Below are 230686 nucleotides of genomic sequence, written 5' to 3'. Positions count from 1 at the left end.
CTGTTGAATGGGCGATGAAAGCAAATGAACTTGGAGCAGGTGAGATTTTACTTACAAGTATGGATTGCGATGGTACAAAAGACGGATATGATTTAGAATTAACGAAAATTATTTCAGAGAATGTTTCCATTCCTGTAATTGCCTCTGGTGGAGCTGGAAAGGCTGAGGATTTTTATGAAGCATTAACCATAGGGAAAGCAGATGCGGCATTGGCTGCTTCTTTGTTTCACTTTAAAGAATTAGAAATAAAGGAAGTAAAAGAATACCTAAGAGATAAAGGTGTTAGTGTACGTTTATAGTAGGAACAAAAGCATATTGCTTTAATTTCCTATAAATAAAAAAGATACGGATAGCAAGTATCTTTGATATGAGAGGATAGTTTTATGTGTAAAATTAGTAATGATTGGTTAGACGCAATTGGTGAAGAGTTTAATAAGCCATATTATAAGGAGTTAGACAATTTTGTGAAAGAGGAGTATAAGAATCATCAGATTTTTCCTGATGTCAATGATATCTTTAACGCGTTTCATTATACCCCATTAAAGAATGTAAAAGTCGTAATCTTAGGTCAAGATCCATATCATAATATAGGACAGGCACATGGCTTATGCTTTTCTGTTAAGCCACAAGTTGACATACCACCTTCTTTAGTGAATATATATAAAGAGCTTCAAGATGACTTAGGATGCTATATACCGAATAATGGATATTTAAAGAAATGGGCAGAGCAGGGCGTTTTGATGCTAAATACAGTGTTAACAGTAAGAGCACATCAAGCAAATTCTCATCATGGGAAAGGATGGGAGATTTTTACCGACTCAGTAATTAAAGCCGTTAATGAAAGTGATCAGCCAATTGTTTTTATATTGTGGGGAAAACCAGCACAAAGTAAAAAGAAGATGCTAACAAATCCAAAGCATCTTATACTGGAAGCACCTCATCCAAGTCCATTATCTTCTTACCGTGGTTTCTTTGGAAGTAAACCCTTTAGTAAGACAAATGCATATCTTGTTGAAAATGGATTGGAACCAATTGATTGGCAAATTGAGAATATTTAAATATAGTTATATTTAGCATAGTGAGTTTAAAATCCAGCTACATTTGAATAATTATAGTTAACATAGCTATTAAAATCCAGCGATATTTGCGTAGATATAATTAATATAGCTATTATAAAATTCAGCTATATTTGAATAGTTATAGTTAACATAGCTGTTAAAATCCAGCTATATTTACGTAGTTAAATTAACACAGCAAGTTACAAAATCAACTATATTTATGTAAAATATACTTGCACTTGATTCAATATGCTATATGTAATAAAAAGAGCTGTTTATGAGAGAAAAGTCTAATAAAAAGACATTTCTTACGTAAACAGCTCTTTTTAAATAGTATTTAAAAAATGCTAGCCATTTGCTACATTTAAGTTGTTATTTGATGTAGCATTAATATAATTTTGAAATTCTTTCACTACAGTAACATTCAAAGATAGAAATTGTTCAATTAAGTTATTCACTGTCTCGATATCATTATTATGTGCTGCCATTTCAAGTTCAGCAGCCTGCTTTGATAATGAAATAGCACCTAATGTCTTAACAGCAGATTTTATACCATGAATTTGAATTTCAAATTGTTTCAAATCATTATTCCTTAATGAATCTGTTAAGGACTTAATGTTAGATGAGTTCTCGGCACAGTATATTTTAAGTGCCTCAATATAATAGGATGTTATATTTGCGCAATTTTGTATGCCTATATCAAAGAGGACCAGAGTATCTTCAGTGTGATTAACTTCAATAACAGGTGTTGTTTTGGTTGCCAGGGTAATATCTTGAAGCTTGTCTGCAGGTAACCATTTTTTTAGCATTGAACTTAGATCGTGAAGATTAATGGGTTTACTTAAATAATCAGAAAAACCTTCCGATAATAATTGCTCTCTAACACCAGCAATTGCATTTGCTGTAAGTACAATTACAGGCAATTCCTCTGGGCTGCAACCATCCAATTGTCGTATGCGTTGTAATGTTTCGGAACCATCCAAAACTGGCATCATATAATCTAGAAAAATAATATCAAATCTTTTATTTTCAAGAATTGAGAGGCATTCTTCACCACTAAACGCTTGTACCACATTGATTTTAAACTGTTTTAATAAATTGCTGACAACTTTTAAATTAAGTGCATTGTCATCAACAATAAGTACCTGAGCCTCGTTTGCAAAAAAGCTAATAGGATTTTCCGAATTTATAGTTGAACTAGTTTCTAGGGCTTCTTGTTTTTTGTATAATTTTTGAGGGAGTATTATGGTAAATGTGCTACCTACACCATACATACTGTCAACGGATATGGTTCCGCCCATAGTTTCAATTATTTTTTTGCTAATGGCTAATCCAAGGCCAGTACCTTCTACACCATTTGTAATAGCATTCTTTGAGCGTTCAAAGCTTTTAAAGATTTTAGAAATATCTTCTTTATCAATTCCACAGCCAGTATCTTTTATAATAAACTCAAGATTTACATGATTTTTCTCATAGGTAGAGTTAACAGTAAACGTAATTTCACCGTGATTTGTGAACTTAGTCGCGTTGTATAAAATATTCAAGAGAATTTGGCGAATACGTGTTTCGTCTCCATATACATTAAGAGGAATGTCTTTTGAGATGTTGGTATGTAAGCTTACAGGTTTATCTTTTAATTTTACATTAGTCATACGGATAACATCGTTTAATACATCCATCAGTTGATATTTTGATTCATGAATCATAAGTTTACCAGATTCTATTTTGGATAAATCTAATATATCATCAATTAATTTTAATAAAGTATTACCAGCACTTTTTATACTAAGTGCATCATCACGGACTTCCTCATTAATATTTTTATTTAAAATTAATTCAGTCATACCTAAAACCGCATTTAAAGGTGTACGAATCTCATGGGAAATATTCGCTAAAAAGATACTTTTCGCTTGATTTGCCTTCTCTGCTTGTTTTCTCATGGAAATCAATTTTTTTGTATATTCATGTGTTGAGGTAATATCAATTAGTAGTGCGGAATATCCAACAATCTCTTTTCCATTATAAATATTATTTATATGGGATTCATAATATCGATCCTCATGTCGAAACTTACAATCCTCTTTTTTTTGAAATAATTTTTCTAAAACTGGTGAAATATCGCCTGTCTTAGTTTTGGAGGAATAGATAGAGAGGTTAGGAAACAAGCGTACTGCAGACATGTTCCGATCTAAGATACAATCTTTTGTATCTATAACGATAAAGGCCTCCTCCATTGATTCAATCATAAGATCTCTAGCGGAGTGAATTACATCAAATAATTGGTCTTTATAAATTGCAATAAGCATCAAAAGTCCTGAAATTACGTAGCTAGATGAGGAGGGATCGTATATGTTAAATACCCCCATACCATAAAGCGCGCATGTTACACATGTACAAAGACTTGCTAATATAAAATGAAATTCACGTTTTCTATTATTTTTATCACAACGAATATAACGGTACACTAAAACAATGGATATTAATATATTAACAATTAATACCTCTGTCTGAAAGAGATGATAGAAAATTCCCTTTCCTAAAATAACATGAGGGAAGATACCGTCATAGGAATACTCAATAAAAGTGTAGTAAAGGCTATGCTTGTCACAGGTCATTACTAAAATAAAAATCATGGTATTAAATGCTAAGAAGAATAACATGATAGATTTTAGTCTTTTAATATTAAAATAATCACAAAGGAAAAATAAATAAAGAATATTTATGTAGGAAATACCAAGGTATTGAATTTTTATAGCACTAACTGCAGCTTCTACAGTACTACTAGTTAGTTCTAAGTAATATCCGAAGCAATGCATTGTAATTGCTAAGCAAAGTAGAATAAAGATATGTCTTCCTCGAAACGGTTTATGAAACATAATAACTGTAATTACCACAAGACAGGTGATAACAGCTAATAATTGAATACCAACGATATAACTATACATGTGTACACTCCCTAAAATATATTAATATAAGATATCAGGTTTTAAATACATAACATTGTAAATTATAACATGAAATTCCAAAAATGTACAGAATAAGACAAAAAGGTTGTTATAAAAAAACGACTATCACAAAATAAAAGACCATCACAAAATAGAGTTTACTACGTGTATCATCTATTTTGTGATAGCCTATAAAGGTTTTATTTTACGGTCCTATACTCAGTAATGGAGTAAGATTAAGAATAATGATACCCCAAACCTTGTCATAGAGCCTATTTTAGTTTAGCAATCATGCTAATATGAATGCTTTGACTTTTTTATAAGAAACAATATCAAAAGGCTTAAATGCTTATTGATTTGACAAATTTTTATTTGCAGTAGCAAGCATAAGTTTAATTCGATTTAATTGATTAACTTCACTTGCACCTGGATCATAATCAACAGCAACAATATTAGAATCAGGATATTGGTTTCGTAATTCTTTAATAACACCTTTACCAACAATATGGTTTGGTAGGCAAGCAAATGGCTGCGCACAAACAATATTTTTAGTTCCAGATTTTATTAATTCAACCATTTCAGCTGTTAAGAACCAACCTTCGCCAGTTTGATTTCCAATTGAAACAATTGGTTTCGCAAGTTCTGCAAGCTCATGAATTGGAGAAGGTGGAGTAAAACGTTTACTCTCTATTAAAGCTAGTTTTGCTTCTTTTCTACAATATTCTAAGAATTTAATAGCGACACTATTAATTGTTGCGTCTAGTTTACTTTTTCCTAATACTTCAGCTTTGTAAGTTGCATCATAAGCACTGTACATAAAGAAATCTAGCAAATCAGGAACAACAGCTTCTGCGCCTTCAGACTCTAATAATTCAACAAGATAATTGTTAGCAGCAGGTAGGAATTTAACAAGAATTTCTCCTACAATACCAACTCTTGGTTTTACCATATCTTCATGTATTGGTAACTCATCAAAGTCTTTAATTATTCCACGAAGGTTTTTCTTAAATTCGCTCCATTTTCCGTTTGTAACAGATTTTTGACAAATAGCAACCCACTTTTGATGCAATGCATTGGCAGAGCCAGGAACCTTTTCATAAGGACGTACCTTATAAAGAACTCTCATAAATACATCACCATAAACAAGAGCCTGTAATGCGCGCATAATTAATGGATAAGTGATTTTAAATCCTGGGTTCTTTTCAAGGCCTTGTGCACTAATTGATACGACAGGAATATGCCCCATATTTGCTTTTATCAATGCTCTACGAATGAAGCTAATATAGTTTGTAGCACGGCAACCACCACCAGTTTGTGTAATAAGGACTGCAACACGATTTAAATCATATTTACCAGATAATAAGGCATCCATAATTTGACCAACTACCATAAGGGAAGGATAGCAAGCATCATTATTAACATATTTTAAACCAACATCAACGGAAGCTTTATTATCGTTTGGTAATACCTCTACATTATAACCACAAGAACGTAATGCCGGTTGTAATATGTCAAAATGAATTGGTGACATCTGTGGTGATAATAGGGTATACTCTTTACGCATTTCTTTTGTAAATATCACTCTATTATGGGCTGCTGATTTTATACGTGGTGTAATGTGTTTTCTGCTTCGTTCATTTACAGCAGATAGTAAGGAACGAATACGAATTCTTGCAGCACCGAGGTTATTTACTTCATCAATCTTAAGTGTTGTATAAATTTTATTAGAAGCGGTTAAAATATCACTAACACCGTCTGTAGTTACCGCATCAAGCCCACAACCAAAGGAGTTTAATTGAATAAGTTCTAGATTTGGTTGTGTACGAACAAAGGAAGCAGCAGCATATAAACGTGAATGATACATCCATTGATCAACGACTAACATTGGACGATCTACTTTACCTAAATGTGAAATACTATCTTCTGTTAAAACCGCAACACCATATGAATTGATTAATTCTGGAATACCATGATGGATTTCAGGGTCAATATGGTATGGTCTACCTGCTAAAACAATTCCCGTACGGCCAGTCTTTTCAAGGTATGCTAGGGTTTCTTCACCTTTTTTAGAAACATCATGACGACAAGCCATTAATTCAGCAAAAGCTTCGTGGGCAGCAGTTTTTATTTCCGCTGCTGGAATGTTATTTGTTTTAGTAAAGAGCTCAACCAAACGTTTTGTTAAGATTTCCTCATTCTCAAATGAAAGGAATGGGTTTTGATAAACAATATCTTTGGTTTTAAGTTCTTCTACGTTATTTTTAATATTTTCACCATAGGACGTTACGATAGGGCAGTTATAATGATTACCTGCATCTGCAACTTCTTTTCTTTCGTAAGGTATACATGGATAGAAAATATATTTAATATTTTGATTGATTAACCACATCACGTGCCCATGGGCAAGTTTTGCAGGATAACATTCAGATTCACTTGGAATGGATTCAATACCAAGTTCATAAATTTTATGCGTAGAATCTGGTGATAAAATAACTCGATATCCAAGTTTCGTAAAGAATGTATACCAAAATGGATAATTCTCATACATATTTAAAACACGTGGAATACCAACGGTTCCTCGATATGCTTTTTCTTCGGACAATGGTTCATAATTAAAAAGACGATTGTATTTATATTCAAATAAGTTTGGAACATTGTCTTTATTTTTTACTTTACCAATACCGCGTTCACAACGGTTTCCAGATATGAACTGACGGCCACCGGTAAACTTGTTAATTGTAAGCATACAATTGTTTGTACAACGTTTACATCTAGTCATGGTAGAATCAAAGGTTAATTCATTGATTCCATCGATACCTAGCATAGTACTTTCTTCACCAGTATAGTGTTCTCTTGCTATTAGTGCAGCTCCAAATGCCCCCATAATACCAGCAATATCAGGACGAATTGCATCGCATCCAAGGATGCTTTCAAAACTTCTAAGAACAGCATTGTTATAAAAAGTACCACCTTGAACAACAATGTGACTTCCTAGATCCTTTGGATCAGAAACTTTGATAACTTTATATAATGCATTTTTAATTACAGAATAAGCAAGACCTGCAGAAATATCAGCAACGGTAGCACCTTCTTTTTGAGCTTGCTTTACTTTTGAATTCATAAATACAGTACATCTAGATCCAAGATCAATTGGATTTTTAGCAAATAAAGCTACTTGAGCGAAATCCGCTACTTCATAATTTAATGATTTTGCAAATGTTTCAATGAAGGAACCACAACCAGAGGAACAAGCCTCATTTAATTGAACGCTATCAACTGTTTGATTCTTAATCTTGATACATTTCATATCTTGGCCGCCGATATCTAGGATACAATCAACTTTAGGATCAAAGAAAGCAGCAGCATGGTAGTGTGCAACGGTTTCTACTTCGCCCTCATCTAACATTAAAGCAGATTTTAAGAGTGCTTCACCATAACCGGTAGAACAAGAACGAACAATCTTAGCACCTTCTGGAAGTAAGGTATAGATTTCTTTTAATGCTTTTATGGTTGTTTTTAAAGGACTACCATTGTTATTACTATAAAATGAGTATAGTAAAGAGCCATCATCTCCAACAAGAGCTACTTTTGTAGTTGTAGAACCGGCATCGATTCCAAGGAAGCAATTGCCTTTATAATTTGCTAAATCTCCTTTTTTAACGGAATGAGCGGAGTGGCGATTTAAAAATGTTTCGAAATCTTCCTCTGTTTCAAACAAAGGTTTTAAACGATCTACTTCGAATTCTAATGTAATACCATCTGAGAGTTGTTTTACTAAGCTATTTAAATTCTTTTTATTTTCTGGATTTGCATTCATTGCAGAACCAATTGCAGCAAATAAATGTGAATGTTCAGGTGCAATGATATGATCACCAGTTAAATTTAATGTTCGAATAAAGGCAGCTTTTAATTCAGTTAAGAAATGAAGTGGGCCACCAAGAAAGGCAACATTACCACGAATTGGTTTACCACATGCAAGACCACTTATGGTTTGGTTAACCACTGCTTGGAAAATGGAAGCTGCCAAATCTGGTTTACTAGCACCTTCATTAATTAAAGGTTGAATGTCGGATTTTGCAAAAACACCACAACGTGCTGCAATTGGATAAATTGCTTGATAACTTTTAGCATATTCATTTAGACCAGATGCGTCTGTTTTTAATAAACTTGCCATTTGATCGATAAAAGAACCTGTTCCACCAGCACAAATTCCGTTCATACGTTGCTCGATACCGTTTGTAAAATATATGATTTTAGCATCTTCACCACCAAGTTCGATAGCAACATCAGTCTGAGGTGCAAAATCTTGTAAAGCAGTAGAAACTGCAACAACTTCTTGAGTAAATGGTATATCAAGATGTTTAGAAATTGTAAGACCACCAGAACCAGTTATCATAGGAGATACATCTAAATTACCTAATTGGTCTACTGCTTTTTGTATTAAATTTGCTAGGGTTGCTTGAATGTTGGCAAAATGGCGTTCATAATCAGAAAATAGAATTGCACCAGATTCATCAAGAATTGCAATCTTAACAGTGGTAGATCCAATATCAATACCTAATGAATAATTTATTTGAGCCATATTAATCCCTCTTTCTATGCGTAATCTTATCAGGATAATAATTAATCGCTGATAATAGGAGGTATGAAATACCTCAAAATTATAGTATACCAGAAGTTTTTATACGTAAGTTTTAATATACCGTATGTTATGGTATACCGTAAGGTTAATATACCTCTACCTTGCTATCCCATGGGAATGCGATTCCCTGGGGAATTATTGGATAAGGTTGGTATATATATAAATTCTTTTACGATCTCTAAAAGAATAAATGAGAATAATACTATTAATAAGAAGCTTCTCGCTTCTCTAGGTTTATTTTATTCAGAACTTAATTTTAAGTTCTGATAATTAAGGAAGTGAATGTTCCCTTTCGTATATGTATAAGAAGTATTTCTCTTCTTATAGATAAGTTAATAATGTTTACTATATAAAATCTATATGAAATGAATCCTAGCTTCTTATTATACGCAAAATACTTATGAAGTTCAACTTAAATAATTAGAAATTATTAATATCCTGAATTATTCATGCTGACCTTGTTAGCATGATACAATACCTTTTTAATACTGAGTTTCATACATTTATTACTTTCACCTAAAAAGTGAAATCTAGATATAGAAAAAAGGCCTCTTCTTTGTTAAAATTTAAGTGCGACCCAAAATCAAACAAAGGAGAAACCTTATATGTCTAGTTTACAGGATTTACACTTAGAATGCAATAACCGTATTAAAATAAATTTTAATGGAGGAGAACTTTCCTCCGATTCTGGATTACTTTTACTCTATGAATATATAAATAAACTAAAGATCCCCTCTATCATTGCTGAGAATTTTAGTACTGATACAAAACAGCGTATTCATTCTGATTCATCCATACTCATGCAACGTATCTTTCAAAACATCGCTGGGTACTTTCAAGATGATGATGCGGATGAATTGGCTTTTGATCCTATATTTACTCAAATTCTTTCGAAAGAAAGATTGGCATCTCAACCTACAATAAGCCGTTTTATGAATCGTCTTGATGACATCTGTATTGTGCAGATGGATGTTCTTCATCAACTATTACGTGAGAAGATTTATTCTTATGAACAACCACAACAGATCATTCTTGATGTCGACTCTACTTCATTTACTACGTATGGTTCGCAAGAAGGTAGTAGCTATAATACTCATTATCAAAACGTTGGATATCATCCATTATTAGTATTTGATGGGTTAACTAAGGATTTATTAAAGGCTGAGTTAAGACCAGGAAATACTTACACTTCAAAGGACGCACATAATTTTTTGTATCCTCTCCTATTGGAATATATGGATAATTATCCAGATACTCAACTATTCTTAAGAGGTGATAGTGGTTTCGCAGACGTTATGCTTTATGAAAAGTTAGAGACCAATGGTGTGAGTTTTGCTATTCGTATGAAGGAATCAGCACGCTTACGTAAGATGGTTGAAGGTGATGTTTATGATTTTATGGAATCATTAAACAATAATCTTGTTGATTACGCTTGCACTTATACTGAATTCATGTATGCTGCTGATAGCTGGGCATATCCTCGTAGAATTGTTTGCAAGATTGAAAAACCATATGGAGTAATGGTAGCTAATTATACATTCATCGTTACAAATATGGAGATTCCTGCCCAGGATATTTTACGTTTTTATTGTAATCGAGGGACTATGGAAAACATGATTAAAGAAGCAAAACTAGGCTTTCATATGAATGCTATGCCAAATCATGATTTCATAACTAATCAAAATCGACTCCAAATCAATATGTTAACATATAACATATTCAATTGGTTTCGTCGAATGGTTTTACCAAAGAAGATGAGACATCTTCAAGTTGATACAATTCGTTTAAAACTTATAAAAATAGCAGCAAGGCTAACGAAGAAATCACGCTATCTAATCTTTAAGTTATGCAGTAGTTGCCCTTATAAAAATGAATTTAATGAGGTTTTATCAAAAATACATTCACTAAGACCACTACAAAGGTTATTAGAGTAGATAGTGAGTTGCACATTGGCAGTTAAAAAAAGAGAGTAATAATACCTTAGTTAAATTCCTTTCTTTTTGACTGTTAAAAAAAGTAAAATCATAAAATCAAAGTAAAAAACAACGGGCTGATATAAAGATCAGTAAATTAACTTTGTTATTTACTTACATGAATAATTCAGGAATATATAATTATGAAGAGCATAAATAAAGTGATTTATAAGCACCAAACAGTGACAAAAATTTGTAAAATTCATAAAATATATGGAGAATAATTCTTTGGAGAAATATTATTATGAACTATAGTTCTTGTCATGGTATTGTTTACACTGTCAACAATGGAGACTCACTTTATCGTATTAGTGAAATGTTTGGAGTACCGCTTGAAGTACTACTTGATGCAAATCCATATGCGGATGTATATAATTTACAGATAGGTGATACGATTTGTATCCCAATGCCAGGGGTAAACAATATGATTGGTTTAATTACCTATGTAGTAAAGGACAATGATACGATTATCGATATTTTGAATCGTTTTCATATCGATTTTGACGAATTAATGGAATATAATCGTCTAGGTAGTCTTAGATTAAAAGAGGGAACTGCACTTCAAATTCCACAAAGAGGAACAATGGATGAAGAGTAGTATAAAGTAAGACGAGTCAACTTCATGAATTACAATAAATTCAATATAAAAAAATGTAATTCATGAAGTTGACATTGTATATAAAATCTAAATTATCAAATAAATCGCAGAATGTTCTATAATATTATAAAAAAAATGTATTATATTGAAAATTATGTAAATAAATGATATAATATTTACTGAGGTTTGAGTAGGGAGGATTGTATGATGAATACAATTGAGTATGATAATTTTCAGTATGAGATTTCATATTTTGCAATAGAAAATTTGAAAGAACATTCGGATTTAGGGAAAGCAACAGAGTTATTACTTGGAAAAGTGGCACAGCAGTATCATTTAAATAATGTGATTATTATGGAAAATAAACCAGAGTTAGAATGCTTTCGAGTATTTTATGAATGGTCTAGAGACAACAATACTTCTCTAAACCATGTTATGTCATGCTCAAAGGAGTTTGAAAATTTTTTCCGAGAGAAAATGAACAATGGAGAGATAATAACACATAAGGACTATATTGATTATTCATCCAATATCAATATAGAAAAATTGTTACATAAAAATCATTGTAATAGTATCATATCATTGCCTTATATTACAGGAGATAATAAAACTGGTTTAATCATTTTTGTAAGTCCAAAAGAGAATTATATATTTACGGATTGTGAGATTAAGACCTTATATCATCTAAGAGATATCTTAGTGAATTTTTATTTTGTAGTAAGGGATTATCATGATGCAAAAGATAGATTAGAGCAAATATTAAAATATGATTCCGTTACAGGTTTATTTAATTATGATACTTTTGTAAATCATGCAGAGAGCTTATTTGAATTAGAAAATGAGGAAACGAACTACATCATAATATCTGCGGATATCATTAATTTTAAGTACTTTAATGAATTTTATGGATATAGTTCTGGGGATGAAGTTTTAAGATTATTTAACCAAAGTATCTCAGTCATATTTAACAAGGTGCTTGTAAGTCGAGTATTTTCTGATAATTTCGTGGTACTTGGGAAAATTGGTAAAGGAGTTACAGAAGAGAGAATATCAAGAGCACTCGATGCTTTTAATAAGGTATTTTCAGATAAGGTACATACGATATATAAGGAAACTACTCTACAAATAGTTGCAGGAGTTAATATTTTTGCAGATACAAACTTAGGGATTAAAACATATATAGACAATGCTGATAAGGCAAGAAAAGCAGCAAAGCTTGCATCAAAAAGAACCGTTATATACAATGAAACTATGGATAATGAGTTAAGACGTAATATACTGATAAGTAATATCGCAGAGGATGCATTGCTTAAAGATGAATTTTATTTTGAACTACAACCGAAATATCATTTAAAGGATAAAGTAGTTATTGGAGCAGAGGCGTTGGTACGTTGGAAGCGTGAAGATGGTAGTATGATGTTTCCGAATGAATTTATTCCTGTATTTGAGCAAAATGAATTTATTATAAAACTTGATTTTTATATATATGCAAAAGTATGCGAGTATTTAAGAAAGCGTATTGATTCCGGTGAGAGTATTATACCTATTTCAGTAAATGTTTCTAGAGTACACCTACGCTGCAATGATTTCGTAAAACGAATAATTCAACTTGTTGATTTATATCAAATACCACATCATTTATTGGAGTTTGAGATTACGGAAAGCATCTTTCTAGAGAATGCAAAAAGTGCTAGGATTGCGATGATGCGATTAAAAAATGCTGGGTTTATTGTATCTATGGATGATTTTGGAGCTGGATATTCATCGCTGAATCTATTAAAGAACCTAGACTTTGATATTTTAAAGCTTGATAAAGAATTTTTAGCCCAAGGTGGTATACAAAAAAAAGATGAAATTGTAATTACGAGCATTATTAGTATGGCTAAAAAAATGAAAATTACGGTATTGTGTGAAGGAGTAGAAACCAAAGAACAAGCAGAGTTTTTAGAAAGTTTAGAATGTGATTTAGTACAAGGATATTATTTTGGACGACCTATGGATCCAGAACAATTTGACTTACTTTATCAGTAGATATTAAGTACATAGTATAAAAAAAACAAAAAGAGGTTACTTTATAATGAGTCTTTCTATTCGATAGATTTATTTGAAGTAGCTCTTTTTTTTACGATAAAGAGTAAATAATTGTATATCAACTCGTGTAATTTTACATACATTTCACAAAACTTATACATAAGCGTGATAGTTTGAAGATTTTTTTTATGATAAATTATCATTGTAAACAAGAAAGTTTATAAATCGCAAAACATAAGATTTGCGAAAGAATGGAGGATAAATATGAAAAAAAGATGGATGAAAGTTATTACAGGATTATGTTTAGGTACTTTAATTGTGGGAATGATGACTGGCTGTGGAAAAAATAATAACTCAGAAGGTTCTACAGGAACCAATGATACGAATGCTCAAAATGAGTCAACATTATCTGGCTCAATAACAATGGTTGGTTCAACATCCATGGAAAAATTAGCACATGCAGTAGCTGAAGATTTCATGAATAAGAATAAAAACGTTACAATCAATGCTGAATTCATTGGATCTGGTGCTGGTGTTGAAGCTGTAATCAACGGAACTGCAGACATTGGTAATTCCTCTAGAAATTTAAAAGATAGTGAAAAAGAAGCTGGAGCAGTTGAAAATATTGTAGCAATTGATGGAATAGCTGTTATCGTTGACAATGCAAATACAGTTACAAATCTAACAAAAGATCAGTTAATTAGCATCTATAAAGGTGAAATTACAAAATGGAGTGATCTTGGTGGAGATAATATGCCAATCGTTGTAATTGGTAGAGAGGCAGGATCTGGTACAAGAGGAGCATTTGAAGAAATACTTGGTGTAGAAGATGCTTGTAAATATGCAAATGAATTAGATAATACTGGTGCTGTAATGGCTAAAGTAGCTTCCACAAAAGGTGCAATTGGTTATGTATCACTAGATGTTATTGATGATACAGTAAAGACTGTTGATTTAGAAGGAGTAGCAGCAACTGCTGATAATATTAAGGCAGGTTCTTACTTCCTTAGCAGACCATTTGTAATGGCAACAAAAGGTGAAATATCAGAACAATCTGAATTAGTAAAAGCATTTTTTGATTACATGAAATCTGAAGAAGGTAAAGCAATTATTGAATCTGTTGGATTAATAAATGTAGACTAATCTAAAATGTAGATTTTCTGATGGAAAGAAAGTTTGAGGATGATATATGCAAGAAAAAGAACAAAAAAAGAATTCTATCATTGGAAACTACAAAACAAAAACAACAGTTGAAAAAGTTGCACATGTGGTATTTACTACATGTGCCTTTGCTGCGGTTATTGCTGTATTTTCCATTACATTATATATGATTATAAGTGGTATGCCAGCTATTTTTGAGGTTGGTTTAAAAGAAATTTTATTCAGTACAGAATGGAAGCCTAGTGCAGCCGATCCAAGATATGGTATATTATATGTAATTTTAACATCAATTGTGGGTACATTTTTAGCAATTTTAATTGGTGTGCCTATTGCAATAGGTACTGCAATTTTCTTAGCAGAAGTAGCACCTAAAAAATTAGCAATGATTGTTCAACCAGCGGTTGAATTACTTGCAGGTATTCCATCTGTAATTTATGGTCTTTTAGGACTTTTAATTTTAAATCCATTGATGTATAAGGCGGAACTTTATTTATTTCGCAATTCAACAACACATCAATTTACTGGAGGGGCAAATTTAATTTCAGCAGTGCTTGTATTAGCAATTATGATTTTACCTACAGTAATTAATATTACAACTTCATCACTTCGTGCAGTGCCACTTCATTTAAAAAGTGCATCTTTAGCACTAGGTGCAACAAAAATGCAGACGATTACAAAAGTTATCTTACCGGCTGCAAAATCTGGTATCATTACTGCAATTGTATTAGGAATTGGGCGTGCAATTGGAGAAGCGATGGCAATTAGTTTGGTATCTGGTAACTCTGTAAATATTCCACTTCCATTTAATGCAGTAAGATTTTTAACGACTGCGATTGTAAGTGAAATGTCATATGCAGCAGATATGCATAAAAAAGTACTATTTACCATTGGTTTAGTATTGTTCATATTTATTATGCTTATTAACTTAGTGTTAAATAAAATCTTAAAACAGGGGGAAAAAGATAGATGAGTATTTATGATAAGAAGAAACACCCCAAGGATTTTATGTTATTAGCGTTTACTTATATTTGCGCGAGTATTTCAATCCTTTTATTAATTGGGATCATGGCATATGTATTTATCAAAGGAATTGGTATGGTTAATTTTCAGTTCTTAACTACCGTTCCAAGTTCATTAAAAAATACTTTTGGTATTGCTGGTAATATAATCAATACCCTTTATATTATAATTATTACTTTACTAATTGTAACTCCAATAGGTATTGGAGCAGCGATTTATTTAAATGAATATGCAAAGCCTGGAAAGTTAGTAAGATTAATAGAATTTACGACAGAAACACTTTCCGGTATTCCATCTATTATCTTTGGTTTATTTGGTATGGTTTTCTTTGGAACACAGTTAAAATTAGGATATTCTATCTTAACAGGTGCGCTAACTCTTAGTATAATGGTATTACCATTAATTACAAGAAATACGCAGGAAGCATTAAAAACAGTTCCAAAAAGTTATCGTGATGGTGCCTTAGGAATTGGTGCAACAAAATGGTATATGATACGAACAATTTTACTACCTTCAGCAATGCCAGGTATCATTACAGGTATTATACTTTCTATTGGTCGAATCGTGGGTGAATCAGCAGCACTTTTATTTACGGCAGGTAGTGCAGGCTTACTTCCTAATTTGGGCCAATATGGTGAAGGTTTATTTACTAAGATACTTGATCCAGGTGGAACATTAACGATTCAGCTTTATTTAAGTATGTCAAAGGCAAAATATGATCAAGCATTTGGAATCGCTAGTGTTTTATTAATCATCGTACTTTGTATTAATATTTTAACAAAAGTTTTATCAAAAAAACTTGATACTAGTAGAAGAAAATAATGGGCTGCCAATAAGCAGCATGGAGGGTTAATGTGAATAAAGTAGAAACAAAAAATTTGAATTTATATTATGGACCAAATCACGCACTTAAAAACATATCAATGCAAATACCTGAAAAATCAATTACTGCTTTTATTGGTCCAAGTGGATGTGGAAAATCAACATTTTTAAAGACAATTAATCGAATGAATGATTTAGTTGAAGGTGTTAGAATCGAGGGGGAAGTTTTAATCGATGGAGAAAATGTTTATGGTCCAAAAGTAGATACAACTTTATTAAGAAAAAAAGTAGGAATGGTATTTCAGCAACCAAATCCTTTTCCAATGAGTATCTATGATAATATTGCATATGGTCCTAGAATCCATGGAATTAAATCAAAATCCAAACTTGATGAAATTGTAGAAGAAAGCCTTCGTGGAGCAGCTCTTTTTGATGAGGTAAAAGACCGCTTAAAAAAATCTGCACTTGGTTTATCTGGTGGACAACAGCAAAGACTTTGTATTGCAAGAGCATTAGCAGTAGAGCCAGAAGTTTTATTAATGGATGAACCAACTTCAGCACTTGATCCTATCTCAACGCTTAAAATTGAGGATTTAATGTCTGAATTAAAAGATAAATATACCGTAGCTATTGTAACTCATAATATGCAACAAGCAGCAAGAATTTCAGATTATACAGCGTTTTTCTTAGTTGGTGAAGTAGTTGAATTTACTGATACAGAAACTCTGTTCTCAAGACCTAAGGATAAGAGAACAGAAGATTACATCACTGGTAGATTTGGTTAATGTAGGGAGTGGTTGAATCAGAATTTCAACCGCTATGACGTTGCTTTTATTTAAATGGACTGCATTTATGCAGCAAGGAGGTTAATATGTCAGCGAGAATTAGTTTTGAACACGAACTTGAAATACTAAATAGTAATTTAGAAGATATGGGTAACATGATTGAAACTGCAATTGATAAGGTAATGAGAGCATTTGAAAATCATGATGAAGCATTAGCATTAGAAATAATTAAGGGTGATCGTACGATTAATGATATCGAAAAGGCGATTGAATCAAGATGTTTATCACTTATTTTAAGACAACAGCCGGTAGCAAAAGACTTACGTATTGTAACGACTGCGCTTAAAGTTGTTACTGATATGGAGCGTATTGGAGATCATGCAGCTGATATATCAGAACTTATTTTACGTAGTAAAGCGGTGCATACTTATGATATAATTAAGCCAATTCCTGAAATGGCAAGTGTCGCTAAAAAGATGGTACATGAAGCGGTAGCAGCATTTATACACACAGATGTAAATGCAGCCAGAGAAACTATGAAAATGGATGACATAGTGGATGAATTATTTAATCAAGTAAAGAGCGATGTAATTACACATTTGAAAAAGTCAACAGAAGATGCGGATGATTGCATTGATATTCTAATGATTGCTAAGTATATGGAACGTATTGGAGATCATGCAGTTAACATCTGCGAATGGACAGAATTTCATGAAACAGGTACTGTTCGTAATGTAAGACTTTTGTAAAAGATAGATTGGTTGCATGGTATATTAAAGGTGAGGAGTCTAGCATGAAAAAGACTATATTACGTAGATTTATCTTCATATTGGTAATTAGCATGGTAGTGAGTGGGTTCTTCTTTTTCATTACTGTAAGTGAAGCAATTCGTAATAATACAAAAGACGATTTAGAACTTGCGCTTCATATGCTAGATGGTTCGATAGAATATGAACATCCCTTACAATATCAGATTATGTCTTTACCAACAGATGTAACAAATGAAGAGTATCGGATTACAATTATTGATAAATATGGAGTAGTACAAGCTGATAGTAGTGTTCAAGATCTAGATAAAATGGAAAACCACGGAACTAGGGAAGAGGTTATAGCTGCAAAAGAAAACGGTGTTGGATATGCAATTCGAGAGTCAGAGACTAAGAATATTAAAATGTTATATGTTGCGATTCCTTCAGAGAGGGCAGCAGGGTATATTCTAAGAATGGCGATACCATTTTCAGGGGCTCTTGAATACATAGGCCTTTTATTGCCTGCAATCATTGTTAGTATAGGTATTGCAACGATTGTTGCTGTTATAATGGCAGAAAAAACTACTGGAGCAATTGTTAAACCTTTAAATCAAATTGCAAAAGTAATGGAACGATTTAAAGAAGATACACAAGAACTGGAATTTGAAGAGTATAAGTTTGACGAATTGAATGTGATAGCTCAAACAACGAAACGAATGTCGAATTCCATGAGAAAATTTGTAAAGGATTTAGAGTTCGAAAAAATGGTACGTCAAGAGTTCTTTGCAAATGTATCTCATGAATTAAAAACGCCTATCACGTCAATTCGCGGTTATACAGAACTTCTTTTAAATGATTTTGCACAAGATGAGGAAACGAAAACAGAATTTATGTCTCGAATTCTAAAGGAAACAGAGCATATGAATACCTTAATTAATGATATTTTAATGATATCAAGGCTTGAAACTAAGGATACAGAAGAAATAAAATCAGAAATTCGTTTGTCTATTTTACTAGAAGATGTACTTGCAACATTTCGACCAAGTATGGAATTAAATCATATCACGGTTCATGTTGATTGCATTCCTTGTACTATTTTAGCGAATCCAAATCAGATAAAAGAGTTGTTTAGTAATCTCATTAGTAATGCAATTAAATACAATAAAAAAGATGGTAGTATCGATATAAAAGTATCTGCGGAACATAAAAACTTACAAATAAAGATTAGTGATACTGGAATAGGAATACCAGAAGAAGAAAAGAATCGTGTATTTGAAAGGTTTTATCGAGTTGATCGTGGAAGAAGTAAGAAGATATCGGGAACTGGACTGGGCCTTTCGATTGTAAAACATATTGTAGTTTATTATCAGGGGACAATCTCGCTGGAGAGTAAAGTAAATGAAGGATCGACATTCACCATACGTATTCCCAATATTATATTGCGATAAAAAACAATAACGAGTATACTAAAAGAGAATATTTCATTGTGGAGGTGTAAATGTTGATATATATTGTAGAAGATGATACGAATATTCGAGAGATAGAAAGTTACGCCTTGAAAACGAGTGGATTTGAGATTGAAGGATTTGAAAATGGCGAAGATTTTTTTGCAGCTATGAAAGTAAAGACTCCTGATCTCATTATTTTAGATGTTATGTTGCCTAATGAAGATGGGCTTAGTATTTTAGCGACATTACGTGCTGATAATGCAACAAAACATATACCGATTATGATGGTTACGGCTAAGACATCAGAGATGGATAAAGTACGAGGCTTAGATACTGGAGCAGATGATTATATTACGAAACCTTTTGGCATTATGGAATTAGTTTCTAGGGTAAAGGCTTTATTACGTCGTACAGGTATTGTGGATAAGCAGACAAGTATTTCATACGGAAATGTAGAACTAAATATTGAGAAACATTGTGTCACGGTTGAGAATCAGATTTGTGAGCTAACGTATAAAGAATTTGAACTTTTACGATATTTACTTGAAAATCAAGGCATTGTCTTATCAAGAGATAAAATCATGGAGAGAGTTTGGGGCTTTGATTACGAAGGTGAGACTAGAACGGTTGATATGCATATTAAAACCTTACGTCAGAAACTGGGTGAAGCTGGATCAATGATAAAAACGGTTCGTAATGTGGGTTATAAAGTTGGAGAATAGTTTTAATAATTGAGGTACGCTATGAAGAAAAAAATTACAGTACAACTGTGTTTGGTTGGCGCAATATCAATTGTCTTTACATCATTGTTCAGTATGTTAGTATACTTTAATCTATTTCAAAAGCAAGTCTATGTTGAATTAGAAACTTATATCGACATTCTTGATAATATTTATGAGAAATTAAGTTATGACGATATGGGAAAGTTAATTAATGATGATAGCCTAAGAATTACATTAATTGCGAATGATGGTAAAGTATTATACGACAATAGTGTGAGCGCATCTTTGATGGAAAACCATATGGAGCGACCAGAAATTATTCAGGCGTTTAAGTCAGGTGAGGGAAAGGCCATTCGCACATCAAGCACTGTTCTTAAAAATACATATTACTATGCAAGAATGTTAGATAATGGTGATGTTTTACGTGTGTCAACAGAGGCAAGTGGACTAGTAAATTTGTTTGGAAATGTGATTCCAGTAATTATTGTTTGTGGTCTGGTTTTATTTATAATTTGCATATGTATTACTCGAATGCTTACAATGCGCATTATAAGGCCAATTAATAAATTCGCGAATGATATAGTAGATATTGAAAATATTGAGCAAAGTGTACCTTATGAAGAATTAAAACCATTTGCAAAAACAATATGGACCCAACATGAAGATATTAAGAAGCAGTTAAACCGATTGGAGAGAAGTGAAAGAGTTAGGCAGGAATTTACTGCTAATGTCTCTCACGAGCTAAAAACTCCATTAACCTCAATTTCTGGTTATGCAGAATTGATTGAACAAGGCATGGCAAAAGAAGAGGATGCGAAAAGGTTTGCTGGTGAAATATTAAGAAATTCAAACCGTTTATTTACTTTGATTAATGATATTATTAAGCTATCTGAAATGGATGAGAATGGAATTCAAATACCAAAAGAAACCATTGATTTATATCAAATTGCTAAGGAGTGTGTTCATACTTTAGAATTAAATGCAAAGCAGCAATCCATTACAATTACGTTAAAGGGTGAGAAATGTTTATTAACTGCTAACAAAAGTATGATGGAAGAACTAGTAATGAACCTATGTGATAATGCAGTTCGCTATAACAAGGTAGGTGGATTTGTCTTTGTTGAAGTTTTAAATAATGGTGATGTAGCACAATTGATTGTAAAAGATACTGGAATAGGAATTAAAAAGCAACATCAAGAGCGAATTTTTGAACGATTTTATCGAGTGGATAAGAGTAGATCAAAGGAAACTGGCGGTACCGGACTAGGACTTGCAATTGTAAAACATATCCTTGTAAAACATAATGCAAGGGTAGTGTTAGAAAGTGAATTTAACGTTGGTACAACGATAAAAGTTGATATACCAAAAAAGCCTGAAAAGTTAGAAGAAACTTAATAACTTAAGAAGTTAAAAAAAGGGTAGTTTTGCAGAGTTATTCTTAACAGAAAAAAGAGACTCTGATGCTTGAACCATAAGAAGAATAATAAGAACATAAGAGTAATAAGAATCGAAAGAATAATAAGAATGATAAAATTATAAAATGATACGAATGAAAAAATGATACGAATGAAAAAATGTTAAAAGGTCTGTCAGCAAATTACTGACAGACCTTTTTCAACGAAAGAATGGAATTTACACATTCTTACTAAATTTCGCTTGGAAGTTGATAACGTTTTAAATTTGTTTCATATTGATTTGTAAAATCGGATTGAGCCTGAAACTTAAGACCTTTTACATAGGCATGAGCATCAAGACTATCTTCGCTATTCACTTGTAAAACACTGATAGCGATATTAGAACAATGATCAGCAATACGTTCGTAATTGGTTAAAATATCAGATAGTACAAAGCCAGACTCAATGGTGCAAATACCTTTTTGTAGACGTTTAATATGACGATTTTTTAACTCGCCTTGTAAATAATCAATGACTTCCTCTAATGGTTCAATCGCCTTTGATAAATCTACATCGTAGATTTCAAAAGCAGTAAAGGTATTCGTTAAGATTTCAACAACAGCATCTGTTAAAATAGATAATTCTTTTTTTGCTTCTGTTGAAAACTGAATTTGCTTTTCATTTATTTCTTTTGCGGCACCTAGCAAATTAATAGAATGGTCACCAATACGTTCTAAATCTCCGATGGTATGAAGATAAAAAGAAGCTTCTTTGCTATTTGCAGAAGACAAATCTTTGCTACTTAATTTAACTAAGAAATTACCAATCATATCTTCATATTTATCAATCAAATCTTCATTTTTCTCAATTTCTTTTGCTAATTTCTCATCGTAGTTCTCAAATAAGGAAACGGAAGATAGAAATGTATCCTTAGTTAATTGAGCCATCTTGACACATACATCGTGACATTGTTCCATAGCATAACCTGGTGTTGCAAGAAAACGTTCATCCAATAAATTTACAATAGAAGAACCATCCTTAGATTGATTTTCTGTGTCTTCTCCATCTTTAATTGTAATACATGCTAGTTTTTCTAACACTCTACTAAATGGTAATAATATTATGGTTGAGAAAAGATTAAAAATTGTATGAACAGATGCTATGGAAGCTGCACTAACGGAGTCATTAATAAATGGAAATCCAATCGTATATTGAATGATATAAAATACGATTAAAAATAGGATCGTACCAATTAAATTAAAATATAGATGTACCAATGCAGCTCGTTTTGCATTCTTTTTCGCACCAATACTTGCGATAATAGCAGTAATACAAGTACCAATATTTTGTCCCATAATAATAGGTATTGCGGAAGAGAAAGTTAAACTACCTGTGGTGGAAATCGCTTGTAGAATTCCAACAGAAGCAGAAGAACTTTGAATAATTGCTGTTAATATAGCACCAGTAGCAATTCCTAATAAAGGATTTGAAAACATGATTAGTATGTTTCTGAATTCTGGAATATCAGCTAATGGTTTTACAGCGCCACTCATATTATCCATACCAAACATAAGTATTGCAAAACCTACAAGAATTTGACCAATATCTTTCTTTTTCTCGCTTTTCATAAACATGATTAAAATAATACCTATGAATGCAAGAAGAGGAGAGAAATTACTTGGTTTCAAAATCTGAATAAAAAAACTATCTCCTTCTAGGCCAGATAAACTTAATATCCAAGCGGTTGCAGTTGTTCCTAAGTTTGCACCCATAATAATGCCAACTGCTTGAGAAAGTTTCATAATTCCGGCATTTACAAACCCTACAACCATTACGGTAGTTGCTGAAGAGGATTGAATAACGGCTGTAACAACAGCTCCAAGAGCAACTGCTTTTAGTGGATTGGAGGTTAGTTTTTCTAGAATACGTTCTAACTTTCCACCGGCTACTTTATCTAGACCTGAACTCATTATATTCATTCCATAAAGAAATAGGGCTAGTCCACCAAATAATGAAAAAATCGAAAAGATATCCATTTGGAAGTCTCCTTTGCTTAATTTATAATTAATTTAATGCTTAAGAAAGTCAAAAGCCTTTGTAGTCTAAAATATATTTGTAAGATTAGCTTATAGGTTATGTAAAGTTTATGTAAAATATAATAAAAAGTAGTAAATATATAATTTAAAATAGCTCTAATGTCAGTGAGTCATTGGATGCAACGCACCAACACCGACATTAGAGCCTAATAATTAACAATTTATATAAAGCAAAAAAACTTTATATATGAAAACGATTATTCAAATTAATGATATAAGCACTTACTTTCATAAGTTGCTTCTGTTGTTAAATGAATGCCAAGTTTTTTAAATGTTTTAATATCGACTTCGGATAAGATAACACTGGAATGTACTTCAAGATTTTCAAGCTTAGGAAGTTGTTCTAAAGCTAATTTAGCAACCTTGTCATGCATTGCACTTATTGATAATGCAATTAATACCTCATCGGTATGAAGTCTTGGATTTTTACTACCAAGGTATGATATTTTTAAGTTTTGAATTGGCTCAATTGCTTGAGGAGATATTACATGTGTATCATGATCAATACCTGCTAATGCTTTTAAAGCGTTTAATAAAAGAGCAGCAGAAGCACCTAAAAGATTACTTGTCTTACCAGTAATGATAGTACCATCAGATAATTCAATAGCGGCAGCAGGACCATCACTTTCTGTAGCACGATCATTGGCAGCTGCAACTACTTTACGATCTTTTGTAGTAATACCAGCTTGATTTAATAAAAGTTCTAGTTTATATACTTCTTCATTTTGAGCAGTACCATCAAGAACATTAGTTAAGGTCTGATAGTAACGGCGGATGATTTCTTGCTTTGAAGCATCTTTACAAGCTTCATCATCAATAATACAATTTCCTGCCATATTTACACCCATATCCGTTGGTGATTTATATGGACTTTCTTTATAAATGTTTGAAAAAATTGTGTTTAAAACAGGGAATATTTCAACATCGCGGTTATAATTTACCGTAGTAATACCATACGCATCTAAATGAAATGGATCAATCATATTCACATCATTTAAATCAGCAGTTGCGGCTTCATAAGCTAAATTTACTGGGTGTTTTAGTGGAAGGTTCCAGATAGGAAATGTCTCAAATTTTGCATAACCTGCATTAATTCCCCTTTTGTGTTCGTGATATAACTGAGATAAACAAGTTGCCATTTTACCACTACCAGGGCCTGGTGCTGTTATAACAACAAGTGGTCTAGTTGTTTTTATATAATCATTTTTTCCATAACCTTTGTCACTTAGGATATGTGGAATATTATTTGGATATCCTGGTATTAAATAGTGGATATAAACAGTTAATCCAAGTTGTTCTAATTTATTTTTAAAAGCATCTGCACTTTCTTGACCAGAATATTGAGTGATTGTGATGCTTCCAACATATAAGCCTTTATTACGAAATGCATCTACTAAACGTAGGACATCTAAATCATAGGTGATTCCTAAATCTCCTCTAACTTTGTTCTTATCAATATCGACAGCACTTATTGCAATAACGATTTCAGCTTGATCTTTTAATTCTAATAACATTTTTAATTTGCTATCTGGTGCAAAACCAGGAAGTACTCGTGATGCATGGTAATCATCAAATAATTTACCACCAAATTCTAAGTACAATTTGTTATCAAACTTGCTAATTCGTTCCATAATATGTGCCGATTGCATTTTTAAATACTTTTGGTTGTCAAATCCGATTTTCATCTGATATTTCCTTTCTTAAGTTCAATCCCATGTATAAATTTAGTAAAATTCGTCTATAAATACACCTATGCATTATATCACAGGAAAGAAGTTCACTCAACCTTAATGATTTAAAAAAATAAAATGTAAAATTTTTATATAGAGAAAATTTTAACCAATAAATTATAAATAAAACAGGAATAATTTAGCTAATTAACCAAATTCATAGAATATTGATAGGAATGATAACTATTATCAATAAAAAAATCCTTTCTTTATTGAGAAATTTCTAGTATTTACACACTTGTTAAAGAAGTTTGATTTCGATATAATTAATTTGTAGAAATAAATGACAAGAATTGATGTTATTAAGTCTACTATGAAGTATGCTACAGAAGGAGGATTAACATGACAATAGAAGAAAGAAATGAGTGGAAGGGCTTCCAAGGTGGAAAATGGAATTCTTCCATAAATGTCAGAGATTTTATCCACAATAATTATACAATGTATGACGGAGATGAGTCTTTTTTAGCTGACCCAACTGCTGCAACTAAAGAGCTTTGGGCTCAAGTAATGGAATTATCCAAGCAGGAGAGAGAAGCGGGTGGTGTACTTGATATGGACACTAAGATAGTTTCTACAATAACTTCTCATGGCCCTGGCTATTTAGATAAAGATAAAGAACAAATCGTAGGTTTCCAGACAGATAAACCTTTTAAACGTTCTTTACATGTATTTGGTGGTATTCGTATGGCACAAAATGCATGCCATGAAAATGGATATGAAGTAGATGAAGAAGTAGTTCGTATCTTTACTGATTATCGTAAAACTCATAATCAGGGTGTGTTTGACGCATACACTGATGAAATGAAACTTGCGAGAAAATCTGCTATTATTACAGGTCTACCTGATGCTTATGGTAGAGGACGTATCATTGGTGACTACAGAAGAGTTGCACTTTATGGTACTGATCTACTAATTAAAGATAAAAAAGAGCAGTTACTTGGTACTGTAAAAACTATGACTGCTGAAAATATTCAATTAAGAGAAGAATTATCCGAGCAAATTCGTGCACTTAATGAATTAAAAGCTCTCGGTGAGTCTTATGGATATGATATTTCAAAACCAGCTTCAAATGCAAAAGAAGCAATTCAATGGTTATATTTTGGATATTTAGCTGCTGTAAAAGAGCAAAACGGTGCTGCAATGAGTCTTGGACGTACATCTACATTCCTTGATATTTATATTCAAAGAGATTTAGATGCCGGCTTAATTACAGAAGAGCAAGCACAAGAGTACATTGATCATTTCATTATGAAATTACGTCTTGTTAAATTCGCTCGTACGCCTGAATACAATGCATTATTCTCTGGGGACCCAACATGGGTTACAGAAAGTATTGGAGGTATTGGTACAGATGGAAGACATATGGTTACAAAGACTTCTTTCCGTTACCTTCATACACTTGATAACTTAGGAACTGCTCCAGAACCTAATATGACAGTTCTTTGGTCTACTCAGTTACCACGTAAATTCAAAGAATATTGTGCGAAGATGTCCATTAAAACTTCATCCATTCAGTATGAAAATGATGACATCATGCGTCCAATTCATGGTGATGACTATGCAATTGCTTGCTGTGTATCTTCCATGAAAGTTGGTAAAGAAATGCAATTCTTTGGCGCAAGAGCAAACCTTGCTAAGTGCTTATTATATGCAATTAACGGTGGTGTTGATGAAGTACTTAAAGTACAGGTTGGTCCAAAATATCGTCCGGTTGAAGGTGAATACTTAGATTATGATGATGTTATGTCTAAGTATAAAGATATGATGGAATGGTTAGCTGAACTTTATGTAAATACATTAAATGTAATTCATTACATGCATGATAAATATAGCTATGAAAGAGTTCAGATGGCTCTTCATGATCGCGAAGTAAAACGTTATTTTGCTACAGGTATTGCAGGCTTATCTGTTGTTGCAGATTCACTTAGTGCAATTAAGTATGCGAAAGTAAAACCTGTAAGAGATGAAAATGGAATCGTTATTGATTATGAAGTAGAAGGTGATTATCCAAAATACGGTAATAATGACGATCGTGTAGATCAAATTGCAGTTAACTTAGTTCATGACTTTATGGATATGATTCGTAAGCATCATACTTACCGTAATGGTGTTCCAACAATGTCAATCCTTACAATTACATCAAACGTTGTATATGGTAAGAAGACTGGTAATACACCAGATGGACGTAAGAAAGGTGAACCTTTAGCACCAGGAGCGAATCCAATGCATAGACGTGATACTCATGGAGCAGTTGCGTCATTAGCATCCGTTGCGAAGCTTCCATTTAAAGATGCACAGGATGGTATTTCAAATACATTCTCAATTATTCCTGGAGCATTAGGAAAAGAGGATATCTTATTTACTGGAGAATTGGATTTAGATCTACTTTCCAATGATTAAGAAAAATAACGATCCCGTGTCAAAATGTAGAAAGGGTGGTTACGGTAATGACTGAACAAGAAAGAATTGAAGAATTAATTTCCATGTTAGATAACTTTGTTGCAAATGGCGGTGGTCACATGAATGTTGTTTCAGATGATTCAAGTGATGCTGAATCATTGTTGAATGAAGAAGTTTATGTGGAAACTTACCAAAGTAGTGATTGTTGCAAAGGGAATATGGCATGTGCAGTACCAACCCTTCATAAAGGAATCGATGAATAAGAAAGGAGAATTCATATGGCAACTCAACAAGTAGATAATTTAGTTTCATTATTAGATGGATATGTTGAAAAAGGAGGACATCATTTAAATGTTAATGTCTTTACAAAAGAGACATTACTTGATGCACAGGCTCATCCAGAAAAATATCCTCAGTTAACTGTTCGTGTATCTGGTTATGCAGTAAACTTCATTAAGTTAACAAAAGAACAACAAGACGATGTAATTGCACGTACATTCCACGAGGCAATGTAATTTTTAAAGAGTCCCCTGCTTCTTTAAGCTGGGGACTTTTTTAGTTAGAGGATTTGATGTCAAAAGCTAAACAGATCAAAAGCAGATAACTCGCTACGTTTTTGGCATTAATGCTTAGTTTGGTAACAGTCTTTATTGATTGGAAAAGATAGATTTACATTTGTTAATATATATAATACAATAGATTGGTATGTGACGTACGGAAAGGAGCTTATTATGCAAGGAAGAATTCATTCGACAGAATCTTTTGGTACAGTGGATGGCCCTGGCATTCGTTTTGTAGTTTTTACACAAGGCTGCCCAATGCGTTGTCTCTATTGCCATAATCCAGATACATGGAAGTATGAAGGCGGGACTCTTAGAGAAGCTGATGATATACTAAAAGAATATGATTCATATAAAGAGTTTTTAAAGGGTGGTGGAATCACTGTTACCGGAGGTGAACCACTTCTACAAATAAAATTCATAATAGATTTATTTACAAAAGCAAAGAAAAAGGGGATTCACACTTGTATAGATACATCTGGTGTGACATTTCGACCGGATAATACGAAAGAAATTGATGAGTTACTTGAGGTAACTGACTTAGTATTATTAGATATTAAGCATATTGATGATGAAGAACATAAGAAATTAACGGGGCATTCAAATAAAAATATAATTGAATTTGCAAGGTATTTAAATAAGAAAGAAAAGCCATTTTGGGTTCGTCAAGTAATAGTTCCAGGAATTACGGATAAAGAAGAATACCTAGTAGGACTTGGTAAGTTCTTAGCTGAATTAAAATACGTTAAAGCTTTAGATGTACTACCATATCATACGATGGGAATAACAAAATATGAGCAATTAGGTATGGAATATCCACTAAAGGGCTATGAAAGCGCAACGAAAGAAGAGGCAATAAAAGCAAAAGAAATTATATTAAAGGCTCGTAAGGAAGCATTAAATAATTAAGGATTATATGACTATTGCATAGATTCGTTTCCTAATGTAATTTCATATATTTTTGTGAAGACAAAAATATAAAATGTAAGTAGGAAAAAAGTCTATGTAATAGTCTTTTTTTCAATATTTATCTAAAGTTTTAATGAATATATACGATATATAGAATAGGCGTATTATTTTGCATTATACACAAGGATGAAACTGTGTAATGTGAACATATAATTTGGTGATGACAGAAATTCAAGGACGAGCTTTCCGTCAAGTTCACGAAACAAGGGAGGAAAAGATGGAACATATTAAAAATGGCCAGACATTTAAAAGAAAAAAAATCATAGTTTTCTTTGCTGCATTTGCCATCACACTTGGTACAATGCTTTTTGTATATCATGGATATGCGAAAGCAGCTGGAAATTCAGTAAGTGTAGTTGCAATTGACTATGATGCAGAAACAATTACAATTAAAGCAAATCCTTTGGACACGCAGATTTATTATTCGAATAAATCACAAAGTACATGGGATACTGTTTATGGAAAAATAGACAGTAAAACACACTTAATCACAATGGATATCTCATGGATTAGTAAGACTAGCTCTTATGTTCTTTCTTTAAAGGGAGATAAATCCACGACTCCAATTACAGTAGTTTTGCCGAAGCAAGTTAGCTCATTTCGAGTATCTCTAGATTATACAACAAACATTATACGTTTTATGAATTACGGTGAGGCGAAAGAAGTTTATTGGAGAAAAGAAAACACTACCGTATGGAATACAATAAGAATTGATAATTATGATGATATACAGGCATTCCAAAATGATGTAGAACGTTTTAGTCTACAGGGAATTACCTTATATTTTAGATTAGGGCAGGTGCCAGGAACAAGTGAAACGGATACTGGTAGTAGACCAAGTAAAGAAACTGCATTAAAAATAACAAAGCGTGCAACAGCTCCAAGTATCAACGCAGACTTTGCTAAAGGTATAATACCAATAAAGAGTACGATGCAATATAAGGATGCTTCTAGCGAGGAATGGATCAATGCTAAAACAAGTACTTTGGATATGAAAGATATTGCAGCCCTTGCTTATTATAGCGAGACAAATAAAGAGCCAAAGGATGTTATGATTGATATTCGCTTAAAAGCAACAATGAGTAAGGTTGCTTCTGGACGTACTACAATTACAATACCGGCTCAAGAGATAACAAAATCGGATAATATTGAAATTGAATACATAGGGTCAACCCAATGTAAACTTAATATAACGAAAAAGGAAATTACCGTGGATGGAGAAAAAGTAACTCTTGGAGAAGCATCTGCAACGAATCCTTACGAATATACCATTGTAAAAGTAGAACGATCTCTTGAGGATAGTGCAACATGGGTAGAAGTTACCTCTCCTAGTGTAGTAATTAAGGAGGAAGACGCTCCTGCAGGATCAAAGATTTTTATACGTAAGAAAGCAACAGCAACGAGCTTACCATCTGTTCCATATAAGACTACAATTGGGGGATACCCTTCTGCATCATCTGTAGAGAATGTAGAATTAAAGAAGGTAAGTGGAGTTGACACAACATTTAGTTTTGCACTTACAGTACCAACGAAAGATACAACAATTTCTTCTATTAAGTTTAATGGAACGGATGTTACATTTACCACGAAGAAGGCAAAATTTATTTCTGAATCAAATATGTATGCAATGGATGTTACGATTACAAGTGTAGCAGATTTAGAAGCGATTTCTTCTAATTTAGATACGACTTTAACAGCTGTGATCACACTAAGCAATGGTGAGGTTATCCGTGATGGAGTTACACTTTATATTTCACCTGCTACTACTATCGTAGAGAAGAAAAAATATGAAAAATATTTAGATATCGCCTTAGATGAAAGTATAGAATTTGTTTTAGACTTAAATAGTGTGAAAAAAGAAGGGGTAACGGTTTCTAAGATTACATATAACAATCAAGACGTTGAGTTTAATCAAATAAAAGATACACAAGATCTTGAAATTAGAGTTATTATTAGTAATAAAGCACAGTTTGATAAAATCGAAGATACATTAACCTTTGCAAAATTAGGAACTGAGATTCCTTTTGTTATTACTTTAAGCAGTGAAGAAGTAATTTCCTCAGGTATTACTTTAAATGTAAAACCAATTGTAACAACTACTAGTCCTTCTAGTGGATTTGGTGTTTCAGCTGGAGCATATTTAGCAGCCCTAGAGACAGAAAGTACATCCGATGACATTGCAAATCCTGTAATATCATTGACGATTGACAAGGGTATTTATGAGAAATATGATTTAATTCTTTCTGATGTAAAATGGAATGATAAAGAAATCATGGGTAGTTATACAACTTCGGATAATGAAACAAAATTAACTCTATCAATTGCAAATATGATTGATGAACTTAATTTTACAAGCAGCAGTAGTTTTAGTGATTTTGTAAAAGTAACCTTAAAGAAAAAGTCAGGGGAAGTATTTAAGACAATTATTACAAATTATAAAATTACAGTTGTAAGATAGGGAGTGATTGAATGAGTAAAGAAAAAGCAAATCAAGTAAATACTCTAAACATAATTAAATATGCAATGTTTAGCATCTTACTATGTGGGCTATTCGCTCTTGCATCTCCTATGGTTGCAAGTGCAAAGGATGCATCGGAAGTAAGCATTGCTAGTGTAGATTATGATACATTAGAGATGAAAATCGCGCTCAATGGAAATCAAAAAGTATTTTACTCTGATTCCAATGGGAAAACGTGGAACGAAGTCGAAGGCTCTTCAAGCAATGGCTTTATTTATCTTGATATATCATGGGTAAAAAGCACAGCGGATTACACTATGAAATTAAAGGGTAGCGAGAATGATTCCGTAATTTCTGCAATTATTCCAGCTGGTAATCAGAAACTATCTGTAAAATTTGATAAATTAACGGGAAATTTAGTCTTTGATAATGAAGATGGTGCCTATGCATTCCAGTGGAGAAAAGCGACTTCTTATGATTGGAGCGACCCTGTTGATATTTCTCAATATGGTGAAGATGAATTTTTAGACCAATTAGAAGCACTTCGTGTGAATGGAACAAAAATTTATGTTAGAATACCTCAAATCGTTGGTACTTCTGAAAGTGATATGGGAGATAGACCAAGCAAAGAAGTTGCTGTAACGTTAACAAAAAGAGATAATGCACCAAAAGTTTCTGTAAATGTAACTAAATTAACGTTATCAACAACGGATGCCATGGAATATCAAATATATTCTGTTGATGGTGTATTAACCAATAGTAAAAAATGGACCAATGCGATGAAGAATATGACATTAGATGAAATCATACCTTCAACTGCTAAATCTAGTAAATTTGCAGTAACCAAAGAGGTAGTTATTTTATTCCGATATGAAGAAACAGATACTAAGCCGTATTCAAAAACTCAAACTTTAACAATACCGGCTCAAAGAACTGCACCTACTGAAATCATTGAAGGATATACGTCTAGCAAGTACAATTTAACATTTGCGGATGCTAGCGCAAGTAATCCATATCAATATGTAGTTGTTAAGCAAGGGGAAACTTTTGATGAAAATACCGCAGCTTGGAAAAATGTTACGTCAAGTAAAGCCATTAGCTTTACTGCAAAAACAGCACCTGCAGGTAGTAAAGTCTATGTAAGATACAAGGGAATTTCAGAAACAACAAAAACTAGTTTAAAGCTACCATCCATTAGTACATCATTTACGGTAACTTATACAACCAACGAAAAATAATAAATAGAGGCTGTTGTAAATTAGGAATAATGTTCCATAGTTTACAACAGCTTCTTTTTTATAACTCTGAAAATCCAAAATAGTTTAAAATACCTAGATAAATACCATAAGCAAATGTCCATTGATCATTTTGAAGTAATAGATTATCTTCATAATTTGTAATATAAGCAAGTTCTACTAATACAGAAGGCATCTGCGTTCTTCTAAGAACATAGAGGGAAGGATTTGCTAAGACACCATTATTTTTCGTACCTACCAAATCAACCATGGAAGTTAGAATCGATTGGCCAAAATTGTATGCTTCCGTATAAAGGGCGTAAACGTATACTTCCGAACCATTTACATTCGGGTTTACGTTAGCATTGCAATGAATACTTATAAAATAGTCTGCTGGCCATTCATTGGCCATTCTAACACGTTCTCTTAAACTAGTAGAATTGTTTGTTCCAATAATTTCTGTAATTGTTTGCCTTGATGTTCTTACCTCAAAACGTGGATCATCACGTAAGAGGTCCGCAAGAAACATTCCTACATTAAATGTAACATCTTGTTCGTTAATTCCAAATCCGGTTGCACCACCATTAATACCACCAGGGTTATGTCCTTGATCAATAAATATCCGTATAGCCATATAACCTCCATGCATGTATTCAATAAATATAAAACATTTAAAATTGAATAAGGCATTAATACCTTTTACTATTATCATATTCACATCTTAGAAAACGGTTATCATATTCTAATTACTTGACCAAAATTTTCCACAAAACTTGACTCTAACTAAAAATTACCATATCATTAGATATACAGAAAATGGGAGTTTGAGTAAATGATTTGTAAAGGAGAAGTATTAATGGGTGAAGTATATGTAGATGAGAAAGATATGGTAGGTATTCCATACCAATATAAGAATCTACCGATTCCTGGAGGCGGATATGTTACGGGGTTTTTATTTCATGAAAAGGTAGCAGATATTTTATATGCGAGGACTGACATTGGTGGAGTTTATCGTTATAATTTTAAAGAGAAAAAGTGGGTTTCTCTAATGGACCATGTAACTTTAAAAGATTTAAGTGAAAGTTATCCAACTGCAATTGGTTTAGATGATAACAATCCATCGTATCTTTATATTGCTTGTGGGTGTGGAGACCGTGAGAATGGGATGTTTTGTATTTCAAAAGATTATGGAGAGACATTTACTTATGTCACGATGCCTTGTAAAGTTCATGGAAACAATCCAGGTAGGGGGACGGGTACAAGACTTATTGTTGATCCTAACAATGAGAATATTATATATTTTGCAAGCCAATCTAAGGGATTATTAGTAAGTAAGGATCAAGGCCTTACTTGGGAGTGTATTTCGATTTTAGATGAGAGTAGTGGACGTAAGAATGAACATAATCTTACCTTTGTATTTGTAGACCCTAGATCAAAGAGGGGGGAATGCTCTCAAACGATTGTTATAGGAACAGCGGGAATTGATAATCGTAGTAATGATAAAATGCGAGGACATAGTTTATACGTCTCGTATGATGCTGGTAAAACCTTTTGTGAATTAATTCAACCAAGGTCAAAATTCTATAAAAATATTAGAATGTCGGGTTATGTAGGACAACGTTATACCTTTGATGGAACATATCTTTATGTAACCTTATCTTGTACTGGTGAAAACTCTTATATTGCCCTAGAAGGATACAGTTGTGATTCAGGGGATTCTTATGATGGCAGGATTTTGCGTTATTCCTTTCATGAGGCTGGGACAATAAGTGATTATAAGGATATAACCCCTTTTATCGCAGTAAATGAGGAAGAATATACATATATTTTAGATACGGAGGATGAAGGAGAAGAGGCGTATCGTTTTGGGTTTAGTGGGATATCAACTTGTACTTTAAAGCCAGGGTTATTGATGTGTACGACTATTTGCAGAGGAAAAGGGGACCTTGTTCTTATTTCAGATGATTATGGAGATAATTTTCATATTCATTTATGTGGATTAGAAAATATGAGTTTTCATACATCATATATGAAGCCAGAATATAATGGTGGCAAGAACATATTGCATTGGTGTAGTGATATTAAGATAAATCCATTCAATGAAAATCAAGCCTTTATGAATTCTGGAACTGGAATATTTATTACAGAGGATGCAACTTTACCGGGGAGTCACTGGAGTGATTGTTGCATTGGACTCGAAGAGACCGTACATCTTAACGTTTATAGTCCACCAGCAGGTGAAACTTTAGTTATCGATATTTTAGGTGATTTAGGGGGATTTGCATTTCGTGACTTAACAAAGCCTTGTGATAATTCTTTTGACGATGAGAATGGAAATCGATATATTACATGCATTAATGCTGATTATTCGGATTACAATACGGATTGGATTGTTGTTACTCCTCGAGGAAACTGGACCGGGAAAACTATGGGAGGTCTTATTTTAAGTAAAGATAATGGTAAGACATTTAAGCATTTGAAGTTACCATTTGGGATATCTCCATTTTTAGATAGTTTATTTCGACAAATTGGGACGCCGAATGTTAACTCTGGTTGGGTTGCACTTAGTTCTGATTGTAAAACGATTGTTTGGGCGGTAGCAAATCATTTATTTTTACCAATAGAAGCATTGATTTATAGTAAGGATGAAGGAGAAACATTTTATCCTTGTCGGGTATATGATTTAGAGAATAAGCCTGTTTTAGAGCTAACAGTGAAAGTGTTTGCGGATCGAGTAAATCCTGAACTTTTTTATGGGTTTGCTGAGGATTCTAGGATTTTTATCAGTACAGACGGTGGAATTTCATTTTATGAAAAGCGAGTTGATGCTTCATTTCCAAAACAAAACATGAGCCTGATTGATAGCCAAAATCATATTGAGATTCGCGGGGAATCAGGAAAAGAAGGCGTGTTTTTTATTGCTATGAATGTTGGTGGCTTATGGAGAATGGAATATCAAAAGAGTAGTGATTCTTTGGAATTTATAAAAATTAGTAAAGATTTAGATTCGGTATTTTGTGTTGGCCTTGGAGTTAAGAAAAATAGTGATTATTTTAAGGATAATAAGGTTTTATATATTGCTGCAATTTTGGATGGGGTCTATGGATTTTATCGTTCTACGAATGATGGGGAGAGCTTTGTACGAATTAATAATGAGAAGCAAATGTATGGTGAAATAAAAAGTATGGATGGAGATTCTAGAATGTTTGGTAGATTCTTCATCGCTACGGGTTCACGTGGTGTGTTGTATGGTGAACAGAGAAAAGGTAATGATAAAGTAATCAAGTGATAATGTTTTACATTGAAATCGTTATAAATGAATCAGATGTTAAGTATGGAGCCGATAATTAGTGAGAAAGAATTCAAAACTATCGGCTCTTTTTATATAAGGGAGTTTATTCATATGATTCGTAAGTTTAAATTAGTTATCTAGTTAATTCTATCTTAAATCAATAAGCCCTCATCAATACATTGTTTCAATTTTTCTATTGAGAGTATGTGAAAGGAATTCATATGATAATCAATGATACCATCATCCTTCATATTGGCTAATTCACGGCTCATTGATGGGCGTGAAACGTTTAAATATTCGGCGAGTTCGTTTCGATTAAAATCAATATCAAACCGACTGCTATTATGTCTTTTAGCTTCATATAAAAGGAAGGTAGCCAGTTTTTCTTTCATGCCCTTAATCATTAGTAAATCAATTTTATGATTTAGTACATAGTTTTTTTCACCAAGTAATATCATCATATTTTGAATGAGTTGAATATGAAAATCACATGTTTTTTCACAACTTGTTATGACTTTTTGATATGGGATTAACATAACGGTGGCTTCCGTTTTGGTTAGTACACTTACTGGAGAAATACGATCTTTCGTGCAGACAATTCCCTCGGCAAATATATTAGAGGGACCCAATGATGCGATGATATGGCGATTTCCTACAAGGTTCTCTTTTATGATTTCTAAGTTTCCTTCTAGTACAATACCAATAGAATCAACTTGTTCCCCTAATAAAAATATAAAGTCATCTGCTTTGTATTTTTTTACTTGAATATTTAAACATGGTAATATATGTGCAAAGTCAGAATCCGAAAATGTGCGGAATAAAGGACAATTCTTAAGTATTTTAAAATATTGTTCCATAAATAATGCCTTTCTTTAAATTAAATCTATATAGTTAAGGAGTTGATAAACGTTATAAATATAATAAGTTATTTTCCTAAGTTTCTTTAGTTTATCATATTGAAGCAATAATTCAAGTGATTTTTCCTTCTTATCTCTACGACTATTATCCTTTAAATGAATGATTGCACTTATATTATTTTATAGGAGTGTACTTATCTGGAAATATATGGTATATAATAATATATATGGGCGTATTAAATGTTTAACTCAGAAGGTAGTAAACAAAACATAAGCATTCGATGAAGTAGCAACTAGTATAAGAATTTACTGTATGGAGTGAAGGAGTGTAATTAAAATGAAGAAAAAAGTTTTCTCTATTACAATTTTTGTTCTTGTTATAGCATCAATCTGTGTGTTTTTAAATAATAAATATAAGAATAATGATACAAGAATAATCTTATTAGATACGTGGAAGCAATTAGAGGAAATTGAAAAGAATGAAATTGGAAATTATCAAAATGGTACGGTAGAAATCGTTCAGATTCCTAATGAGCAAATTAATGAAAATACATTTAAGATTGACTTAACTTACGAAAATAAACAAGTATATTTGGTGACATTTCAGTCAAATAAATTTGATTTATTGGGAAATATATGTAAGCTTGTTGATATTGAAACTGGAGAAATCATTGGTGAAAATTTTAGAATGTAATTAATAGATATAAAGAAGATAATTATAAATTAGTCAAAGAATAAACCAACTATAATATGAAGTCGCCTTAAATAAGAAATGGTATTAAGGTATTTCAAAAGTAGTTGGTTTTTTATTTAATAAATTTATGGAATCTGTTATTAAATCTATCTACAGTTAATCTAATCTAAAAAAGGAAAATACTATTCATTCTTACATAGATAATACAAGCTAAAAAAGAAATGTTTGCAAATACTAAAGTTGTATCATAGTTACGAATTAATTTTATAAAAGTATTTTAAAAATCACTTTTTTAAAGACAGGAGGTCAAGCTTATGGAATCTACCTTAGTAACAGATTTACAAAATACAGAGCATAAAACATGTTGCTGCTCACAGGAACAGACAATTGCTATGGCAACAATTCCTTGCCAGAAGTGGAGGGACACTTACGATTTATGTAAAGCTTTAAAGGAAGGAACTATATTCCCAGAACTAAATAAACCATTTTATTGTGGAGGTGATGAGGATGTCAAGTAGACAAGAACTTTTAAAGGAAATCAATGAAGCGAGTTTTGCTGTTAACGATATATCTTTATATTTAGATACTCATCCAACCGATGAGCAGGCCTTAGGGTATTTTGCTGAAGTTATGGGAAAAAGAAAAGCGGCATTGAAAGAGTATGAATCTCAGTATGAACCATTAATTGTTGATTGTGTAAATCCGAATACAAATAATTCAACACAATCTGAGACAGAATATGCAGGAAAAACTCATTGGACATGGACTGATGGTCCATTACCTTGGGAAGGAGGTACAAATTAATGTGGAATTATGAAAAACGTTTACAGTTTCCGGTTAATATAAAAATAACATGCCCCAAAACAGCGCAGTTTATTATGACTCAATATGGTGGGCCGGATGGAGAGTTATCAGCTTCCCTTAGATATCTTTCACAAAGATATACGATGCCAGATAAAGCGGTTGGAGGTCTTTTAACGGATATTGGAACAGAGGAACTTGCACATATGGAAATAATTTGTGCAATTGTTTACCAACTTACGAAAAATATTTCTATAGAAGATGCAAAAACTGCAGGATTTGATGCTTATTATATTGATCATACTTCTGCAATTTGGCCACAAGCAGCAGCTGGTGTTCCTTTTACCAGTTTAGAATTTCAATCAAAAGGAGATGCAATTACAGATTTGTTTGAAGATTTAGCAGCAGAACAAAAGGCTAGAACAACCTACGATAATATTTTACGTGTAGTCACAGATCCAGATGTTCGAGAACCGATTAAATTTTTACGTGCAAGAGAAATTGTACATTTTCAACGATTTGGTGAAGCGTTAGAAAAAACGAAGTCACAATTAGATTCAAAGAATTTTTATTATTTTAATCCAGAATTTGACAAGCAAATGAAGGGAAAAAGTATTCAATAAGTGTAAAAGAGTAAGAACACACCATTGTAGGTGATCGCCTATAAAGTGTGTTCTTTTTATATTGCATTGAAAATAAACGACGTGTTAAGTTAGTGGGACTGATTTAATGACCCTATCATTAAAAGAATTTATTAATATTCCCTTTCAGATGCTTCAGCATCTGCTTTTGTCTTGTGAATCGTACCCCATGGGTGCTCTGGCGGTGCGTAAATAGTGAATAATTTAATCGGGCAGCATCCTGTATTAATTAGATTATGCCATGTTCCAGCAGGAACAAAGATAGCAGAGTCCTCTGAGGCATAGCATTGATAATTTAGACAGTCTTTATGTTTACCCATCATTACTATGCCTTGCCCACATTCAATATATAAAAATTGGTCTACATCAGGATGAATTTCTAGCCCAATATCGGAGTTTTTAGGAATACACATAAGCGTGAGTTGCAAATCACATCCAGTCCAAAGTGCAGTGCGAAAATTTTTATTATTTATAGTAGCTTGCTTTAAATTTGTAACAAAGGGATTCGGCCCTTGGTCAAAATTACAAAAATGCATGTTATCATGGTATTCATTGTGGTTATAAGGATTCATTTATTTTCTCCATTTAATGTTCTTATATAGTATATGCCAAGGTATTATAGTCGTTAAAGGATTTTTAAAAAATGACAAAATACTAAAAAATAAATTTTAATATTTTTTATTTGTTGCTTCAGATACATATTCGATGCCATATGTATAATATAATGCAACTATCAAATCAAACAACAAACGTATTTACACATAAAAGGAGAGAATAAGAATGGATCAAAAAATGTTTTGTTTTCAATGTCAAGAGACAGCAGGTTGTACTGGATGTACAAAAGTTGGTGTCTGTGGTAAGTCCCCAGAGCTTGCAAAAATGCAAGATTTATTAATCTATGTAACAAAAGGATTATCAGAAGTTACAACTAGATTACGTAGCGAAGGAAAAACAATTTCAAAAGAATTAAATCATTTCATTACTTTAAATTTATTTACAACAATTACAAATGCAAACTTTGATGATGAAGTATTTTATAATAGAGTAAAAGAAACATTAGTTTACAAGAATGAATTAATGGCTGAATTAAATAATAAAGAAAATTTATCTGCAGCAGCACTTTGGGATGCATCTTCTACTGATGATACGTCATTTAAAAATGACGTGGATAAAAAAGCAGATGCTTCCGATGTTGGAGTTTTAGCAACTGCAAATGAAGATATCCGTTCTTTAAGAGAATTAATTACTTATGGATTAAAAGGTTTATCTGCATATTCAAAACATGCAAATGCATTAGGTTATGACAATGAAGAAATCGATGCATTCTTACAAGCAACATTAGCTAAGTTATTAGATGATTCTTTATCTGTAGATGATTTAGTTGCATTAACTTTAGAAACAGGTAAAGTTGGTGTAGATGGCATGGCATTACTTGATAAAGCAAACACATCTACTTATGGTAACCCTGAAATTACTAAGGTTAACATTGGTGTTGGCAAAAACCCTGGTATTTTAGTATCTGGTCATGATTTAAGTGATATTGAGCAATTATTAAAACAAACAGAAGGTACTGGAGTTGATGTTTATACTCACTCTGAAATGTTACCAGCTCACTATTATCCAGAATTAAAGAAATACAAACACTTAGTAGGTAACTACGGTAATGCTTGGTGGAAACAAAAAGAAGAGTTCGAAAGCTTTAACGGACCTATCTTAATGACTACAAACTGTATCGTACCTCCAAAGGATTCTTATAAAGATCGTGTTTACACAACAGGTGCAGCAGGATTTGCAGGATGTAAACACATTGAAGGTGAAGCGGGAACACAAAAAGATTTCTCAGCAATCATTGAACATGCTAAGAAATGTGCGGCTCCAACTGAAATTGAAACAGGTGAAATCGTAGGTGGATTCGCTCATGAACAAGTATTTGCATTGGCAGATAAGGTTGTTGAAGCTGTTAAATCTGGCGCTATCAAGAAATTCGTAGTAATGGCCGGTTGTGATGGTAGAGCAAAATCTAGAAATTACTATACTGATTTTGCAAAAGCTTTACCAAAGGATACTGTTATTTTAACCGCTGGATGTGCTAAATATAAATACAACAAATTAGATTTAGGGGATATCGGTGGTATTCCAAGAGTACTTGATGCAGGTCAATGTAATGACTCTTACTCCTTAGCATTAATCGCTCTTAAGTTAAAAGAAGTATTTGGTTTAGAAGATATCAATGAATTACCAATCGCTTATAACATTGCTTGGTATGAACAAAAAGCGGTAATTGTATTATTATCCTTATTATATCTTGGAGTGAAGAACATTCACTTAGGACCAACATTACCAGCATTCCTTTCTCCAAATGTAGCTAACGTATTAGTAAATAACTTTGGTATTGCAGGAATTGGTACTGTAGAAGATGATTTAAAAATCTTAGTTGGCTAATACAATTTAATCTTAGGAGAAGATTCTCATAAGAGGATAAAATGTTTGAAAATTAATAAGAGTTGTCGAATCGCTACTGATTCGACAACTTTTTTTGTTTTATAGGCAAATGGAACGCTACAGATCCGACAACTTTTTAAAAATTTATAAGCAAATGGAACGTTACAGATTCAGCAACTTTTTAAAAATTTATAGGCAATTGGAACGCTAGTGATCCGGCAACGTTATTTCAAGGATATTATTGGTAAAAGTGTGTGGTATTAATAGTAAAATATGGTACAATAAACTAGATGGATGTTTTTATAAAATAATAAATCTGTTATATTGTTCTAAATTATATTATAAGCTTAAGTATATTAAAGAAAAAAATGTTCTTAATTAAGTATGCGGATAAAATGGTCTTTATAATAGATAATTTCATATAATATTAGTAATTATTATTATTTATTGACAACATAAAAATAAATTAATATAATTACTATAGTTTTTATATGAAATACTATAAATGTAATATGAAATACTATTAAGGGAATGAATCCAATAAAAAGACTAGAAAATAGATAGGAGATAACATATCTAAGAGATACATTTGGAAAAATAGGTTAGGATAGTAAAAGTATATATGAAAAGAATTTAGACGAAAGAGCGTATTGATGATTTCGTTATATGAGATATGAATTTTTGTGAAAAGGAGAATATTATGCAAAACGAGCAATTAATTACGATTACTTCCCCACTGAATGATTCTATATTAGGAAATGTACGTGCTATGACAAAGAGCGATATTGATGAAGTAATTCTAAAATCTAAAAAAGTATTTGATACTTGGAGAGCGGTCCCATTAAATGAACGATGTGAAATTCTTTATAAGGCAGCAAGTATTTTAGTTACTAGAGTGGATGAGTTGACAGACCTTCTTATTAAAGAGGTAGGAAAAGATAAAAAAAGTGCAAAATCAGAGATTATCAGAACTGCTGATTTTATACGTTTTACAATTGAAACAGCAAAAAATATTCATGGAGAAAGCATCAATGGTGATAGTTTTGCGGGATATTATAGTAATAAATTTGCATTGGTTGAGCGTGAACCAATTGGAGTCGTGCTAGCAATTTCACCATTTAATTATCCAATCAATTTAGCTGCCTCCAAAATAGCTCCAGCATTGGTTGCGGGTAATACGGTTATTTTCAAGCCTGCGACCATGGGTAGTCTTTGTGGAGTTCGTTTGGCAGAAATTTTTGTTGAAGCTGGGGTACCAAACGATGCAATTCAAGTAGTTACTGGTAAAGGTAGTGAAATAGGTGATTATTTGATCACACATAAAGGTATTAATTTTATTAACTTCACTGGAAGTACAGAGGTGGGGCAGAACATAGCTAAAAAAGTTCAAATGGTTCCACTGTTAATGGAACTTGGTGGAAAGGACGCAGCTATTGTACTTCCAGATGCGGACCTTGAAATAACTGCTAAAAACATAGTTTCAGGAGCATTCTCTTATTCTGGCCAACGCTGTACTGCAGTAAAAAGAGTACTGGTACTAGAAGAAATAGCAGATCAATTGGTTGAAAAGATCTTAGATCAAATGAAACAATTAACCGTGGGTAATCCTTTATATGGAGATGTTGATATTGTGCCGCTAATCAATACAAAAGCAGCAGATTTTGTGAGTGAGTTAATTGAGGATGCAAAAGAAAAAGGAGCTACTTTACGTTACGGTGGCGAGAGAGAGGGTAATTTAATTTATCCGACTCTATTTGATCATGTAACTACCGATATGCGAGTGGCTTGGGAAGAGCCATTTGGACCAGTACTTCCAATTATACGTGTAAAGACCGTTGATGAGGCAATTGATATTGCTAATAAATCAGAGTATGGTTTACAAAGTTCTGTATTTACGGAAAATATTAACAATGCTTTTAATGTAGCAAGAAAATTGGAAGTTGGTATGGTGCAAGTAAATAATAAAACGGAGAGAGGACCAGACCATTTCCCATTTATGGGAGTTAAAAATTCAGGGATTGGTGTTCAGGGAATTCGTTATTCAATTGAAGCGATGACAAGAATTAAAGGAATTGTTGTTAATCTTTATGATTAATTTTTGAAAAATAAAATACTAGAAAAATAAAATACTAGAAATATAGCAAGGAGCTGTCACAAGATAGATATGATACTATTCTATCTTATGATAGCTTTTTGTTTGTTCTTTATTACATAAAACTTTATTACATAAAATGAAGGCAGTTAAAAACTTTCAACGAAAGAATAATTAAATAACATAATCTATCACATACTAATAAAAAAATTAGAGGTGATGAAATGGCAGTTGCGCATAAAGGAAGTATTTCCATGGGACTTGTTTTAATCCCGATTGGTTTGTATCGAACTACAACCGATAACGACATACATTTTAACCAACTTGAGAAAGAGAGCAAAGCACGTATTCGTTATAAAAAATATTGTAGTCACTGTAATAAAGAAGTAAAATCAGAAGATATCATTAAAGGCTATGAATATGAAAAAGATAAGTACGTTATTATGACGGATGAAGATTTAGAAAAGATAAAGACAAAACGAGATAAAACGATACACATTATACAGTTTGCCAAAATGTCAGAAGTGGATTCCATCTATTTTGAAAAAGATTATTATTGTATCCCTGATGTGGGGGCGGAAAAAGCATTTGAATTACTAAGACAAGCAATGTTAGCTCAAAAAAAGGTTGCTATCGCCAAAACAGTTATGGGAACCAATCAAAAGTTGATTATTTTATACCCACTCAAAGATGGGATGGTTGTAAAAACGTTGTTTTATGCTGACGAAATCGTTGAAGTACCCAAAAAGATACCGAAAATGCAGCTTGATTCAAATGAACTTGATATGGCGAAAATGCTAATTGAAAACATGTCAAAACCGTTTGTTGCAACTGATTTTAAGGATGAGTATCAAGAAAGACTAAGGGAAGCGATTATGAAGAAAATCGAAGGAAAAGAAATTGTTTCTGCGGATACTGGAGATAAAAATAATGTTATTGATTTAATGGAAGCATTGAAAAAGAGCTTAGAGCAGTCTAAGAATAATGATACTCCGAATAAATTTACAGGTACTGCATAATGGATTTATTTGAGATAAAGGCAATTAAACCAATGCTAATATCAAAACAAGTTCCAGCGTTTAATTCCAGTGATTATATCTATGAGCTAAAGCAAGATGGTATACGATGTATAAATTATGTGGATGAAAACTCCATTGATTTAAGAAATAAGAGGAATATGATTTTAACATCGAAGTTTCCTGAACTTACTGAAATATATAAGAATGTAAAGGGAAAGGCAATTTTAGATGGAGAATTAATTGTATTAAAAAATGGAGTCCCTGATTTTTATGAGTTACAACGGCGAGTTATGTTAACAGATTTCTTTAAAATTCAATTGGCAGCAAAAAAATTACCTGCTAGTTATGTTGCATACGATATTATTTATCATGACGGGAAAGAAGTTACAGAACTTCCATTATTAGAGCGAAAACAATTGTTAGATTCGATTATTGAAGAAAATAAACGACTTGCAGTTTCTCGTTATATTAAAGAGTTTGGTATTGAACTTTATAAATTAACTTGTGAACAAGAATTAGAAGGTGTTGTTGCAAAAGAAATTCATAGCAAATATTTCTTTGATAAGAGAAGCAAAGATTGGCTTAAAATCAAACGAATGGCGGATGAAGATTTTGTTATCTGCGGGTATATTCTAAAAGAATCTAGTAATACATTGGTATTAGGTCAATATGATGAGGGCCAATTGATATATAAAGGTAATGTAACTCTTGGTGTAAAATTGGACTTTTTACAAGAGTATGATTGTAAAAGAATTAGCGAAACTCCATTTACGATTTCGCCAGAATGGAGTGAAAAAGTTGAGTGGATAAAACCAGAACTCGTATGCGTCGTAGAATATATGCCGAATACAAAAGACCGATTACGGCAAGCAGTATTTAAGGGAATTCGGAATGATGTTATGCCTTATGATTGCAAGGTGAAGTGATATAAGTTTTATGGTAAGAGAAATAAAATAAGGTTGGGATTTTGGAAACTTTTTAGTCTTTGAGAGTCTTGTAAAAGACATAAATTACCATAATATTTATTTGATTTATGCTAATAATATTAATGTGTTAAAAACACATCAAATTAATATGGAGGTGTCAAGCTATGAACGGCAATGCGGAAATAACAGTCTAGCTGTTAGCAGATGTATTGTTAACAGCTTAACTTCTTATTAAAGGAAAATGTCCTAAAATTTATTTTAGGGCATTTTTTCTGTTTAAACGAATATATCAATTATATATTTGTTTTACTAGAAGGCTTGCTTAGGTTTTTAAACTATTAGTAATGTTATATTAGAAGTAAAATGTGAGATATTTTACGTCATATAGTAATTGGGTTAATACTCTACCTATTCCTTTTAATATATGTTAAAATATTACTGTAATATATTGTGTACGAATGCATCGATATGTTTTACCACCATAATTGATTATTATGAAATAAGTGAATGGATAGTAGTGGTTATAAGAAGCATAATCCCCTTTTTATTAGCTTATAAAATTCCATGGAAAGTAGAAGGAAATATGAAAAAATCAATGAAACGGATACTGCTATTTGCTGCTATAATTTGCACAGCAATTTTATTAATATGGATATTTCGTTTGGACCGATTTGGATTTATTAGTCCAAAATGGGTTGACCGAATAAAATATAATGGGGTTAAATATGATATGCAATATAAGGCAAATGATGAGGTTACAGTAGATGCAGACCTTATTGGTGATAAGCTAGGAAAGATAAAGTTTAAGATGTCAGGGAAGGTCCATAATTCATGGTATAGAATGAGAAATTATGATGCTACAGTTTTAGAGAAGAATACTGAATTTTATCAAATTAAAAATAAAAATATAAAGGATTCAATTGCTGTTGAAATAGACGGTGTATATTATTTATATTCATATGTTGAATATAGATAATATTGAGTTTAGCGAGGTTTGCTAACTTAAATGGGAAAGTATATGTTTAATAAAAATCTCTTAGTAGATAATCTTGTAATTTATAAACCAATTTAACATAAGAAATTAAAGGACGATAGAATGAAAAATTTTATAAAATATTTTTTAGTATCATTTATAACAGTTGTCTCGGTATCTATCATTTATGACTTGATAAGATACGGCGCAATTGGATGGTTTGACTTGTTTGTGAAGAGTATAATAATAAGCACAATAATAGGTGTATATGAAAGTGATAGGAGATATGTTAAATAATTAAGTGATCTTACAAATTTTCTTTGTAATGGAAAGATAGCTTAGTGATTAATCAATGAAGCTCCATTGGCTATTAGAAAATGTACATTATCTGAGTTTAAACTGAAAAGAGGATTAGCGTTTGGCTACTCCTTTTTGCATATTTCTAAAGGTAATTATAAATAATAAAATCGAGACAGATTAATCACAGTTAAAATTTCTGCATACAGTGCACTGTAACATGAAATGATTCATTTCCAGGCATTACACCAGAGCATACTTCAACTGTTTCAAAACCCATTGACTTATATAAATTTAAAGCAGGCTCGTTACCTGCCAAGACTTCTACATTAATAGGTCTTCTTGTAATTTGCGTAATTACATATTCAATTAAACTCTTTCCAATACCTCTACGACTATGTGCTGGGTCCACATACAGCCATGCCAGTTCATCCTCCGAATATGCGGCAAATCCATAGATTTTGTCATTTATAGTAGCGACGCAAATCGTATACTCAAATAGTCCTTCACGAAAAGCAGCTTCAGCAAGTGGGATAAAAGCATCATTTAATTCAGCAAGATGTAGTTCAATTGCTCGGGCTTTATCATGAATTTCTCTTAAACGTTTCCAATCCTTTGCTTGGTATTCACGAATAACAATCTCTTTCATAAATCAACCTCCTCGTAAAATATTATAAGAGATAATTTGTACATACGCCAGTAATTTTTATAGTGAACTGATTTGCGATCTTAATCCATCATGTTGAAAAATTTAGTAAATTATGCTAGAATTTAATTAGACTATACAAAGGAGAAAATTAAATAATGATCCACTTAAAGAAATTAATTGCTACATTTTTTTCTATTTTATTCTTTCTGAGTGGGTTAGGTTATTTGCTTTCAAGCACCTTTTCTGGGGTGCTACTTATATTATTAGCTATATTAATCTTCCCACCATTTTTATCTTTTCTTGAGAAAATTGGAAGGAAACCTAAGCTGTCGCATCGACTTTTTATTGGTGTGGCTTTATTTATGTTATCAGCTGCGTTTGCCCCATCTGTTCCAGATACAGTTGATAATAGTGTTAATCCAAATATAACACCGACTGTTATAGCTCAGATTGAATCTGAAAAAGTGATTGACAAGGATGATTCCCACAGTATTGACGGGAATATAATTGAAACAAGTCAAGAAAATATTGTTTCAGCAACACCTGTGATTGAGCCAACAATTACACCTACTGTAACAGAAATAAAAGATGAACCAAACATGAAGGTTCATTTCATTGATGTTGGTCAAGCAGATTGTATCCTCATTGAATCTAGCAAACAATACATGCTCATTGATGCAGGTAATAATGCAGATGAAGAGTTAATTTTGTCATACTTAAAGAAAAATAAAGTAGATCGTTTAGAATATGTAATAGGCACTCATCCTCACGAAGATCATATTGGATCATTGGATGCAGTTATAAGAAATTTTGATATAGGTAAGGTTATTCTGCCTGAGAAAGAACATACAACACAAACGTTTGAAGATGTTTTGGACGCAATCGAAGAAAAAGGTCTAAAAATTACTAAACCAGTTGTGGGCAATGAATATACGTTAGGCACAGCAAAATTTACAATAATAGCACCAAATTCCTCATATGGTGATGACTTAAATGATTGGTCAGTTGGTATTAAATTAACCAATAATTACGATAGTTTTATACTTACTGGTGATGCAGAAAAAGAAGCTGAAGGGGATATTCTTAGAAATGGAATTGATTTAAATGCTGATGTTTTAAAATTAGGTCATCATGGCAGTAAAACGTCTACAACGGATGAATTCTTAGATGCAGTAAAACCAAATGCTGTTGTAATTTCAGTTGGAAAAGATAATTCATATGGGCATCCTAATAAAGATACCATTGATAAGTTAACTGAAAGAGGAATAGATATTTATAGAACAGATGAGCAAGGAACTATTATCGCTGTGTCGGATGGGAAAAGCATAAAGTGGAGTACCAATCCAAGCAAAACGAATGCTCATGGAGATGTGGTTGCTACAGCTACTCCGACATTAAAACCAACTGAAACTCCAGTCCAATATGAAGTTCCGAAAACAACAACTTATATTCTTAATAAGAACACTAAAAAGTTTCATTATCCTACTTGTAGGTCAGTGAAACAGATGAAAGAAAGCAATAAAATTTATTTTGATGGTGCGAGAGATGAGGTAATTAATAAAGGATATTCTGCATGTAAAAATTGCAATCCATAAAATGTTTTATATTATTACAAGAAAGTAAGGTCTCTTTTAATGATTAAATGTGATATTATGATATAAAGGAAGAAAAATAGTTATTAAGTTTTTGGTAACACTAGAAATAGTATAGGAAAACTAATCTGCTATTTAAAAAGGGCTATAGATAACTATAGTCCTTTAATTATTTAAAGTATCTATTCATAAATAAATTTTCCTGATGTATTAAAATGCTATGAATAAATGAAATTGAATATGAAAGGAATAGATAAGTGAAAATCGACAGGTTAATTGGTATTATTACTGTGTTATTACAAAAAGAAAAAGTAACTGCACCATACCTTGCAGAAAAATTCGAAGTCTCAAGACGAACTATCAATCGAGATATTGAAGATATTTGCAAAGCAGGTATTCCTGTTATTACAATGCAGGGAAGCAACGGTGGAATAATGAGTGCTGAAGGATATAAAATTGATAAAACGCTTTTCACAGATGAAGAACTGCGTGCAGTGTTTGTTGGTCTATCAAGTCTTGACAGTGTATCACAAGATAAAAAATATCAAAATCTTATGGATAAGTTTTTCCCTAACAGAAGCGAAGTTTATGCATCAAATCATATTTTAATTGACTTATCTTCTCATTATAAAAATTCTCTTGCTCCTAAAATCTCTGTTTTAAAAAATGCTATTGAATCTTCTCTTTCAGTAGAGTTTACATATTGGCGAATGGAGATTAGTAATAGATTGAAAAAAGCACAGAATTTATATAATTAACCATGACATACTTTTGTCGTGCCCGCTGTGTTATTCTAAAAAATAATTGAATTGATCTAATATATAAAATGATTGTACCATTATTTGACAAATACATGTACAAAAGATAAAATGATTTTAAATATATCGTTGGTATGGAACAGAGATTTGATGGTAAAAATGGGAGGAGATAAAAATGAAAAAAATTAATGCAAATATCCCAATTAAAAAGTAATTCTGTAGTGAAAATTATAAGTGTTGTAAGTAAACAGAATTAAATTATAGCACAGTATGTGCGGAAAGTAGAGGGTAATATGAAGAAGATTATTAAAGTGGATGCCATATTAGCGAATGTTACAGTAGGAAATAATAAAAACCTAAGCAATAGAACATTGCATAAAAGCCCAACGACAACGCAAAAGTGGTCTTATTTTTCCTATCATGCAGGTAATAAGATTGTAACATCGGAAAATTCATTGGCTGTAAATGCTAAATCCCAAGAAGGTCATCGTATGACAGTTTGGTATGTAGAGAAGAAACCAAAGAAAGTTTATCGATATAAGGTACTTGCAATGCTTTTTGGATAAAATTAATAGATACTACTTTTAGGAAATTAATTAGTAAGCAAATAAATAATTATCAGTTTAAGCATAAGAATATATAAACTTGAAATTTTTTAGAATTTTTTTTTAGAAAAACTGAAAAATAATAGTGATGAATGCATCAGAGTTAATTTAAAAACTCTACAAAAAAATCCCGAAAGTCTTATTTTATTGACTTTCGGGATTTCATTTCTATTATGCGGATAAAGGGACTTGAACCCTTACGAGGTTGCCCTCGTCAGATTTTGAGTCTGATGCGTCTGCCATTCCGCCACATCCGCTTAGCGAAGATTATTCTAACACAATAATCCAAAGAATGCAAGCAAAATTTACATGTTTTTTAAAGTAATATTATGTATTAAAATGTCAGCTAAATATTGATGTTACAGCTGTTGTAAACGGAAAGAGGTTTGCAATTTTTATAAAAAAAGTGTAATATTTATTTTGTACAGGTTTAAATTTAGATATGGGAAAGACTATAACAAAATTCATATTTATGATAGATGCTTGTTAATTTAATAGAGGAGGTGAAGTCAAGTTATGACATGCATGGATGCACAGAATCTTATAACTCCTTTTATCCGTGGTCAACTTGACATGGCCAAATTAGAAGAATTCCTAGCTCACATAAATGGATGTCCGATTTGTATGGAAGAATTGGACGTTTATTATGCATTGCTAACTGCTATGGAACAACTAGATGATGATAAGGAATTGTCCAATAATTATTCTGAAGATTTAAAATTAAAGATTAAAGAGTATGAAGAGATGATTCGGCGAGCGAAGGCACGCAGAATTAGAAAAAGATTTTATTTTCTATTTGTAATGGTTACTTTTGTTATGATATCAAGTATATCCTTCGGAAAGAGTCAAGTGAATCAAGAAGTAGTGAAAAGGCCAAACTTTGACTTAAATTATTCTGGGATACCAGACGATAAAAGTAAAGTAGTTGCATTGTTTGCTAGTTATGATACTGATTTAAAAGAGTATGCGGCTAAGAAGCAATATTATCGTTCCTTACTATATAAAAAATCAATCGACTATATGAATAAGAGATGCTATTTCAGACAAATTGATTTTGAACATGAGCTAGATAATACTAGATAAAATATACTAAGAAAGTGAAGGTAAAATATGACGAATAAAACCAATCATGAGGAGACGCCATTTTTATTAATAATTGATGGTTCCAGTTTACTGTCAACACAGTTTTTTGGAAACCTGCCAAAGGAAATTATATTTGCAAAAACCTTAGAAGAAAAAGAGCAATTTTTCTCTAAAATCATGCAAACAACTACGGGCGTGTATACCAATGCCGTATATGGCTTTCTACGTGTCATGCTTAAAATAATAAAGGACCAAAAGCCAAAATACATCGCAGTTGCATGGGATGTTAGTAGAGATACATTCCGTAGAGAATTATATCCAGATTATAAAGGAAATCGTGGGGAAACTCTTGAACCTTTAAAAGATCAGTTTGCACTATGTCAAGATGTATTAAAACAAATGAATATACCACAGTTTATGGATAGAAGATATGAAGCGGATGATTTTAGCGGTTCCTTATGTGAAAAGTTTGAACATGATGTACCGATTCGTATATTAACGAAGGATAATGATTACCTGCAATTAATTACAGAGCAAACCAATGTATGGTTAATTCATAGTACAGCCAAAAAGACCGATGAGTTATTTAAAAAGTATAATTTGGACCGTAGCATATTAAATGTTCCAGATCGTACGTTTCAATTTACACCAGAGCTAGTAAAAGAAGAGTTTGGAATACTTCCTTCTAGTGTACCATCCTTAAAAGGATTGCAAGGGGATAGTTCGGATAATATTAAAGGTGTTCCTGGAATTGGTGAAACAACTGCTGTTGCCTTAATCAAGGAATATGAAACAGTGGACAAGTTATATTCTGCAATACGTGATTTGAATGAGGATGAGAAAAAGCAGATGGTTGAATATTGGAAGAGCATCGGAATTAAGAGATCTCCAATGAACTATTTGCTAAAGACAAGCGATACCGAGTTAGTTGGTGAAAAGGCTGCTTATTTAAGTGAACAGCTTGCAACAATCAAAAGAGACATTGATTTAGCAGATGTTACACTTGATAGCTTAACCATTGATATTGACCGTGAAAAAGCGCAGCATATGTTTGATTTATTAGAGTTTAAATCCTTAAATATAGATAAAATGTTACCTACTAATAGTTCAGATGGAACAACAGATGAAATGGATAAAAACGCTGTAAATTCAAACAAAGAACTTGAAGTAGATGAAGAGGATTTAGTAGCAGGTAAGACAGCTACAGTAGATAAGAAAACAAAAGTAGGTAAAACAGCAAAATCAGCTATTGTAAATTCTGACTCTATTGAAGAATCCACAACGAAATCTAATTCTGAAAACAAAATTGTAGCATATGCAGATTTTTATTCTGAGAAGGAAATCATAAAAGAAATTAAAGAAAAACAGTTTGCCTTAGTAAAAGATTTTGCGCAAGCAGATAGTATTTTTAATGAAATAAAAGAGGTTTCTTTAAAAAATAACAGCCCTGTAGCATTTCAACTTTTAGCAGATAAATCACAACTCTTTGCAGTTTCACTAACATTTGCTGATGCAAAACAAGAAGTTAGAACGGTTGTAATTATAACGAGTGGGTTTATTACAGAACAATACTTGTTAGATCAAGTGAATTCATTAATAAAATCAAAAGTTTTATTATGTACAAATGATTTGAAAAAACAATTACAGTACTTACAGGCTACAGAAGAGGATAATATTTTAGATATTGCAATTGCTGCATATCTATGTGACCCAGTTCGTCAGCATTACGAGTTTTCTGATATTGCTAAACAAGTATTTGAAATAGATCTTTTAAGTGAAAAAGAGATACTTGGTAAGAGTAGCTATGAGAATTTTTATGAATCCGATGAGGCTAATTTCTTACAATTGTGTGGTTATTCTAGCGTAGTATCTTATTTTGCAAAAGATGTTCTCTTAAAGGTACTAGATGCATATGGAATGACAGAACTTTATAAAACAATTGAAATGCCATTGGTTTATACGCTTTACGATATGCAAGAGCGTGGTATTAAGGTAAACCGTGAAGAGTTAAAAGAATATGGGGATATGCTAGAAGAGGGTATTAAGACACTTGAGAAGAAGATTTATGAACAAGTGGGTGAAGAGTTTAATATCAATTCTCCAAAGCAATTAGGAGTCATTCTTTTTGAAAAAATGCAATTACCATTTGGTAAAAAGACAAAGACTGGCTATTCCACATCTGCTGAGGTACTAGAAAAGTTAAAATCAGACCATCCTGTAGTAGAAATGATTCTTGAATATCGTCAATTGACGAAATTAAAATCAACCTATGCTGATGGACTTGATAACTATATTGAAAATGATGAGCGTATTCATGGCATTTTTAATCAGACAGTAACTGCAACTGGACGAATTAGTAGTACAGAACCAAATCTTCAAAATATACCAATCCGTATGGAGTTAGGTCGTCAAATTCGTAAAGTATTCATTCCAGAAGATGGTTTTGTATTCTTGGATGCCGATTATTCACAAATCGAACTACGTGTGTTAGCGCATATGTCAGGTGATGAGCGTTTAATTGAAGCATATAAACAAGAGCAAGATATTCATCGATTGACAGCATCACAGGTATTTCATACACCATTTGATGAAGTAACCAGTGCTCAACGAAGCAATGCAAAGGCTGTAAACTTTGGTATTGTTTATGGAATTAGTGCATTTAGTCTTTCACAGGACCTTGATATTTCAAGAAGCGATGCAGAAGATTATATCAATAAATATTTTGAAACATATCCAAGAGTAAAAACATTTTTGGATGAACAAGTGGAGAATGGCCGAAACACTGGTGTAGTAACAACGTTATTTGGTCGTATCCGTCCAGTACCAGATTTAAATAATACGAATTTCATGAAGCGTTCTGCAGAAGAACGTATTGCCATGAATTCTCCAATTCAAGGAACAGCAGCAGATATTATAAAAATAGCAATGATTCGAGTAAATCAAGAGTTGAAAAAGCAAAATTTAAAATCAAGATTGCTTTTACAAATTCACGATGAATTGTTAGTAGAGACAGAAAAATCAGAAATTGAAACTGTAAAAGAAATCATTGTAAATGAGATGCAAAGAGCGGCAGAATTATTAGTTCCTCTTGTTGCTGATGTAAATGAAGGAAAGAATTGGTACGAAGCAAAGTAGTGCATAAGATAGGTGGAAATATACATGAAAGTAATTGGATTAACAGGTGGAGCTGGCAGTGGTAAGTCAACAGTTGCAGATATTATTGTAAAAAACTTTAAGGTTTATGCCATCTACACGGATGAAATTGCTAGAAGACAAATGCAAAAGGGCGGAGCTTCTTATGATGGTGTAGTAAAAGAATTTGGAGAAGATATTCTTTTAGAAAATAAAGAAATTGACCGTAAAAAGTTAGCTATGATTGTTTTTGCAGACGAGAAAAAGTTACTCCGATTAAATGAATTAACACATCCGCAGGTACTAATAGAAGTACATGCTACGATAGAGCGCTTAAGAGAGGAAGGAAACTATCAGGCTGTCTTAGTAGAAACAGCCCTGCTAAAAGAAGCAGGGTATGTTTCTTTTTGCGATGAAATCTGGTATGTGTATGCTTCAGAAGAAGAGAGAAGAGAGCGTTTAAAGACGACTCGTGGATATTCGGATGCAAAAATTGATGATTTATTTTCAAAGCAAAAAAAGGATGCAGAATTCCGTGAATATTGCACCAATATTATTTATAATGAAAAAGGAAATACAAAAGAAAATATTATAAAGCAAATTAGTAAATTATTATAGAGTTAAAATAGTACTGCTTGCTCCGTATGAAGCAAGTTAAAAATGTATAATAATTATCATTTCGTGATATTTATACATTTTAAATAATGTAAATATCATGAAATGATGATAGATAATGAAATTCAATGATTAATGATGCTAAATTATGGAGTATAAATACAGAATTAGGAAAAAAGTGATATAATTACTAGTAAAAAGGGACTACTTATGCTATAATAGGAGTAGGTCCAATGGGATGAAAGGGGAAGCTACATGAACTTGCAAAATTGTCCTGATCAATTGGTGTTCGGTTTGGATATAGGAACCAGAAGTGTTGTAGGAACGGTCGGTTATAAACAAAATGAACACAATTTTACAGTGGTTGCTCAAGCCATTCGGTATCATGAAACAAGAGCAATGCTAGATGGACAGATACATGATATTGCAAAAGTCTCAGAAACAATTCGTGAGGTTAAAAAGGATTTAGAAAAACAAATAAATCACAAATTAGATGAGGTTTGTATTGCAGCAGCAGGGCGAGTCTTAGAAACAGTAACAGTAAAGGCAGATCTTGACTTACTTGAGGACAAGGTTATTTCAGAGGAAGATGTACATGCACTTGAACTTGTTGGAATTGAAAAAGGATATGAAACGATTCAAGAAAGTAAAAAAGATGAGAATATAAGTTTTTACTGTGTGGGCTATTCCGTAGTACACTATTATTTAAATGATTATGTTATAACGAATTTACAAGGGCATAAAGGAAAAAAAATTTCAGCAGATGTACTAGCTACTTTTTTACCAGAAGAGGTAATCGAAGGATTATATACCGCTGTAACTAATGCAGGGTTACAAGTTGTTAACCTTACTTTAGAGCCAATCGCTGCTATTAATGTTGCAATCCCAGAAAAGTTTAGGTTACTGAATATCGCTTTAATTGATGTAGGAGCAGGTACTTCCGATATTTCTATTACTAAGGATGGAAGTATAACCGCTTATGGAATGATTTCTATGGCGGGTGATGCAATTACTGACAAAATTGCTAAGACATTTCTAGTAGATTTTAAGACAGCAGAAACAATCAAGACAGCTTCTGTTAAGAAAAAATCAATTACATATAAAGACATTATGGGATTATCCCATAAGACAACTCCGGCAGGGGTTTTGGAAGTAGCCAAAGATACAATAGAAGAAATTACTGATAAAATTGCTAAGCGTATTATCTACTTAAATGGTGATAAACCAGTTAGTGCTGTATTTGTGGTAGGCGGTGGCGGAAAGATGCAGACCTTTACCAATAGCTTAGCAAATCATTTAGGACTTGCACCAGAGAGAGTTGCACTACGTGGGGAAGAGGTTTTAGGAGAAGTAGAATTTCTTGATCCTAAGATAAAAAAAGATCCATTGTTAGTTACTCCTATTGGTATTTGTTTAAATTACTATGAGCAACGCAATAATTTTATTTTTGTTCAAGTGAATGGGGAACAAGTTAAGCTATATGATAATAATAGATTAACAATAGTCGATGCAGCTGTTAGTATTGGCTTTCCAAATGAAAGATTATTTCCAAGGAGAGGAAAAGCAATTAATTTTTATGTCAATGGGAATAAACGCCTAATTAGGGGAGAAGTAGGCGAGGCAGCCGTTGTAACCTTGAATGGAAAGCAAGTTGGAATGAATATGCCAATTGAGCAGAATGATATTATATCAATTGTTGAATCAAGTGTCGGAACCGATGCCTATTATGAGGTAGGAATGTTACCGGAGTATCATTCAACAATTTCCTTTATTGTTAATGGGAAAGAAGTTGTCTGCCCTAAGTTTATACGTGCAAATCAAACATTGGTATCAGAATATTATAGTATCAAAGACGGTGATGAACTTGAAATCTTAGGATACTATACGCTGGGACAATTACTTAAATTTATGGATTTGCCGTACAAGCCTGGCATTTTAATTAATAATGTGGAGGCAAATTTAGAAGATAAGGTGTATGAAAAATTCTCAATTATTTATGATCTAACTTCTAATCAAGATAAGCCTTTTACAGAAACAGTAGAATCATATTCCAAGGAAACAAATCAAAGTTCTTTAGAGGATAAGGCAATCGGTGATTTTATTGATGAATCTAATTTAGATAATGACAATTCAATAAAAGTGAGAGTCAATGATTGTGAGATTACTTTAAGTGGGAAAAGAGACTATATTTTAGTGGATATATTAGATACGTATTACTTCGATTTAAGCGTTGCAAGGGGAGCACGAGTAGTAATTCGGAAAAACAATGTAGATGCTGAATTTACAACTCCGATAAATGATGGGGATTCGATTGAACTATTTTGGGAGACTGCGTAAGTTGACCAAGGGGTAATCGGGAGGATATTATCATGGAGAAGGATGGGGCTGTTTTTAATCAACACTCATTTGCAAAGACTCATATTTATGTAGGAATCATCTTCTGGATATTTACGTTTATACAAGCCTTTAGTGTTAATGATTCCGTCGGAATCATTAGCTTAATATGTGCTAGTTTTTTACTAATAGTGAATTTTGGGGTTGCGTTTTTAGGCAATAAAGGACAAGAAAAAATACTAATCGGAATTCGCTTTGTTCAACTTATTATAATTTCATATACTTTTTTAGTAACACTTGGAAACCCGGTATCGGTTTTCTTTGAATTAGTGTATCTTCTTTTAATAATAGAATTAATGCTGATATATGATATAACAGATACCTATATTCGAAAGGTAATATTATTAATAACATCGACGCCATGTGTTATTGTAATGATTTTCTATCTTATTATACAACAAAGAAATCAAGAAATATTATTTGCTATGCTATGTACTGTGATTGCTAATTTGTTTTTTGTTTATCATGTTAGTAAATTAATTTCTGAGCAAGTGGTTAATGCAGAGAAGAAGCTATTTAAGGAACGTCGTCTTTCAGAAAGTACAAAAGAAGCAATTGATGCGCTTAAGATTCATCAAGAAAAAGTTAAAAAAGCCAATGAAGAATTAGGAATTCAAAAGATTAAGTTAGAAGCTGCCTATAATAAAATTAACAGTGTTAATTCCGAGATGACGATTCAAAATACAATTATCAAATATATTTCATCATCCTTAGAGATTAACACGTTAATGGAGCTGATTACAGAATCTATTTTTGAGGCTTTTGGACTTCATATATGTGCAATTGTATTACAACCTAAAGTAGCGAACTCAAAAGAGATTACATATAGAGTTCGTACGCGTATATCAACAGAATCGGAAGCCTTATTAAGTAATGCTATTTTACAAGGGAGCTTCGAGCCTTATATAGAATCAAAGGATGTCTACATTGACAACCAAGTACAAGCTGGAAAATATCCTTTTATTTGTAAAAATGAAATTAAATCCCTATTAATCATTCCATTAGTGATGGGAGCGGAAGCAAATGGAGCATTAATTTGTGGACATTCAGGCGGTGATTTTTTTGATGATAATCTTGAATTTTTTGAAACAATTGTAGCACAGTTTTTAATTGCGCTACATAATGCAGACATGTTCTCAAAGATGAAGGATATGGCAATTCGTGATTCGTTGACAGGTATTTATAATCGTGGTCAATTGAATGCTCAAGTAGATAAGTTTTCTAAGCATGCAGCACAAACGAATTCTCCATTATCCGTTGCACTCATTGATATTGATCGATTTAAACAAATAAATGATACTTATGGGCATTTATTTGGAGATGAAGTGATTAAAAAGATTGCGGAGTATGCGGATATCGTGGCCAGGAAACATAATGGAATAGCTGCCCGTTATGGAGGAGAAGAATTTGTAATGGTATTTCCAGATTGCGGTGTTAAAGAATGTGCTTCATTTGTTGAGGAAATGAGAGCAATGGTACGAGATATCAGACTTGAATGTGATGGACAGGTTGTTAAAACTAGAGTTAGTGTTGGCATCGCATCTTATCCAGAAACTTGTGATCGAGTTCATGAACTACTTAATCGTGCTGATGAAGCTATGTACTTTTCGAAAAAATCAGGTCGTAATCAGGTTACCATAGATACAAAAGAGATACATGAATTTGTGAATCTACAAAATGAATAAAATAATTAGGTATACGATAAGAAAGCTGAACGCTCATAGGAATATGGCCGTTTAGCTTTTTTTATGACTTTTCACGCTTTTTGTTGATTGCAAAGCTTCGTTAAAATAAATTTAGTTAGGGTATTAGTTCTTGAATTTTCATATATTATGAGATATACTTTGAACTATTAATAAAGACATACTAGAAAGATAATTCACAATGAAAGGCAAAGGTGAAATATGAAGTTATGCAGCATTGCTAGTGGTAGTAGTGGCAATTGTTTATATATAGGAACTGATACGACGAATCTTTTAGTAGATGCAGGTGTTAGTGGGAAAAGAATTGAGAATGGTCTTAGTAGTATAAATGTAGATCCAGCAAATCTACAGGGAATTCTCATTACTCATGAACATACGGACCATATACAAGGGCTAGGAGTACTGGCAAGAAGATACAAGGTGCCAGTATATGGTACAGTTGAAACAATCAATGCAATCTTAAAGCAAGGGAATGTAGGTAAGATAGAAGAGGGATTATTACGATTTATTAAGCCGGATGAAGATTTCTTACTTGGTGATATTGTTGTAGAACCGTTTTCTATGTCTCATGACGCTTGCAATCCTGTTTGCTATACATTTAGTTCAGATGGGCATAAAGTTGGTATGGCAACTGATTTAGGCAAGTATGATTCTTATATAATAGAAAAACTTACTGGATCAGAAGTCTTATATTTGGAAGCAAATCATGATGTTAACATGTTAATGGTTGGGGGATATCCGTACCACCTAAAGCAACGTATCTTAGGGGATCGTGGTCATTTATCCAACGATTTATCTGCTCAATTAATATGTGAGTTACTTCATGATGGAATGCAACATATTTTATTAGCACACTTAAGTAAAGAAAATAACTATGCAGAGTTGGCTTATGAAACAGTTCGAGTGGAATTAGAGCGAAGTGTTGGGAGTAAAATGCCAATGCCAAGTTTAGCAGTAGCCAATAGAGATACACCATCAAATTTACTTATGGTGTAATGAAGAAAAAAGGAGGTATCTACAAACATTTGTAGATACCAATAAAAGCAAAAACACCATGAACACTTTTGGTTCATGTTATTATTTGTATTAGCTTAAGGAGGATAAAAATGAAGAAGACAATTATTACAGTGGTAGGACATGATCAAGTGGGTATTATAGCGAAGGTATGTACATATCTTGCAAATAATCGTGTAAATATCTTAGATATTTCTCAAACTATCGTACAAGGATACTTTAACATGATGATGATTGTAGATACAAATGAAGCTCCTAAAGATTTTAATAATCTTGCTAGTGAACTAGAACAAATCGGAGAAGAAATAGGTGTTAATATCAAAGCACAGCGTGAAGAAATTTTTGATATGATGCATCGCATTTAATCTGTAACTAGATTTCACGATTTTTGCATTCATTTAAGACAAAGGAGATTATTGCCATGATAAATATAAACGAAGTTATCGAAACAAATACGATGATTGAGAAAGCAAATCTTGATGTTAGAACTATTACACTAGGAATAAGTCTTCTTGATTGTATCGATAGCAATTTAGAAGTATTGAATCGCAATATTTATGACAAAATAACAAGAGTAGCAAAGGATTTAGTAGCAACAGGAAAACGAATTGAGAAGGAATTTGGAATACCAGTAGTTAATAAGCGTATCTCAGTTACTCCAATTGGTTTTATTGGAGGAAGCGCTTGTAAGAGTGCAGAGGATTATGTTTCTATTGCAAAAACATTAGATGCTGCTGCAAAACAGGTTGGTGTAAACTTTATCGGTGGTTATTCTGCTTTGGTATCCAAGGGAATGACAAATTCCGAGCGACTTTTAATTGAGTCCATTCCAGAGGCTATGCAAAAGACAGAACGTGTTTGTAGTTCTGTAAACGTAGGTTCAACGAAAACAGGAATTAATATGGATGCTGTTAAAATGCTTGGCGAAACAATATTAAAAACAGCTGAACTTACAAAAGAAATTGACTCCTTAGGCTGTGCAAAGTTAGTTGTATTTTGTAATGCTCCTGACGATAATCCATTTATGGCTGGCGCTTTCCATGGTGTTACAGAAGCAGATTGTATCATTAATGTGGGTGTAAGCGGTCCTGGTGTTGTTAAAACAGCCCTTGAAAGTGTTAGAGGAGCTGATTTTGGAACACTTTGTGAGACGATTAAGAAGACAGCCTTTAAAATCACTCGTGTTGGCCAGTTAGTAGCCCAAGAAGCATCAAAATATTTAAATATACCATTTGGTATCGTAGATTTATCTCTTGCACCTACTCCAGCAGTTGGTGATAGTGTGGCAGAAATTTTACAAGAAATTGGACTTGAATATCCGGGAGCTCCAGGAACTACAGCAGCCCTTGCATTATTAAATGATCAAGTGAAAAAAGGTGGAGTAATGGCATCTTCTTATGTCGGAGGATTAAGTGGTGCGTTCATCCCTGTTAGTGAAGATCAAGGTATGATTGACGCTGTTCAAGCTGGTTGTTTAACTCTTGAAAAATTAGAGGCTATGACTTGTGTATGTTCTGTAGGACTTGATATGATTGCAATTCCTGGGGACACAAAAGCAAGTACAATTTCTGGAATTATCGCAGATGAGATGGCAATTGGTATGATCAATCAAAAAACAACAGCAGTTCGTCTGATTCCAGTGATTGGTAAAGGTGTAGGTGAAATGGCTGAATTTGGTGGACTTTTGGGTTATGCACCGGTTATGCCAGTAAACTCTTTTGGTTGTGACGCATTTATCAATCGTGGTGGAAGAATTCCAGCTCCAATTCATAGTTTTAAAAACTAAGTAAAAAGTGCCAAAGCTACTATTTATATTTGAAAATATGATAATTAATAATTTCAACCAGATAGATTCTGAATAGTAGTCTAAGATTTAGTGATAAAATGTATGAAGTTTTGAAGATAAACAAAGTACAGAAATAGTATAAATAAGAAAGGTAATAAAGATATGAGTAGTGTAAATGAAATGCTTGAAAGCATGGATTATAAAAATGTATTAAAATATTTTACAGAAATATCAGCGGTTCCAAGAGGATCTTATAACAATCAAGGAATTAGTGATTATATTGTTAATTTTGCAAAAGAGCATGGCTTACGTTATGTTCAAGATGAGGCATTAAACGTAATCATCTATAAAGATGCAACAAAGGGATATGAAAATCATGAACCTGTAATTATTCAAGGACATATGGATATGGTTTGCGTAAAAGCTGAAGATGTATCTCATGATTTTACGAAAGAGGGAATTGAGTTATTAGTAGATGGAGATTATCTTCATGCAAATAAAACTACCTTAGGTGGTGATGATGGTATTGCGGTTGCTTTTGGTTTAGCATTACTTGCTGATAATACAATTTCACATCCAGCCCTTGAAGTATTAATAACTACAGATGAAGAAACAGGTATGGATGGAGCAAAAGCGTTAGACCCTTCCCTTTTAAAAGGCAAGTACATGATAAATGTGGATTCTGAAGATGAGGGAACTGTTTTAGTTGGTTGTGCTGGTGGTCTAAGACTTTATGGAGAACTTCCATTAAAACGTATTGAAGAGAGTGGTGTTGAAGCTACAATTACCATTGGCGGTCTAAAGGGTGGCCATTCTGGTGCTGAAATTCATCATTACAGAACAAATGCAACACTTCTTCTTGCAAGAGTATTAATGAAATTAAAAGAAGAATTTCAATTTTCATTAGTAAGCATGTTTGGTGGAACAAAAGATAACGCCATTCCATCTTATGCAGAAGCAAAATTAGTTCTTTCAATGGAACAAAAGAATGAGTTAATTGATTGCATTGGTAAGTTAGAAGAAATGTATAAAAAAGAATTAGAGGGCGAAGAACCAAACCTTTACATTAAGGGAAGCTTAGGAAACGAAACAAAGGCAATGGTACTTCATCCAACGTCTTTTGAAAAAATGCTTTTCCTTTTAATACAAGCACCAAACGGGGTACAGGTTATGAGCTCTAATGTTGAAGGCTTGGTTGAAAGTTCATTGAATCTTGGAATTTTTGAAGTACAAGAAGAAAATGCTGTTTTCCATTTTTCTATCCGTAGTTCAGTAAGTAGTTACAAAGATTACTTAAGAGATAAATTAATATATCTATTTGATTTCTTAGGAGCGCATAGTGATGCAAATTCAGAATATCCAGCTTGGGAATATCAAAAGGAATCACCATTCCGTGATATGGTTAGTAAAGTATTTGAAAAAGAATACGGATATGAACCTAAATTATTAGCAATTCATGCTGGTCTAGAATGCGGTATTATTAGTGAAAAGATACCTGGAATTGAAATTGTATCTATTGGTCCTGATATGAAGGATATTCATACACCAAAAGAACGTCTTAGCATCTCTTCTAGTATTCGTGTTTACAAATTTGTTGAGAAATTACTGGAAGAAATGAAATAAAAAAATAGTATTTATTAAATTTTCTTTATAATTTTGTACCTTACTCCAAGAAACTTTCTAAGTGTAATTATAGAACGTTTCTTGGAGTTTTCTTTGTAGAAAATTGTAATTTAATCTGAAAAAATTTTAAAAGATATTCAATTTTAATTAAAGAATTCTTAATAAATATACATAAATAATTCACTTTACATTTCTTTTAAAATGTCGTATGATGTGTAAGCTGACTAAAGGCCTAGCTTACTACACAAGATTTCTAAGAGAAGGAAATCATTGAGAATATGTTATTTAGTAAGTGATTTGCTATAAGGGATTTATATTACTTATGGGAAAGTGAGGGACTGATATGAAGGATAATAATGACTTTATGGATAAGGAAAGCAGAGACTTTTCCAATTCTGTAACGTTTACAAATACGACGGATTTTGAAGATGATATCATTGATGATATTAATGAATCTTTAAAAAGACAAATTAGGGAAGAGATGGATCACCCAGAAGGGGGGCAGGGAGGTTCTATGAGTACTGATAGAAATAGAAAAAAAAGAAAAAAGAAATCAAAAGCAAAGAAAATTTTGCTTGGAGTTTTATTTGGGTCCATATTAATACTAGCACTTTTAATTGGAACACATCCAGGTAGAAAAGTTGTGTATGGATTACTTGGTAATTATCTGCATGGAATGATGCAAACAGAAGATGTAGATGGTAATCTTGTGGATACTTCAAAGGATGAATATGATGATCCAAGTTTACGTAAGGAAGAATACGTTAAAAATTATTTAATCATGGGAATTGAACAGATCAATGGTGGAGGTCGTACCGACTCTATGATGATTGTTTCCATCAATACAAAAGATAATACTGTAAAATTATCTTCATTACTTCGTGATACTTATGTATCCATTCCAGGACACAAAAATAATAAGTTAAATGCTGCATATGGTTTAGGTGGTGCGGATCTTTTAATTGATACTATTGAACAAAGTTATAAGATTAAGATAGAAGGATATGCAAGCGTTAATTTCGAATCCTTTGAGAAAATTATTGATCGTCTTGGCGGCGTTAATATTGAATTAGGAGCAAAAGAAGCTAGTTATCTTAATAGAACAAATTATATCTCCAATCCAGCATATCGTAATGTAAAAGAAGGTTGGAATACTTTAAATGGTAATCAAGCACTTGGATATTGCCGAGTTCGTAAGGTTGAAACTTTAGGTGGTGCTAATTCTGATTATGGTAGAACCTTAAGACAAAGAAGAGTATTAAATGCAATCTTTGATAAATATAAATCTAGCGGTTTAATTGAAATTATGTCCATTACAAAGGATTGTTTAAAATACATTACAACGGATTTAAGTTCGAATGAGATTACTTCTATCATTGAAAGTATCGTTGAAAATGGAATCACTACTATGGATACTTCTAGATTCCCAGTAAATGACTTATATACTTCTACAAGAAATGAAGTAGGAGCAGTATTAATTCCAGATTGGGATGCTAATATTAAGGAATTATATAAGTTTATTTACTTAGATCAGGATGAAACCGTTGAGGTTACTCCTACAGGAACTCAAAATTAAGAGATGTATAAAGTATAAAAGATTTGGTTATAAAGTAGGAACAGGGTGTTGCGCGAGGAATGAATATTTGCGGCGACACCCTGTTTTTGTTGCGATAAATTTCAAAAATTCGTTCCAAAATACGGATTTTATGATATAATTGTAATGGTATATTGTGAGTGCTTGTACAGAATAAAGTGATTATCAATTTATGATGATTGAGGAGTTTATAATGGGTGATGCGAATTCGAAGGAAGAAGATTTAAATCCTTCCGTCAATGATGATTTTATGAATCAGGTTACAAGAGCATTTGATAATGAAACGAAAGAGTTGATTACGAGTTTAATCGACGAGGTATCAGCAACGATTGAAAAACCTACAGGGGAAAATAAAAAAAATAAAGAGCAAAAAATTAAACCAGACAATATACATGAATTAACAATGGAAGATCTTGAAAAAGAGGTAATGCAAAACAACTATCAATATGAAGAAGAGATGATAGATGATATTAGTGGTTCCATTGCAAAACAGATTAATAATCAATTGAATGAAACCTTGGGAACAAAAGAAATAGAAGTAACCAATGGAAAAAAGAATTATAAACGGTTTATAAAACCTGCAATCATCTTAATATCCCTGATTGTTTTGTTTGGATGTTTTTTTTTATTTACGACTCCAGGACAAAACCTTATGGTAAAATTAACTGCAGATTATATTTCAAGTAGAGTGAATTATGAAGATGGAGCAGCAGATTTACCGGGATTAGAACAAGATGAAATTGTAGAAGTACCTACAGATATCACACAGTTAACAGAAAATGAAGTTAATTTAAATGCTGAAGAAGGTGAAGCTAGAAGTGAAGAGTATGCTACGAATATTCTTCTTCTTGGGGAGGAAGCAATTGGGTCTGATGGGGCAAGGGGGCGCACAGATTTAATTATGATAGCAACTCTAAATACAAGAGATAAAAGTTTAAAGCTTACCTCTTTGATGAGGGATTCTTATGTCCAAATACCAGGATATAGGGACAATAAGTTGAATTCTGCGTATGCAACTGGAGGAATTGATTTATTGTATCAAACGATAGAAATGAATTTTGATATAAAAATCGATGGATATTGCATGGTGGGATTTGATGATTTTGAAGAGATCATTGATGAATTAGGCGGTGTTAATATTTATATCACAGAAAGGGAAGCAAATTACCTAAACGCAAATAACTATATTACAGAGATAAAAAATCGTAACTTAGTGGAAGGAATGAATACGTTAAACGGTGATCAGGCCCTTGGTTATTGTAGAATTAGAGATGTTGGTACTGCTGATAAAGAGTATAATGATTTTGGTAGAACTTCAAGACAAAGGGTTTTATTAAATGCAATATTTGAAAAATATAAAGAAAAAAATTTAATTGATTTGATGTTAATTATAAATCGTTTGCTACCAAAAGTTACTACAAATCTTACTAGCAATGATTTTGCTAATTATATGAAAATAGCATATAATATTGGATTGAATGAAATACAAGATTTAAGAATACCTGCTGATGGAACATATCAAAGTACTTACATTCGTGATATGTCTGTTATCATTCCAAATCTTTCAGAGAATGTAAAGATATTACATGAATTTGTTTTTGGGGAGAATGATGATACTAAGCAGGAGACAGAAATGAAATAGATTTATATGCAAAAGTCTATGAATTTTGACAATTTGCAGGGTAGAAGCAAAGAAGAAATAAAGGGGAATGTTATGGAAATACAATTGTGGCGAGAAATATTAGAACCTTATGCATTAGCAGTAGATGAGATGTTAGTAAAATTTAATCATATCATTGCAGCTTATCGTAAAGCGGGAATGTATTCCCCAATTGAACAAGTTACTGGAAGGGTAAAAACGATTTCAAGTATACTAGAGAAGGCTCAGAAGAAGAATATAGACATTGAACACATGGAAACTGCAATTGAAGATATTGCAGGAATTCGTATTATCTGTCAATTTGTAGATGACATCTATAAAGTGGTTGAATTAATTAAAAACCGTTCCGATATGAGAGTAGTACTTGAAAAGGATTATATTACAAATAAAAAAGAGAGTGGATATCGAAGCTATCATTTAATTGTTCGATATCAGGTAGAAACCTTAAGTGGTCCAAAAGAAATTCATGCGGAGATTCAAATTCGTACCTTAGCAATGAATTTCTGGGCAACGGTTGAACACTCTTTACAATATAAATACAAACAAAATATGCCTGAAAAACTTAGAAGTCGTTTACACAAGGCAGCAGAGGCAATCGTGGTTTTAGATGAAGAGATGTCTTCTGTTCGTGGTGAAATTATGGATGCTCAAAATTCATTTAATATTAAAGCAAATATAGTTTCTGATATTTTAACGAACATACAAAATTTATATAAGATTGCGAATAAACGAGAGGTTGTTAAAATACAGGATGAATTTTTCCGTATTTATGAAAGTGAAGATTTAGAACAACTGGAACGTTTTAATAAAGAATTAGATATTATTTCAGAGGGCTATCGAGCACAAAGCCTTCATTAAGCAAAAAGAAAGTTTATACCGAGAAAGAGGATACAATGAAAGTAAAGTTACCTAAATTATTTGAAGATCGCATGAAAGAATTACTTAAAGATGAATATGAAGCTTATTTAGAATGTTTTGAAGCAAGACATTATGGGGGATTAAGGGTGAATACCTTAAAGGTATCACCAAAAGAGTATGAAGAACTTAGTCCAATCGAGCTAAAAAGAGTTCCATTTATCAAAAATGGTTATTATTATAGCGAGAATGAGCAACCAGCAAAGCATCCATATTATTTTGCTGGATTATATTATCTGCAAGAGCCTAGTGCGATGACACCTGCTAGTTTATTACCGGTAAAGCCAGGAGATAAAGTCTTAGATTTATGTGCTGCACCAGGAGGTAAGAGTACAGAATTGGCAGCTAAATTAAAAGGAAAAGGCCTATTGGTTGCGAATGATATCAGTAATTCAAGGGCGAAAGCTTTACTTAAAAATATAGAACTATTTGGTGTTAGGAATGCAGTTGTTGTGAGTGAAGCGCCTGGGAAGTTAGAAGAAACATTCACAGGATATTTTGATAAAATATTAGTAGATGCCCCATGTTCTGGTGAAGGTATGTTTCGTAAAAGCCCAGCGATTATGAAAAACTGGGAGCAATATGGAGTTGAATATTATAATAATTTACAAAAAGAAATTATTTTATCAGCAGTTTCCATGTTAAAACCAGGTGGTTATCTCTTATATTCAACTTGTACGTTCTCTCCAGAAGAAAACGAAGGAACATTGAAATTCCTTTTAGAACAAGCACCTGATATGGAATTGGTACCAGCAATACCAGAACCATTTCTTACAAACGAAGAGTTTGATAAATTATCAGAGGAAGATAAAGAACGTTTAGAGCAAATGAAACAAGATTCCCTCGTATCTTATGAAGGTTTTGATTTTGGTAAACCATCTTGGATAGAAGACGGCAGTGACGAATTAAAGCATGGTCTACGTTTATGGCCACATCACATTGTTGGAGAAGGTCATTTTGTTGCTTTACTTCATAAAAAGAAGGAAGCTGAATTAAAAACTTTTGTACCATATACAGCAAGTGAAAAAGAACAAAAGCTTTTATCTGAGGAAGCGAAGGAATTTTTAAGTCATATATCAATGGACATCGATATGAAGCGAATTATGGTTCGTGATGACAGGGTTTATTTACTTCCAGAAGGAATTGTGGATATCAAGGGACTTCGTACCTTACGTTCTGGTTTGTATTTAGGTGAAATGAAGAAAAATCGTTTTGAGCCAAGTCAGTCTTTGGCCAATGCACTTACGATGGAGGAATATGATAACGTATATAATATGTCAGCCGATGATGAAGATGTTATTCGTTATTTAAAATGTGAATCAATTGAGATTAAGAAGCCTTGCAAAGATGGCTGGGTATTGATCTGTGTAGATGGGTATCCTCTAGGCTTTGGAAAATATTCAAAGGGTAACTTTAAAAACAAGTATCTACCAGGCTGGCGACTTATGTAAGTAGAATAGTAAAATAGGAGAATAACAGTGGCAGAAGCAAAAAATATACGTCTTGATAAATTTCTTACAGAACTTTCGGTTGGTACAAGAAGTGAAGTAAAGGCAATCATTAAAAAAGGAAAAGTAACTGTAAATGGTAGCATATGCAAAGTTCCAGAAACGAAAATAAACACAACTCTTGATATTGTCGCACTTGATGAAAAGGTGCTACAATATCAAGAATTTGAATACTATATGCTTAATAAGCCAGCAGGAGTTATATCAGCGACAACTGATAATCATTGTGAAACAGTAATTGATCTAATTACAGATAGCAATCGAAAAGATTTATTTCCAGTTGGACGTTTGGATAAAGATACAGAAGGATTATTGCTTATAACAAATGACGGGGAGCTTGCACATAATTTACTTTCACCCAAAAAACATGTTGATAAGGTGTATTATGCAAAAGTAAAGGGTCTTGTAACGAAGGAAGATTGTGTGAAGTTTATGGAAGGTCTTCAAGTGGATGAAGAATTTAAGGCAATGCCAGCAAAGCTTGATATATTAGTAGCTGGAGAAGTTTCGGAAATTCTCTTAACGATCAAAGAGGGTAAGTTCCACCAAGTAAAACGTATGTTTGAAGCGGTTCAAAAGGAAGTTATCTATTTAAAACGTATGTCCATGGGAAGCTTAACCCTTGATGAAGCATTAAAGCCAGGTGATTATAGAGCACTAACAAATGAAGAATTATGTGCATTAAAAGAAGGATAAAATTAAGGAGAGTTTATGCTAACAAAAGTTGAGGCAGTAATATTTGATTTAGATGGAACTTTAGTGGATTCTATGGGAATATGGAAACAAATAGATATCGAATATTTAGCTAAATTTAACCTGGCACTACCAGATGATTTACAATCTTCGATTGAAGGAATGAGTTTTACGGAGACAGCAACTTATTTTAAAGAACGTTTTCAAATACCAGATGATATTGACCAGATTAAAGCAACATGGAATGAGATGACTTATCATAAATATGCCAATGAAGTTCCTTTAAAAGAGGGGGTACTGGCATTTTTAGAACTATTAAAGTCACGGGATATAAAAATGGGAATTGCAACTAGTAATTCAAGGGAATTGGTAGAAGTTGTTATTAAAAATTTAAAAATAGATTCTTACTTTGATGCAATACATACATCATGTGAAGTGTTAAAAGGAAAACCATCCCCAGATATTTATTTATTAGTAAGTGAAAAGCTTGGCGTTTCACCTGATAGATGTTTAGTTTTTGAAGATGTCCCACAAGGAATATTAGCTGGTAAAAATGCAGGGATGAAAGTATGTGCTGTGCAAGATAATTATTCGAAATCTTATGAAGATGAAAAACGTCAATTAGCAGACTATTTCATTGATTCTTTTGAAGAATTGTTAGAACAATAGATGATAAAATTTTCATGATTTTTAATGGCAATACTCTCAGCAAATTGCGTTATAATTATTAACACCATTATTTTAAATTAAAAAGAGGTAATACATGCAAGAATTAATTGTATCAAAAAATGATGCAGGGCAAAGATTAGATAAGCTTTTGGCGAAATACTTAAACAAAGCGCCAAAAAGCTTTTATTATAAAATGTTACGCAAAAAAAACATTACATTGAATGGAAAAAAGGCAGATGGATCAGAGAAGTTAGCCGTTGATGATGTAATCAAATTCTTTTTATCAGATGAAACAATTGCCTCTTTTAAGGAGGAGGTAAAAGTACAAAAGGTAAATCACAATTTATCTGTACTGTATGAAGACGCAAATGTTCTGATTGTAAATAAGCCAGTGGGATTGCTTTCACAAAAGGCGGAAAAGCAGGATGTTTCATTAAACGAACATATTATATCCTATCTATTAGATACGGGGAGTTTAACAAATGAGGAGCTTTTACATTTTAGACCAGGTATTTGTAACCGATTAGACCGCAATACAAGTGGTATCGTGGTTGCTGGTAAGAGTTTAATAGGTCTTCAGACAATGTCTCAAATTTTTCATGACCGTTCCATTCATAAGTATTATCGTTGTATTGTTGTTGGAAAGATGACTAAGAAAGAGCGAATTTCTGGATATCTTCATAAAGATGAGAGCAGTAATAAAGTAACTGTAATTAATACGGATGAAATTGAAAAGAAGCAGCTGAAAAATGCAATTGATTTATCTCAGTATGATAAAATTGAGACAGAATACGAACCAATTCTTACAAACAATGATTTTACACTTCTTGAAGTTAAATTGATTACTGGAAAAACTCATCAAATTCGTGCACATTTAGCAAGTATCTCCCATCCATTGATTGGAGACTTTAAATATGGAACGGATGCAATGAATCGCCAAATAAAGCAAAAGTTTGGATTAAAACATCAGCTATTGCATGCGTATCGCATAGAATTTCCGAAACTTGAAGGAGAATTCCAGGTTTTAAGCAATCAGGAATTTATTGCAAAGGAGCCTAGCTTTTTTAAATCAATACAAAAACAAATTTTTGGATAAGGAGAACCTAAAATGCCGTCATGGAATTCAAGAGGATTAAGAGGTTCGGTATTAGAAGAATTAATTAACCTAACCAATGATAAGTATAGAGATAATAATTTAGCCTTAATACAAAAGGTACCAACGCCAATTACTCCGATACGGATTGATAAGGAGAAAAGGCATATTACCTTAGCGTATTTTGAGCAAAAAAGTACCGTAGATTATATTGGAGCAGTACAGGGAATCCCTGTTTGCTTTGATGCGAAAGAATGTACCGTGGATACCTTTGCCTTACAAAATGTCCATGAACATCAAGTAGAGTTTATGCGAGATTTTGAAAAGCAGGGTGGAGTTTCCTTCCTGCTTATTTATTATGTAAAAAAAGATATATTTTATTATCTTAGATTTTCTGAGTTGGATAAATATTGGCAAAGAGCAAAAGATGGAGGTCGCAAAAGCTTTAGATTTGATGAATTGTCATCAGATTACATGATTACAAAGCATTCTGGTATCTTTGTTCCCTACCTTGAAAAGTTAAGCAAAGATCTCGCTGAGCGAGATGATGAATGAGAAATTTAATAAAAAACATCAAGTAGGTCTACTTGACATAGTTTTTTATATGATTTATAATTGTTGCATTATCATGGTAGCGAATTATCACGTTACCACAATAAAGCAACTAAGGAAATTGGCATAAGACTAATATCATTTGTGTAATAACGCGATATACATATACTAGAAAGGATCTGGGGCTTATGATGGATAAATTATTACATACTCCCGAAGGAGTTAGAGATATTTATAATTCGGAATGTGAGACAAAGATGAGTTTAGAGAGGAACCTAAAATCTAGAATTCATCGTTATGGATTTCGTGATATTCAGACTCCTACATTCGAATTTTTTGATATCTTTAGTAAAGAACGAGGAACAGTACCAAGCAAGGATATGTACAAATTTTTCGACCGAGAGGGAAACACTCTAGCATTAAGACCAGATATCACCCCATCCATTGCTAGGTGTGTTGCAAAATATTATAAAGAAGAATCAATGCCGATTCGTCTATGTTATTGTGGATCGACCTTTATTAATAACAGTAGTTACCAAGGTAAGTTAAAAGAAACCACACAACTTGGAGCAGAACTCATTAATGATGCTAGCGTGGAAGCAGATGCAGAGATGATAGTTCTAACTGTCGAATGCTTAAAATTATCTGGTTTGGAGGAATTTCAAGTAGAAATTGGTCAAGCGGATTTTTTTAAAGGTCTTGTGGAAGAAGCAACCTTAAAGGATGATGAAGTAGAACAACTACGTGTACTTATTGAAAATAAAAATTTGTTTGGTGTAGAAGAATTAATTTCAGAGAAGCAAATAGAAGAACCAGTAAAAAAAGTTTTTTTACAGCTTACGGAACTTTTTGGTTCTATTGAGATTGTATCTTCAATCAAGTCAATCATAAAAAATCAACGCGCGATTAAAGCAATTGAGCGATTAGAGCAATTATATGATTTGTTAAAAGCATATGGCGTTGAAAAGTATATAAGCTTTGATTTGGGGATGTTAAGTAAATATAATTATTATACAGGTATTATTTTTAGAGCATATACCAATGGTACTGGAGATGCAGTAATAACAGGGGGACGTTACGATACATTAGTATCTCAATTTGGTAAGGATGCACCGGCAATTGGTATGGCAGTGTTAGTAGACCAATTGCTAACAGCACTATCAAGACAAAAATTAATACCAAAACTAGAGCCAACCAATACATTGATTGTTTATAAAAAAGAACTTAGAAATACAGCAATTGCCTTAACACAGCATTTTCGTTCCGAAGATATGAATATAGAGCTTTTATTAGAAGAAAAAGAGATAGAAATTAATACTTATATTGAATACGCAAACCGTAGTTCAATTGGAGGGATTCTTTATCTAGCTAAACCCAATGAGGTTCTTGTTATTAATGCAGGTGATGGTAGCACGACCATGGCAAATCTTAGCGATTTTTTAGAGTAATGCAGCGGCATTTTTGAGAACAATCCAAGAATAATTTAGGAATAGTTCAAGAGCAAATCAAGAACAAATCAAGAATAATTCAATACAGTAGAAGTTTATTATGAATCAGACATCAAAAGAAAGGTGTTGAGACTGTTACTAAGGAGTGGCAGTCCCATGTAAGGGATAGGGTATGAAGTATATAACAATAGCTCTTGCAAAAGGCCGATTGGCGAAAAAGGCTATGGAAATACTAGAGCAAATAGGTGTTACATGTGATGAAATAAATGATCCAAATTCAAGGAAATTAATCTTTACCAATGAAGAGTTAAAATTGAAGTTTTTTTTAGCTAAAGCAAGTGATGTACCAACCTATGTAGAATACGGGGCAGCCGATATTGGAATCGTGGGTAAAGATACGATATTAGAAGAAGGTAAAAAGTTATACGAAGTAATTGATTTAAAAATAGGGCAATGTCGTATGTGTGTAGCAGGACCAGCTTCTGCAAAAGAATTACTAAAACATGGTGAATTAATAAGAGTAGCTACGAAATATCCCAATATTGCAAAAGATTACTTTTATAATAAAAAACATCAAACAGTTGAAATTATTAAACTAAATGGTTCCATAGAACTAGCACCAATCGTAGGATTATCGGAGGTAATTGTAGATATCGTTGAAACGGGATCAACTCTTAGAGAAAATGGATTAGAAGTGTTAGAAGAGATTTGTCCGTTATCAGCACGAATGGTTGTGAATCAAGTTAGTATGAAGATGGAAAATGAGAGAATCACAAAAATGATTAACGAGTTAAGAGCGTTATTGTAAAATAAAATTACTTTCAGTTGAAAGAATAAGCAAGATAGATTCTTTCGTGATAATTTGTCCCGCACAGACGGTGGAATGGGAGGAACTATGAGGATTATTGAATTAAATCAAGAAACCAAGAATAATATCTTAGAAAATTTGTTAAAAAGAAGTCCAAATCAGTATAAAGAGTATGAAGATAGAGTAAATCAAATTATTGAAGATGTAAAAGAGCTAGGTGATGCTGCGGTATTTGATTATACGAAAAAATTTGATAAAATAGAATTAAGCCCTTCAAATATTTTAGTTACGGAAGAAGAAATACAAGAAGCTTATGAAAAAATAGACAAAGAAGTTCTTAGTGTGATTAAAAAAGCGATTAAGAATATAAGAGAATACCATGAGAAACAAAAGCAATATAGTTGGTTTGACAGTCAGCCAAATGGTATTATTCTTGGGCAAAAAGTGACACCAATTGAAGCTGTGGGAGTATATGTTCCTGGAGGAAAAGCAGCATATCCTTCTTCAGTTTTGATGAATGTGATTCCTGCTAAGGTTGCAGGTGTAACTAGAATTGCGATGACAACGCCTCCTTCTAAAGATGGAAAAGTTTACGAAGGAACTTTAGTAGCAGCTCATGAAGCAGGTGTTACAGAAATTTATAAAGTGGGTGGCGCTCAAGCTATTGCAGCATTAGCACATGGGACGAAAAGTATTAAAAAGGTAGATAAGATTGTCGGCCCTGGTAATATTTATGTTGCCCTTGCTAAAAAGGCTGTATATGGTCATGTAAGTATTGATTCTATTGCAGGACCAAGTGAGATTTTGGTACTTGCGGATGAAACAGCAAATCCAAGATTTGTTGCGGCTGATCTTTTATCACAGGCAGAACATGATGAACTTGCATCTGCAATTTTAATCACAACGAGTAAAGAACTTGCATATCAAGTTGCTAAAGAAGTAGATGAATTTATTAAAGTACTTTCTAGAAAAGAGATTTTAACAAAGTCAATTGATAACTATGGTTATATTTTAATAGGGAAGGACTTAGAAGAAGCGATAGACACTGCCAACGAAATTGCATCAGAACATCTTGAAATAGTAACAAAAGATGCATTTCAAGTAATGACTAAAATTAAAAATGCAGGGGCTATCTTCATAGGAGAATATTCCTCAGAACCACTGGGAGACTATTTTGCGGGACCGAATCATGTGCTTCCAACCAATGGAACAGCGAAATTTTTCTCACCACTTAGTGTAGATGATTTTATAAAAAAATCTAGTATTATCTCGTATTCAAAAGAGGCGCTACAGCCAGTTTATAAAGATATTGTAAAGTTTGCTACCGCAGAAGGGCTAACTGCACATGCGAATTCAATTGCTGTTCGTTTTGAAGGAAATCAAGAAGTAGAGTAATTTAAGGAAATAGAGTGATTTAACAAATAGAGTTAAATATTAAGCAGTAAAGCTAAGTATTAAGTAGGTTGGCTAAGTTTTAATAAGCAAGGTTAAGGGATGAGAAAATAGAGTTAAAGATTGAGAAAGTAGAGTTAAGCATAAGGCTGCCTGTGGCAGCATGGAGGTTTTATATGGATAGGATGGCTAAGATCGCTAGAAAAACCGATGAAACGGATATCACGTTAGAACTTAATCTTGATGGCAAAGGTGAAGCTGATGTGAATACAGGAATTGGATTTTTTGACCACATGTTAAAAAGTTTTGCAAAGCACGGATTTTTTGATCTCAAACTTTCAGTCGTTGGTGATTTATACGTTGATGCACACCATACGGTAGAGGATACTGGAATTGTCCTAGGTCAGGCAATTAAAAAGGCACTAGGAAATAAAGAAGGAATTAAAAGATATGGATCCTTTTTATTACCTATGGATGAGACACTAGTGATGTGTGCAATTGATTTATCAGGCAGACCATACTTAAACTACCAGGCAGATTTAACGGCAGAGCGTATTGGCTATATGGATAGCGAACTTGTGAAAGAGTTTTTCTATGCGATATCTTATAGCGCGGGGATGAATTTACATATTAAGCATATGGATGGAACAAATAATCATCATATCGTAGAAGCTATGTTTAAGGCGTTTGCAAAGGCACTGGATGTTGCAACAAGTTATGATGAAAGAATTCAAGGAGTATTATCAACAAAAGGAACTATTTCAGATGAATAATTGTTAAAAAAGGAGGCAGGGGATGAGATTATATCCAGCAATTGATATCAAAAATGGACAATGTGTTAGATTAAGACAAGGGCAATTCGAAGATATTTTGGTATATTCCAATTCACCCGTTGGGGTTGCGAAAAAGTGGGAAGAAAGTGGAGCAAGTTATATTCATTTAGTGGATTTAGATGGTGCATTGGTTGGACATTCTGTTAATGATGATGTAATTCGAGAGATTGCATCAACAATAAATATACCAATTCAAGTTGGAGGAGGAATCCGCACAATAAAGGATATAGAGAATAAATTAAACCTTGGAGTATCAAGAGTGATCATTGGCACGAAAGCAGTGGAAAACCCAATGTTTGTAAAAGAGATTATCAATTGTTTTGGAGCAGATAAAATTATTATAGGAATTGATGCGAAAAACGGAATGGTTGCCATTCAAGGGTGGGAAAAGTTAAGTAACTATAATGCTGTATCACTAGCTCTTGAAATGAAAGAACTAGGAGTTAAAACAATTATTTATACTGATATTTCTAAGGATGGAATGCTTCAAGGACCAAACATCGAACATACAAAAGAGATGGTAGATATGACAGGACTTGAAATAATAGCATCTGGAGGAGTTTCCTCGATGATTGATTTAGAGACATTAAGTAAAATCAATGTTGAAGGCGTAGTTATAGGTAAAGCATTGTATGAAAACAAAATAGATTTAAAAGATGCAATCCTTTGTTATAATAAATAAAGGATACTATGTTTTTAGAAAGACTATACTGTTAAGAGCCCGGAAACTAAGTAGGCACATGGAGGATTGTTATGGCTTTTAAAAAGATAATACCATATATTAATGCGGAAAATGAAAGAGATGAAAGTGTAATCAAAAGAGCAATCGCCTATGAAAGAAGTGGAGCAGACGAACTTTTTATATATAATTATTCTATTCTAGAGTCAGAGAGAGAAGAATTTATTCAAACGATGAAAACTCTTGTTAAAATGGTTGATATACCAGTTATGGTAGGATGTTTTGTTAACCGTTTTGAAGATGTAAAAAAAGCATTTTATACAGGGGCAATAAGAGTTGTTATTCCATACGCAAAATTAAAGCAAGTCTCGGTAATTAAAGAAGCAACTGAGCGCTTTGGGAAAGATAGTATTGTTGTTGAGTTTGATGCAAGCCCTGAGAAAAACGATGGTGTATTATGTTCGGATAAAATGATTGCTTCGTTAAAGGAATATGGCGTAAATTCTATATTATTAAAGCATGTAAACTTAACACAAACTAATATGGATAAAATATCAAATATGGAGTTTGATATCTATATTCGAGATAGTCTATTAAGAAATGATATGGAAACTTTGCTATCTCTTGATCATGTAGTTGGAGTTGCTACCGATCTTTATGAAAATAAGGATATCATGAAAATAAAGCATATGCTTAAAGAAACTGGCATATCTACAGATACATTTGAAAGCAGTATACCTTTTTCTGAATTTAAAAAAGATGCAAATGGATTAGTGCCAGTTATTGTTCAGGATTACAAAACGAATGAAGTGCTAATGCTTGCGTATATGGATGAACAGGCTTATAATACTACTATTACTACAGGTAAGATGACCTATCATTCAAGAAGTCGTAACGAGTTATGGATAAAAGGTGAAACAAGTGGACATTATCAGTATGTAAGAAGTTTGCAATTAGATTGTGATAAAGATACAATATTAGCAAAAGTATTGCAAGTTGGAGTTGCTTGTCATACTGGAAATAAAAGCTGTTTTTACCGTGAACTAGTCCGTAAGGAATACGATGAGACAAATCCACTCACTGTATTTGAAGATGTATTTAAAACAATCATAGATCGAAAAGAACACCCAAAGGAAGGTTCTTATACGAATTACTTATTGGATAAAGGAATTGATAAAATCTTAAAAAAATGTGGTGAAGAAGCGACAGAAATCATAATAGCAGCAAAGAATCCAAATGCGGAAGAATTAAAATATGAAATTGCAGATTATTTATATCACTTGATGGTTTTAATGGTAAACTGTGGTGTTGATTGGGAGGATATAATTACTGAATTAGCACACCGTAGATAGATGGAGGTAACAATGGATTTTTTAATGGGATTAGCAGAGTATGGAATAAAATATGTATTATTATTGAGTTTATCTGTTGCAGGAGTGTTTATTGGTAAAATATTACGTGATAAAAAGAATGCAAAGAAAGTAGTTGAATAACATTATGTCAGTAAAAAAGGATGTACTAAAGTATTTAGAGCAAAACCGAGGAGAGTTTATATCTGGTGCGGAATTAGCATCTACACTGGATGTATCTCGTACCGCAATTTGGAAATCGATAAAGAGTTTAGAAGCGGATGGGCATATGATTTTAGCAACTACAAATAAAGGATATTGTCTTTCTGAAGGAAATGATATACTTTCAGAAGAAGGAATTCGATTAAATCTTAAAAAAGAATATAAAGAAATCCCAATCCAGATTGATAAGATTACTACTTCTACGAATCAAGTTGCTAAACTAGCGGCTGTAAATGGTGTAAGACATGGCAGTGTATTTATAGCAGATAAGCAGACGATGGGAAAGGGAAGGCTAGGTAGATCCTTTTTGTCTCTAGACGGCTCTGGTATATATATGAGTGTTGTGTTAAAACCAAATACAAGTGCATCGGATGCTATTTACATAACCACTGCGGCGTCTGTTGCAGTCTTTCGGGCAATAAAGAAAATTACAAATAAAGAAGTCAAAATTAAATGGGTCAATGATTTGTATTACGAAGATAAAAAAGTCTGTGGTATTCTTACGGAGGCAGTTACTGATTTAGAGACTGGTATGATTAATAGCATTATTTTAGGTATAGGTATTAATTATAATGTTGATCATAGTAAAGTTCCGATGGAATTGCAGGAGGTAGCTGGTGCTCTTTATCATGGGACAACAGAGAATACAACAAGAAATCAATTGATTGCTGAAATATTAAATCAAGTTTTTGAATTATGTATGAATGCCAAGGATAGAAGTTTTATTCGTGAATACAAAGAGCATTCCATGATTTTAGGTTCTAACATATGGATAATATCAGGCAATCAAAAAGAGAAAGCAAAAGCCATTGACATTGATGATAATGGTGGATTAATTGTTGAGTTAATGGATCATAGTAAAAAAACATTAAATTCAGGGGAAGTTAGCATTAGAAAAAGAGAAGAATAGGACTTAATGAATAGAAAATAAAAGTATATATGCTTTATCCTTTCATTAAGTAGGTTGAAGAAATTCTATTGTTATTGTTTATTTTGTATCATATTGTGCATAATAAAAGCATAAATAATAGTTAGAATAATAACAATTATGAATTCACAATCGTGGTTTGTCAAAGTTAGTAAATTATAAAATTATCAATTCTATCATATGAAAACATGGATAAACATTGATACTTGAAAAAATTTACTTGCATTTAAACATAATCAATGCTATACTAAGGCTATGAGTTTATATGTAGCCTGATGAGAGTGGACGAAAGTCCACTCTTCGTTTTTGTGGTTAGCTGAATCAGCAATTTGTGCTGATCACTAGGTTGCTATTGGTTTAAAAAGGCGATAAAGTGCCAGAATTGAGGTATTATGACAAAAAGAGAAGAATACGAATTAAAAACAGAACAATTAATCATGCCTTTAATTGAAAAAAATAATTTTGAATTGGTTGATGTTGAGTATGTAAAAGAAGCAGGAAACTGGTTTTTACGTGCTTATATCGACAAAGAAGGTGGAATTACTGTTGATGATTGTGCTTTAATTAGTAGAGCTCTTAGTGAGTTACTAGATCAAAAGGATTTTATTCCTGATGCATATATTTTAGAAGTAAGTTCTCCTGGCTTAGGCAGACAATTAAAAAAAGATAAGCATTTCGCACGTAGTATCGGTGAAAAGGTAGAAATTAAATTATATAAAGCAATTAATAAACAAAAAGACTTTGACGGAATCTTAAAGGATTTTGATGAAGATAAACTAGTAATCGAATTAGAAAATGGAAAAACTGTGGAAATCACAAGAGCCGATATTGCTATGGTACGCTTAGCATTGGACTTTTAATGAATGGAGGAATAATTAAAAATGGAAGGGAATAAAGAGTTAATCGAAGCATTGAATCAAATTGAGAAGGAAAAGGACATCAGCAAGGAAATCTTGCTTGAAGCAATGGAAAATTCCTTAGTAGCAGCATGTAAAAACCACTTTGGAAAAGCGGATAATATTAAAGTGAATATTGATAGAACAACAGGTGCTGTTAGCGTATTTGCAGAGCGTGAGGTTGTAGAGACTGTAGAGGACCCTGTTATGCAGATCAGTCTTGCAGATGCTAAAATGAAATTCCCAAAAAAGAAATACGATATTGGTGATATTGTTCAAGTTGAAGTAACACCAAAGAACTTTGGTCGTATTGCTGCTCAAAAAGCGAAGCAAGTAGTTGTTCAAAAAATCCGTGAGGAAGAGAGAAAAGTACTCTATAATCAATACTATAGCAAAGAAAAAGACATTGTAACTGGAATTGTACAACGTTACGTAGGAAGCAATGTTAGTATTAATCTTGGAAAAGTAGATGCTGTTTTAACTGAAAATGAGCAAATTCGAGGCGAAGTATTCCGTCCAACTGAGCGTGTCAAATTATATGTATTAGAAGTAAAAGATACAACAAAAGGACCAAGAATTACAGTTTCAAGAACTCATCCAGAATTAGTGAAGAGATTATTTGAAGCAGAAGTAACAGAAGTAAAAGATGGTACAGTTGAAATAAAGAGTATCGCAAGAGAAGCCGGAGCAAGAACAAAGATGGCAGTAGCTAGTAATGATCCAAATGTTGATCCAGTAGGAGCATGCGTTGGTTTAAATGGTGCGAGAGTAAATGCAATTGTAAATGAGCTTAGAAATGAAAAAATCGATATCATTAATTGGAGTGATGATCCAGCCACATTGATAGAAAATGCATTAAGCCCAGCAAAAGTTATTTCTGTAGAAGTTGATACAGAAGAAATGAGTGCTAAGGTTATCGTTCCTGATTACCAATTATCACTTGCAATTGGTAGAGAAGGTCAAAATGCAAGACTCGCAGCAAGACTTACAGGATATAAGATTGACATTAAGAGTGAATCTCAAGTTTATGGTAGTTATGAAGAAGGCTACGTTGAAGAGTAATGCATCCTAAAAGATGAGAAGTTGGTTGAAAAAGTATTTCAACCAATCATCTAAGATGCGTATGGGTAGCATGGAGGTTAGAATGAATACACGAAAGGTTCCACTTAGAAAGTGTACTGGATGTGGTGAAATGAAATCCAAAAAAGAAATGATTCGTGTTATCAAGACACCAGAAGATGACATAGTAATAGATGCAACTGGTAAAAAAAACGGAAGAGGCGCATACATATGCAACTCGCTGGACTGCCTTAGAAAGGCAATGAAAAGTAAAGGGCTTGAACGGTCATTAAAAACTTCAATACCAAAAGAGGTATATGAAGAACTGGAAAGAGAGTTGATGGATATAACCAATGAAGGATGATGTAGAATTATTAAAGCATATGACAGTAAAAAAAATATTTTCTTTACTTGGACTTGGAAATAAAGCAGGTTACATTGCTAGTGGTGAATTTTCCACAGAAAAGTCAGTTAAAGATGGAAGAGCGGAACTTGTCATAGTGGCAAGCGATGCTTCCGATAACACAAAGAAAATGTTCACAAACATGTGCGCATTTTATGAAGTGCCAATCTACTTTTTTGGTGAAAAAACGGAACTTGGTCATGCAATTGGAAAAGAGTTTCGTGCTTCTTTATCAGTGAATGATCGAGGTATGGCACAAGCAATTGAAAAACATTTGAAATCAGGAGTGTTCGAAGTGATGTAGGAGAATAATTGAAAACGGTTATAACGGAGGTAGTTATCATATGGCAAAAATAAAAATTCATGAATTAGCCAAGGAATTGGAAATAAAAAGTAGTGACATCGTAAGTTTTTTAAAAACGAAGGGGTCAGAAGTAAAAAGTCATATGAGTAATATTGATGACAGTGAAATCAGCTTAGTACGTAACAAATTTTCTAAGGTAGAAAATACTTCTGCGAGAGGAAATACTGCTAAGCAGATTACAGAAGAAAAGAAGAGCAACGTGTATTCACAAGCTGAAAAACATGCTGCAAATACAATGTTAAATAATGGAGGAAGGCCAGCAACGCAGGCGAACAAAAAATCAATGGGAGATTCTATGCAAGAAAACGCACAACAATCCGTGCAAGGACAGAATGAAGAAAAAAGACCACAAGGAACAGGTCAAAATGATAGAGTAGAAGGTCAAGATAGAAGACCACAAAGCAATAATCAATACGGAGATAGAAGACCACAAGGTCAATATGGCGATCGTAGACCACAAGGTCAAGACGGAGAAAGAAGAACTGGTGGAAATAACCAGTATGGAGATCGTAGACCAAATCAATATGGCGATCGTAGACCACAAGGCCAAGATGGAGATAGAAGACCACAAGGCAATAACCAATATGGAGACAGAAGACCACAAGGAAACGGTCAGTATGGCGATCGTAGACCACAAGGAAGTGGCCAGTATGGAGACAGAAGACCACAAGGAACTGGTCAGTATGGTGATCGTAGACCACAAGGAGCTGGTCAAGATGGAAGACCACAAGGAAGTGGTCAGTATGGAGATAGAAGACCGCAAGGAAGTGGTCAATATGGAGATAGAAGACCACAAGGAAGTGGCCAGTATGGCGATCGTAGACCACAAGGAACTGGTCAGTATGGTGACAGAAGACCACAAGGAACTGGTCAGTATGGCGATAGAAGACCACAAGGAACTGGTCAAGATGGAAGACCACAAGGTAACAATCAATACGGAGATAGAAGACCACAAGGACAAAGCCAATATGGTGGACAAAGAAGTGGTGGATACAATAGTGGTAACAGAACCGGCGGATACAACAGTGGTAATAGAACTGGTGGATACAATAGTGGTAACAGAACCGGTGGATTTGATAAAGGCGGATTTGATAAAGATAAAGATTCAAATTATGGCAGAAGCTTTGATAAAAGAGGTGGAAGAACTGATACGAAAGAAAAATCAAGTATCAAATCAGACCTTGCAAATGAGTTAACAAAAGAACAAAGAGCAGCAGCATTCAACGATAGAAATCGTGATCGTAACCGTGATCGTGAGAAAAATCGTGATGAGGATGATATTAAATTAGGAAAAGGTAAGAAAGATCCAAATAGAAAAGGAGCGTTCATTATGCCTAAGCCAAAGGCAGTGGAAGAACAAAAAGAAGATGAAATTAAGACAATCATTATTCCAGAAGTTCTTACTATTAAGGAATTGGCAGATAAAATGAAACGTCCAGCTTCTGCAGTAGTTAAAAAATTATTCTTAGAAGGTAAAATGGTTTCTATCAACCAAGAAATCACTTTCGATGAAGCAGAAGAAATTGCAATTGGTTTTGATATCATTGCAGAAAAAGAAGTAGTAGTTGATCGCGTGGAAGAAATTTTAAAAGAAGAGGAAGAAGACGAATCTTTAATGGTAAAACGTCCACCTGTAGTTTGTGTTATGGGTCACGTTGACCATGGTAAAACTTCTTTACTTGATGCAATTCGTAAGACAAATGTAACATCAAGAGAAGCTGGTGGTATTACACAGCACATTGGTGCATATGTAGTTGAAATAAACGGAGAAAAGATCACTTTCCTTGATACACCTGGTCATGAAGCGTTTACATCTATGAGAATGCGTGGAGCAAAATCCACAGATATCGCTATCTTAGTTGTAGCAGCAGACGATGGTGTAATGCCACAGACGGTTGAAGCAATTAGCCATGCAAAAGCAGCAGGCGTTCAAATCATTGTAGCCGTTAATAAAATGGATAAGCCAAGTGCGAATATCGAACGAGTAAAACAAGAATTAACAGAGCATGAACTTGTAGCTGAAGATTGGGGTGGAGATACTGTAATTGTACCAGTTTCTGCACACACAGGAGAAGGTATTGAACAATTACTTGAAATGGTTAATATCACTGCTGAATTATTAGAATTAAAAGCAAATCCTAATCGTAATGCAAGAGGTATTGTTATCGAAGCTGAGCTTGATAAGGGAAGAGGTACTGTTGCAACAATTCTTGTTCAAAAGGGTACATTACATGTAGGTGATACTATTGCAGTTGGTGCGGCTTATGGTAAAGTAAGAGCGATGATGGACGATAAGGGAAGAAGAGTAAAAGAAGCAACTCCTTCTACACCAGTTGAAATTTTAGGATTAAATGAAGTTCCTAACGCTGGTGAAATTTTCATGGCAACAGATAATGAAAAAGAAGCTCGTTCCATTGCAGAAGTATTTATTTCACAGGGAAGAGAAAGATTACTTGCTGATACAAAAGCTAAGTTATCTCTTGATGGATTATTCTCACAAATTCAAGCGGGTAATATTAAAGATCTTAATATCATTATTAAGGCAGACGTTCAAGGTTCTGTGGAAGCTGTAAAACAAAGTTTAGTTAAATTAAGCAATGAAGAAGTTGCAGTACGTGTAATTCATGGTGGTGTTGGTGCTATCAATGAATCTGACGTTATGCTTGCAACAACTTCAAATGCAATTATCATTGGATTTAATGTTAGACCTGATAATACAGCAAGAGAAATTGCAGAACGTGAAAAAGTTGATTTACGTTTATATCGAGTTATTTATCAAGCAATCGAAGATGTTGAAGCAGCAATGAAGGGTATGCTTGATCCAACATATGAAGAAAAAGTTATTGCACATGCTGAAGTTAGACAGGTATTTAAAGCATCTGGCCTTGGTACAATTGCAGGTTCTTATGTTCTTGATGGTAAGATTGTAAGAGGATGTTCTGCAAGAATTAGCAGAGAAGGTGTGCAAATTTACGATGGACCATTAGCATCATTAAAGAGATTTAAGGATGACGTTAAAGAAGTAGCAACAGGATATGAATGTGGTCTTGTATTTGAAAAATTTAATGATTTACAGGAATTTGATCAAATTGAATTTTACATGATGGTAGAAGTTCCTAGATAATAAAAGTATAAGTTCAGAATTATCTCCTAAATTTTTGGGATGATAATTCTGAAGTGCTTTTATTTACTTTAAATCGTTAGAGAAACAAAGAAAGGCAGGGTGTGACCATGAGAAAGAACAGTATTAAAAACACCAGAATTAATCAAGAAGTTCAAAAAGAATTAAGTATGCTAATTGTAAGAGAGTTAAAGGATCCAAGAATTCATCCAATGACCTCTATTGTAAATGTAGAAGTAGCGCCAGATTTAAAAACTGCAAAAGTTTATGTTAGTGTATTAGGCGATGTAGAGGCACAAAAAAATACATTAGCTGGTTTAAAGAGCGCCGCTCCATTTTTACGTTCTCAATTAGCAAAGAGCATAAATTTAAGAAATACACCAGAATTAACTTTTGTCGTAGATCAATCCATTGAATATGGAGTAAACATGTCTAAACTCATTGATGAAGTGAATCATAATAAGGCAGCTTCTGGTGAAGAAGATACAGATAATACAAATGATGATAGTGATCTATAATTAGGAGAGGTGAGGGGATGTTTGATTTATTTCAATTGATTCATACAGCTGATTCCATTGCTATTGCAGGGCATGTACATCCAGATGGTGATTGTGTTGGTTCATGTCTTTCAATGTACAACTATCTTACCGAAAACTGCAACAAAGATAATAAAAAACGTATTGATATCTACTTAGAAAAGATTCCAGATGAGTTTTACTTTTTGAAAAATGTTAAAGATATCAAAGAAGAATGCAAGGAAGAAATCGCATATGACTTAATGATATCCCTAGATTGTGGAAGCGTTGATCGTTTAGGCGTATGTGGAGATCTATTTCCCCTGGCAAAGGAAACGGTAAATATTGATCATCATATTAGTAATACAAAATTTGCAAAAAATAATCATGTAATCGAAGCAAGTTCTACTTGTGAAGTATTATTTGGTTTATTTGATGAATCCAAAATAAGTAAAGATGTTGCAGAATCTTTATACCTTGGTATCGTTCATGATACAGGTGTTTTTAAACACTCAAATACAACAGAAAAAACAATGCAAATAGCAGGAAAACTAATAAGCAAAGGTGCAGAACCATCAAAGATTATTGATGAAACTTTTTATCAAAAAACTTATGTTCAAAATCAAGTGCTTGGAAGATGCTTAATGGAGAGTTTTCTTATTTTAGACGGGAAAATTGTTATTTCAAGCATTAGCAAAAAAACGCAAGAGTTTTACAATGTTACACCAGCAGATACCAATGGCGTGATAGATCAACTTCGAGTGACAAAGGGTGTTGAAGTGGCTATCTTTTTAAGAGAAGATGGTTTTCACCAGTACAAAGTAAGTATGCGTTCAAATGGTATTGTTGATGTTAGCAAAATAGCTGTATTCTTTGGTGGCGGTGGTCATGTAAAAGCGGCTGGTTGTAGTATGACAGGATCTTTACATGATGTTATTAATAATTTGACAATTGGTATAGAGCACCAATTATCACGAGATAAAAGTAAGTAAGCTTTGAAATACAGAGGGAGGAATTCCATGAACGGAATTATCAATGTATATAAGGAAAAAGGATTTACCTCCTTTGATGTTTGCGCAAAATTAAGAGGAATCTTACATCAAAAAAAAATAGGTCATACGGGTACTTTAGATCCTGATGCAGAAGGGGTATTACCCGTTTGTGTTGGAAATGCTACAAAGTTATGTGACTTGTTAACGGATAAAGATAAAGTATACGAAACGGTATTACTTCTTGGAGTCAGCACAGATACGCAAGACATTTCAGGACAAGTATTAAAAGAAGTAGAAGTTTCTTCAAATAAAGAGGAAGTAGCACAGGCAATCATGAGTTTTGTTGGAACTTATGACCAGATACCACCAATGTATTCAGCAATCAAGGTGAACGGTAAGAAATTATATGAACTTGCAAGACAAGGGATTGAAATAGAACGTAAAGCACGTAAAGTTACGATTCATGATATTGAAATTTTATCAATGGATTTTGATGAAAAAAATACTACTGCGGTAAAGGAAGTTCGTATGAGGGTGCATTGCTCTAAAGGAACTTATATTCGCACCTTATGTGAAGATATTGGAAATAAGTTATCTTGCGGTGGCTGTATGAAAGAACTTCTTCGTACTAAAGTTTCAATATTTACTATAGAGAATAGTCTTTCTTTATCACAAATTGAAGAATATATGAAAAATGATAAAATAGATGAAATATGTTTGCCAGTGGTTTCTTTGTTTATGCAATGCAAAGAGTTTTGTGTAAAGGAAGAATTTAATAAATTTGTATACAATGGGAATAAATTACTCTTTGAACACTTACAAACGACATTACAAGATTGTATAAAAGATAGCAAAATTGATGGTGAGCAAGTAGTGAAAGCAAATTGTATCGAAGATGACAAACAAGTTAACTTGGAAAATTGTCTGGAACCAAATGATAATTTATATCGAATTTATGACAGCTTTCATAAGTTTATTGGGCTTTATACGAATGATGAAGAGAATCATTGCTTAAAGCCAGTTAAAATGTTTTTAAACTAGAAAGGTACAGGTGATGTTTATGGAATACATCTATGGAAAGACGGACTTTCGTTTTTGCAATACCTGTGTTACCTTAGGAAAATTTGACGGATTACACAAGGGACATCAGCGCTTATTTGAAGAATTATCCGTGTATAAAAAGCAAGGGCATACTTCTGTAATGTTTACTTTTGATTATCATCCAGGAAATCTTTTTTCAGAAAAAGAGATTGATTTAATATATACGGAAGAAGAAAAAAGAAGATTACTTGAAAGAAGTGGCCCAGATGTTTTAATATCATATCCATTTACGGAAGAAACAGCATCTATGGAACCAGAGGAATTTATTAAACACGTTTTAATTGAAAAATTAAATGTGCAAGCGATTGTCGTTGGTGTTGATTATCATTTTGGTAAGAAGCGCCGTGGTGATGTAGCAATGCTAGAAAAATATCAAGAAGTATTTGGTTATGAATTAATTGTTTGTGAAAAGTTAATGTACGACGGTAAAATTATTAGTAGTACTAGAATACGAGAAGAACTAAAAAAAGGAAATATGGAAAGTGTAAATGCAATGCTTGGACATCCATATACAATTATGGGAGAAGTAGTGCATGGTAAAAAGCTAGGAAGAACATTAGGAATTCCTACGATTAATCAAGTACCACCAGAACATAAACTTTTACCACCAAATGGTGTTTACGCTTCTGTGACTCGTTTTGAAGGACAACGATATTTAGGAGTCACAAACATAGGAACAAAACCAACGGTAACAGGAGAAGAAATTACAGGTGTTGAAACATTTCTCTTTGATTATAAGGGAGATTTATATGGGAAAAACGTGGATGTGGAAATTTACGCATTTGAACGACCAGAATATAAATTTAACAGCCTAGAAGAACTTACGGATTATATGAATAAAGATATTTTATTTGCCAAAGATTATTTTAATCATAAAATGATTCCATAAGTAAAGGAGTAATTCTTTATGCTAATCATTTCGTTAGATCAAAATTCGAAGGTGCCAATGTATGAACAGATATATAAGTTTATTAAAGACGAGATAAAGTCTGGTAATATACCGGTTCATACGAAGTTACCTTCCAGTAGGAATTTAGCCACACATCTGCAAATTAGTAGAAGTACAGTGGATTTAGCCTATAACCAATTAGTATCAGAAGGTTATATTGAAAGTGTTCCTAAAAGTGGATACTATGTTTTAAACATAGGTGACTTGATCCATATATCGAATAATGAAACAAAACCTAATGTTGTCAAAATACCGAAAAGCACTAAGATGAAATACGATTTTTCACCATTTGCAGTTGACATCTCTAGTTTTCCATTTGCAACTTGGCGTAAATTAAGTAACCAATGTATGAATGACATGAATCAGGGGTTGTTTTTACTTGGAGAAAATCAAGGGGATATTGCTTTGAGGAAAGCGATATCAAACTATCTACATGAATCTAGAGGGGTCAACTGTGACGCTAGAAGAATTATTATTGGCGCTGGATCCGACTACTTACTTCAATTATTATCACAACTCCTTCCAAGGCAAAGTAAAATATGTATGGAAAACCCTACGTATAAAAGGGCTTACCATATATTAAATGGAATGGGATTTCCTATTATTCCTATAGGAATGAAAGAAGAAGGGGTTTCCTTAGAGCAAATTGAACAATCCGATGGAAATATTGTTTACGTAACACCTTCCCATCAATATCCACTTGGTGTTGTAATGCCTATTAAAAGTCGACTGGAATTGATAAGGTGGGCAGCAAATGACTCTACGCGTTATATTATTGAGGATGACCATGATAGTGAATTTCGTTATATAGGGAAGCCTATTCCGTCTTTACAAGGAATTGATACCTTTGATCGTGTTATTTATATGGGTACTTTCTCAAGAGCGATTGCTCCAGCAATTCGTGTCGGTTACATGGTATTACCAGAAGAGCTATATAAAAAGTATCAACAAGAATATTATTATTATGCTTCTACGGTATCTAGAATCGATCAGGCGATTATATGTGAATTTATTGTAGGTGGTTATTTTGAACGTCACGTTAATAAAATGCGTAAACACTACAAAAACAAACATGATTTACTGTTAAAGACACTAAAGATTTTTGGAAATCGCATTCGAATTACAGGTGAAAATGCGGGATTACATTTAGTGGTAGAATTCTTAGAAGAGGTATCTGAAGAAGATTTGATTGAGAAAGCATCCCAACAAGGGATACAACTCTACGGCTTAAATCGTCATTATATTACAGAAGAGAAGCCAAAGTACCCAACAATTTTACTAGGATATGCCAATGTATCAGAGGATGATATTAAAAATGGTATACAGCTATTATATGAAGGTTTATATGAATAACCAGGAATTTACCATTTAGTAATAAAAACTGAACACATTAAAAAAGTATTGTTTTGAATTAAATACAGCAGCTAAATACTCTTTCACTAAAAATCAATTTACTATTGTAAAATGTTAAAGTTTCATTTAAAATAGAAATTACAAATATTAACAAATCAATTCGTGCAAGTACCTCTACAAAAGCAGTTTTGATTCAAGTTACTAGTTATTTTAATGAAAAAATATTATAAAGGAGAGTATTTATGCAAAACAATCTATCAAAACAAAATTTTGGAATACCGGTAACTATCTTATGTGCAATCGCTTACGGGCTTTGCTACGCTGCTTCAAGTCAGTTATCATGGGCTTTATTAGTGTTTCTAGGAATTGTTTATGTATTTAGCTTTGATGAAGAAGTAAAATCTGCTTTAAAACAGGGGATCTTACTAGCGTTTTTCTGGTTTATCATTGACAAATTGTTTTGGATTTTAAAAGAATTTATTGGCTGGTTTGTACCAACTGCTTCCTCGTATTCTAGTGTTTGGGAAGAAGCATTAGGGGTAGGCAGTAAAGTATCTGCTGGTACGGTTATAGTTAGAATTATCGATTACATATCAAGTGGTATTGATTTTGCCTTTATTGTTGTATTTGTACTACTTATTTTTAACTCTTTAAAAGGAAAATATATAAGACTTGATTTTATTAATAAAATTATTGGAACTGAAAAGGTAAAATGCTCACAATGTGGAGCGGAACTTGAAGAAGCTTCCACTTTTTGTACAAAGTGCGGTAATAAGATAAAATAGCAACATCCCTTGGTATGATGAAATAGGATGGAATGCATAGAATAGATTAATTTGGTATTTACTTTTTAAATGATTTATGTTATTATCTAGTTTGTGCAAAGCACGGCCATTACTCGGCATTTGGACACTCCGACCTAATGCTTAGTATTCGGTGAATTATATTTAGGAGGATTTAAACATGATTAGCAAAGAAAAGAAACAAGAAATTATTGCAGCTTATGGTAGAACAGCAAATGACACTGGATCTCCAGAAGTACAGATCGCTCTTTTAACAGAAAGAATCAATGAATTAACTGGGCATTTAAAAAACAATAATAAAGATCACCACTCAAGAAGAGGTCTTCTTAAAATGGTAGGTCAAAGAAGAGGTTTACTTGAATACTTAAAGAAAACTGATCTTGAAGGATATCGTGCATTAATTGAACGTTTAGGTTTAAGAAAGTAATTATAGTAAGCATAGGACTGTCGAAAGACAGTCCTTTTTTAAATTATTTTTTGTATATTATTCTTCTAGCATTGTTGAAAAAAATATGCTAGAATAATTTTGTCGAATGAGCAAATATTAGTTGCAGAGTAGGATTTTGTGCGTTAAGTGTCACACAGACGGGGAGTTGCTGGGTGAACGAAAAGGAAACTTGCGGTACAAAGTTCGCATCCCGCTGCTACACATAATAGAAGATCTCCTTCTTGTTGTAGCATGAATGAAGTGTATTACTATGTATACATTATGCTCGACAAATATATGGCAGGAAACTGTCTAAGAAAGGAGGAGATTCGATGAAAAATAAGAATCATTTTTCACTAATGATGTTAACAACTCTTGGATTTTTTATAGCCATTGAAATCGTTTTATCTCGTTGGCTTTCTTTCCAGACATGGAACTTTAAAATTAGTTTTAGTTTTGTTCCAATTGTTATCGTAGCAATGTTATATGGACCGCTTGCTTCTGGAATGGTAGCAGGGATCGCTGATGTGATTGGTGCAATCTTATTTCCGATTGGAGCATATTTTCCAGGATTTACATTTACTGCATTCTTTAACGGTATCGTTTATGGTATTTTCTTAAAGAAAAAACAATCGATGCCCCATGTTATTATTGCAGTGTGTATCACTCATTTAGTAGGTAGCTTACTACTTAACACATTTTGGATATCTATGCTATACGGAACACCATTTTTGGCTTTATTACCATTACGAATTGGGCAAAATGTGGTTATGATGATTGTACAAATCGTTGTAATACCAATGATTAGTAAACTTTTAGTGCCAAGATTTAAAGCGCTTACTTTATAAAATAATAAACCTATTGGGACTGTGTGAAACGGAAGTTTTGTACGGTCCCAATTTTTAAATATAATAAAATAAGCGATCATAATAAAAATGAGCGATCATTATAAAAATAAAAGTAAGCCATTATTTTATAACAAAAAAGTTTCATTATCTTATATAATTATCCTGAAAGGATGGAAATAATTTTGAATTTAAGCGAAACACTTGATTTTATTAAAAGTACTGCATTTTTAGGAAGTAAACCAGGTCTTGAGCGTTTAAGAAAGCTTCTTAATAATATGGGAAATCCTGAAAAAGACTTAAAATATATACACGTTGCCGGAACCAATGGAAAAGGTTCAACAAGTGCTATGATTGCGGGAATTTTAAAGGAGGGTGGATACCGCGTTGGTTTATTTACATCTCCTTATTTAGAAATAATAAATGAACAAATAAAAATTAACAATGATATAATTACCAATGAAGAACTAATTCAAACCGCTTCAGAGGTAAAAAAGAGTATGGATACTCTAGAAACCGAAGAATTGCCTACAGAGTTTGAGATTATTACTGCCATTGCATTTTTGTATTTCAATAAGAAAAATTGCGACTTTGTTGTTCTTGAAACAGGGCTTGGTGGAAGTTTAGATGCAACGAATATTATACCAAGAAAAGAAGTGGCTGTAATTACGAATATAGGGAGAGATCATATCGAATTTCTTGGAGATAGTTATAGTGAAATTGCGAAACATAAGGCAGGAATAATTTGTAAGGATTGTATTACCATAAGTTATGAACAAAATAATGAAGTGTTAAATGTTTTAGAAGAAAAATGCAATCAAGAAAAGGTAGAATTACGTATTGTAGATTTTTCTAAGATAACAAAGATTAATGTAAGCTTAAAAGGGCAAAACTTTTCATATAAAACCTACAATAATTTATTTATACCACTTCTTGGCGAACATCAAATAAAAAATGCGGTTGTTGCAATAGAGACAATAAAAGCTTTAAATGACTTAGGACATGGGATAGAAGAGAATGCTATTTATCAGGGCCTTATTAAGGTGCTTTGGCCAGCTAGATTTGAATGTCTTAACGAAAAACCATATGTATTTTTAGATGGTGGACACAATGTGCAGTGCATCAATGAACTTATTAAAATTTTAGATCAATTTTTTTATGATAAAAAAATAATCTTTGTCACTGGAGTTATGAAAGATAAAGACTACCAAAGGATGTATCAATTACTGGCTCCATATGCGAGTGAGTTTATTGCGGTGGAACCTAAGAATAAAAGAGCTCTCTCATTATCACTGCTAAAAGAGGAGCTGGAGCAGTATAATAAGCCAGTTTATGCGTGTGACTCAGTAAAAGAAGGAATAAAGCTATCGTTAGAACATGCAAATAGTAATGATGTAATATGTGCAATTGGTTCTTTATATATGGCAGGAGAGATTAGAGCGTCTTTTAAAAATTAGTAGCAATTTCATACTAGGAGTGATATAATCTTAATGAGTTGGGTTATATAACCTAATAAAGAAGATTATGTAGAGATTTTTACCGAGACTACTGAAAAGCTCATTCTTTATTTAAAGTAGCGCTTGTTTTAAGCAATTCATTATTTAAAGTGGCGCCTGTTTTAAAGCGATTTATCATTTAAAGTAGCACTTGTTAAAGAGGCTTATTATTTAGAGTGATTTTTTCAGTTGTTTCGGAATCTCTACGCATTACACAATAGGATTGTTATAACAATTCGTTGTTCAATAAAAGGAGATATGAATATGTACAAAAGTTTTTCTATGGAACTTGCGGGCAGAACACTTACTGTTGATGTAGGTCGTGTAGCTGCTCAAGCAAATGGTGCGGCATTTATGCACTATGGTGATACAGTAGTTTTATCAACTGCAACAGCTTCAGAAAAGCCAAGAGAAGGAATCGATTTCTTCCCTCTAAGCGTAGAATATGAAGAAAAATTATATGCTGTTGGTAAGATTCCAGGAGGATTTAACAAAAGAGAAGGTAAGGCAAGTGAAAATGCAATCTTAACTTCTCGTGTTATTGACCGTCCAATGCGTCCATTATTCCCTAAGGATTATAGAAATGATGTTACTTTAAATAACTTAGTAATGTCAGTAGACCCAGATTGCTCACCTGAAATTACTGCAATGTTAGGATCTGCAATCGCAGTTGCTATTTCTGATATTCCATTTGATGGACCAACAGCTTCTACTCAAGTTGGTTTAATTGATGGTAAATTTGTATTTAATCCAACCGCAGCACAAAAAGCTGTATCTGATATGGCATTAACCGTTGCTTCCACAAAGGATAAAGTTATCATGATTGAAGCAGGTGCTAATGAAGTACCAGAAGATCAAATGATTGAAGCAATCTATGCAGCACATGAAGTAAATCAAGAAGTAATTAAGTTTATTGATCAGATTGTTGCTGAATGTGGTAAAGAAAAACATGAATATATTAGCTGTGAAGTTCCAGCAGATATGTTTGAAGCAATGAAAGAAATTGTTACACCAGAACAGATGGAAGAAGCTGTATTTACAGACGTAAAACAAGTACGTGAAGAAAACATCCGTCAAATTAAAGATAAGTTAGAAGAAGCTTTTACAGAAAGCAATCCAGATTGGGTACCTTTCATCGATGAAGCTGTTTATAACTATCAAAAGAAGACGGTACGTAAGATGATTTTAAAGGATCATAAACGTCCAGATGGTAGAGCAATTACTCAAATTCGTCCATTAGCAGCTGAGATTGATATTTTACCAAGAGTACATGGTTCAGGTATGTTTACTCGTGGACAAACTCAGATTTTAACAGTAACTACATTAGCTCCATTATCGGATGCACAAAGAATTGATGGACTTGATGAAGCAGAAACTTCAAAACGTTATATGCATCATTATAACTTCCCATCCTATTCCGTTGGTGAAACAAAGCCATCCCGTGGACCAGGACGTCGTGAAATTGGACATGGTGCTTTGGCTGAAAAAGCATTGGTTCCTGTTTTACCAAGTGAAGCAGAATTCCCATATGCAATTCGTACAGTTTCTGAAACAATGGAATCCAATGGTTCAACATCTCAAGCTAGTATTTGTGCTTCCACATTATCATTAATGGCTGCAGGTGTTCCAATTAAGAAGCAAGTAGCAGGTATTTCTTGTGGTTTAGTTACTGGTGATTCTGATGATGATTATATCGTATTAACAGACATTCAAGGACTTGAAGATTTCTTTGGCGATATGGACTTTAAAGTAGCGGGTACTCATGATGGTATTACAGCAATTCAGATGGATATTAAGATTCACGGATTAACAAGACCAATCATTGAAGAAGCAATTAGAAGAACAAAAGAAGCAAGAGAATATATCTTAAATGATATTATGACTCCTGTAATAGCAGAACCAAGAAAAGAAGTTGGTAAGTATGCTCCAAAGATCATTCAAATTCAAATAGATCCTGCTAAGATTGGTGATGTAGTTGGTCAAAGAGGTAAGACAATCAATGCAATCATCGAACAAACAGGCGTTAAGATTGATATTTCTGATGAAGGTGCAGTTTCTGTTTGTGGAACAGATCAAGCAGGTATGGATAAAGCAATTAAGATGATTCAAACGATTGTAACTGATTTCGAAGAAGGTCAGGTTTTCGAAGGAAAAGTTATTAGTATTAAAGAGTTTGGAGCTTTTGTTGAATTTGCACCAGGTAAAGAAGGTATGGTTCATATTTCAAAGATTAGCAAAGAAAGAATCAATCACGTAGAAGATGTTTTAACTCTTGGAGATGTGGTAAAAGTTGTTTGCCTTGGTAAAGATAAAATGGGCAGAGTTAGCTTTAGCATCAAAGATTATAAAGAAGAAAATTAATAATATCTAGATTTAAGATAGAGTTGTCTCACAGATTAACATCTTTGTGAGGCAACTTTATTTCATATTAGAATAAAGTATAATAATAGCCATATATTAGCATAATACAAATGTAACATACTTAAAAGGAGAGTGTATTTATGTTTGACAAGTTGGCTATTATTATTGCGATTGTAGCAATAATCTTACTGTTTATATTAGGGACGTTGTTGTATTTAGTTCGAATCAAGAAAATCCATTTTCATATGTATGGAAAGAGAAGAGGGAACAACGTTAAAGGTCCTAAATTACCCAAAGCATTAAAGGGGAAGTTAGATAAAAGAAGTACTAGAGATTTAAGTTCAACAAAAGAAGGTAAAGAAGCACAAGAGGGCTCTAATTATTTGAAAAAAGAGAATAGCGGGAATAGTCGCTTAGATGGCGCTAGAGTATCTCATCGAAGAGAGCATCCAGATCGACTTGCACAAGAAGCATACTATGAAGAGATTAAAAAACAGGAAGAAGATAAAAGACTTCGTAAAATAGAATTTGAACGAAAACATAAATTACAACTTGTTTATAGTCCTTGTAGTGGAGATGTAGAACAAGTTGCGCAGTCCATTGAGGATACAAAAGAATCAGGACTTTATAATCCTGGTGTAATGATTAAGTTGACAGATGATAAGATTGTTTCTCCAGTCAATGGAGTGATTAAAGAAATATCAGAAGAGAGCCATCAAATTACCTTTGAATCAAACAATGGTCTTGTTGTTGTGTTAAAAACAGAACCAAGTGCCTGTGATTCATCGTCTGATTATTGGACGCAAATTATAAATCATGGAAAAGAGGTAAAGGTTGGAGATCTTTTATTTAAAGTAAACAAAGACATTATCATGGATGAAATGAGTCCATTTACAGTTTCTGTCATTATAGATAATTATAAAACAAATCAACTTGTTTTAGTTCGAAGAGAGAATTATGTATCCATTGGGGATAAATTAATTACGATGAAAGAAAACCCAATATAATGAGATTCACGTTGTTTTTTTTGAATTAGCGTGATAAACTACTAATGTTAATAAGAGGATAAGATACAAGATTATGTATCTCTAAATAAAGAGGTGGATATGGCGGAAGTTACACGATTATCAAATGGTATAAAAATAGCACTAGAGCATTTACCGTATCTTAGAACCGTATCTTTTGGAGTATGGGTTCGTATAGGTTCAGCAGGAGAAACAAAAAGTAATAATGGAATATCACATATGATTGAGCATATGCTTTTTAAAGGAACTCATAATAGAAGCGCAAAGGAAATCGCGGATTTAACTTCTAGCATAGGTGATGATGTAAATGCGTTTACTAGTAAAGAAGTAACTTGTTATTATGGATCAACAGTTACGGAATTCTTGCCAACCTTAATTGATTTAATCGCAGATATGTTGCAGGAATCTAGTTTTAATGAAAATGATATTCGTAAAGAAAAACGTGTTATTTGTGATGAAATAGATATGTATGAAGATTCTCCAGAAGATCTTGTACATGAATTATTACAACAAAGAATTTTTAAAGACCAGTCACTTGGTTATATAATATCTGGAAATAAAACTGTGGTGCGAAACTTTACAAAACAACAGTTATTATCCTTTATGAAACTTCATTATACAGCAGATAATATGATAATCTCAGTTGCTGGAAATTTTGATAAGAATGATTTAATTAAATTACTAGAAGAAAAATTTAAAAATATACCAAGAGGATCAAAAAAAGCAAGTAATGTTGCGAATGCGATTAAAAAGCAGCAGGAGATACGCTTAGAACCTTATCAGGCGAAATATGAGCATATGAATGCAAAGAATCAGGTGTTGTATCATAATTGCTTTTGTACCAAACATAAGGAAATTGAGCAATTACATATAAATCTTGCATTTCCTGCAATTTCAATACATTCATCGAAGAATGATATATTTTCAATTTTTAATTCCATACTTGGTGGAAGCAATAATTCCAGGCTATTTCAAAAAATAAGAGAGGACTTAGGCCTTGCGTATTCTATTTATTCGTATGGAAGTTCATTTGATATGGCAGGTTTATTTCATATCGATATAACAATAAATCCATCGCAAGCAGATGCAGTGCTTGGTGCAGTGGATGAAGTTTTAAAAGATATACGTGACCATGGAATTACAAAAGAGGAATTAGAAACCCATAAAGCGCAAGTGATAACAGAATTTATCATGAGCAGTGAAAGTGCTAAATCAAGAATGAATAGCAATGCCAAGAGCCTGATGATTCGTGGACGTATTCGAACACTGGATGAGGCATTAGAGGGGCTTAAGAAAGTTACACTAGAGGATATCAATTTGTTTGCAAAGCAAATTTTAGATATGGAAAAACTAAGTATTTGTTTAGTTGGTCCGAAAACAGGAAATAGTTTTACACGTATAAAGAAGAAGTGGTTACAGATGAAGGAGGATAAGTTATGAGTAAATATCAAGTAAATACCATGTGTGTACAAGAAGGTTATCAACCAAAGAATGGGGAAGCAAGAGTATTACCGATCTATCAGAGTACTACATATAAATATGATTCAAGTGAGACTGTTGGAAAATTATTTGACTTAGAGGAAGAAGGATTTTTCTATTCAAGATTGGCAAATCCTACCATTGATTTTGTTGAGAAAAAGATTGCAGCACTTGAAGGTGGTGTGGCAGCAATGTGTACCTCTTCTGGGCAAGCAGCTCTATTCTTAGCTGTTATTAATATTTGTAGTGCAGGAGATCATATTGTTTCTTCTTCAGCTATTTATGGAGGTTCTACGAATTTATTCGCTGTAACTTTAAAGCGTCTTGGTATTGATGTAACTTTTGTCTCTCCTGATAGTACAAGTGAAGAATTACAAGCAGCGTGTAAAGAAAATACAAAGCTTTACTTTGCAGAAACAGTTGCTAACCCTTCTCTTGTAGTCATTGATCTTGAAAAGTGGGCGAATGTTGCCCATAAAAATGGTGTTCCATTATTTATTGATAATACATTTGCAACTCCAATTAATTGCAGACCTTTTGAATTTGGTGCAGATATTGTAGTTCATTCCACTTCAAAATATATGGATGGTCATGCAGTAGCACTTGGTGGTGTAATCGTTGACAGTGGTAAATTTAATTGGAATAATGGTAAGTTTTTAGGATTAACAACACCAGACGAATCCTATCATGGTATTGTTTATACAGAACAATTTAAGGAAGCAGCTTATATATGTAAAGCTAGAGTTCAACTTATGAGAGATCTTGGCTCAATTCCTTCACCAAATAACGCATTTTTATTAAATTTAGGACTTGAAACTCTTCATCTTCGCGTAAAACGTCATTGTGAAAATGCATTAGCCGTAGCGAAATATCTTGAAAATCACGAAAAGATTTCTTGGGTAAATTATCCTGGGTTAGAGAGTAACAAATACTATGACTTAGCAAACAAATACATGCCAAATGGTACAAGTGGAGTTGTTTCTTTTGGTGTAAAAGGTGGAAGAGAAGCAGCTATGAAATTTATGGATAGTTTAAAATTAGCTGCAATTGTTGTACACGTAGCAGATGCTAGAACAAGTGTACTTCATCCTGCAAGTACTACACATAGACAGCTTACTGATGAGCAATTAATTGAGGCAGGTGTTTCAGCTGACTTAGTACGTATGAGTATTGGTATTGAAGATGAGAGAGATATTATTGCAGATATTGAGCAAGCATTAGCACTTATTTAATCTTTATCATCATAGAAATGGAAATTTAATAATAAAGGATGTACATAAATTCATTAAGTTTGAAAGAGTATTTTTAAAGTTTTAAAATACTTTTTCAAGTAAAATGATTAGATATGTTACATCCTTTTTCAAGTAAAATGATTAGATATGTTACATCCTTTTTTAAATAAAATAATTAAATATGTTACATCTTTTTATTATATAAAAGACGTACATCTACTAAAGCAAAAAAGATAGACTATATTTAAACGCAATATTATAATTAAACTCTATATTATAATATATAACTAGAAGTAGAATACAAATTGGAATTTACGGAGGAATGAATATGAGAATAATTGAAGTGAAAGAAAGAACTTCATTACTAATAGAACAGCTATTGGAAGTGTGGGAAAACTCTGTAAAGGCGACATATCTGTTTTTATCAGATAAAGAAATAGAAAATATTAAGGAATATGTCCCACAAGCGTTAAAAGAGATATCTCATTTGATTGTTGCGGAGAACGAAAGTAAGTTTCCTATTGCGTTTATGGGATTGGAAGAACAAAAACTTGAAATGTTATTTATTTCGCCTGAAGAAAGAGGGAAAGGTTTAGGAAAACAGTTGATTCGATATGGTATTGAAAATTATTTCATCAATGAGTTGACTGTTAATGAGCAAAATCCACTTGCAAAAGGCTTTTATGAACACATGGGCTTTCAAGTTTATAAAAGAACTGATAAGGACGAGCAAGGAAATCCTTATCCACTTTTATACATGAAATTAAATTGAATACTTTTAGTTTATGTTATTTCACTACTGATATGGTAAAAAAATTATAGGCTAATAAAACAAAGCCTTCCTAACATATAAGAAATTATAGAAAGATAATCATAAATTTAAGCTTTGTTTTGTATAAAAAAGACTGGTATTCGCATAATAACAAGGTGTTACTAAAGTAATGGAGTCGTAAGAATTGCTTTAGTATAAAAGTTCATGTAAGAAAGGATACTAGCTTATGGAATACTTAAAAAATATACTAGGACAAGATAGCATAACGGATGAAAATCAAATAAAAAATATAAGCCATGAATCAGTGAATAATAAAGTGATGAATGGGAACGTTCAGACAGATATAAATGATAAACAAAACGAGAATAAAAATGATAATACGAATGAGAACACCCAGGAAGGGGATCAGAAATCAGAACAAGAAATAAGTGAAAACGCAAGAGGTAACAATAATCAAAGAATCAACAAGAAAAATGATCCAAAGGGCGGAAACCAAGAAGCAAAGGCTGAAAAAGAAAAGCGACAAGATGAAAAGATTTCTGAATATGGGCAAGTAACCTTAGATAATAATGAGAAAAGTCATAAGTTACATTTGTTATCCATTATTGGTGAAATTGAAGGACATGAATGTTTATCTCAAAATACGAAAACCACAAAATATGAGCATGTACTACCTCAGCTAGCAGCGATTGAGGATAGTACAGAAATCGATGGTCTGTTGATACTAATAAATACAGTAGGTGGCGATGTTGAGAGTGGTTTAGCCATTGCAGAAATGATTTCTTCATTAACCAAGCCAACCGTTTCTTTGGTACTTGGAGGTGGCCATTCCATCGGTGTACCATTAGCGGTTTCAACAACTTACTCATTTATTGTACCAAGTGGCACTATGATTATACATCCAGTTCGTATGAGTGGTACAGTAATAGGTGCACAACAAACCTATGATTATTTTAAATTGATTCAAGATAGAATTGTTGGTTTCATTGAGGCTCATAGTAATACGAGTAAAGAACGTCTTGAAGAGATGATGATGAAGACTGGGATACTTACAAAGGATTTGGGCACTATTTTAGTTGGCGAAAAGGCAGTGGAAGAGGGGCTTATTAACGAGGTTGGTGGTATTAAAGAAGCAATGCAAAAGCTTCATTCACTAATTGATGAGAAAAAGTAATTAACTTAAGTTACGATGGGGCGGTCGCAAATAGCTATTATATTTGTGACCGCCTTGTACTATAAGTAATATTGAGTTATTTTAAATATATTTAGCATGATTTCTTCCATGAAATTATACATATGAAATTTGTGAAATACTTTGACTTACTGGCAATTTACTTGCGATATTCCATTAATTATGATAAAATAGTCGCTAGAATAAAAATAAAGTAAAAAGAAAGAGAAAGGTTTCAGGGTCTCTAATCTGGGAGGAAAATATGGAGTTAAGTTTAATCGAAATCTTGAAGATTATTGTACTAGGTATTGTTGAAGGTATCACAGAGTGGCTCCCAATCAGTAGTACCGGGCATATGCTACTTGTAGATGAGATTATGCCATTGCAAGTAAGTAAAGATTTCATGAATATGTTCTTAGTATTGATACAGCTAGGGGCAATTTTAGCGGTTGTTGTTATTTATTTTCGTAAATTGTGGCCATTTTCAAAAAAAGAGCCATATTTTATTAAAAAAGATACGTTTAATTTATGGTTAAAGATTGCAGTTGCATGTATACCAGCGATTATTATTGGTCTACCATTTGATGATATCATTGAAGAGAAGTTTTATAATCCTGCGACAATTGCAACTACATTAATTATCTATGGTATTGCCTTTATCGTAATAGAAAAACGCAATGTAGGTTCAAAGCCTAAAGTAACTGAACTTTCGCAAATTACATATCCGATTGCATTATTTATAGGTGCGTTTCAGGTATTAGCTATCATTCCAGGAACTTCTAGGTCTGGTGCAACCATAGTTGCTGCATTATTACTTGGTACATCAAGATATGTTGCTACAGAATTTACATTTTTCTTAGCAATTCCAGCAATGTTTGGTGCTAGCTTACTTAAGCTTGTGAAATTTGGCTTTAATTTTACTTCCTATGAAGTATTTGTGCTACTCCTAGGAATGGCAGTTGCTTTTATTGTGTCGATTCTTGCGATTAAATTCTTAATTGGTTATATTAAAAACAATGATTTTAAGGTATTTGGATATTACAGAATTGTGCTCGGATGCCTTATAATAGCCTATTTCTTACTTGCAAGATAAATTAAGAGAAGGTATAATATTCTAGAGGGTGTCTCTTAGGTTTAGCTGACACAATGGCACATTAAATGTGTCACTTAAACCTTAGAGACACTCTCTATTTACGTAAAAAGGAGGAGGAATTATGGCTGCAAAGCAGACAAAAAGTCGTTCATCAAATAGCACCGGTCAAAAAGGAACAAAGAATAAAAAAAGTACAAGTGCTAAGCAGACAGTACAAACTACAAAGAAAAAACGTTCCTCTAACGAAAGATCGAAAAACAATGAAAAACTTATTAGGGAAGAACAAGAAACGTTAATCGATGAAGTTATATTAGTAATCACCTTACTTGTTTCTTTACTTTTAATTTTAAGTTATATAAATCTATGCGGTCCGATTGGAAACGGTATTAATTTCGTAGTGTTTGGGTTATTTGGAATACTGGCGTACATATTTCCATTTGCATTATTTTTTATGGTAGCTTTTTCATTATCAAATCGTGGTAATAGGATTGCTAAACAGAAGTTATATAGTGGCATAGCACTTTTATTTATTATTTCTTCTATGATCCAATTATTTAGTGGTTATGATAAAGAAGTAAATTGGCTTTCTTATTTTGAAATAAGCGCCAATCATAAAACTGGTGGAGGGTTAATTGGCGGAACACTGGTTAAGATATTTTGCCCTTTATTTGGAACCATAGCGACTGCAGTAATATTAATTGCGTTATTTGTTATCTGTTTTATGCTTATTACAGGAAAGGCATTACTATCCTATCTAGCGAAATTAGGAAGTGAGTCCATAGAATATCACAGGGAACAACGAGCCCTTAGAGAACAAGAAGAATATGATATGGACGAAGAGGATGAATATTATGAGCGTAGACGTCCAAGAGTTGTTACTTTGCAAAAACATGGAAAGCAATTCGAGGAAGAAGATGAAGATGAGATAGAGGATGATGAAGAAGAGAGCAGACCAATTAGTTTTCTTGAGCGATTGAAACAAAAAGGCAAGGAGACCCACAAGAGCTCTGTTGGAGATGATTCATTCGCTTCTTTTAATGAGGAACAGACTATGAGTTACGACATGAAAGAAGTAACTGATGGAAGTGATTCGGAGTTTTCAATTACGGGTAACTATATTCCTTCTGATTCAATGATAAGTGAAGTGAATGCAATTTATGAGGATGAATTACATAGAAAGTTTGGATCAAAAAGCGAATCTCATGATGATAATATAAAGGATAACATACAAGGCAACATAGCTAATAATGTTCAAAGCATGGATGTTAATACAGCAGTTTTTGAAACGGAAGGTAGAAATATAGACGAGGGATCGTTTGTGAATGAGTTTGAAGATACTTCTTTTGATAAGGTACATCAAAGTGAAGCAACTTTAAATAAAGAAAAAGACATGAAGGCAAATGAGCCTATGGAATCACATAGTGCCCCTGCTAAGAATCGTTCAACAAAACAGGGGGAAGCATCGTCTGAGGAAACTCTAACCATCAATCAAGTGATGGAAGAGCAAAAGAAATATGAGTTTCCACCATTAAATCTCTTGGCAATGCCAAAGAACGGTCAAAAGGGAATGACTGATAAAGATTTAAAAGAAACGGCGATGAAGCTTCAAAAAACCTTAGAAAGTTTTGGGGTAAGAGTTACGATTACGAACATAAGCTGTGGACCAGCAGTAACTAGATATGAGTTACAGCCTGAACAAGGAGTAAAAGTTAGTAAAATCACAGGTTTAGCAGATGATATTAAATTAAATCTAGCGGCGGCAGATGTCAGAATTGAAGCACCTATCCCAGGTAAGGCAGCAGTTGGTATTGAAGTACCAAATAAAGAAAATACTGCTGTAATGTTACGTGAATTATTAGATACTAAGGAATTTAAGAATCATTCTTCTGATATTGCGTTTGCAGTTGGAAAAGATATCGGTGGACAAGCTGTAGTTACCGACATTGCTAAGATGCCTCACTTATTAATTGCGGGAGCTACCGGTTCTGGTAAATCTGTTTGTATTAATACTTTAATTATGAGTATTTTATATAAAGCAAATCCAGCGGATGTTCGTATGATTATGGTGGATCCTAAGGTTGTAGAATTAAGCGTATATAATGGAATTCCACACTTATTAATTCCAGTTGTTACAGATCCAAAGAAAGCCAGTGCAGCGCTTAATTGGGCAGTTATGGAGATGACAGAGCGATATAAGAAGTTTGCAGATTTAGGTGTTCGTGATTTAAAGGGCTATAATGAAAGAGTTGCAGAAATCAAAGAATTAAATGATCCAAAATATCAAAAATTACCTCAGATTATTATTATTGTAGACGAGTTAGCGGATCTTATGATGGTAGCGCCAGGAGAAGTAGAAGATGCAATTTGTCGTTTGGCACAAATGGCGCGTGCAGCGGGATTACATTTAATTATAGCGACACAACGTCCATCGGTAAACGTTATTACAGGGCTTATTAAAGCGAATGTACCTTCTAGAATTGCGTTTTCTGTATCTTCTGCAATTGATTCTAGAACAATTATTGATGGTTCAGGAGCAGAAAAACTTCTTGGAAAGGGTGATATGTTATTCTTTCCATCAGGTTATCCAAAACCTGTTCGTGTTCAAGGCGCATTTGTATCTGATAAAGAAGTATCAGCAGTTGTTGACTTCTTAAAAGAGCAAAATATAAATGTTTCATACAGTGAAGATGTCACAAATCAAATTACAAGTGTGCAATCTTCCATTGAATCTGGAGCGAGCGGCAGTTCAAGTGATCGAGATGAGTATTTTATAGAAGCCGGTAAGTTTATTATAGAAAAGGACAAAGCATCCATTGGTATGCTTCAAAGAGTTTATAAGATAGGCTTTAATCGTGCGGCTAGAATCATGGATCAACTTTCAGAAGCTGGTGTTGTTGGACCAGAAGAAGGCACAAAACCAAGAAAAGTTTTAATGTCGTTAGAAGAATTTGAGCAATATATTGATGAGTATGTGTAATAGCATAAAAAAGAGGGGCTGTTTGTATAACAGTCCCTTTTCTAAAACTATTGGAATGTATTTAAAATGAAATGTATGATTGGTTGAAAATATAGAACAATAGAGATAAGTATAGAAGTGTGCAAAGAGCGTGCGAAAGAAGGGATTACGATGGAGAAAACAAATCAAGGGTTATTAATTATCAATGAATTTTTAAATGCAGATAAATTTTCAGAACAAAGTAAGTGGTTAATGGAAGCTGCAAAGGAAAGTCAAATATCACTTCTAATTAAAACGAATGCAGAAATCTTAGTTCATTTAGAGACTGGTGATTTTAAAGAAAATTATAAGAAATATTATGGAGATTTACCGGATTTTATATTATTTTGGGACAAGGATATCCGTTTGGCAATGTATTTTGAAGCATTAGGATTTCCAGTATTTAATTCTGCAAAAGCGATAGCAAACTGTGATGATAAATCCATGACACATCTATTACTAACTAAAGAAGGAATACCTATGCCAAAAACGATTCTAGCACCAATGACATTTGCCAATATAGGATTTAATAATGTTAAGTTTTTAGAACAAGTAAAGCAAAAACTCACATTTCCTATCGTAGTAAAAGAGTGTTTTGGTTCTTTTGGGGCTCAAGTATATCTAGCAAAGGATGATAAGGAGTTACATGACATTGTCTTGAGCGTTGGTGCAAAGCCTATGTTATTTCAAGAGTATATCAAGGTAAGTGAAGGAAAAGATATTCGCTTGCAAGTAGTTGGAAATAAAGTAATTACCGCTATGTATCGTTATTCTACAAACGGAGATTTTCGCGCAAATATAAGCAATGGCGGCAGTATGAAACCTTATGAACCAAATGAAATAGAAGTCAAATTAGCATTAAGGTGTTGTGAAATATTAGGTCTTAATTTTGCAGGAGTTGACATACTGTTTGGGGAGAATGAAAAACGATTGGTATGCGAGGTTAATTCCAATGCACATTTTAAAAATATTTTTGACTGTACGGGTGTAAATACAGCCAATGCAATTATTGAGTATATTAAAGAAAAGATTTATAAATAATGGTTATAAGTAAAGTTTAACATTAAAATGAATAAAAAATATAATTAAAAATATGAAAACAACGTTATTAACAGCAGGAGGGTATTTTATATGCTACATGGATGGCTAATCTATAGTAAAGAGGATAGTATAAAAAATGAATGGTTAATTAATGAATATATCAGAGAAGGTAAAGAGTTAGGGATATCTATCGAATTATTACTCACTGATTCTTTAGAATTTGGAGTAAAAGACAATACTTGGTTCGTTCAATACAAAGATCAAGAAATGAATCTTCCGGATTTTGCAATTGTAAGGACAATCTACCCTTTATTAAATCGTCAGTTGGAAATGATGGGGGTTTCAACCTATAACAATTCAAAAGTAGCTGAAATATGCAATGATAAAGCAAAAACATATCAGTATGTCGCACAACTTAAAATACCAATGGTAGATACTAGATTTTGCAGAAAACATGAATTAGTCAAAAGGATTTCAAAATTAGAAGACAAATCAGTTGTAAAATCGGTTTCAGGACATGGTGGAAGTGAAGTTTTTTTAGTTGAGAATCAAACCTATGACAAAGAGATTACGGATATCGATTCAAACTTTGTAATACAACCACTTGTTGGTAGTAAACACCAAGACTTACGTGTCTACGTGTTAGGAGATGAAATTTTAGCATGTGTTCTTAGAACTGCAAAAGAAGGTTTTAAATCAAATTTTTCTTTGGGTGGTGATGTGTGTTTATATGAATTATCAAAAGAGGAAGAAGAAGTAGTAAAACGTATTATAAGTATGTTTGATTTCGGATTGGTTGGTATTGATTTTATAGTTGCAGATGATAATACTCTGCTATTTAATGAAATCGAGGATGTTGTAGGTGCTAGAATGTTATATCAATGTAAGGATATAAATTTAGCGAAAATGTACCTTGAATTTATAAAACTCAAGGAAATGAAAAAGATGTAAACTTTTTTAAATATATTGTTGAAATATGTAAAAATTAGTGATAAACTTATCCTTAATAGGACAAATGACCTAGAAGGGATTGATTTTATGGGAAATATGGCAGATGTTCAAAGGATTCTTAAAGAATTTGATGGTTACATTGGTTTTGATATTTGTTGTACTAGCATGTATCAGAAATTAAAATTGAATCTGTTATTAGAAGCATATGAAATTTATCGCGATCACTTGAACATCATAGATTTTGTTGATTTGTGTACTCAACTGGGACGAATACATGCGAATTTAGGCTATGAGCAGTTAGCATTTGATTATTTTTTTCATGCTCTTGAGTTAGTAAAGCAAACAAACAATAATGAAAAATTAGCCATAATATACAGCTATATAGGTTATACATATCAACGACTAGGGGCAAGTAGGGATGCGCTTTTGTATTTTCATAAAGAAAGAACATGTTATTTTATGATTAACATTGATAATGAAAATCTTTTAGAGCGCGTTTTTCTCCTTAATATTAATATTGGTCTTGCTTACTGTGCAATTCAAAATTATGAAATGGCAAGAACTTATATTAAAATTATTGGGGAAAGGCGTTTTTTTGATTTTACATATAGATATCGAATATTGATAAATTCGTTAAGACTTAAAACCTCATTTGGTATTGTGGACCTTGATCGAATAACATATTATACAAAACAACTTTTAAATGAGATAAACCTAAGTAATCATAGAGAATGTTTTTTTGAATTTTATGAAATCTTTCAATTACAATTAAAAAATAAAAATAAAAAAGCTTTGTCTCATTTACTTGACGCTATGATAGAAATTGCTAAGGATTTAAATTATGACAATTATTCCTTTACAGCACTTTCTGCCAAATTAGAGTATTATAAGTATAAAAAAGATTCTACAAAATACTTAGACGCTCTCAAGGAGTTTTTAGAACATACAAAACAAAAAGAAGAGTTGGTAAAAGAGCTGAAACAAGTGCGTTTGTTAAAGAGGAATGAGGTTCTTCGCATTGAGCAGGAAAATAAATATTTAAAGAAGAGACTTGCATCTTTAAAAGAACGCTCAGAGCAAGATGAGTTAACAAAGCTGCCAAATCGTTACCGCTTAAAATCTTATGTGAATGAAAAGTTTTTAAATGCGATGAAGCTTTCACTAAACTTTGGTATTGATATAATAGATGTTGATTTTTTCAAGCAATACAATGATAATTTTGGACATCTAAATGGTGACAAATGCTTGGTTCAAATAGCAGAGACCTTGCGTAGTGTTGCCAAAAATCATTTTGTAGCACGTTATGGAGGAGATGAATTTTTTATAATATTTATTAATCAGTCCACAGATGAGATTAAGAAAATTGCGAATGAAATTCAAGAAATCATTTCAAAACTAAATATAAAACAGGCTGAGGGTCTACCTTATGATCGAATAACCGTAAGTCATGGTATATTCCAAATGATACCAAAGAATGGATCTAATTTTGATGATTTTATAAAGAAAGCAGACATGGCACTTAGTAAAGGAAAAAACAAGTCACGCAAGGCAGTTTTTTTTGGAGAGATTAGCGATACGAAGGAGAGTGCTTTGTGATGTATGAAAATCTAGATATATATTCCTTTATTGATATTGTGAAGAATGAAGCTTTGCAAAATAATCAAATCTGTCTAAAAAGTTATACTGAGATATTAGAAAAGATAAAACATGAGAAATGCAACGAGGAGTTAATTAAAGAATGTATTGAATTATGTGATATTGCAATGGAGTTTGATGAGATTGATTGCACACAGCATATGTTAAATTACCTCCTTACATGTATTTCTAAGATGAATATAGACGATTTAATGATTGCATATATGCGTGCTCGGATAAAATTTTGTGAAAAGATCAAGAACGAAGAAGAATTAATTCCTCTATATGAAAAATATTATGAATTAATGAATGAAAAATATAAAGAGTTATCGGATATTAAAATTGCAAATATAAATACACAACTTCAATATTTAAAAGGTGTTAAAGAGCAAAAACAATTGTTGCAGGAAGAGCAAAGATTAAAAAAGCAATCCGAGCATGATGAATTAACTGAACTACCGAATCGTTATGCACTAAATGAGTATAGTAAAAAATATTTTAAGAAAGCCTATGATGAACAGAAAAATTTTGGAGTCATTATTGTTGATGTAGATCATTTTAAACAATATAATGATAACTATGGGCATTTAGATGGTGATAAGCGTTTAAAAATTATTGCACAGATTATCCAAAAATGTTGTAATGGCCAGTTTTGTGCACGATTTGGGGGAGATGAATTTTTTATTATAACATTTGATATAAGTGAAGAAGAGATGTATAAAATTGCTCACTCAATTAAAGAATCGGCTATGATGCTTGGGGAACTTGTGGAGAATGAGACTCAAAACAGTGTATTTACGGTTAGCCAAGGATATGTAGTTGGAATTCCAAATAAGAATCATACATTTATTGATTTTTGGCACGCAGCGGATGTTGCTTTGTTTAAAGGCAAGAGAGATGGTAAAAATAATATTTCATTAGGTGAAATCATATAAACCAACGTAACATAGGATGAATCAAGACGTAAAATAGCATAATTACAGAGTTAAGTACCAATAATTACATGAGAAAAAGAAAAAATTATGTGTTATAATATCATCTGTTCCAATAATAATGTACTTGATGATAAGGTGGTAAGATACTAGAGCACCTAATAGGGTTAGGTTAAGTACTATCGATGAAAAATAGCATGCTAATAGTTACATCAGAAAAATATAACAGGGCTGTCATAAAAGAGAATAAACTCTATTTTTGACAGTCCCATTTGTATATCTAAGGAACGAATCTAATCATTTTTACGTTTGACAATGATATCATAAACTGTTATATTTTAGTATAGTTATGATTCAACATAAATAGAAATTGTACTATTTTTAGTAGGATAAGATTACATAAAGAATCTTCATAGAACTGGAATTAGAATTATTTAATAAGTGTGTGCTTCCTTTGTGGAGCGCTTTTTATTTCAAAAGAATATACCGATATTTTAATATAATTTAAAACAGGGTTGCATGTGTTAGGAGTGTGAGTATGCTAAAATCTCTATATAACAACCAAAAAAGATTACCGGAGTTGGTAGCAGAACAAATCAAAGAATTAATAGTACAAGGCGAATTAAAAGCTGGAGAAAAACTACCCAATGAATTTGAGATGGCAAATCAGTTGCAAGTTGGTAGGGGAACAATTCGTGAGGCAGTAAAAATCTTATGCTCACAAAATATTGTTGAAATACGAAGGGGTTGTGGGACCTTTGTGTGTGAACGTACTGGAATTATGGATGATCCACTTGGATTATGGATGATAGAAGATAAGAAAAAGCTTGCTCTTGATTTATGTGAAGTGCGATTAATGATAGAGCCAGAAATTGCGAGATTAGCTGCAGAGCGTGCGACAGACGAGGAAATCCTTCAATTAAGAGAAGCTGGAGCAAAAGTAGAAGAATGTATTCGTAAAGGAGTAGGGCATTCGGAAGCAGATATAGCATTCCATGAATTATTAGCAGAGTTAAGCAAGAATCAGGTGGTACCTAATTTAATACCAGTGATACAATCAGCGGTAATGTTATTTATTAAGATGACTGAATCAGTATTAAAAGAGGAGACGATACGTACCCATAATGCAATTGTTGAAGCCGTTGCAAATCGTGATGGTGCAAAAGCAAAGGAATCTATGCAAGTTCATTTACTATTAAATCGAGAAGAAATAAAAAAAGTGATAGGTCAATAGTAGAAAAGAGATTGTTGTTACAGTCTCTTTTTTTGCGTTCTAAGGAAAAAATTATTACTTTTGGCTAAAATTTTGGTTGACGAATCATATAGTTTCGTGATAATGTAGTAACAGACGTCAGACGTATTACGTAATACATGACATGACTAACAAGGAGTTATATAAATTCGTATATTTGAAAGGAATTATGTATGAAAAGTCAAGAATTACGCAAGATAGCACCAGAACTTGATCCATTACGTTTAGGTACGGGATGGACCGTAGAAGATTTATCAAAAACGCAAATTATTATTGAAAGTTCCTTTGGAGATAGCCATCCAGGAAGTGTTCATTTATTAGAGCTTGTGGATGAAGCAAGAAAGGGTGTTATGGAAGCAGGCGGCTATGGCGCTCGCTATTTTTGCACCGATATTTGCGATGGAGAAGCACAAGGTCATGATGGAATTAACTATTCATTAGTATCTAGAGATATGATGGCAAATATGATGGAAATTCATGCCAATGCAACTCCTTTTGATGGTGGTGTTTTCGTTGCTAGTTGTGATAAAAGTGTTCCTGCACATTTAATGGCAATTGGACGTATTAACATTCCATCCATTATGGTTACTGGTGGAGTTATGGATGCAGGTCCAGATTTGCTTACGCTAGAACAAATCGGTATGTATAATGCTATGTGCGAACGTGGTGAAATTTCAAAAGAAAAATTGGAATTTTACAAGCATAATGCTTGCCCATCTTGTGGAGCTTGCTCATTTATGGGAACAGCATCCACAATGCAAATTATGGCAGAAGCACTTGGTTTAATGTTACCTGGTAGTGCATTGCTTCCTGCTACTAGCAAAGACTTACGTGAATTTGCAAAGAAAGCTGGAGAGCAATCTGTTTGGTTAGCAAAAGAAAATTTAACTCCAAGAAAAATCGTAACAATGAAATCCTTTGAAAATGCAATTATGGTTCATGCAGCAATTTCAGGCTCTACGAATTCATTACTTCATATTCCGGCAATTGCTAGAGAGTTTGGAATTGATATTGATGCGGATACCTTTGACCGTTTACACAGAGGAGCACATTATTTATTAAACATTCGTCCAGCGGGACAATGGCCAGCACAATATTTTTATTATGCAGGTGGTGTACCAACCGTTATGGAAGAGATTAAAGACATGCTTCATTTGGATGTCATGACGGTAACAGGAAAAACTCTTGGTGAAAATTTAGAAGACTTAAAGAAAAATGGTTTTTACGATAAATGCCAAGCTTATTTAGATCGTTTAAATCTTAAAAAAGAAGATATTATTCGTCCGTTTGATCGTCCATTTGGTACGGATGGAAGTATTGCTATTTTACGTGGTAACTTAGCACCTGGCGGAGCTGTTGTTAAACATACAGTAGTTCCAAAAGAAATGTTTGAAGCTACCTTACGTGCAAGACCATTTGACTGTGAAGAAGATGCAATCAAGGCTGTTTTAACCCATGAAATTAAGCCTGGAGATGCAGTTATCATACGTTATGAAGGACCAAAGGGTAGTGGTATGCCAGAAATGTTTTACACTACAGAAGCCATTGCTTCAGACGCTACCTTAGGCGCATCTATTGCATTAATTACCGATGGTAGATTCTCTGGTGCATCCAAAGGACCAGCAATCGGACACGTTTCACCAGAAGCTGCAGAAGGTGGCCCTATAGCACTTATAGAAGAAGGCGACTTAATTGAAGTAAACATTCCAAATCGTGTTCTTCGCATTGTTGGAGTTGCAGGAGAGAAAAAAACAGAAGAAGAAATGGAAGCAATTTTAGCAGAAAGAAAATCTAAATGGCGTCCAAGAAAAAACAAATATCAACACGGCGTATTAAAAGTGTTTTCAGAGAGAGCAGTGTCCCCAATGAAGGGCGGATATATGGAATAGATCTTGTTTTTTAGGAGGTTTTTATGGAAGCTACATTTAGTGCATCCCCACAACTATTGACAATAGGAGCTTTAATTGGTTTTGCTGTCCTATTACTACTAATCATCAAATTTAAGGTACAGCCATTTTTAGCGATTATGTCCTCTGCATTACTCATTGGCCTTATCGTTCGTATGCCATACACTATGATTGTAGATACCATTACAAATGGTGTTGGATCTACCTTACAAACTATAGCAATCTTAGTATGTTTAGGTTCTATGTTTGGTGCAGTATTGCAGGCAACTGGTGGTGTAGAAGTAATTGCGGATACATTATTGAACCGTTTTGGTGAGAAAAATGCGCCATGGGCGTTGGGAATCACTGGTCTTATCGTTGGTATGCCTGTATTCTTTGAGTCAGGATTATTAATTTTAATTCCTGTTGCATTTGGTATTGCAAAGAAAACTGGACGTTCTATTTACCACTATGCAATTCCTTTATTAGCAGGTTTGGCAATTGGACATGCCTTTATCCCACCAACACCAGGTCCTGTATTAGTCGCTGAGATGTTAAATGTGGAGTTAAGTTATGTAATCATTCTTGGTATCATTATTGGTATTCCTGCGATGATTATTGCTGGTCCTGTATTTGGTAAATTTGCAGGAAATAAAATGTTTGTACCAGTACCAACTTCTTATGAAGAAAATGAAAAGAATAAGGCAGATAAAAATGGAAAGCGTCCAAGTTTTTTAGTAATCGTACTCGTAATATTATTACCATTATTCTTGATTATTTTAAATACAGTATCTTCTACAATTCCATTTTTAGCACCACTTAGTCCATTGTTAACGTTTTTAGGAACTCCAGTAATTGCGTTATTATTATCAACGATAATGGCCGTTTTATTTCTTGGATTACCTAGCGGTTATAAAATGGAAGAGCTAACACATATTATGACTAGCTCGTTACGTTCTGCTGGTAATATAATTTTATTAATTGCTGGTGGTGGTATGCTACGTTTTGTATTACAAAATTCAGGAATTGGTGAAGTGTTTGGAGATTTTGTAGGTGGGCTTCCATTGCCATTAGTAATCATCGCATTTTTAATTGCAGCAGCGGTAAGAATCTCTGTAGGATCCGCTACTGTATCTATGACGATGGCAGCAGGTATTGTAGCTTCCATGCCTGCAGTTGCTGGACTTAGTCAGTTACAGCTTGCTACGTTAACCATCGCAATAGCTGGTGGAGCAACTGCATTTAGCCATGTAAATGATGCCGGCTTTTGGTTAACTAAGTCTATGTTTGAAGTAGATGAAAAGACAAACTTAAAGACATGGACAGTGTTAGAAACTTTAGTTGGTGTAGTTGGTCTTGTTGGAGCGATTATCGTTTGGTTTATCGTTTCTTAGAATAGAAAACACTGATTGTGTAAAAAACAATATGAATTGTTAAAATAAAAATGAGGACTTACTCTGCAAAGCTGGGTAATCCTCATTTTTTAATTTTAATTTGTAATAAATAAAAGTATAACTGCTTTGTCCTATAAAAATAGGCTAAACTATCTTTTTAATAGCTGTATTAATTCACTTGGCTCATCGATAACAAAGTCAGCATGATGTGCCTCTAAAAATTCACGGCCACGAAATCCCCATGAAACTCCGACACATGGGATACCTGCATTTTTAGCAGTTTCAATATCAACATCAGAATCCCCGATGTAAATGCTATCCTCTATGGTAGAACCAAGTAGTTTCATTGCTTCAAGTACATGGTATGGATCTGGCTTTTTCGCATTCTCACTTGTACCGATGGATAAATTTATGAAGTCTTTAAAAAAGCGTTCATTTAATTCTTTTACGGCACTATCAAGTTTATTTGATACAATAGCCAGTCGATAGTTCGATTCTTTTAAATGTGTTAGTAATTCAGAAATTCCAGGGTAAAGACAAGTATTATCATACATATGCTTTGCATAGTGGTTACGGAATATAATAAGAGCTTCTTCTATCATTTCTGGAGTGCTGTTTGCAGGAAAAGATCTAGTAAGCAAGACTTTTACACCATTTCCAATGAAATTGCGTACTTCTGATAAAGTTCTTATTGGATAATTAAATTGCTCCAATGTATAATTTACACTATTTTTTAAATCTTCTAAGGTATCAAGTAAGGTACCATCTAAATCAAAGATAATTGTATTGTATTTCATTTTTTCCTCCAGTGAAAAGATAATGTATGAGTGCTACTTTTATTATATAGAATGGTGGTTAGAAATACAAGGTTGTGTAGGATTTGATATCAATTGAAGAAAAAAATGATAGTTTTGTGATAATGAAGAGATATGAAAGAATAGATAATGAAGAAATATGGAATAAAAGTTGTTAGGTTAGTATCATGGTAATAAAGAAATAAAAAGACAAGTTATTAGTTTCATTTATAATAAGCTGAAAAATATATAATAAGAATTGTACTTCATTTCTTGTATTTTTTTGTTATAATGGTGTTAATGAATAAAAACGTTCATTAACGTTAGGAGGAGATTCGTATGAAAACAGATATAGAAATCGCGCAAGCAGCGAAAATGAAGCACATTAGTGATGTAGCAAAACAACTTGAAATAAAAGAAGATGATTTGGAGTTTTACGGGAAATACAAAGCGAAATTGACCGATGAGTTATGGGAAAGTGTAAAAGATAGAGAAGATGGTAAATTAGTTTTAGTAACGGCGATTAATCCAACTCCTGCAGGAGAAGGAAAAACCACCACAACCGTAGGTCTTGGTCAAGCATTAGGTAAATTAAATAAAAAGGCAGTAATTGCTCTAAGAGAACCATCCTTAGGCCCATGCTTTGGTATTAAAGGGGGAGCTGCAGGTGGTGGTAATGCACAGGTGGTTCCTATGGAGGATTTAAATCTTCATTTTACAGGAGATTTTCATGCAATAACATCAGCGAATAACTTACTTGCTGCTATGCTAGACAATCATCTACATCAAGGGAATGCACTTTCAATTGATCCAAATCAGATTGTTTGGAAGCGTTGTGTGGATATGAATGATCGTGCCCTTAGAAATATTGTTGTTGGACTTGGTAGAAAAGCGGATGGTGTAGTTAGAGAAGATCATTTTATTATTACGGTAGCTTCTGAGATCATGGCAATTCTTTGTTTAGCAGAGAATATGGAAGACCTAAAGGAGAGACTTGGTAGAATTATTGTTGCGTATTCCTATGAAGGAAAGCCAATAACAGCAAAGGATTTAAATGCGGTTGGTTCAATGGCAGCACTTTTAAAGGATGCAGTTAAACCAAACTTAATTCAAACACTTGAAAATACACCAGCTATCATTCATGGTGGTCCATTTGCGAACATTGCCCATGGATGCAACAGTGTAAGGGCAACGAAAACAGCATTAAAATTAGCAGATGTGGTTGTTACAGAAGCTGGATTTGGTGCAGATTTAGGTGCGGAGAAATTCTTTGATATTAAGTGTCGTATCGCAAATTTAAAACCATCTGTAGTAGTATTAGTAGCAACGGTGCGTGCCTTAAAATATAATGGCGGTGTTCCTAAAACAGAACTTTCCACTGAAAATATAGAGGCATTACAAAAAGGTATTGTGAATTTAGAGAAACATATTGAAAATATTCAAAAATATAATGTCCCAGTAGTAGTGACTTTAAATAAATTTTCATCAGACACAGAGAAAGAACTCTCCTTTGTTAAGGAATTCTGTGAAAATAGAGGCTGTGAGTTTTCTCTTTCTGAAGTTTGGGAAAAAGGCGGAGAAGGCGGAATTGACTTAGCTAATAAAGTTTTAAAAACAATAGAAACGAAGGAAAGTAATTTCAAACCGTTATATAATAATGAATTGCCATTAAAGAAAAAGATTGAAACGGTTGCAAAAGAAATCTATGGTGCAGACGGTGTAAGCTTTGATGTTGCAGCTGAAAAGGAACTCGCAAAATTGGAATCTTTGGGATTTGGTAATTTACCTGTTTGTATGGCTAAAAATCAATATTCTTTATCAGACGATCCTACGAAACTAGGAAGACCAACTGGGTTTACAGTGAATATAAGAGAAGTATACGTATCAGCTGGCGCAGGCTTCGTTGTAGCAATAACAGGTAGTATAATGACTATGCCAGGACTTCCTAAAGTGCCAGCAGCAGAACGCATTGATGTGAATGAAGATGGTGAGATTATCGGTTTGTTCTAAATGTATTTAAATGAAATACGTAGGAAATGATAGCTTAAGTATAAATGTAAATTGAATAAACGGGGTTAACGGATAAAGCAAAATCTATAATAAAAAGTGAAACCTAATATAAAAAGTAAAAGTTAATGTAAGAAGTTAATTTAATAAAAATTTAAAGCTAATATAAAAAGTAAAAGCTAACATTAAGAAGTAAAAGCTAGTATAAAGAATTAAACTTAATAGAAGAAGTAAATTATAATATCAATTTTATATTAGCTTAATAAAGTCATAAGTTGCAGGTAGCCTGTTAAAAGGCTTCTCATGTTAGACTGTTTAACGTAATAAAACAGTTTATCACAACGGGGAGCCTATAAAAACAGCTACCATGCGACTTTTTTTATTTAGCAATAGTCATTTTAAGGTATCCCAATAATAGATTAATTTTACGCAACGTAGTAAAAGTAAGCATAAATGCATATCTGATTATTCATGTAAAAAGTATAATTGCCATATTGTTATAGAAATATGAAAATGATACAATGAAATTAGCTAAAAATTGGAAAATGAATAATTAAGAATTGACATATAAATAAGAAGGAGAAAGTAGGATATGAGGTTTTATGAAGAAGCGAATAACATTATGAACGAAATTAATAATGTTTTAATCGGAAAGAAAGATAAAGTAGAATTTGCTATGATGGCGCTTCTTGCAGGGGGACATTTATTGCTAGAGGACGTACCTGGAGTAGGAAAGACGAGTTTAGCAAATGCGATGGCAAAAACGATGGATGTTAGTTTTAGCAGAATTCAATTTACACCTGATACCCTACCAAGTGATGTAACTGGTATATCTGTTTATAATATGAAAAATGCTACATTTGAGTTTCAAAAAGGTGCGATTATGCATTCCATTATCTTAGCAGATGAAATTAATCGGACTTCACCTAAAACACAGTCAAGTCTATTAGAAGCGATGGAGGAGAGGCAAGTAACAGTAGACGGAATTATTTATCCAATAGAAGCACCATTTATGGTAATAGCAACACAGAATCCAATGGAATTTACAGGAACCTATAATTTACCTGAGGCACAATTAGATCGCTTTTTAATGAGAATTTCCATTGGATATCCTACAGTTGAAGATGAAATTTTGATGGCTTTGAATTATTTAAAAGAAGAGCCGATAAAAAAGGTGAAAACAGTAGCGAATAAAGAGTTAATATGTGAATTACAAAATGAAGTGAGGTCCGTTGATATCCATAAAGACTTAATTACATATATCGTTAATTTAATAAGTGAAACTAGAGTTCATGAAAGCCTTTCCTTAGGGGCAAGCCCAAGAGCAACCTTAGGATTAATCCGAGCAAGTAAAGCATGCGCCTACTTAAGTGGTCGAGATTTTGTGATACCAGATGATGTTAAAAAAGTGATTTATCCAGTGCTAAATCATCGCTTGGTGCTTTCAATGGAAGCGAAAATTAATAAAGTAGCACTGGATGAAGTAATAAAATCAATAATAAGAAAAGTTAGAGTGCCAATATTAACGGGAGATTTTTATGGTGCGTAGCAGGATTCTTTTAGTAATTTCGATTATCCTTTCTGCAATTTTTATAAGTTTTTATGGAGGTGTTATCAGCTATAGCATCTTTTTTATGTTGCTATTAATACCTCTTTTTTCTTGTATCTATATGGTATATGTATATTTTAGATTTTGCGTATATCAGTTAATTGATCGTAAAACAATTGTGAAAGGAGAGCATATACCGTATCAGTTTATTCTAGCGAATGAAGATATCCTTACGTATACAAATGTTAATATTACTTTTTTGCATGAAACAAGCGAAGTAGAAGCTTTAAATGCAATCGATTGTTATTGTTTGTTACCTGGCGAGCAATATAATTATAAAACCACTATTTATTGCAAGTATCGTGGGGAATATTTCGCAGGAATTGATAAGGTACAAATAACAGATTTTCTTGGATTATTTCGTCTGACATATCCATCTCCATCAACTATTAATATAAAAGTATTGCCAAGGATCATTCGCCTGAAATACCTGATTTTTTTTGAAGAAATGGATTCAAAACAGCAACGATACACGACACCAGTTTATTTTAATATACCGGATGTAGAGGTTAGAAATTATCAGAAGGGTGATGCTATAAAACATATACATTGGAAGGCAAGTGCACGAGCAAATCAACTTTTAACAAGAAAATTTATTGATGAGCCAAAGTCTGAAATCTTACTACTTATGGATTTAACAAAAGTAAATGACTCAGAATTAAATCAAATTATCATAGAGGATAAGATTATTGAGGCTACCCTAGCTATTGTTGATTTTTATTTTCGAAAAAATACACCGATTACGATTGTGTTTGACCGAAAGGGAACTCAAAGGAAAGAAATTCATAATAAAGTCAGCTTTGATATGCTATACCAGATGACGATGGATCTTGCTTTTTGTAGTACCAAAAGCATAGCCAATTTGCTAATTGAGGCAAATAGATTCGGTGGTGGGCGAAATTATTGTATGATGATTACACATACCATTACAAAGGAACTTTGCTATGCTAGTTATCAGGCCGTACAGAATGGAAATACCATAATCATACTATATATCAACAAAGATAGAAGTGAAATTGGACTTAAGAATTTGGATGATAGAATTTTATTATTTCAGGTTACACTTGATCAAGAAGTAAGTGATGTTTTGGATCAGGGGTAGGGGAGGAAATGAGATGAATATTAAAAATATCTATAAGCGTCATGCATATCACATTTTCTTAACATTTTTACTCAGTCTTGCTGGGATGTCATTATTAAATTCATTAATTTTGTTGGGGGCAAATGAAATTCATATTGTATTCCTAGCAATTATTAGTATTACATTCTTACGAATCGTAGATATAAATAAAAAGCGGCTAATATTATATGTCTTTATACTCGGTGTTGTTGCTACTATATTTTTTATTAGTTGGCTTACGAAATATTCGTTACTTAAAGGATATCAAAGTTATTGGAAGTGGCTATTTAAGGAACGGTTTCTAGAAAAGAACCCTAGTGTAGATTATCAAATATTCACTATTTGTGTATTGCTAATCATAATAGGAATTCCGATTTATCTATTTGTGCATAGCTATATTTTAAGAGTAGTCACGGCTGTTGTTTTCTTCTTTGGGCTAATTATAGTATCTTTCTTACAATATGATGTACCAAAGCTTTTTGTGGTATGTCTATTAACCTATGTTTTGCTTATGCTAACTGAATATAGTTATCAACGTTTATATAAAAACCGGGGACAAGATTTCGTAGGTGCTATGACATATCTAATACCTATCTTTTTGTTGGTTTTCATTTCACTGCTGGCAATACCTACGAAAAAACACCCTATGGAATGGCGTTTTGTTAAATATCTTTGGCAAAGTATATCAGATTCAACCAGTGAACTTATTGCCAATATAAGTGTATGGATGCATCCAGAGAATGCAGATTATTCGGTTTTATTTTCAGGATATTCAGAAGATGGTTCTTTGGGGGGAGATGTAATTTCATCATATGAGGAGGTTCTTCGTATTAAACTTAGTAAAAAGATAGAGGGTGGATTTTATCTGCAAGGTAATATTAAGAGTTACTATGCAAACAATGAGTGGGGGGATGTTAATGGCAATTTTGAAAATACATATCAGTTAAAGGAATCACAAATTGATTTACTTGAATTTTATTGTGCATTGGCATATAACGATTTGCTAGCGGAAGAAACAAAGATGCCGTCCTTTATCGATTACCGTACCTATATAGTGGAGTATGATAATATTTTTACAAAATCAATCTTTCTACCAGCAAAAATGATTGAAGTGGATATAAATAAAAATGCGAGTTATGTAAAGAATGCTAATTTAAAGTTTAAGAAATTAGAGGGAAAGGAAACGGAATATACAGTGAAGTCTCTTGAACTTAATCTAGGTAGTGAAGAGCTAGATAAATTTTTTAATCAAGCAAAATATAATAATTTAAACATAAGCAGTATTGATCATAAAGAAGGTGAGTTAATTTTAAAATTAGTGAATAAGTTTGATAGATCTTCTTCTCTTACTGTGGATCAGATAGAATCAGTGCTTTTAAAGTATCATTCCTATGTTAGGCAGAATTATTGTAATGTACCAGGAAATATGCCCTTACGAGTGAAACGTTTAAGTGAGGAGTTAACAAAAAATTATAGTACTGACTATGAAAAGTGTAAGGCGATCGAAGGATATTTGCAAAATTTAAACTATACATTAACGCCTAAAATATTAAAAGATACGGATGATGCAGTGGATTCCTTGTTGTTTGAAACTAAGGAAGGGTATTGTACTCATTTTGCAACAGCATTTGCCATGATGGCAAGAACCATTGGGATTCCAACAAGATATTTGCAAGGTTTTTATGTTAAAGAAAGCTCAAAGAATGAGTCAAATGCATATATTGTAAAGGATTTAGATGCTCATGCTTGGCCAGAGGCATATATAGAAGGAATCGGATGGATCGCTTTTGAACCTACACCCTCTTATCAAGAGTTTCGATATACAAAGTGGAAGGAAGAAGAGAGTGCTAATAAAGTAACGCCTACACAAATTTCCTATAAAGATTTCTTATCCGAAGAGGAGTTTCAAGAAATCGAAGAAATGGGTGGTGATATGTTAGAACTAACCCAAAAGGAGATTAACCCGTTTGGTAAACTCATATTTGTTGGAATTCTGATTATTATAGTAATTTGTAGTGTACTTTATCTAATTTTCAAAGTTTATTACAATAAACGGTGTTATAAAAAGATAAGTGGTAGTACACGAATTTTAATTAATATGGTACAAATATTGTATATCCTTGAGAAAATAGGGTACCTACCATTGAAAGAAGAAACTATTTTTGAGTTTTTTAATCGTATTGACTGTAAGCATATAAATCAGGAAACATTGCCAGATGTTTTAAATACATTTATAAAGGTTCGTTATCATGAAGAAGTTTTAGATGAATCGTCTGAAACTCTTGTGCGAGAGTTTAAGGAGGATTTATTACATAAAACACACTTAGAATTGGGATTTGCACGATATAAGCTACTATGTCTATATATGTTAATCGCAAATCCATATAGAGATTTTAGTAGATAGGTTAAAAGTAGAGTGTTGTTCAATGAAGAGGAATTATAATAATATCGAAAAGCCCACGGCAAGTGATAACACTGTTACAGTGGGCTTTTCTTTTTATGTCAATTAATTTCTCTTAAATGCTTGTTCGCAGTAGATACAACGGTAGACACATTTATTCTTATCTGTAAGTTTAAATTTATGAGGAATTGCTTCTACAGAAGTGATGCATCTTGGATTTTTGCATTTTATAATACCAGTTACTAATTCAGGTAAGTTTAAATGGCGTTTTTCTATAATATTACCATTGTCAATAATATTTATTGTTAAATTAGGATCAATCACCCCAAGAACGTCTAGATCAACTACTAGAGGTCCTTCAATTTTGATAATATCTTTCTTTCCCATCTTATTGCTTCTAGCATTTTTAATGATTGCGACACTACAATCTAATTTTTCTAATTGAAGATATTCATAGATTTTCATAGCACTTCCTGCTTCAATATGATCTATGACAACGCCATGATTTAATCCACCAATGTTTAACATGTTATTTCTCCCTTCTATACTGTGATACCAAGTAAAGTCATAATCAATGCCATTCGAGCATATACACCATATTGGGCTTGTTTAAAATATACTGCACGAGGGTCATCATCAACTTCAGTAGCAATTTCATTCACACGTGGAAGTGGATGTAGTACTAACATATCTTTTTTAGCAAGTTCCATCTTTTTGGCATCTAAGATAAAACTATCTTTTAATCTTATATAATCTTCTTCATTAAAGAAACGCTCTTTTTGTACTCTAGTCATGTATAGGATATCAAGTTCTGGCATTACATCTTCGAGTACTTTTACTTCTTTATAAGCTATATTGTTTCTATCTAATACTTCTTCTCTTAGGTATGCAGGTATTTTTAATTCATCAGGAGAGATTAGTACAAATTTAACGTTCTCATAACGTACCATAGCGTTAATTAATGAATGAACGGTTCGTCCAAACTTAAGATCCCCACAAAATCCGATGGTAAGATTATTAAGACTACCTTTTAAATTTTTAATTGTAAGTAAATCCGTGAGAGTTTGGGTTGGATGATTATGACCACCATCACCAGCGTTAATTACTGGGATAGAAGAGTAAGTAGAAGCAACATATGGAGCACCTTCTTTTGGATGGCGCATTGCACATATATCTGCATAACTGGAAACAACTCGAATGGTATCTGCTACGCTTTCGCCCTTGGCAGCAGAGGAAGAATCAGCGGAAGAAAAACCAAGTACACTACCACCTAAATTCAGCATGGCAGCCTCAAAACTTAATCTCGTTCTGGTACTTGGTTCGTAAAATAAGGTCGCTAATTTTTTACCGTGACAGCATTCGGCATACTTTTTTGGGTCGTTGATAATCTGTTCAGCTAAATCAAGAACGTTAGCAAGTTCTTCAACAGACAAATCAAGTGGACTAATAATGTGTTTCATAAGCACCTCCAAATATGGGAATGACGTTTTTTCGTTTCTAAAAGTCATTTCTTTTCATGTTTATAAAGTGAGACATACAGGATATTTAAAAAGTCCTGATGCTATGTACAAAACTTTATTCAACTCAATATTGTAATATACCGATGGTGATATTTCAAGTAGAAATTTTAAAATTAAACTAAAAAAATTAACACAATAATTACCAACTAAAAGAATTGTATACTATTTTTTACTATAAATTAATATGTGATACATAAAAAGGAAGGAAGAAAGTCAAGCGAATATAAAAGATAGTTGAGATTAATTATAAAAAAGAGTGCAGATTATAATTGCTACAATTTTTTGCAATTATATCTAGAATAATTCTTTTTTATTTATTTCTACTATTCATGATATTGGGGTGAGGATTTTTTATATGACTCTTTAAATTAGTAGAAAAATTATAGAGTGAGTTAGTATAAGAATTTATCAGATAAAAAAAGGTTGGAACAAGATAATAAATTATCTCGTACCAACCCTTATAATTTTTATTAGAATCCGAAGTATCTCTTAGTATTGTAGTAAGAAATGTCTTGAACCATTTGTCCTAAGAATTCGATATCGTTTGGATATTCGCCATTTTCAACCCAAGTTCCGATTAAATCACAAAGAATTCTTCTAAAGTATTCATGTCTTGTGTAAGATAAGAAACTTCTTGAATCTGTTAACATACCATTGAAGTTAGCTAATAAACCTAAGTTAGCTAAAGAAGTCATCTGTTCAGTCATACCAACTTTGTGATCATTGAACCACCAAGCAGAACCTTGTTGAACTTTACCAACGCAAGTTGAATCTTGGAAACATCCAATTACAGTACCAATAGCAGCATTGTCTGTAGGATTTAAAGAATAAATAATTGTTTTTGGTAATTCATCTGTTGAGTTAAGTGCATTTAAGAAGTTTGCCATTTCAGCAGAAGAACTTTCTGTGTTAATACAGTCAAATCCTGTATCAGGTCCTAATTGATTGAAACGGAATACGTTATTATCACGTTTTGTACCATAATGTAACTGCATAACCCATCCAAGTTTATTGTATTCTTTACCTACAAATACCATGAATGCTGTTTTAAATTGAAGTTCTTCTAATTCTGTTAAGCTTCCACCAGCTAAACGTTTAGCAAAAATTTCTTCGATTTCAGCTTCAGTAGCAGGTTTGTACATTACATAATTAAGAGCATGATCAGAAACTTTACATCCCATAGAATTAAAGAATGCAAGACGAACCTTAAGAGCTTCTTTTAAAGATTCGAAATTAGAAATTTTAACGCCACTTACGTTTTCTAATTTAGCTAAATAGTCAAGGTAATCAGGTTTTTCAATATTCATTGCTTTATCTGGTCTCCAAGCTGGGAATACCTTAACATCAAAGCTTGAATCTTCAGCAATTTTTTTGTGCCATTCTAATGAATCGATAGGATCATCAGTAGTACAGATTACTTCAACGTTGGATTTTTTGATGATATTACGAACGCTCATGTCCTTATCGTGTAACTTTTCGTTACAAAGATCAAAAACTTCTTTTGCGTTATCAGCTTTTAAAGGCTTATGATAATCAAAATATTTTTGAAGTTCTAAATGAGACCAATGATAAAGTGGATTACCAATCGCTTTTTGAAGCGTTTGTGCCCATTTTTCAAATTTTTCAAAGTCAGTGGAATCACCAGTTACATATTTTTCATCGATTCCATTTGAACGCATTTGACGCCATTTGTAGTGGTCACCACCAAGCCATACCTGAGTGATTGTATCAAAGCTTCTATCTTCAGCAATTTCTTGTGGATTGATGTGGCAGTGATAATCAATAATTGGCATTTTTGCTGCATAATCATGATATAATGTTTTAGCTGTCTCATTAGACAATAAAAAATCTTTGTCCATAAATGGTTTCATATAGAAATCCTCCTTAGAATATTTAGTCAATGACTGTTAAGTAATTTAAGGGTATATACTTTTTGGTATAGCATGTACTCTTATTTATAAACTTATAACAATGCGCTACAAGTAAAAGCAGCGATTTATGTAACACAGCTTATACATAGTAAACACATAATGTTATCAAAAGCTTGTAGTATTTCTGATGATTAAATCATTTGATATGGTTGTTTTATTAGGTACATCATTATCAAGTAATACTCGCATAAGAGTGTTAATTGTTGTAATGCATAAAGTTTCTACATGGTTATCAATCGAGGTAAGCTCGGGATCACAGCATGTAGCTAAAATAGAATTATTATAACCAATTATTTCGATGTCGTTAGGAATATGATATCCCTTTGCAGTTGCAAATTTAATAGCACCAACGGCTAAGGCATCTTCTGCAGCTACGATGGCATCAAAGGTTAAACCATTCTCTTGTAAATGAAGAAGTAAATTCTTGGTTTCTTGAATATTATTCACACACATTTGCATAAGAGAATCATCCAAAGGAAGGTCATTGGCAAGAATTGCATCTTTATACCCACTTAATTTTTGAATACCACTATAAGATTTCGAATTATATAAATATAATATTTTCTTTCTACCGTGAGCAATTAACTTACTTACAGCATCATATACTGCTTGATGATCATCACAGAGGGTACAATAAATATTAGGATGGTTTAGATATCCGTTAATTAACATTATTGGAACTTCTTCTGCAGCGTCACTAATATAAACATTATCTTTTTTGTTTGATTCTAGAAACCCTGAACCAACCATTACAACAGCATCAACACGTTTTGAGAGTAGTAATTTCAAGTATTTTTGCTTATTTTGGAGCTCATATCCGGTACAACATAAAAAAGAATCATACCCATTTTTTCTTAAGTTCTGCTCTAAATAATAAACCGCATTTGCAAGGAAGGTATCCGATGAATCAGCACACATAATGCCTATGGTCTTCATAGTGTTAAGACCTAACCCACGGGCAAACACATTTGGAGTGTATCCAATTTCTTTCATTACATCTAAAACTTTTTGTTTGGTTTTTTCACTTACGTTTGGATTTCCATTGATAACACGTGAAACGGTAGCAATGGAGACACCTGCTCTTTGAGAAACATCGTAAATGTTCATGTTGTTAACCCCCTGGTTTCCTATGTAAGCGCTTTAATAAAACAACTGTGTAAGCGCTTACAGTTATGCTATATCAATGACTTATAATCAATATATATTATACTATACAAAAAATAGACTGACAAGGGCATTTTGCAAAAAGATTTCATGTAGTTTTTAGTGAATTTATAAAGAAATAAAAAAAGCTTTAAAAGCCATTGACATATTAGGAAAACATGAGTAAAATACTAATTGTAAACGCTTACATTTATAAATTGATTTGATACATAAATTTTCCCAACTTAAAACATAGCGAAGTAAATTTATGAAAGAAAGATTTTCTTACATTTTGAAATTGCATAAAAAGCATACTCAGAATGGTTCAATTGATTATAAATGTAGTGTACCATGGCTTGAGAGAGCTATATTACTCAAACCGAAAGATAAATTATTATTTTGTTATAAAAATAGTATAGAGTGCTATAAGTATTCGTTAAAGCGGTTACGCTAACTAAAATAATAACACTTTATGAAATTATGAATCAGATAGTGAAGGAGACTAAGGAATGAACATTCTTAACAAGACAATTTCAAAGGCAAAAGAAAGACCAGTAAAAGTATTACAATTTGGCGAAGGTAACTTCCTTCGTGGTTTTGTAGATCATATGATCGATGTAGCAAATGAAAAAGGTGTATTTGATGGCAGCGTTGTTATTGTTAAGCCAATTGCTTTCGGTAACTTGGATATGTTCCATGAACAAGAATGTCAATATACATTATCACTTCGTGGTAAAGAGGATGGACAAACAAAAGTAGAAAACAGAATTATTACTTGTGTATCTGATGCAGTTGACACAATCAATGAATTTGAAAAATATGAAAGTCTTGCTTCATGCGATACCTTACGTTTTGTTGTTTCTAATACAACAGAAGCAGGAATTGTATATGATGAAACAGATGAATTCGCTGCTCAACCTCCAAAAACTTATCCTGGTAAGTTAACTAAATTCTTATTTGATAGATTTACTTTCTTCAAGGGAGATGAAAGCAAAGGCTTAATCATTATTCCTTGTGAATTAATTGAAAACAATGGTGGAACATTAAAAGATTGCGTATTAAAATTTGCAAAACTTTGGAATCTTTCCGATGAATTCGTAGCATGGGTTAATAATGCTTGTATTTTCTGTTCTACATTAGTTGATAGAATTGTAACTGGTTATCCAAGAGATGAAGTTGAAAAAATGTGGGAAGAATTTGGATATAGAGATAACTTAGTAGATACTGGAGAATTATTTGCTCTTTGGGTAATCGAAAGCGATAAAGATATCTCTGCTGAACTTCCACTTGACAAAGCAGGACTTCCAGTTATCTTTACAGATAACCAAAAACCATATAGAGAAAGAAAAGTACGTATCTTAAACGGTGCACATACTTCTTTCGTATTAGCTTCCTACCTTGCAGGTAATGATTTCGTAAAAGAATCCATGGAAGACGAAACGGTTCGTAAATTCATGATGAACACTGTATTTAATGAAATCATCCCTACATTATCTCTTCCAAAAGAAGAATGTGAAGCATTTGCTAACGCAGTTATTGAACGTTTTGAAAATCCATTTATTAAGCATGCATTATTATCTATTTCCTTAAACTCTGTATCTAAATGGAAATCTCGTTGTAAGCCAAGCTTAACTGGATATATTGATAAATTTGGTAAATTACCAAATCACTTAAGCTTCTCTATTGCAGCTTTAATGAGCTTCTATACAGGAAACGAAATTAAAGAGAATGCTTTAATGGGAACAAGAGATGGTAATGAATACAAGATTTTAGATGATGCTGATGTTTTAGAATTCTTTGCAGCTAATTCTGGAAAACCAGCAAAAGAGTTTGCAACTCTTTACTTAAGCAATGAAAAATTCTTTGGTGAAGATTTAACTAAATATGATGGCTTAGTTGATAAAATTGCTGGATACTTAGAAGAAATCAAAGCAAACGGAATGCGTAAAGCATTAGAAAAAGTTATTACTGAATAATAAAATATGAGATGGTGACGAAGTATGTGTGATTTAAAACTTTGTAATGAAGTTTGAATCACACATATGAAAGTCAAATAAATCTCAAAGAAAGGCAGATGAATCTTATGCAAGACTTTATTAAAATCAATCCAAAAGATAATGTTGCCGTTGCTCTAAAAGATTTATCAAAGGGGACTACTCTTTTAGTAGGTGACGTATCAGTTACCCTAGTAGAAGATATTCCACGTGGTCATAAATTCGCTTTAACAGCGATTGCAGAAGGTGAAAATGTTATTAAATATGGTTTCCCAATTGGACATGTAACAAGTGATGTTGCTGTAGGAGCTTGGATCCATACTCATAACATAAAAACAAATTTAGGCGATGTATTAGAATATACTTATGAACCAAATCTTGTACCATTATCATCTAGAGAAAAAGCTTATTTTGATGGCTTTAGAAGAAGTAATGGAAAAGTTGGTATCCGTAATGAAATCTGGATTATACCAACTGTTGGTTGTGTAAACAACATAGCAACAGCAATGTCAAAGCAATTTGCAAGTAAACTTACTGGAACAGTAGAAGATATTATTGCATTCCCACATCCATATGGTTGCTCTCAGATGGGAGATGACCAAGAATACACAAGAACAATTCTTGCTGACTTAATTAATCATCCAAATGCAGGTGGTGTATTAGTTCTTGGTCTTGGTTGTGAAAATAGTAATATTGCTGTATTAAAAGAATATCTTGGGGACTATGATGAAAACAGAGTTAAGTTTTTACAATGCCAGGATGTTGAAGATGAGATGGAAGCAGCAGAAGGTTTAATTGAGGAGTTAATTCAATATACAGCTCAATTTAAACGTGAAAAAATCGGTGCTGATGAATTAGTAATCGGTATGAAGTGTGGTGGTTCTGACGGTATGTCAGGTATTACTGCAAACCCAACAGTAGGTGCTTTCTCCGATATCTTAGTTGCACAGGGTGGAACAACTATCCTTACAGAAGTACCTGAAATGTTTGGTGCAGAAACACTTCTTATGGAACGTTGTGAAACAAAAGAAATGTTTGATAAAACGGTAGATTTAATTAATGACTTCAAAAATTACTTTACAAGTTATAATCAAACAATTTATGAAAATCCATCTCCAGGTAATAAAAAAGGTGGTATTTCAACACTTGAAGATAAATCTCTTGGATGTACTCAAAAATCTGGTAGTGCACCAATTAAAGATGTCTTAAAATATGGTGAAATCGTTAAGACTAAGGGCTTAAATTTATTAAGCGCTCCTGGTAATGACTTAGTTGCAGCAACTGCATTAGCAGCATCTGGTGCTCATATGGTACTATTTACAACAGGACGTGGTACTCCATTTGCATCACCAGTACCAACTATGAAGATTTCAACAAATACAGCGCTCGCTGATAAGAAGAGCAATTGGATTGATTTTAACTGCGGATCTTTAGTAGTTGATAAGGATATGAAAACATTATCTGAAGAACTTTTCCAATTTGTATTAGATGTAGCATCTGGTAAGAAACTTAAATCTGAAGAAGCTGGTTTCCATGATATGGCTATCTTTAAACAAGGTGTAACTTTATAATAATATTATGAAGGATGTCCCTCCCCTTCCTTTGAGGAGGGACAAATAAAAAGATATGAACAAGTTGAATCCGTAGTTTTGATAATTACGATTCGATGATTATTAATATCTTTACAATGAATGGAAGAAGAAAAAGAATCGTTAGAATGTAAATTCTTACAGGAAGATGTTGTATATTTATTGATTAAAATGTATTAGCATCAAATACTTTAAAGAATTTTTTAAATAAATAGTTGAACTATTTACAATTCTTAAGTACAATAGGAATGGTTAAAAAACCATTAATAATAATTATTTTATTAAAAGGAGATAAAAAAATGGCTAAAGTTGTAACAATGGGCGAAATTATGTTAAGATTATCCACTCCAGGATATCAGAAATTTATTCAAGCAGAAAGCTTCGATGTTTGTTATGGTGGTGGAGAAGCAAACGTTGCTGTATCCTTAGCAAACTACGGACATGATGCTTCTTTCGTAACTAAAGTTCCAGCAAATGAAATTGGTGATTGTGCTGTTGCAGCATTAAATAAAATGGGTGTTGATACTTCTAACGTTGCTCACGGTGGTGACAGACTTGGTATCTACTTCCTTGAAACTGGTGCAGCTATGAGAGCTTCTAAGGTTGTTTATGACCGTGCTCACTCTGCAATCGCTGAAGCAGAAGTTTCTGATTTCGATTTCGATAAGATTTTTGAAGGTGCTGACTGGTTCCACTTTACAGGAATTACTCCAGCAGTTTCTGATAAAGCAGCAGAAGTAACTGAAGCAGCTTTAAAAGCAGCAAAAGCAAAAGGAATCACAGTTTCTGTTGACTTAAACTTCCGTAAGAAATTATGGTCTTCTGAAAAAGCTCAGAAAGTTATGACTAACTTAATGCAATACGTTGATGTATGTATCGGTAACGAAGAAGATGCAGAAAAAGTTCTTGGATTTAAACCAGGTAACACTGACGTAACTAGTGGTGACTTAGAATTAGCTGGTTATGAAGATATCTTCAAACAAATGGTTGCTAAATTCAACTTCAAATATGTTATCAGCTCTTTAAGAGAAAGCTATTCTGCTTCCGATAATGGCTGGTCTGCATGTATCTACAATGGCGAAACTGGTGAATTCTATCATTCAAGAAAATACAGAATCTCTCCAATCGTTGACCGTGTAGGTGGCGGTGACTCTTTCGCAGCTGGTACTATCTGTGGTTTCGTAGATGGTAAAGACTTTAAAGCAGCTCTTGAATATGGTGTAGCAGCATCTGCATTAAAACACACTATCCCTGGAGACTTCAACTTAGTAACTCGTGCTGAAGTTGATGCTTTAGTAGGCGGAGATGGTTCCGGACGTGTTCAAAGATAATTAAAATGTGAGTTTAATTACTTACATGAATGTTACACGTAGAAATGATAATAATCATTCATATGCTGTAAGCATATAGTAATAAAATATGGGTATTGTGCCATTCATTTGGGGCAATACCCTTATATGCTATTTATGCTTAGCTAGTAGCGTTTGTGGATTTAATAATATCCACTTTAAAATAATAAATAAAAAGGAGTGTTGAATATGGAACTTAGAACAGCAGCATCCCCAAAGGATGTAAAACATTACACAACCGATCGTTTACGTGAGGAATTTTTAATCGATGATTTGTTTCAAGTGGATGATATTAAATTAGTATACAGCCACATTGATCGTATCATTACTGGTTCTGCAGTACCGGTAAAAGCACCTCTTGTTTTAACTGCTGGAGATGAACTTCGTGCAGAATATTTTCTACAAAGAAGAGAAATGGGTATCATTAATATCGGCGGTAAAGGTACTGTAACTGTTGATGGTACTGTATATGAATTAGAGTACAAAGATGGTTTATACATCGGAATGGGCTCAAAAGACATTACTTTTGCAAGTGCAGATGCAAATCAGCCAGCGAAATTTTACTTAAACAGTGCTCCAGCTCATAAAACATATCCAACTGTATTAATCAAACCAGAAGATTGTGTTAGAGTAGAACTTGGTTCATTAGAAACAGCAAATCACAGAACAATTTGTAAATATATTCTTCCAGGTCAAGTAGAAAGCTGTCAGCTAGTTATGGGTATGACTCAATTAAAACCTGGTAGTGTTTGGAATACAATGCCATGCCATACACATGATAGAAGAATGGAAGTTTATTTATACTTTGATATGCCAGAAGATGCTTTAGTATTCCACTATATGGGTGAACCAACAGAAACAAGACACATTGTTATGAGAAATGAACAAGCAGTTATTTCTCCAAGCTGGTCAATCCATTCTGGATCTGGTACACAGGCTTATACTTTTATTTGGGGTATGGTTGGTGAAAATCAAGATTTTGATGATATGGACGGCTGCGCAATGCAGGATATAAGATAATCAGATAGATTGTAATTGAACAGGTTGTATAAATCAAATATCAAAATAATGATTTTATACAGCCTGTTCTTTTTAAATTCACAGGAAAGGCATTGGATTAAATTCATGAATTTAGAACAATTTGTGCAAAGAAATTTTGATAAAAACAAAACTTTAATTGTGGAATCAAATTTCGCTAAAAGTTTAAGATTGGCAGGAGCTATTGACCTTTATAAGAAAACGAAAGACGATAGCTATATAAATTATGCCATCAATTGTATTAAAGATAGAGTTTCAGACGATGGTGATATAACTTTTAAGATAGAAAATGAGATTGTTGATACGATTCGACTTGGTGAAGTTATTTTTTCTTTATATAAAATAACAGGCGAAGAAAAGTATAAAAATGCGATTGATAAATTATCGAATGATTATGTTACAAAACTTGGTAGTGCAGATACTATAATTGAAAATGCTAAGGAGCATAAGGTTTGTATTTTTAATGAGTTTTATGCGACTATGCCATTTTACATGAATTATGAAACAGTATTTCATAAAAAAGAAGGATATAATGATATCATAGCAAAGTTTGATGCTCTAAGAAACGAATTTTTCAATGAAGAAAAAGAGTTATATGTAACGAATGAAAGTGAATTTAAGACTGAGTTTTCAGCGCTACATGCCATGACTTTAATTGATACAATCGAAAATACTTCTGAAGAGATCTATGAACATTACAAGAAGTTAATGGTTTGGTTTAAAGAAACTATCAAAGGTGTTCTTAAATATCAGGATAAAGATAGTATGTTAATCTGTGAGTCAACTAATTCTAATAAAGTAAATCTTTGGACATCATTAATGACAGCTTATGCAATGAAAAAAGCATGTAAATATAATGTTTTATTAAGTGAAAAATATGATGATATTGCAAATGATATGATTACATCCATATTACGTCAGCTTAATGAAAATTTAGATGATGAAGTACTTGGTTTATTAATGAAGATAGCTGCTATATAGTAATTATTGAAAGTAGCTAGGAGGGAAAAGATTTGAAAACAACAGAGCAAATGAAATTTAATATTTTATTTAAGTCCGCAAGAACGGCTGTTATTGAATTAGTGAAACAAGGTTATTATTTTACAGAAGAAGATTATGAAATTTATATTGATAATAAGCTTTATTGTAAGAGCAATAAGGTAGTTCAGTCCATTCATAACTTAAAACCACAGACAAGTTATGAAATCTATGTGAAAAACAGTAATAGTTGCTCAGAGGTAGTAACATTTACTACAGATTATGAGTTTGTAACTTTAAATGTGAAAGCCTTTGGTGCTAAGGGTGATGGTATTCAAGATGATACTACATTTATTCAATGTGCAATTAATGCTTGTCCTAAGGATGGAAGAGTATTAATCCCAGAAGGTACTTATAAAATTACTAGCTTATTCTTAAAGAGCGATTTAAAATTAGAAATTGCAAAGGGAGCGACTCTTTCTGCGATTACAGATCGTACAAAGTTCCCTATTTTACCAGGTATCATTGAGAGTTATGATGAAACTGATGAATATAATTTAGGAACTTGGGAAGGTAACCCTCTGGATTCCTTCTCAGGTATTATTACTGGTATCAATGTAGAGAATGTTGAAATCACTGGTGAAGGAACAATTGATGGATGTGCAAGTAAGGAAAACTGGTGGGAAAATCCTAAAGTTCGTCGTATCGCTTGGAGACCTAGACTTATCTTTTTAAATCATTGTAATCATGTTACGATGCAAGGTATCACAGTAAAGAATAGTCCTGCATGGAACATTCATCCATATTTTTCAGATAACTTAAAATTTATTGATTTAAATATTTTAAATCCAGCTGACTCACCAAATACAGATGGACTTGATCCAGAGTCCTGTTGTAATGTTGATATTATAGGTGTATATTTTTCTCTAGGTGATGATTGTATCGCTATCAAATCTGGGAAAATCTATATGGGTGCAAAATTCAAAAAGCCATCTGAAAACTTAACGATTCGTCAATGCTGTATGAGAGATGGTCATGGTTCTATCACAATTGGTAGTGAAATGGCAGGCGGTGTAAAAAATTTAGTCGTTAAAGAGTGCCGTTTCCTTCATACAGACCGTGGTCTTCGTATTAAGACAAGAAGAGGTAGAGGAAAAGATGCAATCATAGATGGTATCTTATTCGAAGATATTATCATGGATCATGTTATGACTCCAGTAGTTATTAATGGATTCTACTATTGTGATCCAGATGGACATTCAGATTATGTACAGAGTAAGGAATTCCATCCAGTGGATGATAGAACACCATACATTGGAGAATTAACATTTAGAAACTTAGAATGTACAAATTGTCATGCAGCCGCTACTTATATGTATGGATTACCAGAACAAAAGATTAAAAAAGTTGTACTTGATAATGTCGCTATTTCATTTGCGAAGAATCCAAAATCAGGTGTGCCTGCAATGATGGATGGCGCGGATGAAACAACAAGATTAGGACTTTTTGCGAACAATCTTGAAGTTCTCGAATTAAAACATGTAACGGTTGAGGGGCAAGAAGGCGAAGCCTTTATTACTGAGAATATTGATAATCTTATTATTAATAATTAATAATTAATAATTAATAATTAATAATTAATAATTAATAATTAATAATTAATAATATTAATTAAATGAAATTAAAAGGATATCATAAGCTATTCAAAAGCTTATGATATCCTTTTTAAGGTTCTATAAAACTGTTATGGTGCGAAGTGTGCTACATCGCATTAGCATTGACTTAGAGTCCTTTTAAATGATAGGAGATTACATCTATCATTTAAAAATCGATTCTCTAAGGATGATGTGCATGATGTACTTATTTTTCTTCATAAGTGAAAGAAGAGAAGACACCATAAGCATCTGATTTCTGTCCAGAATACGCATACATACCTACCATTGCTCCAGTAAATCGTTTTCCTTTTCTAATGCCTTCATCGCAAATATAGTAGACATTCTCTAGGGTACCAAGTTCTTTTTCTTCTCCACCGTCTAAACGATATTTAAAGGTTCTTTTTAGACCTCTTGTTTCGACTTTGAAATCAATGTTATTAAACTGAGGAAGAGTACTTAAAGTTAATGATTCGCTATCATTTTCATCAATATGTTCCACAACTTTTAACTCTAAACCTTTCTCTGTTTTAAATACTCCAAAGAGAAGATACGTATTTTCATCATAATAGCATGTTAAACCAGTATGTTGTCCCACTTCTAGGGCTGGTGTTTCTAAAGTAGCAGTAGCATCAAAGTTAAAATGCTTTTGTCTAATTAATAAAATATTTCTAGCGTACATCGTGCTAATAGAGGCTTTGCTTCCTTTGATGTATAATTTTTTATTTTTTATAGTAATGCCATCTGCTTCAGGTGGTCTAGGGGTAACCCATTCTGCATTTAATTCATCTTGGCCATTATAATTTGGATTCGCAGATTCAAAGATTGTTTCTGGTAAGTTAGGCTTCTTTTGTAGTGTGCTAGGTCCCTTTAGATTATTAACAATTGGCCAACCATCTGGCGTCCAAGTAATTGGATCCAGCGCGGTTTCTCTGCCAAGTAAGCTATATTTACCATCTACCATACGACCGCATAAATAAACCATATACCATTCACCATTTTGTGTTTGTACAGGTTTACCATGTCCACAACGCTGAATAGGGGCAGTTTTATCCTTTTGCGTCATGATTGGGTTATAAGGGCAAGGCTCGTAATTACCGAATAGTTCTTTTGATCTAGCAACAGTAATGCAGTGGGAAGGTCCAGTGCCTCCTTCGGCCATAAACAAGTAATAATAACCATCTTTTTTCAATAGATGAGGTCCTTCTGGTGCACGTTTATTATCTCCGTAATAAAGAAGTTTTGCCTCTGAAAGTTGTTTTGTACCATCACTACTGATTTCCAATATTCTTGCTCCACGATTTAATAGCATATAGCGTTTGCCATCATCATCAGTAAAAATGGATGGATCGATACCATCTTCATCAATAAAACTTGGTTCACAATAAGGTCCTTCTGGACGATCCGAAGAAACAACCATTTGTTTACGATATACAGTGCCAGTATCATTTAAACGGTAAGTCGCAGTTATGTAGAAGCGTCCATTATTATATGAAATATCAGGAGCCCAATAACCGCGTCCACCTTCTAATTCATCTAGATATGCCCACTTAGGATTGGTGATTGCATGTCCAATAACTTCCCAGTGAATTAAGTCTTTGGAGTGTGAGATTGGAATACAAGGGAAGAAGATAAATGAGGAGTTTACCATATAATAATCTTCACCAACTCGAATGATTGATGGGTCTGGGTGCATCCCTGTTTGAATTGGATTCTTATACATATCATTAAAAGAACATCCAAGATACGTTTCAAAATAAGCCTCGATATCTTTAAAATCATGTTTTACTGCTAATTCGTATGGTGTAACTAAATCCATATCACCAAGTACAGGTGACATTCCGACTTTTTCAACTAGATATTTTACAAGTGATAGATTGCCGGACTCTACAGCATAATGGAGAATACTGCGATGCTCTGGATCAAATGTATTAAAACTTGCACGTGAATATTCTACGATATAACGTACAATTTCTTCATTACCGGTACTTGCGGCATAATAAGGCATCCATATACCATTTTCTGTGAAGGTTTCAATCATGTTTGGGTCAGTGATTAGCAATTCTTTTACTTCATCTAAATTAGCTTTTTTGATTGCTTGTTCTAATAAATTCATTACATACCTCTTTCTTTTAGATTGTTTATTAAATAAACTATATTGAAGAAAAAAGACTAGTCTTTTAAAAGACTAGGATTTTCTTTTTTTATATTTAATGGTAACAAAATATTTGCATAAATACCACCAAGTTTACGGAGTTCATTCGCAATAATACCAGCAAATGCAACCGCACCAGCATATTGAAGATGTGTATTATCAACTTTACCATCGGCATAGTTTGGATAAGCACCTTTTTCTAAATGCATGAAAAGTGGTTTACTTTTTTCATCACCTAATTCTTGAATATAATCTTTACTAATAGAACAAAGATCAATTACAGGAACTTCTAATTCTTTGCCAAGATTAATCATAGCTTGTGGATAATCTTGATGAGTACCATCTACTAGGGTACCGTCTTCTTTAAATAATCTACGATATAAGGAAGTAATTAAAACTGGATGAGCGCCATGTTTTCTAGCCACATCAACAAACTTTCTTAGGTTTTCTTGATAAGAACCAAACGCATCGGTATGTCTTTCTTCATCTGGCTTTTCATCATTATGACCAAATTGAATAAATAAAAAGTCATCTTTACCTATTTCTTCATCAATCGAATTTAAGATACCCTCATCTATAAAACTTTTTGTACTTCTACCGTTTTCTGCTTTATTTATCATTTGTATGTCTTTCTTCATATAAAGTAGAAAACCCTGTCCGATACCCGTTTGAGGATAGCTTGTGTAGTCGTTTTGTTTTACAGTTGAATCTCCTGCCCAAAAAATCTTTTGTGTCATTTTAAGTCCTCCATTTGAAATCGCGAGATATAATAAACAAGCTTTTATTTATTATAAGGATGTATTTTATTTGTATAATTCAAAGTATATACTACAAAGATTATATTGCATAGAATATACAGGTATAGCTTATATACAACAAAGTATATCGTATGAATTACATAGTATCAATTATATAGTATATTAAGTATATTATAAAGCATATCTTTTGAAAAATTCTCTATATGTTACTATTTGCATCTCGAATTGCTTTTGGTGATACTCCGTGAACTTTCTTGAATGCACGACGGAAAGAGTTAGCATTATTATATCCAACCTCAAGGTATAAATCAGATATATTGATATTTGTTGATTTAACAAGAATCATTGCTTGCTCCATTCGAAGCTGTTCTAAGTATTCAGAGAAGTTTTGCTTCACCTCTGCTTTAAATAAATAAGAAAAGTAGCTTTCTGAGATATCAAATATTTCAGAAATTTTCTTTAAGCTAAGGGATGAATCTTTATAATTTTCATTAATATACTGTTGAATCGTACTAATTAATTTATTACCATCTGCCTTTTGCTCATATAAATTACATAGAGTAAGAGAGATTTCCTCCATTAAATCTATTGTCTTTTGTTCTTGGAAAGCAAGATCTACTTTATCTAAAACTTCCTTATTATCATCTGTAGCTGTAATCGTAAAACGAACTTTTAATAAAGTATTCCTAATATCAGATAATAACCAACGAATTAGACTAAAGGATAATGTTCTTGTTTCAAAATTTTCTCTTCGTATTAGTTTGAAAATTTCTTTCACTTGCTTTACATTACCTGTGGTAATAAAGTTCGTAAGTTGTTGTGCCATTTCAAAAGGATAGTAGTAAGTTGTTTTATCTCTTTTTAAATGGTAGAAGCTCTGGAATATATGACCTTCACGAAGTACAGAAGCAGCTTGAATCGCCTGTTGGTAGGATTTCCATATAAACGAGAGTTCAGAATTACGATTTCCAAGACCACCATAAAGCCAAACAGAGTGTGTTTCCATTAAGTGTTCATGTAATTCTATAAAGTTTTGGTGAATTCGATTAATGCTTTCTTCAATGGTTTCCTCTATTGGACAAGGTAACATGATTGCAAAGGAATTTACTTCTACATCAAATATAAATATGTCGTTTCCAAAGAATTCGTAAAAATATTGTTTTAAAACTTCTTGATAGGTTGCCTTTTTTAAATCGGTATTCTCTAAAACAGAAGTATCTTCAACATAGAATTCTAATTGATCTAAATATACACTCGCATATAAAATTGTATATTTATTGCGTTTCATATCAATATGAAGAAATTCTGTGATTTGCTCAATTTCATCATCTGCAGAAATCAATCCATTTAAAAGACGTGCCATATATGAATTAAATATTAATGGCTTTTGGTCTTCTAATTTTTGTTGCAAAGTATTATTTTCTAATATAGAAGTTTCTAAAGCTGAATTAATCTGTATAATCGGTTTAATATTGCGCTTCGATAAGAGATAAATGAAAATAAAAGAAGCACCTAATGTAAATAATATAATAACAGAAAATACCTTTTGGTAAGTCATTAATTCATGGAATGCCATACTAGAAGGTTGTACTAAGTAGTAATTCCAACCATTGACACTGGAGCTTACCTTTGTAATGATAATTGACTTTTTATTATAGGAAGTTTCTAAAACTCCATCTTCTAATGGTGTAGTATTTACTATATCAAAAAGTTCGTCCGAATCAATTGAAAGAGAATTTTTGTTACTAATACGGAAAGCTTCTTCATTATTTTTATCAGTCACTACTAAAAAACCTTCACCAAATAAATCTACATCAGAGAAGATGTCATGCAATGAACTTTCATTAAACTCCACACATACAATCCCTGGATAGTTGCGTAACATAGAATAATTTGCAAGTGGCATCCTATATAAATAGGTAAAAGTAGACCCTGAATTTTTATATTTACGCAAGGAAGTAAGGCTATACATGGTATTTTCATCCGTTAAACTTTCTTTCCAAGAATCATAATATTCCATGTTAAAGCCTTTGGTATATTTATAGTATAATCTTGTATCTGTTAGCATTGTTGAAGATAATAAATAATCTACTTTGGGTAAATATATGTAGTAATCATATATTGGTAGCATTGTTTCAGTTGGTGTAAAATTCTTAAGATAATCGATTACATCTAAGCAATATTCATAAAAGCTAGGATCTGTAGTATCGTCAATATCTACTAAAGATAGTATGGTAGAATTATTAGCTAATTGTATAGTTAGTGTAGATAATTGGCGAATTGTTACATCCATTTTATCAACTGCATTCTCTAACATGCTTGTATTTTGTTTAACCAAACTTTTTTTTGCATCTGCAATGCCATATTGATATAAAAATAGCCCCATTGTTAGTATAAATATAAGCAATATGCTGTAAGAGGTTACAAAACGAAGCAAATATTTTCTATTTTTATTAAAATCGGATTTAAACACTTCAAATTCCTCCGGTAATTTTTTATGTTTTTAGTAAAAGCAAACAAAACACTGCAACAAAAATTATATCAAAGTGGTGCAATATTTGCAAGAAAATTAGACAGATTTTTCGATGTAAAAAAAATGAAAGCACACACAGAAAAAAAGCATGCTCTAAAAAGCGCATAAAATAAGGCTTTTTTGAGCATTCTAAAAAATTGCACACAAATAATAAATATTGTTTCTTGTTAAAATAGTACAAGATATGCTAGTATCTAAATGTCAAATCGAACAAAACTTACTAAATGAGTTTTTCGGTTGATGCTTACATAACATCAAATGATTTTTGAGCTTTTCATATTTTATTAGATGGTTATGAAGCTAAAAAAATTATATTATTAATGGTTTTAGAAAAGGAGGGTTTTTAAGATGAGAAAATCTACAAAGAAATTCTTATCCGTTGCAATGCTTCTTACATTATCACTTAGCTTAACAGCTTGTAGTTCTAAGAAGGATGACAACAAGGGAACAACTGAACCAACAACAGCACCTACTACTGAAGCAGGTGAAACTACACCAACTGGTGAAGCTACTAATACTAGCGATGTTGAAAAACCAAAGTCAATCACAGTTATGGTTAATGGTACTGTATTTACAGAAGCTAGAGGCCGTGACGCTTTTGAAAAGCAATTAGAAGATCAACTTGGAATCGACATTATCTTTAATCAACCAGAACATAGTGGTTACTATGATGTAGTTGGTAATACATTTGCATCTGGTGATTGGCCAGACGTAGTTCTTTTAGGAGCTGAATACTATACTTCTTATGCAGCATTAGGTGCATTAGCAGATGTAACAGAATATTGGGAAAATTCCGAATTAAAAGCTTCTGGTAGAGTAAATGAAAACGTAATGAATTCTATCGCTATCGATGGTAAATTATACGGATTTGCTCCAGCAAGAGGTAATGGATGTATTACTTATATAAGAAAAGCATGGTTAGATAAAGTTGGCTTAGATGCTCCAACTAACTATCAAGAATATGCAGAAATGTTAAAAGCATTTACTGAAAATGATATGGATGATAGTGGTGATCCATCCAATACAATCGCTGTTTCTGCAGCTGGTTTCGTTGGAAATGAAGCACCTTACACTAACTATTTACCAGAATTCTACCAAGATGCATATCCAGATTTCTATCAAAAAGAAGATGGAACTTGGGTAGATGGTTTCTCTGAAGATGCTATGGTAGGAGCTCTTACAAGATTAAAAGAAGGTTATGAATCTGGCTGGATTGATAAAGAAACATTAACAAATGGTACTAAAGACGTTCGTAACAAGTTCTACGATAATAAAGTAGGTGTATTTACTTACTGGGCAGGAACATGGGCAACTAACTTAGCAAACAACCTTGCAACTAACGGTTTAGATTCTGAATTAGTAATGTTACCACCACTTGCAGAAGTAGGACAATATGTTGAAAGACAGGCTCCAGTATGGGCTATTACTTCTAAAGCTGAAAACCCAGCTGGTATCTACAAATATTTCTTTGAAACAATGTTAGATGGTGGCGCTGTTCAAACACTTTGGACATATGGTGCTGAAGGAACTCACTGGTCTACAAAAGCTGAGACATTAACAGCTGGTGATGTAACTAAGACATTCCAAGAAGGCGAATTCCATATGCTTGTTAACTTAGAAAAACCAGATACATTTGAAACTAAGAATCATATCGATCCTATGTTATCTGTTGCTTCATGGGTTGGAGAAGATCCAGGTGCTGCTACAGTTGATGAATTAAGTAAAGAATCTGCAAAGAATTTCGATGCTTGGTCACGTATCGCACCAGTTATCGTTTCTAACGATACTATGTCTCAATATAGTGCTGACCTTTGGGATGCACGTAACTATGTTATCACTCAGGTTGTTACTCAAGGTATGAGTGTTGAAGATGGTATGCAATATTATCATGATAAGACAGATAGCATGGTAGCTGAAATTTTAGCTTCATTACAGTAGTAATTAAAATAAACAATAGTTGAGTTACTAATAGTGCTTAACTGAATAAGAGGGGCTGTTTATCAGCCTCTCCTATCACGAGAGATGCTCGTGAGAGGAAATTCTATTGAAAGAGAGGAAGTGCTTCTATGAGCATTAAACGGAAAAACAAAGTTCCAGTAAGCACGAAATCATTTGGGGCAAGAGTATATGTCCACAGATGGTTTTATGTAATGGCTTTACCAGTTTTTATCTTTATTTTATTATTTAACTATTTACCAATGTTTGGTATACGTTTCGCATTTTACAAATATACAAGTGTTACTGATCCAGTATGGGTTGGATTAGATAACTTTCAAAGATTATTATCAAAGCAAGAGTTTCAACAAGCTTTTTTCAATACAATTGAGTTAAGTGTCATTAAGTTGTTATTAAATACATTTATGGCAGTAGTAGTATCTCTTTTATTAAATGAGATTAAGAATTTGGCAGCAAAGAAAACAGTACAGACAATCATTTACCTCCCTCACTTTATGTCATGGGTTGTTACTGCTTCTGTATTCCGTTTAATCCTTTCACCAAGTAATGCTGGTCTTGTTAACTCTTTATTAGTGAATTTTGGGATTTTGGAGAAGGGTAAGGAAATTTATTTCTTAGCTGATAAGAATTGGTGGCGTCCTGTTTTCTATATTATAAATATTTGGAAAGATACTGGTTGGGGTACGATTCTTTATCTTGCTACATTAGCAGGAATCAGCCCAGATCTTTATGAAGCAGCTCAAATCGATGGTGCAAACCGTTGGAATCAGATGCGCTTTATTACATTACCAAGTTTAGCAAACACAATAATTACGGTATTGATTCTTAACTTGGCTAAAATTATGAACTTGTTTGAATCTGTTTTCGTTATGTATAACCCAGCTGTATACGAAGTGTCTGACGTTTTACAAACCTATGTATACCGTAGAACTTTCGGTTTAGTAGCGGATTATGGATATACAACAGCAGTAGGTTTAACAAAATCGTTAGTAGGATGTGTTCTTGTATTAATCTGTAACTACGCAAGTAAAAAAGTCCGTGGTCGCGGTATCGTATAGGAGGGATAGATGATGAGTAATCAAGTAAAAAAGAGACGTAAAAAGATCAAAATCTTCCCATATGTGAATGGTTTAATATTTTTGTTAATTAGTTTATTTATTTTAGTTCCTATGTGGAAAGTATTTGTAGACTCTATTGACACAAAAACAGCATTTGGTATGAGATTATGGCCAGCAGATTTTAGTTTAATAGGTTATAAGGTAATTTTAACAACTGAAGCATTATATAGACCTTTCGTTATTTCTGTTATTACTACAGTTGCAGGTACATTTTTAGGTTTATTATTATCTACATTAGGTGCATACGTATTAATTCAATGGGATATGCCAGGTAGAACTATATTTTCATACTTATTATTATTCACTATGATTTTCGATGGTGGTATGATTCCAAAGTTCTTAGTTATGATGGATTTAAAGATCATCAATACATTATGGGCAGTTATTCTTCCTATGAGTATTAACGTATATAACTTAGTATTAATGAGAAACTTCTTTGAAGGTATTCCAAAGGGACTTTTTGAAGCCGCTTCCATTGACGGATGTTCACCGATGGGTACATTCTTTAAAATCGTTCTTCCATTATCAAAAGCTGCTCTTGCATCTATTGGTTTAATGTTCGGTGTAGCTATGTGGAACGATTACACTAACTTTAAAATTTACATTAACGATCAAAAGTTAAATAACTTCCAGATGAAACTTCGTAGTTTAATTATGGATGGTGATATGCCAAGTACTGCTGAAACAGTATCTCAGAATACAATGTTTAATGCAGCGGTTATGGTAGCTATTATTCCATTTATGATTATCTACCCATTCTGTCAGAAGTATTTCGTTAAGGGTGTTAATGTTGGTGCGGTAAAAGAATAATTTAAGATATTATTATTACTACGTAATGAAGCTAATATGGGTTGTTTCAAGACTATTATATGTTTTGAAGCAGCCTTATTTTGTTGTTATAAAATATAGTTTGCTCATGATTTAATCATATATGAAATTCTAAATTGAATTTATATTGTTATTAAATTATATAAAAAAATACATTTCAAATAGTTCTATTTAGTGATATACTACTATTAGCTATTTAGGAGGAACGTAAGATGAGTAAGGAGATGCAAAGGGAGAGTACAGAAGAAGATAGTAGTTTAAATGAGGACCTTTACATTAATTGTTATGGAAAGAATAAAAAACGCCCGATTAAAATTTTAATGGGATTATATAAAGGACATTATTCTAAATTTATACTTTCAGGAATTTTCTTTGCCTTAAAACACAGTTGTGTTTGGGTACTTCCAATTGTAACAGCTAATATCATAAATATTGCACTCGCTCGTGAAGAAAGTGGACTTGGCAAGATTATATTTAATTTAATAGTAATATTAGCTTTAGTTACCCTAAATATTCCTATGAATTATTTATATACAAAGTGTCGTAGTCGTGCTGTTCGAGATGTAGAGGCGGGTTTGCGTGGAGCAATGGTACGTAAGCTTCAGCAATTATCAATGTCCTACCATAAAGAGATGCAGTCTGGACGTCTTCAATCCAAAATTATGCGTGATGTAGAGGCTATTGAGACATTATCTCAACAGTTGTTTATTAACACGCTTACAATCGGTTTAAATATTATAGTCGCATTATCTGTAACATTATTTAAAAGTCGTATTGTTTTCTTATTCTTTTTAGTATCTGCACCAATTGCTGCATTTACAATCGTTGGATTTAAATCAAAGATTAAAAAGTCCAATTCAGAATTTCGAAAAGAAATGGAAGAAACCAGTGCAAGAGTTATGGAAATGGTTGAATTAATTCCCGTAACAAGGGCCCATGCGTTAGAAAAAGAAGAAATCAAGAAAATGGAGAGTCAGTTAAACTTAGTGGCGGAGAAAGGGTATCGTTTGGATATCATTCAAGCTAATTTCGGTGCAGTTAGCTGGGCAGTATTCCAAGCATTTCAAATCATTTGCCTTGGCTTTTCAGGATTCTTAGCATATAAAGGAAAAATTTCAGTTGGAGATATTACTTTATATCAAACTTATTTTACTACAGTTGTAAATCAAGTTTCTAACTTTATTAATTTACTACCTATTATATCAAAAGGTATGGAATCCGTGAACTCTGTGGGTGAAGTCATATTAGCGGATGATATTGAAAACAATAAAGGGAAGAAGAAAATTAAGAAAGTAAATGGAGAATATGAATTTAAAGATGTCAGTTTCTCTTATGATAATAAAAAAACAGTACTAAATTCATTCAATCTAAAAGTAAATGAAGGCGAGACCATTGCTTTCGTAGGGGAGTCAGGTGCTGGTAAATCTACCGTATTAAATTTAGTTATTGGTTTTATAAAGCCGAATAAAGGTAAGATATTACTAGATGGTAATGATTTGAATCAAATAAACTTGAGAAGTTATCGTAAACATTTGGCTGTAGTGCCTCAAACTTCAATACTATTTTCAGGAACGATTCGTGATAATATTACATACGGAATGACCTCTGTAACGGATGAAAAAATTATAGAAGTTATAAAAGCAGCAAATTTAACTGAGTTTATAGAAAGTTTACCACAAGGGCTAGATACTATTGTTGGAGAACATGGTGGTAAATTAAGTGGAGGCCAAAGACAGCGTATTTCAATTGCTAGAGCTTTAATAAGAGATCCTAGGGTAATTGTCTTAGATGAAGCGACTTCCGCACTTGATAGTATCTCTGAAAGAGAAATACAAAAGGCTTTGAATAATCTTACAAAGAATAGAACTACATTTATTGTTGCTCATCGCTTATCCACCATTCGCAATGCTGATAGAATTGCAGTAATAAATGGAGGTAGGTGTGTAGAATATGGTACCTATGAGGAACTTATGGCCTTAAAAGGTGAATTCTATGAGATGAGGAGACTTCAAATAGAATAGTAAGAATATATTCGAAGCAATTTAACTATTCAAGTATTTTAAAATTATATTTTACGATAAGAGAGGATGGTCCAAAGTGAATAAGATTTATTATTGTTATCCAGGTGGTAAATTTAAAGTTTTAACAATGAGTTACGATGATGGGAAACAGGAAGATAGAAGGCTACTTGAAATCTTTAATGAGAATGGAATAAAAGGTACATTTCATTTAAATTACGGGTTAATGGATCAAGAAATACGTATTAATAAAGAAGAAATTGCCGATCTTTATCAAGGACACGAAGTTGCTGCTCATACGTATACGCATCCAACCATTGCTAGATGTCCATCTACATTAATTGCGCAAGAAGTTTTAAATGATCGTATAGGGCTAGAGACTTTGGTTTCATATCCAGTAAGAGGATTAAGCTATCCAAATGGTTCTTATGATGAAAGTATTAAAAGTATGCTTCCACATTTAGGAATTAAATATTCACGAACTGTAACTAGTACAAATTCCTTTGCTATTCCAAATGACTATTATGAATGGAATCCTACTTGCCATCACAATGGTAATTTATTAGCCCTTGGTAAAGAATTTATTTCTCTAGAGAAAAAACAGTATTTATATATGATGTATGTATGGGGACATAGTTATGAGTTCCCTAGAGATAATAACTGGGACCTTATTGAGGAGTTCTGTAAGATGGTTGGAAATCGTGATGATATATGGTATGCTACTAATATACAGATAGTTGATTATATGGAATGTGTGGAACGTTTACAATATTCTGCGTCTGGTGATCGAGTATACAACCCTTCAGTACAATCCGTTTGGCTATCTGTCAATGATGAGATTGTGGAAGTTAAGGGTGGAGAAAATAAATTATTAGGAGGAAACTGATGATTCGTTTAGGGATTAGAGGCCATGATATGGAAAAGGCCTCATTTGAAGATTTAGTAAGTAATATTTCTAGAAAAGGATTTTGTTGCACTCAATTAGCATTAAAAAAAGCAATTACTGAATTTAATGTAAATCGTGAGGCTATGACTCCAGGAATGGCTTTATACATGAAGAAAATCTTTGAGAAGAACAATGTAGATGTTGCGGTTCTTGGTTGTTATTTAAATTTAGCCAATCCAGATCAAGCGCAATTAGAAGATATCATTAAAAATTATGAAGCGCATATTCGTTTTGGTTCATTATTAGGATGTGGAATGGTAGGTACAGAGACTGGTGCCGTAAATACTGCATATAAATATGAAGAAGCAAACCATTCAGACGAAGCACTTGCTATCTTTATTAAGAATTTAAAACGTGTTGTAAAATATGCAGAAGATATGGGTGTTATTTTTGCTGTTGAACCTGTGTATAAACATATTATGTATGATATAAAACGTACTAGAAAAGTTTTAGATGAAGTAAATTCACCAAATCTTCGTGTAATATTTGATCCTGTTAACGTTATGTCAGGAGATAATTATCAAAATCAGGATGAAATTATTGAGGAAGCATTTGATTTATTAAAAGAAGAAATTGCTGTATTGCATATTAAAGATTTTGTCATCAAAGATGGTGAGCCATACTCTAAGAATTTAGCAGTTGGTGATGGTATCTTAAATGTACCATTGGTTATGAAATTAGCAAAACAACATAAGCCATTTATTCATATGTTGCTAGAAGATTCTGTACCAGAGAATGCTTTAAAATCAAAAGCATATATCGAAAAGGTATATGAAGAAGCTTAAATGCTAATTTAAATAGCTAACTTAAAATAGTTAACTTAAATAGCTAATTTAAATAGCTAACTAAAATAGTTGACTTAAAATAGTTAATTTTTCGGTGATTAAAAATACACCTAGATATTTTGAGATTGTGAGTCACTCCACGAGTTAGAACTAAAGTCTAACGTTAAGGGGGCACATCATTACTCTAAATGTCTAGGTGTTTTAGTTTCTTCATATTATTAGAATCCTATCTATTTTTTCCCTAAATGGTGTTTACATATTGCAGAATCTGTTAAAAAGCTAGCCCGTTTTATTGAATCCGTACCAAACTTGTTCCTTATTTTATCAATTGCTAAGTCTAATTTCTCTAATTTTTCGTCTTTTTCAGTATGGAAGAGGGATAGCTGACAATAATCATCTGTGTTTAGTTTTGTGGCTCGAATTCCTAATAAGCGCAGTGGAGTCATATCCCAACCTTCTTTTAATAATTTACATGCAGTTTCGTAAATTTGATTGGTGGTATTTACAGGACTCTCTAAGGTGGTTTGATGGGATCTAGTAACAAAATCATAGTCTTTCCATTCCACAGTGATGCAATTACATTTTACATTAGCATTACGTAAGTTTGAGCTTACGGTTTCGCTTAGTGCTAGTAAAACATGATTTGCTAGGTTTAAGTCAGTGATATCTTTGAATAAGGTAATACTGTTTCCATAACCTTTGTTTGGTCCTTCTTCTGTTTTAACTTCTTCATCATCAATCCCGTTTGCGTAACGATAGATAAGCTCGCCATATTTAGTACCTAAATGTGATTTTAAGATACTTAGGTCCATGGTAGCTAAATCCTTAATTGTACGAATTCCTAGTGCTTCTACTTTTTTTTGAGCAGACCTTCCCACAAAGAAAAGTTCGTCTACAGGTAATGGCCACATTTTTTCTTTTATTTCTTGTGGATACAGAGAATGACACAGGTTGGGCTTTTTAAAATCAGAAGCCATTTTGGCTAATAATTTATTCGTTGAGACACCAATATTTACAGTAAAACCAAGTTCTTTTTGTACTCTTGTACGAATTTGATTTGCGACTTCTAGTGGTTCACCAAATAGATGGCAAGTTTCGGTCATATCTAAAAATGCCTCATCGATACTAAATTGTTGTAATTTATCGGTATATTCAAGTAACAGATTTATTAAGCTCTCAGAATACTTTGTATAAACTTGAAAATTAGGAGGTACGATTACTAAAGAGGGACATTTTTTTAAAGCAGATACAATAGGCTCCCCTGTAACAATACCCAATTGTTTTGCTTTTGTAGATTTGGCTAAAATAATTCCGTGTCTACTATTTTTATCTCCACCAATGGCAGAGGGGAGTTGACGTAAGTCTATAAAATTTGGATCTCTTTTTAATTGTTCAGCGCATTCCCAACTTAAAAAAGCACTATTTACATCTACATGAAAGATAATTCGTTTTTTCTCCATTTTTCCCCCATCATGAGCGTAAAGCTTAGTATAAAACATATCATCAAACAAAAATATGAAATGTACTCATAATCTGTTTGATGATATGAAAAATACTAAGAGAAAGGGATTTCTAATGGATTTACATAGGAGTAAATCACATCTTATGAGTAAATCCTTTAAGATTTTGATAAAGCTTTTCGCTCGAATTTTTACATAAATAATAAAATATAAAAACTTCTCATAAGCTACAGTATAGGAATATAAAACTTCCTACAATCAGAACGGCGGTACAAAAAACTCACCTTTTATAATATATTATACAAAACATACGTTTGCTTGTAAAGAATAAGGTGAATTGACCTAGTTTTTTAAGCTTTTCCAAAGCATTAACAAACGCATGTTATTTTTTTAAGTGCTTCTTTTGCATCAATATCTACTAATATAATATCGGGACCAATTTGTTTTATACATTTCCAAGGAATAATAAATTCTAGTTCCCTACCAAGAATCCCCCATACCTTACATGGACCTGGTACGATGAGTGCTTCTATGCAACCATTCTGAGGATTAAATTCGATATCACAAACAAAGCCTAACCTTTGACAGTCACGGCAATTGATTACTTCTTTTTGACGTAATTCACAAAAACGCATATGTTACCTCTCTGACATGTAATTGGCAAAATCATGTCAATTTAATTTCTTACTATATCTTATGAAGAGAACGAAAAAAGATGAAAGAGTGAACATTAAGTATTTAAATTATTTAAAAATTCCATTCATTTTTGTATTTATTACAAAATATAGATGAATTTGATTGAATTTAATGAAAAAAACACAAGATATGCTTGACCTATAGAAATTAATTCAATATAATTGAAATAACAGTAAGTAAGGCATTATGAAGCATTGTAGGAGGTTATTTGCATATGAAGTGTCCATTTTGTGGTCAAGAAAATACTAGAGTTATTGATTCAAGACCTGCGGATGATAATAGTTCAATTCGAAGAAGGCGTCAATGTGACGAATGTTCCAAACGCTTTACTACATATGAAAAAGTTGAGACAATACCTTTGGTAGTTATTAAGAAAGATAACAACAGAGAACCATATGATCGTTCTAAGATAGAAGCAGGAGTATTTCGTTCTTGTCACAAAAGACCAATATCCATTGATCAAATCACTGCTTTAGTTGATGAGGTGGAAACTGCGATATTTAATTTAGAAGAAAAAGAAATTCCAAGTTATAAAATTGGTGAAATTCTTATGGATAAATTAAAAGGATTAGATCCTGTTGCTTATGTAAGATTCGCATCGGTATACCGTGAATTTAAAGATGTTAATACATTTATGAACGAATTAAAGAAAATTCTAGATCATGAACATTAATTTATAGTATTATTTTAATACAAAAGATTGAACAGATGTTGCAGACGCGTTATATACTTACGTTTTTGTAGCATCTGTTTTTATAGTGATATACTTACGTTTTTATAGAGTATATTTTTATAGTGATATTATGTTTTTGCAGAATCTGTTTTTGTAGTGATTTAATGAAATGTAAATGCCAAATTACATATATAGAATTGTCTATGAATATAGTATATCAATACTTAATGGACTTAAATATATGTACATAATGCTCTAAAAAAGTATGGCGGGAGTAAAAAAACTGTTAATGTGGTAGTTAAAACACTACGAATTACTAGTTAAAATGCTACTAATTTACTAGTTAAAACACCATTAATTTGCTAGTTAAAACGCCATTAATTTGCTAGTTAAAACGCTATTAATGTGTTAGTTAAAACACCATTAATTAGGTAATAAGCACTGCAAATATGGAAGTAAGCATTGCGAATGTGGTAGTAAACACTGGAAATTTGGTAGCAAATATGGCTAACGTGGAATTTAAAACTACTGTTAAATCGATAGTATGGAGGTTAGATAGAATGAAAGTAGTAGCTATTAATGGTAGTCCAAATGAAAAAGGTAATACATATTATGCACTTAATGCAGCATTAGAGGAACTTGAATTAGAAGGTTTTGAGACTGAGATTCTTCAGATTGGAAAAGAAAAGATCGTTGGATGTACAGGATGTGGTGCATGTAAAAATACCAATTATTGTGTATTTGGAGACGAAACTTTTAAAAATGCATGTAAGACTATTAGTGAGGCAGATGGAATCTTAATAGGAAGTCCAGTTTATTACGCAGGCATTGCTGGTACTTTAAAAAGTTTCTTAGACCGTTTCTTTTACGCGAATAAAGGGGATATGCGCCATAAGGTGGGAGCTGCCATTGCAGTATCAAGAAGAGGTGGAGATATGACCACGTTTGATACAATTAATAAGTATTTCTTGATTTCAGAAATGATTGTTGCTCCATCCTATTATTGGAATGTTATTCATGGGGCAGCTAAGGGTGAAGTACTACAGGATGCAGAAGGTATTAGCACCATTAAAAATCTTGCAAGGAATATGGCTTGGATTTTAAAAATGAAAGAGGCAACAAAAGATTCCATAACACCGCCGTCACAATATCCAAGAGAAAGAACGAATTTTATACGATAGACATTAATTTAGTATTTAAATAATTGTTGTAACAAATGGTTATTTATGGTAAAATACCTATGCAAATGATTTCTCCGGAGAGCAAAAGGAGAAAGTATGTTTAGTATGGCTTTTAGCGCAAGCGTCGTAGGCATTGATGGTTTCATTGTACAAGTGGAAGCAGATGTCAGCGATGGCTTGCCGTTATTTGATTTAGTTGGCTTTTTAGCTTCTGAAGTAAAAGAGGCAAAAGAAAGAGTAAAAATTGCACTTAAAAATTCTGGCTATGTACTGCCACCTAAGAGAATTACAATTAATTTATCACCCGCAGATATTCGTAAAGAAGGTACTGCATTTGATTTACCTATCGCAATCGCGATTCTAGCCGCTTCTGGCTTTATTCCACAAGAAAATTTAGAAGACACATTACTCATCGGAGAAATGAGTTTAGATGGAAGAATTAATCCTGTAACAGGAGTACTTCCTATTATTAATACTGCCAAAAAAGAGGGTTTTAAAAGATGTATTGTTCCAAAGACCAATGCTAGGGAAGCTGCAATTATTCAAGATATTGAGGTGTTTGGAGTAAAAAGTTTGAAAGAAGCCATTGACTTTTTAAATGGAATATCTATGATTGATTCCGAATTTGTAGATATTGAAGCAATGTTTCTTGATAATAAAAATGATGATAATCTTCCCGATTTTTCAGAAATAATTGGTCAAGAGTCTGCCAAAAGAGCAATTGAAATAGCTGTAGCAGGGCAACACAATGCGCTATTAATTGGCTCGCCAGGTTCTGGTAAGACAATGTTAGCAAAACGAATTCCAAGCATAATGCCAGAATTAAGCTTAGAAGAAAGTTTAGAGCTAACAAAGATCTATAGTATTTCAGGAAAATTAAATAATAATCAAGCGTTAATACTAAAACGTCCGTTTCGTGCACCGCATCATTCTAGTACAAGCGTTGCCTTAATCGGTGGAGGAAGATTTGCAAAACCAGGAGAAATTACGATGGCTTCCCATGGGGTGCTTTTTTTAGATGAACTTCCAGAGTTTCATAGAGGAACTTTAGAAGTCTTAAGGCAACCTTTAGAAGAAAAATATATAACGATAAATCGTTTGAACGCCTCTTATACTTACCCTGCAAACTTTATGATGGTGGCTGCAATGAATCCATGCAACTGTGGGTACTTTCCAGATAGAAACAAGTGTAATTGTTCCTTGCCACAAGTTAAGAAATATTTAAGCAAAATATCAAGGCCATTGCTGGATCGAATTGATATCTGTATGGAAATGGTACAAGTGGATTATAAAGATTTAAGACAGAATAAAAAAAGTGAGTCTTCAAAAGAAGTAAGAGAACGTATTTTAAATGCCAGAAAGATTCAAATAAATCGATATAAAAATAGCGAGATATATTTTAATTCCCAGTTAGGACCTAAGACAATATCAAAATATTGTAAACTAGGTAAGAATGAGAAAAATATGTTAGAAGAGGCTTTTATTAAAATGAACTTAAGTGCAAGGGCATATCACAGAATATTAAAAGTAGCACGAACAATTGCTGATATCGACGGCGCTATTGATATAAAAGAAAGACATATTTGCGAAGCTATTGTTTATCGTAGTATGGATAAGAAATTTTGGGAGGAAGGATAATGGAGTTGTCAAATGTAATGTGTTGGTTTTGGATATCAAAGGTACCAGAAGTTGGTGTAAAAGGAATTAATAAATTATTAGAAAGTTTTGGAAGTGTTGAAAAAGTATTTTATGCTTCGGAAGCAGATTTAATAAAATCTGCATGTATTACACAACAACAAGTCTCATGCTTAATAAAAAGTAGGAATAAAGATAAAATAATAGAAGAATATAATAATTTAAAAGAGAAGGACATATATTTTGTTACAAAAGAAGATGAGATATTTCCAGCTAAACTTAGAGAGATTTATGATTCACCTTATTTTTTATATTATAAAGGTAAATTACCGGCAGAGGATAAACCGTCGGTAGCTATTATAGGTGCACGTAATTGTACGAATTATGGGAAAGAAATTACGATGTATCTTTCTACGGAGCTAGCAAAACATCAAGTTCAAGTAATCAGTGGGTTAGCTAGAGGAATTGATAGTTATGCACATCAAGGTGCCCTTGATGGCGGAGGGGATACCTTTGGAGTAGTTGGATGCGGCGTTGATATATGTTATCCAAAAGAAAACAGACGAATTTATGATAGAATTTTAAATAAGGGAGGGGTTATTAGCGAATATCCCATAGGTACTGTACCCCTACCGTTTCATTTTCCAATGAGAAATCGTTTAATTGCTGGCTTGTGCGATGTTATATTAGTAGTTGAGGCGAGGGAAAGTAGTGGGACATTTATTACAGTCGACCGTGGTTTAGAACAAGGAAAGGATATTTTAGCGATTCCAGGAAGAATTGGTGATTCCTTATCTAGCGGCTGCAATCGTTTGATACAAAATGGTGCAAAGTTAGTTAGAAATGTTGAGGATATTTTAGAAGAGTTAAATTTAAAATATGATAAAAATCTAGAAATTAGCATTAAAAAATGTAAAGAAATGTATAACCCGACAACTACAAAGAAAGAACAAAATAATAAAAATAATCTTGATGTTATAAAAAATTGTAAGATAATACTTGAAAGAGATGAGAAAATAGTATATGATAGGTTGAGTTTAGAACCGAAACATTTGGAAATTCTATTACACGAGACAAATTTATCACATCAGCAGTTAACAATTGCACTTATGTCTCTGGAATTAAAGAATTTAATAACGCAATGGATTAGTAATTATTATGTACGGAATGTATAATGTAATAATTGCAAATGCATGATGTAATAATAGCAAGTGAATGTAATAATTGCGAGTGAATATAATAATTGCAAATGAGTGTAATAATTGAAAATGTAATATTTTTAACTATTCGTAAATAATGTATCATAAACGTTTCGTTCTATTTTAAAGAAATATACCGTCTTTTAGACTAGTACAGATAAAATTTTGATGTACTTTCGTTTTTAGATAAATTGGAAGAGGGGAGCTAAACTATGCCGAAATATTTAGTGATCGTTGAGTCACCAGCGAAAGCAAAAACAATAAAGAAATTTTTAGGGAACAATTATGAAGTAATGGCTTCAAATGGGCATGTTAGAGATTTACCAAAAAGCCAAATGGGAATAGATGTAGAGCATGGTTTTGAACCAAAATATATCACCATCCGTGGAAAAGGTGATTTGCTTGCCAAATTAAGAAAAGAAGTAAAAAAGGCAGACAAAGTTTATCTCGCAACTGACCCTGACCGCGAAGGAGAAGCAATTTCATGGCATTTGTCTCAAACTTTAAAGTTAGACGATAAGAATGCGAGTAGAATAACATTTAATGAAATTACGAAAAGTGCTGTTAAGAATTCTATAAAGGAAGCAAGAGAGATCGATATGAATCTTGTTGATTCGCAGCAGGCAAGAAGAATGCTAGACCGTATGGTTGGATATCGTATTAGTCCATTGTTGTGGGCAAAAGTAAAACGAGGATTAAGTGCTGGACGTGTTCAATCCGTAGCTCTTCGTATTATATGCGATCGTGAAGCTGAAATAGATGCCTTTGTTCCACAAGAGTACTGGCAATTAGAAGCTGATTTCTTACTACCTGGTGAGAAAAAGCCTTTAACTGCGAAGTTTTACGGAAAAGGAAAACAAAAAATGGAGATACACTCTGAAGAAGAAATGAATCAAATCATTTCAGATTTAGAGAATGCAGAATATAAGATTGCAGAAATTAAGCGTGGAGAGAGACAAAAGAAAGCTCCACTTCCATTTACAACAAGTACACTTCAACAAGAAGCAGCTAAAGTATTAAATTTTTCTACTCAAAAGACAATGCGTCTAGCACAGCAGCTTTACGAAGGAGTCGATGTAAAAGGCCATGGAACAATAGGTTTGATTTCTTACTTACGTACAGATTCTACTCGTGTATCCGAAGAAGCAGATGCAACAGCAAAAGAATTCGTTAAAAATACGTATGGCGAACAATTTGTGACAAGCCAAGATGTAAATAAATCATCTGGAAAGAAAATTCAAGATGCCCATGAGGCAATTCGTCCAACATACGTTGAATTAACGCCTGTATTAATCAAAGAAGATTTAAGTAGAGATTTGTTTCGCTTATATCAATTGATTTGGAAACGATTTGTTGCAAGTAGAATGCAAGTGGCAAAATATGAAACAACAACTGCTAAGATTGATGGAAATGGATATCGCTTTACCGTTTCTTCCTCTAGACTTATTTTTGAAGGTTTTATGGCAGTCTATATAAGTGGAGATGACGAAGAAGAAAACTCAATTAGTGGTATTAATAAAATTACAGAAGATACTAAGCTAACCTTACAAGAAGTTCATAAAAGTCAGCACTTTACACAAGCGCCACCACATTATACGGAAGCTTCTTTAGTTAAGACCTTAGAAGAGCTTGGAATTGGTAGACCAAGTACCTATGCTCCAACAATTACTACTATAATTGCAAGACGTTATGTAATTAAAGAGAATAAAAATTTGTATGTAACAGAACTTGGGGAAGCTGTAAATCAAATTATGGTGAAAGCATTTCCAAGTATTGTAGATGTTAATTTTACAGTAAATTTAGAGGCACTATTAGATGGTGTAGAAGATGGAAATGTGAATTGGAAGACGGTTGTTAGCAATTTTTATCCTGATTTAGAGCAAGCGGTTGAAGCCGCAGAAAAACAATTAGAGCAGATAACCATAGAAGATGAAACTACAGACGTTATCTGTGAAGAATGTGGAAGAAATATGGTAATTAAATATGGACCACATGGAAAATTCCTAGCATGTCCTGGCTTCCCAGACTGTAGAAATACTAAACCTTATCTTGAAAAAATCGGAGTTGAATGTCCGAAATGTGGTAAAGATATCGTGATTCGTAAGACGAAAAAAGGTAGAAGATATTATGGATGTGAAAATAATCCAGAATGTGATTTTATGTCATGGCAAAAGCCATCCAAAGAACGATGTCCGAAATGTAATCAAGTATTATTAGAAAAAGGTTCAAAATTAGTGTGCATGGATGAGACATGCGGTTTTGTGAAAAATAAAAAAGAAGAAGAATAAGAAAGTTAGCTAATTTAATATGTGTGATTTTAAATGAATTTTACGCAAAATATTGCTAAGAACAGCTCATGATGCTGAAAAAATGAATTCACACATAAAAAATTAGCTTAATTTTATTAATTTATATTATTAATTTGTTTTTTTGTAAAATATAATCAAATAGTAAATATGGTGATAAAATAGTAGTGCCATACTAAATATTGTGGTTTTATTGATTTAATGGTAGGAAAAATCAAAAAAATTTGTAAAACAGAATGAAAAAAAAGCAAAATGTGTGTCAAAAGAACAAAAAAGCTATTGTTTTTTCATAAAACCTATGTTAAAATTGATATCGTAGTCTAATTGGCAACGATTGCCGAATATTTGTTATTTATCGGCCAAATGATATAAGGTCACGGGGGGTCTTGCATGAGTGTACAATTGTTAGATAAAACAAGAAAAATTAATAAGCTTCTCCACAATAATAATTCTCACAAAGTAGTATTTAATGACATTTGTTCAGTTTTAAGCGACATATTAGAAAGTAACATTTTAGTTATTAGTAAAAAAGGTAAAGTACTAGGAATTAAAAACAGAAGCGATATCGCACCAATTAATGAATTGATTAAAGATAATGTTGGTGGATATATTGATTCAATCTTGAATGAGCGCTTGTTGAATATTTTATCTACAAAAGAGAATGTTAATTTATCTACTTTAGGATTTGAATTTGAAGGAGTAAATAATTATCAAGCAATCATTACACCAATCGATATCGCAGGAGAAAGATTAGGTACTCTATTTTTATACAAAAGCGAAACACAGTATTCAATCGATGATATTATTTTAAGTGAATATGGCACTACAGTAGTGGGCTTAGAAATGATGCGTTCTGTGAATGAAGAAAATGCAGAAGAGAATAGAAAAGTACATATTGTACGTTCTGCCATCAGCACCTTATCGTTTTCTGAATTGGAAGCGATTACTCATATCTTCGATGAATTAGAAGGCAATGAGGGTATCTTAGTAGCAAGTAAGATTGCAGACCGTGTCGGTATTACTCGTTCAGTTATTGTTAATGCATTAAGAAAATTTGAAAGTGCAGGCGTAATTGAGTCTAGATCTTCTGGAATGAAGGGAACCTATATTAAAGTTTTAAATGATGTTGTCTTTGATGAATTAAAAAAAATGCAATAAATAATATGTTAGAAGTAGATTAATGTTTTAATAGATAACCTTTGTTGGGATTAAGTTTGCGATTGCTTATTTTTATCCTTGACAATAAGAGGAATAAAAAAGGATTTATGAGATATTTATACTCATGAATCCTTTTTTGTTTTTATAGGAAATAAAAGCATAAATGTTTTGTACTATAAATAAAAACACCCTTCCCCAGGATGCGCATTTCGCACTAAGGGAGTTAGTCTCTTAGTGACAGCGTGCCAGCACGAGTATGGGTTTCTGATACGTACTCATACGATAGGAAAAAAGTCGCATGTGATTATGTTCAATGCTTTGTAAAACATAGTGAGAATGTGTAATAGTTTTCCTTATTTGTAAACTATTCATTAAAATATGACAAATTATGAGATAAAATTGAAATTTTATCCGACAGTAATTGACTATTTTTGCAAGGCATTTTTAATTTTTTACATTAAATAAATTTACAAAAAATACAATTACTAGTATATTATATTCATTTTTATAAATATATCTTGTGATTTTATTGAAAATTAACTATAATGTAAAATATTAATAGAATTGTTAGAAAAATGTAATTTTTATAAGAATTATAGAATATTATGTATTATATAAAATAAAGTAAGCAAATGTTTTGCTTTCTAGAGAAAGGAAGGTTATATGATCGGGACAAATGCTTTTAACTATGTTAATGTCTTGGATAAAGCTGCAGATGCTAGTGTTCTTAGACATGAGGTAATTTCTAATAACATAGCGAATAATGATACAGCGAATTATAAAAGAAAAGATGTTCGTTTTGAAGAATATCTTAAGAAAGAATTAAATAGTGGGGATGATTTAAATAAGAAAGTCACAAGTATGGACCTAAGCAAACTGGATGCAACTACATATACAGATCTTGAAAATTTAAGTTATCGTACAGATGGTAACAATGTCAATATAGAAACTGAAAATGCTAATTTAGCAGAAAATCAAATTCGTTACTATGCCTTATTAGATTCTTTGTCACAAGAGTTTAGCCGCATAAAAAGTGTACTACAGCGTTAATTATCGATAGTTCAGGAGGTAAGTTACATTGTCATTTTTTAATGGAATGAATATTAGTGCAAGCGGTATGACTGCACAAAGATTAAGAATGGATTTGATTTCTCAAAATATTGCAAATGTAAATACGACCAGAGACGAAAATGGAGATCCATATCGCAGACAAACTGTTTTATTATCGGAACAGCAATCAGATACTTTTGGAAGTATTTTAGAAAAGACGAACTTGGGGAGAAATAAGAAAGTTAATGGTAGTGGAGTAAAAGTAGTTGGTATCGTAGAAGATCACGTAACAGAGATGAAAAAAGTATATGATCCAAGCCACCCGGATGCAGATGATGAAGGATATGTAAGTTATCCTAATGTGAATACAGTAACTGAAATGACAAATTTAATTGATGCATCACGTTCATACGAAGCTAACGTGACTGCTTTTAACGCGACTAAAAATATGTTGTTAAAGGGACTTGAGGTAGGAAAGTAATTATAGTAGGGGAAAGGATGAAGGAACATGGACATCGCATCAATTAATAATTCGATTAAAGGGACTAGTGCATTTAATACAAATTTATTTAAAAATTCAGAGGCGACTGCAACAGAAAATAGAAATGCTACTTTTGAACAAATGTTTCAATCTGCACTTACGATGGTAAAGGAAACGAATCAATACACCAATCAGGCGCAAGAAGCAGAAATGGCTTACGCGATGGGAGAAATGACTAGCACGCATGATTTACAGATTGCCCAACAAAAAGCAAACATATCCTTACAATATACAGTAGCTGTAAGGAACGCGGTGCTTGATGCATATAAGGAGATTATGCAATTACAATTTTAGGGTGAGAGGGATAAGAAATGCTAGATAGAGTTAAGCAAATACCTTCTAGAGTATTGGAGTTTTGGAACAAATATTCAAAGAAGCAGAGAGTTATTTTTATAAGTGTTGTAGGAGCTATTTTTTTGTCATTAACTATCTTAATTTTAATACTTAGTAGAACAGAGTTTGTGGAATTAATGACATTTAGTGATACAAAAACAGCGAAACAAGCAGTAGACTTATTAAAAGAGGAAGGTATCGCATATCAACTTGGAAGCGATAACCTTACGGTATCCGTTGATAATAAAAGGCGTTCGGATGCAGTATTAGTATTAGCAGATAGTGAAATCGCAAATGATGAAAAATTTAGCATGGAACAGCTACTTAATAATGATATGAGTACAACAAATAGTGATAAACAATTAAAGTTGCATTTATATTATCAAAGCTATGTTGAAGAATTGCTAAAACGTCAAGAAGGCATTGAAGATGCAAGTGTTAGTTATTTACCAACAGATACTCGTACAAGTATTTTAGAAACACAAAAAGACATTGGATGTAGTGTGTTTTTAACAGTAAATGATAAATTTAAAGCATCTAGTGCAGAGGCAATTGCTGTTGTTGTAGCAAATGGAATCGGAAATAAAACAACAGAAAATATTAAAATTATAGATCAATATGGTAACTTATTGTATAATGGCCCTTCTGATGAGGAGGAACAATATGCGAATAAGAACCTCGAATATAAAAAAGTTGTAAATGATTATTACTATGATCGTGTTGTTCGCTTTGGATTAATGAATGGTTATGATTATGTAGAACCTATTTTTAATTTAGACATCAACATGGATCAAGAATCAATCGTTTATAAAGAATATATTGCAGCAGAAGGTCAAGAACAGGGACTATATTCAACCTTTGAAACTTATTCTTCAGAGAATAAGGGTACCAGTGGAGATGTTACTGGTACAGATGCCAATGATGAAGTAGATTACTATATTGCAAATTCAGGTTCAGGAGATAGTTCAGAAGAAAGCAAGAAGATTACATATTTACCAAGTGAAAAAACAACAAATACAATGAAGGAATGGGGAGTTATTAATAACTCTACTTCTACAATGTCAATTGTTTTAAAGACTGTGAAACAACAAACACAGAAGGATTTAGAAACACTTGGTTTACTTGAGGATACAACATTTGAAGAATACGTTTTAAATAATAGTGAGCCAAAACAAATAGAAGTAACGGATGAACTAAAGACGTTATTTTCAAATGCAACAGGTATTGACGCAGATAATATTTCTATCATTATTTGGGAAGTACCAAGCTTTATTCCAAATGAAACTAGTTCAACGAACTGGTCACTATATTTACAAATTATTTTAGCAGCATTAATTGTTGGATTATTAATATTTGTAGTATTCCGTAGTATGGCTTCAGTAGAGGTTACTGAAATTGAACCTGAGCTATCGGTAGAACAATTACTTGCTACTACAAAAGAAAATCAATCACTTGATGATATTGAGTTTAGCGAGAAATCAGAAACAAGACGAATGATTGATAAATTCGTGGATGAAAATCCAGAAGCAGTTGCACAATTACTACGCAATTGGTTAAATGAAGATTGGGATTAATCGAGGAGGTAGCGTATGCCAGCTAAAAAATCAAGTAATTACAATGGCCTTCAAAAAGCAGCCATATTATTAATTACGCTAGGTCCGGAGAGATCTGCATCTATTTTTAAACATTTAAAAGAAGAGGAAATTGAGCAGTTAACTTTAGAAATAGCAAATACAAGAAGCATTTCACCTGCAACGAAAGAAGAAGTGTTAAATGAATTCTATGAAGTTTGTTTAGCACAACAGTACATAGCAGAAGGTGGAATCAACTATGCGAAGGATTTATTAGAAAAAGCCCTTGGTGTAGATAAGGCAAAAGAAGTAATCGGAAAATTGACCGCATCATTACAGGTTCGTCCATTCGAATTTGTACGAAAAACAGATGCGAGCCAATTACTCAACTTTATACAGGATGAGCATCCTCAAACAATCGCATTGATTTTATCTTATTTATCTTCTTCACAATCAGCAACAATTATTGGTGCTTTGTCTCCAGACAAGCAAGCAGATGTTGCAAAACGTATTGCACAGATGGACCGTACTTCACCAGATGTAATCAAAGAAGTTGAAAAAGTACTTGAGAAGAAACTAGCATCACTTGTGAATCAGGATTACACAATTGCAGGTGGTGTAGATGCAATTGTTGAAATCTTAAATACTGTAGATCGTGGAACAGAAAAACATATTATGGAAACTCTTGAAATTGAAGAGCCAGAACTTGCAGATGAAATTCGTAGAAAGATGTTTGTATTCGAAGATATTCTTACATTGGATGATAAATCGATTCAAAGAGTTCTTCGTGAAGTTGACAACAATGAACTTGCTGTTGCACTTAAGAGTACAAACGAACAAGTACAAACAGTTATCTTTAATAATCTATCCAAGCGTTTGGCTGCTATGATTAAAGAAGATATGGAATTTATGGGACCTGTTCGACTTAAAGATGTTGAAGAAGCTCAACAGAAAATCGTTAATATTATTAGAAAATTAGAAGACTCTGCCGAAATTATTATTTCTAGAGGTGGAGGTGACGAGATCGTTGTCTAATTTAATCAAAGCATATTCCATTAAATATAATGAGAATGAGAAAAAAACCATTGATTCGAATGAAAAAGCAAATGAATTCCAAAAGATGTTTTTGGAAAAGCTAGGGTTCAGTTCGGTACATACAGGCAAAGTAAATATGAGTGAAGAGTTTACTGCAGCTACATTAGAAGGGGATAGCTTTGTTGCAGGTATTCATCCAGTTGCATTAGTTGAGGAACTGGATGAATCACAAAACCCTACAGTAGATTTAGAAGAAGAACATAAAAAAGTGAAAGAACGCATGGAAGAGGAAGCAAAACAAATCCTAGAAGATGCGGAACAAAAAGCAAAAGAAATCCTTGAAAATGCCAATAGAGAAGCTACCTATCTACTTGAAAAAGCAAAAGAAGATGGTTATAAAGCTGGAAATGATGCAGCTATGCTTGAATTACATCAGTTAAAGCAAGAGTTAGAAGATGAAGAAAAAAAACTCAAACTTGAATATGAATCTTTGATGAGAGATTTAGAACCTAAGTTTGTGGAACTATTAATTTCATTTATAAAGAAGCTAACGAATTATGCGATTGAGGAAAAAGAAGAAATCATTCTTTATCTCATTGAACAAGCATTTGGGTCTTGTGAAGCAAGTAACTCATATATTGTAAAAGTTTCCAAAGAAGATTATGAACTTGTGAATTCTCATAAGACAGAGCTTTTATGGCAGTTAAAAGAAGGTGTTGAATTAGAAATAGTAGAAGATCTGTTATTAACGAAAACACAATGCCTAATTGAAACAGACAGTAGAGTAATTGATTGCAGTTTAGATATACAACTTAAGAACTTGATCAGTGACTTAAAACTTCTAGCAGGTTCTTCCTCACAAGAAGTGCAAGGTGATTCGTATGATTGATTTTAGTAAATACCAAAAGCTTTTAACGAAGAATTATGCAGATAGTATGGGTCGAGTAACTAAAATCGTTGGACTTACTGTTGAATCCATAGGACCAGATGCAAGTGTAAATGACTTATGTAGTATCATTTCAAGTGATAAAAAAAGGACAGTAGATGCAGAAGTAATCGGCTTTCGTGATGATAGACTTTTACTCATGCCTTATGAAGATATTACAGGTATTGGCGTTGGTAGTATGGTTATTAATAGAAACAAACCTCTAATGGTACGTGTTGGAGATGAATTACTAGGCAAAGTACTAGATGGACTGGGCAATCCAATGGATGGTGAAGAATTGAATTTAAATCAATTTTACCCAGTAGATGAAAAGGCACCAGATCCAATGGACCGAGTACTGATTGAGGATGTATTACCTCTTGGCGTAAAAGCTGTGGATGCATTATTAACGATTGGTAAAGGACAGCGTATCGGTATATTTGCCGGTAGTGGTGTTGGAAAAAGTACACTGCTTGGTATGTTTGCAAGAAATACAAAAGCTGACATAAATGTTATTGCTTTAATTGGAGAACGTGGTAGAGAAGTAAAAGAGTTTATTGAAAGAGATCTTGGACCAGAAGGTTTAAGCCGTTCAGTTCTTGTTATTGCTACTTCGGATAAGCCTGCATTGATACGTAAAAAAGCTGCAAAGACAGCAACAGCGATTGCTGAGTATTTTAGAGACCAGGGGAAAGACGTTTTATTAATGATGGACTCGTTAACTCGTTTTTCTATGGCTCAAAGAGAGATTGGACTTGCTAGTGGAGAACCTCCAGTTTCTAGAGGATATCCACCAAGTGTGTATTCTGAAATGCCAAAACTACTTGAGAGAGCTGGAAACGGAGCAATCGGTTCTATTACTGGTCTTTATACAGTTTTAGTAGATGGTGATGATTTTAATGAACCAATTACAGATACAGCAAGAGGTATTTTAGATGGGCATATTATGTTATCCAGAAAATTAGCACATAAAAATCACTATCCAGCGATTGATGTTTTATCAAGTATTTCCCGTGTTATGAGTTCCATTGCTTCAAAAGAGCATAAAAAACTGGCTGGGAAATTTAAGATGGTATTAGCTACATACAATGAAGCGGAAGATTTAATTAATATAGGTGCATATAAGGCTGGTTCCAATAAAAGTATAGACTATGCTATTTCAAAGATAAATCAAGTCAATGCATTTTTATGTCAAGAAGTTGATGAAAAATCCGACTTTGATGATACAATTGCGATGCTAGAAGGAATTTTTAATGAATAGAGGTTTCTTAATTAAATGAAGAAATTCAATTATCGAATGCAAAGCATTCTTGAAATTAAATATAAATTAGAAGATCAAGAAAAGACGAATTACAGCATTGCTAAGATGAAATTAAATGAAGAAGAGGAAAAATTAAATGCCTTGCTTCATAGAAGAAATCAATATGAAGAATCCTTGTGTATGCGCATGAATGAAACTTTAAATATTATTGAAATCAAGCGTTTACAAGATGGAATAGAATCCTTAAAGGTATTTATAAAAATCCAAGCTCTTCAAGTAAAAAAAGCTGAGCAAGCGGTAGAACTTGCAGTAGCAAAATTGAATCTTGCGATGAAGGATAGAAAAATCCAAGAAAAATTAAGAGAGCAGGCTTTTGAAACTTATCTTAAGGATATTGAACTAGAAGAGCGCAAAGAAGTAGATGAATTAGTTAGCTTTTCCTATGGCAAAGTAGAGCCAGATAATTAAGTTTAGAAGGCGTTAAAAGGAGTACATACGCATGGCGAAAAGAAATAAAACTGCGGATTTTGAAACAGAAAATGAAAATAAGAAATTAGGAAGTAAGCTATTTACCGTAATTATCGTATTTGTAATTATATTAGTATGGCTTGCAATCTTTGGATTTATTATCAAACTTGATATCGGTGGTCTTGGAACATCACTTAGACCAGCTTTAAAAAATATACCTGTATTAAATTTGGTGTTGCCAGAGGTATCCGATGAACAATTAGCATATGAAGAAAACTACCCATATGCAAATATGACAGAAGCAATTAATCAAATTAAAGCATTAGAGCTTCAAATTGATTCTTTATCTTCTGGAAACAAAGAATATGAAACATTAATTGCTGATTTAAAGGCCGAAGTAGAACGTTTAAAAGTTTTTGAAGAGAATCAATTAGCTTTTGAAGAACGTGTTAAGGAATTTGATAAAAATGTAGTATTTAATTCAAATGCTCCTGATATTGAAGAATATAAGGCTTATTATGAAGAAATAAATCCAACCACAGCAGAAGAAATTTATCGTTTGGTGCTTGAAAGCCTTCAATATGATGAGGCAATTGAAGAAAAAGCCAAAATACTTAAGACTATGAAGCCATCACAAGCAGCAGCAGTTTTAGAAGAGATGACAGCAGATGTGGGTTGGGCAGCTAAAGTGCTTCTTTCAATGAAACCGGATGAAAGTGCAGCTATTTTAAATAAAATGGATCAGCTATATGCGGCAAAATTATTTAAGAAAATGTCTGATATGGATGAAGAAAGATACAACAGTATCATGAGTAGTATGGAGTAAGTTTAAGTGGTGTTAAAGAATGTGTTAAATAAAAGCAGAATAAGCACAATAAGCACATTCTTTTACATAAATAATACCACAGGGTAGTTATCCTGGGGAGAAAGGAGAAAATGATGACTACGCAAGGGGCAAAACTTATGACTACCTTTGATTTTATGCCTGCATCCAATGGATCAAGCAGTAAAGATATAAAAGCAAAGGATGGCGATTCATTCTCTAGCATGTTAAGTAATACAACTGCTAAAAGCGTGGATCAAACAAAGAATTTAGTACATACAAACAATAAAAAAGACAGTATCAATCAAGTGAATAAGGATTTGAATCAAAGTTTAGCAGCAATGGATCAAGTAAATCCAAATGAGCAGAATGTAGTAGTAGCTACATCGGATAATTCAGTGTCTAGTGATATAGAAAAAGTAGCTCAGTTATTAGAAGATGCAGAAGAAATAACAAGCAAAATCCTTGGATTATCAAAAGAAGAACTTGAAAGTAAGATGGAAATTTTGGGATTAAGTATGATGGATTTATTAAATCCTGCGTCTTTACAACAACTTCTTTTAGATACTACAGGAAATGATGATGCACTGTCTTTAGTAACAAATGAAGAATTAGCAAATACCTTTTCAAATCTGTTAGATGCAGTGAATGAATTGGTGACAGAATCTTTAGTAACACAGGAATCATTAGAAACGATTGTAAAATCAGAGGAATTTATTAATTTTTTAAATCAATCAGTTTCTAAGGAAGAGATAAGTGCTATGGATGAAGCAGAGATATCCTTAAAAACAGTTCAAACTGAAAATACAGATGAAACAGATAACTTGCAGGATGCCGAGCTGAAAGAAGATAATATTGTATTTACAGTAGAACGTAGTGATGATACGGATACGTCAAATAAAGATACCAATAGCGATTCTAAGGATACATTAAAGAAAAATGATTCTCCAGATGTTAATAATTTTCTAGATCATGTTACTGCTAGTGTTACGAAAACAGAAACTGATTTTAATGGTGAATTAACTACCGTTACTACAGTAAGAGAAATCGCAAATCAAATTATAGAAGAAATTAAAGTAGTAATAAAGCCATCACAAACTTCGATGGAATTACAATTAAATCCAGAGCATCTAGGTAAGGTGAATTTATCACTAACTTCAAAAGAGGGCGTTATGACTGCACAATTCATAACTCAGACGCAAGCTGCAAAAGAGGCAATTGAGAGTCAAATGCAAGTGTTAAAACAAAACTTAGAGAACCAAGGTGTTAAGGTAGAGGCAATTGAAGTAAATGTTTCAAATTTCTCGTTTGACGGAAGTAATGAGGCAGGAAATAAAGAGGAATCAGGAACAAACAAAGGGAAAAAAGCGTTTCGCATGGACATAGCTGAAGGTATAGAAGATATGGAAGATATCTCAGAGGTTCAGATAAGTTTATCAGATGAAACGATATCAAATGTTGATTATTCTGCATAGGGCAGAAGGAAAGGAGTTTTATGTCGACTACAGCGTCAGTTACAAATGGTATTCTTGAACAAACAGAAGCAATTTCTTCAACGAATGTAAGGAAAACTGGAACATCCGAACTTGGAAAAGATGCTTTTTTACAATTATTAGTATGCCAAATGAAAAATCAGGATCCGCTAAATCCAAGTTCTGATACTGAATTCGTATCACAGCTTGCTACATTTTCTCAATTGGAGCAGTTACAAAATTTAACGGCTTCTTCAGACAAGTCTCAAGCATTTTCCTTAGTCGGAAAAGATGTTATAGTTCAGAATACGGATTCTAGTGGAAATAAAACAGAAGTATCTGGAACAGTTGATTTCATCTCAATGTCAGGTTCAAAAATTTATTTATCAATTGAAAATAATTTATATAGCCTAGATGATTTAGTAAGCGTGATTGATACATCATACTTAGTACAAAAAGGATCACCAACCATAACAAATACTCAAAAATTAGAATATGATGCACAAGTGCCATCCGATTTGACCTTTGACGTTAGCCTTGGAGAGGGTGATTATGTTGCCAGTGAAATAGCTGTTGTTATTAACGGTAATATCCTTGATTCATCTTTGATATCTTTAAATGGAACGAAGGTTACAATTTCAAAGGATGCTATGGCAAAGATGTCTAATGGTACCTATGGAGTTACTGTAGTGTTTAATGATCCAAATTATACAACAGTTTCAGATAAAGTTTCATTAACAGTTTCAAATTCAAAAGCAGTTGAGGGATCAGATGATACGGATGGAACGAACGAAACAGAGGATTCAAAAGAAGAAACAATTGATGCAATTGCTTAATTCATAAATTCATGAAGGGAAGGATGTTATATGTCACAATTTATAAATAATAAATATACTTCCATAGAGCAAGTGGCGGGTCAGTTTCTTGCAAATAAGAATAAAACTACAGGGAAGATAAATGAAAAGACAAGTTCTTTTGAAGAGGTCTTATTATCAACCCAATCAGCCAAAGAAACTACTGAGTTAAAATTTTCGAAACATGCAAACGAACGACTGGTTAGCAGAAATATTGATTTATCCGAATCACAATATAGACGCTTAGAGTCAGGTGCTAGAAAAGCTAGTGAAAAAGGTATGAGAGAGTCCTTAGTAATGGTTGATAACTTAGCATTTATTGTAAATGTTAATAACAAGACCGTCGTTACAGCAGTAAGTGGTGAAGAAGAAAGAGTTTTTACTAATATTGATGGTGCTGTAATTATGTAAGAGAGAATACGCCGCTGGACCTTCGGGGGGTGGTTCTAACTGATTGCTTGAGGTTAGAAGATGTATTCATAAATTTAGGAGGTTATAATCTTATGATGAGATCATTATATTCTGGTGTATCAGGTTTACGTGTACATCAGACAAAGATGGATGTAATTGGTAACAATATATCCAACGTTAATACAGTAGGGTTTAAAAGTAGTTCTGTAACATTTTCAGATATTTTATATCAAACAACTAAGGTGGCATCTGGTCCAAATGTAGAGACAGGTACAGCCGGAACAAATGCGACTCAAATCGGTTTAGGTTCTTCCTTAGCTTCTATTACAACTAATATTGGTAAAGTTGGGGGTTCACAAAGAACAGATAATGCCTTTGACGTTATGATTGAAGGAGATGGCTTCTTTGTCGTAAACAATGGGAATGGAAATTACTTTACAAGAGCAGGTTCTTTCCAAGTAGATGCTGCGGGTACCTTATGTACAGCAACAGGTGCAAAAGTAATGGGATGGCAAGTTGATAAAAACAATCCTAACAAAACTGCTTCTGACAAAGTTTCTGAACTAAAAGTTATGTCACCAGAAAATCAGATTTCAGCGCCAAAAGCAACATCAGATGCTTATCTTACTGGAAATATTGATATGAATGACACACAATTAGAATCGGATACAGGACGTCCAATCAGCATGTCATTTTATGATAATTTAGGTAATAAATATAATGCTTCCTTTAAAATTGTAAAAGACCCAGCTGCAGATACAAATAGTGTATTTAAAATTAAACTATCTGATATCACGAATGAAAGTGGAGATTCTATTTTCGTAAATAAGGTGGAAGCTGAGGATGGTACTATTACATATGAAGCATCTTCCATTACGAACTTTAACTTTGGTCTTGAAGATGGAGAAAATATTACTGTTGAAGTAGATGAAGATACAGGTGAAGTTGATATTGATATGGAAGGTTTTGATATCTATTTCAATGGAAGTACTGGTGAATTTCTAAGTGTTGGTGAAGAAAGAACGGATACAGATACTAAATTAGATGCTTTAACATTTAAAGTAAATTCTGATCCAGATAGATTCTCACCGATTAAAATGGATTTTTCGAAATTAACGATGTTTTCAAATAGCGGTAAATCAAGCGTAGTTGCAAACACTGGTAGCATTGATGGAACTGGAAAAGGTAATGCTGCTGGTGAATTATCAGGCATTTCCATCGATCAAGCAGGTAAAATCTATGGTGTATATGATAATGGAGATAATAAATTACTCGGTCAAATTGTTGTAGCAACCTTTGCAAATCCTGCAGGTCTTGAAGCGGTAGGCAATAATATGTATGCAGCAACACAAAACTCTGGTGAATTTGATGGAATTGGACAAGACGTTACATCAACTGGTGGTTCCTTTGAAACTGGTGTATTAGAAATGTCAAACGTTGATTTATCTTCTGAATTTACAGAAATGATTACAACACAAAGAGGTTTCCAGGCAAATTCAAGAATTATCACAACTTCAGATACGCTTTTAGAAGAATTAATTAATTTAAAACGTTAGTAGTTAGATGAGTGGGCTTTTGCAAGATGGTATAGGGTAGTTGAGATTTTGTAAAAGCCTGCTTTATAAAAGGGTTATTTTATAGTTATACAATCATTTGGGGAGGAAAGGAGTTATATGATTAATTTAACGAGGATTAATGATATTTCATTTACATTGAATTCGGATTTAATTGAAACAATTGACGAGGTTCCAGATACTGTTATTACTCTTACTACAGGGAAAAAGATATTTGTAAAAGAAAGTAGGCAAGAAGTAATTGACTTGGTTAAGGATTATAAAAGAGAAATCTTTAATCAAATAAAAATAGAATAGAAAATAATTAAGTTTTCTATATGAATTTGAAAAAAATTGATTTTAAAATTTATAGATTAGGTGGGTGATTGGTTTGGATTTTGCATCTCTCGTAGGTATCATCATGGCAATGGTTGTTATGATATATGGTATGGTTGTAGAGGACGGCTTTGGTGCTTTAATAGCGTTCTGGGATGTTGCTTCTGTATTTATTACATTTGGTGGTGCCTTTTTATGCGTACTTATAATGAGTCCTAGTATATCCGTATATTTATCTTACATAAAAAGCTTTTTACTTATTTTTAAACCAGTAGCAACAAACGAAGGTGAGACAATTAAAACAATAATTGAATTATCCAATATTGCTAGAAAAGAAGGTTTATTATCCCTTGAAGAAGCAGCCAACAACATAGATGATGAATTCTTAAAAAAGGGTGTTTTATTAATTGTTGACGGTACTGATCCAGAGTTAGTACGTAGTATTATGGAAACAGAACTTGGTTGTATTGAAGATAGACATGGAGCCGTAATTGAATTCTGGGAAAATCTTGGTAGTATGGGTCCTGCCTGGGGTATGATTGGTACCTTAATTGGTCTCATTAACATGCTTGGTAAATTGGATGACGTTGCAGCGGTTGGTCCTGGTATGGCAGTTGCACTTGTAACAACTTTCTATGGTTCTGTACTTGCTAACTGGATTTGTATACCAGTATCTACAAAATTAAAAGCAAACAATGGTGCAGAAATTAAAATGAAGGAAGTAATGGTAGAAGGTCTTTTATCAATTCAGGCTGGCGAAAATCCTAGAGTTATTGAAGAAAAATTAAAATCCTTCTTATCACCAGCTAAGAGAAACGAATTGTTAAGTCATGAAGGCGGTGAAATGATTGGCTAGACAAAAGAAACCACAAGCACCTCCAAAAGGAGCACCTGCTTGGACGGCAACATTCTCCGATTTAATGAATCTTTTGTTATGCTTTTTCGTACTATTATTTGCCCTTTCATCCGTTGATGAAGAAAAATTTGATCAGGTAGCAGCATCTATGACAAATAGCTTTAGTATTTTTAAAGGTGGTAGTTCATCAATTGGAGAAGGCCAGTTGATTGGAATGGGTGTTTCTCAACTAAATGATCTTGATATATATTTTTCGTCCATGGGAAAGACAAGTGAAGAAGTTGATGAAGCAATTAAAGATTTTGAGGAACAGTTAAAAGAAGTAAATGGACAAGCTACCGCAGAAATGTATGATAAAATTTCAGAAACCAGTACGAAATATAACCTAGATAACTATGTTGAATTAAGTATTGATAAAGATGGTAGCAGATATGTATCAATAGATATCAATGGTTCCCTTCTCTATGACTCAGGAAAAGCGGAGTTAAAGAGTGAAGCAATACCTATATTTTCAAAAGTTGGAGATATATTAAAACTTTACGAGGGATATCGTATCTCGATTATCGGTCATACGGATAATGTTCCAATTTCCTCAGCAAAATATGCAAGTAATAAAGAATTATCATCTGCTCGAGCAATTAAAGCAGCTGAATATTTAATAAACAATAAAGGGATAGACCCATCTACGATTGAATGGATTGGAAGAGGAGAGTACGATCCAATTGCTGATAATAACACGCAAGAAGGAAAAGCAAAAAATCGTAGAATTGAAATACGTATCTATAACTCATTTAACTCTGATTGATGAGAGGGATGGTTATACGGGGAAAGGAATTGGTAGTTTTAAATGAAAAAGAATATATTAACAATTATTATACTGGCAGCTACTGTCATTAATCTTACATTAACAGCAGTTTCTTTATTTGTTGTTATACCAAGTGCTAGAAGAACTGATAATTTAGTGAAAAAAGTAGTCTCTATTATTGATTTAGAATTAGAGTCACCTATTCCACAAGTGGATAGCACTGGAATTAGCATCGAAGATATTGGTACTCATGAAGTGAAAGATATTACTGTTAATTTAAAAAAATCAGCAAATGATACAAAAGCACATTATGCTGCTGTGAATTGTTCATTAGCACTTAATAAAAAAGACAAAGACTACGAGAAAAAGCAACCTCTTTTAACAGAGCAAGAAGGCTATATAAGAGAAGTAATTCAAACTGAAATTGGTAGTTATACCTTTGATACAGTTCTTGATAATAAGGACAATATCAAGAAAGCAATTAAGGACACACTAACTGCTAAGTTTAATTCTGAATTTATTATTGATGTCTCTTTTGGTAGTTTTATCGTGGAATAGTTTGTCGTATTTTAAAATATTATAATGATTTTGTTACTAAAGTATGTTATGATGTTAAAAAGATTTACATAGGACATCTTCATAAGTGTTTAGTAATATTGGGAGGTAAGAGAATGGGTGATGTCTTATCCCAAAATGAGATAGATAATCTACTGGCTGCATTAAGTAGTGGTGAATTGGATGCAGATGAGTTTAAAGAAAATGGAGAAAAACAAGTAAAAGTATATGATTTTACAAGGCCTTCAAAATTTTCGAAAGAGCATCTAAGAACCCTAGAGATTATTTTTGAACATTATGGAAGATTGCTTTCAACACATTTACCAGCCTATTTAAGAAAAAATGTTCAGGTTGAGGTAATGAATTCAGAAGCAGTAGTTTATCAAGAATTTACGAATGCATTATCAAATCCAGTTCTACTTGGGATTATTGATTTTGCTCCTTTAGAAGGTAATATAGTCATTGAGCTAGCAGATAATCTAGGATATGCAATTGTGGATCGTATGCTTGGTGGTAGTGGTGCTCCACTTGAAAAAACGAGAGAATTCTCAGAAATTGAATTAGTGATTATTGAGCGTATTTTTACGGTTATAACAAACCTACTTTCTGAACCATGGTCAAACGTTGTTAACCTAGAACCAAGATTGGTTCGTATAGAAACTAATTCGCAATTTGCACAAATTATTTCACCAAGTGATATGGCCTCTATAATTACAATTAATATAAAAATTGGTAACATTGAAGGAATGATGAACATTTGTTTACCATATAGTTGCCTTGAACCAGTAATTGACAAACTGAATACAAAATATTGGTATTCGACAATGCAAGTAAACGATGATTCTAATTATCAAGACATTATAGAAGTAGCCATAGCAAAGGCAAGAATACCAATAAGAGCGGTACTTGGACGTAGTACAATCTCATTCAATGATCTAATGAATATACAAAAGGGAGATATTATAAAATTAGATACAAAGATTGATGATGAGCTTAATGTATATGTTGGTAACATAAAAAAATTTACCGCGCTGCCAGGGTCATCTTCTGATTCTTATGCAGTAAAGATATCTACAGTTATTAGAGAGGAGTAACAGGGTAATGGATGGTATGTTATCTCAAGAAGAGATCAATGCTTTACTAAATGGAATTAACGCTGGAAATGATATGAGTTCTACTACAGCACTTGCATCAGATAGTTTAACAGATGCAGAAAAAGATGCGATAGGAGAAATTTCTAATATAAGTATGGGTACGGCAGCAACGACTTTGTTTTCTTTAGTGAATCAAAGAGTTAATATAACAACACCAGTTGTTACGTATGCAAAATGGGAAGATTTACTGGATAGTTATGATCGTCCGTGTGTATTTATTCAAATATACTACAAAGAGGGGTTAGATGGTCATAATATCTTAGTATTAAAAGAAAAAGATGTTAAAATTATTACAGACTTAATGATGGGTGGCGATGGTAGCAATACATCTGGCGAATTAAGCGAACTTCACTTGAGTGCAATCAGTGAAGCAATGAATCAAATGATGGGTTCCGCTGCAACATCAATATCGTCAATGCTAGAAAAAAGAGTTGATATTAGTCCACCAAATGCGTCATTAGTTAATATGTCAGATAATATTAATGGTGAAGACATTGCACCATTTTTAAAAGGAGAGTTTGTTAAAGTTTCTTTCCGAATGGAAATTGGTGATTTAGTTGATTCTGAGTTGATGCAGTTATATCCTTTTGAATTTGCGAAAGATTTATACAAAAACTTCGTTAAGTATTCAGAGCATGAAGCCAATGCAGCATCAATGCTTACAGAAAATAAACAAGAAAAGCCTGTAGAAACAGTAAATAACTCCTTTGCGCCAGGCAGTGTTGCTTCAATGACAGGAGCAGTAGCGCAGCAAGGATACATACAACAAAACGAGGCTCCAGTAACTCATACAATGCCTGGGGCACAAAATGTTAATATTTCTCCTGTACAATTTCAACCGTTTATGAATCTTGGTAGTCCACTGATTAAGTCAGAGAACATTGATTTATTACTTGATGTGCCACTGGAAGTAACCGTTGAGCTTGGTCGAACAAGTAAATCAATTAAAGAGATTCTAGATTTTGCACCAGGTAAAATTATAGAACTAAATCGTTTGGCTGGAGAACCAATTGATGTACTAGTGAATGGTAAATACGTTGCAAAAGGTGAAGTAGTAGTTATTGAAGAAGCTTTTGGCATACGAATTACAGATATAATTAAATAAATTTAAAGAATATGACAAGATACACAAAGATGGGAGAATTAGAATGGCTAAGAGTATTTTAATTTGCGACGATGCAGCTTTTATGAGAATGATGATTAAGGATATTTTAACCAAAAATGGTTATACAATTGCCGGAGAAGCAGAAAATGGTATAAAAGCTGTAGAAAAATATAATGAAACTAAACCAGATTTAGTTATGATGGATATCACAATGCCTGAAATGGATGGAATACAGGCGTTAAAGAAAATAAAAGCAATTGATGCAAGTGCTAATGTAATAATGTGTTCAGCAATGGGTCAGCAAGCTATGGTTATTGAATCAATTCAATCTGGAGCAAAAGATTTTATTGTAAAACCATTTCAAGCGGATCGCGTGCTTGAAGCTGTAAAGAAGGCGATTGGTTAATCATGCATCTTCTTTTCTTAGCTGAAACAACATTAGACAAGCCATCATATTCATCATTAAGCAATGGACTTGAACTTGTTGGATTAGTTATTTTATGTAGTATTGTTATAGCAGCAAGTTATTTCGTTACGAAATTTGTTGCTGCTAAACAATTAGGGCATGGAAGAGAGAGTAATTTCAAAGTCATCGATGCCTATCGAATTTCCCAGAATAAAGTGATTCAATTACTTCAAGTAGGTAATAAATACATAGTTATTGCAATTTGTAAGGACACGATTACAGTCCTTACAGAGTTAACCAAAGATCAAATCACACACTTTAAGGAAAATTCAAAGCAAGGTACTAATTTTAAGGAAGTATTATCTGGTTTTATGCCCAAAAAAGATACTAAAACAATAGAGAAGGTTGATATTCATGAAGAAGACTATTAAAAATGCTGTACTATTACAAGATATCTATTCTTCAGCAAAAAGGACTGGTATTGCTTGCCTTTTAATAATAGCAATCTGTGTATTAACCTTATTTTTTGCTGTACCGATATCAGCAAGAGCAACGAACACAGAAACTACCAACAAGACAGAAAGTACGAACACTACTACGGATACTACTACGAGTACTGATACGAATACTAATTCAGATGGTGTAACCTTTTACTTTAATTCAGAAGAAGGTAGTGGGTCATTATCTTCAACCTTACAGATTTTAATCATTTTAACTGTAATTGCTTTGGCACCATCCATATTAATTATGATGACATCTTTTATTCGTATCATTATTGTTTTACATTTTGTACGTTCTGCACTTGGTACACAAACAACTCCTCCAAATCAAATTCTGATTGGTTTAGCATTGTTTCTAACATTTTTTATAATGTCTCCAATCTTTACGAAAATCAATACAGATGCACTTAAGCCTCTTTCAGCGGGTGAAATAACTCAAGAAGAAGCTTTTGAACAGGGGATTGAACCATTAAGAGACTTTATGTTTGATCAAACCAATGAGGATGATATGAAGTTGTTTCTTAATATCGCTGGGGTAAGTGAAGTGAATGATAGATCCGATGTTCCAACGACAGTGCTTATTCCTGCTTTTATTATTAGCGAACTTAGAACAGCATTTATCATTGGATTTTTAATATATATACCATTCATTATTATTGACATGGTAGTGGCATCTACACTGATGTCGATGGGTATGATGATGTTGCCACCTACGACAATATCAATGCCATTTAAGATCTTGTTATTTATTATGGCGGATGGTTGGAATTTAATCATTGGAGAAGTCGTTAAGACGTTTTATTGACGTAAGGAGGTAGCAATAATCAATGAATGAAAATATGTTAATGGAATTATTACGTCAAGCATTATATTTAATTATCAAAGTATCATCGCCAATGCTTGTTGTATCTTTAGTTATTGGTTTGATTATTAGTATTTTGCAAACAATTACATCCATTCAGGAGCAGACCCTCACATTTGTTCCAAAATTGATTGGAGTATTTTTAGTTATTATGTTATGTGGAAATTGGATTTTTCGATCGATCACAGAATTTTTCCAATATTTATGTGACAATTTTCGCTATTTTATACAAGGATAAATTGATTTATGACCTTTTCAATTGAGCAACTGCAATTCTTTTTTTGTATCCTTGTGAGGGTTAGCGCATTTATATATGCTGCTCCATTTTTTAGTTTAAAAAACGTACCACAACGAGTAAAGATTGGACTTTCAATTGCCCTTGCTGTGATCATATTTGAGACAATACCCTATACCCCAGTCAATGAAAAAACTATGATTGAGTACTCATTATTTCTAGGTAAAGAAATCTTAGCAGGGCTGATCATGGGGTATTTTGCAAATATAGGATATCATATCTTATCATTGGCAGGTCAAATGATGGATATGGAAATAGGATTCTCTATGGTGAATGAATATGATCCCATTACGAGTGCACAAGTAACTATTACATCAAATCTATATTCCTATGCCGTTATGTTGGTTTTACTGGTTACCAATATGCATCATTACATATTAAAAGCAATTATAGATTCTTTTGAGGTTTTGCCAGTTGGTAATATTATAATCAAACCTACGATAGCTACGGCAATGATTAAATTCATTACGGATTATTTTATAATTGCGTTTCGAATTATTTTACCACTCTTTACTGCACTTTTAATGGTTAATACAATTTTAGCTATTTTAGCAAAAGTGGCACCACAGATGAACATGTTTGTAATTGGTATGCAGTTAAAAGTATTTATTGGACTTATTGTTTTAGTATTTATGATTTCTATGATGCCATCGGTTGCTGATTTTATTTTTAATGAGATGATGGATATGTTAAAACAAGCAATATATTATATGAAGACATAAATAAGTATGTCGACAAGGAAATAGATATAAGAAGAGGTTTCTATGATTCAAAAATATTCCTATCCTTTTCCGTATCAATTACAGTTATTCGCAGAAAGCGGAGGGGAGAAAACCGAAGAAGCATCTGCTAAAAAGTTAAGTGATGCGAGAAAAGAAGGGCAAGTTGCTAAAAGCCAGGAATTAATTACTGCTAGTGGTTTGTTGGCATTATTTTTAGTATTGAAATTGTTTATCGGTTACATTGGGGAAAGTTTGATTGAATCTTTTGAATCCTCTTTTGGTAAGATTGATTTATTAGCTAAAGAAGATTTCAATACAACAATAGCTGCAAGTTTACTAAAAGATGTTGGAATTGATATTATACTTATTTGTTTGCCTGTATTTTTAACGGGAATGGTAATTGCATTTGTCGTGAATGCATTTCAAGTTAAGTGGGAGATTACAGGAAAACCATTAAAACCAAAGTTTAATAAGATTAGCCCAATTAGTGGATTTAAGAAACTATTTTCAAAAGATAAAATTGTTGAATTAATAAAATCAGTTCTAAAGATTACGGTAATTAGCTATATGGTTTATGATACATTAAAGGATGAAGTTGGTAAACTTTCTATAATGTATGAAATAGGAAACTTAAGCGCAGCTATTATAATGGTTGGAGATATTATTATTAATCTAGGATTGCAAATTAGTGCTTTATTTATTGTCATTGGTCTTGCAGACTTATTTTATCAAAAACGCAAGTTTAAAAAGGATATGAGAATGACCAAACAAGAAGTAAAGGATGAATTTAAACAATCGGAAGGTGATCCACAGGTAAAATCTAAGATACGTCAAAAGATGAGGGAATCTTCGCAAAGGAGAATGATGCAAGAGCTTCCTACAGCAGATGTTGTAATTACCAACCCAACGCACTTTGCCTGCGCTCTAAAATACGATAAAGAACGTTCAGAAGCACCAATTTTAATAGCGAAAGGTGCAGATTATATCGCAGGAAAAATTAAAGAAGTAGCAAAAGAGAACCAAATTCCAATTGTGGAAAATAAGCCACTAGCACGTATGTTATATTTTAATGTGGATTTAGATGAAGAAATACCACAGGAACTTTATCAGATGGTTGCTGAAGTTCTTGCTTATGTATATTCATTAAAAAATTAAATGAGGGTTATTAAAAAAAGAGGAGGAGCACTGGCGGATGAAGAAGACAGACTTGGCCATTGGGATTTATATTATATCAGCAATTATATTCTTAATCATACCAATGCCAGCAATATTACTGGATGTATTATTAGCACTTAATATATCCATAGCTATGATTGTATTATTCAATGCACTATTTTCGCAAGAAGTGCTAAACATGTCAACATTTCCAAGTATACTGTTATTTACCACAGTATTTCGTATATCTCTAAACGTCTCATCAACAAGATTAATTCTTACAACAGGAGATCCTGGTCAGGTTGTTCGACAGTTTGGAGAATTCGTTGGTGGTGGTGATGTTGTAATTGGTGTCATAGTGTTTGTCATATTAATTCTTGTTCAGTTTATGGTTATTAATAAGGGCTCAGAACGTGTATCTGAAGTAACAGCACGTTTTACATTAGATGCTATGCCTGGTAAACAGATGGCAATTGATGCCGATCTTAATACAGGTGCAATTACAGATGCGCAAGCAAGAGAGCGTAGAGAAAAAATTCAAGAAGAATCCAGTTTCTTTGGAGCTATGGATGGTGCTACGAAATACGTAAAAGGAGATGCAATTGCTGGACTTATAATCACCGTAATTAATATGGTTGGTGGAGTCGTTATGGGAATGACAAGAATGAATTTGTCTGCTGGTGCAGCATTTCAAGAATATGCAATTCTTTCAATCGGTGATGGTCTGGTAAGCCAGATTCCTTCTCTTATGATTTCACTTAGTACTGGTATTCTTGTTACCAAGGTTTCTAAGGAAGCGGATATTGGAGATTTACTTGTAAAACAATTATTCTCCATACCTAAAGTATTATATATGGTTGGTGCTGCTTTAATCTTTTTAGGAGTAGTAACACCTTTGCCGTTTATTGTATTTGTAAGTTATGGTATCGTCTTTATTGTTGTTGGACGAACAATTTCCAAACGCGTTCGTATTGCAAGTATTGAAGAGGAAGCTGCAACGGATGAAGTTTCAGCAGATGAAATTAGAAGACCAGAAAATGTTGTTTCATTATTACAGGTAGATCAAATTGAACTTGAATTTGGATATGGTATTATACCACTTGCAGATGTCAATCAAGGTGGAGATTTATTGGATCGAGTTGTTTTAATTCGTCGCCAAATTGCTTTAGAATATGGGTGTGTAGTACCTACAATACGTTTGAGAGATAATATTCAATTAAATCCAAATCAATATGTTATTAAGATAAAAGGGATTCCAGTAAGTAGTGGTGAAATATTATTTGATCACTATATGGCAATGAATCCTGGTTATGTAGAAGAAGAAATCACAGGTATTCCAACCTTTGAACCTTCCTTCCATTTGCCAGCATTATGGATTACTGAAGCACAAAGGGAAAGAGCAGAATCCTTTGGATATACGGTAGTTGATCCTCCATCGATTATCGCTACTCATTTAACAGAAGTAATTAAGACGCATCTTGATGAATTACTTACTAGACAGGATGTACAAAATCTTATTAATAATATTCAGGAAGCAAACCAGACATTGATTGGGGAATTGGTACCAAAATTACTTGGAGTTGGTGAAATTCAAAAAGTTTTACAAAACTTATTACGTGAAGGTATCTCCATCAGAGATTTAATTACTATTTTTGAAACCTTAGCAGATTATGCACCGACAACGAGAGATACCGATGTGCTAACTGAGTATGTTAGACAAGCTTTAAAACGCGCAATCTCTAATAAATACTTTGGAGATAGCGATTCTACAAGTGTAGTAACACTTGATCCAAAGATAGAACAAGAGATTATGAATTCCGTAAAACAAACAGAACAGGGTGCTTATTTGAATTTAGATCCTGATAAAACGCAGCATATTATGCAATCAGTGAAAACTGAAGTAGAAAAATTGGAGAAACTAGGTAGAAATCCGATTATTATTACATCTCCAATCGTAAGAATGTATTTTAAAAAGTTAACAAAAGATTATTTTAATGACTTAATTGTGATTTCATATAACGAAATAGAATCCGATGTAGAATTACAGTCAGTAGGGATGGTGACAGCATAATGATTATTAAGAAATTTCAAGCCAATACAGAAACAGAGGCAATTATGCTAGCTAAGGATGACCTTGGAAAAGATGCTATTGTCATGAATATTAAAACAATACGTCCAAGAGGTATATTTAAATTCTTTAAGAATTCAACCGTAGAAATTACTGCAGCAGTGGATGAATATAGGAATAAAGCAACTGAAGTACAAAAAGAACCTATGACGAACTCCATTTATGAAAATTCTAGATCTGAGTCGAAACAAAATAGTTTTGAGCAAGAATTAGAATATCAAAAAGGCTCGAATCAAGTAACAGAAGATTTACCATCATCATCAATAGAGATGAAACTTAATAATCTTCAAGCAATGTTAGAAAAACAAATTTCAGAGTCTGCTAAAAAAGATGTCGAAGAAAAACAAAGTAATAAAGAGGAAACAGAGAATAAAGAATTACCTTGGATACAACTTATTTATAATCAATTATTGGCAAATGAAGTAGATGAAAAGATTATAAATGATATTATAGGAGAGATAGAACCTTCTTTAAAGAAAGATGCAACGATTGATAGTATACTTGCAAGTATATATCAGAAAATTATTTTAAAACTTGGTCAAACACAGACGATAAGTATTACTGAAGGTAAGACAAAATATATCTTTTTTATCGGCCCAACAGGAGTTGGAAAGACTACTACTATTGCAAAGATTGCCTCTAGTATCAAAGTAGAGAAAAAAGGAAAGATTGCTTTGATAACTTCTGATACATACCGTATCGCCGCTGTTGAACAGCTTAGAACTTATGCAAATATTTTAGATGTTCCACTTCGTGTTATCTATTCTTATAATGAAATGGAAGAGGTGCGGGAAGATTTTAAAGACTATGATATTGTTTTAGTTGATACTGCAGGACGTTCTCATCGTTCAAGGGAACAAAGAGATGATATAGAAAAATTAATTAATAGCATTCCAAAAGAAGATAGAGAAATATATCTCGTTTTAAGTGCAACTACGAAAAATAAAGACTTAGTTCGTATTACAGATGCTTATTCAGAAATAACAGACTATAGATTGATTTTTACTAAGTTGGATGAAACTACATCAATAGGAAATATTTTTAATATTAAAATGTTAACAGGAGCTCCTTTGTCATATGTGACACACGGTCAGAATGTACCAGATGACATTTCTAAAATCGATGCACAGCAAATTGCAAAGCAACTTTTGGGGGGCAACGAATAAATGGATCAAGCAGAACAATTACGAAAACTAGTGAAACAACAAAATGAGCAAAAAGCGTGTTCAAGAGTCATTACAATCACTAGTGGTAAGGGCGGAGTTGGAAAATCAAGTACATCGGTAAATCTAGCAGTTGAGATGACAAGACTTGGTAAAAGGGTTATTATATTTGATGCTGACTTTGGCCTTGCCAATATTGAGGTTATGTTTGGCGTACGTCCAAAGTATAACTTGGCAGATTTAATGTTTCATGGAAAAGATTTAAAAGACATTGTGACGCAAGGTCCGGAAGGAATCGGATTTATTTCAGGCGGTTCTGGAATACAAGAACTGACAAGGCTAACAAGAGAGCAAATTATTTATTTGTCTAATAAACTAGTCGAACTTGACGAAATGGCAGATATTATTATTATAGATACAGGTGCAGGAATATCAGACAATGTATTAGAATTTGTAACAGCTTCTTCCGAGGTGTTTTTAGTAACAACGCCAGAGCCTACTTCAATTACTGACGCATATGCTCTGTTAAAAACACTAAACAAAAAAGAAGATTTTTCAAAAGAAGATACGAAAGTAAAAATTATATCAAATCGCGTTTCGAATGAAATCGAAGGAAATGATATTTATGAGAAGCTAAGCACTGTAGTGGATAAATTTTTGAACTTTCAAATAGATCATTTAGGAAATATACCACAGGACCCTTTAGCAATAAAGGCAGTATTACAACAAAAACCTGTGACTATGATTTATCAAAATTCACCTTCTGCGTATGCATATAGAACAATTGCTGCAAAAGTATGTAATGAAGAATTAACTGTTCCAGAACAAAAAAAGGGAATATCACAGTTATTTTCAAGTTTGATAAAATCTAAGTATTTATTGAGAAAACGTTATTAGTAATTGACGTTACAGTGAAAGTAGTCATCATAAAAGATTCATACAGGGCATGGAGGTTGCAATGTGGGGAAATATACTATCAATAGGAGATAAAATTGAATTGTTTCATTGTAGCAATCGACTAGGTACTGTCTCTAAGCCTAAAATTTATATGAGTCAATTGCTAGATTTACAAGATATTAATAAAGCTAGTATTGCAATGCCAATTCAAAAAGGTAGAGTTGTACTACTTGATGTGGGAGAAACATATTCACTTTGTTTTTATACAAAAAATGGTTTGTATCAATGCAAAGCAGTTGTTACAGAACGTTTTCGTAATCAAAATTTATTTATAGCAAATGTGGAATTTACTTCTGAGCTAGAAAAAAATCAAAGAAGGCAGTACTACCGGTTAGAATGTTTGATTGATTTTAAATTTGGCGCAGTAGTAGAAGAAGGGCAAGACCCTAAAACTTGGATCAGTGGAGTTATTATAGATATAAGCGGCGGCGGAATTCGATTTTATTCGCAAAAGCAACTACAAGCTGATATGTTAATAGTATCCTTTTCATTATTTACAACACAGGGACTCAAAAACTTTAAAATCGAATCCAAAATTATAAGTTGCCTACCAACTTCAAACCGTAATGCAAAATATGAGTACCGTGTAGAGTTTTCTAATATTAAGAAAGAAGACAGAGAAATTATTGTACGTTATATCTTTGAAGAAGAGCGCAAGAGGCGACGAAAAGAAAGAGGTCTAAATTAACATATGAAAAAAAATATTTTAGTTGTTGATGACTCTGCACTTATGAGAAGACTTATATCTGATATAATAGAGTCAGATGAGAGATTTAAGATAAGTGATATTGCATCAAATGGTTTAGAGGCGTTTGATCTTGTTACCTTACATCCACAAAAATACGATGCTATTCTACTTGATATCAATATGCCCAAAATGAGTGGAATTGAATTTTTGGAACAACTGAACAAATTACATATAAAGCACAAGATCATAATGGTAAGTACCTTAGCAAAAGAAGGGGCAAAGGAAACAATACGTTGCTTAGAGTTAGGGGCTTTTGATTTTGTTACAAAACCTGAGAGTTATATAGAAGCTAAGAATAACAGTTTTCGTGATAGAATTCTTCAAACATTATGTCTGGCCCTAAATCTGAATTATCAAAAGATTGAAAGTCAGATCAAAGGAGATTTAAAAACAAGTGATAATGTTAAAGTTGCAACTACAAGAGAATTAAAAGAGCTTACTGTAAAACCTGTAAAAAGGAAGCCTTTTGTAAAAGGTGTGGAAAGTTCAAAGAAGATTGTTGCACTAGCTTGCTCCACAGGAGGCCCAAAGGCGCTACAGCATGTAATTCCATTGTTACCAGAAAATCTTGATGCTCCAGTAATTGTTGTTCAACATATGCCAGAAGGTTTTACCAATTCCTTAGCGTCACGTTTGGACGAAATGAGTAAAATAAGAGTAAAAGAAGCAGAGCATGGGGAATTGATAGAAAAGGGTACCGTATATATTGCAAAAGGTGGAAGACAGCTTCGTTTATTAAAAAAGGGAGATGCTTATCAACTTCAAATCACGCAAGAACCGCCTAGAAATGGTTTAAAGCCATGTGCGGATATAATGTATGAATCTCTTTTGGATGCAAATTATGAAGAAATAACCTGCGTTGTACTTACTGGTATGGGTGGGGATGGCACATATGGCATCAAACAACTGAATGATAAAAAAAATATTTATGTAATAGCACAAGATGAAGCAACATCTACAGTATATGGTATGCCAAAGGTTGTAAAAGAAGCTGGGTTAGTGGATGAAATTCTTTCAATTACTGAGGTTGCAAGCGCTATTACTAAGAATGTAGGGGTGCAATAATATGGATGTTAGCCAATATTTAGAGATATTTATTGATGAGACGAAGGAACATCTTCAGAGTTTAAATGAACAGTTATTAATACTGGAAAAAGAACCTGATAATAGTGAGACAATCAATGAAATCTTTCGAGCAGCACATTCTTTAAAAGGAATGGCGGGTACAATGGGTTATAAGAAAATGCAGCGATTAACACATGACATGGAAAATGTTTTTTCAGAAATACGTACTGGAAATATGAGTGTAAAAGATGAGTTAGTCGATGTATTGTTTCGTGGTTTAGATGCTTTGGAATTCTACTTAGCGAATATTATTAACTCTGGAAACGAAGGTAATGAAGATTATGAGGAAATTATAGCTGCACTGAATCGTATTTTAAAAGATGGCCTTTCAAGTAAAAACGAAGAAAAGCTTGGCAATGCAGCTGCGAATTCTGACAATGTTTCAGAGTCTTCTACGCAAACAAATGTAAAAGAAGATGGTGATGCAAAAGAGGGAATACAAAGAAAGTTAACTCTTGCAGATCATGAAGAACGTGCAATCGCTAAGATGCAAGAAGAAGGCGGAAATGCTTTTGAAATTAGAGTGTATATTCAAGAAAGCTGTATTTTAAAGGCAGCAAGAGCATTCTTAGTATTTAAAGCCTTTGAAGAAATTGGAGATGTTATAAAATCCAGTCCTGAGGTGCAAGACATAGAAGATGAGCATTTTGATTTTGATTTTTCTGTTGTTTTACTGACAAAAGAATCTGCTGAGAAGGTCGAAAAGCTTGTGCTTAGCATTTCAGAGATTAAGGACGTTAAGATACATAAAATTGAGACAAAAGAAGAAATTGAAACTTCGGTAGATAACCATGAGAGTAGCGAAGTTAAAGAGAATGCAAAAGCTGCGGCTAAGAGCAGTACACAAAACAAAAGTGGTGCAGTGGCATCCAATCAACATACTGCAAAACCAGTAGTGAATCGTTCAGTACGTGTTGATATTGAGAAATTAGACGATTTAATGAATTTAGTTAGTGAGTTAATCATTGCAAAAAATGGACTGGTTTCCATGAATGATAATGAAGCAAAATCTAGAGATAATTCGAATTTCCATGAACAAATTGAGTACTTAGAACGCATAACAACAAATCTTCACCAATCAGTTATGAAGGTGCGAATGGTACCAATTGAAAGTGTAGTCAATCGTTTTCCACGTATGATTCGTGATTTATCAAAAAAACTTGGTAAACATATGGAATTATATATGACGGGTGAAGATACCGAACTTGATCGTACCGTAATTGATGAAATTGGGGATCCATTGATGCATTTATTAAGAAATGCAGCAGATCATGGACTTGAGTCCAATGAAGAAAGAATTCGATTAGGAAAACCTGAAATGGGCTCTATATTCTTAGATGCATACCAAGAAGGTAACAATGTTGTGATTGAAGTTCGTGATGACGGTGCAGGAATCGATGTTGAGAAAGTAAAACAAAGTGCTATAAATAAAGGCACAATTACAGAAGAACAAGCCTCTGTAATGACAGATAAAGAAATTATCGATTTGCTATTTAAACCAAGTTTTTCAACAGCAAAGGTAATCTCCGATGTATCAGGTCGAGGTGTTGGTCTAGATGTTGTAAAAACAAAAATAGAAGCTTTAGGCGGTAGCATAGAAACCAAGACAGTATTAGGACAGGGAAGCAAATTTATTATTCACCTTCCACTTACCTTAGCTATTATTCAAGCATTGATGGTTGAACTTGGGTCAGAAAAATATGCAATTCCACTAGGAAGCATAGAGACGATTGAAAGCGTACCATCAAAGGATATTAAGTACGTACAAACAAAAGAAGTGATTCATCTTCGTGGCAACGTAATTCCACTCATTCGTTTAAACAAGGTGCTTGATGTTATGGATAGTGTAGAGGGAGCAAATGAGTTAACCGTTGTTATTGTAAAGAAGGGTGATAAGTTAGCTGGTTTGGTTGTTGATAATCTAATCGGTCAATTAGAAATTGTTATTAAGTCCATCGGTAAGTATATCAATAACAGCAAGATGATTAGCGGTGCAACTATTTTAGGTGACGGTGAGATTGCGCTAATTCTTGACGTTAACGCTTTGGTATAGGAGGCTTAGTATGGAAAAAAATTATAGTATAGCAACAGATTCAAAGCAATATATCGTGATTAAGCTTGGGAATGAACAATATGGAATTAATATTGCATACATTGATAACATTGTTCGTATGCAACGAATCACAAGAGTTCCTAAAGCACAACCTTATTTTAAAGGGGTAATTAATATTCGCGGTGAAATCATACCTGTTATGAGCCTACGTTTAAAGTTTGATTTAGAGCCAGATGAAATAACAAATGCTACTAGAATCATTATTATTAAATTAGAACCACAAGCTGCAATTGGCTTTATTGTAGATGAGGTAAAAGAAGTAATCACGTTAGAAGATGAGAACATCGACTTTAATTCTGGTGTTTCTAACGATGATAGAACTGCTTACTTATATGGCGTAGGAAAGCATGGGGATACTTTGATTTCATTATTAAATTTGCCTGCTGTTATTATTGACAAGGAAAAAGAAGTAAGAATGTAATTAAAAAGGCTGTAGCAAAACAGGTCTCTACATGCGATGGTACATAAAGCCTTTGCAATGTATAGCTTTGCGACAGCCTTTTGTCATAAAGTGAATGGAAGGAGTAAAAGGATGAAAGAAGTTAAATTAGACTCCATGGATTCTATGCAATTTGATGTACTAAGAGAAATTGGAAACATAGGGGCAGGCAACGCAACGACCGCATTATCACAGATGTTAAATCAAAAAGTTGATATGAAAGTACCTAAAATTGAGATGTTAGAATTTAAAGATTTATCGGAACTAATCGGCGGAGCAGAAAACCTTGTTGTAGGTATTTTGTTAACCCTTGAAGGTAGCATCGATGGTATGATCATGTTTATTTTAGAAAAAGAACCAGCGCATAAAATTGTAAGTATGCTAATGGCAGGTCTAGGAGATGGAAGCGGTAATTTTACCGAAATGGAGTTATCTGCATTACAAGAGATTGGAAATATTATAGCAGGTGCATACCTTAATTCACTTTCTGCACTAACAAATTTAACGATTACTTCAAGTGTGCCGTACATGGCAATTGATATGGCTGGAGCTATTTTAAGTGTTCCGGCAATTGAGTTTAGTAAAATTAGTGATAAGGCTTTATTAATAGAGACAGAATTCGGAAATAAGGATACTGAAGTTAATGGTTACTTTATTTTAATACCAACCTTGGAATCTTATAATACGATTTTAACGTCCCTAGGAATGTAGGTGGTTTGATGGGGGAGATGATAAAGGTTGGAATGGCAGACATGAATGTATGTGTCGCGCCGAATGCAATAACAACACTTGGGTTAGGCTCTTGTGTCGGTATTGTTCTGTATGATCCAACAAAGAAAATAGCCGGTTTGGTGCATGTTATGTTACCTGATAGTACGAAGATACGAAACAATGAAAACATTGCTAAATTTGCAGATACTGGAATAGATGAATTAATTAAAAGACTTTTAAGAATGGGAGCATTAAGAGCTTCTCTTAAAGCTAAAATCGCTGGAGGAGCACAGATGTTTGCGTTTCAATCCAATAATGAAATGTTAAGAGTCGGTGAAAGAAATGTAGAAGCAACAAAACAAATATTACATCAACTTAAAATACCAATTGTTGCAGAAGATACAGGCTTAAATTATGGTAGAACAATAGAATTTTATCCAGAAAGTGGAGATCTTATTATAAAATCAGTAGGAAAACCACTAAAAACATTATGAAAGGTTTGGATGATTCGATGAAATATAAGAATTTGCCAGCGATAATTATGCTTATTGCAGGTGCAATTACAAGCATTGTTTGCATTATAAATAAGTTTAGTTTACTAAATACATTAAAAGTTGTTTTAGTTGTTTTACTTATCTTTTATGTGATTGGTCTTATTGCGAATAAAATCATGACCAAAATAAATAAAGAAGCGCAGGCTTCATTTGTTAATAAAAGACGAGAAGAAATGAAGGAAGAATTAGAAGAAGAGTCTGTAATAACAGAGGAAGAAAGTGCGACAATGGAAGAAGAAATTAGGGAGACAAAGGATGGTGAAATATAAACCGTTTTTTGCTGGTAATTTTTTGTTAGAATTAGTGGGATAAGAAATTTTGTTAACAGGAGAAAACGTCGATGAATATTGAGGGTAGAAATAAACTTTGGGAATTGTATAGTAAAAAGAAAACACCTGAAATTCGTGAAAAGATAATCCTTGAATATGCTAATCTTGTAAAGATTATTGCGGGGAGGCTTAGTATTTACTTAGGATATAATGTGGAGTACGATGATTTGGTTGGTTATGGAACCTTTGGTTTAATCGACGCCATCGATAAATTTGACTATGAAAAAGGTGTTAAATTTGAAACATACGCTTCTCTTCGAATTCGAGGAGCTATATTAGATCAAATACGTAAAATGGATTGGATTCCAAGGACTTTACGTCAAAAGCAAAAAAAGTTGGATGCAGCATATCAAAAAATTGAGAATATCTATGGAAGAATAGCAACCGATGATGAAATTGCTGCAGAACTAGATATTTCGTTAAATGAACTAGAAACTTGGCAGAACCAAACAAAAATAACAAATTTGGTTTCGCTTGATGAATATATGGAACAAGGGGAAGGGAAATTAGAAAGTAGTTATAGTGGGGATTATGCACAACCAGAAAAAGTGGTAGAAAAGAAAGAGCTAAAAGAACTTCTAATAGGCGCGTTAGAATATTTAACTGAAAAAGAAAAAAAAGTAATCGTTCTTTACTATTATGAAGATTTAACATTAAAAGAGATAAGCGCAATATTAGAGGTTTCTGAATCAAGAATATCACAATTACACACCAAGGCAATACAGAAAATGAGAATAAAACTGGGTAACTATATTGAATTATTTATGCGTTAATTATAATTAATATATGGGGGTAGGGGGATTGGAAAAATGAATAGTTATTTTCAATTGGACGTAAGACCAGACGGCGTTTATATGATTTTATATCCTGAGTTTGATCATGGATCATTGTTAGATATTAGAGAAGTTGCTAGCTATTTAGATCAACAGTCAATTTTATATGATAATAGGCAATTAATGAATGAAATGTTTTCATTAAGGGAAAGGAAAGTAATTAAAATAAGCAATCAAGTGATTCCACCGATTAATGAAAGTGTTATTATAAAAATAGCGCCAGATAAGTCAAAAGCGTTCGGAAGATTTTATCCACCTTCTTTAAATGGTAGCCGATTAAGCAAAGAAGATATCATAAAGAATTTGCTAAAAGCAGGTGTAAAGTATGGGATTAAGGAAGAATACATTGACCAATTCTTAAGACAGCCGGTGTATTGTACTGAAACAGAGCTTGCAACTTATTTACCTGTCAAAGAAGGTAAGTCAGCGAAGATTACGTATTATTTTAATACAGATTTAAGCAAAAAACCTAAATTAAACGAAGATGGTTCGGTTGATTTTCACCAACTTGAGAATTTTTGCAAAGTAGAAAAGGGAAGCGTACTGGCTTCCTTAGAGCCTGCAGTTGCAGGGATACCTGGTAAGGATATCTTTGGTGCTGTGATAAAACCACACAAGGTTGAAAATAAAATTTTAAGACATGGACGTAATATACATCTCTCAGAAGATGGATGCTTTATGTACTCTGATATTTCAGGACATGCTACATTAATTGATAATAAAGTCTTTGTTGAGAATACCTATGAAGTACCTGCAAATGTGGATGCGACTACTGGGGATATTAAGTATGTTGGTCATGTACATATTAAAGGTAGTGTACGTACTGGATATACAGTAATTGCTCAAGGAGACATTATTGTTGATGATGTGGTGGAAGGTGCCACTTTATATGCGGGAGGAAATATAATCCTAAAACGTGGAATTCAAGGTATGAATAAAGGAAGTTTACAGGCTGAGGGAAATATCATTACAAAATTTATAGAGAATGCAAATATAAATGCAGGAGGATATATTACTACAGAAGCTATCTTACATAGTAATGTAACCGCCAGAGGTGATATTATTGTTGACGGGAAACGAGGCTTTATCACAGGTGGTGAAATTCGTTCAGGAACAATGATTCAAGCAAAAACAGTAGGATCTATTATGGGGACCAATACACTATTAGAAGTTGGAAATGACCCAAGAATAATGGAAGAGTATCGAGATATTGATAAGGAAATTGCCGATATAGAACTAGAGTTAGAAAAAATAACCCAAACATTGGTATTGTTTGCAAGAAAAATTAAGGCAGGCGAAAGACTTCCAACGGATAAGATTGGCTCCTTACGTTCACTTACAAGTACCAAAGAACATAGCGAAAAGAGATTAAAAGAGCTTGAGTTAAGGCAGCAAAAATTAAGTGAGATTATTCATAGTAATGATAGAGGAACTATTAAAATAAGCAGTATCATATATCCTGGTTGTAAAGTCGTTATTTCTAATATCGTGTATTATGTAAGAACTGAGATGGCACGCTGCACGTTAGTAAAAGAAGATGGAGATATTCGTGTAGGCCCATTATGATTTTAAAGCAATCAATGCATTGCAGGAAAGGGGCATGGTTTCAATGGCAATTTCACCAGTAGAAATGATTTCTATGGCACCAAAATCACAAGAAGCATCTTTTATGAAGCAAACAGAGATGCATAAGCCTAACGTAGAGCAACAGGTAATGGCTGCAAAAATGAATCAAGAAATAAAACATAATAGCACTCAAACTGTTGCAACCAATAAAAGCGTGAACCCAGAATATCGATACGATGCAAAAGAAAAAGGAAACAATAGTTATCAAGGAAAAGAACAAAAGAAAAAAGATTCTAAAAAGAATGAAACAAATAAGGATAATAACAATGGCATAAGTTCTTCTTTTGGTAGAATAGACATTAGAATATAAAGGGGAAATACATTTCATATGACAACAGCACAGATAGTATTATTGATTCTTGGCTTAGTTATCGTTATCATAAGTTTTTTTGTAGTTGATAGAAATGAAGAACATAGTAGTGATATACCACTGCGTAATCTTCACTCCAACGAAATAACGGAAGATGATATTAGAGGGATGAAGAGCCAAATTCAAAGTATTTCAGAGGAAGAAATAGCGAAAAGTTTAGAGTTAACAAAGGATGAACTTAGTAAGCTATCAAACGAAACAATCATGTCCGTTCATGAATATAGTGACCAAGTTTTAGCAAAGATTGATCATAACAATGAAGAAGTTGTTTTTCTTTACAACATGCTAACAACAAAAGAAGAAGAGCTTAAACAGCTTTTTACGAAAATAGATTCTGCTAGAAGAGAGAGTAAAGAATATTTAGAAAGACTTGAAGAACTAAAAAATAATGGCGTTATGAATGAAGTTTCAAAGAAAGTAGATCAAATAGATATCAATGAAAAAAATAATAATTCGTTAGATATGAAAGAATTGTGGACAGAATTTGATATTGAAGATGATGACGTATCTTTAGATGAGACCATACAAAATAGAAACGAGGCAATTCTAAAATTGCATAGGCAAAAGAAGTCCGTTTTAGAAATCTCTAGACAGCTTGGAATTGGACAAGGAGAAGTTAAGCTAGTAATTGGATTATACGGAGATAATTTAATTTAAAGTAGTATGATAGGTATTGATTTAAAGCTAGAAAATTGATAAATGGAAAGGTCTACGAAAGGATGAAAGTTAAGTATTATATGCGAGGTGTTGGTGTTGGCATTATCTTAACGGTCATTGTCTGTTCTTTTGGTAATAAAGATGCGAAAACTGCAATGTCAGATTCAGAAATCATTGCAGCAGCAAAACAACTAGGTATGGTAGAGAATGATCATGATTATGATTTAAGTGTGTTAAAAGGAACAATCACACCGACACCAGAACCTACAATGGAATCCGAAGGAACAGTAACACCGGAGCCTACGAAGGGAATAGAAGCGACAGTAACGCCAGAACCTACGAAGGGAATAGAAGCGACAGTGACACCAGAACCAACAAAAGGGATAGAAGCGACAGTGACACCAGAACCAACGAAGGGAATAGGAGTTACAGTGACGCCAGAGCCTACGAAGGGAATAGAAGCGACAATGACGCCAGATCCGACAAAAGAAGATGAAGCTATGGGTTCACAGTCAACAACGATAGAAGAAGATATAAGGAGTTTTGCAATTAAATCTGGAATGGGCTCGGAGGCAGTAGCAAAAGCAGTTCAAGAATCAGGACTTGTGGCTGACTGGGAGGAGTTCAATCGTTATTTGATTACGGAGGGGTACTCCAGTAAAATTCGTACGAGCAATTATAGCATTGCTATGGGTGCGACATATGATGAAATAGCAGAGCTTATTACAAAAAAGCCGTTAAAAAACAAATAGTATCGTAAATAATTATTTATGAATTTTTTTAGTAGTTTATTGTGTTTTTGTATAAAAAAACAACTAGTGAGTGAATATTCATCAGAACTAGTTAAATTGACTAAATTATTATTTTAATTTAAAAAATGACTTGCTATTTCACTTTTTGTGTGGTATACTTTACAAGTCAAAAATCACGTACAAGATTCAAAGCATGGTGCTAAATTCATAATGAATTTAGTTTGCTAAGAGCTAACTTGTACGGAAGTAAAAACCAAATGGAGGATTATAATATGAGCGTTATTTCAATGAAGCAATTACTTGAAGCTGGTGTTCATTTCGGACATCAAACAAGAAGATGGAACCCTAAAATGGCTGAGTACATCTACACAGAAAGAAATGGTATCTACATCATCGATTTACAGAAATCTGTAGGTAAAGTTGATGAAGCTTACTATGCAATCAAAGATGTAGTAGCTAACGGTGGTAAAGTTCTTTTCGTTGGTACTAAGAAACAAGCTCAGGATTCAGTTAAATCTGAAGCTGAACGTTGTGGAATGTACTATGTAAACGAAAGATGGTTAGGTGGTATGTTAACTAACTTCAAAACTATCCAATCTAGAATTGCAAGATTAAAAGAAATCGAAGCTATGGCTAATGATGGTACATTCGAAGTTCTTCCTAAGAAGGAAGTTATCGAATTAAAGAAAGAATGGGAAAAACTTGAGAAGAACCTTGGCGGTATCAAGGATATGAAAGAAATTCCTGACGCTATCTTCGTAGTAGATCCTAAGAAAGAAAGAATTTGTATTCAAGAAGCTCACACACTTGGAATTCCACTAATCGGTATCGCAGATACTAACTGTGATCCAGAAGAACTTGATTATGTAATTCCTGGTAACGATGATGCTATTAGAGCGGTTAAATTAATCGTTGCTAAAATGGCAGATGCTGTTATTGAAGCAAATCAAGGTGTTCAATTATCTGATTCTGCTGAAGAAGTAGAAGAAGAAGCAATTGCAGAATAATTAGGCGCTGTAGCAAGCGATATCATATAAATATATCGTGAATAAAATGCTTCAGCCTGACTAGAATCGTTAGGCTGAAGCATTTTTTAGATAGCAGAACCATTCGGATATGGAATAGGATTCTATCTACATGTATCGAAAGAATTTTATAATAAGTAATTTGCTAATTTGTAATTTATTTGTTTATATAAATTCAGAATACTTTTATAGAAACTACTCCAAGTGAGAATCCTATGAAAGAAAGTCCGATAATAATATAAATGTAAACAATATGGAGGGAATTAAAATGGCTATAACAGCAGGAATGGTTAAAGAGTTAAGAGAAATGACCGGTGCAGGTATGATGGATTGTAAAAAAGCATTAGCTGCAACTGATGGTGATATGGACAAGGCAGTAGAGTTCTTAAGAGAAAAAGGACTTGCTGCAGCTGAAAAGAAAGCAGGAAGAATCGCAGCTGAAGGTATCTGTGCAACTAACGTAAGTGCAGACGGTAAAGTTGCTTCTATCGTTGAAGTTAACTCTGAAACTGACTTTGTTGCTAAAAATGACACTTTCGTTTCTTATGTAGCAGAAGTAGCAGCTCAAGCAGCTAAAACAACAGCTACTGATATTGATGCATTTTTAGCTGAGCCATGGGCAGCTGACACAACTAAGACTGTAAAAGAAGCTTTAGCAGCTCAAATCGCAGTTATTGGTGAAAACATGAACATCAGAAGATTTGAAAAAATCGTTGCTGAAAATGGTTTTGTTGAATCTTATGTACATGGTGGCGGAAGAATTGGTATCTTAGTAGAAGTTGAAACTTCTGTTTACAACGAAGCTACAAGAGAATGTGCTAAAAACGTAGCAATGCAGATCGCAGCTATGAATCCTAAGTATACAAGTGATGCAGAAGTATCTCCAGAATACTTAGCTCATGAAAGAGAAATCTTAAAGACTCAAGCTATGAACGATCCAGCAAATGCTAAGAAACCAGAAAACATCGTAGAAAAGATGATCGAAGGACGTTTAGCAAAACAATTAAAAGAAATCTGCTTATTAGATCAAGTATATGTTAAAGATGGTGACTTAACAGTTCAAAAATATGTTGATTCTGTTGCTAAAGAAGTTGGTGCACCAATCGTTATCAAGAGATTCGTTCGTTTCGAAACTGGCGAAGGTATCGAAAAGAAAGAAGAAGATTTCGCAGCTGAAGTTGCAAAACAGATGGGACAGTAAAATATTGGAAATCAATACAAGAAAAACAGCAATCACTTTGATTGCTGTTTTTTTAGGCTCTGTGTCAAGTGTTGGGGCGGGTTCTTGTGGAACCCGCTTCTTTACTAGAATCAGAGCTGTTTTTATGTTATTTTCTATAATGTCTGTTTTTGGACATGACAAATAAACCTCGTGCCAGTCTAGCTTTATTTAATTCATACTATGCAATATTCTGGTTCTGAAACGTGGGAAGTTTTTCATACCAAATGATACACGTTTTAGAATTTTAATTTTGTTATTATACCCTTCTGTAGGGCCATTGGTTAATCCGTATTTAAATGCATTTAAAATTCCTTCCGACCAATTACGATAAGTAGCTGCGCATTTCTCAAACTCCTCTAAACCGGATGTTTCAGCCCATTTAATCCATTCAAAGAATTGTTTTCTTTGTTCTGAGTATTTCTTATTTTGGCATATCGCATAAAACCATTCTTTTAATTTATGAGCTAAGCGAAGATCATCATTGTATTGTAACATTAAATCACATGCATGCTTTTTTTCTTCTTTGAGCTTATAATATCGTGTAAGAATCAACTTTCGACTACGTTTATAGTATTTCCGTAATGCTACAGGCATTGTCTTTTGAAGACGTTTGCGTACCTTTTCAGTAGCCCAAGTTACTTGGCGAATGAAATGATATTTATCAATAATAATGGCAGCATTGGGAAAATAAATTTTAGCTAAGTCAACATAAGGCTGCCACATATCACAAACAAAGAATTTCACTCGATATCTTTCTGCTCGATTTAGTCCAGAGAAGTAAGATGTTAAGTGAGCCTGTGATCGATTAGGGAGAAGATCCATAACAGAAGGTAAGTTTGGATTTACTATAATACATTGATACTTTCCTGCATCTGTGTCGCCTTTGAATTCGTCAATAGAAATAGAATTTTTAAGCTTCGGACAGGAATAACTGAGCGTATCAAGAATTCTAGCAACCGTTGAGGGGGATACATTAGTACGCTTAGCGATAGATTTCATGCTTACAAGCTCACGAAGCATATGAGCAATAATATGTGTAAGACGAGTTGTGCGCTGTTGGTATCTTGCTAGAAAAGAGTATTTTTCATAAAACCGTTTGCCACAGGTGCAGATATAACGCCGTTTTCTAAGAATAAGGAAACAGTTTTTAAATTGAAAAGGTAAATCCTTTATTTTTTGATCTCGATAGTCATGAACACGTTTTGTTTGTTTACCACAATTAGGGCAAATATGTTCAGAAGGATTAGTTTCGAGATATATTTTAACAAAAGTATCAGCATGAGTGATATTTTTTATTTTTACCCCTTTTAAATCTAATAATTTATTGATACAATAATTATGCATTATTGCAACCTCCTTGTGATTTGTTTGTCAGACTGGCACGAGGAGGTCTTTTTTTATTGTAATATAAAATGTTGGAGTTTGCACCCCAACATTTATTATAGAACCTTTTCTTATTCATGTAACTATGGTATTTTATCATGAACTATCATAAACTATATATTAATGTTGGGTAAAAGTTGGGTACGAGTTGGGTCAAAAATATTGTGCGCAACATAGAAAATGGCAAATAGCGAAGTTTGCTGCTTTACGTTCATAAATATTAAAGAATGGCATTGACAAATATAAACAAAAAATGGTAAGGTCAAGAGAAGTGTGGAGAGTAGTGTTAGCTTAGAAGTATTTGAAATCAGTAGTATCGACTAGTATGTATCAAACTCAATGTAAAGGGGGATTATGAAGAATAAAAATAAAAGTATAAAAATTGTAGTATTAGTAATTTCGTTTATAGTGATATCTGTATCCATAATAGCTGGTGTTATTAGAATATACTTTAGAAAAAACGTTATTAGTAAAAATGATGTTATTATAAATGCTATTGCTACAGAAGACAATTACATAATTAATGAGAAAAATAATGAAATTGAAAAAGATATAAAAGTTGATATATCTTTACAGAAATCTCAAAAAGGTGATTTATTACTGTATCTAGTGATAGAAGATACAGTACGAATGACATTTGACTCTAGAGATAAAAATAATGATGAATTTTATATACCTAATAGCATAGGGAGTGATGGCGTATCAGATAAACTATTTAAAGACTTAGTAGATAGGAACGAAGTTGCTGATATTGGCACTGAATTATTTCTTAAAGGAATACCGATATCTCATAATAAGCAAGAGTTGCATTTGCGAACTTATTTAAATAAAACCAAGGATTTTGTCGGATATAACAATCCAGTTATAGTTTGTGTTTATTATAAAGATATATTAGGACACAGATATTCATGGACTAAGATTGTTCCTATTGAAATAGCGAAATAAAATTAATTAAGTTAGACTTTGATAGCCAGTGTGTTATTGAAGTCTATTTTGTAATTCAAACCTAACTTGTTTCGTGGAATATTTTGGAGTATTATAGTAATTAATAGAATACTAAACGGCTGTTGATTAACTTGAAAACATATAATTTTCTAGTTATCTATAATCAGTCGAGAAGGGAGGATTATAAATGCTAAATAACTTAATATTAAAAGAACTATGGAGGGTAATACCTCATTAGTTGGAGGTAAAAATGAAATTTCAAAGGATTAAAATTAATGCTATCCCTGCTATTATTTGGGGTGAAAAATCAGATAAGGTATATATACATGTTCATGGAAAAATGTCTTGCAAAGAACATGCAGAGAATTTTGCTGAAATAGCAGAGAAAAAAGGCTATCAAACACTTAGTTTTGATTTGCCAGAACATGGTGAAAGAAAAGAAGTTAATTATCGTTGTGACATCTGGAATGGTATGCACGACCTTACTGTGATTGGTGATTACGCTTTTTCAATGTGGAAGGAAGTTTCGTTGTTTGCTTGTAGCCTTGGAGCGTATTTCAGTTTAAATACTTACGCAGGCAGAAAATTTATGAACTGTCTTTTCCAATCCCCTGTGTTAGACATGGAATACCTTATTCAACAGATGTTTTCTTGGTTTAATGTAACAGAGGAAAAGTTATGCATAGAAAAAGAAATTCCAACGCCAGTAGATTTATTGCGTTGGGACTATTATCAGTACGTAAAAAATCATCCAATTGAAAAATGGAATATTCCAACCTCAATACTTTATGGAGGAAAAGACAATTTGCAATCAATAGAAGTGATTCAAAAATTTGTGAAAGCACATAGCTGCAAGTTGACAATATCTCAGAGCAGTGAACATTCATTTATGCAAGAAGAGGATATAAAGATAGTTCGTACATGGCTTGAAGAAAACGTATGACATCACATGAAACCGATAAAATTCAGTTTATTAAAAGGAGAGTAAATTGCAAAAGTTTTTGAGGTATTTTACTGTATTTTTTCTTATTGTATTAGTAGTAATCAGCTGTAAAATCTATTTAAATCAAAAAGAGGATTTATCAAAAGATGATAATTTTAAGACATGGATAGATATTAATAAGACAGAATTTTATGACAATGAAGATATAAACATACAATTAAATATTCATTACATTGGAGATAGTGAAGAAATTGATGTTTATATTCCTAAATACCCTTTTTCTTTATTAATTACTGGTTCTAATGGATTTCAGTCAGTACTAGAACCACCGAATATATTTGGTGCTCAAATACATACTTTGAAAAAAGATGATATTATCACAATGGATTGTTCGAGCTATGGATACTATAATTACTTTCAAGCTATGAAAATTTATAAGGGCTATGATCAGCGCGAATCAAGTATTGGAATGTCAGATGAGCTTAGGTCACCTCCAGCAAAATTAAGATTACCTCCAGGAAATTATACATTAACGTTAACATCTTGGTATGAAGATGATTGTTCAGGGGAATTTAGGCATGAGTTGTATACAACTAAAAAAATTACGGTAAAAGCTAAAAATAAAAGAAAAATTATGCATGAAACAAAGTCTACAAAAAATTTCAAATTAGAGGCGAACTTGGATAAAAATATATATGAGGTTGATGAATACATAAATATTTGGTCAATTATGACTTATTGTGGTGAAGAGGATAGTATTGTATTTCCTTATATGAGAATCTATCCAATGCGGACTTATATTTATAACGAAAAGAACGAAAGACTTGATCTTGATTATTCTATTTATTTTAATTTAGATGAGGGTGAGGCAATTACCAATGATAAGCCATTATACTATGCACCTTATGGTATGTTACAGCTACCAAAAGGTAAATATACTGTAGAATTTCTATTTTATTATCCAAATGAAGATGGCGAAATTGTAGATAATACCATTGAAATGAATTTTGAAGTTGTACCTAGTTTATAACTTTTGTATGTAACTCCATGTTTATGATTGTATACCGTGGAAAAATTATTGAAATAATTTTTTCATAAGGAGGATAGTTATGATTCATTTAAAAGAATATTTATATGAGCGTGTAAAAAAGGAAATAGATTTATGGGATGAAAAGGATATATATGCAATATCATTTTTTATTTACTCTAATGAAGCTTTTACTTATAATGAATTTTCAAATATAACGGAGTTTAGCATCAGCTACAATACTGAAAAAGATTGCTCTGGTGCAGATATCAATTCCGAAGAACGATGGAATTATGCTTTTTGGCGTCAAAATGAAATAAACATAACCGACTCTGAAGGTCAGAAAGTGCTTTTCCAGTGGTATAAAGAGAATGGAATTGATAATATAGGATATGAGGATAGAAGTAATTCCTATGATGCTAACTATAAATATATTGGTAAAGGTCCAGTTGGATATTATGAACTACTAACTGTCGTAAGCGATGTAGCAAACAAATTACAAAACGAAAATTACATAGTAAATAAGTTTGGAAAACCATTACCAATCATAATTCATGATTTAGAATATTCATGGTATGTTATAGAAGCAACAAAAAATGCGAACCCGAAAGGAGAAGCCAATCAATTTATAGAAGTAATGAGGGCGTTGGGAAATATCTAATTTCGTTGGTATTAATAATTAGCCTCTATACATTAAATAATGTAAAAGGCAGCAGAGATATAATTTTCTGCTTCCTTTTACATTTTTAATTTACATTATTTTTATATATTTTTAGTGCTCCATGCTCATTATTCATATCAGTTAAATTATCAATATCTTCAACCCACATGTAATATAACTCGTTTGGGTTATTCTGATTTTCTATAAATCGATTATTCTTAATTATAATATTATTATGAGCAGCATCAGTCTTGCTTAAAATATAAATTCCAGTTGCTTTATTCATCCCTGATGCATTTTTAATAGTATTGTTTTCAATAAGTACATTCTTAGAAAGGCCATAGTTTGATTTTGTTTCTACTTTATCTCCATTAGCATTCTTTGATAATTCGATGTTTCTTATTTCTACACCGCGGCCAAATCCATCAATAACATTATTACTTATATTCAAATTTTCAACACCAATAAAACGCATAGCAGGACTGTTTGGATATTTTGTCAGTCCCTTCATTGTACTATTTTTTACTGTAATATTTTTAAATACACTACTTGTTGCTGGTTGGCTATGCATTCCTATACAAACAGGCTGCGCAGTTCTTGTTTTAGAGTGATCCCATGTGCATCCATCAAAAGTTAGATTTTCGCTGCACTGTAAATCATAAATTGCAGATCCTTTTACGTGATTATAAATTTCACTTGCACTACTAAATCCAATCTGAACGGACTCTCTATAATTATCACCAGTACGATTACCAAGGAATTTACAATTAATAATCTGTGCATTTTTTACCGCAGTTAATTCCATGTGATGGTATAATTGAGAGTCGATAAAGGTACAGTTTTTCATAATTAACTGTGAGAGCTTCCACCAAGAAACAAGATTATCCCCTGATAATAAGGTCCCATTTACCTTTTCTATTCCCTCAAATTCTAAATCGTAAATTACTATGTTTTTAGAAGTACCAAATCCTTTATCACCCGCTTTATTTACATTCATAAGAATAGACTGTATAGAAGAAAAACGTTGCAATCTTGAATTATTACCATAGATTATTGTATTTGATGGAACAATGATTTGACTAGTTATCTTGTATGTACCTTTCTTAAATTCTATTTCTCCACCTGAGGAAACTTTACGTCTAATCATTGCTATAGAGTCTGTTGGTTTAATTATAGCTGACATGAATTATTACCTTACTTTCTGATTTGATTTAGTATTATGTGATTCATTCTGGTTCGTGACTGATTCGTGTAATTACTGGTCATAATAATAAGTAGATATTTATTAAAGAATAAAAGTGTTAATTTGCCACTTGCCGGTAAGCCCTTTATTAGAGTATCAAAAAGACATAATATATAAAATTATCTATTGGAGGCAGAATCATTGAAAGAATTTATTAAAGAATACTCAGGTAATATTATCCCTGTTACATTTCAAATTAAAACAGAAAAAAACATTGATAAGATAGGTAAGGGTGATGTTGAATTCACTGTTACTATGAATAAAGATCTAAGTAAGAAAGATCTTATTACCAGCACCTCACTTGCTTTGGGTGAAGCATATATGCGAGGTGATATTGAGCTTGATCGAGATTTGTATGAGGTTTTAGACTTATTCATGGGTGAGATGAGTAAGTTTACTACGGACAAATCTTCATTAAAGAAATTAATTCATACATCAAAGTCAATGAAAAACCAGAAAAAAGAGGTTACCTCTCATTACGATATCGGGAATGAATTTTATAGTTTATGGCTAGATGAGACAATGAGCTATTCATGTGGATATTTTATGAATGATACCGATAGCTTATACCAAGCCCAAATAAATAAAGTGAATCATATATTAGAGAAACTTCAGCTTAAAGAAGGAATGACACTATTAGATATCGGATGTGGTTGGGGATTTCTTTTAAAACAGGCAGCTAAATTATATGGTGTAAAAGGAACTGGAATCACTTTAAGTGAGGAGCAATATAAGAAGTTTGCCAGTGAGATTGAGAAAGAAGGTCTACAAGATTTATTAAGTGTGAGGTTAATGGATTACCGTGAACTAAAAAATTCTGGACTTCAATTTGACCGGGCTGTTAGCGTTGGTATGCTAGAACATGTTGGAAGAGGGAATTACGAGTTATTTATAGAAAATGTAAATGCGGTCTTAAAGCCCCAAGGATTGTTTCTTTTACACTATATTAGTGGTATGAAAGAAAATGATGGAGATGCCTGGATAAAAAAATATATATTTCCAGGTGGAACAATTCCTAGTCTTCGTGAAATTATTAAAATCTTACCTGATTTACGGTTTTATACCCTTGATGTGGAAAGCCTTAGAAGGCACTATACAAAGACTTTATTATGTTGGCGAAATAATTTTATGAATAAAAAAGAAGAAATTTTAAAATTACAAGGAGAAGAATTTACTAGAATGTGGGAACTTTATTTAGCCTCTTGTGCAGCTACATTTAATCACGGAAATATTGATTTACATCAAATATTAATGTCAAAAGGTGTAAATAATGAGTTAGCAATGAATCGTACAGTGTAAATGATTGATTCCTATGGGGAGTAAGGTTGCTCTATAGCGAAAAATGATGATTTACTTGACGAACGAAATGCTATATGATAAAGTGAACATAAAATAAATAATGTTAGATATTAGATACTTTCAAACCTTAATATTTCTTATTAAGAGGATTTAAGGTTTGAAAGTATTTTTTTCTAATGCTTTATGCAAATAGCCATTCCAATAAACTAGATAGGGCTTTTGACACCAGAATTTTATAGGTAAGGAAGATATTAAATGGAAGAAGAAAATAAAAATGATTATGTATTTGTAGTGCTGTCCCAGACACCATCCGGGTTTGGGAAAGCGATTAGGCGAGTTGCTGGTTTAAATTATAACCATGCCTCAATTGCCTTTGATGAGAATTTGAATGAATTATATTCCTTTGGAAGGATAAAAAATAGAGTTCCTATATTAGCCGGTTTTGTAAAGGAATATCCTGAGAGATTTTCATTAGGACAAGCTCAGTGTGTTAATATTATTATCTATAAGATACCTGTGACAAAACAGCAATTAGAACAAGGAAAATGTACAGTCCGTGAGATAGCTTCAGAAAAAGATGCCTATATGTATAATTTATTATCGGTAGTTACATTTCCTTTATTGCATGGATTTTCTACATATAAAGCATTTTCATGTTCAGAATTTGTTGCTCATGTTTTACAACATATGAATGTACTTACAAATAAAGAAAAGAAAGCATCTAAATATACCCCGGAAGATCTTATGCACGAAGTAATTGGAGAAGTGCATTATCAAGGTAATATGTTGACCTATTGTAATGCCTCATCAGAGGAATCGAATGTCTTTTTTGAAAAACCAGAATATGTACGTGATACGGTAAAAAGTATTCATTATATCATGCGTTTAATTAATAGAAAAGTTAGATTTATATAGATATTAGATTTATGGTAAAATCAGGTTACTAATTTATTAGGATCTAAATAATTTAAATTAGATTTTCGGTGAGGATTCTTGTTAGTACTTGTGTGAAAAAATTATGCATCTATAAGTTTATAAAAATACTTATAGGTGCTAATTTTTTAACATTTTCTTAAAAGTTTTTGGTATAATAATAAAAGCTTATAGATTGCGTAGAGAGGTTATTTAGTATGAATGTGATTTTAAGACAAGAAAATAAAAACGATTATGAAAGCGTTTATAATTTAATAAAGCTGGCGTTTGCTAGTGCAGAGCATAGTGATGGAGATGAGCAAAATTTAGTTGAACGACTAAGAAAAGGAGACGCATTTATTCCAGAGTTGTCCATAGTGGCAGAAGTAGATGGTGAAATTGTTGGACATATTTTATTTACTAAAATACAAATAGGAGATTCCAAGGTGCTAGCTTTAGCACTTGCGCCTTTGGCAGTAGCTCCTCAATTTCAAAACTGTGGAATTGGTGGAAAACTTATTAAGGAAGGGCATAGAATTGCAAAAGGCCTGGGCTATGAAATTAGTGTAGTCTTGGGACATGATAAATACTATCCTAGATTTGGATATCAACCTGCAAAACTATATTCCATAAAGGCTCCATTTCCAGTAGATGATAAAAATTTCATGGCTATAAAATTAAATGATGATGTAGATCTAAAGGTTGATGGAGTAGTTGAATATGCAAAAGAGTTTAATATCAATTAATCTGTAGTTTGAACAGAAAGTCTCAAGAAAGTTCGTAGAAATAAGGATAAAACTATAGTATAATTACTATTATTAAAAAGTAAAGAATCAAAGGAGAAAAAAATGCAAACTTTCACAGTTGAATTACCAGTTTTTCCAGACCGAAAAGTAAGCATAGTAGATTACAATGCTGTTCCAGGAGGAACCGTGTCTAATACAGTTGCCATTAATAAAGCAATACAAGAGCTTTACAGTCTTGGTGGGGGTACTGTTATTGTACCAAAGGGAATATGGCTTACGGGACCAATTACATTAAAGTCAAACATTAATCTTCACTTAGAAAAGGGAGCATTCATTAAATTTGATAAGAATCCTGAAGAATATCCAATTATATTAACTGATTATGAAGGACAACCAAGATTACGTGCTGTATCTCCAATTCATGCCTTTGATGAAGAGAACATTGCCATTACTGGTTATGGAGTTATTGATGGAAATGGTCATGAATGGCGCCCATTAAAGAAATTTAAGATTACTAACAAGCAATGGGAAGCAAGACTTAAAAAGAGTCAATATTTTATAGAAACGGACGAAGGTGGTATTTGGTATCCTTCTAAGACATCATATGAGGGATGCTTAGTGGGTGAGCCAAGTTTGGACGATCCAGATGCCATTGCAAAAGCTACTCCATATTACGATCATTATCGTCCAGTTATGACTAATTTGGTACGTTGTAATAAAATATTAATTGAAGGTGTAACACTTCAAAACTCCCCAGCTTGGAATCTTCATCCATTACTTTGTACGAATTTAACATTACGTAATGCATTTATTAGAAATGATAGCTTTGCTCAAAACGGAGATGGACTTGACTTAGAATCTTGCCGTTTTGTAGATATCTATGATGTAAAATTCGACGTCGGCGATGATGCAATTTGTATGAAATCTGGTAAAAATGCAATCGCTAGAAAGATTACTGTTCCAACAGAGCATGTACGCATCAGAGATTGTGTTGTTTACCATGGTCATGGCGGTTTTGTTGTAGGAAGTGAAATGTCTCGAGGTGTTAGAGATGTTGTAATTGAAAATTGCTTATTTATTGGTACAGATACTGGTATTCGTTTTAAGAGCGCGATTGGCCGTGGCGGTGTTGTAGAAGATATAATGATTAAAGACATCCAAATGACTGACATTGCAGCAGAAGCTGTTATCTTTACAATGGGGTATGTATTATTCCGCTTGGATCATGAAGCAAGTGATCAACCAGATGAAATATTAAAGGAAGATATTCCAGAGTTTAAGAATATAACAATCCGTGATGTGAATTGTGTACGTGCTGGTCAAGCAATTAAAATTGAAGGTTTAGAACAGTTACCTATCCATGATTTAACCTTGGAAAATGTAGTGATAGAAGCAAAGAAGGGAATTGAGATTAAGAATGCAAATCAGATATTCCTTAAAAATGTTACTGTAACAAATCAGGATAATAAAGAGCAATCTTTTCACTTTGAAAATGATGTTTTAGCGGAGTCTAGTTATAATTTTTAATTGAAAAAGAGTAATTAAAAAGAATGGTTATCCATTCTTTTTAAATTTTAAAATCTAAATCAGAATTCGGATTAAAAGCTTCCTTTGTTATGTGACCCTGATTTAGACAAGGTAACAATGCAAATCAAGAAAATGTTTAATTAAATAAACGGCTAAATAGTAAAAGGGTTAAAAAATAATAGGCTTAAAAATAAAAGGGCTATTACAAAATCTTAGTGTTATACACATTGAGAATTTTGTAATAGCCTTTTTATAGTTATGATTTTAGTTGCCCAAGCAATTAAAGTTTTATAAATGAAGAACTGCTTCTAGAAAGCTATTCATATATGAGAAGTTATATAGACTTAGCTATTCATAAAACGACTTAAGAAGTCTTTTGTTAAAGCGTTCTTAGGATCACCAAAGATTTGACTAGGAGAGCCTTCCTCTGCGATAACACCATTAGCCATAAAGATTACTCGATTGGAAACATCACGAGCAAATGCCATTTCATGAGTTACGATAATCATTGTAAGGCCTTCTTTCGCAAGTTTTCTCATAACGGTAAGAACTTCACCAACCATCTGTGGGTCTAGAGCAGAAGTAGGTTCATCAAATAATAATACTTCTGGTTCCATAGCTAAGGCACGAGCGATTGCAACACGCTGCTTTTGTCCACCGGAAAGTTGACGAGGTTTTGCATTAATATATGGTGCCATACCTACTTTTTCAAGATAGTACATTGCATTTTTTCTTGCAGTTTCCTTATCCTTTTTAAGAACCTTCATTTGTCCAACCATACAATTTTTAAGAACAGTCATGTTACTAAATAAATTGAAGTTTTGGAACACCATACCTACTTTAGAACGGTAAGAGGCAGCATTTATTTTACGGTCAGTAATATCTGTTCCGTGGTATTTAATTTCACCAGAGGTAGGAATCTCTAATAAATTAACACATCGAAGAAGGGTTGATTTACCTGAACCAGATGCACCAATAATGCATGTAACATCGCCTTGATTTACATTAAAGTCAATATCTTGTAATACTGGATGCGTACCAAAGGTTTTACTTAAATGACGAATTTCTATAATTGGAGATTTCTTTGCTTCATTCATTATTTGCCCTCCTCCTTTCTTTTTCCAGAAAATTTATACATACCACTTGTATGGGCAAGGGTATCAGTAGTTGCTAAATCGTAATTATCAGGGCCATCTAACTTACTTTCTAAATGACGAAGAATTCTTGAGCAAGTAAATGTTAAAATAAAGTAAATCGCCATTACAATTGTAAAGGCTTCAAAGTAAGTGTATAATGCACCCGCAATACCTTTTGTAACGTAGAACAACTCAACTGTTCCAATAATAGAAAGAACGCAAGTGTCCTTAATATTAATAATTAAGTTGTTACCAATCTGAGGCATAATATTTCTAAGAGCTTGTGGTAGGATGACATAAACCATTGTTTGAATATGTGTCATACCAATTGCCTTTGCACCTTCTGTTTGTCCTGCTTCAATGGATAAAATACCACCACGAACGGTTTCTGCCATATACGCACCTGTATTAATAGAAACGATAAAGAAAGCAGCAAACCACATGGACATATTAATATTAAATACCGCAGCAGAACCAAAATATATAAACATCGCTTGTACCATCATTGGTGTTCCACGGAAGAATTCTACATAAATATTTAATATAAGTCTTACAATCCAGAATAATCCGCGTTTAATAAATGGATCACGTTTGGAGGTAGGAAATGCTTGGATGATTCCTACTGCAAATCCGATAATACAACCAATAAATGTACCTACAAGGGCAATTATCATAGTAACTCCGGCACCACGTACGAAAGAGGAACCATATTCTTTAAGAATATAAAAGATTCTTCCTAAAAAGTCACTTGGCATGGAAGATGGTTGAACGGAGATGGCATCATCCATCATCTTATCATAATCTTCAACAGTCATTTTAGATAAAACACCGTTAATCGCATCTCTTAACTCAGTATTTCCTTTTTGCACAGAAATACCAATATTAATTTCTTCTTGAGAAACTTTAAAATTATCATCTGTTTCAGTGAAATCTAGAAGTTTAAAATTATCATAGGATGCAAGAGCAGCTTTTGCAGTAGGCATATCAGTTACAACTAAATCTGCCTTATTAGCATTTAAAGATACTAACATCGCAGAAGCAGATTCTTGCGCTGGTAAAATATTAGCATTTGGTACTTGTGGTAGACATGCATCATACCAAATTGTGTTTAGCTGAGAAGTTGCAGTAGCTCCAGCTAAATCGGAAACACCTTGTGCATCTGCATATGGACCATCAGCTTTTACTAAAGCAACGATGGAAGCATAGTAGTAAGGGGTTGTAAAATCAACCATTTTCATTCGATTTTCTGTGATTGATTGTCCAGCAATTACTGCGTCAACAGTTCCAGACTGTACCGCGGGTACTAAGGAATCCCAATCAAGTTTTACAATCTGTAATTCATAACCTAGTTCATCTGCGATATGTTTTGCCATCATAACGTCATAACCGTTCGCATAATCTGAACTATCAAAAATCGGTACCGCACCATTTCTATCATCTGGCTGTGTCCAGTTATAAGGGGCATAGCTACATTCCATCGCGACCCTAAGAACTTTTTTAGTTTCTTGATCCCCAATATCTGTGCCAGTATTTGTTTTTGCACTACAAGCTGTTAAAATACCAAGCGAAAGTATAATAATTGCAAAAACAGCTATCAGCTTTTTAAAGTTACTCTTCATAAAATGTCCTCCAATATTAAATTTGTGTTTGTTTTTTCATGTTGAAATCAAACATCTTCATGAATCTTTATACGTTTTTGCTTTGTTTCGCTTCCCAAAGTTCACCCAAAAAAACGCAAAAAGACATAAGAGAAACATCCTTGTCCCTTTGCGTAAAGATTCAAATATTGATATTATAAATGCTAACTAATTGAAAGTCAATAAAATAGGCAAAATTCTTAATGAAAATTGAAGAACAAATGATCTTTTAGAAAAGCAGTCATCCAGTAGAGAAGGGGAAATAAATATGAGATTTATTAAATATTTGAATCGATTGTATCATTTTAATTAAATAGATAAATACAAAAAAATGGATAATTATGAATTTACTGTGATAATAATTCCATCCGATAATCCCTCCCATATGTGTATGACAAAAAATCTGTATTTAATTACATTTATAACAACAATACCGTGGAGATTACAGAAATTAAGATGTAATATAATACTTAATTAAACAATCGGTGTACAGATGATTAATAGTACAACCAGATTCTTGTACAGATGTGGTGGATGTTACAAAGGGAGAGGTATTATTATGATAGAATTAAAATTTGATAAGTTATATCGTTATCCAAGAATAGAAGAACATGCATTTATAGCCATACCGCTTAAAAAAGGAAAGCTCAAAAGTTTATCAAAGGTGGCAGTATTACAGGATGGAAAACCAGTACCTATGCAAGGAAAAGTAACTTCATTTCATGAAGATGGTTCCATTCGCTATTTATTTCTTAGATTTATGGCGGATTTGCCTGGGAACGCAAAAACTTCACTTATGTGCGATTTATTTTCAGAGAAGGTTTCTTCCTATGAGGGAATTAAGATTGAAAAGGAAAATGAGCAAACAAAAGTTGATTGTGATGGCATCACTTTTACAGTAAAAGATAATAGTAACCACATTATAGAATCTTTAGTAGCGGGAAAGAAGAGTTATACAGCGGCACAATTCCTAGGGCCATATTTAAAAGATGGGGATGGAAATACTTATGATATGGAAATTGGTGAGTGGAGGATTGTTGAGGAAGGACCTATCTGCGCAGTACTTTCAGCAAGAGGCGTTAATAAAGGTCGAAACAATATTGAGTTTGAACTTAAAATAACTGCTTTTGCTAAAAAACCTTGGATTGAGGTATCTTATCGTATCATTAATACTTCTGATGACCCATTGCATGTTGCGTCCCTTGTGTTTTCTTTGAAAGCAGATAAAGATTGCGTGATGGATGAGAGCCTTGAAGTTATAAAGAATGATTCCTTTGATTCAACTGGGTGTGGGGATGTACCAGTGAATCAAAATTATAAAGATGGAATTATATTTCATACTGTTGGTATTAAAAATTTAGATAGTATTGAAGAACAAGCACCAGTGGATTCAATTCGTACCTGCGTTGGAAGTTCGAATTATAAAACAGATTTTTTAGTTGCTAAAGATGGTGCGGCAGTGAACAAAATTGTTGATGCAAAATATTTAGTTGGTGAAGCCAATGAACATTATGGGGAAGTATTCTACGGGACATTTTTTACCGATCGAACTGATGAAGAGGGTGGAGTATGTGCAACCATATTCCAAGCACAGCAAAACTATCCAAAGGCAGTAAAAGCAGATAAAAATGGAATTTCAGTTATGCTAGTTCCAGAAAACGTGGATAAAGTTGTAATGCAATCAGGTATGTCTAGAGAACAAAAATTCTTATTACATTTTCATGGGCCAGAAGAATCGTTAAAAGAAATTGATAATCGTAGCTTGATTTATCAGATGCCAGATCGACCAACGATAGCTCCAGCGGTGTATAAAGAAGCTGATGTTATGCTTGATGTATTCGTTGAGAATATAGATCCTGATGTTGAAGCATCCTTTATTTATAAAGCAGATGAGCATGCTCGATGTTATGGAATGCTAAATTGGGGGGATGCACCAGACCCAGGTTATACATTACAAGGTAGAGGCAAAGGTGCAGCAGTATGGACAAATAATGAGTATGATTATCCTCATGCATGTGCTTTAATGTATGCAAGAACAGGAATTCGAAGATTTCTTGATTATTTGATGGTAGCGGGTAGTCACTGGATGGATGTGGATGTATGTCATTATAGTAAGGATCCATTAAAAATTGGTGGGCAGATTGAACATTGTGCAGGACACACAATTGGTCAGATGATAGTACCAAGTCACGAATGGGTAGAAGGACTACTGGATTATTATCATTTTACAGGGGATGAGAGAGCATATGAGACAGCCATCGGTATCGGTGAAAATGTTTTAAGATTGTTAGAGACGCCGACTTTTCAAAATACTGGGGAAAGCAATGCGAGAGAAACTGGCTGGGCGTTACGTACTTTAACAGCCCTTTATGTGGAAACGAAGGATGAAAAATGGATGGCAAAAAGTAAATGGATCATTCATCATTTTAAACAATGGGAAGAGGAGTATGGAGCTTGGCTAGCAATGTATACAGATAACACTACGATTCGCGTTGGTTTTATGATTTCAGTTGCAGCAGGTAGTTTGATGCGATATTATAGGGTTTTTCACGATGAAGAAGTTAAAGGTATGATACTTCGTGCGGTGGATGATTTAATTGAAAATTGCTATTTGGATATGGGATTGTTTTATTATAAGGAATTACCAAGCCTTAGTAGATTGGGCAATAATACATTACTATTAGAGGCTTTGGCAATTGCATATGAACTTACAGGAGATAAAAAATATTTAACTTATGGAGAAAAGACTTTTAATGCTTCCCTTAGTAGGCATAACGGTGGGGGAAGTTTAAAGCGGATCGAAGGAGATGCTGTAATTGTGTCAGGAAATGGAACTAAAAATTTCGCACAGAGTTTCATTCCGCTAGCAAGCTATTATAAAGCAATTCGGGATTAACTAGTGCATTTAGAAAAAGTTATATGGGTTGTCTTAAGTAGTTAGTAACAAGCTATTTAAGATGGCCCTTTTTCTATATAAGGATCAACTATTAAACAATATATTCGAAAAAATTCGAAAATAATATTGTAACAAAATGTAATTATGATATAATGAAAGCGGAATGAGCCATCTGCGAGCTCGCTTGAAGAAGGCGATTGGAGCAACAAGATCATGAACCGAACTTGTTCATGATATAATGAAAGCGGAATGAGCTATCTGCAAGCTCGCTTGAAGATAGCGATTGGAGCAACAAGATCATGAACCGAACTTGTTCATGATATAATGAAAGCGGAATGAGCCATCTGCAAGCTCGCTTGAAGATAGCGATTGGAGTAACAAGATCATGAACCGAACTTGTTCATGAACAGTTTCTTGTTAAGGTTGATTAAAAGAAGAGAAAATCATCATAAAAACTGCTTATTTTAATACAATAAGTGATAAAATAGAACTTTACAGATTATATTAAAGTAAAAGAGACGATTATAATTGTGTCTTTTCTTTATTTTAAATTTTAAATGCACCGCTTAATTTTATACGATTTAAATATGAAGTATGAAAGGCGATAGATAATAGCGATAAGTAAGGAGGATGAGCAGATGGTAGATAATGCTGAAAATCAAGGGGAATTCATAAGTGATTTTTTCTCAAGCAACGAGTTTAATGAAACATTTACTTATGAGGAAGATGACTTAGGTGCAACTTATAAAAAAGAGACTACAAAATTTCGTGTATGGGCACCAACAGCATCAAACGTTGATTTAAATTTATATAGTTCTGGTGATGGAGATACTTTACTCGAAGTAATTCCTATGATTAAGGATGTAAAAGGAACATGGGTTACCAATGTAGAAAAAGATTTACATAAAATATATTATACATATTCAGTGACGGTTAATGGAATCACAAATGAGGCGGTTGATCCCTATGCAAAGGCGACTGGCGTCAATGGTAAACGTGGTATGGTAATAGACTTATTAGCTACGGACCAAAGTGGATTTGAAGATGATGAACGTCCGATATTATGTTCTCCAACGGATGCAGTTATCTACGAGTTACACATTAAAGACTTATCATCGGATGCGAGTTCTGGTATGAAAAACGTTGGTAAATTTCTAGCGTTAACAGAAACAGGAACAAAAAATTCATATGGGCAAGCTACTGGTATTGACCATTTAAAGGAATTAGGTATAACACATTTGCACTTGCTTCCCTCCTTTGACTATGCATCAATCGATGAATCAAATCCAGAATCCAATGCATTTAACTGGGGATACGATCCGCTAAACTACAACGTACCAGAAGGTTCCTATTCCACGGATCCATATCATGGAGAAGTTCGTGTCAATGAATTCAAACAAATGGTTCAAAGCTTACATGAAAATGGAATTCGCATTGTTATGGACGTTGTATATAATCATACATTTTCTGTGGATTCAAATCTGAATAAAATAGTGCCTGATTATTATTATCGTAAAGTTGGAGGTTCCTATACCAATGGATCTGGATGTGGAAATGAAACTGCATCAGAACGTGCCATGGTTAGAAAATTTATTGTGGATTCTGTGGTATATTGGGCAAGAGAATATCATGTAGATGGTTTTCGCTTTGATCTTATGGGAGTACATGACATAGACACGATGAAAGCTATAAAAGAGGCATTACATGATATAGATCCAAGCATTATCATTTATGGAGAAGGTTGGACGGGCGGACCATCAGCACTTAACCCAGAATTAAGTGCAAGAAAAGCGAACACTTATAAGATGATGGGCATTGCATCTTTTAGTGATGATATTAGAGATGCTATAAAAGGCAGCGTATTTGATTTTCATGAGAAGGGTTTTGTAAGTGGGAAACAAGGATTAGAAGAAAACATCAAATTTGGTGTTGTAGCAGCGACCAACTACTCTGGTATTGATTTTTCAAAAACTTCATCGGGTCAATATTGGGCTGGTGATCCAAGTCAGTGTATTAATTATGTTTCATGTCATGACAATCTAACATTATATGATAAGTTACGTATTTCAAACCCCGCAGACAGCTTTGAAGATATTGTTAAAATGAACAAACTAGCCAGTGCTATTATATTTACCTCACAGGGAATACCATTTATACAAGCAGGAGAGGAGTTCTTAAGAAGTAAACCATCCGCAGTAAAGCCTGGTGAATTTGATGAAAATAGTTATAAATCACCGGATAGTACCAATAGTTTAAAATGGGATAATATAAAACAATTTGAAGATGTATATGCTTATTATAAAGGCCTTATTGCATTTCGTAAGGAGCATGCAGGATTGCGTTTAAGGACAACAGAGGAAATTAACAATCAATTGACGTTTGTTAAAGGTTTAGAGAGTAATATAGTAGCATATCAAATTGAACATAAGCTAGATCATGCAACGACAGAGCATATCTTTGTAATTTATAATGCAAACAAAGAGAGTAAGAGCATAGCTTTGCCTGAAGGAGCATGGAATGTGTATGTAAACGGAGAGAAAGCAGGAATTGAGAGTATAAAAGAAGTGACAGGTGAAATTTTGGTAGAACCGATATCAGCCATGGTTTTAGTAAAACAGACAACCGTGAGCACTAATTAGCAATCATATAACTAACTTCACACATTCGTCATAGTCGCGTCGATGCAAAGGTTTTAATCATGGTAATTAATATACTGTTTCGGCTGAATTTATCAAATATAGTAGAGATTTTGAAACTGCGAAGTTTGAGTGAAATACTATAAATGAAATAGTTTTATCTAATAATAGAAGAAGATATAAAGGATAGTAAGCAACACTTGTAAATGAAAAAGATTATCATTTACAAGTGTTGCTTTTTTAATACCCAATAGTTATAATGTCATAGGAAGTTAGCGCAGACTAACCCAAAAATTGGTTTGGGAACATACCAGAAAGAGGATGATATGAAGAAAAAACCATTAAGATTATTGTACTTATTATTTGCATTTGTATTTTTAGGAATAGGAGCTGTTGGTGTAATTATACCAGTATTACCAACCACTCCTTTTTTATTGTTGGCTTCGTATTTTTTTGCAAAAGGATCGGAGAAATTTCATCGTTGGTTCATGTCAACAAAGTTATATAAAAAGCACTTAGAGAGTTTTGTTAACAATCGTGCAATGACATTAAAGACGAAGCTTAGTATCTTATTACCAGTGTCTGCGATGTTATTAATTACATTTTATTTTGTGAATAACCTTCATGCGAGAATTTTTATAGCAGCAGTGATTGTATTTAAATATTATTATTTTACATTTCACATTAAGACTATAAAAGAAAATAAAGAGGCATTAGATTCCTTAAGTGAGTAATTGAATACAAATTTTTTGTACAGTATCGTAGCAATGAAAGTGACATACTGAGGTGGAATATGAGTAAAACCAAAACGATTGAAGAAAAGAGAGAATTAGAAAAAGAAGTTGTTACTTGGATGATTAAAAAGTATTGTAAAGGGAATCACAAAGCGAAACATGGTGGTAATGTGCCATGTGAGGAATGTCAACAACTGATTGATTATGCAATTTTTCGAAGTGATAAATGTCCATTTATTGAGACAAAAACATTTTGTAACAATTGTAGGGTTCATTGTTATAAACCAGAAATGAGAGCGAAAATTAAAGAAGTTATGCGTTATTCTGGGCCGAGAATGCTTTTTAACCATCCAGTTATGGCAATCAATCATGTGATTTTAAGTAGAAAAGAAAAAAAAGCGGTTGAGAAAACTGCTTCAAAAGAAAAGTAAGAGATTGAAAAGTCAACATTTTAGCGAAGTAAGTAGTTGAAAATCAACTCTTAATAATGAAAGGGATAGGAAGAAAAATGATAAATAAACGGTTAGTTCGTTTACTAGGAAATTCCGTTCATCATATAAAGTTAAATGTTTTATGGAATTTTATTGCGCTTATTGCAAATGTAGTTGCGATTTTTACGATTGGTAGTTTATTAGAAGATGCTTATTTTAAGCGAGCAACGACAAATGATATTATTAAAATGGTGGTTGTCGTTGGTATAGTAATTATAATTCGAATGTGCTGTCATTTGCTTGCTGCGAAATCTTCTTATCTAGCATCATCAAACGTAAAACAAGTACTTAGAGAAAAGGTATATAAAAAGTTATTGAAATTAGGGATTTCTTATCAAGAACATGTTTCAACTTCTGAAGTAGTACAAGTAAGTGTAGAAGGAATTGAACAATTAGAAATCTACTTTGGTAGATATTTGCCACAGTTATTTTATAGTCTACTAGCACCATTTACCTTGTTCATAATATTATCTTTTGTGAATTTTAAGTCAGCCATTGTATTACTAATCTGTGTTCCACTGATTCCAATATCAATTATTGCAGTTCAAAAATTTGCTAAGAAATTATTAAATAAATACTGGGGTATTTATACCGATTTAGGGGATAGTTTTTTAGAAAATCTTCAAGGATTAACCACATTAAAAATCTATCAAGCAGATGAAGTTAAATCAAAAGAAATGGATGTGGAAGCAGAACGTTTTCGTAAAATAACCATGCGAGTACTTATTATGCAGTTAAATTCAATCAGTTTAATGGATTTAATTTCTTTTGGTGGAGCAGCTCTTGGTGTAATCGTTGCAGTTACACAATTTCAAAAAGGTAATATAGGAATTACCGAAACATTTGCAATCATTATGCTTGCTTCAGAATTTTTTATACCACTTCGTTTGTTAGGATCATTTTTCCATATTGCAATGAATGGAATGGCAGCCAGTGAAAAGTTATTCCGTATACTTGATATGGAAGAACCAGATAAGAATGGAGAAAGCTTAAAGAAAGAGGATACTGAAATTACATTTGAGAAGCTTTCTTTTGCTTATGATAAAGAACGCAGTATTTTAAATAATGTAAATGCAAAGATTAAACCAAATAGTTTTGTATCTTTTGTTGGTGAATCTGGCTGTGGTAAGAGTACCTTAGTCTCTTTAATTATGGGTATTAATAGGGGCTATGAAGGTGACATTTTAATTGGTAATAAAAAGCTTTCAGAGATATCTGAGGAAAGCATTATGAATCATATCACATTGGTTCGCCACAACAGTCATCTATTTAAAGGAACGGTAGAAGATAATCTTCGAATGGCGAAACCAAATGCAACGAAGAAAGAAATGGATGAAGTCCTTAAAAAGGTTAATTTATATGACTTTTTATATCAAGAAAATGGTCTAGAAACAAAACTTTTAGAAAAGGCCTCCAACCTATCTGGTGGACAGTGTCAACGTCTTGCACTTGCTAGAGCACTTCTCCATGATACGCCAATTTACATCTTTGATTAAGCAACTTCAAATATTGATGTTGAAAGTGAAAATCAAATTATGAGTATCATTCATGAACTGGCAAAGACGAAAACGGTCATTTTAATTTCACATCGTTTAGCAAATGTAGTGCCTTCAGATCAAATCTTCTTGCTAGATGGTGGTAAGATTGCTGAAACTGGTACTCATGAAGAGTTGTTAAATAAGAGGGGAGTTTATGCAAACCTATATCAAAGTCAAATGAAACTAGAAGGCTATGCTGGAAACAATTAACATGGAAGGAGAATATATATGCGTCGAAGTGGAATAAAGATCATGGGCAATTTAATAGGGCTCGTAAAACCTCTAATTCATGTTATGTTAGTTGCAATTGCAATGGGAGTCGTAGGTTTTCTATGTTCTATTTTTATTAGTATTTTAGGTGGGTATGCAATTCTTGATATTTTAAATTTTGAGATAGGAATCTCATTAAAAACTATTTTTATATTATTAATACTTTGTGCTGTTTTTCGTGGAATTTTACGTTATGCAGAACAAGCATGTAATCATTTTATTGCCTTTAAATTATTAGCAATCATTCGTAATAAGGTATTTACAGCTTTAAGAAGACTTGCACCTGCAAAACTTGAAGGTAAGGATAAAGGAAATATTATTGCAATTATTACAAGTGATATTGAATTACTAGAAGTATTTTATGCACATACAATTTCACCAATTGTGATTGCAGTACTTACTTCTGCAATTATGGTATTATTTATTGGTAGATATCACTTTGTATTTGCTCTTATAGCGGTAGCAGGTTATATTACAGTTGGTGTTATTATCCCATTAATAATCTCTCATATTGGAAAAGATACTGGAAGTACCTATCGTAATGAATTCGGTGAGTTAAATAGCGTGTTACTTGATAGCTTACGTGGACTTTCAGAAAGTATTCAATATCAAGCGGGAGATGAGCGCTTAAAAGAGATTAATGACAAAACGAAGAAAATAGAAGGTTTACAAAAGAATCTTAAAAAGTTTGAAGGATTACAAAGTACGGTTACTGACATGGCAATTTTAGTATTTTTTATCGTCATGTTTGTAGTTAGTTTGGTATTCTATAACAACGGATATGTAGGATTTGATGGAGTTATCATTCCATCAATTGCTATGATGAGCTCTTTTGGACCAGTGGTTGCTCTTAGTAATTTATCAAATAACTTGTTACAGACATTAGCTAGTGGAAATCGTGTCTTAGACTTATTAGAAGAAGAGCCAATGGTTGAAGATATTATTGGTAAGAAGGAAGTTAAATTTGAAGGTATAAAAGCTGAAAATGTAACATTTTCCTATGATAATGAAGTTATTTTAGAAAACTTCAGCTTAGATATTCAGCCAAATCAGATTTACGGAATACAAGGCAAAAGTGGTTCTGGTAAATCTACATTATTAAAACTTTTCATGCGTTTCTGGGATGTAAATTCAGGAGCTGTTAAGGTATCAAATCAAGACGTAAGGGAAATTAATACTTCGAATCTTAGAGATATGGAAAGTTATGTTACTCAAGAAACTTACCTTTTCCATGATACAATCGCCAATAATATTAAGATAGCTAAATTAGATGCTACTATGGAGGAAGTAATCAGTGCAGCAAAGCGCGCTTCCGTACATGATTTCATCATGTCACTTCCAAAGGGATATGATACCAATGTTGGAGAATTAGGTGACAGCTTATCTGGTGGAGAAAAGCAAAGAATCGGTATTGCAAGAGCCTTCTTACATGATGCTCCATTCCTTATGTTAGACGAACCAACAAGTAACTTGGATAGTTTAAATGAAGGTATTATTTTAAAGAGTTTAAAAGAAGAATGCAAAAATAAAACGGTACTTTTCGTATCACATCGTGCATCTACATTAAATATCGCAGATACTGTATTTAAGATGAATGAGAAAAGAGTTTCCTAATATATGATAATATACTATAATAAAGCAAAGGAATGTAATTAATGCGATTATTGCGTTGATTTCACGAAGCTTTATAAGTAATAATAGCTCATAACATTTCTTGTATATTTGAAATGTTATGGGCTATTTTAATGTATACGGTAAGGAGGTTAATATGAAATTATTAATAAAGCAAAGAGTATTCTCATGGTCAGATACATATGATATTTACGATGAATTCGGTGAAGCTAAGTATTTTGTAAAGGCCGAAGTTTTTTCAATAGGCCATGTAATACATGTTTATAATCGATTTAATGAAGAAGTTGGTTGTATACGTCAGAAATTGTTAACATTTTTACCTGCCTTTGAAATAGAAATAGGTGGTCAGTATTTGGGGAAAATAAAAAAAGAATTTTCACTATTTCGACCAAAATATCAATTGGAATTTAATGACTGGCGAATTGAAGGTAATACCTTTGGTTGGGACTATGAAGTAGTTTCAGGGAACGAAGTGATAATGACAATTAGTAAAGAATTGTTCCATTGGGGTGATACCTATTCTATCAATGTTCTAGATGATGCTAATGAATTGATCGGGTTATTAATTGTAATTGCTATTGATGCCGCCAATTGCTCGAATTAGATATGCGGACTGTAGGTAATTTATTTAACTAAATAAATATTACAAGGAACAACTTTTCTTTACTTTGAAGGTAGAATTATGGTTAATGAGTTATATTAGAATAATTATATAATAGGACGTTATCAATATAATATTGACAACGTCCTTAAGTCGTACTAACTATTATTTTATTATTTCCTAATTTACTCCCTATTTATAATGTTTTTACTGCTTACATAAGTAATAACAAAGTAAGTTCCATAAACAACAATAACAAAAAATGCAGTTGCAATAACACTACTTGCTACATCCATTTGACCCATAATTTTAATAACATCATTTGCAGCGGTTAATCCAACGATTGAATGTATTATCGCAAGAAGCAGTGGTAAGAAAAAGTAGATGGCTATCTGGGTAAATAATGCCTTGTTCAACATTTTTTTATCTGCACCTAGTTTTTTTAGTAAATCATAACGCGCTTTATTATCTGTGGCTTCTGATAGCTGTTGAATTGCTAATATTGCAGCACAGGTTATCATAAATACAATTCCAAGATAGATTGCAAGATAGGAGATCAGTGCTTTGGATGTAATCGAAGATTCGTATACATTTTCTTTTGAAATTGTATAAGCAATACCGATATCTTTTGAGCCTGTATCTTTAAGAGTATCTTCTATTAGTTTTGTTAAACTTATCTCGGATTCACGATTTGTACAGTTAATGTTTAAAATGGTACTATCTACTTTCATATTAGTAACGAAGTCATCTGGTACTATAAATAATAAGCTGTCTTCACTATTGCTAATATTTTTCGTCTGAATTTCTTTTTGCGGTACTAAGCTGGCATTTCCATATTCAAGAGAAATATTTTTTGAAATAAATTGATCTGCCATTTTATCTGTAAATAGATTTTTACTATAGATATAATAATGATTGTTATCAAGGGGAATTTCTTTTTCACCTTGCATTTTTAAAAGGTCATTATAATCCGAAATTGTAATAAAACGCGCAGAATCATTTAGATAATTGAAGCTAGTTAAATCAACATTATCAAGAGAACCTTCATTTAATTTACCACGATATATATTTAATTCTTTCCACTCTGTTATATCATTAGAGGATTGAATCTCTAAGGGGAGTAAATCGTAAATTTTATAATCATTTCCTTCACTGTCCGCAAATTTAAAAAGGCTCATATTGTACGCCGCAGATTGCTTTAAGTCAGATGAAAGAACATTCTGCATACTATATCCACTAGAAAAAATACCAATGGTTAGTAGGAGTACAATGCAGACAACGGAAACAGAAATAAAATTTGTATTCACTTTACTACTTAATTGTCTTAAAATAAAAATATTAAGGTTTTTAAAATACAAGGATTTATTACCTTGTACTAATTTGGTTAAAATAGTAGCCAGTGAAAAAAAGAATAGTAACGTTCCTACAATTCCTAGTAAAATTGATGTGAAGAACTTCGAATTAATGTAAATCATTCCATTTGTGAGGATTAAATAGTATGCGAATCCTAGACAGAGGATAGCAAAAATAAATAACACGATGGAAAACCAAGTTTTCTTAATTTTTAAAGTTTCATTTTTTCTACTAGCGTATAATAAGTCAATCAATTTAAATTTTGAAATAACAAAGGAATTGAATATCATTACGATAATAAATATTAAACCAAAGTATAGAATGCTTTTTAAAGCTGCATCTGGTGCGAAGACGAATTTAAATTCTGTCATATCAGCTTCAAATAATTTAGCAGTAAACAATGACATGAACTGAGAACCAATTACGCCAAATAATAAACCTACTGCGAGAGCGGCTAAAGCAATTAATGAGGTTTCTAATAATAGAATGGTTGATATTTTACGCTTACCCATTCCAAGTGTCATGTAAACTGCAAGTTCTTTTTTTCTACGTTTGATAAAGAAGTTATTCGCATATACAATTAAGAAGCCAAGTATTACAGCCACAAACACAGATATATAAGATAAGATTTCACTAAGTGCAACCATGGCTTCGCCGGTAGATTCCGTTACAGACATTAAATCTTGTTGCGCATAAATGGAATTAAACATGTAGAATACGCAAACGCCAAAAGCAAGAGTAATAAAGTATACAGCATAATCTCGTAAACTTTTACTTACATTTTTAAAGGCTAATTTAGTCAACATTTAGATCACCTCCAAGAAGTGCAATGATCTCCATAATCTTATCAAAGAACTCTTTTCTAGTATCATTTCCACGAATTAATTCATGAAAAATCTTACCGTCTTTAATGAATAACATTCGCTTGCAATAGCTTGCAGTGTAAGCATCATGTGTAACCATTAAAATTGTAGTATTTAATTCCTCATTTAATTTCTTAAAACTCTCAAGGAGCATTCTAGCAGATTTTGAGTCTAGGGCACCTGTTGGTTCGTCCGCAAGTACGATATAAGGATTGGTTATTATGGCACGAGCAGAGGCCACTCGTTGTTTTTGCCCACCAGACATTTGATAAGGATATTTATTCAATACTTCAGTGATATTTAGGATATTTGCAACTTCTTTTATTTTTGAATCTATTTTTTTCGCTGGTGTATTTGTAATTGTTAAAGCTAAAGCGATATTTTCGTAGGCCGTTAAAGTGTCTAACAAATTAAAATCCTGAAATATAAATCCTAATTTGTCACGTCGAAATTTCGTAAGTGCGGAGGACTTCATTTCAGTAACATCTTTATCGTCTATAAAGATGTGTCCACTCGTAGGTGTATCTATCGTTGAAATGCAATTTAGTAAAGTGGTTTTACCACTACCTGAAGCTCCCATAATGCCAATATATTCACCTTCATATACTTCGAAATTAATATTATCAAGAGCTTTTGTTACATTCCCTTTTCCACCATAATATTTTTGCAAATTTGAGACTTTTAAAACTGTATTCATAATTCCTCCCATTCTGTCAATAATGATGACATCATTTAATAATTTGTGATTATTTTTTTAGATATCATAAATCGTATATACATAAATCGATATATCATAAAGTGGATATATTAAATTAGATATCATAAATCGGATACATCATAATCTGGGTATATCTTAGATCATAAATATTTTCGATCATATATATTTTAAATCGTAGATATCTTAAATCATTTTTATTTTAAATCAAATTTAAGTTACAAAACATCGAATTGTCTTACACGAAACGAACAATTTTGTCACTTAAGTTAAAATTAACGAGCAATGGATATGCATTTGGGTTATATCGATTCGGGCTTTTTAAAGTAAATACTAAAGAAGAAGCTTGTTCCATTGTTAATGTACTTGGGCTCACCCCATAATAATGATGGCTTGCCTCTTTTATACCATAACAACCTTCCCCAAAATACGCTACATTACAATATAGTTCAAGTATTTCATCCTTTGTTAATAAGCGTTCAAGTTCAAAGGCTACAAATAACTCAGCTACTTTTCGTTCCATTTTTTTCTCAAATGAAAAATATAAGTTTTTTGCAAGTTGCTGGGTAATTGTGCTACCACCCTGGGCGAAATATCCTAGTTTGATATTGTTATACATAGCTCTTGCCATTGCAATTGGGTCAAATCCAAAATGATAATAAAAGCGTTTATCTTCAGACTGTAGTAGAAGAGTTATATATTCTTTTGAAATATCTTCAAGTTTAATATAATTCTCATCCGATCGAACCTGTTCTACCATCTGTTCAACACTGATTTCATTAACAGCATTTTTATACATTTCATACCCTAGCTTTATTGTTGGGAAAATTTTTAATAATATAATCATACAAGTAACTAATATAAAGACTATAGATAATTTAAATACTCTTTTTTTCATAATGCCTCCTGTTCTCCATCTGGCTATGAAAGATTGGATGGAAGAATTAATTGAAAAGTCGTTTCGTGTAAAGGAGTAAATCCTTCATAGGAATCTATTTACTAGTTATGATTAAATTATAGCAAGTGATGATAGTAGTAACCATCGAATAAGCTTACAATAAACTTACATTATTGTCACAGTGGAAGGGTGAACTGAGAATCTAGTAAGTTTTATATCTGAAAAATACTTGTTCTTGTTATAGAATTATAATTAATAAAGGACTATATTGAATAAAGGACTATATTGAATAAAGAGTTACACTTAAAAAAGAGTTATATTTAAAAAGAATTGCATTCAATATCGTGTTGATAGAAAAGAATCTTATAAATAAAAAATGTTTCACCATCTGGGTGAAACATTTTTTATTTATAAGTAATTAATTATTACAAACCTACCATTTATTATAATTTATTGATGAAAAGCAATAAGAACGTAGATACACCAATCTATCACTCTAGTAAAATTCTACTGTCTTTTGGAAATGTAATATAAACCGTTGTTCCAACATTTTTTTCAGAAACAATATCAAATCCCAAATACATCTTATTACAAAGACGCTTACAAAGATAAAGTCCGATACCCGTTGACTTAGCAAAAGCTCTACCATTTTCACCAGTAAATCCTTTTTCAAAAACTCTAGACAAATCCTTTTTTACAATCCCAATCCCATTGTCAGTAATAGAAAGAACGATATTTTCTTGCTCTTTCTTTGCAGAAAAGGATAATTTAAGAGTATCTTTTTTATATTTCATACTATTAGAAAGAACTTGTCCGAGAATGAAATCTAGCCACTTAGGATCGCAATAAACAGTGAAATCAAGTTGGTCAAAAGATAATTCTGTTTTACATGCAATCAATTGTTTTGAGTGTTTTTTAACCGTTGATTTTACAAGAGAGTCAAGAGAAATCTCTCTAACAGAATAATCTTTCTCAAGGTTATTACTTCTGGCATAAAAAAGTGCTTGTTCTACAAAATTATCAATTCGTTTTAGTTCGTCTAATATATTATTCGTAACCGTAGTCTTGTTATTTTGACAGATTAATTCAATGCAAGAGATGGGGAGTTTTATTTCATGAATCCAGGTTTCAATATACTCTTTATACTCCTGCTCAGAAATGATATGAGAGGATATTTCATCGTTCATTGCTTTAAAAACCTGTTTTAATATGTCATATATTACTTCGCCTTCTGCAAAATCAGGTTCTTCCATTAATTGAAACAAATACTGTTTTTTATCCATCTGATTGAGATTATTATAAACATTACTATAATATCGATTTTTTTTCATAAACTCATAAAGGAGTGATGAGAAAGTAATTAAGAGTAATAAAAAAGTAATAAAAACAATAGAGGAAATTCCAATTTTAAATACACTTAATAAAACGCTTATAAATAGTATGGTAAAACACTGCGCAAAAATAAATAATAATTTATCTTTTAGAAAGCTTGAAAGTTTCATACGAGATACCCCTGTCCGCGTTTGGTACTAATAAAATTAACAGCACCTATTTCCTCTAACTTTTTGCGTAATCGGTTTACATTGACCGTGAGTGTATTATCATCTACAAATTCATCCGATTGCCAAAGTGCATCCATTAGTTCATCTCTGGAGACGATTTTGTTTTTATTATGAAGTAACACAGAAAGAATTCGCAATTCATTTTTGGTAAGTTCAGCTTCTTTGTCATTATATTTTACTAGACTTTTTGAAGGATAAAGAATTACTCCGTTGTATTCTATTAAATCCTTCGCAGGTTTTGACTCTATTCTCTTTAAAATATTAGCGATACGGGCAAGTAGAATTTGAGGATTGTAAGGTTTTGTAATAAAGTCATCTGCTCCTAAATTCATACTCATTAGCTCATCCATATCGTTATTGCGGCTAGTTACAACTACAATAGGCATGTCTGTTTGCTTTCGCAGTTCACGACATATATAGTAACCGTCTAAATACGGTAAATTAATATCAAGTAGTAATAAGTCTGGGCAGGCGTTAAGTACAACGGAAATGATATCTTTATATTCATCGCTTGTTTCACAGGTATATCCGTAGGATTCTAGCAATATCATTAGTTCACTACGTAAAGTTATATCATCTTCTACAATAAAAATTTTCATATTAAACATTTCGTATCACTTTAAGTCATTGATACTGCCTATGTTGGCATCCTTTCCCTTTTATTATTATCATATATTATTTTACTTACTACGAATAAGCTATATAATATAAATTAAAGTATACACAAATTATAATTAGAAAGCAAAAAATTGCAATAATATAAAGTAAAAATTTGCAATAATTTAATTTTTACAAAAGTCTACTTTATCGTTATCAATAAATTAGTCATAAGATAGCCACTAGATAGTCAATACTTTAAGCTAATAATGTATTCGACAATTGATTTTACTATTCAGCTTGACAACTATAGTTGTCATATGTATAATACTAGATGACAATTATCCTTGTCAAAATGACTATAAAAATAGTCAGGAGGTTATAAAATGCCGTTATATAATCGATTAAAGGAATATCGTGCTAAGATTAACGTAAATCAAACGGAGATGGGAAATCTCATAGGAGTATCAAGACAAACAATTAGCCAGATTGAGCGTGGTGATTATTCTCCTTCAGTGACTTTAGCTTTAAAAATTGCCAAGGTATTTGATGTAAAGGTAGAAGATATTTTTATTTATAGGGAGGATGAAACAAATGAATAGTAACCTTGCCGAGAAATTTAAAAAAGAGGATAGGAAGGCTTTTAAACTATTTGCGATTTTGATAATCATAGGTTTTATAGTTGGTGGTGTGATAGGAGGGCTTTCTGCTGGTATTGATAATAATACTTCTGGGCAGATTGCATCCGAATTAATAAATTTTATTAGTATAATTTCACCATTTGCAGGTCTTGTACTTACTATTCTAGTAATGATTGCAGCACAAATTTTATATCGAAATTCAAGAAACCAATATGAAATTTGGAAAGATAAATGTGAAGAAGATGAAGACGAAGAGAAAATAGAAAGTATAGAAGAGAAGTTATCTTACATATTATTATTAACTACAATTAATACAATTTTTGCATTTTTCTTTTTTGGAGTAGGGTCTATCTTACTTCCTTTTGATAACTATCAAGGCACACTTAGCATAATAAAAGAAATTTGTATGTTTGGTGGCTTTATTTTATGTTTAGTATACACAACTCTAATGCAGAAAAAAGTAGTTAATTTTGAAAAAGAAATCAATCCAATTCTTAAAGGTAGTATATATGACTTAAAGTTTTCTAAGAAATGGATTGATAGTTGTGATGAGGCATTAAAATTAAATATTTATAAAAGTGCGTATAAGGCATATTCATCTGTTAATATAACATGTGTTGTACTTTGGCTATTTTGCATCATTGGTTCTTCCTTTTGGAATTTTGGGATAATGCCTTTAGCTGTTGTAACAATTATTTGGCTAGTTCAGACGACTACCTATTATATTGAATCAATGCGTATTTCAAAATATAAGTCAAATAATAAATGAAATGAAAAAGAACCAGAACTTATATAGAAGCAGTTAGTAATTTCGAATTTAATTAAAGTGCTGTTGCAAAAGTAATAACAATTGCAACAGCACTTTATTTTTAACGGAATAGATCTTTTATTGTTTTATTGCGCATTTGATACTCTGTATTCATCGGGAGATCGATTTCTGGAATATCTCCATCGTCATAGTTATCTTCTAAAGGAACATTACCATATTCATTGGTGTAAATAGATTTCGATGATTTCGTAGGAACAGCTTTGTGATTTCTTGGATCAGACATAAAATTATCTCCTTTCTATTCATTTTTAGTATTACATTTCTGTCATGAAATATGATAGTTTTTATATGGTAACTCAATCATAAAATATAGAAGTTAAAAGAATGCTTGATAATTTCATTTTTAAAAAATTTAAATGAAAAAATAATGTGAAATAGTATGTATTGTTTGAAATGTGAAATAAATTGTTTATGAATCACCAAAATGTTGACATTGTTTTTTGATGTCAAATAAAGTATGATAATCTAAAAAGGGGAAGGGCTATATTTTATAGTCCTAGTACAAAAGTAACAGGTAGATTTGAAGTAAGTATTTAGAAAGAAGAAAGTTATGTTTAAGATAAAAGTTAAAAATTTTGATATACAAAAGATATGCAATTCCGGTCAATGTTTTCGAATGAGTGAGATAGAACCGGGTACGTATGCAGTTATTGCATTTGATTCATATTTAGAAATCAGTCAAATAAATGATGAAATAGTATTTTCTTGCACGGAAAAAGAATTTAATGACTTATGGAAAGAATATTTTGGTTTAAATGATGATTATGATTCCATTGAAAGTTTAATAAAAGATGATATGTATATGAAAGAAGCGATGGAGTATGGATACGGAATACGTATTTTAAAACAAGACTTGTGGGAAATGCTAGTTTCCTTTATCATATCACAACAGAACAATATTCCAAGAATTAAAAAGAGTATTAACATGTTATGTGAAAGATATGGAGAAAAAAAGTTTAATTATAAGAATC

At 32.8% G+C, this 230686-nt stretch carries 195 protein-coding genes, 1 tRNA gene, 2 pseudogenes and 1 riboswitch (2 of these 199 cut by a window edge); of the genes and pseudogenes, 168 read left to right on the top strand and 30 right to left on the bottom strand.

Annotation, left to right across the window (positions count from 1 at the left end; all coding sequences use genetic code 11):
• Both hisF and BN4220_RS19590 read left to right on the top strand, forming a co-directional pair.
• A protein-coding gene (gene hisF, locus BN4220_RS19595) for an imidazole glycerol phosphate synthase subunit HisF (protein ID WP_066720753.1) crosses the window boundary here: on the top strand, positions 1 to 299 show its 3' portion. The gene continues 463 nt to the left of window position 1, outside the view; only the last 299 of its 762 coding nucleotides appear in the window; its start codon lies off the left edge, out of view; the stop codon is at positions 297 to 299.
• Positions 300 to 383: 84 nt separating this feature from the next.
• Positions 384 to 1058 (top strand): uracil-DNA glycosylase, encoded by a 675-nt coding sequence (locus BN4220_RS19590; protein ID WP_066720750.1) that lies wholly within the window; start codon positions 384 to 386, stop codon positions 1056 to 1058.
• 347 nt (positions 1059 to 1405) lie between these two features.
• On the opposite strand, the gene BN4220_RS19585 is transcribed toward BN4220_RS19590, so the two are convergent.
• Both BN4220_RS19585 and BN4220_RS19580 read right to left on the bottom strand, forming a co-directional pair.
• Entirely contained in the window at positions 1406 to 4003 is a 2598-nt protein-coding gene (locus BN4220_RS19585; RefSeq protein WP_066720748.1) for a histidine kinase N-terminal 7TM domain-containing protein, read from the bottom strand.
• 349 nt (positions 4004 to 4352) lie between these two features.
• Entirely contained in the window at positions 4353 to 8585 is a 4233-nt protein-coding gene (locus tag BN4220_RS19580; RefSeq protein ID WP_066720744.1) for a 2-hydroxyacyl-CoA dehydratase, read from the bottom strand.
• A gap of 665 nt (positions 8586 to 9250) precedes the next feature.
• Between BN4220_RS19580 and BN4220_RS19570 the strand changes: the two genes are divergently transcribed.
• From BN4220_RS19570 to BN4220_RS19520, 11 genes are all read left to right on the top strand, one after another.
• Positions 9251 to 10579: an IS1380 family transposase gene (locus tag BN4220_RS19570; protein ID WP_066712939.1), complete on the top strand. Its 1329-nt coding sequence runs from the start codon at positions 9251 to 9253 to the stop codon at positions 10577 to 10579.
• Positions 10580 to 10862: 283 nt separating this feature from the next.
• Positions 10863 to 11216: a LysM peptidoglycan-binding domain-containing protein gene (locus BN4220_RS19565; RefSeq protein ID WP_066720738.1), complete on the top strand. Its 354-nt coding sequence runs from the start codon at positions 10863 to 10865 to the stop codon at positions 11214 to 11216.
• Positions 11217 to 11420: 204 nt separating this feature from the next.
• Positions 11421 to 13247: a putative bifunctional diguanylate cyclase/phosphodiesterase gene (locus tag BN4220_RS19560; protein WP_066720735.1), complete on the top strand. Its 1827-nt coding sequence runs from the start codon at positions 11421 to 11423 to the stop codon at positions 13245 to 13247.
• A 264-nt stretch (positions 13248 to 13511) separates the two neighbouring features.
• On the top strand, positions 13512 to 14390 hold the full coding sequence (locus tag BN4220_RS19555) for a phosphate ABC transporter substrate-binding protein (protein WP_066720731.1): 879 nt from the start codon (positions 13512 to 13514) through the stop codon (positions 14388 to 14390).
• 46 nt (positions 14391 to 14436) lie between these two features.
• Positions 14437 to 15378 carry a phosphate ABC transporter permease subunit PstC gene (gene pstC / locus BN4220_RS19550; protein ID WP_066720726.1) on the top strand — a complete coding sequence of 314 codons (942 nt, stop codon included), beginning with the start codon at positions 14437 to 14439 and terminating at the stop codon, positions 15376 to 15378.
• Positions 15375 to 16250, top strand: coding sequence for a phosphate ABC transporter permease PstA (gene pstA / locus BN4220_RS19545; RefSeq protein ID WP_066720723.1), 876 nt, complete (start codon positions 15375 to 15377; stop codon positions 16248 to 16250). The genes pstC and pstA overlap by 4 nt, the downstream gene beginning before the upstream one ends.
• Positions 16251 to 16282: 32 nt before the next feature.
• A complete protein-coding gene (gene pstB / locus BN4220_RS19540) occupies positions 16283 to 17035 on the top strand; it encodes a phosphate ABC transporter ATP-binding protein PstB (RefSeq protein WP_066720715.1) in 753 nt (250 codons plus the stop codon).
• Between the two features lie 86 nt (positions 17036 to 17121).
• Positions 17122 to 17784, top strand: coding sequence for a phosphate signaling complex protein PhoU (gene phoU / locus BN4220_RS19535; RefSeq protein ID WP_066720713.1), 663 nt, complete (start codon positions 17122 to 17124; stop codon positions 17782 to 17784).
• Between the two features lie 44 nt (positions 17785 to 17828).
• A complete protein-coding gene (locus tag BN4220_RS19530) occupies positions 17829 to 19232 on the top strand; it encodes a sensor histidine kinase (protein WP_066720711.1) in 1404 nt (467 codons plus the stop codon).
• Between the two features lie 50 nt (positions 19233 to 19282).
• Entirely contained in the window at positions 19283 to 19954 is a 672-nt protein-coding gene (locus BN4220_RS19525) for a response regulator transcription factor (RefSeq protein ID WP_066720709.1), read from the top strand.
• Between the two features lie 21 nt (positions 19955 to 19975).
• Positions 19976 to 21349 (top strand): sensor histidine kinase, encoded by a 1374-nt coding sequence (locus BN4220_RS19520; protein WP_066720706.1) that lies wholly within the window; start codon positions 19976 to 19978, stop codon positions 21347 to 21349.
• A gap of 250 nt (positions 21350 to 21599) precedes the next feature.
• On the opposite strand, the gene BN4220_RS19515 is transcribed toward BN4220_RS19520, so the two are convergent.
• On the bottom strand, positions 21600 to 23384 hold the full coding sequence (locus BN4220_RS19515) for a Na/Pi cotransporter family protein (RefSeq protein WP_066720703.1): 1785 nt from the start codon (positions 23382 to 23384) through the stop codon (positions 21600 to 21602).
• 266 nt (positions 23385 to 23650) lie between these two features.
• A complete protein-coding gene (locus BN4220_RS19510) occupies positions 23651 to 25129 on the bottom strand; it encodes a DUF1846 domain-containing protein (protein ID WP_066720700.1) in 1479 nt (492 codons plus the stop codon).
• 387 nt (positions 25130 to 25516) lie between these two features.
• Here BN4220_RS19510 and pflB point away from each other — a divergent pair, with 387 nt between their 5' ends.
• From pflB to BN4220_RS19480, 6 genes are all read left to right on the top strand, one after another.
• A complete protein-coding gene (gene pflB / locus BN4220_RS19505; protein WP_066720697.1) occupies positions 25517 to 27574 on the top strand; it encodes a formate C-acetyltransferase in 2058 nt (685 codons plus the stop codon).
• Positions 27575 to 27621: 47 nt separating this feature from the next.
• Complete coding sequence (locus BN4220_RS19500) at positions 27622 to 27837, top strand: hypothetical protein (protein ID WP_066720694.1); 216 nt, start codon at positions 27622 to 27624, stop codon at positions 27835 to 27837.
• 15 nt (positions 27838 to 27852) lie between these two features.
• A complete protein-coding gene (gene grcA3 / locus BN4220_RS19495) occupies positions 27853 to 28089 on the top strand; it encodes an autonomous glycyl radical cofactor GrcA3 (RefSeq protein ID WP_066720691.1) in 237 nt (78 codons plus the stop codon).
• A 216-nt stretch (positions 28090 to 28305) separates the two neighbouring features.
• Positions 28306 to 29043, top strand: coding sequence for a pyruvate formate-lyase-activating protein (pflA, locus tag BN4220_RS19490; RefSeq protein ID WP_066720688.1), 738 nt, complete (start codon positions 28306 to 28308; stop codon positions 29041 to 29043).
• A gap of 277 nt (positions 29044 to 29320) precedes the next feature.
• Positions 29321 to 31561 (top strand): hypothetical protein, encoded by a 2241-nt coding sequence (locus tag BN4220_RS19485; protein WP_066720677.1) that lies wholly within the window; start codon positions 29321 to 29323, stop codon positions 31559 to 31561.
• Positions 31562 to 31572: 11 nt separating this feature from the next.
• Positions 31573 to 32799: a hypothetical protein gene (locus BN4220_RS19480; protein ID WP_066720674.1), complete on the top strand. Its 1227-nt coding sequence runs from the start codon at positions 31573 to 31575 to the stop codon at positions 32797 to 32799.
• Positions 32800 to 32857: 58 nt separating this feature from the next.
• Here BN4220_RS19480 and BN4220_RS19475 read toward each other — a convergent pair whose 3' ends face one another.
• A complete protein-coding gene (locus BN4220_RS19475) occupies positions 32858 to 33430 on the bottom strand; it encodes an N-acetylmuramoyl-L-alanine amidase family protein (protein ID WP_066720669.1) in 573 nt (190 codons plus the stop codon).
• A 198-nt stretch (positions 33431 to 33628) separates the two neighbouring features.
• Here BN4220_RS19475 and BN4220_RS19470 point away from each other — a divergent pair, with 198 nt between their 5' ends.
• A complete protein-coding gene (locus BN4220_RS19470; protein ID WP_242867824.1) occupies positions 33629 to 36085 on the top strand; it encodes an endoglucanase in 2457 nt (818 codons plus the stop codon).
• 155 nt (positions 36086 to 36240) lie between these two features.
• Here the strand turns inward: BN4220_RS19470 and BN4220_RS19465 are convergent, their stop codons facing one another.
• Positions 36241 to 36945 (bottom strand): Crp/Fnr family transcriptional regulator, encoded by a 705-nt coding sequence (locus BN4220_RS19465; RefSeq protein WP_066720665.1) that lies wholly within the window; start codon positions 36943 to 36945, stop codon positions 36241 to 36243.
• A 337-nt stretch (positions 36946 to 37282) separates the two neighbouring features.
• Between BN4220_RS19465 and BN4220_RS19460 the strand changes: the two genes are divergently transcribed.
• The 4 genes from BN4220_RS19460 (at position 37283) to BN4220_RS19445 (ending at position 39063) form a co-directional block, all read left to right on the top strand.
• A complete protein-coding gene (locus BN4220_RS19460) occupies positions 37283 to 37639 on the top strand; it encodes a hypothetical protein (RefSeq protein WP_066720662.1) in 357 nt (118 codons plus the stop codon).
• A gap of 314 nt (positions 37640 to 37953) precedes the next feature.
• Positions 37954 to 38157 carry a spore coat associated protein CotJA gene (locus BN4220_RS19455; protein ID WP_066720659.1) on the top strand — a complete coding sequence of 68 codons (204 nt, stop codon included), beginning with the start codon at positions 37954 to 37956 and terminating at the stop codon, positions 38155 to 38157.
• The gene (locus tag BN4220_RS19450) at positions 38147 to 38443 is read left to right on the top strand and encodes a spore coat protein CotJB (protein ID WP_066720656.1); all 297 of its coding nucleotides are present in this window, start codon (positions 38147 to 38149) and stop codon (positions 38441 to 38443) included. Before BN4220_RS19455 ends, BN4220_RS19450 begins: the two co-directional genes overlap by 11 nt.
• Complete coding sequence (locus BN4220_RS19445; protein WP_066720653.1) at positions 38443 to 39063, top strand: manganese catalase family protein; 621 nt, start codon at positions 38443 to 38445, stop codon at positions 39061 to 39063. Before BN4220_RS19450 ends, BN4220_RS19445 begins: the two co-directional genes overlap by 1 nt.
• A gap of 131 nt (positions 39064 to 39194) precedes the next feature.
• Here the strand turns inward: BN4220_RS19445 and BN4220_RS19440 are convergent, their stop codons facing one another.
• Positions 39195 to 39653: a cupin domain-containing protein gene (locus BN4220_RS19440; protein ID WP_066720650.1), complete on the bottom strand. Its 459-nt coding sequence runs from the start codon at positions 39651 to 39653 to the stop codon at positions 39195 to 39197.
• Between the two features lie 208 nt (positions 39654 to 39861).
• Between BN4220_RS19440 and hcp the strand changes: the two genes are divergently transcribed.
• The 5 genes from hcp to BN4220_RS19415 all read left to right on the top strand — a co-directional run bounded on the left by hcp (position 39862) and on the right by BN4220_RS19415 (position 46536).
• The gene (hcp, locus tag BN4220_RS19435) at positions 39862 to 41523 is read left to right on the top strand and encodes a hydroxylamine reductase (RefSeq protein WP_066720647.1); all 1662 of its coding nucleotides are present in this window, start codon (positions 39862 to 39864) and stop codon (positions 41521 to 41523) included.
• A gap of 700 nt (positions 41524 to 42223) precedes the next feature.
• Positions 42224 to 43618, top strand: coding sequence for an NADP-dependent glyceraldehyde-3-phosphate dehydrogenase (locus tag BN4220_RS19430; RefSeq protein ID WP_278280761.1), 1395 nt, complete (start codon positions 42224 to 42226; stop codon positions 43616 to 43618).
• A gap of 221 nt (positions 43619 to 43839) precedes the next feature.
• Entirely contained in the window at positions 43840 to 44634 is a 795-nt protein-coding gene (locus BN4220_RS19425; protein ID WP_066720644.1) for a non-homologous end joining protein Ku, read from the top strand.
• On the top strand, positions 44634 to 45560 hold the full coding sequence (locus BN4220_RS19420) for an ATP-dependent DNA ligase (RefSeq protein WP_066720640.1): 927 nt from the start codon (positions 44634 to 44636) through the stop codon (positions 45558 to 45560). The genes BN4220_RS19425 and BN4220_RS19420 overlap by 1 nt, the downstream gene beginning before the upstream one ends.
• A 583-nt stretch (positions 45561 to 46143) precedes the next feature.
• Positions 46144 to 46536 carry a hypothetical protein gene (locus tag BN4220_RS19415; RefSeq protein WP_066720637.1) on the top strand — a complete coding sequence of 131 codons (393 nt, stop codon included), beginning with the start codon at positions 46144 to 46146 and terminating at the stop codon, positions 46534 to 46536.
• A gap of 484 nt (positions 46537 to 47020) precedes the next feature.
• On the opposite strand, the gene BN4220_RS19410 is transcribed toward BN4220_RS19415, so the two are convergent.
• Positions 47021 to 47479, bottom strand: coding sequence for a GNAT family N-acetyltransferase (locus BN4220_RS19410; protein ID WP_066720634.1), 459 nt, complete (start codon positions 47477 to 47479; stop codon positions 47021 to 47023).
• Between the two features lie 155 nt (positions 47480 to 47634).
• Between BN4220_RS19410 and BN4220_RS19405 the strand changes: the two genes are divergently transcribed.
• The 3 genes from BN4220_RS19405 (at position 47635) to BN4220_RS19395 (ending at position 50395) form a co-directional block, all read left to right on the top strand.
• On the top strand, positions 47635 to 49074 hold the full coding sequence (locus tag BN4220_RS19405) for a ComEC/Rec2 family competence protein (RefSeq protein WP_242867823.1): 1440 nt from the start codon (positions 47635 to 47637) through the stop codon (positions 49072 to 49074).
• A gap of 254 nt (positions 49075 to 49328) precedes the next feature.
• Positions 49329 to 49829, top strand: coding sequence for an HTH domain-containing protein (locus BN4220_RS19400; RefSeq protein ID WP_082812399.1), 501 nt, complete (start codon positions 49329 to 49331; stop codon positions 49827 to 49829).
• Positions 49830 to 50122: 293 nt separating this feature from the next.
• On the top strand, positions 50123 to 50395 hold the full coding sequence (locus BN4220_RS19395) for a hypothetical protein (protein WP_066720632.1): 273 nt from the start codon (positions 50123 to 50125) through the stop codon (positions 50393 to 50395).
• 213 nt (positions 50396 to 50608) lie between these two features.
• On the opposite strand, the gene BN4220_RS19390 is transcribed toward BN4220_RS19395, so the two are convergent.
• Positions 50609 to 50691: transfer RNA gene (locus BN4220_RS19390), tRNA-Leu, on the bottom strand.
• Positions 50692 to 50950: 259 nt separating this feature from the next.
• Between BN4220_RS19390 and BN4220_RS19385 the strand changes: the two genes are divergently transcribed.
• The 54 genes from BN4220_RS19385 (at position 50951) to BN4220_RS19125 (ending at position 115670) form a co-directional block, all read left to right on the top strand.
• Positions 50951 to 51517: an anti-sigma factor family protein gene (locus BN4220_RS19385; RefSeq protein WP_066720631.1), complete on the top strand. Its 567-nt coding sequence runs from the start codon at positions 50951 to 50953 to the stop codon at positions 51515 to 51517.
• 27 nt (positions 51518 to 51544) lie between these two features.
• Entirely contained in the window at positions 51545 to 54652 is a 3108-nt protein-coding gene (gene polA / locus BN4220_RS19380) for a DNA polymerase I (RefSeq protein ID WP_066720628.1), read from the top strand.
• 24 nt (positions 54653 to 54676) lie between these two features.
• On the top strand, positions 54677 to 55267 hold the full coding sequence (gene coaE / locus BN4220_RS19375; RefSeq protein WP_066720625.1) for a dephospho-CoA kinase: 591 nt from the start codon (positions 54677 to 54679) through the stop codon (positions 55265 to 55267).
• A 252-nt stretch (positions 55268 to 55519) separates the two neighbouring features.
• Positions 55520 to 57601, top strand: coding sequence for a cell division protein FtsA (locus BN4220_RS19370; RefSeq protein ID WP_066720622.1), 2082 nt, complete (start codon positions 55520 to 55522; stop codon positions 57599 to 57601).
• A 32-nt stretch (positions 57602 to 57633) separates the two neighbouring features.
• A complete protein-coding gene (locus tag BN4220_RS19365) occupies positions 57634 to 59343 on the top strand; it encodes a sensor domain-containing diguanylate cyclase (RefSeq protein WP_066720619.1) in 1710 nt (569 codons plus the stop codon).
• A 219-nt stretch (positions 59344 to 59562) separates the two neighbouring features.
• Positions 59563 to 60357: an MBL fold metallo-hydrolase gene (locus tag BN4220_RS19360; protein WP_066720615.1), complete on the top strand. Its 795-nt coding sequence runs from the start codon at positions 59563 to 59565 to the stop codon at positions 60355 to 60357.
• A 110-nt stretch (positions 60358 to 60467) separates the two neighbouring features.
• A complete protein-coding gene (locus BN4220_RS19355; RefSeq protein WP_066720612.1) occupies positions 60468 to 60740 on the top strand; it encodes an ACT domain-containing protein in 273 nt (90 codons plus the stop codon).
• Between the two features lie 56 nt (positions 60741 to 60796).
• Positions 60797 to 62161, top strand: a complete 1365-nt coding sequence (locus BN4220_RS19350) for a PFL family protein (RefSeq protein WP_066720609.1) — start codon at positions 60797 to 60799, stop codon at positions 62159 to 62161.
• 162 nt (positions 62162 to 62323) lie between these two features.
• Entirely contained in the window at positions 62324 to 63784 is a 1461-nt protein-coding gene (locus BN4220_RS19345) for an aminoacyl-histidine dipeptidase (RefSeq protein WP_066720606.1), read from the top strand.
• A gap of 343 nt (positions 63785 to 64127) precedes the next feature.
• Positions 64128 to 65360: an LCP family protein gene (locus tag BN4220_RS19340; RefSeq protein WP_066720603.1), complete on the top strand. Its 1233-nt coding sequence runs from the start codon at positions 64128 to 64130 to the stop codon at positions 65358 to 65360.
• 211 nt (positions 65361 to 65571) lie between these two features.
• Positions 65572 to 67020: an LCP family protein gene (locus BN4220_RS19335; RefSeq protein WP_066720601.1), complete on the top strand. Its 1449-nt coding sequence runs from the start codon at positions 65572 to 65574 to the stop codon at positions 67018 to 67020.
• Positions 67021 to 67092: 72 nt separating this feature from the next.
• Positions 67093 to 67896: a GTP pyrophosphokinase gene (locus tag BN4220_RS19330; RefSeq protein WP_066721196.1), complete on the top strand. Its 804-nt coding sequence runs from the start codon at positions 67093 to 67095 to the stop codon at positions 67894 to 67896.
• 35 nt (positions 67897 to 67931) lie between these two features.
• The gene (locus tag BN4220_RS19325; protein ID WP_066720599.1) at positions 67932 to 69404 is read left to right on the top strand and encodes an RsmF rRNA methyltransferase first C-terminal domain-containing protein; all 1473 of its coding nucleotides are present in this window, start codon (positions 67932 to 67934) and stop codon (positions 69402 to 69404) included.
• Positions 69405 to 69431: 27 nt separating this feature from the next.
• The gene (locus BN4220_RS19320) at positions 69432 to 70157 is read left to right on the top strand and encodes a pseudouridine synthase (RefSeq protein ID WP_197467960.1); all 726 of its coding nucleotides are present in this window, start codon (positions 69432 to 69434) and stop codon (positions 70155 to 70157) included.
• 15 nt (positions 70158 to 70172) lie between these two features.
• On the top strand, positions 70173 to 70823 hold the full coding sequence (locus tag BN4220_RS19315; protein ID WP_066720596.1) for an HAD family hydrolase: 651 nt from the start codon (positions 70173 to 70175) through the stop codon (positions 70821 to 70823).
• Positions 70824 to 70917: 94 nt separating this feature from the next.
• Positions 70918 to 71919 carry an RluA family pseudouridine synthase gene (locus BN4220_RS19310; RefSeq protein WP_066720593.1) on the top strand — a complete coding sequence of 334 codons (1002 nt, stop codon included), beginning with the start codon at positions 70918 to 70920 and terminating at the stop codon, positions 71917 to 71919.
• Between the two features lie 12 nt (positions 71920 to 71931).
• Positions 71932 to 72471, top strand: a complete 540-nt coding sequence (locus tag BN4220_RS19305) for a Holliday junction resolvase RecU (protein ID WP_066720590.1) — start codon at positions 71932 to 71934, stop codon at positions 72469 to 72471.
• A 185-nt stretch (positions 72472 to 72656) separates the two neighbouring features.
• Entirely contained in the window at positions 72657 to 73916 is a 1260-nt protein-coding gene (gene hisZ / locus BN4220_RS19300; RefSeq protein ID WP_066720587.1) for an ATP phosphoribosyltransferase regulatory subunit, read from the top strand.
• A gap of 172 nt (positions 73917 to 74088) precedes the next feature.
• Complete coding sequence (hisG, locus tag BN4220_RS19295; protein ID WP_066720584.1) at positions 74089 to 74724, top strand: ATP phosphoribosyltransferase; 636 nt, start codon at positions 74089 to 74091, stop codon at positions 74722 to 74724.
• Positions 74725 to 74811: 87 nt separating this feature from the next.
• On the top strand, positions 74812 to 76119 hold the full coding sequence (hisD, locus tag BN4220_RS19290; protein ID WP_066720581.1) for a histidinol dehydrogenase: 1308 nt from the start codon (positions 74812 to 74814) through the stop codon (positions 76117 to 76119).
• 173 nt (positions 76120 to 76292) lie between these two features.
• Positions 76293 to 76889, top strand: coding sequence for an imidazoleglycerol-phosphate dehydratase HisB (gene hisB, locus BN4220_RS19285; protein WP_066720579.1), 597 nt, complete (start codon positions 76293 to 76295; stop codon positions 76887 to 76889).
• Between the two features lie 22 nt (positions 76890 to 76911).
• Positions 76912 to 77631, top strand: a complete 720-nt coding sequence (gene hisA / locus BN4220_RS19280; protein ID WP_066720575.1) for a 1-(5-phosphoribosyl)-5-[(5-phosphoribosylamino)methylideneamino]imidazole-4-carboxamide isomerase — start codon at positions 76912 to 76914, stop codon at positions 77629 to 77631.
• Positions 77632 to 77702: 71 nt separating this feature from the next.
• Positions 77703 to 78980, top strand: coding sequence for a bifunctional phosphoribosyl-AMP cyclohydrolase/phosphoribosyl-ATP diphosphatase HisIE (hisIE, locus tag BN4220_RS19960; protein WP_082812397.1), 1278 nt, complete (start codon positions 77703 to 77705; stop codon positions 78978 to 78980).
• A 12-nt stretch (positions 78981 to 78992) separates the two neighbouring features.
• Entirely contained in the window at positions 78993 to 79121 is a 129-nt protein-coding gene (locus BN4220_RS20655) for a hypothetical protein (RefSeq protein WP_278280760.1), read from the top strand.
• Positions 79122 to 79125: 4 nt separating this feature from the next.
• Positions 79126 to 80109 carry a biotin--[acetyl-CoA-carboxylase] ligase gene (locus BN4220_RS19270; protein ID WP_066721179.1) on the top strand — a complete coding sequence of 328 codons (984 nt, stop codon included), beginning with the start codon at positions 79126 to 79128 and terminating at the stop codon, positions 80107 to 80109.
• A 410-nt stretch (positions 80110 to 80519) separates the two neighbouring features.
• Positions 80520 to 80987 carry a ribosome maturation factor RimP gene (gene rimP / locus BN4220_RS19265; RefSeq protein WP_066720571.1) on the top strand — a complete coding sequence of 156 codons (468 nt, stop codon included), beginning with the start codon at positions 80520 to 80522 and terminating at the stop codon, positions 80985 to 80987.
• Positions 80988 to 81008: 21 nt separating this feature from the next.
• Positions 81009 to 82085 carry a transcription termination factor NusA gene (gene nusA / locus BN4220_RS19260; protein WP_066720568.1) on the top strand — a complete coding sequence of 359 codons (1077 nt, stop codon included), beginning with the start codon at positions 81009 to 81011 and terminating at the stop codon, positions 82083 to 82085.
• Positions 82086 to 82167: 82 nt separating this feature from the next.
• Complete coding sequence (locus BN4220_RS19255; RefSeq protein WP_066720565.1) at positions 82168 to 82446, top strand: RNase P modulator RnpM; 279 nt, start codon at positions 82168 to 82170, stop codon at positions 82444 to 82446.
• Complete coding sequence (locus BN4220_RS19250; protein WP_242867822.1) at positions 82436 to 82789, top strand: L7Ae/L30e/S12e/Gadd45 family ribosomal protein; 354 nt, start codon at positions 82436 to 82438, stop codon at positions 82787 to 82789. The genes BN4220_RS19255 and BN4220_RS19250 overlap by 11 nt, the downstream gene beginning before the upstream one ends.
• Before the next feature lie 40 nt (positions 82790 to 82829).
• Positions 82830 to 85973 (top strand): translation initiation factor IF-2, encoded by a 3144-nt coding sequence (gene infB / locus BN4220_RS19245; RefSeq protein ID WP_066720563.1) that lies wholly within the window; start codon positions 82830 to 82832, stop codon positions 85971 to 85973.
• A gap of 107 nt (positions 85974 to 86080) precedes the next feature.
• Positions 86081 to 86488 carry a 30S ribosome-binding factor RbfA gene (gene rbfA / locus BN4220_RS19240; protein ID WP_066720559.1) on the top strand — a complete coding sequence of 136 codons (408 nt, stop codon included), beginning with the start codon at positions 86081 to 86083 and terminating at the stop codon, positions 86486 to 86488.
• A 17-nt stretch (positions 86489 to 86505) separates the two neighbouring features.
• The gene (locus BN4220_RS19235; protein ID WP_066720557.1) at positions 86506 to 87477 is read left to right on the top strand and encodes a DHH family phosphoesterase; all 972 of its coding nucleotides are present in this window, start codon (positions 86506 to 86508) and stop codon (positions 87475 to 87477) included.
• A 27-nt stretch (positions 87478 to 87504) separates the two neighbouring features.
• Positions 87505 to 88518 carry a tRNA pseudouridine(55) synthase TruB gene (gene truB, locus BN4220_RS19230; RefSeq protein ID WP_066720554.1) on the top strand — a complete coding sequence of 338 codons (1014 nt, stop codon included), beginning with the start codon at positions 87505 to 87507 and terminating at the stop codon, positions 88516 to 88518.
• A gap of 19 nt (positions 88519 to 88537) precedes the next feature.
• Positions 88538 to 89467: a bifunctional riboflavin kinase/FAD synthetase gene (locus BN4220_RS19225; RefSeq protein WP_066721174.1), complete on the top strand. Its 930-nt coding sequence runs from the start codon at positions 88538 to 88540 to the stop codon at positions 89465 to 89467.
• Between the two features lie 18 nt (positions 89468 to 89485).
• A complete protein-coding gene (locus BN4220_RS19220; RefSeq protein WP_066720551.1) occupies positions 89486 to 90880 on the top strand; it encodes a MocR-like pyridoxine biosynthesis transcription factor PdxR in 1395 nt (464 codons plus the stop codon).
• Positions 90881 to 91122: 242 nt separating this feature from the next.
• Positions 91123 to 91665 (top strand): zinc ribbon domain-containing protein, encoded by a 543-nt coding sequence (locus tag BN4220_RS19215; RefSeq protein ID WP_066720548.1) that lies wholly within the window; start codon positions 91123 to 91125, stop codon positions 91663 to 91665.
• A 178-nt stretch (positions 91666 to 91843) separates the two neighbouring features.
• Entirely contained in the window at positions 91844 to 92110 is a 267-nt protein-coding gene (gene rpsO, locus BN4220_RS19210) for a 30S ribosomal protein S15 (RefSeq protein ID WP_066720542.1), read from the top strand.
• Positions 92111 to 92232: 122 nt separating this feature from the next.
• A riboswitch (THF riboswitch) is annotated at positions 92233 to 92329 on the top strand.
• Between the two features lie 113 nt (positions 92330 to 92442).
• Complete coding sequence (locus tag BN4220_RS19205; RefSeq protein ID WP_242867821.1) at positions 92443 to 92958, top strand: folate family ECF transporter S component; 516 nt, start codon at positions 92443 to 92445, stop codon at positions 92956 to 92958.
• 182 nt (positions 92959 to 93140) lie between these two features.
• Entirely contained in the window at positions 93141 to 94412 is a 1272-nt protein-coding gene (locus BN4220_RS19200) for a bifunctional folylpolyglutamate synthase/dihydrofolate synthase (RefSeq protein WP_197467959.1), read from the top strand.
• A gap of 303 nt (positions 94413 to 94715) precedes the next feature.
• Positions 94716 to 96812: a polyribonucleotide nucleotidyltransferase gene (locus BN4220_RS19195; RefSeq protein WP_066720536.1), complete on the top strand. Its 2097-nt coding sequence runs from the start codon at positions 94716 to 94718 to the stop codon at positions 96810 to 96812.
• 140 nt (positions 96813 to 96952) lie between these two features.
• Entirely contained in the window at positions 96953 to 97819 is an 867-nt protein-coding gene (locus tag BN4220_RS19190; protein WP_066720533.1) for a PTS glucose transporter subunit IIA, read from the top strand.
• Between the two features lie 99 nt (positions 97820 to 97918).
• On the top strand, positions 97919 to 99277 hold the full coding sequence (locus BN4220_RS19185) for a M16 family metallopeptidase (RefSeq protein WP_066720531.1): 1359 nt from the start codon (positions 97919 to 97921) through the stop codon (positions 99275 to 99277).
• Positions 99274 to 100548 (top strand): O-acetylhomoserine aminocarboxypropyltransferase/cysteine synthase family protein, encoded by a 1275-nt coding sequence (locus BN4220_RS19180; protein ID WP_066720529.1) that lies wholly within the window; start codon positions 99274 to 99276, stop codon positions 100546 to 100548. The genes BN4220_RS19185 and BN4220_RS19180 overlap by 4 nt, the downstream gene beginning before the upstream one ends.
• 328 nt (positions 100549 to 100876) lie before the next feature.
• Positions 100877 to 101320, top strand: a complete 444-nt coding sequence (locus tag BN4220_RS19175; protein WP_066720526.1) for a GNAT family N-acetyltransferase — start codon at positions 100877 to 100879, stop codon at positions 101318 to 101320.
• Between the two features lie 535 nt (positions 101321 to 101855).
• Complete coding sequence (locus tag BN4220_RS19170) at positions 101856 to 102494, top strand: ClpP family protease (RefSeq protein WP_347477151.1); 639 nt, start codon at positions 101856 to 101858, stop codon at positions 102492 to 102494.
• Positions 102495 to 102753: 259 nt separating this feature from the next.
• Positions 102754 to 103584 carry an undecaprenyl-diphosphate phosphatase gene (locus tag BN4220_RS19165; protein WP_066720523.1) on the top strand — a complete coding sequence of 277 codons (831 nt, stop codon included), beginning with the start codon at positions 102754 to 102756 and terminating at the stop codon, positions 103582 to 103584.
• A gap of 121 nt (positions 103585 to 103705) precedes the next feature.
• Complete coding sequence (locus tag BN4220_RS19160; RefSeq protein ID WP_066720521.1) at positions 103706 to 106561, top strand: FtsK/SpoIIIE family DNA translocase; 2856 nt, start codon at positions 103706 to 103708, stop codon at positions 106559 to 106561.
• A gap of 150 nt (positions 106562 to 106711) precedes the next feature.
• Complete coding sequence (locus BN4220_RS19155; protein ID WP_066720518.1) at positions 106712 to 107620, top strand: ATP-grasp domain-containing protein; 909 nt, start codon at positions 106712 to 106714, stop codon at positions 107618 to 107620.
• A 90-nt stretch (positions 107621 to 107710) separates the two neighbouring features.
• Entirely contained in the window at positions 107711 to 108571 is an 861-nt protein-coding gene (locus BN4220_RS19150) for an ATP-grasp domain-containing protein (RefSeq protein WP_066720514.1), read from the top strand.
• Positions 108572 to 108658: 87 nt separating this feature from the next.
• Positions 108659 to 110167 (top strand): GGDEF domain-containing protein, encoded by a 1509-nt coding sequence (locus BN4220_RS19145; RefSeq protein WP_066720511.1) that lies wholly within the window; start codon positions 108659 to 108661, stop codon positions 110165 to 110167.
• On the top strand, positions 110167 to 111141 hold the full coding sequence (locus tag BN4220_RS19140) for a GGDEF domain-containing protein (RefSeq protein WP_066720509.1): 975 nt from the start codon (positions 110167 to 110169) through the stop codon (positions 111139 to 111141). Before BN4220_RS19145 ends, BN4220_RS19140 begins: the two co-directional genes overlap by 1 nt.
• Positions 111142 to 111676: 535 nt before the next feature.
• On the top strand, positions 111677 to 112372 hold the full coding sequence (locus BN4220_RS19135) for a FadR/GntR family transcriptional regulator (RefSeq protein WP_066720506.1): 696 nt from the start codon (positions 111677 to 111679) through the stop codon (positions 112370 to 112372).
• A 191-nt stretch (positions 112373 to 112563) separates the two neighbouring features.
• Positions 112564 to 114279, top strand: a complete 1716-nt coding sequence (gene ilvD / locus BN4220_RS19130) for a dihydroxy-acid dehydratase (protein ID WP_066720504.1) — start codon at positions 112564 to 112566, stop codon at positions 114277 to 114279.
• Between the two features lie 23 nt (positions 114280 to 114302).
• Positions 114303 to 115670 (top strand): GntP family permease, encoded by a 1368-nt coding sequence (locus BN4220_RS19125; RefSeq protein ID WP_066720502.1) that lies wholly within the window; start codon positions 114303 to 114305, stop codon positions 115668 to 115670.
• Between the two features lie 149 nt (positions 115671 to 115819).
• On the opposite strand, the gene BN4220_RS19120 is transcribed toward BN4220_RS19125, so the two are convergent.
• Positions 115820 to 116467: an HAD family hydrolase gene (locus BN4220_RS19120; protein ID WP_066720499.1), complete on the bottom strand. Its 648-nt coding sequence runs from the start codon at positions 116465 to 116467 to the stop codon at positions 115820 to 115822.
• 336 nt (positions 116468 to 116803) lie between these two features.
• Between BN4220_RS19120 and BN4220_RS19115 the strand changes: the two genes are divergently transcribed.
• From BN4220_RS19115 to BN4220_RS19100, 4 genes are all read left to right on the top strand, one after another.
• Positions 116804 to 118474 carry a formate--tetrahydrofolate ligase gene (locus BN4220_RS19115; protein WP_066720496.1) on the top strand — a complete coding sequence of 557 codons (1671 nt, stop codon included), beginning with the start codon at positions 116804 to 116806 and terminating at the stop codon, positions 118472 to 118474.
• A gap of 589 nt (positions 118475 to 119063) precedes the next feature.
• Positions 119064 to 120020 (top strand): AAA family ATPase, encoded by a 957-nt coding sequence (locus tag BN4220_RS19110; RefSeq protein WP_066720494.1) that lies wholly within the window; start codon positions 119064 to 119066, stop codon positions 120018 to 120020.
• A complete protein-coding gene (locus BN4220_RS19105) occupies positions 120010 to 121182 on the top strand; it encodes a DUF58 domain-containing protein (protein ID WP_066720491.1) in 1173 nt (390 codons plus the stop codon). Before BN4220_RS19110 ends, BN4220_RS19105 begins: the two co-directional genes overlap by 11 nt.
• A gap of 13 nt (positions 121183 to 121195) precedes the next feature.
• A complete protein-coding gene (locus BN4220_RS19100; RefSeq protein ID WP_066720488.1) occupies positions 121196 to 123604 on the top strand; it encodes a transglutaminase-like domain-containing protein in 2409 nt (802 codons plus the stop codon).
• 102 nt (positions 123605 to 123706) lie between these two features.
• On the opposite strand, the gene BN4220_RS19095 is transcribed toward BN4220_RS19100, so the two are convergent.
• The 4 genes from BN4220_RS19095 to BN4220_RS19080 all read right to left on the bottom strand — a co-directional run bounded on the left by BN4220_RS19095 (position 123707) and on the right by BN4220_RS19080 (position 128159).
• Positions 123707 to 124129: an aspartate carbamoyltransferase regulatory subunit gene (locus BN4220_RS19095; protein ID WP_066720485.1), complete on the bottom strand. Its 423-nt coding sequence runs from the start codon at positions 124127 to 124129 to the stop codon at positions 123707 to 123709.
• Positions 124130 to 124143: 14 nt separating this feature from the next.
• Positions 124144 to 125061: an aspartate carbamoyltransferase gene (pyrB, locus tag BN4220_RS19090; RefSeq protein WP_066720481.1), complete on the bottom strand. Its 918-nt coding sequence runs from the start codon at positions 125059 to 125061 to the stop codon at positions 124144 to 124146.
• Between the two features lie 530 nt (positions 125062 to 125591).
• Positions 125592 to 126992 carry a glucuronate isomerase gene (uxaC, locus tag BN4220_RS19085; protein ID WP_066720479.1) on the bottom strand — a complete coding sequence of 467 codons (1401 nt, stop codon included), beginning with the start codon at positions 126990 to 126992 and terminating at the stop codon, positions 125592 to 125594.
• A gap of 165 nt (positions 126993 to 127157) precedes the next feature.
• Positions 127158 to 128159: a LacI family DNA-binding transcriptional regulator gene (locus BN4220_RS19080; RefSeq protein WP_066720477.1), complete on the bottom strand. Its 1002-nt coding sequence runs from the start codon at positions 128157 to 128159 to the stop codon at positions 127158 to 127160.
• A 545-nt stretch (positions 128160 to 128704) separates the two neighbouring features.
• On the opposite strand from BN4220_RS19080, the gene BN4220_RS19075 reads away from it, so the two are divergent.
• From BN4220_RS19075 to BN4220_RS19050, 6 genes are all read left to right on the top strand, one after another.
• Positions 128705 to 130171, top strand: a complete 1467-nt coding sequence (locus tag BN4220_RS19075) for a tagaturonate reductase (RefSeq protein ID WP_066720475.1) — start codon at positions 128705 to 128707, stop codon at positions 130169 to 130171.
• A gap of 107 nt (positions 130172 to 130278) precedes the next feature.
• Complete coding sequence (locus BN4220_RS19070; protein ID WP_066720472.1) at positions 130279 to 131760, top strand: UxaA family hydrolase; 1482 nt, start codon at positions 130279 to 130281, stop codon at positions 131758 to 131760.
• Positions 131761 to 132077: 317 nt separating this feature from the next.
• Positions 132078 to 133109: a sugar kinase gene (locus tag BN4220_RS19065; protein ID WP_066720469.1), complete on the top strand. Its 1032-nt coding sequence runs from the start codon at positions 132078 to 132080 to the stop codon at positions 133107 to 133109.
• Positions 133110 to 133316: 207 nt separating this feature from the next.
• Positions 133317 to 134147: a 5-dehydro-4-deoxy-D-glucuronate isomerase gene (gene kduI / locus BN4220_RS19060; RefSeq protein WP_066720467.1), complete on the top strand. Its 831-nt coding sequence runs from the start codon at positions 133317 to 133319 to the stop codon at positions 134145 to 134147.
• 105 nt (positions 134148 to 134252) lie between these two features.
• The gene (locus tag BN4220_RS19055; protein ID WP_066720464.1) at positions 134253 to 135146 is read left to right on the top strand and encodes a glycoside hydrolase family 88 protein; all 894 of its coding nucleotides are present in this window, start codon (positions 134253 to 134255) and stop codon (positions 135144 to 135146) included.
• 32 nt (positions 135147 to 135178) lie between these two features.
• Positions 135179 to 136756, top strand: a complete 1578-nt coding sequence (locus BN4220_RS19050) for a glycoside hydrolase family 28 protein (protein WP_347477135.1) — start codon at positions 135179 to 135181, stop codon at positions 136754 to 136756.
• Between the two features lie 247 nt (positions 136757 to 137003).
• Here BN4220_RS19050 and BN4220_RS19045 read toward each other — a convergent pair whose 3' ends face one another.
• From BN4220_RS19045 to BN4220_RS19035, 3 genes are all read right to left on the bottom strand, one after another.
• Positions 137004 to 138911 carry a family 43 glycosylhydrolase gene (locus BN4220_RS19045; protein ID WP_066720461.1) on the bottom strand — a complete coding sequence of 636 codons (1908 nt, stop codon included), beginning with the start codon at positions 138909 to 138911 and terminating at the stop codon, positions 137004 to 137006.
• A gap of 56 nt (positions 138912 to 138967) precedes the next feature.
• Positions 138968 to 139687, bottom strand: coding sequence for a rhamnogalacturonan acetylesterase (locus tag BN4220_RS19040; RefSeq protein ID WP_066720457.1), 720 nt, complete (start codon positions 139685 to 139687; stop codon positions 138968 to 138970).
• A 220-nt stretch (positions 139688 to 139907) separates the two neighbouring features.
• Complete coding sequence (locus tag BN4220_RS19035) at positions 139908 to 142181, bottom strand: helix-turn-helix domain-containing protein (protein ID WP_066720454.1); 2274 nt, start codon at positions 142179 to 142181, stop codon at positions 139908 to 139910.
• A 408-nt stretch (positions 142182 to 142589) separates the two neighbouring features.
• Between BN4220_RS19035 and BN4220_RS19030 the strand changes: the two genes are divergently transcribed.
• From BN4220_RS19030 to BN4220_RS19005, 6 genes are all read left to right on the top strand, one after another.
• Positions 142590 to 144179: an extracellular solute-binding protein gene (locus tag BN4220_RS19030; protein WP_066720451.1), complete on the top strand. Its 1590-nt coding sequence runs from the start codon at positions 142590 to 142592 to the stop codon at positions 144177 to 144179.
• Between the two features lie 128 nt (positions 144180 to 144307).
• The gene (locus BN4220_RS19025) at positions 144308 to 145255 is read left to right on the top strand and encodes an ABC transporter permease (protein ID WP_066720448.1); all 948 of its coding nucleotides are present in this window, start codon (positions 144308 to 144310) and stop codon (positions 145253 to 145255) included.
• A 9-nt stretch (positions 145256 to 145264) separates the two neighbouring features.
• A complete protein-coding gene (locus BN4220_RS19020) occupies positions 145265 to 146125 on the top strand; it encodes a carbohydrate ABC transporter permease (protein WP_082812392.1) in 861 nt (286 codons plus the stop codon).
• Between the two features lie 230 nt (positions 146126 to 146355).
• A complete protein-coding gene (locus BN4220_RS19015) occupies positions 146356 to 148164 on the top strand; it encodes an ABC transporter ATP-binding protein (RefSeq protein ID WP_066720424.1) in 1809 nt (602 codons plus the stop codon).
• Between the two features lie 76 nt (positions 148165 to 148240).
• Positions 148241 to 149047, top strand: coding sequence for a polysaccharide deacetylase family protein (locus BN4220_RS19010; protein WP_066720421.1), 807 nt, complete (start codon positions 148241 to 148243; stop codon positions 149045 to 149047).
• Entirely contained in the window at positions 149047 to 149892 is an 846-nt protein-coding gene (locus BN4220_RS19005; protein WP_197467958.1) for a sugar phosphate isomerase/epimerase family protein, read from the top strand. The genes BN4220_RS19010 and BN4220_RS19005 overlap by 1 nt, the downstream gene beginning before the upstream one ends.
• Positions 149893 to 150122: 230 nt before the next feature.
• Here the strand turns inward: BN4220_RS19005 and BN4220_RS19000 are convergent, their stop codons facing one another.
• Together BN4220_RS19000 and BN4220_RS18995 are read right to left on the bottom strand one after the other, a co-directional pair.
• Positions 150123 to 151352 (bottom strand): Y-family DNA polymerase, encoded by a 1230-nt coding sequence (locus BN4220_RS19000; protein WP_066720418.1) that lies wholly within the window; start codon positions 151350 to 151352, stop codon positions 150123 to 150125.
• A 368-nt stretch (positions 151353 to 151720) separates the two neighbouring features.
• A complete protein-coding gene (locus BN4220_RS18995; protein WP_066720416.1) occupies positions 151721 to 151987 on the bottom strand; it encodes a YlmC/YmxH family sporulation protein in 267 nt (88 codons plus the stop codon).
• A 275-nt stretch (positions 151988 to 152262) separates the two neighbouring features.
• On the opposite strand from BN4220_RS18995, the gene nrdR reads away from it, so the two are divergent.
• From nrdR to tsf, 48 genes are all read left to right on the top strand, one after another.
• On the top strand, positions 152263 to 152721 hold the full coding sequence (nrdR, locus tag BN4220_RS18990; protein ID WP_066720414.1) for a transcriptional regulator NrdR: 459 nt from the start codon (positions 152263 to 152265) through the stop codon (positions 152719 to 152721).
• Between the two features lie 560 nt (positions 152722 to 153281).
• Positions 153282 to 153902, top strand: a complete 621-nt coding sequence (locus BN4220_RS18985) for a flavodoxin family protein (protein ID WP_066720412.1) — start codon at positions 153282 to 153284, stop codon at positions 153900 to 153902.
• Between the two features lie 96 nt (positions 153903 to 153998).
• A complete protein-coding gene (locus BN4220_RS18980) occupies positions 153999 to 155540 on the top strand; it encodes a YifB family Mg chelatase-like AAA ATPase (RefSeq protein WP_066720410.1) in 1542 nt (513 codons plus the stop codon).
• A complete protein-coding gene (gene dprA, locus BN4220_RS18975; RefSeq protein WP_066720407.1) occupies positions 155540 to 156712 on the top strand; it encodes a DNA-processing protein DprA in 1173 nt (390 codons plus the stop codon). Before BN4220_RS18980 ends, dprA begins: the two co-directional genes overlap by 1 nt.
• A 236-nt stretch (positions 156713 to 156948) precedes the next feature.
• Positions 156949 to 159024 (top strand): type I DNA topoisomerase, encoded by a 2076-nt coding sequence (gene topA, locus BN4220_RS18970; protein ID WP_066720398.1) that lies wholly within the window; start codon positions 156949 to 156951, stop codon positions 159022 to 159024.
• Positions 159025 to 159432: 408 nt separating this feature from the next.
• Entirely contained in the window at positions 159433 to 160200 is a 768-nt protein-coding gene (codY, locus tag BN4220_RS18965) for a GTP-sensing pleiotropic transcriptional regulator CodY (RefSeq protein ID WP_066720395.1), read from the top strand.
• 663 nt (positions 160201 to 160863) lie between these two features.
• Positions 160864 to 161250: a flagellar basal body rod protein FlgB gene (flgB, locus tag BN4220_RS18960; protein WP_066720392.1), complete on the top strand. Its 387-nt coding sequence runs from the start codon at positions 160864 to 160866 to the stop codon at positions 161248 to 161250.
• A gap of 28 nt (positions 161251 to 161278) precedes the next feature.
• On the top strand, positions 161279 to 161731 hold the full coding sequence (flgC, locus tag BN4220_RS18955) for a flagellar basal body rod protein FlgC (RefSeq protein WP_066720388.1): 453 nt from the start codon (positions 161279 to 161281) through the stop codon (positions 161729 to 161731).
• 27 nt (positions 161732 to 161758) lie between these two features.
• A complete protein-coding gene (locus BN4220_RS18950) occupies positions 161759 to 162085 on the top strand; it encodes a flagellar hook-basal body complex protein FliE (RefSeq protein ID WP_066720386.1) in 327 nt (108 codons plus the stop codon).
• 17 nt (positions 162086 to 162102) lie between these two features.
• On the top strand, positions 162103 to 163698 hold the full coding sequence (locus BN4220_RS18945; protein ID WP_066720383.1) for a flagellar M-ring protein FliF C-terminal domain-containing protein: 1596 nt from the start codon (positions 162103 to 162105) through the stop codon (positions 163696 to 163698).
• A 15-nt stretch (positions 163699 to 163713) separates the two neighbouring features.
• Positions 163714 to 164730, top strand: a complete 1017-nt coding sequence (fliG, locus tag BN4220_RS18940) for a flagellar motor switch protein FliG (RefSeq protein ID WP_066720380.1) — start codon at positions 163714 to 163716, stop codon at positions 164728 to 164730.
• Positions 164723 to 165619, top strand: coding sequence for a FliH/SctL family protein (locus BN4220_RS18935; protein ID WP_066720373.1), 897 nt, complete (start codon positions 164723 to 164725; stop codon positions 165617 to 165619). The genes fliG and BN4220_RS18935 overlap by 8 nt, the downstream gene beginning before the upstream one ends.
• Positions 165606 to 166916, top strand: coding sequence for a flagellar protein export ATPase FliI (fliI, locus tag BN4220_RS18930; protein ID WP_347477149.1), 1311 nt, complete (start codon positions 165606 to 165608; stop codon positions 166914 to 166916). The genes BN4220_RS18935 and fliI overlap by 14 nt, the downstream gene beginning before the upstream one ends.
• A gap of 15 nt (positions 166917 to 166931) precedes the next feature.
• Entirely contained in the window at positions 166932 to 167384 is a 453-nt protein-coding gene (gene fliJ, locus BN4220_RS18925) for a flagellar export protein FliJ (RefSeq protein ID WP_066720369.1), read from the top strand.
• 31 nt (positions 167385 to 167415) lie between these two features.
• On the top strand, positions 167416 to 168210 hold the full coding sequence (locus BN4220_RS18920; protein WP_066720366.1) for a magnesium transporter MgtE N-terminal domain-containing protein: 795 nt from the start codon (positions 167416 to 167418) through the stop codon (positions 168208 to 168210).
• A 110-nt stretch (positions 168211 to 168320) separates the two neighbouring features.
• Positions 168321 to 169682 carry a flagellar hook-length control protein FliK gene (locus tag BN4220_RS18915; RefSeq protein WP_066720364.1) on the top strand — a complete coding sequence of 454 codons (1362 nt, stop codon included), beginning with the start codon at positions 168321 to 168323 and terminating at the stop codon, positions 169680 to 169682.
• Between the two features lie 20 nt (positions 169683 to 169702).
• Positions 169703 to 170515 carry a flagellar hook capping FlgD N-terminal domain-containing protein gene (locus BN4220_RS18910; RefSeq protein ID WP_066720361.1) on the top strand — a complete coding sequence of 271 codons (813 nt, stop codon included), beginning with the start codon at positions 169703 to 169705 and terminating at the stop codon, positions 170513 to 170515.
• Positions 170516 to 170545: 30 nt separating this feature from the next.
• A complete protein-coding gene (locus BN4220_RS18905; protein WP_066720358.1) occupies positions 170546 to 170944 on the top strand; it encodes a TIGR02530 family flagellar biosynthesis protein in 399 nt (132 codons plus the stop codon).
• A gap of 92 nt (positions 170945 to 171036) precedes the next feature.
• Positions 171037 to 172500 (top strand): flagellar hook protein FlgE, encoded by a 1464-nt coding sequence (locus BN4220_RS18900; RefSeq protein ID WP_066720354.1) that lies wholly within the window; start codon positions 171037 to 171039, stop codon positions 172498 to 172500.
• A 117-nt stretch (positions 172501 to 172617) separates the two neighbouring features.
• The gene (locus BN4220_RS18895; protein ID WP_066720351.1) at positions 172618 to 172815 is read left to right on the top strand and encodes a flagellar FlbD family protein; all 198 of its coding nucleotides are present in this window, start codon (positions 172618 to 172620) and stop codon (positions 172813 to 172815) included.
• Between the two features lie 73 nt (positions 172816 to 172888).
• A complete protein-coding gene (locus BN4220_RS18890; protein ID WP_066720341.1) occupies positions 172889 to 173689 on the top strand; it encodes a motility protein A in 801 nt (266 codons plus the stop codon).
• The gene (locus BN4220_RS18885; RefSeq protein WP_066720339.1) at positions 173682 to 174494 is read left to right on the top strand and encodes an OmpA/MotB family protein; all 813 of its coding nucleotides are present in this window, start codon (positions 173682 to 173684) and stop codon (positions 174492 to 174494) included. Before BN4220_RS18890 ends, BN4220_RS18885 begins: the two co-directional genes overlap by 8 nt.
• A gap of 42 nt (positions 174495 to 174536) precedes the next feature.
• A complete protein-coding gene (locus tag BN4220_RS18880; protein ID WP_066720337.1) occupies positions 174537 to 175052 on the top strand; it encodes a flagellar basal body-associated FliL family protein in 516 nt (171 codons plus the stop codon).
• A 113-nt stretch (positions 175053 to 175165) separates the two neighbouring features.
• The gene (gene fliM / locus BN4220_RS18875) at positions 175166 to 176143 is read left to right on the top strand and encodes a flagellar motor switch protein FliM (protein ID WP_066720334.1); all 978 of its coding nucleotides are present in this window, start codon (positions 175166 to 175168) and stop codon (positions 176141 to 176143) included.
• Positions 176144 to 176150: 7 nt separating this feature from the next.
• Positions 176151 to 177308, top strand: a complete 1158-nt coding sequence (fliY, locus tag BN4220_RS18870) for a flagellar motor switch phosphatase FliY (RefSeq protein WP_066720331.1) — start codon at positions 176151 to 176153, stop codon at positions 177306 to 177308.
• A 43-nt stretch (positions 177309 to 177351) separates the two neighbouring features.
• Positions 177352 to 177714, top strand: a complete 363-nt coding sequence (locus tag BN4220_RS18865; protein ID WP_066720328.1) for a response regulator — start codon at positions 177352 to 177354, stop codon at positions 177712 to 177714.
• 2 nt (positions 177715 to 177716) lie between these two features.
• Complete coding sequence (locus tag BN4220_RS18860; protein ID WP_066720325.1) at positions 177717 to 178145, top strand: flagellar biosynthetic protein FliO; 429 nt, start codon at positions 177717 to 177719, stop codon at positions 178143 to 178145.
• A 73-nt stretch (positions 178146 to 178218) separates the two neighbouring features.
• Positions 178219 to 179019 (top strand): flagellar type III secretion system pore protein FliP, encoded by an 801-nt coding sequence (gene fliP, locus BN4220_RS18855; protein WP_347477148.1) that lies wholly within the window; start codon positions 178219 to 178221, stop codon positions 179017 to 179019.
• Positions 179020 to 179041: 22 nt separating this feature from the next.
• Entirely contained in the window at positions 179042 to 179314 is a 273-nt protein-coding gene (gene fliQ / locus BN4220_RS18850) for a flagellar biosynthesis protein FliQ (protein WP_066720319.1), read from the top strand.
• Positions 179315 to 179322: 8 nt separating this feature from the next.
• Positions 179323 to 180093 (top strand): flagellar biosynthetic protein FliR, encoded by a 771-nt coding sequence (fliR, locus tag BN4220_RS18845; RefSeq protein ID WP_066720316.1) that lies wholly within the window; start codon positions 179323 to 179325, stop codon positions 180091 to 180093.
• A gap of 42 nt (positions 180094 to 180135) precedes the next feature.
• Positions 180136 to 181248 (top strand): flagellar biosynthesis protein FlhB, encoded by a 1113-nt coding sequence (flhB, locus tag BN4220_RS18840; RefSeq protein ID WP_066720313.1) that lies wholly within the window; start codon positions 180136 to 180138, stop codon positions 181246 to 181248.
• Positions 181249 to 181285: 37 nt separating this feature from the next.
• The gene (flhA, locus tag BN4220_RS18835) at positions 181286 to 183319 is read left to right on the top strand and encodes a flagellar biosynthesis protein FlhA (protein WP_066720311.1); all 2034 of its coding nucleotides are present in this window, start codon (positions 181286 to 181288) and stop codon (positions 183317 to 183319) included.
• The gene (flhF, locus tag BN4220_RS18830; protein WP_066720307.1) at positions 183319 to 184542 is read left to right on the top strand and encodes a flagellar biosynthesis protein FlhF; all 1224 of its coding nucleotides are present in this window, start codon (positions 183319 to 183321) and stop codon (positions 184540 to 184542) included. The genes flhA and flhF overlap by 1 nt, the downstream gene beginning before the upstream one ends.
• A complete protein-coding gene (locus BN4220_RS18825) occupies positions 184543 to 185436 on the top strand; it encodes a MinD/ParA family protein (protein ID WP_066720304.1) in 894 nt (297 codons plus the stop codon). It abuts the gene before it with no gap.
• 61 nt (positions 185437 to 185497) lie between these two features.
• Positions 185498 to 186184: a flagellar brake protein gene (locus tag BN4220_RS18820; RefSeq protein WP_066720302.1), complete on the top strand. Its 687-nt coding sequence runs from the start codon at positions 185498 to 185500 to the stop codon at positions 186182 to 186184.
• Between the two features lie 3 nt (positions 186185 to 186187).
• Complete coding sequence (locus tag BN4220_RS18815) at positions 186188 to 187309, top strand: protein-glutamate methylesterase/protein-glutamine glutaminase (protein WP_066720299.1); 1122 nt, start codon at positions 186188 to 186190, stop codon at positions 187307 to 187309.
• 1 nt (position 187310) lies between these two features.
• The gene (locus tag BN4220_RS18810) at positions 187311 to 189422 is read left to right on the top strand and encodes a chemotaxis protein CheA (protein WP_066720288.1); all 2112 of its coding nucleotides are present in this window, start codon (positions 187311 to 187313) and stop codon (positions 189420 to 189422) included.
• Between the two features lie 10 nt (positions 189423 to 189432).
• Entirely contained in the window at positions 189433 to 189903 is a 471-nt protein-coding gene (locus tag BN4220_RS18805) for a chemotaxis protein CheW (RefSeq protein ID WP_066720286.1), read from the top strand.
• A gap of 111 nt (positions 189904 to 190014) precedes the next feature.
• Complete coding sequence (locus BN4220_RS18800; protein ID WP_066720283.1) at positions 190015 to 190632, top strand: chemotaxis protein CheC; 618 nt, start codon at positions 190015 to 190017, stop codon at positions 190630 to 190632.
• 8 nt (positions 190633 to 190640) lie between these two features.
• The gene (locus BN4220_RS18795; protein ID WP_066720280.1) at positions 190641 to 191126 is read left to right on the top strand and encodes a chemotaxis protein CheD; all 486 of its coding nucleotides are present in this window, start codon (positions 190641 to 190643) and stop codon (positions 191124 to 191126) included.
• Positions 191127 to 191143: 17 nt separating this feature from the next.
• Positions 191144 to 191455, top strand: coding sequence for a hypothetical protein (locus tag BN4220_RS18790; RefSeq protein WP_148401773.1), 312 nt, complete (start codon positions 191144 to 191146; stop codon positions 191453 to 191455).
• Between the two features lie 71 nt (positions 191456 to 191526).
• Positions 191527 to 192288, top strand: a complete 762-nt coding sequence (locus BN4220_RS18785; RefSeq protein ID WP_066720274.1) for a FliA/WhiG family RNA polymerase sigma factor — start codon at positions 191527 to 191529, stop codon at positions 192286 to 192288.
• 36 nt (positions 192289 to 192324) lie between these two features.
• Positions 192325 to 193914 (top strand): DUF342 domain-containing protein, encoded by a 1590-nt coding sequence (locus BN4220_RS18780; protein ID WP_066720271.1) that lies wholly within the window; start codon positions 192325 to 192327, stop codon positions 193912 to 193914.
• 34 nt (positions 193915 to 193948) lie between these two features.
• A complete protein-coding gene (locus tag BN4220_RS18775) occupies positions 193949 to 194284 on the top strand; it encodes a hypothetical protein (RefSeq protein ID WP_066720268.1) in 336 nt (111 codons plus the stop codon).
• 18 nt (positions 194285 to 194302) lie between these two features.
• Positions 194303 to 195001, top strand: a complete 699-nt coding sequence (locus BN4220_RS18770; protein WP_066720264.1) for a DUF6115 domain-containing protein — start codon at positions 194303 to 194305, stop codon at positions 194999 to 195001.
• A gap of 62 nt (positions 195002 to 195063) precedes the next feature.
• Positions 195064 to 195753, top strand: coding sequence for a hypothetical protein (locus tag BN4220_RS18765; protein WP_066720261.1), 690 nt, complete (start codon positions 195064 to 195066; stop codon positions 195751 to 195753).
• A 272-nt stretch (positions 195754 to 196025) separates the two neighbouring features.
• On the top strand, positions 196026 to 196760 hold the full coding sequence (gene rpsB, locus BN4220_RS18760; protein ID WP_066720258.1) for a 30S ribosomal protein S2: 735 nt from the start codon (positions 196026 to 196028) through the stop codon (positions 196758 to 196760).
• A gap of 286 nt (positions 196761 to 197046) precedes the next feature.
• Entirely contained in the window at positions 197047 to 197979 is a 933-nt protein-coding gene (gene tsf / locus BN4220_RS18755) for a translation elongation factor Ts (protein WP_066720255.1), read from the top strand.
• Positions 197980 to 198168: 189 nt separating this feature from the next.
• Here the strand turns inward: tsf and BN4220_RS18750 are convergent, their stop codons facing one another.
• The gene (locus BN4220_RS18750) at positions 198169 to 199344 is read right to left on the bottom strand and encodes an ISL3 family transposase (RefSeq protein WP_066720253.1); all 1176 of its coding nucleotides are present in this window, start codon (positions 199342 to 199344) and stop codon (positions 198169 to 198171) included.
• A gap of 393 nt (positions 199345 to 199737) precedes the next feature.
• Here BN4220_RS18750 and BN4220_RS18745 point away from each other — a divergent pair, with 393 nt between their 5' ends.
• The 4 genes from BN4220_RS18745 to BN4220_RS18730 all read left to right on the top strand — a co-directional run bounded on the left by BN4220_RS18745 (position 199738) and on the right by BN4220_RS18730 (position 202959).
• On the top strand, positions 199738 to 200328 hold the full coding sequence (locus BN4220_RS18745; protein ID WP_066720249.1) for a hypothetical protein: 591 nt from the start codon (positions 199738 to 199740) through the stop codon (positions 200326 to 200328).
• 250 nt (positions 200329 to 200578) lie between these two features.
• A complete protein-coding gene (locus BN4220_RS18740) occupies positions 200579 to 201271 on the top strand; it encodes an alpha/beta hydrolase (protein ID WP_066720246.1) in 693 nt (230 codons plus the stop codon).
• Positions 201272 to 201317: 46 nt separating this feature from the next.
• On the top strand, positions 201318 to 202301 hold the full coding sequence (locus BN4220_RS18735) for a hypothetical protein (protein WP_066720245.1): 984 nt from the start codon (positions 201318 to 201320) through the stop codon (positions 202299 to 202301).
• Between the two features lie 79 nt (positions 202302 to 202380).
• Positions 202381 to 202959 (top strand): hypothetical protein, encoded by a 579-nt coding sequence (locus BN4220_RS18730; RefSeq protein WP_066720241.1) that lies wholly within the window; start codon positions 202381 to 202383, stop codon positions 202957 to 202959.
• An 85-nt stretch (positions 202960 to 203044) separates the two neighbouring features.
• Here the strand turns inward: BN4220_RS18730 and BN4220_RS18725 are convergent, their stop codons facing one another.
• A complete protein-coding gene (locus BN4220_RS18725) occupies positions 203045 to 204142 on the bottom strand; it encodes a hypothetical protein (RefSeq protein WP_066720239.1) in 1098 nt (365 codons plus the stop codon).
• Between the two features lie 234 nt (positions 204143 to 204376).
• Between BN4220_RS18725 and BN4220_RS18720 the strand changes: the two genes are divergently transcribed.
• The 4 genes from BN4220_RS18720 to BN4220_RS18705 all read left to right on the top strand — a co-directional run bounded on the left by BN4220_RS18720 (position 204377) and on the right by BN4220_RS18705 (position 208686).
• Positions 204377 to 205501 (top strand): cyclopropane-fatty-acyl-phospholipid synthase family protein, encoded by a 1125-nt coding sequence (locus BN4220_RS18720; RefSeq protein WP_347477147.1) that lies wholly within the window; start codon positions 204377 to 204379, stop codon positions 205499 to 205501.
• A gap of 255 nt (positions 205502 to 205756) precedes the next feature.
• Positions 205757 to 206416 (top strand): hypothetical protein, encoded by a 660-nt coding sequence (locus BN4220_RS18715; RefSeq protein ID WP_066720235.1) that lies wholly within the window; start codon positions 205757 to 205759, stop codon positions 206414 to 206416.
• A 215-nt stretch (positions 206417 to 206631) separates the two neighbouring features.
• A complete protein-coding gene (locus BN4220_RS18710; RefSeq protein ID WP_066720224.1) occupies positions 206632 to 207159 on the top strand; it encodes a GNAT family N-acetyltransferase in 528 nt (175 codons plus the stop codon).
• A 102-nt stretch (positions 207160 to 207261) separates the two neighbouring features.
• A complete protein-coding gene (locus BN4220_RS18705; RefSeq protein ID WP_066720221.1) occupies positions 207262 to 208686 on the top strand; it encodes a glycoside hydrolase family 28 protein in 1425 nt (474 codons plus the stop codon).
• 344 nt (positions 208687 to 209030) lie between these two features.
• Here the strand turns inward: BN4220_RS18705 and BN4220_RS18700 are convergent, their stop codons facing one another.
• The 3 genes and pseudogenes from BN4220_RS18700 to BN4220_RS20345 form a co-directional block, all read right to left on the bottom strand.
• Complete coding sequence (locus tag BN4220_RS18700; RefSeq protein WP_066720219.1) at positions 209031 to 209783, bottom strand: amino acid ABC transporter ATP-binding protein; 753 nt, start codon at positions 209781 to 209783, stop codon at positions 209031 to 209033.
• On the bottom strand, positions 209783 to 210577 hold the full coding sequence (locus BN4220_RS20350) for an amino acid ABC transporter permease (RefSeq protein ID WP_197467977.1): 795 nt from the start codon (positions 210575 to 210577) through the stop codon (positions 209783 to 209785). The genes BN4220_RS18700 and BN4220_RS20350 overlap by 1 nt, the downstream gene beginning before the upstream one ends.
• Positions 210578 to 210622: 45 nt before the next feature.
• A pseudogene (locus tag BN4220_RS20345) lies at positions 210623 to 211300 on the bottom strand (transporter substrate-binding domain-containing protein); the annotation flags it as partial.
• 718 nt (positions 211301 to 212018) lie between these two features.
• Between BN4220_RS20345 and BN4220_RS18690 the strand changes: the two are divergent.
• The 7 genes and pseudogenes from BN4220_RS18690 (at position 212019) to BN4220_RS18660 (ending at position 222260) form a co-directional block, all read left to right on the top strand.
• Positions 212019 to 214355 (top strand): hypothetical protein, encoded by a 2337-nt coding sequence (locus tag BN4220_RS18690; RefSeq protein ID WP_066720213.1) that lies wholly within the window; start codon positions 212019 to 212021, stop codon positions 214353 to 214355.
• A gap of 638 nt (positions 214356 to 214993) precedes the next feature.
• The gene (gene pulA, locus BN4220_RS18685; RefSeq protein ID WP_082812390.1) at positions 214994 to 216994 is read left to right on the top strand and encodes a type I pullulanase; all 2001 of its coding nucleotides are present in this window, start codon (positions 214994 to 214996) and stop codon (positions 216992 to 216994) included.
• Positions 216995 to 217317: 323 nt separating this feature from the next.
• Positions 217318 to 217725 (top strand): YbaN family protein, encoded by a 408-nt coding sequence (locus BN4220_RS18680; protein ID WP_066720210.1) that lies wholly within the window; start codon positions 217318 to 217320, stop codon positions 217723 to 217725.
• A 59-nt stretch (positions 217726 to 217784) separates the two neighbouring features.
• A complete protein-coding gene (locus BN4220_RS18675) occupies positions 217785 to 218156 on the top strand; it encodes a nitrous oxide-stimulated promoter family protein (protein ID WP_066720208.1) in 372 nt (123 codons plus the stop codon).
• A 77-nt stretch (positions 218157 to 218233) separates the two neighbouring features.
• Positions 218234 to 219964, top strand: a pseudogene (locus BN4220_RS18670) (ABC transporter ATP-binding protein/permease).
• A gap of 18 nt (positions 219965 to 219982) precedes the next feature.
• Positions 219983 to 221638, top strand: coding sequence for an amino acid ABC transporter ATP-binding/permease protein (locus tag BN4220_RS18665; protein WP_066720206.1), 1656 nt, complete (start codon positions 219983 to 219985; stop codon positions 221636 to 221638).
• A gap of 154 nt (positions 221639 to 221792) precedes the next feature.
• Positions 221793 to 222260: an LURP-one-related/scramblase family protein gene (locus BN4220_RS18660; protein ID WP_066720204.1), complete on the top strand. Its 468-nt coding sequence runs from the start codon at positions 221793 to 221795 to the stop codon at positions 222258 to 222260.
• 182 nt (positions 222261 to 222442) lie between these two features.
• Here BN4220_RS18660 and BN4220_RS18655 read toward each other — a convergent pair whose 3' ends face one another.
• The 5 genes from BN4220_RS18655 to BN4220_RS18635 all read right to left on the bottom strand — a co-directional run bounded on the left by BN4220_RS18655 (position 222443) and on the right by BN4220_RS18635 (position 228256).
• On the bottom strand, positions 222443 to 224416 hold the full coding sequence (locus BN4220_RS18655) for an FtsX-like permease family protein (RefSeq protein WP_066720202.1): 1974 nt from the start codon (positions 224414 to 224416) through the stop codon (positions 222443 to 222445).
• Entirely contained in the window at positions 224406 to 225170 is a 765-nt protein-coding gene (locus BN4220_RS18650; protein WP_066720199.1) for an ABC transporter ATP-binding protein, read from the bottom strand. Before BN4220_RS18650 ends, BN4220_RS18655 begins: the two co-directional genes overlap by 11 nt.
• A gap of 256 nt (positions 225171 to 225426) precedes the next feature.
• Positions 225427 to 226086: a biosynthetic peptidoglycan transglycosylase gene (locus tag BN4220_RS18645; RefSeq protein WP_066720197.1), complete on the bottom strand. Its 660-nt coding sequence runs from the start codon at positions 226084 to 226086 to the stop codon at positions 225427 to 225429.
• A gap of 491 nt (positions 226087 to 226577) precedes the next feature.
• On the bottom strand, positions 226578 to 227588 hold the full coding sequence (locus tag BN4220_RS18640; RefSeq protein WP_066720194.1) for a sensor histidine kinase: 1011 nt from the start codon (positions 227586 to 227588) through the stop codon (positions 226578 to 226580).
• Positions 227585 to 228256, bottom strand: a complete 672-nt coding sequence (locus tag BN4220_RS18635) for a response regulator transcription factor (protein WP_066720191.1) — start codon at positions 228254 to 228256, stop codon at positions 227585 to 227587. The genes BN4220_RS18640 and BN4220_RS18635 overlap by 4 nt, the downstream gene beginning before the upstream one ends.
• 375 nt (positions 228257 to 228631) lie before the next feature.
• Between BN4220_RS18635 and BN4220_RS18630 the strand changes: the two genes are divergently transcribed.
• Both BN4220_RS18630 and BN4220_RS18625 read left to right on the top strand, forming a co-directional pair.
• Positions 228632 to 228847 (top strand): helix-turn-helix transcriptional regulator, encoded by a 216-nt coding sequence (locus BN4220_RS18630; protein ID WP_066720189.1) that lies wholly within the window; start codon positions 228632 to 228634, stop codon positions 228845 to 228847.
• Entirely contained in the window at positions 228840 to 229655 is an 816-nt protein-coding gene (locus BN4220_RS18625; RefSeq protein WP_066720187.1) for a DUF3169 family protein, read from the top strand. The genes BN4220_RS18630 and BN4220_RS18625 overlap by 8 nt, the downstream gene beginning before the upstream one ends.
• A gap of 100 nt (positions 229656 to 229755) precedes the next feature.
• Here BN4220_RS18625 and BN4220_RS18620 read toward each other — a convergent pair whose 3' ends face one another.
• Positions 229756 to 229938 (bottom strand): hypothetical protein, encoded by a 183-nt coding sequence (locus BN4220_RS18620; protein WP_066720185.1) that lies wholly within the window; start codon positions 229936 to 229938, stop codon positions 229756 to 229758.
• Between the two features lie 327 nt (positions 229939 to 230265).
• On the opposite strand from BN4220_RS18620, the gene BN4220_RS18615 reads away from it, so the two are divergent.
• A protein-coding gene (locus tag BN4220_RS18615; RefSeq protein WP_066720183.1) for a DNA-3-methyladenine glycosylase family protein crosses the window boundary here: on the top strand, positions 230266 to 230686 show its 5' portion. It continues 386 nt past the right edge of the window; 421 of the gene's 807 nt are visible here — the first part of the coding sequence; its start codon is at positions 230266 to 230268; the stop codon falls past the right edge of the window.

Origin of the sequence: Clostridium sp. Marseille-P299 (genome assembly GCF_900078195.1) — a bacterium.
Classification (GTDB): domain Bacteria; phylum Bacillota; class Clostridia; order Lachnospirales; family Lachnospiraceae; genus Lachnoclostridium.
This window is presented reverse-complemented; position numbering and strand designations above follow the sequence as displayed.

Coding starts and splice junctions, on each gene's coding strand:
- BN4220_RS19590 (WP_066720750.1), top strand. CDS start 384: ATGTGTAAAATTAGTAATGATTGGTTAGACGCAATTGGTGAAGAGTTT.
- BN4220_RS19585 (WP_066720748.1), bottom strand. CDS start 4,003: ATGTATAGTTATATCGTTGGTATTCAATTATTAGCTGTTATCACCTGT.
- BN4220_RS19580 (WP_066720744.1), bottom strand. CDS start 8,585: ATGGCTCAAATAAATTATTCATTAGGTATTGATATTGGATCTACCACT.
- BN4220_RS19570 (WP_066712939.1), top strand. CDS start 9,251: ATGTCTAGTTTACAGGATTTACACTTAGAATGCAATAACCGTATTAAA.
- BN4220_RS19565 (WP_066720738.1), top strand. CDS start 10,863: ATGAACTATAGTTCTTGTCATGGTATTGTTTACACTGTCAACAATGGA.
- BN4220_RS19560 (WP_066720735.1), top strand. CDS start 11,421: ATGATGAATACAATTGAGTATGATAATTTTCAGTATGAGATTTCATAT.
- BN4220_RS19555 (WP_066720731.1), top strand. CDS start 13,512: ATGAAAAAAAGATGGATGAAAGTTATTACAGGATTATGTTTAGGTACT.
- pstC (WP_066720726.1), top strand. CDS start 14,437: ATGCAAGAAAAAGAACAAAAAAAGAATTCTATCATTGGAAACTACAAA.
- pstA (WP_066720723.1), top strand. CDS start 15,375: ATGAGTATTTATGATAAGAAGAAACACCCCAAGGATTTTATGTTATTA.
- phoU (WP_066720713.1), top strand. CDS start 17,122: ATGTCAGCGAGAATTAGTTTTGAACACGAACTTGAAATACTAAATAGT.
- BN4220_RS19530 (WP_066720711.1), top strand. CDS start 17,829: ATGAAAAAGACTATATTACGTAGATTTATCTTCATATTGGTAATTAGC.
- BN4220_RS19525 (WP_066720709.1), top strand. CDS start 19,283: ATGTTGATATATATTGTAGAAGATGATACGAATATTCGAGAGATAGAA.
- BN4220_RS19520 (WP_066720706.1), top strand. CDS start 19,976: ATGAAGAAAAAAATTACAGTACAACTGTGTTTGGTTGGCGCAATATCA.
- BN4220_RS19515 (WP_066720703.1), bottom strand. CDS start 23,384: ATGGATATCTTTTCGATTTTTTCATTATTTGGTGGACTAGCCCTATTT.
- BN4220_RS19510 (WP_066720700.1), bottom strand. CDS start 25,129: ATGAAAATCGGATTTGACAACCAAAAGTATTTAAAAATGCAATCGGCA.
- pflB (WP_066720697.1), top strand. CDS start 25,517: ATGACAATAGAAGAAAGAAATGAGTGGAAGGGCTTCCAAGGTGGAAAA.
- BN4220_RS19500 (WP_066720694.1), top strand. CDS start 27,622: ATGACTGAACAAGAAAGAATTGAAGAATTAATTTCCATGTTAGATAAC.
- grcA3 (WP_066720691.1), top strand. CDS start 27,853: ATGGCAACTCAACAAGTAGATAATTTAGTTTCATTATTAGATGGATAT.
- pflA (WP_066720688.1), top strand. CDS start 28,306: ATGCAAGGAAGAATTCATTCGACAGAATCTTTTGGTACAGTGGATGGC.
- BN4220_RS19485 (WP_066720677.1), top strand. CDS start 29,321: ATGGAACATATTAAAAATGGCCAGACATTTAAAAGAAAAAAAATCATA.
- BN4220_RS19480 (WP_066720674.1), top strand. CDS start 31,573: ATGAGTAAAGAAAAAGCAAATCAAGTAAATACTCTAAACATAATTAAA.
- BN4220_RS19475 (WP_066720669.1), bottom strand. CDS start 33,430: ATGGCTATACGGATATTTATTGATCAAGGACATAACCCTGGTGGTATT.
- BN4220_RS19470 (WP_242867824.1), top strand. CDS start 33,629: ATGATTTGTAAAGGAGAAGTATTAATGGGTGAAGTATATGTAGATGAG.
- BN4220_RS19465 (WP_066720665.1), bottom strand. CDS start 36,945: ATGGAACAATATTTTAAAATACTTAAGAATTGTCCTTTATTCCGCACA.
- BN4220_RS19460 (WP_066720662.1), top strand. CDS start 37,283: ATGAAGAAAAAAGTTTTCTCTATTACAATTTTTGTTCTTGTTATAGCA.
- BN4220_RS19455 (WP_066720659.1), top strand. CDS start 37,954: ATGGAATCTACCTTAGTAACAGATTTACAAAATACAGAGCATAAAACA.
- BN4220_RS19450 (WP_066720656.1), top strand. CDS start 38,147: ATGTCAAGTAGACAAGAACTTTTAAAGGAAATCAATGAAGCGAGTTTT.
- BN4220_RS19445 (WP_066720653.1), top strand. CDS start 38,443: ATGTGGAATTATGAAAAACGTTTACAGTTTCCGGTTAATATAAAAATA.
- BN4220_RS19440 (WP_066720650.1), bottom strand. CDS start 39,653: ATGAATCCTTATAACCACAATGAATACCATGATAACATGCATTTTTGT.
- hcp (WP_066720647.1), top strand. CDS start 39,862: ATGGATCAAAAAATGTTTTGTTTTCAATGTCAAGAGACAGCAGGTTGT.
- BN4220_RS19430 (WP_278280761.1), top strand. CDS start 42,224: ATGCAAAACGAGCAATTAATTACGATTACTTCCCCACTGAATGATTCT.
- BN4220_RS19425 (WP_066720644.1), top strand. CDS start 43,840: ATGGCAGTTGCGCATAAAGGAAGTATTTCCATGGGACTTGTTTTAATC.
- BN4220_RS19420 (WP_066720640.1), top strand. CDS start 44,634: ATGGATTTATTTGAGATAAAGGCAATTAAACCAATGCTAATATCAAAA.
- BN4220_RS19415 (WP_066720637.1), top strand. CDS start 46,144: ATGAAAAAATCAATGAAACGGATACTGCTATTTGCTGCTATAATTTGC.
- BN4220_RS19410 (WP_066720634.1), bottom strand. CDS start 47,479: ATGAAAGAGATTGTTATTCGTGAATACCAAGCAAAGGATTGGAAACGT.
- BN4220_RS19405 (WP_242867823.1), top strand. CDS start 47,635: ATGATCCACTTAAAGAAATTAATTGCTACATTTTTTTCTATTTTATTC.
- BN4220_RS19395 (WP_066720632.1), top strand. CDS start 50,123: ATGAAGAAGATTATTAAAGTGGATGCCATATTAGCGAATGTTACAGTA.
- BN4220_RS19385 (WP_066720631.1), top strand. CDS start 50,951: ATGACATGCATGGATGCACAGAATCTTATAACTCCTTTTATCCGTGGT.
- polA (WP_066720628.1), top strand. CDS start 51,545: ATGACGAATAAAACCAATCATGAGGAGACGCCATTTTTATTAATAATT.
- coaE (WP_066720625.1), top strand. CDS start 54,677: ATGAAAGTAATTGGATTAACAGGTGGAGCTGGCAGTGGTAAGTCAACA.
- BN4220_RS19370 (WP_066720622.1), top strand. CDS start 55,520: ATGAACTTGCAAAATTGTCCTGATCAATTGGTGTTCGGTTTGGATATA.
- BN4220_RS19365 (WP_066720619.1), top strand. CDS start 57,634: ATGGAGAAGGATGGGGCTGTTTTTAATCAACACTCATTTGCAAAGACT.
- BN4220_RS19360 (WP_066720615.1), top strand. CDS start 59,563: ATGAAGTTATGCAGCATTGCTAGTGGTAGTAGTGGCAATTGTTTATAT.
- BN4220_RS19355 (WP_066720612.1), top strand. CDS start 60,468: ATGAAGAAGACAATTATTACAGTGGTAGGACATGATCAAGTGGGTATT.
- BN4220_RS19350 (WP_066720609.1), top strand. CDS start 60,797: ATGATAAATATAAACGAAGTTATCGAAACAAATACGATGATTGAGAAA.
- BN4220_RS19345 (WP_066720606.1), top strand. CDS start 62,324: ATGAGTAGTGTAAATGAAATGCTTGAAAGCATGGATTATAAAAATGTA.
- BN4220_RS19340 (WP_066720603.1), top strand. CDS start 64,128: ATGAAGGATAATAATGACTTTATGGATAAGGAAAGCAGAGACTTTTCC.
- BN4220_RS19335 (WP_066720601.1), top strand. CDS start 65,572: ATGGGTGATGCGAATTCGAAGGAAGAAGATTTAAATCCTTCCGTCAAT.
- BN4220_RS19330 (WP_066721196.1), top strand. CDS start 67,093: ATGGAAATACAATTGTGGCGAGAAATATTAGAACCTTATGCATTAGCA.
- BN4220_RS19325 (WP_066720599.1), top strand. CDS start 67,932: ATGAAAGTAAAGTTACCTAAATTATTTGAAGATCGCATGAAAGAATTA.
- BN4220_RS19315 (WP_066720596.1), top strand. CDS start 70,173: ATGCTAACAAAAGTTGAGGCAGTAATATTTGATTTAGATGGAACTTTA.
- BN4220_RS19310 (WP_066720593.1), top strand. CDS start 70,918: ATGCAAGAATTAATTGTATCAAAAAATGATGCAGGGCAAAGATTAGAT.
- BN4220_RS19305 (WP_066720590.1), top strand. CDS start 71,932: ATGCCGTCATGGAATTCAAGAGGATTAAGAGGTTCGGTATTAGAAGAA.
- hisZ (WP_066720587.1), top strand. CDS start 72,657: ATGATGGATAAATTATTACATACTCCCGAAGGAGTTAGAGATATTTAT.
- hisG (WP_066720584.1), top strand. CDS start 74,089: ATGAAGTATATAACAATAGCTCTTGCAAAAGGCCGATTGGCGAAAAAG.
- hisD (WP_066720581.1), top strand. CDS start 74,812: ATGAGGATTATTGAATTAAATCAAGAAACCAAGAATAATATCTTAGAA.
- hisB (WP_066720579.1), top strand. CDS start 76,293: ATGGATAGGATGGCTAAGATCGCTAGAAAAACCGATGAAACGGATATC.
- hisA (WP_066720575.1), top strand. CDS start 76,912: ATGAGATTATATCCAGCAATTGATATCAAAAATGGACAATGTGTTAGA.
- hisIE (WP_082812397.1), top strand. CDS start 77,703: ATGGCTTTTAAAAAGATAATACCATATATTAATGCGGAAAATGAAAGA.
- BN4220_RS20655 (WP_278280760.1), top strand. CDS start 78,993: ATGGATTTTTTAATGGGATTAGCAGAGTATGGAATAAAATATGTATTA.
- BN4220_RS19270 (WP_066721179.1), top strand. CDS start 79,126: ATGTCAGTAAAAAAGGATGTACTAAAGTATTTAGAGCAAAACCGAGGA.
- rimP (WP_066720571.1), top strand. CDS start 80,520: ATGACAAAAAGAGAAGAATACGAATTAAAAACAGAACAATTAATCATG.
- nusA (WP_066720568.1), top strand. CDS start 81,009: ATGGAAGGGAATAAAGAGTTAATCGAAGCATTGAATCAAATTGAGAAG.
- BN4220_RS19255 (WP_066720565.1), top strand. CDS start 82,168: ATGAATACACGAAAGGTTCCACTTAGAAAGTGTACTGGATGTGGTGAA.
- BN4220_RS19250 (WP_242867822.1), top strand. CDS start 82,436: ATGAAGGATGATGTAGAATTATTAAAGCATATGACAGTAAAAAAAATA.
- infB (WP_066720563.1), top strand. CDS start 82,830: ATGGCAAAAATAAAAATTCATGAATTAGCCAAGGAATTGGAAATAAAA.
- rbfA (WP_066720559.1), top strand. CDS start 86,081: ATGAGAAAGAACAGTATTAAAAACACCAGAATTAATCAAGAAGTTCAA.
- BN4220_RS19235 (WP_066720557.1), top strand. CDS start 86,506: ATGTTTGATTTATTTCAATTGATTCATACAGCTGATTCCATTGCTATT.
- truB (WP_066720554.1), top strand. CDS start 87,505: ATGAACGGAATTATCAATGTATATAAGGAAAAAGGATTTACCTCCTTT.
- BN4220_RS19225 (WP_066721174.1), top strand. CDS start 88,538: ATGGAATACATCTATGGAAAGACGGACTTTCGTTTTTGCAATACCTGT.
- BN4220_RS19220 (WP_066720551.1), top strand. CDS start 89,486: ATGCTAATCATTTCGTTAGATCAAAATTCGAAGGTGCCAATGTATGAA.
- BN4220_RS19215 (WP_066720548.1), top strand. CDS start 91,123: ATGCAAAACAATCTATCAAAACAAAATTTTGGAATACCGGTAACTATC.
- rpsO (WP_066720542.1), top strand. CDS start 91,844: ATGATTAGCAAAGAAAAGAAACAAGAAATTATTGCAGCTTATGGTAGA.
- BN4220_RS19205 (WP_242867821.1), top strand. CDS start 92,443: ATGAAAAATAAGAATCATTTTTCACTAATGATGTTAACAACTCTTGGA.
- BN4220_RS19195 (WP_066720536.1), top strand. CDS start 94,716: ATGTACAAAAGTTTTTCTATGGAACTTGCGGGCAGAACACTTACTGTT.
- BN4220_RS19190 (WP_066720533.1), top strand. CDS start 96,953: ATGTTTGACAAGTTGGCTATTATTATTGCGATTGTAGCAATAATCTTA.
- BN4220_RS19185 (WP_066720531.1), top strand. CDS start 97,919: ATGGCGGAAGTTACACGATTATCAAATGGTATAAAAATAGCACTAGAG.
- BN4220_RS19180 (WP_066720529.1), top strand. CDS start 99,274: ATGAGTAAATATCAAGTAAATACCATGTGTGTACAAGAAGGTTATCAA.
- BN4220_RS19175 (WP_066720526.1), top strand. CDS start 100,877: ATGAGAATAATTGAAGTGAAAGAAAGAACTTCATTACTAATAGAACAG.
- BN4220_RS19165 (WP_066720523.1), top strand. CDS start 102,754: ATGGAGTTAAGTTTAATCGAAATCTTGAAGATTATTGTACTAGGTATT.
- BN4220_RS19160 (WP_066720521.1), top strand. CDS start 103,706: ATGGCTGCAAAGCAGACAAAAAGTCGTTCATCAAATAGCACCGGTCAA.
- BN4220_RS19155 (WP_066720518.1), top strand. CDS start 106,712: ATGGAGAAAACAAATCAAGGGTTATTAATTATCAATGAATTTTTAAAT.
- BN4220_RS19150 (WP_066720514.1), top strand. CDS start 107,711: ATGCTACATGGATGGCTAATCTATAGTAAAGAGGATAGTATAAAAAAT.
- BN4220_RS19145 (WP_066720511.1), top strand. CDS start 108,659: ATGGGAAATATGGCAGATGTTCAAAGGATTCTTAAAGAATTTGATGGT.
- BN4220_RS19140 (WP_066720509.1), top strand. CDS start 110,167: ATGTATGAAAATCTAGATATATATTCCTTTATTGATATTGTGAAGAAT.
- BN4220_RS19135 (WP_066720506.1), top strand. CDS start 111,677: ATGCTAAAATCTCTATATAACAACCAAAAAAGATTACCGGAGTTGGTA.
- ilvD (WP_066720504.1), top strand. CDS start 112,564: ATGAAAAGTCAAGAATTACGCAAGATAGCACCAGAACTTGATCCATTA.
- BN4220_RS19125 (WP_066720502.1), top strand. CDS start 114,303: ATGGAAGCTACATTTAGTGCATCCCCACAACTATTGACAATAGGAGCT.
- BN4220_RS19120 (WP_066720499.1), bottom strand. CDS start 116,467: ATGAAATACAATACAATTATCTTTGATTTAGATGGTACCTTACTTGAT.
- BN4220_RS19115 (WP_066720496.1), top strand. CDS start 116,804: ATGAAAACAGATATAGAAATCGCGCAAGCAGCGAAAATGAAGCACATT.
- BN4220_RS19110 (WP_066720494.1), top strand. CDS start 119,064: ATGAGGTTTTATGAAGAAGCGAATAACATTATGAACGAAATTAATAAT.
- BN4220_RS19105 (WP_066720491.1), top strand. CDS start 120,010: ATGGTGCGTAGCAGGATTCTTTTAGTAATTTCGATTATCCTTTCTGCA.
- BN4220_RS19100 (WP_066720488.1), top strand. CDS start 121,196: ATGAATATTAAAAATATCTATAAGCGTCATGCATATCACATTTTCTTA.
- BN4220_RS19095 (WP_066720485.1), bottom strand. CDS start 124,129: ATGTTAAACATTGGTGGATTAAATCATGGCGTTGTCATAGATCATATT.
- pyrB (WP_066720481.1), bottom strand. CDS start 125,061: ATGAAACACATTATTAGTCCACTTGATTTGTCTGTTGAAGAACTTGCT.
- uxaC (WP_066720479.1), bottom strand. CDS start 126,992: ATGAAACCATTTATGGACAAAGATTTTTTATTGTCTAATGAGACAGCT.
- BN4220_RS19080 (WP_066720477.1), bottom strand. CDS start 128,159: ATGAACATTTACGATGTTTCTCAAAGAGCAGGTGTCTCCATTGCTACC.
- BN4220_RS19075 (WP_066720475.1), top strand. CDS start 128,705: ATGAACATTCTTAACAAGACAATTTCAAAGGCAAAAGAAAGACCAGTA.
- BN4220_RS19070 (WP_066720472.1), top strand. CDS start 130,279: ATGCAAGACTTTATTAAAATCAATCCAAAAGATAATGTTGCCGTTGCT.
- BN4220_RS19065 (WP_066720469.1), top strand. CDS start 132,078: ATGGCTAAAGTTGTAACAATGGGCGAAATTATGTTAAGATTATCCACT.
- kduI (WP_066720467.1), top strand. CDS start 133,317: ATGGAACTTAGAACAGCAGCATCCCCAAAGGATGTAAAACATTACACA.
- BN4220_RS19055 (WP_066720464.1), top strand. CDS start 134,253: ATGAATTTAGAACAATTTGTGCAAAGAAATTTTGATAAAAACAAAACT.
- BN4220_RS19045 (WP_066720461.1), bottom strand. CDS start 138,911: ATGAATTTATTAGAACAAGCAATCAAAAAAGCTAATTTAGATGAAGTA.
- BN4220_RS19040 (WP_066720457.1), bottom strand. CDS start 139,687: ATGACACAAAAGATTTTTTGGGCAGGAGATTCAACTGTAAAACAAAAC.
- BN4220_RS19030 (WP_066720451.1), top strand. CDS start 142,590: ATGAGAAAATCTACAAAGAAATTCTTATCCGTTGCAATGCTTCTTACA.
- BN4220_RS19025 (WP_066720448.1), top strand. CDS start 144,308: ATGAGCATTAAACGGAAAAACAAAGTTCCAGTAAGCACGAAATCATTT.
- BN4220_RS19020 (WP_082812392.1), top strand. CDS start 145,265: ATGATGAGTAATCAAGTAAAAAAGAGACGTAAAAAGATCAAAATCTTC.
- BN4220_RS19015 (WP_066720424.1), top strand. CDS start 146,356: ATGAGTAAGGAGATGCAAAGGGAGAGTACAGAAGAAGATAGTAGTTTA.
- BN4220_RS19005 (WP_197467958.1), top strand. CDS start 149,047: ATGATTCGTTTAGGGATTAGAGGCCATGATATGGAAAAGGCCTCATTT.
- BN4220_RS19000 (WP_066720418.1), bottom strand. CDS start 151,352: ATGGAGAAAAAACGAATTATCTTTCATGTAGATGTAAATAGTGCTTTT.
- BN4220_RS18995 (WP_066720416.1), bottom strand. CDS start 151,987: ATGCGTTTTTGTGAATTACGTCAAAAAGAAGTAATCAATTGCCGTGAC.
- nrdR (WP_066720414.1), top strand. CDS start 152,263: ATGAAGTGTCCATTTTGTGGTCAAGAAAATACTAGAGTTATTGATTCA.
- BN4220_RS18985 (WP_066720412.1), top strand. CDS start 153,282: ATGAAAGTAGTAGCTATTAATGGTAGTCCAAATGAAAAAGGTAATACA.
- BN4220_RS18980 (WP_066720410.1), top strand. CDS start 153,999: ATGTTTAGTATGGCTTTTAGCGCAAGCGTCGTAGGCATTGATGGTTTC.
- dprA (WP_066720407.1), top strand. CDS start 155,540: ATGGAGTTGTCAAATGTAATGTGTTGGTTTTGGATATCAAAGGTACCA.
- topA (WP_066720398.1), top strand. CDS start 156,949: ATGCCGAAATATTTAGTGATCGTTGAGTCACCAGCGAAAGCAAAAACA.
- codY (WP_066720395.1), top strand. CDS start 159,433: ATGAGTGTACAATTGTTAGATAAAACAAGAAAAATTAATAAGCTTCTC.
- flgB (WP_066720392.1), top strand. CDS start 160,864: ATGATCGGGACAAATGCTTTTAACTATGTTAATGTCTTGGATAAAGCT.
- BN4220_RS18950 (WP_066720386.1), top strand. CDS start 161,759: ATGGACATCGCATCAATTAATAATTCGATTAAAGGGACTAGTGCATTT.
- BN4220_RS18945 (WP_066720383.1), top strand. CDS start 162,103: ATGCTAGATAGAGTTAAGCAAATACCTTCTAGAGTATTGGAGTTTTGG.
- fliG (WP_066720380.1), top strand. CDS start 163,714: ATGCCAGCTAAAAAATCAAGTAATTACAATGGCCTTCAAAAAGCAGCC.
- fliJ (WP_066720369.1), top strand. CDS start 166,932: ATGAAGAAATTCAATTATCGAATGCAAAGCATTCTTGAAATTAAATAT.
- BN4220_RS18920 (WP_066720366.1), top strand. CDS start 167,416: ATGGCGAAAAGAAATAAAACTGCGGATTTTGAAACAGAAAATGAAAAT.
- BN4220_RS18915 (WP_066720364.1), top strand. CDS start 168,321: ATGATGACTACGCAAGGGGCAAAACTTATGACTACCTTTGATTTTATG.
- BN4220_RS18910 (WP_066720361.1), top strand. CDS start 169,703: ATGTCGACTACAGCGTCAGTTACAAATGGTATTCTTGAACAAACAGAA.
- BN4220_RS18905 (WP_066720358.1), top strand. CDS start 170,546: ATGTCACAATTTATAAATAATAAATATACTTCCATAGAGCAAGTGGCG.
- BN4220_RS18900 (WP_066720354.1), top strand. CDS start 171,037: ATGATGAGATCATTATATTCTGGTGTATCAGGTTTACGTGTACATCAG.
- BN4220_RS18895 (WP_066720351.1), top strand. CDS start 172,618: ATGATTAATTTAACGAGGATTAATGATATTTCATTTACATTGAATTCG.
- BN4220_RS18880 (WP_066720337.1), top strand. CDS start 174,537: ATGAAAAAGAATATATTAACAATTATTATACTGGCAGCTACTGTCATT.
- fliM (WP_066720334.1), top strand. CDS start 175,166: ATGGGTGATGTCTTATCCCAAAATGAGATAGATAATCTACTGGCTGCA.
- fliY (WP_066720331.1), top strand. CDS start 176,151: ATGGATGGTATGTTATCTCAAGAAGAGATCAATGCTTTACTAAATGGA.
- BN4220_RS18865 (WP_066720328.1), top strand. CDS start 177,352: ATGGCTAAGAGTATTTTAATTTGCGACGATGCAGCTTTTATGAGAATG.
- BN4220_RS18860 (WP_066720325.1), top strand. CDS start 177,717: ATGCATCTTCTTTTCTTAGCTGAAACAACATTAGACAAGCCATCATAT.
- fliQ (WP_066720319.1), top strand. CDS start 179,042: ATGAATGAAAATATGTTAATGGAATTATTACGTCAAGCATTATATTTA.
- fliR (WP_066720316.1), top strand. CDS start 179,323: ATGACCTTTTCAATTGAGCAACTGCAATTCTTTTTTTGTATCCTTGTG.
- flhB (WP_066720313.1), top strand. CDS start 180,136: ATGATTCAAAAATATTCCTATCCTTTTCCGTATCAATTACAGTTATTC.
- flhA (WP_066720311.1), top strand. CDS start 181,286: ATGAAGAAGACAGACTTGGCCATTGGGATTTATATTATATCAGCAATT.
- flhF (WP_066720307.1), top strand. CDS start 183,319: ATGATTATTAAGAAATTTCAAGCCAATACAGAAACAGAGGCAATTATG.
- BN4220_RS18825 (WP_066720304.1), top strand. CDS start 184,543: ATGGATCAAGCAGAACAATTACGAAAACTAGTGAAACAACAAAATGAG.
- BN4220_RS18820 (WP_066720302.1), top strand. CDS start 185,498: ATGTGGGGAAATATACTATCAATAGGAGATAAAATTGAATTGTTTCAT.
- BN4220_RS18815 (WP_066720299.1), top strand. CDS start 186,188: ATGAAAAAAAATATTTTAGTTGTTGATGACTCTGCACTTATGAGAAGA.
- BN4220_RS18810 (WP_066720288.1), top strand. CDS start 187,311: ATGGATGTTAGCCAATATTTAGAGATATTTATTGATGAGACGAAGGAA.
- BN4220_RS18805 (WP_066720286.1), top strand. CDS start 189,433: ATGGAAAAAAATTATAGTATAGCAACAGATTCAAAGCAATATATCGTG.
- BN4220_RS18800 (WP_066720283.1), top strand. CDS start 190,015: ATGAAAGAAGTTAAATTAGACTCCATGGATTCTATGCAATTTGATGTA.
- BN4220_RS18795 (WP_066720280.1), top strand. CDS start 190,641: ATGGGGGAGATGATAAAGGTTGGAATGGCAGACATGAATGTATGTGTC.
- BN4220_RS18790 (WP_148401773.1), top strand. CDS start 191,144: ATGAAATATAAGAATTTGCCAGCGATAATTATGCTTATTGCAGGTGCA.
- BN4220_RS18785 (WP_066720274.1), top strand. CDS start 191,527: ATGAATATTGAGGGTAGAAATAAACTTTGGGAATTGTATAGTAAAAAG.
- BN4220_RS18780 (WP_066720271.1), top strand. CDS start 192,325: ATGAATAGTTATTTTCAATTGGACGTAAGACCAGACGGCGTTTATATG.
- BN4220_RS18775 (WP_066720268.1), top strand. CDS start 193,949: ATGGTTTCAATGGCAATTTCACCAGTAGAAATGATTTCTATGGCACCA.
- BN4220_RS18770 (WP_066720264.1), top strand. CDS start 194,303: ATGACAACAGCACAGATAGTATTATTGATTCTTGGCTTAGTTATCGTT.
- BN4220_RS18765 (WP_066720261.1), top strand. CDS start 195,064: ATGAAAGTTAAGTATTATATGCGAGGTGTTGGTGTTGGCATTATCTTA.
- rpsB (WP_066720258.1), top strand. CDS start 196,026: ATGAGCGTTATTTCAATGAAGCAATTACTTGAAGCTGGTGTTCATTTC.
- tsf (WP_066720255.1), top strand. CDS start 197,047: ATGGCTATAACAGCAGGAATGGTTAAAGAGTTAAGAGAAATGACCGGT.
- BN4220_RS18750 (WP_066720253.1), bottom strand. CDS start 199,344: ATGCATAATTATTGTATCAATAAATTATTAGATTTAAAAGGGGTAAAA.
- BN4220_RS18745 (WP_066720249.1), top strand. CDS start 199,738: ATGAAGAATAAAAATAAAAGTATAAAAATTGTAGTATTAGTAATTTCG.
- BN4220_RS18740 (WP_066720246.1), top strand. CDS start 200,579: ATGAAATTTCAAAGGATTAAAATTAATGCTATCCCTGCTATTATTTGG.
- BN4220_RS18730 (WP_066720241.1), top strand. CDS start 202,381: ATGATTCATTTAAAAGAATATTTATATGAGCGTGTAAAAAAGGAAATA.
- BN4220_RS18725 (WP_066720239.1), bottom strand. CDS start 204,142: ATGTCAGCTATAATTAAACCAACAGACTCTATAGCAATGATTAGACGT.
- BN4220_RS18715 (WP_066720235.1), top strand. CDS start 205,757: ATGGAAGAAGAAAATAAAAATGATTATGTATTTGTAGTGCTGTCCCAG.
- BN4220_RS18710 (WP_066720224.1), top strand. CDS start 206,632: ATGAATGTGATTTTAAGACAAGAAAATAAAAACGATTATGAAAGCGTT.
- BN4220_RS18705 (WP_066720221.1), top strand. CDS start 207,262: ATGCAAACTTTCACAGTTGAATTACCAGTTTTTCCAGACCGAAAAGTA.
- BN4220_RS18700 (WP_066720219.1), bottom strand. CDS start 209,783: ATGAATGAAGCAAAGAAATCTCCAATTATAGAAATTCGTCATTTAAGT.
- BN4220_RS20350 (WP_197467977.1), bottom strand. CDS start 210,577: ATGCCAAGTGACTTTTTAGGAAGAATCTTTTATATTCTTAAAGAATAT.
- BN4220_RS18690 (WP_066720213.1), top strand. CDS start 212,019: ATGATAGAATTAAAATTTGATAAGTTATATCGTTATCCAAGAATAGAA.
- pulA (WP_082812390.1), top strand. CDS start 214,994: ATGGTAGATAATGCTGAAAATCAAGGGGAATTCATAAGTGATTTTTTC.
- BN4220_RS18680 (WP_066720210.1), top strand. CDS start 217,318: ATGAAGAAAAAACCATTAAGATTATTGTACTTATTATTTGCATTTGTA.
- BN4220_RS18675 (WP_066720208.1), top strand. CDS start 217,785: ATGAGTAAAACCAAAACGATTGAAGAAAAGAGAGAATTAGAAAAAGAA.
- BN4220_RS18665 (WP_066720206.1), top strand. CDS start 219,983: ATGCGTCGAAGTGGAATAAAGATCATGGGCAATTTAATAGGGCTCGTA.
- BN4220_RS18660 (WP_066720204.1), top strand. CDS start 221,793: ATGAAATTATTAATAAAGCAAAGAGTATTCTCATGGTCAGATACATAT.
- BN4220_RS18655 (WP_066720202.1), bottom strand. CDS start 224,416: ATGTTGACTAAATTAGCCTTTAAAAATGTAAGTAAAAGTTTACGAGAT.
- BN4220_RS18650 (WP_066720199.1), bottom strand. CDS start 225,170: ATGAATACAGTTTTAAAAGTCTCAAATTTGCAAAAATATTATGGTGGA.
- BN4220_RS18645 (WP_066720197.1), bottom strand. CDS start 226,086: ATGAAAAAAAGAGTATTTAAATTATCTATAGTCTTTATATTAGTTACT.
- BN4220_RS18640 (WP_066720194.1), bottom strand. CDS start 227,588: ATGAAACTTTCAAGCTTTCTAAAAGATAAATTATTATTTATTTTTGCG.
- BN4220_RS18635 (WP_066720191.1), bottom strand. CDS start 228,256: ATGTTTAATATGAAAATTTTTATTGTAGAAGATGATATAACTTTACGT.
- BN4220_RS18630 (WP_066720189.1), top strand. CDS start 228,632: ATGCCGTTATATAATCGATTAAAGGAATATCGTGCTAAGATTAACGTA.
- BN4220_RS18625 (WP_066720187.1), top strand. CDS start 228,840: ATGAATAGTAACCTTGCCGAGAAATTTAAAAAAGAGGATAGGAAGGCT.
- BN4220_RS18620 (WP_066720185.1), bottom strand. CDS start 229,938: ATGTCTGATCCAAGAAATCACAAAGCTGTTCCTACGAAATCATCGAAA.